The following is a 178280-nucleotide window of genomic DNA, read 5'->3' as shown; positions in this document are numbered from 1 at the left end:
TCGTTTCCGTCGTCTCCACCGTCATCGTCGTCTCCATCGTTTCCGTCGTACCCTTTGTTTCCGTCCCGTCATCTCCATCCCACCCCTTGTTTCCGTCGTAATCTTGGCCCCATGTTTCCGACGTTTCCTTCCCCCTCACCCCGGGTTTCCGTCGTATGGGCCAGCTGAAAAGCGGAGAATTTATCAAAGGCTTCAACCTCAAACAACACCGTTCAGACTTCATTCTCGTAGAATACGAGACGCGACCGGATGTGGCCGTGAAAAACATCCAACAGGTCAGAGCCGTGTGGAACGGCGACCGTTGGGAACTCCATCTCGTCTGTAAGGTCGATATTCCCGTCGAGGACGCTCCCGGTGACAACACCGCTGGAATTGACCTCGGCATCAGCAACTACCTCGCCATCGCTTACGATGATGGTGACGCTGAGTTGTATCCGGGGAACGTACTGAAGCAAGACAAGCACTACCTCACGCGAGACGAGTACAAGACGGAAGGCGAGAACGGGCCGTCGAAGCGTGCGCTACGCTCTCGACAGAAGTTGTCTCGACGGAAAGACCACTTCCTGCACGCGCTCGCCAAACACATCGTTGAGCAGTGCATCGCCCACAAGGTCGGTCGCATCGCCATCGGCGACTTGAGCAAGATTCGAGAGGACGAAAACGGCGAGTCTCGAAATTGGGGTGGGCGTGGCAACAAGAAACTCCACGGATGGGAGTTTGACCGATTCACCACGTTGCTCGAATACAAGGCGGAGGAACACGGTATTCTCGTTAACCGCACGAGCGAGCGCGACACGAGCAAGACGTGTTCGTGCTGTGGTCGGAAGCGTGACGCGAACCGCGTGGAGCGCGGGTTGTACGTCTGCGAGTCGTGCGGTGCGACGATGAACGCGGACGTGAATGGTGCGGTGAACATTCGGAGAAAGATAACTCAGAATCCTCCTACGGGGGATATAAGTAACGGTCGTTTGGCACGACCAGTAGCCTACCTGTTCAACCAAACCTCGGGGCGTTTCGCACCGGGCGAACAGGCGGGTTGCAAACCTTAATATCCCAACGCTCGGGAATCCTCGCCCTTTAGGGCGGGGAGGATGTCAATCGTTCGCCCAATCTTGCATCCGACCGTCTTCGAGAATAGTTTCGCGAACGACCTGCGGGTCTTCGATAAGTCGATTTTGGAGATGTATACCGCCCGCGCTGCCTTTGTTGATCTTCTCGATTTCGATGACACCGAGAAACGCTTGTTCCTTCACGATGTCTCGGAATCGTCGGACTGAGAGTGTATCCATGTCGAGATGTGCACAAATTCGCTCGTATTGGTCGTACACGCGGCTCGTGAGGAACGCATCGTCGTTTGTATTGACGCTGAGTTCGGTTAGCGCGAGTAGTGCGGCCTTTGCCTGCGTGGGCGCGCCGTTCACGAGTTCGCGGAACCGGTCCTTTTCTGCGTGTTGTTGGGCCTGCCGCACGTGTTCTTCTCGGACTTTCTCTGCATCATCCTCGTACGCGACCTCACCAGCGTGACGAAGAATATCGATTGCTCGGCGGGCGTCGCCGTGCTCTTGGGCGGCAAACGCAGCGGAAAGCGGGATGACATCCTCCGAGAGGACGCCATCTTGGAAGGCGTCTTCCCGATTGAACATAATCTCGCGGAGTTGGTTCGCGTCGTACGGTTTAAAGAACAGTTCCTTGTGCTGGAAGCTACTCTTAACTCGTTCGTTCAGGTTGTTGACGTACTGAATCTTGTTGCTGATAGCGATAACGCCGATGCTACAGTCGATTTTCCCGGCTTCCTCGGCTCGCGAGAGTTTCATCAGAACACTGTCGTCGTTCATTAGGTCGATCTCGTCGAGGATGATAATAACCGAGTCAAATTGTGCATCGAGTACCCTCCAGAGGAGTTTGTAATACTTGGACGTGCTGAGCCCGGTGTGTGGGACGGTAGTGTCGGTGACGGACTCGTCGTTCAGTTTTGCGGCAAGCGAAGAGATTGCCTGTGTTTCCGTGTCGTCTTCCGCACAGTCGATGTACGCAGTCCCGATATCGACATCCGCCTCGGTTGCGTTTTGAGCACGCTGGCAGACGTGCCTCGAAACGAGCGACTTTCCGGTCCCAGTCTTGCCGTAGATCATCACGTTCTCGGGAGAGTATCCGTGAACTGCCCCGTTCAGACGTTTCGCCAATTTAGAGATCTCTTCGTCGCGACCGACAATCCGGTCGGCTTCTGGGACGTGACCGGTCTTCAGGAGGTCCTTGTTCGAGAAGATTCGATGCCCGGAGTCAAAGAGCGGGTCGTCGACGGAGCTGGTCGAAGGGTCGGATGTCATTTATTGTAACACGGTGTGATTGGAAGGCATATAAACCTAGTGGACAGAACCACCCCACATTTCCGACGTATTTACGTCGAATTCGAGGGTTAGATGCATGAATACGCGGGTATGAGATGAGAGGCGTGTTAACCGGGTTTCCGACGTGCGACGAGAAGTTAGATGACGGTGGGGCGGTAGAGGAGAAGCAAGGGTGAAGAATATTCGAACCCACACACCCCACGTTTCCGTCGTAATCTACAATCATGGGGGTGCAGATGAATGAGAAGTCGAGGACGAGGGAAAATCACCAGGAGGACCGTTCGCTTACCGATTCGCGCGGTAAACGAAGTTTGAAGAAAAGCATAGTGAGAGCTGCTGTTCCAGCCGTTGAAACGAAATAAAATTCGTTTCAATTCTAAACGAAGTTAGCTTGACGGAATATTCTCAACATAGGTACTTAAATCTATCTATGATGTGGTTAGCTGTGGCGCGCCTAAATAGTTCAATTATTTATCTGAATGGACTAATTGTCTAATTGCTCCAATAATAGAATTACAATTGGATTGACATCGGCCATTCCGAGATACCCCATCCACTCTCTCCCGATACGACGGAAACGTGGGGTGGGTGGGTACGGTCTAGTCCTCCTGGACAGTCAACCGTCACCCGCGTCGCCGTCCGCTCGTGCTGCCAACATTCGAGAGTAGCGGTGTCTAACGTCTCTTTGCGCAGGTCTGCGACCTGCATCCCAATTAATCGTCCTAGACGGTGCGGGAGTTTACTTCTCGTCGATATCGATACTCTCCCGCCCCCGTGCGCCCGCACCCTTCGCTGGCGCAGTAACAACTCCAAATACAGGTACGGATAGTGATTTAGAACAGTCGTCGTTCGACGGCCCGGCGGAGACGTCCCGGCTGGCTCACCCCATAGACGATGAGCGTCCCGTGTTCCGTTCCGGCTGTCACGGGATCTGCTCCTCGGCTAAACAGCCGGTCTACGAGGTCGCGCTGAACGCCGCTTACGACGAGGACATCGGAGTCGCTGGCCGCGAGCTCGATTGTGTCCTCGGTGCTCGATTCGAGGACCTGAGTCTCGACCGGGGATTCACAAAGTGCCACCAACTCTGAGAGGTAATCGTCGGTGGTGTTCCGGCGGCTTTCGGGCACATCCTTACTGACAGGGAAGTAGAATGTAATTGTTGCACCGACTGCGGTCGCAAGTGCGTCGGCCAACGCAACCTTCGTTGGGTCGAATGGCCCCTCGTCGGTAACGACACCGATGCGTTCGACTGCGTCGTGGTCGAAATTCGAGACCTCGATTACGTCACAGGATGCGTGGTCTTCGATCCAGTCCGCATCGCTACTCGAGAGTGGTCCCGACCGAGGCGACCGTTCGATAATGAGGGTGTCGGCGTCAACTTCCGCAGCGTAGTTGACGATGGCGTGTCGCGTGTCGTGGCTGACGACCTCACCGTATCGAATCGGTATCTTCGAATTGGTTGCCCGGTCGGCCATTCTCGCCTCGAACGCTTGGTCGGCCTCTGTGAGGGTCGAGGCTGAGTGCGGGAGCGGTGTCTGGTCGGGTATCTCGTCGAACTGGGCGACTCGAACCCCTCCCTCTCGGGTGCGCGCTACGTCCGTCGCAAGGTCGATTAGAGAACGTTCGACAGCAGATGTCGTCCGCTCGGTAACCGCCACCAAGACCTCGTGGCTGTCGGTTTTGACCTCGGACTCTGTTTGTTCGACCACGTCTCGACCGACACTCCGACGGAGGGCGTCAGTCATCGCTCCCTCGCGAGCGACCCCTCCTCGGCGGTAGACGAACACGTAGTACCACATCATCGAACCAATCGTGATGACGACGGCTCCGACCAGCGGAACGAATCCGATGTATCGGAGCAGGACGACCCCGCCGACAATCCCAACTAACTGGGGAACAGGGTACAGCGGGGACTCGAAACTGGGGTCGTACGCCTCTATAGAACCCTGACGGAAGGCGATCAGTGCGACGTTGATCAGGATGAACACCAGAATCTTGAACGCGCTGGCGAGTTTGGCGATGTCGTCGATAGGAACAAACGCGATGAGAAGGAGCAATACCCCGCCAGTGATAGTGATCGCGTTGACTGGCGTCTCGAATCGGTCGCTGACGTTCTCGAAGATGTCTGGGGCAAGTCCGTCACGACTCATCGCGAAGGGGTATCGCGACGAGGAGAGAATTCCTGCGTTAGCAGTGCTTATCAAGGCGAGTAAGGCCGCCACTACGACGGCCGCGACGCCGACCGTGGGCAGGGCAGTACTGGCTGCGACCTGCATCGGCGTCTCCGTGTTCGTGAGTGCCGCCTCGTCTGCGACTCCGACCATCACGGTGACGATAGCGACGTAGATGCCAGCCGTGATGATAAGTGACCCGAGGATGCCTAGCGGGAGATTCCGGTCTGGATTCTCTACCTCTTCGGCGACACTGGCGATTTTGGTAACGCCAGCGTAAGAGACGAACACGAATCCAGTAGCGCCCAGGATTCCTTCGAATCCGCTGTCAAAAAACCCCTCAAACCGGGCATTTTCGACGCCCGGTGCCCCGACAACGATGAACCAGACCATCACGGCCAGCATGACGGCCACGATGGCAATTTGCATCCGTCCGGTCTGTTTCGCACCGACGATGTTCAAAACGATCAGCAAGGCCGCAACCGTCAGCGCGACTGGTGTCACCGGCAGGTCGAACAACAACACCAGATACGGCGCACCGCCGACCAGCGCGAGCGCCCCTTTAAACGTCAACGAAAACCACGTCCCGACACCGGCGATTGTCCCGAACAATGGACCCATCGCCCGTTCGATGTACAGATAGGTTCCTCCGGCTTCGGGCATCGCTGTCGCCATTTCGGATTTGCTCAGCGCCGCTGGCAACACCAGTACGCCAGCTAGAAAGTACGCAAACACGACTGCCGGTCCGGCCATCTTCATGGCTAACCCCGGCAGAATAAAGATGCCGCTGCCGACCATCGCACCGATACTGATAGCCGTCACTGCTGGAAGTCCTAAGTCACGTTCTAGCTGTTTCCCCATTATTGTGTGGAAAACTCAGCACTAGAGTTGTGTCCGAACGATCCCTCGACAAATAGTGTCGGAGTGAAAATCGGAACGTCGTTCACGTGTGTTCTACAAAAAACGATAAACCCTTATAAAACGCGCGGTCGGAATGTGTGTTTATTCCCCCGTAAATACTTGGAGCGTTTCCTCAGTGACACCCGACCGCGAATGAATCGTGACGAAATCGTTCTCCTTTATCAATGTCTCCCCTGTCGGCGTTATCGTCCCCGCATCACGATTGATTCGGACGACCAGTACGTCGGAGGGGACGAGACCGTCCTCGTTCGCTTCTTGGAGCGTCTTCCCGGCGATGGGTGCTTTCTCTCTGACGATAACTTCAACCACATCGGCGTCGCCAGCGAGACCTGCGACTCCGGTGACTGGTGAGGCCACCTCTTTGTCCCGAGGTCCGAATGGGGCGTAGGGACGGAAATACTCCCGGTGGATCAGGTCCTCGTCGTCGATTTCGATACCGAGCGAGATGATTCCTTGGGCAATTCGTGTGAGGTCGTCGGTGTCCGTCCCGACGACCGTAATTCGGAGGTCACCTTTCCCGGACATTATCTCCCGGACGTTAATGACCCCCGGAACATCGAGGATGCGCTGAGCCATCTCCTCCCGGTCACGGTTTCCCGTACTGCAGACGTAGTGGTTGGTCAGTCGTCCGCCGACGTTCTGATAATTAATATCGGCGTGGTATCCCCGGATCACACCCTCCTCTTCGAGCCGTCGAATCCGATTTCGGACTGTCGGTGCTGAGACATCGACTTTCTCCGCGATATCCGGTGCGGACGTGTGTCGGGCTTCTTTGGTCAGATAGTACAGAATCTGCTCGTCGACCGTATCGATCTGAAGGGGCATATTTATAGGCTGAAATTAGCTCCGTAGGGACTTTTAAGTTGTCGTTACGTATCTGTTTGACTTCCGGCTCGACTGTCTCAACTAACCGAAAGCCAGTCTACTGAAACACCGCTCAATCTGGTGTAGACGCCCTGACAAAGCTACCAAACGATTCGATTGTATTTGGGCTAGCAGTTACTGAATCGTTTGAAAAAACGGTAGCTATTTATCGTTCCGTAGTATGCGCCCTTATATGATGTTCACTCACGTCGCGTCAGCGACCAACGCGGATTCCCTGAACGACCCAGAGAATGCGCCAATTCACTGGCTTGCTGTCCTCAAATCGGCTGTCTCAGAACTGTCTGCGTTACACTTCTCGAATGGAGCGCCCCCCGAATCGGATGGCTCAGATGCGTCCCCGAGACGGAGGTACGACCATGGGTGACACGGATGAAGATCCGACGCCACCGGACGGACTCCCCGAGACGCTGCTTCAGCGAATCGATGCGTTAGAGCTCCCCGAATTGAAATCGCTCCTTTCGTACATCGAGGGGCGCGTCGAATCGCTTCGAACGCCAATCGAAACGGAAATCGAAGCGAACGCTGCCGGCGAAATCCTCGAAATCGAAACCCACGGAGCGTACGCACTCGTGCGAATGCATCCTCCGGACCCGGATGACTCTGGTGTGAATACCGATATCACCTCTCTGTACCACGTTCGTCGTGAACCGCAACTTGATGGGACGGAATCGCTACATTGGGTGTATCTCGGGGACGTCGATAACACGGCGGCGGCTCGGTGCGAAACCTGCGGACGAACGTTCGACCGTGAGGTAGACGTCTGTCCGAATTGCGGTAGTGACGACGTCGATACTGAGACGGAGGAATAAATCATGTCTGAATCACTAACGAGTCATCTCGTCGTCCCGGTCGCGAACGAGGAAGACGCGAGAGAGACAGCACGCATCCTCGACGCGTACGAATACGACCAAGTAACTGTCGTTCACGTCATCGAAAAGGGTGAAGGTGTTCCCGACAAGATGCCTCTCGAACAGGCCGAACAACGCGCCGCGGACGCATTTGCTGCGTTTCGAGGCTTCATCCCGGGGGCGGATGAGGAAATCGCCTATCGGAGAGACGTGGTCGAGGCCATCATCGATGTCGCAGCAGACGTGGGAGCCAGCGCTATCGCGTTTCGGCCCCGAGGCGGGAACCGGCTCGTCCAGTTCTTGTCCGGAGACACAGCCCTCAAACTGGTTACGGACGCAGACAGGCCGGTCATCGCACTTCCAGAAGAGGACGGAAACGAATGACGGTCGATGTACTTCGAATATGCACGCACGGAGTGACGCCCACAACGACAACGGTGGTCTACGATGAGTGAAACGGACCAAGAACTGGCCCGCGACCTCGGCTTCCTCGAAGCCTACACGATAGGCCTGGGAACGATGATTGGGGCGGGGATTTTCGTCCTCCCCAGCATCGCTTCCCAGCAAGCCGGTCCTGCCAGCATGATTTCGTTCTTCGCCGGGGGTATCGTGTCGTTGCTAGCCGCGCTTTCCCTCTCGGAACTGGCGACTGGGATGCCGAAAGCTGGCGGCAGCTACTACTACGTCAATCGGGCGCTTGGCCCGTTCTTCGGGAGTATCGTCGGCTGGGGGATGTGGGCTGGCCTGACGTTCGCCTCGGCCTTCTACATGATTGGCTTCGGCCAGTATCTCCTCCCGGGTCTCGGGCAGTACATCGGCTTCCTCGCTGGCTGGGGTCAAATCGGGATTACCGTCGCTGCGCTCGTGATGGCGGCCCTGTTGACCGGTGTCAACTACTACGGTGTCAAAGAGACGGGGTCGCTGCAGAACGTCATCGTCCTGACGCTCGTGGGCCTCATCGTTGCGTTCCTCGGACTCGGAATCCTCAGTGGCCCGACCATCGGAGAGTTCAATCCGAACGGCTGGCCTGCCGTCGCAGCGACAATCGGGACGGTCTACGTGACGTTCATCGGGTTCGAGGTGATTGCGACCAGCGCCGAGGAAATCAAGAACCCGAGCAGAAATCTCCCGCTCGCGATGATTGCGTCGGTGGTGACGCCGACGCTGATGTACGTCGGCGTGATGTTCGTCTCCACCGGGACGCTGTCGATTGATTTGCTGGCCGCCTCCGAGGTTCCGGTGGCCGACGTGGCGACCGAGTTTATGGGCTCGCTTGGGGCGCTTGCGATGATTGTCGGGGCGGTTCTCGCGACGGTCTCCAGTGCGAACGCGAGCATCCTGTCGGCCGCCCGCGTCAACTTCGCGATGGGACGGGACCGAATTCTCGTCAACTGGCTCAACGAGGTTCACGAGCGGTTCCGAACGCCCTACCGGGCAATCACGGCGACCGGCGTCATCACCCTCGTTCTGATTGCCATCGGCGTCGGAATCGGCACGCTCGCCGAGGTGGCGAGTTTCATGTACCTCGTGACGTACGCCCTCGTTCACGTTACTGTCGTCGTCCTGCGCCGAGCGAATCCGGAGGCCTACGAACCGGCCTTCCAGATTCCGTCAGCCCTGTATCCGGTCGTTCCAATCGTCGGGATGCTGGCCTGTCTGGCCGTCCTCGTGCAGATGTCGGTCGATTTCGTCCCGACGGTCCTCTCGGCCGGGCCAATCGACCTCGCTCTTCCGGTTACTCCGACGCCGGTCGGGACAATCGGGACGGTTCTCGTCGTCTTCGGTATCGTTTGGTACTACGTGTACGCGCGCGACCGCGCGCTGAGCGAGAGTCTCGTCGGCGAAGCGATTGCCCCCGAGCCGACCGCGATGGCGAACGGCGAAGGCCGCTATAGCGTGGTGGTCCCGGTTGCGAACCCGGAGACCGAACAGGACCTCCTTCGAATGGCTGCCGCCAGCGCCCACGCCCACGAAGACGAACAGGCCGAAGTCATTGCCGTGAACGTCATCGAGGTCCCCCACCAGACCTCGCTCTCCCAGGACCTCACGTTCGAGGAGGAGCGAGTCGAACGACAGCAGGAGTTGCTACACTCTGCTCGCGACATCGCCGCCGACCTCGACATCGGCCTCCAGACGCGAGCAATCGTGGGTCGGAATGCCGGGTCCGTCATTCTGGACGTCATCGAGGAAGAGAACGCGAATCACGTCCTCCTCGGCTGGCAGGGCACTCGCAGTCGGCGCGAACACGTCCTCGGTTCGACCATCGACCCTGTCGTCGGACGGGCCCCGTGTGACGCGACGCTAGTGAAACTCGGCCCAGAGGGCGGACGCGGCGAGGGAGATATCATGGTCCTCGCCGGAAAAGGTCCACACGCGCCGGTTGCGGCACGTCGGGCGGCCGAATTCGTTTCCGCGGCCGACGACGCGTCGCTGACGTTGCTCAACGTCCAGCCCCCGGAGACCGAGTCCGACGAGGATACCACTCCCACCGAGCGTGGTGAAGCTGTAATCGAGGAGTTAGCCGAACGCGCTGGAATTCAATACATGTCGTACGATACCGAGATTAGAGTTGCTGAGAATACCGAACAGGCCATCATCGACGCTGCTGGAGAGTACGATACAATCTGTGTCGGGGCGACCCGGTCCGGGGCGATTTCCCAGGCGGTGTTCGGGTCGCTCCCGGAGACCGTCGGTGCAGGAGTGAATCGAACCGTCGTGATGGCGCGCGGTCCGGAGGAATCGCCGATGTCAGTTCGTCAAGCCCTGCTGCGGAGACTGGAGGTGTAATTCGCATGTACATCATTATCATCGGCGCCGGCGATATTGGGACGCCGCTCATCGATATCGCGACCGAGTCCGGGAACGAGGTCGTCGTCATCGAACGCGATGAACTCAGAGCGAACCGAGCCGCCGATGCGTTCGACTGTTTGGTCCTGCACGCCGACGCGACCACGAAGGATACGCTGAGCGACGCCGGCGCTGAACGGGCCGATGCGCTCATCTCGACGACCGACCAGGACGCGACGAACGTGATGACCTGCCTCCTCGCAAAGGAGTTCGAGGTGCCAGCAATCCTTTCGGTCGTCCATAATCCCGAGCATATGGGGCTGTTCGAGCAGATTGGCGTGAATACGATGCAGAATCCTCAGCAACTCATCGCCGAGTATCTGTACCGTGCCGTGGCGCGGCCAGCGATTGTCGACTACATGCGCATCGGCGACGAGGCCGAAGTGTTCGAGATTACGGTCACTGAGGAGGCTCCAATCGCGGGGAAGACGCTTCAGGAAGCCGCACAGTCGGGGGTTCTCCCCGACGATATGCTGGTCGTCGCAATCGAACGCGATAGAAACTCGCACCCGATCACGCCACAGGGTGATACGACGATCACGGAAGGCGACCTGTTGACTGTGTATTCCGGCGTCGGTGCTGATCCGGAGATTACCGACATCTTCGGCCACTACGAAGACCGTGGGGAGTGAGCTGACCATGTCGAGTGCTGAGATAACTGCAACCAATCTGATCGCCACTACAGGCAACATATGAACGGCTCTGTCGAAACTGTCGGACGGGACCTCGGTCGCATCCTGGAGGCACTTGGTGGGCTGATGCTCGTCTCGCTCGTCGTTCCGGTCGTCTGGGGAGAGTTTTTCGCGCTCCCGGCGTTGCTCGTCTCGGCCCTCATCCCGCTGGGAATCGGATGGATGCTCAATCGGCGATTCCGGGAGGCGGAAGCCCCGGGTCGGTTCCACGGAATGATAGTCGCCGCATCGGGATGGTTTTCCGTGGGAATCTTCGGTTCGCTGCCGTTCCTCTTAATCGCTTGGAGCGTTCAGCTCGGGGTGCCAGGAATCTCAACGCCCGCCCAGACGGCGACACTGGCAGCGTTCACCGAACCGCTCAACGCCATCTTCGAGAGCATGAGTGGCTTCACCGGAACGGGGCTCACGATGACCGACAACGAGGAGGTGCTCCCGCGTACGCTCCAGTGGTGGCGGACGTTCACCGAGTGGGTCGGCGGGGTCGGTGTGATCGTCTTGACGACGGCGATTCTCTCACGGCCCGGCAGTGGTTCGCTAACCCTCTACGAGAGTGAGGCACGCTCGGAGAAGATTCATCCGAGCATCGTTTCGACGGTTCGGACGATCTGGTGGATATTCATCCTGTTCACGTTCGTCTCGATCCTCGCGCTGTGGCTCGCGGGTATGCCGATCTGGGGAGCGATCAACCACGGCATGACGGGGCTCGCGACCGGCGGGTTCTCTATCACGGACAACTCGATTGCGACCTACGACAGCGTCGCAATCGATTTCGTGTTGATTCCGATTATGCTGTTGGGCAGTATCGCCTTCCCGGTGCACTACCTCATTCTGCGGGGCGACCTCCGGAACTTCTACTCTGACCTCCAGACGCGGTGGGTGTTCGGCTATATGGGCATCGGGTCGGCGTTGCTGTGGAGTTTCCTGTACTACGCCGGTCCCTACGGGACGCCTTTTGCCGCCCTCCGATACGGTCTGTTCCAGTTCGTTTCGGCGGCGACCTGTACCGGGTTCCAGACGGCCGTCGACGCGACGAACGTCGCGCTCGGCCGGTGGCCGTCGTACGCCCAGCTCACGGTGACGTTCGGGATGCTCGTCGGTGGAGCAGCTGGGTCGACCGCGGGCGGTATCAAACTCATCCGGGGCCTGACGCTCGCGAAAGGGATTCGCCATCAAATCGCGGACGTGTTCTACCCCGAGACCGCGGTCCGGCGACTGGAAATCAACGGCCGCCGACTGAACGAGGAAGAGGCGAGTCGCGAATTTATGGAGGCGGCGATTATCGTCGTCCTCTGGATAACGTTCCTGGTCGTCGGCACCTTCATGTTGCTGCTCACGCTTCCGTCCGGGGAGTACTCACTCGCCAACGTCGTGTTCGAAGTCGCGAGTGCCCAAGGGAACGTGGGGCTCTCGTCGGGGATTACGGGGCCTGAGTCACTGCCCGTGGTGGGGAAGGTCGCGTTCCTCTTCCACATGTGGATCGGGCGGCTCGAAATCATCCCGGTCCTCGTGATGCTCCGAACAATCTTCAAGCGCGGAGGCCTCTACCAATGAAATTGCGTGACCTCCCGGTTGTTTCCTACGTGTTCGAGGCCGGTGCGGATGACCGGGTCTTCGACTCGCTTCTGCTCGTCGGGCCGCTCGTCATCGGGCTAATCGTCGTGCTCGACCGGTCGGTCGTCACTGAGGCCCTCGCGGTTGCGTACCTCGCTGTGTTCGTCTTATACACGCTGTACCGAGGGATTCGAGAGTAACTATTCGATAACAGACGTCCACTCCGGTTCCCCACGGTCGAACCGAGGTCGCGTAAGTGGATTCCTCGAGCGCTGGTCTGCGGTCTCGGCAGGCCGATGTATGATATGACCTCACTCTTCGTCCTCATTGGGGGTGGGGTCGCGCTGCACGACAAAAACAGGGCCGAGAAATCGGTCGGCGACCTGATCGGCTGGCATACCGAAGACGAACGTCGCTAAAGACGGGTCAGTTTCGCCCATGACGACGGTGTCGAACGTGTCGGCCGTCTCGGTGATCGCATCGAGTGCCTCCCGGTCGCGGTCGATGCGCGTTTCGATCCTCGAGGCGTCCACGCCCTGGTCCTTCAGTCGATTCACCATCCCCTCCAGGAGTGTCCCGACGTCCTCGTCCGTTTCCTCGTCCTCTGCGATGTGGTACAGCGTCACCGACGCGTCCGTCTCCCCGAACAGGCCTGCGACGACGCGGGCGAGGCGGTCGATTCCCACGGCACCACGAACAGCGACGAGCACGTCCTCGACCGCCCCGGTGGCGTTCGGAACGAGCACGGCCATACAGTCGTGCTCGGCCGTCATCCGGTCGATGGTCTTCTGGCCGTCGTGGGTAAACACGAGTCGCCGCTCGACGGTAGCGCCCGCCGCTTCGAACATCGTCTCGTACTCGTCGAGTCGTTCCGTGGCTCGGTCCTCGAACTGCATCTGCGCCTGTCCGGGCGCCGTTTGCTCCGGGATGACGTGATATCCCAGCATGACGACGTGAGCGTGCGCGAGGAGTTCGGGGACCCCTTCAGGAACTGATTCGCCTTCCAGCACGCGAATCGGGACGAGTATCGATGGTCGGTCCGTCATAGTCAGATGTCTCCTTTGAGTGTGACGTCTCCAGCGTAATAACGATACCAGAGATACGAGGCGAGCATCACCACGATGCCGATACCGATGGATGCGGGCTGCATGAAGGCGATCAGTCCGAAGCTCGCGAGCGCACCTATGGCCGGAACCACCGGATAGCCCGGTACCTGGTAACTGGGCGAGTACCACTCCGGATTCCGCCGTCGCAACACGATCAGGGCGACGCACATCAGCCCGTACATAATCAGGTGGAGGAACGAGGCGACCTCCGCGAGCAGTTCGACTTGCCCGGTCGCGACGAGAACCAATATCGGGCCACCGGCAGCGACCAACGCGACGTGTGGCGTGCCGTACCTGAGGTTGACCTCACTCGCTTTACGTGGGAGCAGGGCGTCGCGGCTCAGCGCGTACACCGCCCGCGAGGCGCTGAGAATCGACGCGTTCGCGCTCGAAAACGTCGCCAACAGCCCGGCACCCAGGATCGCGACCGCGCCGGGCAACCCCAGGAAGTCGCGGGCGACTTCGACCATCGCCGTCTCGCCGAACTGGCCGAGCCGGTCCGCGCCGAACGCGCTGGTCGCGACGAATATCGTCACCACGTAGAAGACGGTGACGATGAGGACCGACCCGACCATCGCTAGCGGGAGGTTCCGTCCCGGTTGTTTGATTTCGCCCGCGACGGTCGCGACCTGGGCGAACCCCAGATACGACGTGAACACCAGCGCCGCGGTCGTCAACACCGGGAAGTATCCTCTCGAAAAGAACTGCTCTGGAACGGTTCCGCCACCGAACACGCCCACAGCGTCGAGGACACCGTACGAGAGAAAGCCCGTGAGCACCACGAGGAGGACCCCAACCACCACGTTCTGAATCTTCGCGGTGTTCTCCGTGCCGCCGATACTCAATGCCGTCAGCGCGGCCCCGAACAGCAGTCCGATCCCGATGACGGGACTGAACGGGAGCGCGACACCGAGTTCGGCGAAGACGGCGCTCGCGTAGTGGCCGAGTCCGACGAGATAGAACGCCGAGGCGAACATCAGGCCCAACCACAGCCCCAGACCGACAATCGCCCCGTAGGCCGTCCCCATTCCCCGTGAGATAAAGTAGTAGCCGCCACCGCTCCGCGGCATCGCCGTGGCGAGTTCAGACGTCGGTAGCGCCACGAGCAACGCGATGAGTCCGCCGATTGCGAACGAGAGTGTGGCAGCCAGCCCCGCGTTGGCCGCCGCCAGTCCCGGGAAGACGAAGATACCCGCCCCGATCATGGTCCCGATTCCAATCGCCAGCCCGCCGACTAGTCCGATGGTCCGTTCGAGTTCGACGTCGTCGTCGTGGACGGTCGTGTCGTCGGTGACGGCTTCCGGCTCCTCGACGGGTGCCTCGCCAGCAACGTTCTGGCCCCCTGGCTCGACGTCGACAGGCTGTTCGGCCATAGAGGGCGATTGTTTCGATAGTCAAATAAACTCGGCGGTGAGCGGACTTCGATTAGACGAACTCGGCCTGGAACCGGGTGATGTTTTCGTCGGTCTCGGCGACCACGTCGACGGTCGGGCGTTCCGCGAGGCCGGTGGTCGTGTGCTCGAACCCGGCCCAAAACGGGCGCGGACCCGGGTCGGGATGTCAGGACACGAGTGACACTGGCCGCACTTCTCGTTTTCACCAGCCATGTCCACCTATTCTCCCGTCTCTGGCGTGAGATTGAGTTCGGAAACGAGACGAGCACTCATGACTTGGTCGACGATTGCGAACAACTGCGTGTCGTCAGTCGTATAGTCCGTGAAGATACCGAGCGGCACTTCGCCACCGGCCATCTCGCGGTGGCCTCCGGCGTTGCCGACATCGGAAAACGCCCCGTCAAGCACGTCACCGATGTGGATTCGAGAATCGGTTGACCGGGCAGAGAGCTGAATCCCATCCTCGACGATGCCGAACACGATTGCGGTCTCGACGCCCTCTAATGTCGCGAGGTAGTCGGCCGCCTGGGGCAACGCGTCACGCTCGCTCGTCCGGCCGATTCCCGAGATGAGGACCGAGCCACGCACCGTCCGATTCGTGATCGCCTCCGCGATTGCATCGACGGTCGCCCCGGTAACCGACGGCGTCGAGAGGGTCCGAAGTAACGCATTGTCCGCGTGTTCGTGGAGCCATCCCGCAGCCTCGTACTCCTCGCGTGTCGCTCCCCGGAGGAACCCGAGCGTCTCGCGACGGATCGCGAACAGGAGGGCCGTCCCGAGGGCGGCGTCCATCTCGGTACCCAATTCTCGTACGTACTCCGTCAGAATCGTCGCCGTCGCGCCGACCCGCTCGCGGTGATCGATGAACTGTGCCTCGATTTCCTCGCTCGGATGATGGTCGATCACGATATCGATTGGGGTCCCCTCTGGAACCCGATTGTTCGCCCCCGGAACCGCATGGTCGACGAACGCAAGCAGTGACTCCTTGGGGCGATCTCGAACGGCTGCGGGCTCGAAGGGTTTCAGGTCGATGTCGAGGAGATTGACGAATGCCCGATTCTGCTGGTGAGAGATATCGCCGCTGTACAGGATGTGGTGTTCGTCGATGCCAGCAGCGACTGCGATTCGGCCCAACGCGAATGCGCTTGCGAGACAGTCCGGATCCGGATTGTTATGACAGACAATCGTGAGCGTCTCGGCATCGACGAGGAGTTCTTCAAGATTCTGTGCAGGATGCATACCTCACTATTGTGACGGAGACCACAAGCGTCTACTGCACCGAATCAGTCCTCAACCGCCGGCGGTCGGGGCTAAAGTCGACGCGGGCCTCCAAGCGTGGCAGTGTCGAAGCAGGCGAGGACGGCCTCCTCGTGGCCGCGTGTCTCTCGGGACTCTCGGAGTCCGACCTGCGTATTATAATCCTCGTAGAAATCCCCCCGAACAGTGAAGCACTGTGTCGGTCGAGTACTTTGAGTTGGCCATCGTCTCCAAGCGCGGTCTGGTGCTGAGTCTCGATTTCTGGTCGATTGCTCACGTTCTTGGAGACTCCGCCCGTTCGAGGCTCGAAAAACCTACTGAGGTTGCCAGTCGTTGTTCCACTAGCGATTGAGTGCTTCGACGACATCTTCAACAGTAAACAGACGGAGGTCATCGCGCTCCTCGGCAGCTCCTTGAACGGACGGCTTGAAACCACTCCGGGAGAACAGCGCATATTCCTCAGTTCGCTTTCCGCTCCCGTTCGGCGTCCATCGTAACTCGTCGACGTGGTTTTGGAGTTTCGAGAACGCATCGTAGCCAAGCGGTGAACGCTGGAATTTACACTCTCCTGCGAGAAGGGTGTCGCCGGTCGTGAGACCGACGACGTCGACTTCGTGTTCGCCGTACCACCACTGGCCCGTATCCGTAATCGTGTACTCTGGATAGAGCGTCCGCAACGCTGAACAGCACAGTTCCTCGAACGAGTGGCTCACGAAGTCCGGTAGCTCGGGTTTGATGAGTATCTCGTACGCTTCGTCACCGAGTTCGTCGTATCGGTCGCGCTAACCCGTGGGGAGAGAGCGTCCGTTGGGAACCCGGACGCGATGACTCGCCACAGGACGGGAGCGGTTGTGACACCGCCACAGTCCACCGAGAGACGATTCCGAAACCCGGACAGATGACGCTCTCGGCGTACTCGGACTGAAACCTGTCAAACCGGATTCCCCTCGTAGGGGAAGCCCCGCCGTTTACCGCGGGGAGGATGTCACTTCCGAGAAGCGCTGCTTCTTCCATCATACTGATTGACGACCCGATGAGGACGATGGTTGGGGCTGAGTCGTCGAGTTCGTGGTCGAACATTGCTTGGAGGACGGATGGCAGGCTTTGGTCCTGCTCGACGAGATACGGGAATTCGTCGAGAACGACGATCGCATCTTGGTCGGCGAGATAGCCGAGAATCGCGTCCCAGTCTTCCCGAATGTGTCCAACCCCGGGTAGGTTTCTGCTGCGACGTCGATGAACTGCTGGAGCTGTAGTTCGGCTGTTTTCTGTTTCGCTTGATACACGACTGCTTCATCGGAGTCGCGAAGCGAGTGTTTGACGAGTTCGGTCTTACCGAGTCGTCGTCGCCCGAAGATTACTGCAAGCTCTGAGTTGTCTGATTCATAGAGGCTATGAAGTCGGAATAGTTCTTCCGTCCGATTGACGAAGTCGGGCATGTGGGTCCCTACTTTTGCATCAAATATAGTACTTTGAGTAATCGTACTCTAAAGTATGATACTTTAGAGTATCTTTATTTGTCTTAGCGTGTGTGGCGGTTTTTCACTAGCGCGAATGGTGAGATGGCGAGCAGATTCGAGTCTCCGTTCGCGGCCTGTATTGGAAACATGCATTCGAGCGTGTATCTTGCACAGAATCTCCAACAGAGTCAGTCAGATCGAATCGACAGACACGGGCTGTTTCTTAAGTGCACGGAATGTGACTGTACCCAGTCGAACAAGGCTGTGGTATGCTACGTAGGTGGGTCTGCGTCGTCACCGAAGCCACTCCCGTACGCTTCGACAACTTCTGTGACAGTGACTTCGTACGCATCGTACCACTCCGTCCACCGTTGTTTCGCCCGTTCGTGGGTCGAATCTGCTCTAAACGACGCAAGCCCGTCCAACGACTCCCAATAATACACGACGAGAACCTCCTCGCTCTCCGAGGCGTGCCACGTCCGCTTGCCCAGATATCCCTCTGTGTCCTCGGCAACACTCTGTATCGCATCGTTTAATTCGTGGAACTCCGCGTCGTACTCCCCGGGTTCGAGGCGAAACGTAACCAGATACATCAATACCGGCATTCACGCTTTCGCGGTTAAAAAGACTCTCTTAGGTGAACACGAGATGCATCGCGGACACTTCCACCTGACCGATATGCGCGTTCACCGAACGGCTGATAGACGAGAACAGCCTGACGGCTGGTAACGCGTGCGGCACTGACGGCGGTCACCGGTTACCTCAGTGCTGTTCACTGACTTCAGTTTTTATGACTGTCGCTGGCCGGGTCGTCAATCGAAGGACTCGGTCGGTGACACTCCCGAGAAGCGTACGGTATTCTTCCGGGCGGCGTTTGGTTCCGAGCACGAGCAAGTCTGCGTCGTGGTCGTCGGCATACTCAACGATGGTCTCGGCGGGGCGACCGTGGTGCATCGCCGTTTCGACGTCGACGCTGGCCTGCGATGCTCGGCGACGGAGTTCTGAAAGCGTCTCCTCCCCGTGTTCTTCGAGGCCGTGTTCGGGGCCTTCGGCTTCGTTGACGTACTCGTCGCCGCTGTACGCAGTCACGACATCCTCGTCGACGACGTAGAGCACGTGGAGAACAGCATCGTGCGCGGCTGCAAGGTCGAGGGCGTGTGCCTCAGCCCGTTCAGACGCAACCGTGCCGTCCGTCGAAAGTAGGATTCGGTCGTACATTCACTCGGAAATCGGAGACAATACAATAAAACCGTTCTGATTCCGGGTATTAAGGAGGCGCGCGACCCCGTCCGAGACGCTGCAGTCCTCAGATTAGCCCAAATGGGAACCAATGGCGATTCACTGTACAGGTGCGAATCTTCGAGGAAACAGCCGTTAGTGGTCGTGACCCTCCATCACCATCGGATGCCCGGTGGCGTATTCGTCTGGATTCTTCTCGAAGGTCTCCTTGCAGGTCTGTGAGCAGAAGTAGTACGTCTCGTCGCCGTGTGTCACCGACGGTTCGCTGTCGTCGGTCCGCATCCCACAGACGGGGTCGCGGTACTGGCCTGGTGCACCGAGGCCGCGTCGATAGACGTACAGCAGGACCCCGGAGAGCGCGAAGGCGACGAGATTGAGGTAGAACGTGTAGTTGAGTTCGAAGTACGTCTGGTCGGTCGCCGTCTCGCCACCGGCTAGATCCGGAACGATACCGAAGGCGTCGAATAGCAACTCCATGAGGAAGCCGGTGAACGCCATCGTGACGAAGAAGACGCCGAGGATATACAGCATGATATTCCAGCCGTAGTACTTCCGGTAGACGTTCAACACGGGAATGGTGATGAGGTCGGCGTAGACGAACGCGATGACGCCAGCGAAGCTAATTCCGCCGCCCCAGAGGGCAACGGCGAACGGGACGTTGCCCATACTGCCGACGAAACTGAGGACGGCGATGGTGACACCCATAATCGCGTTCTCTGCCGTCACGAGCAGGCCATCGCCTTGGATGAACAGCGTGTTCCACACCCACTGGGGGACGAAGACGATGACGAACCCGGAAATAAGAAAGCCCGCGATGACGTCCTTCCAGATCATCGACCACTCCTTGCGGTACTGATTCCCAAGCTTGTACCAGCCACCCCACGACAGTAGTTCGTCGCGCCACCCGCCACGGCTCGATGTCTCCTGGCGGTAGGTCTCCATACAGCCCTCCGAGCAGAATTTGAGCGTCTCACCGCCGTCGGTCGTGAGCGTGTACTCGTCTTTCCCCTCCATCCCGCAGGTAGGGTCCTCCGTAACACCCGATTCGCGGTCGCGCTCGTTGAGCGTCTTCCGAACTTCGTCGAAGAGGTTCTCAGGGAGCGTGATGTGGACGATGACGGCCATGACGGCGATGAGAATGAGACCACCGAGTAGTTCCGCGAGAAGAAACTCCCAGCCCAGCAGAATCAGAATCATCAACCCGAGCTCGACGATGAGATTCGTCGACGCGAACATGAATGCCAGAAAGTTCACCGCGTGTGCTCCCTTTTTGAACAATCCCTTTCCGATGGCGACGGCCCCGAAACTGCAGCCACTGCTCGCCGCCCCGAATGCGGTCGCCTTGGTGAGGCCGCTCAGGTCACCATCGCCTAGAACCTGCGCCATTCGCTCCTTGGAGACGTAGACTTGGACGAGACTCGTGACCGTGAGGCCCATAATAATCGCCCACGCCGCCGTCCAGAGGAATCCGACACCGATACGGAGAGCTTCGAAGACTCCCTCGATCATCGTCGCCTGCATACATTGTACTATCGTGGGGACCATCTATTGCAGTTGTTCTTAATATAATTCTCTCCAGGGGCTATCTCGCTGTGGATTCAAAATTTTACCGGGGAACTCTCAGAGGATTTTAAGGCACAATCGCATTGAACCGTGACCACGTACGTGATACTAGAGACGGATTTACGGAGGGAACATATGTCTGAAAATACGGACAACACACGACTGGTCGCGACTCTCCTCATTATCATCGGTGCGTTCGTCATCTTCCCGATGTTCTTCATGGGCTTCGGGATGATGGGATTCGGGTCGATGATGGGAGGTACGTGGGGCGGTGGAATGTGGGGCGACGGAACAACGCCGAGTTGGATGTTCATCGTCGGAGCCGTGATGCAGCTCCTGTTCCTGGCTGCTCTCATCGGCGGTGGCTACCTCCTCTACAGGGTGGTAACGGGCAGTGAGGGTGACTCGGGCCAGGCGCTCGAAGAACTCCGGGTCGCGTACGCTCGCGGTGAGTTGAGCGACGAGGAATACGAGCAGCGACGAGCGGCACTCGAACGCGACACGGAGTTACGTTGAAACCAATCTGAGGAATGACGAGGGCATCCGATCATCGTCCCACGACAGCGCAACTGTCGTTCCCTGATTGGCTCGACCGATATACGACGGTGGGCTGTACGGACTACTCGTCGGAATGAGACTCTGTCTGGTCGCAGTAGCCACGAATCCGGTGCCTGACCCCTCGTTCCGTGGGCGACGCTTCCGGAGTTGCTCCGACTTTCCTTCGAGTAGTCACGGATCGAGCACCCACCAACTTGGAATGCCCCTTCTACACGGCCAGTCTCAACTTCTGTGGCCAGTTCTCATCGCCACCACATGCATCAACTAGAGTCGCCGCACGAACGTTGATTGCCCCAGCCGTCCACATAGGACCATGGCTGAGTTTCCAGACGAACGACAGCTCGTACTACGGGCGCGTTCCCAGTTGGACCAGTGGACGAAGAGTGCCCGGAGAGAAGCGTACGCTGAACTGTTCGAAGGCGACGATTCCATCCTCTCGCCCGAAGAGGTGCAACTTCTCGATTCGCTCGATTCCGAATTGGAGCGACAGGGCGGCGATGGTGTATGGGGGACCGATCAGTACGGAATCCACACGGCGGGAACCTCGAGCTCGGATACCGCACTCGGAGTGGTCTGCGTGTACCACCCACAGATCACCAAAGATTCCGTTTTCCGTGGGAGGGACGAACTCGACGACGAGACCGAAGAGCGACTCAACGCAGCACTCTGGACATACAGCGAGCGTGTCGCGACACTTATCGAGGACGAACTCGACGAGTTCGTCCGGCAAACCCAGCGGTAAGTCCCGATCAGATCTACTTTCGGGTGATTCCACGCATCTATCTTGATTCAGCGAGAAAATCCCGCCGCCGACAGCGCTCAGAACAGCGTATACCCGTGTAATAATGCAACTCGATGGAGATACATTCCGGAATCTTTCGAACGCGCGATCATCTCGGTAACCACCACGATACGGGGGAGGGATGACCTTGTAGGTGGGCTCGTATAACGTTTGTACAAAAGTCGCATTACCAAGGAGGGTGTTACACGAAGCAATGACTGAGAAAGACACGCAGCCACCGTGGTTTCTGGATCGTATTGGGTTATCGATGATGGCAATTGGCAGCGGAATTCTCGCTTGTCTCATCGTTCTCACACAGCTTCAATTCGTTCTCCTCGCTATCGTACTGGCGTACGTTCTTGCACCCGTACAACAGCGTCTGGAGCGATATGTGAGTCCGACGATGGCTGCCATCACGCTCATCGCGGTTTCGATTTTCGCGATTTTCGTCCCAGTCGCCTACATCCTCACAATCGCAATTCAGCAAGGACTGGGGCTCATAGCGGTCATCCAAGAGGAAGAGCTCAGTCTAAACATCATTGAGAACAGGCTCGAAACCATCGGGTACGTGATCGATCTTGACCTATTATATGCTACGTATCAAGAGCCAATTGCAGCGGGATTGCAACGGCTCGCTACCGGCGCGCTAACCGTCATTAGTGGTCTCCCTGGACTGCTGATTGGACTCACCGTGACGATGTTTGTACTCTTTACCCTGTTACGTGACGGCGAACAGTTCCTTACCTGGCTGCGCGCAGTCGTTCCCGTCTCGGATCCCGTGCAGGAGGAACTGCTCAGAGAACTTGACGGCCTCATGTGGGCGTCCGTTATCGGGAACGTCGCCGTCGCGGGAATCCAGGCGATACTCCTCGGAATCGGCTTGGCGCTCCTTGGAGTGCCCGGAGTCGTATTCTTGACCGTAGCGACATTCGTCCTCACCTTACTCCCCCTCATCGGAGCGTTCGGTGTCTGGATACCAGTCTCACTCTACCTGTTCGCTATCGGTCGTCCCACCGCAGCGGTACTCCTGTTCGTATTCGGATTCGTGGTCAGTGTCTCGGATTTCTACCTTCGTCCGGTTATCATCAACCGGAGCGGAGCGCTCAACGTAGCGGTCATCGTCGTCGGAATCTTCGGCGGCATTGTCCTATTTGGGGCGATGGGGCTGTTCGTCGGGCCTGTCGTGCTTGGTGGGTCGAAGGTTGTCCTTGACCTATTCGCCCACCATCCACAACGGCGGCATGATTAAGGAGGAAACGTTCCGACTCAAGCAGCTATCAACGGTTGAACGGGCACGGGTCGGCGAACATCCCTATGCGGGATGGATAGGTACTCGCCACATGAGCGCGCTGGAAACCGCAACCCGCGAGGAAGTGACCACGCCGGTCACGCCCAGCACTCGTCTATTTATAGATATCGACCCGATTACCCACCGAGCCACCACCCGTAAAGTCGTGCCTGCTCGTCGGCGTCCGAGTGCTTCTTCGATTTGCCGTAGGTCTTCCCCTTGAGAAGCTGACGTTCAACTGCGTTCGTTGCGAGACGGAGGGCGTGGGGGGCACCGTATCCCTCTCCATCAGCCGTGAAGTACCCCCGGTCGGTTACCAGTCGAATCCGTGCCAGCACCAGCGGCACACCCCGGCTCTGTTCCTTGTGCTCCTGCAGTTGGATACTGGTCTTGATCACGCTCATCTCACCGTACTTCGAGGTCGTGCGCTCGATGAGCGCGGCGACGTCGTCGTAGTCCATCCCCTCCAGCAGGTCGAGGCCGAACACCTGCACGGCGTTCCGGTCGTCGCGCTCCCATGTGAGCGCCTCGATGACGTCCGTTTTCGTGATGATACCCATCGGCTCGTTGGTGCCGTCGGCCGTGACGACGAGCGAGGAGATCTCACGCTCGAACATCGTCTCGACTACCTCGTCGAGCGGTGCGCTCCGCTCGACTGTCGCGACTGCGTCGGACATCAGGTTTCGTACCGGAAGATCGAGCATCCGGTCGGCATCGCCCTCGCGCGCGCCGAACCCACCTCGGTTCTGCCCGCCACCGCCGCGGCCGCCGAAGTCGCTCGACGAACCGCCCTGGCTCTTACTCCCGCCTCGTGTCGTGAACTCGATGACGTCGTACAGGCTCAACATTCCCACGAGATCGCCCCCGCCGACGACCGGGAGATGGGCGATTCCGGCGTCCCGAAGCATATTGAGCGCTTGCCCCATCGTCGTGTCAGGAGTTGCATTTATTAACTCCGCCGTGTAGGCGTCCTCGACAGTCACCGCGTCGAGAAACGGACGCACAGCGTCGAGGACGGCATCGCCGGTCACCACGCCGACAACACGGTCGTCATCGAGCACGGGGAGCGTTTTGGCATCGCTACCGATCATGAGCCGCGCAACCTCGCGGACATCCTCGGTGCGCTCGACGGTCGGGACGTGCTGTACCTGTGAGCCGACCTTCGCAGACGGCTGGTTGGACGAGGAAGCCACCTGTCGGCGGCTAACGACACCGCGGTACTCGTCGCCGTCTGTCACGACGACGGCATCGAGTTCCTGATTCTCGAACGCCCCGGTGACCTTCGAGAGCGGTGTGCCGATGTCGAACTCCGTGAACTTTGTCGAAAGAATCTCTGAGATATCCATGTGTTACTCTCTACTAGAAGGGCGCTGGACGGTTATGCTTGTTCCACCTTGATCTTGGAAGTGGAGGTATGCTGAGCGCCGACGGAGTTATAAGACGCATCTCTAACCACCTCTGTGCCGAGACTCGGACAGAATTTCGGGCCCGAGCAGATTTATTGAGTGCCGTGGCGAACGCACTTACTGAGGTGTGAAAACACGTGAGCTCCTTGCTAGTAATCTATGGGACTGGCGAAGGTCAGACGGCGAAAATAGCAGAACGGATTGCGGCCACAATCAGCAAGCGCGGTCACGAGGCGAGCACGCTCGACGTACGTGACCGACCGGACTCGTTCACCCTGGAGGTGTACGAGGCCGTCGTCGTGGGCGCGTCGATTCACGTCGGAAAACACCAGGACGAGGTTCGCGGCTTCGTCACCGAGAACCGAGACGCCCTGTCGGAGATGCCGACAGCGTTCTTCCAGGTCTCACTGTCCTCGGCGAACGAGGAGAAACGCGAAGAGGCCGCAGGGTACGTTGAGTCTTTCATCACGGAAACCGGGTGGCATCCGGACCGAATCGGGCAGTTCGGCGGCGCGCTCCGATTCTCCGAGTACGGATTCCTCAAGCGTCTCATGATGAAGCAAATCGCAAAAGACCTTCTCACCGAGGACCGAGAAGCGGACGGTGACATCGAGTTCACCGACTGGGACGCGGTCGACGCGTTCGCAGCGGATGTCGCCGCGTTTGTCGAAGGCCGTCTCGGCGTCAACGCCGACACAACCGAGGACCCGGCGGCATGACGGCCTCGCAAACCCCCCGACGCCTCACTCGTCCGTACGTGGTGGCGTCCACGCTCAGCATCGTGCTTTCGGTTGTGGCGTCCGGTGTCGGACTGTTCGTTCCCGAGTTCTACCGGGATGCCGAGGTCCTTCTCCCACAGTTGTACGGGCAGGACCTGTTGACGCTCGTCGTCGCCGTCCCCGCACTCGCTGGGGGCCTGTACTACGCGTACAAGGGGTCACTCCGCGGCTACGTTGTCTGGCTCGGCGTCACCGGCTACCTCCTCTACACGTACGCCTCGTACGCATTCCTCACCGCTTTTAACGAACTCTATCTCGTCTACGTCGCGCTGTTCGCACTGACGCTGTTTTCGCTTGTCGGCGGCATCGCCCGCATCGACCCAACAGACCTGAAGGAAGCACTCCACGGTCATCCGGTTCGCGGATACGTCGGTTACCAGGCACTCGTCGCCGGATTCGTGGCGCTGATGTGGCTCGCCGATGTCGGCCCAGCGAGCTTCGCCGGAACCAGACCCCCGAGCATCGCCGAGACGACGCTTCCTGTTCCAGTCATCCAATCCCTAGACCTCGCCGTCGTCATCCCGTCGTTCGCCCTCTCGGCGGCATTCCTCTGGAAGCGGCGAGCGTGGGGATACGTCTTTACCGGCGTCCTCCTCGTGAAAGGCACCACTCTCGGGCTCGCAGTCCTCGCCATGATCGTATTCATGCTCCAGGATGGCCAAGCCGTCCCTCTCCCCCAGATTGTGCTGTTCGCTCTCCTGAGTCTCACTGGCCTCGCCCTCGTGATTCGTTTCATCGGAGCCATCTCTCCCAGTACCGCTACAACCAAAACGCACGCCGGAGCTGAGACACAAACAGACTGAGCGAGGGGGACTGAGGCCTCCCACCCCATCGAGACTGACTGCTGAGAGCATTTCCTTGCTATGTGGAGAGAGGCCATAGTACGTTACGGATTCGGGGAGATTTATTTCCCGTGGACGGTTTTCAGCTATTAGAGGATTCTCAGTCTGCAGTCTGAGCGTCAGTGTGTGGTGTCACTCCCCGGAACTCCGGGAGAGACAAATCGACGCGCCGGAGCAGTTGCGCGTTGAACGCGACGATTACCGTACTCAACGACATCAGAAGCGCACCCACAGCGGGCGACAGCAGAATCCCGATTGGGGCAAGAACGCCTGCAGCGAGCGGGATTGCGAAGACGTTGTAGCCTGCCGCCCAGACGATATTTTCCTGCATCTTCCGGTAGCTCGCCTTGCTGAGTTTGACGAGTCGAACCACGTCCATCGGGTTGTTCTGGACGAGGATGACGTCGGCCGACTGAACCGCGACGTCGGTGCCACTCCCGATAGCGACCCCGACGTCAGCTCGCGTCAACGCAGGCGCGTCGTTCACGCCGTCGCCGACCATTCCCACGAGCTTGCCCTGATTTTGGAGTTCTTGGACTTTCTCGTCCTTGTCTCCAGGGAGGACCTCCGCGAACACCGTGTCGATGCCCAGTTGGTCGGCGACGGCGTTTGCGACGTCTTGGGAGTCGCCGGTCAGCATCGCCACCTCGACGCCGAGGTCGTGAAGGGCGTCGACGACGCGGTAACTCTCCTCGCGAACGACGTCGGCCATCGCGAAGGCAGCAACCAACTCACCCTCACGGACGAGATACACGACGGTCTGTGCGTTCTGGCCAGCCTCGTCGGCGAAGCGCTGGAGGCGCTCGGGAATCTCGCTGTCGAGCTGGGTCAGCAGATTCGGCCCGCCGACGTACACCTCGTTCCCGTCGACGCTCGCCCTAACACCCCTGCCCTTGATGGCCTCGAAGTCGGCCGCGCTAGGGACGGTGAGGTCTCGCTCCTCGGCCGCCTCGCGGAGAGCTCGCGCAATCATGTGCTCTGAATCACTCTCGACGGCCGCCGCCAGCGCGAGCGCCTCGTCTTCGCTGACGCTGTCGACGGCAGCTATATCGACGACACCATGTTCGCCTTCGGTGAGCGTCCCCGTCTTGTCGAAGATGATGGCGTCCAGCTTCCGAGCCTCCTCCATCGCAATCCGGTCGCGGACGAGCATCCCATTACGAGCCGCCAGCGACGTGTTGATCGCGACGACCAGCGGGATTGCGAGGCCGAGCGCGTGCGGGCAGGCGATGACGAGAACCGTGACGACGCGCTCGATGACTGTCGCGTCGAACGACACCGCGATTGTCCAGGCGATGGCTGTCACACCCGCCGCCGCGACGGCGACGTAGAACAGCCAGGCGGCCGCGCGGTCGGCCAGCACCTGCGTCTGGGACTTGCTCTGTTGGGCTTCTTCGACCAGTCGCATAATCCCCGCGAGCGTCGTCTTCTCACCCGTCGCACCGACGCGAATACGGAGGCTTCCGTCACCGTTTATCGTCCCACCGATGACCTCGTTCCCGGGTTCTTTCGAGACCGGTTTCGACTCACCGGTGACCATCGACTCGTTGACGTCCGAATCCCCCTCCTCGACGACGCCGTCGGCGGGGACGCTCGCGCCGGGACGGACGAGCACCCGGTCGCCCTCGGAGAGTTCGCTCACCGGGACCTCCTCGGTGTCGCCGTCGTCGGTGAGCCGTTCGGCGGTATCGGGCATCAGCTTCGCCAATTCGTCGACAGCACTTGAAGCGCGCCGCACCGACCGCATTTCGATCCAGTGTCCCAGCAGCATGATGTCGATGAGCGTCACAAGCTCCCAGAAGAACGCCGACTCCGTCGGGAAGAACACGCTCGCGAGGCTGTAGACGAACGCGACGGTGATGGCCATCGAGATGAGCGTCATCATCCCCGGCGACCGGTCTTTCAGTTCCGGGACCGCCATCCGGAGGAACGGAACCCCACCGTACGCAAAGACGATCACCGCGAATACGGGGTTGATCCACTCGCTGCCCGGAAACGTCGGGACGGAAAATCCGAGCCACTCCTGCAGCGTTTCGCTGTACAGAAGAACGGGAACAGAGAGGAGCGTCGAGACGAAAAAGCGCTGGCGGAACATCTGCTCGTGGCCCTCGTGCATTCCGCCGTGGCCGTCATGTCCATCGTGTTGATTGTGTGTGCCGTGTTCCGCTTTGTGGGTCGGCTGGGATTCAGCCTCCGTTTCGAGGAGCGATTGCTCACTCCGACTCTCATCGTGCCCGTTGTCAGAGTCCCCGACGTGATGCGTATGGTCACTATCGTCGTTCGATGTTTGGGGTTGGTCGTCCATTACCGGATTATTTACTCCGGATGTGCTTCAACGTGGAGGCCAACGTGAGCTGCCGCTTCTCATGAACTGGCTGGTACTCTTATGGAACGTTCACGAGGCCGATGCCGTCAACGGCGATTCTGAGTTTCGTTGCGGCGGTCTCTGTACGTCTTGGCCGCTAAAAAGACGTATATTGCCCCGATAATCCGTACACCTGAGGTAAAGCGCTCGTTCCATTCGATAGAGTCCGGGCGCTCATAGAGGAGAATGGTCGCGAATTTGCGATACAGGTCAGGAAACAGGAAGATAACCGCACCGAATGCACCGGTGAGGGTCATCATCCAAGCATACGAACGGCCGCCGAGTAGGGATATCACGGCTACCAAAACCCCTTCTGACCGTATCGCAGGGTTGACCCATGACCTAAGAGTGCCTTCGGCAGGATTGGCGATAGCGAATCTCTCAAAAAGCGCGACGATACCATCCGGAAACAGTGCTGTAACGATTCCAAGGACGCCGATGTGTTTCCGTATCATACGCTACTGTACGACCTATACAGATTTACCTATGGTGGTGGAATTCGGTTTGGAGGCTTGACAGACGAACGAGGGTGCCCTCCGTCAAAAACCCTCTTCGTACGCTTCAGCACGCGGCCCGGTCTCCATCGCAACGAGTTGGTTGTACGCCTGTGCAGTCGCGGCCAGGAAGAAGACGCCGATAAACGCTGAACCGAGCTCTGCGATCAGAAAGCCGAGGAAGTCAGGGAGAAAGATTCCTGGGATTCCGAAGCCGATGCTGACTACTATCGCGATGAACACGACGAGAACCCCGAGTCCGAACAACCGAAGCCGATGACCGCCGGTCAACCCCCAACTGTTCTGGAACCCCTCGATGAAGTTCTCATCCTCGACGGCGACGTAAATCTCCCAGAAGAAGAGGCTCACGAGGAGGAACAGTCCCGGAATGATGAGAAAGACGAATCCGATGGCGACGACGATTCCGAAGATGATGCCTCCGATGACGAGGTTCACCCCCGCCCACAGCAGATTGTGTCTGAAATTCTCTCGGGGGACCTGCTCCGTCTCTTCACTCACGAACGTCCGTAATGCTCCGAGGGTAACGACTATGGAGCCAATCGCGAGGAGGAGCGAGAGGAGAGACGCGACCACCGGCGAGAGACCCAACGATGGTGCGTACGGTTGCATTCCTTCTGCTGGAACAGGCCCCATACCCGGGCCAGCTATCGGGTCTGGAAGCATGGACTGTTGAGCGGGGGCAGGCGAGAACAATCCGTTGAGGAGAGAAATCAGATAGAAAATACCGACGAACAGTAACCCGTTTCGTGCCGTGGTCCGCTCGTACCCCTCACTCACGACACGTCCGGTGTCGATTGACATGCGTATCTCATCGACGCGATGCTAAGTATAAAAGGCTGGTAGTCGATGTTCTGGTAGGTTCTTCGGGGACTGCGGTGACTATTTGTATCCCTGGTAATAGTCCGAATTATGGAACGACGAAAGCTTCTCACGGCCGTAGGAACGGGGGCGGTCGGTCTTTTCGCGGGATGTCTCAACGCTGGCGATACTGGGGCTTCGGAAGACGACAGTACGGACACGGCGACCGAGGAACCCCAGAATCCGTGGGGAAAGGACACAGTAGTCGTCGCGTACGAACAGGAGGTGAACGCTCGTCACGGGTTCTCGGACCTGGTCAGTGAAGGCCTCGAATACTGGGAGCAGAACAGCGAGACATACACCGACCACACGATAGCGTATCAGCTCAAGGCGAACGAGGACGACCCGGATATCCTCATCCGACTCGTCGACGAGATACCAAACTGTGGCGAGGTCGACCACGACGACGAGACGGTCGGCTGCGCACCTCTCATTACGGACCGGGCACCCGACACTTCGGAGGTCGAAATCGTCGACGGCTACGAGGACGAACCAACGGTCGAGACCATCAAACACGAACTCGGACACACGCTCGGTCTTGACCACGACGACGAGCCCCAAGAATTCATGTCGAACGACATCGAGGACCGAGTGCCCGGTTACGACGAAAAGATAGAGATACTCGAACTCTACGGCGATGGAATCAACGACCGGAACGAAGGGGTAGATTACTGGGGTGTGGGCGTCGACGGGTGGAACGACGAGTCGTACGACCGTGCTGCTGCTGAATTTGAGAATGCAGTCCGAAAGTACGAGGAAGGACTGACTCGCTTCGAGAAAGCGGTGAGCATAACGGAGAATATCGGGGCTACCGAGGCCACGAAAATATGTGAGGAGGTTGTGGAGTTCGTCGGACTCGAACGGAATGCTGCATCGCTCATGAAACGAGCGTCTGAGGAGGTAGAGGCGGGCAACTATGATGAAGCAGAGAGATACCACGAGGACTCCCAAGATGCGCTGGATGACCTTGATGAACTAGAGATTCGAGATGGCGAGGCACTCGCCGACGCTCTCGGCCTTCCGGGCGAAAAGTACTGACTTGGCCACTCTTGGCTAGGTTGCAACGCGGCCTCGTCACTCGGATGCAGCGGGTTCCAACGGTGTGCGCTCGAGGCCGATGGCGTCGTAATCCTGCGCGCTCGAAAGTACCTGCTCGTTGCCTCTCGTGTTGACATCCTCCCCGCCCTAAACAGTAGTTGCCGAACCTAATTGAGATTCATTTTGTTTCAGGGTCTTGCCTCGCTATGGTTGAGACAACTGAAGCAAAACAAGCCAGTCGGGCCGCTTCAACACTTCTGTTTCCCGCATTGGAATTCGGCGTCAAACCGTGCGGAAAGTACACGAGAGAGGATTTTCTCGAAATCCTCTCTCGGATCGCCTTCGATCAAGAGTTCGAAAATACAGGTGGAAAGATGCTTCAACTGGATCGTGACGAGCACGTGGACATCACGTCCACTGCTCGGAATCCCCTCGCAAAATCGCTGTTATACCACTTGCGAAACCTCTCGACGGACGCCATCAACGACCAGTTCGATGGCGTCCGGGATCGACTCTTCGAAGTTCTCCGATCACAGCGGCAACTTCCCACGTCCGTCGCTGTCGCCATCGATCTGCATGGGTGGCGATTCTACGGGGCAGCCGACACTGACCACGTGATAACGACGTATCCCGACCTCGGAACGAACAGAGCGTTTTGCTTCGGAACGCTCTGTATCGTTGCTCCACGCACTCGATTTACACTTGCTATGGTGCCGATGGACGCGAACGGCTTCCGCGCCAAGCGCGAAGCCGTTCGCTCTCTCCTCAAAACGGCTCGTGAGCACGTCTCGATTCGACACGTCTACCTCGATCGTGGGTTCTATCAGGTCCACGTCGTTTCCGAGCTGGAACAACTGGGCGTTGATTACATCGTCCGCGCTCGCCCGAGTAGTGGAATGAAAGGCCGTCTCAGCGCCAGCGCTGAGACGGTCGTCGATGCATACACGATGCAGCGAAAGCGTCCGCCGACAGCGTCGGTCGATGTCACGGTGTTCGCGGTTCCGCACCGTTCAAACGATGCCGAACACGTTTGGTTCGTCACGAGCCTGGATGTAGATGCTTCGGCAGCGAAAGCGTACGCGGCGGCGCTCCGCCGCCGCTGGGGAATAGAAACGTCCTATCGGCAGATCGGTGACTTTCTCCCGAGAACGTCGTCGCCGACGTTCTCGGTGCGGTTGTTCTACTTTCTGTTCGCCGTTGCGTTGTACAATTTGTGGGTGCTAGCAAACACCCTTGTTGCTGGGAGGAGTCGCCCGGGGAAACCGCGGATTTCGACGCGGATCTTTCGGCGACTCATCTTGACAGACTACGGCTGAGCTAGCCTTTCATTTTGACCGGGACACCGGCTAGCGAGCGTCTTCTGGAGAGGTATCGCTCGGGAACGCCGCTTGACGGCGTTCCCTCGCTCTCTTCGAGCATCTATCACTGGCAGAAGAACGACGGTCGCTACGATTTCGAATCAAACCCAGTCGCCGCTACTTCGACGAGAATCTGATTCGGCAACTACTGTGAAGGGCGAGGTTTTAGCCTTGCAACTTCCATAATCCTGACGTGGAGCACATCGAACTGCGTCATATCGTACTCATTGAGGAAGATCGCGTCTGCGGGGACCGTATCCCCGTGTGCCTCTATAACGGTGGAAACGAGGTCCGTCTGAAATCTATCGTCTCGGAGGACTAATTGTCGAAGCAAGACGGGTACGAGATGGGCGTCGATTACGGGACTGCCGAGGAGGTCGGAAACGAATCGGTGTTCGTCCCCGAGCGACAGTACGATATCACTGTCTGCGACGGAATCGATATCGGGTTGCGGTCAACTCCCATACGGCACCCGAGGCTGAGTATCAAGATGAGGCAACCAAGGTTACTCCGAATGTCGAGACGTTCGCCGAGCAGGTTCGAGAACCCTGCCTGTTCAAACTCACAGGCCTTTCCGACGCCGAACGCGCGGTTGGCGAGGAAGCTATCGACGGAGCGGATTTTGAGGACGACGACTCCTTCTGGTCGGTTATCGACCGCGTCCCAGAGCACGGGAGGATAGAGGTGGAGGGTTTCTACGGAAGTTCCTCGAATGCGAGAGTGTCGAGTGTATCGTCTACACCGAGTGGTGACCGGAGTCTGAGACTTTGAAAGAGAGACTCCGCGACCGGTCTACAAAGGCCACCTTGCTACATCACTCCCTAAAATCAAAATATTTTTTATAACTATATCGGTATTTCTTGGCAATCGTGACGACTACCAGTCGGCTGAACGTGATACCGATGCACCTGTTGGGTATCGGCATCGCGCTATTTGGATTTTACATCGGTGAGACCGTCTTGAGCACGCTTTTCAGTGCAGCAATCTCGCCTACGGGTTTGGCCGTTTTCAAGTGGGCGGTCGTCGGGTTACTCATCGGGTTCGTTTTGATACCAGAGGATGACTCCCTCTCGTCTATCGGTCTCACGCAACCGAATTGGCTGGACGTACTTGTTGGCATTGGGCTATTCGTTGTCGGTCTGATTTCGGTCGGATTGGCCAGCCAAATCGTGGGAATGTTAGGATTAGAGTCGAGTATCGGTGGCAACGGTACCGAAGGGACAGTCGGAGTCCGGTCACTCACAGTCGGTTTGTTCGTCGGACTAACGGCTGCAATCACTGAGGAAGTGATGTATCGTGGATACGCACTCGAACGAACCGAATCCGTGACGAACTCGACATGGTTCGCGGGCACGGTTACGGCGATTCTCTTTGTCGTACTCCACTATGGGAGTCATGGCATCGGCGGACTACTTCTAATCACACCCCTTGCCGCGCTGTTGACGGCCGCGTACGTATGGCGGCGGAATCTTTTCGTTCCGATTATCGGACACGCCCTTATCAACAGTGGGTGGAGCTTTGTCCAGCTCGTAACTCGCCTCTTAGAATCCGTTTAGATAGTGTCATCGCGGCGGCAAAGCTTGATTGCGTCCATGCCAAGCGGGAGGCCTCTGTGATATCAATCTCTTCGATAGACGGGTTTGGCGCGAAGGAGTCCCCGTTACGTGCGCATACTGTAGGCGCGAGTCTCATAGTCTCTGCACGCCGTTCATCGGAAACACGGGGTCGATTTCGGTCATGGTTGTGTTCTTATTCGTTCATTCGCTGTCTTTCTGCGAGGAGAGAATCCCGCCGTTTACGGCGGGGAGGATGTCACCTACTAACATTGCGAATTGCAGACGTATAGCGCATTTTAACTATTTATGCAGCTAAGTGTAGGCAGAAAATATAATACGTTAGACATATATATTGTTGGCGGGTTGTCCACACTACGCAACCCCGCTACCCGCGAGCGCCCTCCACGCGTAGGCCCTCCGTGAGCGGGAGTTGCAACAGAACCATGAAACTTCGAGCACTAGCCCTCATCATACTGGTCGTCGGTGCGTTACCGGCCGTGACAGCCCACACGCCGTCAACCACCGATTCGACCGCCTTGAATGGACAAGACGTATCGTCGATACAAGATACTACCGAGAACGAGACTGACCCTGATTCGAATTCGTCCGACTACACCAAACTCTACGTCGAAAGCGACTACGACTATCCCGAGCTTAAGCCGGGCGAGTCAACGGAATTCACCGTCACAGTGACAAACCGCGAGGACTCCGACATTGACCTCGATCCGCACGTCTACGTGCCACCGGTCGGAGAAAACCTCCTCGAAGAGTCGTGGGTCACCATCGACGGTGACTCCACCGTTGCCGCAAACGGAGAACAGGAGTTCACCGTCACTGTTTCCGTCCCCGAAGATGCAGAGATGGGCCGCTACAGCGGTCAAGTCGCGTTTACCGACGAGAAAGTGACCTACCCCGGTCGTCCTGAGCGTCCGGTCCACGCTACCAGTGTTAACGTCCGTGTGTGGCAAGAACCGACCGTCGACATCGTCTCCAACACCTATATCCACGGGCAGGCTGAGGCCGGAGATACCACGACCAAAGAGATCGTCGTCGAGAACACCGGCGATGAAGCCGTCCCGCTCAGCCCGCAACTCAGGGACGACCGTCATCGAACCTACGGTGGCAGTTCCTCAAAAATCGATCCTGCGTGGCTGAACATCGAAGCACCCTCGAACGTCGCCCCCGGCGAGACCGCGACTGTTACTGTGACGATGTCGCCACCCGAGAACGCTGAGAGCAACCGCTACCGCGGGAATCTCGACCTCGGTCTGAAAGACCCCAACCGCGACGATAACAACAACCACTGGCAGGAAGTCTCCATGAGGCTCGAGGTTTGGAACCAGCCCGACGAAGCGTTCGAGACTTCCTTCGAAGTGAGCGAGGACGCCGAGAACGTCACGCTCACGCTCTCGCCACGGTCCGGGTATGGTGACAGTTCGGACTCTGCTCCCGCGGACTTCGACATCACCTTCGTCAAGCCCGACGGGACGACCGTCACCGCAGAACGTGTCCAAGTGAGCGACCGCGGCACGGTCGATTTGAGCGAGTCGAACAATCCGAACGCTCAGCAACAGGGCGAGTATTTGGTTCGGAGCGGCGGACAAGAGTTCGTCTACCAGATCGACGACCCAGAAGCCGGTAGCTGGGACCTTCAGGTCATGCCCGAGAACGTTATCGGGTTCAATTACGACATCACCCGAAACGAGAGCGCAAAATAACCACCCGCAGACATTTTTTTTTTGAGAGCAGTCGGAAACTTCGACGGTGAGCGCATAGCCCGCCACGGAAGCATGCACCCTCCGGCATAATCCCAAGTCGGCTGTGAAACCGGTAACCACAAATTTTAACAACTGTCCCATAATGCAGGATATATATCTATCGACGGTCTGCACTCGCCCACGGTTGATGGTTCAATTATATGGAGTCTTCGTCTGATACCTGAACTGCCGCATGTCCCCCAATTCACATCGGCCCTCCAGCGACCGACCTCGGTGTGAGTTCCTTTCGAAGTGTACCGCTGGACTCATGGCTTCGCTTTCGATGACGACTGCTGGGCGCTTGTCCGGTCTCCCTCCACTCGGTGCCCAACAGCGCTATGGCCGTGTTGGTGTCCCTCCTGCAGGCAAACCCGAGTACCGACGGTGGATACCAGCTCTGTCGACCCTCGATACCCCGGTCGAGCAGTACTACTTCACCATTCTAAGACCGAAGGATATCCCCCTTGACGCCCCTGAGCTGGCTGTTGCTCGCCGTGTACACGCCAAAACAGACCTCGATCACTTCGGGATCGGCTTCGAGAACTACGACCGACTCATCAACTCCAGCGTCGGAACGGTCATTGAAGCAAATTTCGACCGCGAGAGCGTCCTTCAGACGATTGCCGACACCGGCTACGAGCGGAGCGCTGAGTACCGCGGCTACGAAGTGTTTGCTCGGTCAGACGTGCCACGCCACGTTGCGTTCGGTAATGATGTCGTCGTGTGGACGAACGAGTACCGACATGATGCTCCGAACCTCGAAGCACTCATTGACGCGGGCAAAGGCGCCGTTCTAGGTACCACGAAGAGAACGCCGCCGTTGAGCGACTCACATCGGTCGCAGGGAGATTCGACGTTGATACTGCCTATCAGGTGGTTCACTATCTCTACGAGAAGAACAGGGTACCCACACGGAAGGCGCTCGAAACAGCGCTAAAAGACCACGATTACAGATTCGTTGACGAAGCCGACACGTTCGACGTTCAAATTGACGAAAGACTCGCCACGGTTGAAACCCGAGTGCCGCTCCGCCCCACCGAATGACTGGACCCTGAGTACCAACTCCCGCAGGTGACGTGGGGAATGACCCACGACGAAGAAGCAAAGAGCGTTACGCTCCGCCACGAGGCGGGCGAGTCCGTGCCCGCTGACAGGCTCTACTACGATGTCGATCAACCGTCTTACCCCGGAAAAATCGGCAAACAACCGCTCTGGACCAGGAATGATACTGTCAAGGCCGGCGCAGAGGTAACGATCGACCTGAACGACCATCCGAACGCGACCGACGTGAACCTCGTGTACTCAACCGGCACTGTGAGCCACCACGTTCTCTTCGGCCTCGACCTACGGGGAGGGGGGAAAATCGATGAGTGAGAGGACGGTTCGGTCGTTGTGGAGTGACCGAACCCGATTTGATGTCGCGGAGTTGATCAAATGTGAAACCCAGAACGTATACACGGATTGGATGGCACGTGAGAATGATATGGCCGACGTCGAGCTTGCGACCGTCGTCTCGTTGCTTGACGACGGGCATATACGGTCGGTTTTGACGGCGACGAGCGAGGCACCGCTGTCGGCCAACGAACTCAGCGACCACTGTGGTCTCTCCACGTCGTCAATCTACCGGCGAATCGACCAACTACGCGAGGTCAACTTCATCGAAGAACAAACGCGGCCGCGGTCTGACGGTCATCACGAGACGGTGTACGTCTCCCGACTCAATCAATTCAAACTCACGGTACAAAACGGGGAACTTACGTGGGACATCGACCGTCGGAGCGATGACGTCGCCGACCAGCTGACGCAGATGTGGGGCAGTTTTGATGTTCGGTATCGAATTCAGTTCGCCAATCGGGTTGCTCGCTGGTGCCGTCGCGACGGGCTCTGCGATAATTGGGCTATACATCGGCTATCAAGCTTACCGCGGACTTCGAAGGAATTCCGATCGGTCGATGCGTTGGCTCTCGCTCGGAATGATTCTGCTCTTCGGACTGACGTACGTACTTGCAGTCTTCGGACAGGGACTCATCGCATTCCGTATTGTCCCGATTCACCTCCAAGATGTGTTCCGCTTGCTCGTCAGAGTGACTCAACTCGTGGGTCTATCCTGTATCGCCTACTCTCTCCAAATTGCGACAGATCGAGGATTATACTAGATATCCTGACATAAATAAATGGCCTTGCTGCATCTCTCTATCAGTGATACTTTTCAGCGGTCGTACTGAATACACTGCACACAGTCCGCAATTATCGATTCCGGCGGGTCACTGATTTATATTCGTCATCTCGAATCGCGTACTCCGTCATCAGCCTCCGCAATTTCTACTTCTTAGTTGTGAGTCTTGGCGAGCCCTTCCACAATCGAAAGCCCGGAGTCCAGACTGTCCTCATCTGTCGAATGTCGCGATTCAAATTTCTCTGTGAAGTTCTAGACGCTTAGGACCGAGAGCAGGCGTCACTCAGGCAGTGTTCACTACAACGAGAAATGCGGGTCTGTTTAAATCCTATGCGTTCGACATTATCGTCGCTGAAACAACCGTTAGGTAGATGTGCGTGTTGAGCGGTTCATTCACTGGCTTCGGTCTCAGCGGGAACCTCGAATTCGAGTTGTCCGTCGAGGACGTGTGTTCGGTCGGGTATCCTCGGCTTGACGAGTTTGACGGTGCTTTCGACGACGACTCGTCGGGCCGACTCCGGCCACCGGGTGACGGGGAGGTCAATGAATACGGTCTCGTTGGCGATCTCGCCGAACCGGTGGACTTCGACGACTGCAGCCGTCCCCTCTCGGAACAGTGATACGGACGGATGGGGTTCGTGGTCGCCCATAAACGGACCTTGGAGCGAGAGCTGTGGCGGGGTGCCGTCACCGCCCAGTGCCACAAACCGCTGTGTAAGCGACTGCAGTTCGGTATCCTCAGGGTGCGAAATCGACGTGTGGAAATGGTTCGGCAAGGGGGCAAACCTGGGATCAACGCCCACGGTAGCGAGGTCAGTGCCGTCTTCGCGAAATTCGAGATATTTCCCATCATCCCGGGGATTGTCGTCGGTTTTTACTGTCGGGTCCGTGTGTTCGGTTCGTGAGTCGACAGCACTACACCCCGCAGCGGTGGTGGAGGCGGCGGTCAGGGCGGACGCGAGGAATGCGCGACGGCGCATAAATGGGGATTTCACCGGCGGCATCAAGAATGTTAAGAAGCGGGTATCAATCCCGAACTTGAGCACTCTCTTTTGAGAAGTCAGCGCGTGATTGTGCGCTAAATACGCGCTCTGTATCTTTCACGGGGGGTTCATGAATTCCCGATCGGCGATAAACCCCGATATCACTACATTTCCTCTATCGAACGTTCTGAGTGCCTTGTCGATGTTGTGAGTGAGACAGCCGATAATGAGTTCCCGGAACTGCTTCCACCAGCGTCGTGAGCGGACGAATGCACCGTACTTGCGTTTAAGCCGAGAGTTCACCGTCTCGTTCTGACTCCGTTGGCCATAGAGGTCGGTGTCCAGTCGAGCGTTCCACGCCCTGTGAAGTGACGAGAACTCTCGATGCTTGATGACCGGGCGAACATCCTCTTCGTGGGCTAATGCGCGAATCTTCTGATCATCGTATCCCTTGTCGCCGAGGAGAATCGCTACATCATTGGTATTCCGCTTGATGAGAGACGGCGCGATTTTCGAGTCGTGTTTTCGGGTCGTCGTCACGTGTAAGTCAATGATGGCGTTCGCTCTCGTGTCTACGAGAAGTGTAACTTTCAACTGCTGAATCGTCAGCTTTGTTCGTTTCGTGTAGTGCTTCGAGACGTGACTGCGGTCGAAACCGGAGGCATCAATCCCAACGACACCGTTGGTCGGGAGGAGTGTGACCGAGGGGTTGAGCAGAACGCGCCAGACCGCCATGTCGAGTCGGTTGAACGCTTTACACAACGTTGAGGGAGAGGGGAGTTCCGTCAGACCGATGGCACTCCGAATTCGGGGCATCTCGATAAGTTCGTCAAGAAGCATCCGGTACGTCGTATTCTTCCGTACCTTGAGACAGAGCAAGACGATGTGCTGGTGAAGTATGTACCGGCGTTTCGAGAACTTCGACGAGTAGCGGGCAACAGCTCGTCGAGCCAAGTGATACGCCTGCTCAACGAACCGAAGCAACTGCGACTTTGGGAGGGCCTGCATCCGGTTAGACTACCGGACGAACCTGTAACTCTCCGAGGATTTCGACAGAGCCGAAAAACCCTGATTGACAACCTCCTCCGGATGAAGCCGGAGGAGGATGTCAAACGCGACTGGTATTCGAGGAAATCCGCACGCTCATCGAGGAGAGCACGCGCGAGAAACTGCGGAACGAATTGGCCGCGCTCACCGAGGAAATTGAGACATGGCAGGCGACCTACGACGTCGAGACGTGGGAGGAGCTCGAACAGTCGCTCGCTGACAGTAATCTCTCAAGTGCCGATATTCGCGAACGCCGCGATGTAATCTCGTGTTGGCAAGAGAACGGGGATGAGCGCCGATTCATCAAACACGCATTGGCACTCTATTCGGACGTCGAAGCCGCTCGTAAACGGATGACTGATGTGGCAGACCGCGTCACGGGCTAATTCTCGACTCACATCCAGGTTTTCTTGCTGACTGCGACTGCTATTCGGTTGCGAGCTCTTCGTAGATTTCCTCGTGTTCGTCGAGATCCTGACGTCCGAGGAACCGGATGAGATACTGCCGTGCCTCCTCGGGGGACATCTCATCGGGAATCTCGGGCTACTCACTTTCAGCGGTCATCCTTACTCCTCACTATGGGCGTCGTCGTCATAATCGTTCGGTTCATTGGGTTCCTGATCGACTGTGTCGTGCTCCGTGGGTAGCTGTTCTGTGCCCTCAATACGTGCCAGCCACAGGTTGATGGTCGCTTCGTACTCGGCAAGCGGCTCTGTGTGCGCTCGTAGATACTCGATCACGTCGTCCTCATCGACACTTCCCTTATCTGTCGCGAGCACCTTCAGGATCTCTTTGATCTCCCGATTGTAGTCAAAGCGGCGGCCATTCAGCGCGTAGAAAACCCGGGTCGACATGAGCGCCGTTCGCTTGTTGCCATCGACGAATGGATGATTCGCCGCAATGAGTCGCAGTAGCTGATATGCCTTCTCGTGGAGCGACTCGGGAACCTGACCGAAATGGCCTTCTTGGATATGTTCGACGGAATATTCGATGTAAACCGCTTCCGTGAATAGCGTGTCGAGAATTGTGCCACAGCACGGCGAGCCAGTATCATAGCCCGTTTAGCGAATTGAAGAAGTCGCGACTTCGGCAGGGCATCCATTTTCCACAGATACTCACCGGTCATGTTTGCCAGCAAGGGTTTCAACAAGGACGGCGAAGCGCAAGTCGAAGTATTTGCCTCCGAACTCGCGAGTAGTCCAGACTATTTCCTGCTTTTTATAACTATGTTGCCATAAGCTAGTGTCAATACGATGGTTTCGCGTCGCTCCGCCCTCCAGTGTATCGCTGCCGGAACTCTTACCGGCGTGGTCGGCCGAGCCGAATCTACAGGCGACGAAGACTTGACGAACGTAAATGGAGAACTCCGGGTTTCCCCGAAGACGGTACAGTACGACGAACCGTTCACACTCCAAGTACGTGACGTAACACCGAATGCAGCCGTGGTGCTCACAGCGCGAACGGTCGACCGCAAGGGCAGTCAGTGGTCTTCGTTCGCGCAATTCACAGCACCCCCAGACGGCGTGGTCGACATCACGAAGCACGCTCCGGACGCAGGGACCTACGACGGCGTCGCTCCGATGGGTCTGGTCTGGTCGATGCGACCGGCTGACGGCGACACATCGATATTCGTTCCGCCGGAGGACAATAGCCGGCTGACGCTCACCGCAAGCGTCGACGGGCAACGAATCGGTCGGCAGACGATAACTCGGCGGATCGGTCCCGAGAACCTCGAAGCACGGGAGTCGCCCGACGGGCTCATCGGACGGCTGTTTCGGCCACGCGGTGACGGGCCATTCCCCAGCGTTATCGCCCTCCACGGTTCGGGCGGCCGGCCGGATTACGGGACCGCACTCATGCTGGCCGCCCACGGGTACGCAGTATTCGCCCCGCAGTATTTCGGTCCGCCGGACCCGCTTCCGGACCAACTAGCCGAGGTCCCACTCGAATACCTCGAACGTGGCTACGAGTGGCTACGCGGTCTCCCGGCCGTCCGGGACGCCCCCGTCGGCCTCCTCGGGAGTTCCAAGGGAGCCGAGATGGCGCTACTCGCCGGGGCGACCTTCGACTGGGTCGGGGCCGTCGTGGCATATGCACCGTCGGCCGTCGTCTGGGCGGGACTGACCTACGGAGGCGAGACAATCTCATCGTGGACGCTCAATGGCGAACCCGTGCCATTCGTCCCGACCGCGTTCCCACCATCGGTCGTCGGCGACTACGTCGCGTCGTGGCCGCTCGGGGAGTCGGTGTCGCTCCGGCCGACCTACGAAGTCGGTCTGGAGCAGGCGAGCGACGAGCGAATCGCCGAGGCGACGATTCCGGTCGAGAACATTGACGGCCCGGTGACGCTGGTATCGGGTGACGATGACAAACTGTGGCCGTCGGCCAGGTTCGGGCAGATGGTGACGAGGCGACTCCGTGACCACGACCATCCGTACCCCGTCCGTCACGTCACGACTGAGGCGGCGGGTCACGCCGTCTCGTTCCCGTATCAGCCGACCACCGGGTTAACCGCGTTCGACAGTCCGCTCCCCGGGACCACGACTGCACTAGGTGGGTCCGCAGACGGCCTCACACGGGCCGCAGAGAAGTCGTGGCCTATCGTTCTCTCGACGCTCGAGGAGGGAGTACAGTGAGTTCCCGTAAAATACTCACTGACCCACGTCGGCTGGCACGTCCGGCGCTCGTCGCGGCGGTCGTCCCGACGCTGTTTGGTATCACTGCATTTGCGAATGGCTATCCAATTCCGGCAGACGCCGGAGAATTCGCGACCGTCACAGTGAGCGGCGTGATGCTCGGACTTCTTGGCCTCGTCGGCTGGTGGTGGTCCGCACGTGGCCGTCCAACGGCGGCTGCAATTGCAATTGCGGGAGTCGGCGGAGCCGCGGGGTGGAGCCTGTTTCGACCGGGTGTGACGGCGGTTCGTATCGGAAGCGAAACCGTCCTCTCCGGCAATCCCGTCCTCGCTCGATTAGTCGGTATCAGCCCGTGGGTACTCCTACTCGTCGGCATTGTCGGCGTCGTCGAACCCGTGCTTCCCGGTCTGAGAAGGTTCGCCGAGGACGACGCTTCCGCGTCTCGACGTCGGACGCGCCGAGATGCGTTCCGAGTCGGAGCGACGAGCGGTGGCGTGTTCGCTCTCCTCGCTGTGGCTCCAGTATACCTCCTCGAAGGCAGCTTCGGCGACATGACCTTGCTCGGGTTCAGTCTCGTCGGTGGATTCGTCGGAACGCTTGTCGTCGTCTATTTGCTCGCGCGTCACGGCCTCGTGACGCCCGTCCTCGCGGTCGGTATCATCACGGCTGCGGCAGCGGTAGCGGTAGTGACTGGTGGGTCGCCGGTCGGCTATCCCACGGCGTGGGCGGTCTGGTTCCTGCCGGGACTGCTCCTCGGCGGTGTTGAGGCCGTCGGCCGCCGACTCATCTCGGCCGTTCGCTGACCCCTCCCTTCTCCACTCTGTTGACAGACATCGCCCCCCACTTACTCTCGAGATAGCAGACGTATGACTGGAGATGAGAGCGACCGACGAGAAGTAAACGAGCGGGTGATCCGCCGTGGCAACGCGATACGAGGCTATCCGTGGGGTCGGGAATTCGAGTGTACCGAAGTCGTGCCGACGGATAGCGGGATCGGCGGACTCGTGCGTGCGGGTGCGATTGCTGCCGGGAGTAGAGCCGCTACCGCGGCGATGAAATTCGGACCGACACGGGAAGGGCTGTCTCGATTCGTGTTTCCGGATCCCGGCGAGGGGCCGATGAGAGAACAGATAGAAAACGGATACTTTACCATCCGAGTCCTCGGCCGTGGGACTGCCACAGAGGGTCCGTTCGTGGTAGAATGCCGGATCGGTGCAGACCTCGACCCAGGCTACGGTGCGACCGCACGAATGGTTAGTGAGGCAGCCATGTGTCTAGTCGACGGACGGATCGATTCGCCGCTTGCGGGTGGGGTACTCACACCGGCATCTGGAATCGGTTCCCCCCTCGCCGACGGGCTTCGAGAGGCCAACTTGACGATCGACGTGGCGGAATGGGATCGACACTCCGTCTGAAGGCAACGAACTCTTTTATCCATCCAACGACGTCCCGGAACTCATCGCCAGGTACGTCTCGATCCACGGTGTATCTCGGTGCGCTTCCGGAGTCAATTCCTCCGTGATTTTCCGATATCGAGAAGAAGCCTTGCCCCTGGGTATACACGCCGCGTTGATCTCCGCGGGAGTTCCCTCGTCTGCCGTCCGGATCAGAACGCTCGTATACGCTTTACAGTTCATCCCGTTGAGACTGGCCCGCGTAGCGGTGTCCGGTCCGCAACCAACCTCTCGAAGCAGAAGTACGAGTGGTCGTGAGGTCGCAACTTAAAACACCCGTAGTCGGTAGCCTTCGAGAGCGGTCTCGTCGGTAATCCGTCCCGCCTCGGATGCGACATCGAGCAGTTCGGCGACGAAATCCTTCGGCACCTCGACGCCGATGAAATCTGTTCCTTCCCGCCCCGTGGTTACCCGTGCCATCGTACGAGCAGTACCGTCGTCGTTGTAGATGCTCCCGACGCGGGTGCCGTCCCGGACGAACCGGAGGGTGACGTCCGTCGGTTCGATCGTGTCAAAGCTCACTTCGAACACCCGGTCGTCACCCTCGACCCGGGCGAGCATCCGTTCGTCGTGTTCGACTATCGTCGTTCTCATACCGGTGCTACGGGCTCGACCCATATAGTCACGAGTACTACAATCGCTCGTCCCGTTCCCGGACGCCGTGATTTCCCGACGAATCCGACACCGGGGCGGTCACCCGCGTCGCCGTCCCGTCAGCGACGGCATGGGGACAGCCCGGGACGTCACGTCACTGCATCAGACGCTGTGGGTCAGTCGCGTCGTAGAACTGTCCGTGGAATCCGACGGGAAGGCGGTGTGGGAGGATCGCCCGTGCCCGCTCAGTCAGCGTCGTGGCATCCAGACAGAACAACACCGAACGGTCGGCACGTGAGTCGAGCGCCAGCGATAACAGGACGCCGTCGTCCTCGGCATCACCATCTGGATCGGGAACGAACAGCGGTTCGCCGGGATGAACGCCGGATCGCGACCACCTGGACGTCTCCGTCGTCTCGGGACGCACCTTCGCTATCGCCGTCGGGAGACTCCCCCTGTCGATGGTCGCGAGATACGCGTACTCGTATTTCCGGCCGTTGACCGCGGCGTAGTTGATCGTCGGGAACTCCGCAGGCCCGGTGTACAGGGTCTCGCGTTCGGCGCGGCCCCCGGTCAGCGGTAGCCGGTATCGGACGAAGTCGCCCCGGGGTACGGTCGGGTCGTCGCTACGAAGGTTCTCGACCGTCAACCCGGTAATGGCACGGAGGTCATCGTATACGACGCAGTCGACGGCAATCGTCTCGCCGGTCTCGAAGGCGTTGGCGAAGTGGTACACGAAGAACGGCTCCGCGGGGATGGCGGCGGTTCGAGCGCCGGTCTCCCGGTCGATCACGTGGAATCGAGGCGTCGCCTCGCGTCGCTCAAACGCATCGAGAAACGTCCGCCCCCACGGAACGCCGCGCAGGAGGGCCCGGAAGTCGACGCCGAAGGACCCCTCCGGGACGACTGCGTACCGCTCGGTCAGCGCGAACGCGTGGACGTACGGTGGGTGCGAGCCGAATCGCAACCGGGTTAGCGCCTCCGGCGGTTGGTTCGGTTCGCGCCGAAACAGCGTGTACGCCGGCCTCCGGCCGAAAGATGGCGCCAGCCCCCACTGGACATCGTCCTCGACGTGCGTATGTCCGAGCGTGGCGTCAGCGTCGAGCCCAGCCGTCAGATCGCGTCGGCCGACCGTCCGCAGCGTGTGTGGACCGATCTCGATTCCGATCGGACTCTCCGTCACCGCGTACACCGAGCCGTCGAGCCGCACGACACCGATCGAAGGATTATCCTGAAATCCGCCCGCGAGGCTCAGGTACAGCCGTCGAAGCGCCGATCCATCGGCGGGCGTTCCCGGCAGCGGCCGGCGAACCCGACCTTCCTGGCTTGCGACGCGGAAATCCTCGCTTCGAACGAGCCGGTTGGTGTATCGGACCGTGTCTCCGCGGATTCGGAAGCCCCTGAGCATCGCCAGCGCGTCGAACCAGTGGTTCAACGGCCGGTTACCGACCTCGAACACGCCGGGGCCGTTCACGATCAACGTTCCGTCGAGCCACGGCGGAAACGACCCCTCCACCTGAAGACGCTCGTTGGACACCTCCTCGAGTTGGCTTTCGAGTCCCTGCCGCCACGTGTTCCTCATCGTGGACTGTTTGGTGTTATGGAACAATGACTGTTGGCACGCCGTGCGGTGACGCTCACGTATCCGGACCGGCGCCGTACTCGCTCACCCTGCGCTTTAGCGCCATCCATCGACGACACAGCAACACGGTCGGCAGTCGATGTGCGGACTGTTTTATTCGTCGGGCTCCTGCCGTCGATCGTGTATGAGTCGCAGGAAACGCTCGCCGGCGTCGCGAACGTCGACGAGACCAGGAAGCAACTGCTCGTGATGGAATCGACCGTCACCGCCCAGGTGGTCGCTTGGTCGAGACGCTGCCGCCACGTCGTCGCCTGGCTCATTTCGCCGCGGTAGGCGTGTGCCATCACCGAGCCCAGACCCGTGCTCTGTTCGACCATTTCTCGTCAGATCTCGCGCTGGTCACGTGCTGTCGGGCCGATATCGTCTGAGTTCGAGTCAGTCACGCGGCTGACTACGGTTCCCGTTCACATAACCAGCGCGTGCCGGCATCCGCAACTCCGAGGTTACGAGGGCGGGGCTGTTGACTCACCGAGCCAGGGATGGCGAGATGATGCTGCCGGTGCGGTGTCGAACTCACGGAAACCGAACGCCCCGTAGTAGCGTATGGGGAGTTCGACCTGCCGAACGGACCAGCCACGGGCTTCATTGTAACTCGGTACCAAGGGACTCGTATACCGTTGCTCAGACGATTATGGCGCATCATTCGCATCGCCGACGATATTCGGAGCGTGCTTCGTGCGTTCGAGCTTCTGGGCAAGCTTCTTCTCGGACTACGTGGGCGACCTGCGTAGTACGCGCTTGAATCTGGTAGGAGGTTAGCTAAGCATGAGCGGTCCCATCGAGAGGGTCTGTTTGGCGAGCGTCGCGACCCGCAGGATGTACGATGTGAACAGGAGAAATGGCAGCGCTGAGATGGCAAACGCGGCGATAACAACCCAGAGAACGCTCTCGATGCCGAGGAACGTGGCGGAGAACGGCGTCGCATCGACGAAGACGACCATCCCCCGGCGACGGTGAGTGCAATCACTGCGGCATACAGGATGGCTCGTGAGAGTTTCACCAGCGCCCACTGGATATAGAGGTCCTTGATATACTCGCGGACTGGCCCGTACATCGTAAGTGCCTCGAGCAAACTTCTGAACGCGCTTCGTTCTTCGTCGGTGAGGGAGTCTTCGTACTCCATCCCGGGCCGGCGAACGTCGTGCATCCAGCGGTTCGAGATGCTCGCGAAACAGATTCTCCAATGGGGCGGCTCATTCTCAACTGAGTCGGTTCTGGAATTCGAGACTCGGGACGGGAACAATTGATTAAAATCCCAGACGAGCACCTAGCGGAGCTGTAACGCCTCAGCGTTGTGATCCGCGGAGGAGCAGCGGCTCGATGGCAAGTGTCCGTTTCGCTATGGTGAGGATGCGAAGGACGTACGAGACGAACAGCATGAATGGAACGAGTGTCACCGCAAACGCACTGCCCACGACGAGGATGATGTGATCGAGACCGAGTGTACTTCCCGGGAACGTCCCCGCTTCGACGATTGCGACCATGATACCCGCAACGGCCAATGCCGGGACTGCAGCATAGAGAATCATTTGAGACATGTTGATGAGTGCCCACTGGAAGTACAGTGTCTTGATGTGCTCGCGCGCCGGACCAAAAAGAACCAGCGCTGTTTTGAGGTCGTCAAGCAAGCCGCGTTCTTCCTCACTGAGGCTCTCTTCGTATTCATTCGAGAGACGTTCAACTTGGAAGATTTTCCAGCTATAATTGAAATTCAGTGCGGCGAATACCACATCGAACGAGCCGAACTGCGCACCCTCAAGTTGGTCACGTACCGTGTCAGCGTTCCCAGTGACGCTCTCAGCGAATTCATCGACCTCTTCTCGGAGGTTCTCATCATCATTCTTGCCAATTGACTCTCGAAGAGCCGTAGTCCGTTGTGCCGTGATTCCGATGATCTGGCGGAGGAATTCGGATGGATCGGCAGGACTCGGAGCCCCGATTAATTCTTCAGTAAAGTCCCGGACATCCATTGAACTGGCCATCCGCTCGCGTTGATCGCCGAGCGGGCCGTTCTCTTGGGTGAGGACGAGTTGGCCGATCGTGACGACGAGTGTCGTCCCAGTCACGATGACCGTGATCATCGTCGAGAACATCGTGTCGATCATGTCGCCGGACGCGATTTGCTGTGAAAACGGTGGATGGAGGACAGAGACGGCGATCACGAATGCGAGGAACATCGCACTGGTCAGGACGGTGGAGACGAGAAGGCGGTTCGCGCGAAGCAGCACCCAGAGTTTTATCCGACTCTCGCCCGCGCGCTCACGCATCGTGTTGGCCGTGCTGATGTCGGTCTCGTCAGTCATACTGGCTCACTCGATTGGGTAGGTCGCTTGAAAACGAGGTACTTGGTGCCGCCTCCCTCGTGGTCGATCGTCTCCACGAACTCCCAGCCCTCTGCACGAGTTGATTCAACTCTGCTTTTGGATCCTCTGCTTCTTTTTTGGTTTCATCGCTCGACGGGCGAAGCGTCTCGTACTCCCAGCGGGTCGCCTCTGATTCTGACATCACTTCTAGTAGGTACTGCAGCCCTCTATATCCCGTTCCACTACCGAAATGGTACATTATACGGAGAACGGATTTATCGGTCTGTCTCTTTCCAGTCGTCCGTGTCTCCTTCACGGAATTCACCCTTGGCATGGCGCTCGTGGGGCCAGAAGGTGACGCCCAGCAGTACGATGTAGAACACACCCACAACGGCAACCACAGCAATCCCGGGGATACGGGCGATTCCAGCGGTTGTCAGCCAGTCTTGGCGCGGCGCGAACGCTGTAATCCTGAAGACCCATGCGACCGAGAGGACACTGAGCAGAGCAAGGTACACACGCTGGAGCCGATTTGCAAGTGCCTCGTATACCGATACTTTCAGTGTCGGCCTGCGATAGTCCCTGCTCAGTTCCGCTCGCCAATCGTGACTTTCAGTTCCTTGGGACGGATCGAGGGCGTTTGCGAATAGGTTCTCTTGGATGACTCGAACACGAGAGCGAAAGACATCGTAGTCCCGGTACCGCCGTGCTTCGATGCCCAGAAAGATGGTGACGACAACGATCCCGATTAGCAAGATATAGTGTGGGTTATCAGCACTCGAAAACGCCCACGTCAAGATTGCTGCCATCAGCGTCACCGCCCACGTCGTCGTCTCGTCGAGGCGCTGCCGCCACGTCCCCACTCGGTCTATCTCTCCGCGATAGGCGTGGGCCATCACCGAACCGAGTCCCGTACTGTCGTCAACCATTTCGCGACCGATCTCCCGTTGGTCTGGGGCTGTAGGGTCGAACTCGTCGCTACTCGAATCGCTCATAGAGGAGAGACATCTCCTCGCTCCATAAGCAGGTATGGTGACGGCGTGCTCTGAGTGTCAGGTACTGGAGAAGGTACGGTTCGCAGGAATCGAAGCACCGCACGAGGAACACTCGCTCCGTGTCGATCTCATTCGATCTGGATACGATTCCGGCCTCTCTCTTCGTTGTCCCTCTGCTCGCCCAACGTTCCCCCGTCCAGAAAGTTCGTCGTCGGGAACGCGAGTCGCTTCACCAAGTGGTCGTAGTTCCTCAAAATCAGATTGTCGTCCATTCATAGAGTCGTCTGGCAGCACCTTCCTTCGTCTCCATATTTAAATATCAGCCACCAACACCGAACTCGAATCGGCCACCGTTCCAACACTCATCACTCACAGCCACGTTACCTGCTTCCACCCGGAGTTTCTCGCAGTTGGTCACTCCGTGTGGTCGTTCTTTTCGACTTCAGTGACGATCACGTCCCAGTCTGGATGTTCGACTCCATTCCGACATTCGAATGCGCCTTCTACATCGAGTCCGTTCTCGTAGGCCCTGCGAAGTAGGGCCTTTAGCTCAGCATTCAATTCCGCTTTCGACGTGAGTGGGATCTCTTCAGACGTCATCTTCCCGCGTTCCTCCCGTAATTCTCCGCTGGTGGTTCGTGGCTGGGTGCGATACTGACCACACCGTAGCTGTACACAGTTATCGCGTGGTCCTCGTGCGCGAATGTAACGTGGATATCTCCGTCCGTCCCGGTGCGAACGCAGATGAGTGCATCCAACGCGTCTGGGTCAACCGTAGAATGGAGCGGGTTCAGTTCAACCGGGTCCGCGTCCATCACTTGCGCCAGCGTTGCGATAACAGCCATGCTTGCCGGTGTCTTCTCCTGATCAAACTGGGTACGAACAGTCGTAGAGTCTTGGTGATACTCGACTGATTCCACTCCGACCCCAGACACAACTGCGTCCATTTCTACCTATACTAGCGGTCTGAATCGGTTGAACAGGGATACTGATAATACAGGGGGTATAAATATGCTGTCCGCCAGAACGGTCACAACGAACCGGCTAGCGTCGCTCCAATGAGGCGTCGATGCCCGCGCCGGAGTCGTGACGAAAGCGATTGCTGGGTGATACCGAGTTCGTCGGCGATCTCTTCGAGCGACGCCTCGCGCGGGCTGTCGAAGTAGCCACGCTGGTACGCCAATACCAGCGCCTCGCGCTGGGTTTCGGTCAACTCGTAGCCCTGCCCCTGGATCGGAAGCATTGCGTGGACAGCGGTGATCTCTATCGGAATGTCGTTTTCCTGGCACTCCTCCCGAAACTCGGCGATTGCTTCCTGACTTTCGCCGCGCACTTCGAATCGCCACTCGTCTTTCGTTCCGATCCCAGTGAGCACGGCGACGTTGGCCCTGGCCAGGGCACTCAGAACGCCAAAGTACTCTTGTTCCCACTCTGCACGCATGAGATACTCGTCCTCGACGCTATCGATCAATCGGATGTCCGTCACGCCAGGGTGTGGGTCGAACGCGGCTTCGATGTCTTCGGTTTCCACGCCACGCACCCAGAAGTACGGGATGATCAGCGTCTCGTGTGGAATCAGTCGCTCCAGTTCGACCGTCACTCCCGGCAGGTTCTCGAAGACGCTCCCCAGCGGAAACTCGTCTGCTGGACTCGTAAACTCCATCACGGTCGCCATGCGGGAGTCTTCGTCTGACAGACGAATAATTGACGTGGCTGGTGTACCATGGCTTCGACCTAGGCCAAAGCACGGTCAATAGATGGAATTAGCGTATTCCGCGAGCCGATAGGGCTGATTGAATACTGGCTGAACATGGTGCACCATGTCATCTATCTTTGTTGGGCCCTGAACAACCTAGTCTCACAAGAGAGTATGAGTGTGATCACGGAGGTTCGAATTCCACCCGAAGACTTCGAACTCGGGCAGATACTCAATCTCGATGAGGCGTCGGCTATCGAACTCGAAACGCTCGTCCCGAGTGGCGACGTTACCGTACCGCTCTTCTGGGTCTACGAACCGGTGGAACACGGTTTTCTCGATACTGTCCAACGCTATCCGACTGTCAACAGCGTAACGGAGGTGGACGTGTTCGAAGACAGGACTCTATTCAGGCTCGATTGGGATGCGAGCCGGGATCATCTCTTTCGGTGCATTCTGGACCACGAGGGGCAAATTTTGGGTGCGACCGGAACATCTGACGGATGGGATTTCGAGATTCGGTTCTCTCACCGCGAGGCATTAAGTCAGTATCAGACGTGTTGTGAGGACGCGCACATATCACTGAAGGTAATCCGTATATATAATCCTGCGAATCCAGGAGTTGGTCCGTGGTACGGGTTGAGCGAGCCACAACGAGAAGCGCTCATGCTTGCCGTTCAAATGGGTTACTACGACATTCCTCGAGGCTGCACGACCGCAGAACTCGCGGACGAACTTGAAATTTCTGATCAAGCAGTGACAGAGCGTCTGCGTCGTGCCATCGGTGCGTTCACACGGCATGCACTCCTCACCCCCGAGACCGAACCCGAGGCGTAAGTGGGTTGGCAGGTTCCTTTGTGCACCATGGAATAGAACCAGGCAGATGGGGCTCCGCTATGTGAGCATGGATGAGAATGTAAATCGAGGGGTGTCTGATCTGCAGGGTGTCGACGATTTTTCCAGGCCTGCAGAACGAGAGCGACCGATTTCCCCCGATAGGATTCTATCGGCAGTAGAGAACGAACACCGACGGGCTATCCTCAACTCACTGAACAGCGCATCCAATAAGACATTGGAATACGATGCGCTCGTTGACCGCGTTGCAGACAGGATTCGAGACGAAGACGCAGAGCGAGAATCTGACGAATATCGACAACGCGTCCGGATCGCACTTCACCATACCCATCTCCCAAAACTGGAAGAAGCTCGGATTATCGACTATGAGGCTGAAACGGGACACGTCCAGTTTGTTGGCGGTGAACTGGAACAGGATCTCCTGACACTGGTCGAGTCACACGATACCAACGAGTGAATGAAATGCCTTATCTAGACCGATTAGATCATGTTTTGAACTTATTCTATCTATCCAGTGGGATGATATTCTTCAACAAATGCAGAAGAGTGGAACCTCGGTGAGCTTTGCTCACAGGAAGGTGGAACACGGCGAGCGGGGCGTACCGTACCGAACCACCCGTTTCAACCAAGCCCGACGCTCAGTAACACAGCCGACATCCTGGTGGACTCAGAAAGGGCGAGGCCGTCTCGGTCACCGGGAGGCTCCGTCTTCTGAGCACACGGCGCAAAGTGCCGTGAACGTCCCCCGACCCCGAAAGCATCGCAGGGGAAGAATCCGTAGTGTGGGTTGCGAGATGCCGAGCAGTTCTTAACCAACACTAGGTAGAATATTGGCTCTCTGTTGGTTAACCTTTGAAGAGACATCGAGTGGCGGCATCCTCACCCGTCAGAGTTTGCTGGTCATCATCGGTATCGGCGAACAGGGTGGATTGGTCGCTCTCGGACAAGCGCGCTATTTTGGGGCGGTCGTCGACGCCGAATTGGTCTACTTCCGGCTTTTCCGATTGAGAATCATGCTCGCGGTGGTCGACTGCTGCGCCGAAATCCTCTAAGGAGGTTTCGACGCTCCCTTCGAGTACCAAGAGTTGGCCATCATCTCCAAACGCGGTCTGGTGTTGAATCGCTATCTTCGGTTGATTACTCATGTTCTTCGAGCCTCCACCCATTTGAGGCTCGAAAAAACTCTCCGCGAGACGGAGCGTTACGCCTTCTCTGAGCGGATTTCTTCTGCACGTCGCTTGAGCCGTCGAAGAATCTGAATGCGATTCTGGTGGGTATTTTCGTAGGCGACACAGGCACGAAGCGTGTCCATGTCCCCTATCGTCGCAATACTCGGGTCGATGAGTCGGATGTTCGGTGGCTCAAGTCGTTGTTCTGGTGAGAGTCCGCTCGATTCATTGTCTGTGGTGTTGCTCACTGGTTGTCGCCTCCGCTCCTCTTGGAGGCGATACAAACAAGCGAAAGCGGCGTACTGGGGAGTGACAATGGTGAAGACGCTATCGCACAGTTCATCACTCGTTTTTGACCGTCGGACTAGTCGGGGAAATCACGTCGGCCAGTTCGATAGCACTCCCAGCACGGGAAATCACCAGAAAGGTTCGCACAGTCACAGTCGTCGTCTTCTGAGTCTGCTGATTCGGTTCCGTTCTCCTCACCGCTGGGAGATTGGTTCGAAGTCGGAGACTGCACACCGCCGTCGGCTACCAGTTGTTAGTGGCGGACGGCATCGAGAATCGGTTGCCGAATTGCAACGGCAACACGGTGTTTGCACGCCCCGCTGTACTTCACGTCCGCTGGACAGGTGCATGCAGTGGGGAGGTCGTCTTCGATTCGGACGATGTACTCGTGATCCTCCGGATTTGCATGGCTTCGATTCCGAACACGCACATCATCGTCTTGAAGTTCGAACTCGAAGGCTTCGTACTGGGCGCGTTTTCGGACTCTACTTGTCGTCTCTAGTCGGGCGAGTGCTGGTCTGTTCATTCGTTGACCGGGACATCGATGAATCGAGTGCCCCGCACCCGTCAGGGGCACACAAAAACAACGGAGCGAATCGGTTTCAAAACCGTGTTGTACAGCCTTGTTGAAACCCTCAGCTGCGGATAGGACTGGATCGGCGCTGAGCAATACAGAACGTGTATCTATCACTGTCACCGACGACTTGACCTACAGTAGTCAGAAATAATGTGCTGAATACAGGGCGCATATCTGCAGACTCTTTTCTTGAATCTCCAGTAATTGAGAACCGGTGAGTTATCGCTACTGTAACAGTTACTTTTGGGGGTGAATATAGACGTATGACCGCTCTGCTTTTCCTTCAGATTTGGTTCGTCATTCAACGATCACGTCAAGTAGTGGATTCTGTGCAGCCGTTCGGATCGAGGATTGCATCACCCCCGACACCTGGATCGACGGGACAGTCGTCATCGGTGGGATCAAGTGATAATCGAAGAACCAGCCCGAGCTGGACCAGTTCCTGCGGGGAGAAAACGGCTTGATGCTCATCAAGTAGTTCGACTGTCTCATGGCTGAACTTGGCATCGTCGACCGAGTGGTTGGTGACGATTTCGAGCATCCGGTTGAGAGTCGCGTTCCCGGGTGTGGCTGAATCGTCTTCCCAGTCGAAGCCGGCCGCGAAGCTGGGAAGGGACACCGCCGAACAGGGGAACACGTTCTCTTCCGACGTCAGCAGCCTGAGGGCACCGTCCTTGTCCCGACTATTTATCCGCGCGAGGAGACCTGTCGAGTTTCGTCTCGACGCTTTCGTCCGATAGGTGGCTAACTCAGGCCATTCAAGCAGAAACTGCCCGAACACCAGCACCTCAATCGCTCTCGCGATCAACACTTCTTGCCCGGTGTTCATCGAATCCCTATGAAGCGTCATGTGGGTTAGCACTGGCGCTAATAAGCGGTGATGCTCGGACTGGTGACGCGACTGATGGCGGTCGTTGAAAACGATCTCAGGTGCTTTCGACCCCGATTCAGGCAGACGGATACATGCAATCCCATCGTGAGGAACGTCACCGAGACGGACTGCATCGAAGTGCCCATCCTTGATAGCGTTGATCGCGGGTTCTCCGACGGTGCCGTAGAGTGACGCGAGTGCGGCTCGAAGCGGAGGATACGGAACGATCTCTCGGATTTCCTCGTCATCGAACACGGCAGTTGCGTCCTCAACACGGTCGTGATTGGGACAGAAGCGTCGTTCGAGCGTCCGTCTGAGTCGTCGCCCGCTTTCGGCTTCGTATACGTCCCAATAGGGAGGGGCCTTCGCTGGCGATGCTTCGTAAACTACGGGGGAGAAAAACTCACCGTTCGTTGGTGGGAATGCTGGGCGCTTCAATAACTCCTCTGTATTGGGGAATTTTTCGTGCTTCTCGTGTTTTACCAACAGGAAATCACCGTCTCCTGTGTAAGCATGGGGGCTTTGCTCCCAAGACCCCCTCTCTGTTTTCCCTCCGACGACGAACTGTCCGTCGGCCGCTTGCATGGCTGCCTCTGCACGAAAACCTTCCAGCATGGTCGTCCATTGTTCTTCGCCTGATGCGTCGATTTTCACCAACCAAAGGGGTTCGCCGATCAACATGAACCCGCCATCAGACGTTTCAACGACAGCTGTTATCTCCCGTAAGTCATCGGAGGTGAATGTCCATTTCTCCTCACCATTCTGGTCTACTCGTACGAGCCAGCCCTGCCCTTCGTCACACTCTTCTGGAGCAGTCCTTCCACCGAGTGCGAACCCGCCATCGCCAGATTGAGTTAGTGAACTGAAATAATCGTGGCCGTCTCCCCCGTATTCCTTTCGTAATTCGACATCCCCGTCAGAATCCCACTTGATCAGTAGTCCCTGTCTTCGATCCCGTGGTCCAGTCCACACCGCAGCGGCGAAACCACCATCGGCGGTGGCTGTGAACCCGCTTCCTCCGGGGAGATCGTAGGCATCGGCCCATTTGAGGGCACCATTTTCGTCAACTTTGACGACCCCCCACCCCTGAAAGGCTTCATATGACCTCCCAAAGAGTCCGAATCCATTGTCACACGTACGGTCGACCGCCGAAGCTTTTGCAAAGTTGTCGACGGTCTTGGACCAGACGTCCCTTCCGTCAGAATCAATTTTTGCAAGCCAGAGAAATTTCCCCCTCCCCCCGGCCACAACGATATCGCCGTCGCCCGCTCGAACGACCGCATTTGGGAAGGATTCTGAGAAGACCCGCCCCCAGAGTTTCTCTCCGGATGAATCCGTCCGTACGAGCCAGCTAGTATAGCCACTGTCGCTGAACGACCGTGTCCTCCCAACAAGAGCGAACCCTCCGTCGTCGGTTTCCGTCATATCATCACACCCGTCCCAATCGTCTCCACCGTAGGTGCGCCTCCAGTCGAGTCGAGGTGGGGTGAATGTTGATGAAGACGAAATAAAGTCATCGGTCCGGCGTGAAGGATCGTCGATCCGCTGCTCTCGTGCGTCTGCGCGACTACTAGCCGATGCCAGATTCGAGATGATTGCCATTGATGACGCAATATCCTTGAGCACGATCCGTCTCGTTGGTTGATCATAAAGCGAGTCGAGCGAGAATGGAGTCAATGTGTAACCGTAGTGTTGCGGGTCACTCTTTGTTATTCGGTAGTTAGGGGGTATACACATCTCCTACTACGCCGGAGTCCTCCCGAAACCGTCTAAACGTTCGAGGGGGCGAAGGATAGACAGAGTTCTGCCTGATGTTCTTGAATCCTCACCCAACAATTACCCGCGCAATGAACGGACTCCGTTGGCTTTGGTAACCGCGCGAGCGAACACAGTGAGCGAGCGCGGTCGCCGAGCGGCCGCGGATTCTCAGTAGTGGTCCACTATTAAAAACCAAATAGCGCCAACTGTTGTCTGAGTCTAAATCTTCAATGAACCGGATGCCATTGATCAACGTGACTGAGTCCTCGTACCCTCACTCTCCAGGACAGTTTTGGCTTCCTCGCCACCGGCGATATCCGTCGTGTGAATGTAGACTTCGGTCGCCACGCCCGTACTGAGGTACTGGGCTACGAATGCAGCAAGGGCGTGTTGGCCCACTCGCCGTGTCGATTACGCGAGTACGGCACCGCTTCGAACCATTCGAAGTTCGTCCTCGCGTCGGAGTCTACTCGCCGATTTTGTGCATGATCGAGGCGACAACAGAGACGCGCCCGTTCGCCCGAGTGTACTCGAACATTGTCGGGACCCCGAACATGCCATTGTGGTGGACTGTTACGGGTCCACGCATTGGCTCAATCGCCGGGGCCAGTGACTCCGTACAGATCTTGCTCTCCGGAGCTATCGAGTTATTCCAGTGGGGAAGGAACGGAGACTCTACTAAATCATCCGGGGTGGCCTCAAACTCTAACTGGGGGCGGTCGTCCGGTGCGTCCACGAATGTGAACGTAACGCATTCCGTATCGAGGTCGCTTTCGATGAGCACGTGCTGATGTGGCCGTATGAGGTTCACCAGCGCTTCCAGTCGCCCCGACGGAATCACAAAGTCGACGTGTTTGTACGTCCAGTACGTTTCGAGAATCGATTCCCGCTGGTCGTCCGAATCGTCGAACGGCGGTCGCTCCCCGTCGATATCGAACCTTTCGCGCCCCGTGTCCAGTTCGAACCCGGCCGTAGGTGAGTAGTGAAGTGCTACACGCTCGCCTGGGTCAGTGGTGTCAAGTGCGCTTGCGAGGGCGTCCGTGTCTAGTCCGAGCTTGACCCCCTCCGTTTGGAAGACCTGGAACGAGTCAACGGGAATATCCACGTACGGCCAGTAGCAGTGCTTGCTCATCCCTCGAGCTTTGAGACCTTCGCTGGCTTCCACGAAGAGGAGGGCGTTGGGTCCGACGTGGCTGAATACGTCGGCTAACGCCGCGAGCACCTCGCGGTCGACAACTGCAAAGAACTCATCGCTGGGGGCAGCAGTCGGTCCGAAATCATCCTCGTGGTCGAGAGCGTGGCTCTCTTGACCGCGGTCTACGGTCGTGTCTTCCATTTAACAGGACTTCATGAACTAACGACAAAAATTTATCTTTTTTCGAGCCCACTAGACCATTGTTTCACTGCCGAACCTTCGCCTTCAGGGAAGGCCGCAGTTACCCTGACCATGTCTGGGTTGACCCGAACCAATTCTTCGATCCACGCCTGCTTTGAAACTGTGGACGTCTCCTCTATCGGGAGTCGCTTGTCGGGATCTTCAACGCCCGAGTAGAGGAGGAACTGGGTGAGGTTTACTGTCTCGGCATCGTCATGAGGTTCGATTACGAGATATGACGGGCCGGTGCGGAACGTAAGCATCGTTTCAGAATCCGTGACGATTGCCTCCGTGGTAGCGAGGAGACGCGCGAGGTCTTCCGATAGCCACACACCGACGTGCGTATCGTCGGTTCCGATCAGATACACTCCATCGACCGTGACTATTAAAGGACCGAACGGATCCGAGTCATTCTCGGCACAAACCGTTGCTGGAAGTTCTCCGTGTACTCAACTTCGTCATCGACACCGCCGTACTTCTCGATGAAGTCCTGTAGATGCTTTTTACTTATTTTCGCCAATCTTGTTGTGGAGTCTCCCTTTTTGAGCTAAATAATCTTTTTATCTGAATCTTTAACCACGAGTCTGGTTTCACCGCACCGTCTAGTCAGCACAGTTTGAGAAACGAGGAGGTTGTAGCGGTTGTGTCCATTCAAGCCGCTAGCCTGCTCAGAGAGACGTTAGACACGGCGACGCTTGAATGTTGGCAGCGGGAGCGGTGTTCGTTACTCGCTCTTTCTGTCGGGGAAGAGATTCGAAAACTCCCCCTGCTTCAGGCTGTGTTCGGAAATAACCCGAGACTCAAAGTCGACGCAGATCACATCAAGAGCATCGACCAATCGGTCAAGTGCTACCGCCAATCGTTCGCGGTTCCGCTCACCGAGTTCGGTGTCTTCGAACCAGATGTCGGTGTACGTCCAAACGGCGATCTGATAATAGTTGCACCTATCGTCCGAACTATCGTTATAGAACACGTCGATTCGAAACACGTCTTCGACAGGCGACTGGTCTATAACCTCCTCACCCGTCCATTGGCGATACCGATCGGATGTCGCGTCTATTAGATGCTCACCGTCTTTGAGGTCGATTCGTGTCCTATTTCCATTGATTGTGAGTCGCCGGAACGTCCCCGTTCCGCCGTCCGTATACTCACGGAGTTCCGTGGTTATCTCGGCGGCGGTTAGTCCGTTAGGCGACTCAATCTTACCTGTTACCGGGACATCCCCGTCCGAGTCGGGTTCGGGAATCCACAGCACGTACTCTGTGTTCGTCGGACAGACGAATCCATCAAAAGAAGCGAGCAGGTCGTTGACGAGAGAGACGGCTTCTTCGATGTTTGCGGACGGTTCGGCGTCCGATACCGTCTTGAAGACCCATGCCGTGTCGATGTCGACCCGGTTGGCGACGAACGATTCGTTTTTCATTTCGGAATGTCTCTTTGACGAGGAATATGGGGTTTACTTGAGTATTTTTACGTCGTCTGTCTTCATTCGTGTTCAAGCAATCACTATAATCGACGTCCCTACTTTTTAGGGCACCCCAGATGGCCCCGCACTCGCTACAGCGTTCGTGATAATACGTTTCGATAGCCATTATCGTTAAATCTCTTGTGTGTCTTATATTTTTTGCTCTACAGTGTTTCTTCCCGTTCTTGGAGGTACTCCCGAAATTCACGGATTTGATGGTGGTCACCTACGTCAGGGTCAAGATTAGTTCTTTGTCGATTGCTTCGTGAGAGAGACGGAGTATTTCATCAGCTAAGGCTTGCCTAATAACAGTAATCTTCCGATCGGACGAACGAGTTATTTTGGTTTATTTTCTGATTCATCAAGGTAACGGTTGGCGTTCGCGATACTAGCTTGAATTCGCTGGAGAAACATATCATCTTCAAGTTCAGGGTTTAGATTCAATATTTTCTCCCGATATTCCTCGGCTTCCCGAACGAGTTCAGTGACCCACGCCCGCTTATCGCAAATAGCAGTCGTGTCTATTGAGAGTCGTTCCTCGGGATTATGGGCCGCTTCGTAACCTCCACAGCCAGTTACAAATATGGTTTCCTCATCTCGTGGCTCAAAAACGAGATAGGTCGGTCCACCGGTGTACTCAATGATCTGTTTTTCACCAGCAAAGATACTATCAACTGCTTCCAGCAACTCCGCGATTGTTCGAGACATAAAACTATCTGCTTTTTTGACTTCTTTGCCGCCTATATAGACACTCATCACGACAATCGGATCGGCAGTTCCACTCTTGATTTGCCGTTCGAACCCTTCTCCGTAATCAATTTCGATTGTGATATCAGTCATCATGGATATCCTCCCAGCCACCTCTTCCCTCTAAGAGATCGGGACGCCACTTCCTAACTGCGTCGCCTTCCAGAGGAATAGCGGTTTCAACTGAGCCATCATTATTAACTAGCACCCGCATTTTCCCAATCCCAGAATACGGGTATCCGTTGTTAGTCGGCTCGAAGTAGTACTTGTCATTATATTTTGATTCCTGATCGGGGTCCTTCACTGCTTTGACGATAATCCTTTTTAATTCAGTCTCGGATATAGTATCCGGTAATTTTCGCCCTTGGACAGTTTGTCCGAGAGGGAAGAAGGAAGTTTTCCCTGTCGTTTGAAGATCCGTACTACCGAGCACGTGACGACTGGTGATGTGGATCCAACCGCCGTCGTGGTCACCCAACTCCATCCACCGAACGTTCCCATCTATATCTTCAACAACAAGTTCTGTTGTACTCAGATCGCCACTTCTCTCCTCGATTTCGAGGAGTTGCTGGGCACTCAAATCAGAGTCACCCAAATACTCCTCGTTACTATCATCCATCAACTTCGACGCCCGCCGAAGGTCGTTCCCACCGATGTCGTCGCGCTTGTACGCCCGAACGAGAGGCGCAACGTCCCTGCCGTCCCGTTCGATTTTATTCAGCCGTCTAGCTGTCTTAGGGTCAACGTCATCAAGCTCATCGAGTAGATCCACATAATTTTGCCCACCGTCGGCGACCCTTTTCGGACTCTCTCCTCGTGCGATTCCCCGACCGAGCTTCCGCTGGGTTCGCTCAGTGAATCCGTCGATCTTGGACAGTGCGACTCCATTCGCGTCTGAGAGCTTTTGATAGACGCGATACTGCTGGCCTGCCGTCTTCACCCCCGACAGTACTTGCCGCCCACTCGCTTTCCCTAAGTGGAGACTCCCTTTCGCCGCACGCGCACCCAGCCTGTATCCGCCTTTCTTGACGGGCTCGGTCGTCCGGCCTTTCGCCGTGTCGAGATACCGATTCGCCTGCGTCACTCGGCCATTGCTGTCGAGTCTCTCGACCACTTTCTGGAACTGAGTCGAACTCTTAATCGACTTCGTGGCCTGGTCGCCCACCACCATCGACGCGAGGAAGTAAACCCCATATCCGAGGTAGTAGCCCGTCTCGAACGTCTGATAGTGGCTCGTCTCCGTGGCGGGGTCGTACGGATTGTTCCGATCCTGCTTTTCTTTCACGTCCTCGACCATCTGTTGGGGCATCGCCGCCAGCAACTTCGAGAGCAGACCGAGGTCGGTCATCACCTCGACCAGCTGCCCGAGTGCGCCTAAGACCCCGAACGGGTCGTCAGCAATCGCCTCAATCGTGCGGGCGGTCCCGCCCATGCCCGCGGTGAATCCCGACAGCAGGCCGAGATTGCCTGCGGTGTCCTCATCGGCCATCGACCCCAACTCGCCTGCGAGTGTGCCGTAGAAGTTCGACCGCTCCATTCCAACGCGCTGGTGCGTGTTGGCATGGCGGTCGCTCGCGCGAACCGTCACGGTCGTGCCGAACACCCCATCGAACGTCGATTCGAGCACGCCCGTCTGGAACTGCGTGCTAGCGCTGTAGGCTTCGGGGGCGTCGTCGAACTGCTCGCTAAACCGTACCTCGTCGCCTTTCACCACCGCCGTCGTATCGAGCCCGCTCGGGTCATCGGCCGAGTATCCGAGCGAATACGTCGTCTCTCCACCATCGGTCCCGAAGTTCGCACGGAAGACATCGATCTCCGGTCCCTTGTAATCGTGAATTGTCGGGTCAGTGCCTTCTGCGAGTTCCTCACTATCCGCGATACCATCGCCATCCGTATCCGTAGCAGCGGGGTTCGTCCCGAACTCGACTTCTTTGCCATCGGGAATTCCGTCGCCGTCGGTGTCGGCATCGTAGGGGTCTGTCTGCACGCTTTGCGTGTCGAGATAGGTGCCCGGATCTGTCTCGCCGTAGAGTGCGTTCAGGAACTGCTTCGAACTTTGGGGCGAATCGGTGTATCGGACAGTCTGGGTACCGTACGTTTCCTCGTAGTCATCCAGTCCATCACTATCTGAATCGACTTTCGTCGGGTCACTTTCGAGTTCGAAGTACCCATTATCCACGTATCCCGAGATGTAGCCAGCGACCTCCTCACCATCTGAGAGCCCGTCGCCGTCGGTATCCGAATCGTACGGGTCAGTGTACACCCGACCCGTACCCGTCTTGATACCGTGTTCCTCCAAGCGATTCGTCAGGCCGTCACCGTCGCTGTCACGCTTGAGTTCGACATCGACGTAACTAACGCTCGCACCCGAAAGATTCTCCGTGCGCACCCAGATGGTTACCTGTTCGCCCGACGGCGGCTCGAATGTCTCGTCGATGTACGCACCCTCATGCACACGCTCGCCGTTCTCTCCATCGAGGTCGACTATCGTCCGCGTCTCGCTTCCGACCGACACTGCGACCTCGGCGCTCGCGTTGCTTTCTTCAGCGAACGCTGACACCAATCCGGTGACATCGACTTCGACGGCGTCGGCCGGAATCGAAATTGAACGGTCAAGTTCGGCCGACCCGAGTTGTGTCGGGGGGTCAGGCGACCCGCCACCACCGTTCTGGGGGTCGTCATCTTCCGGTGTGGTCGTTGTCTCCTCCGGGTCATCATCACCGCCGTCGTCACCGTGGCCCGGACACCTCTCGATGTAGATGCACAGGTCGTCGTCACCGGTTCCGCCACCATCGTCGTCGCTCTCATCATCATCGCCCCCGGTTCCGTCGTCGTCTCCATCGTCTGGCGGCTGGACACAGTCGCCGTCGGGCGTCGGAATACACTCGATACCCGCTCCATCGTCCTGGGCTGAGTCGCCGCTTTTCAGTGCGCTCGCTGTCTCGGGTGCGTCAACACCGACAATCGCACTTCCGTCACTCGTTTCACAGTCGCCCGTACAGTTCCACCCGCTCAGATTCCCGAACGACTCTTCGAGCACGTAGTTCGGGTCGGGCTTCGCGGGCGAGTCCATGTACTTCTCCCACGCCGAGGCGTTCATTGCCACAAACGTCGAAAAGTGCGGTGTCGTCCCTGTCACCGTATTATTCGCTGCATCCACTTCCGAGGGGAGTTTGACGTACGTCTGCTGGGACTCGTTGTACGTGTAGACTGCCACGTCTTTCTCGTTGCTCACCGTCGTCTCGTCGTACTCAATCGAGAGGTTTGCCTCCTCGAACTCCGCGTCAGCCTCGAAGTTCAGGACCTCCGAGGCCGACGCGTTCGACACTGTTTCAGTCTGAATCTGCTCGTTCGATTCGTTTTCAATAGAGACCGTCTCCGCAATATTCCCCTCCCCCGAAATCTCGACGCCTGCTCCGACCGACTCGTTTTCTGTCTCGGTCGAGAACGTCTCGTTACCGTCGAGCACACCATCGCCGTCGGTGTCGTTATCCGTGGGGTCGGTCCCGAGAACGAGTTCCTCGCTGTCGTTCAACCCATCGGCATCGGTGTCGCGAACGAGCGGGTCGGTGCCGTTCGCCAACTCCGCCGAATCATTCAGACCGTCACCATCGGTATCGGCTCGAATCGGATTCGTTCCCGCGGCCTGCTCGCGCTCGTTCGAAAGTGTGTCGTTGTCGGGGTCTTCAGCGGGGTCAGCCACGCTGTCGTTGTCAGTATCAGTTTCGAGCGGGTCAATACCTCGCGTATCGAGTTCGAAACCATCGCGGAGGCCGTCGCCGTCGGTATCATTATCGAGCGGGTCGGTGCCGAACCGATACGCCTCGTAGGCGGTTTCGCCGTCACTGTCGAAGTCCTCGGCTCCGTCGGTCGCGTTATTCCCCGATTCGTTTTGAGAGGTCTGGGTCGCGTTGCTGTCGGGGTCGAGCGGGTCGGTACCCGTAACGTTCAGTTCGTACCAGTCGGGTAGGCCGTCGCCGTCTAATTTGAGGTGGCTGACGCTACTCGTCGCGTTTGCGTCCCCACTGTCCTCGGACGCCCAGCGTCGGTTCGGGTCGGTCGCCACCACGTCGATGTCGGCGACCTGCTCAGTCAGTGTGAGATTTGTTTCGAACGTGCCGACCGTGCCGGGTGTGGTGTTCACGTCGAGCGAGACGGAGCGATTCGCGCCGTTGAGCGACACTCGGAGGGGGTCGAGTTCGTGCCCGCGCACGTCGAAGACCCGACCAGCGACTCGATACGTCGCATTCTCCTCGCGAGGCATATCCTCGCGCGTACTGATGGTCACGTTCGGGCGCGTGGCGAGGTCCATCACGTCGAGTGCGCGCTGAGCGTGCGTCCACGCCACCTTGTAGTGGGTGATGGCGGTATGGTACTGACCGCGGTCGCGGAAGCGCTCGGCGCGGTCGCGGGCGTCCTTTGCGTCGGTGATATTCTCACGGACTGCTTCGGTGTCGAACGAAATGTTTCGAGCGTGCAGAGTCGTATTCACGCGTTCGGCGTCCGCGATGGCACTCCGGGTGAGGCGTTCGTCGGATGCCACGAGCAGTCGCGTTACGTTCGGCGCGAATTTCGGGGGTGTACTCGCCTGTTTGTCGAGGTCGAACAAGCGCGTCGAGTTGGTTCGATTCGCGTCGAGGACGTAGTCGAGTGAATCGTCGAGGGCTTCGAGCGCCTCCGTCCGGTGGCTCGCGGCCGAGTTGCCCGGGCCGTCGAACTCAGCTGTTTGGAGCGCATCGATAGCCGCGAGACGGTAGTCGGCGGCCGAGGCGTTGTCTGCGACGGTGACGTTGATGGTCGCGTTCTCGAACGCGCTGTTGTTGGTGCCGAGGTCTGAGCGGTTTTTGTCGAGGCCGGGCGGTGTCTCGGAACTCTGCACCCAGTCGGGTGGCCCGCGCTCGTCGTCCGAACTCGGCGGCCCGGCCCACGACGGCGGACCCCCACCCGGATTATCTGGTGGACCGCCACCTCGGTCATCCGGTGGTCCGCCGCCCGGATTCTCCGGTGGGCCGTTCCCAGGGTTATCTGGCGGCCCTCCACCGGGGTTGTCTGGTGGGCCACCACTGCGATTCTCGGGAGGGCCGCCACCCGGAGAGTCGGAGGTATTTTCGCTCTCATTTCCGGGCGGCCCTTCACCCGGAGCCCCGGGCGAACCGTTCCCACCGTTTCCATTGTCATTGCCGGGGCCACCGGGAGTTGAGACGGTGGTCGTGGCATCGTTTGCGACGGCCGTCGTCGATGGTGTCTGGGTCGGAGCGTTGCCGTTTCCATTCCCGTTTCCGTTAGACCCATTCTTTTCGGAAGTATCTCCGAAGAAGGGGATGTCGATTTCGGGGAGGACACTTGGAGAGTCATTTTGATGTGTGGGTTCAAAAGCTGCAGTCGCGGGGGTGAGCGTGGCGGTGACGACGAGGATGGAGAGGACGACGGCGAGGATGCGACGTGTCCGACGGTGCATATCGTGGTCAACAAATAGACATACTAAATATCTGTCTTGTAGTATCAAAAACGATAATTTGAGGTAGAAAATATATCGGAACTCGCACTGAATTGGATATGATACGGGCTGATATCACTATCTCGTCGGTGGATTTTGGCGATTCACCGAATTTGATAACCGCGCGAGCGAACGCAGTGAGCGAGCGCGGTTGCCGAGTGAGCGAAGCGAACGAGGTAAGGTCACGAGAAGATGCACATCCAATCAGACGAAGTCTAGCCCACCGACAGAGCGAGGTTTGGTGCTAGCTATTCTTGCTCTCCTACGAGAGTTCGTATTCAACGATATCTGCTGGCCCACAGTACGGACATGCATCCGTACTTGAAGCCACTGTCGTCCCACAGGTACGACATTCGTAGATCGCCACTGGTTCGCGGTGCGTCCTAATGAGTAATCAAACGAGATGAGGGATAGTCATCGCCGAGGATATCTCATTGACCGACCGATTTCTCCCACGTACATTCGTGTCGAATGAACGATGATGTCTTGATCTTTGAGTGTCTCCGCGTCGTCTCTGCCTATCCGAATGAGGACACACCGGGGTACGTCCACTTTTGTCTGGATACAGAGCCAGTACCCACGGGTTGTTTCGATCGCATCGATTCGACTCGGTTGGAATAATGCTTGAGGAGTCACAGGTAGTACCTCACAGACGCAGGTGCGCCTGCACCCCTGCAGGCGTACATAGACCACCAAACGCGAGTAGGTACTACGAGAGTAGTCGAACGAGATATTCTAACTCGTCGCCACTCCACTCGCTGAGTTTCTCGACCATGTACTCTGTTGCTTCTTCTGGGGTGTACACGCCGTCGTCAATTAGATCTCCGACAACGTCTTTCAGCCCCTCAAATTGTCCACGGATGAATCCATCCGAGACTGGCTCGCCCCTGAACCACCGTCTCGTGCAGAGTGCACCATTTCCAACGGTCGACGCGCCCTTTACAGTCTCGCAGTCGTACTGTAAGCCAAACCAGAGGGTTCGATACACCTCGAACTCCCGTGAAACGACGTACAACGCCTCATGATGAAGGAAGTCGAGATACGTCGAGAGGATGTCGTCAATCGTTACTCGAAGTGCAACCGGAGCAGGGTCGACATCGCAGTGTGGGCGGTCTTCGACGATTCCCGTCTCTATTTCCTCGGGGGTACTCTGAGCCCCCAGCAGTTCTCGGTAGTAATGTTGACTCCACTCTGATTCTATTTCGTCACCGAAGGGCGTTCTCTCAGTGATCTTCTGTCTAAGTCTCAAATTGAGCGCGCCCCAGTGCGAGTAATGCAGGTTGTACAGGCGGTCCGGCCGTTCGTATGCGATGAGTGCTCGATGTCCCATTGTATCTCGCAGGCACAACATGGTGCGCCCGCACCCCTGCCGGGCGCAAAAAAAGAGGCGGATTCTCGTTATACCGGCTCTCAGTCTGCTATTTCGAAAGGGGATTCGCATACTGTTGGTGTCTCACGCCAACGGAAGGTTCTTGTATGTTGGCATTCTACACCAACATACGTAGTAGAGATGGGTTCGACAGTCATTTACGAAGATTCAGACACGTTCGACGACGGTACCCGGTACGAAATGATTGCGACTGCGATCCCAGAAAGCGACGAGTACCCTGACGGAGTGAAGTACCGATTCCAGTACATGGCCGAGAATGGACGAACCCTCCTTCGGTTCGATAACTTCCCGGACCATCCCGACGTTGACCGCCACCACTACCACACGCCTGAGGGCGTCTATGACGACATTGAATACAGCAGCTTGAAAGCCCACGTTCAGGCGTTCTATGAGAAAATAGACGACTACCGAACGAGGTAACCACGTATGCCCGATAAACCAAACACCAACGCACCCGACGACACCACCGACGTGAACAGTACCGCCTCTGCGGATGAGGAGATTGTGATGGACGATCTCGAAGCGGAGGCGGGGTTCTTGGAGGATCGCGACCCCGAAGCGTATCCCTCAGTACTGCGAATCACCTCCGATTCCGAGGAGTCACATCGCAACGGGGCACTTGACCGCCTTGAGCGCTGGGAGGCTGGCGAGGACGTTCCACACGTCATTAATTTCCAGAACCCGAGCGACCTCCGGGCACTGCTTACTGACAGGCGTGTTGAACTCCTTCGGAGTATCATGGCCGAACAGCCGGATAGTATCCGCCAACTGGCAGAGCGCCTCGACCGTGATGTCAAGACCGTTCACACTGATTTGGGGGTTCTCGCCGAGTACGATATCGTCCACTTTGAGCAGGCTGGTCGCGCAAAGCGTCCGTTTGTCCCCTACGACACCATCGAAGTCAGCCTTGAGATTACGACGCCGCACTCGGTTGATGATGCGGCACCCGCCTAAGAGTGATCGGCAGTTTAGAATTGTTCGCCGGTAAACCGCCTCGGGGCCAAGCTGGCTCGCTTGAGGAGCGACCTGACCCTATTCTATAACATTATTGATAGCACGGTTGTGGCTGCGCGCGCAGCTCCGAATGGAGCGAGCACGGAGCGGTGGGTGGGGAGGTGGGTGTTGGGTGGCTGGTAACAATAAAAAAGAAGGGAGTGGCGTTTGATTACTCCCAGTACTGACCGCGCTCGGGGAAATAGATCGTACTCCACCCGGTGAGTGCAACCGAGCATCGGCCCTCGTACCAGTTTTTGGCCACACTCCGGAACTCTACTTGCTCGCCTTCCCTGACTATGGGCACGCCGCTTTTGCGCCACGCCGTGAATTTGACTCTCCCCGTCTCGTCTTCGAGTAATCCAACTTGGGAAATTCGGTGATGGCTTGGCTCCCACAGTTGGGTGACTGTGCCGCGAATATCGACCTCTCGTCGCGCTACCTCCCAGACAGCCGCGATTGGAATCACGTGTCCAGGTGCTGCTTGGAGTTCTTCGAACGTCCCAACGACCGCACTCATCACATCTGCGCCATCGACAATTCGCTTGGCCAACCGCCGACTGATCGCTGCCCGCGTCCACCCCGGAAGTTTCTCGTCTAATCGCGCTGCCTGCTTGTTCACTATCGCCAATTCGTCTTGTGACAGTTCCGTCCGAGGATCGTCTCGCTCCGGGTCCACCCACGGGTCCACGCTTGCCGCTCGTTTCTGAAACTCCGTACGTCGCTTCTGGCTTCCTCTTTCGGCTACTTTCCTCGTTCGTGCCTCCCGATCTGAGTCCTGTCCCTTGTCGATTCGGTGGCGCGTCCGCGCGATCTCCCACTCGCGTGCTAGCAGTCGCTCTTCTGCTTCAAGGGTCAATCCACGTCCAACCCCCTCGGGGTGGTTCAAGTCCACCTTCGCCTGTATCTCTAGCTCGACCGTCGGCCGCAGTTCCGCCGTCTCTTCGACGACTTCGACTCGCTCGTCATCTTGTTCTTGGCTCTGTGCAACCGAAAGCTCATTACCGATCTCGTTCGTAGTACTCATTGGTATCACATTCACCGTGCTACCGCCGAAGGCGCGCCCACTACCGCGTCTTCTTCGAGACTCACCACTACATGAGTCACAACTCAACACGTTCCTACAGTTCAGCTGCTACGCTCTCGCTCGCGCCTTCAGTGCGGTCTGGGCGCGAGCGAGAGCAGTACATCGAACGCCCAAACAAGGGCGCGCGCCGTCCCGGCCGGACTGACGCGGCCAGCGGAGTTAGTCTGGCGTGTTCCTGCGCGGTTGCAGGAACCGACTGACTAACCCGCTGGCGTCCGGAGAGCGCGAGCGAGTGTCCGGACATATGGGACGGCGAGCGGGCGGACAACGCGTACACACCGAACAAAACGGGCTCAAGAGCGGTCGAATTGTCCACGGGGTGGGATTGAAAGGGGCCGATTGCTCGCGTTCACATGGTCGCCTCTGCGGGCGACTATCTGTGCTGACTGGTGCTGAGAGGCACAGATATCCCGCTGCGCGACCGCGAGCAATCGGGGGCTTTCGAGGTTATCGATGGGATCAGTCCCACTGCAGCGGCCCGCACCGTGGCGGTGAATCATCCAGTCCGACGTCGACTGCCGACTCATTGACCGCCGTCGAATCTTGCGTATAGATCGATTCTTCTTCCATGAGCAGGTCTCCTTCGGTGGAGTAACGGTCACCGGAATATCCCCTGCTAATCACAGACCTGTGTTCTCAGCCGCCGAAGCCAGTCACGTCAGCGGTCGGCTGATGATGCTCTCGTGATTTGTCGGTGAGTGGCCATGACCGACTTTCAGTTGATTGGTTCATCCCGCTGAACGCCGTTAGTGAGTTCACGATCCGGGTTGCAAACTGGTCCAACAATAAGTTCGCGTCCTGTATTCAGCACGACCACCGAAACCGATCCCGTGTTGAGAGTTTCAATAGATCCGGTAGTTTATCATCGCGGAGAATACCTACCGATTATGGAAACGCAGACACGTTCGTTGCTCGAACTCCTCAGAATCGTTGAGGTCGGCGATACTTGCCCGGAGTCCAGGGCCTTCTCCTTGGTTTTCCGTAAGACGAGTCAAATGTCAGAGACGGGATGACTGTACTACCGGCTTCACTCACCGGGTTTGAATGGGTTCGTCGCGGTGTCTAATCGAGTGAGATCATCAATTGCCTCGAAGTCCGTATCGAAGCTATACAGATACTCAATCTCTTCTCGCATCATGTAGGCCGCAATAGTCGCGTCGCCAAACGAGAGACCCTCGTACTGTTCAAATAACTCAACCGCTTGTGAGAAATCGGCTTTCGCTGAATGCACTAACTCGAAACCTGCCGCTTCTGTAAGTCGTTCGTAGAACGTAACTGCGACATGATGGTGTTGGCGCTCGTGGATGTAATTCAGGGTTTCAGTCAGGACATAATTTGTCACACGCATCGTGGGTAACTTCCCATGATCTGCAGCATCTACGATTGCGCAAGCAGCATCATGGTTAATATCTCGTGCACTCACTCGTGCGACGAGTACATTCGTATCAACCGCTGCGACAGCCATTACTGTCCCTCATCGTATTCTTGCTCTATGCCTGCAATGTTGTGGTCTGCTGTGACGTCCGTTTCTCCCATATCGACTGCTTCGAAATCATCGAACGCACCGAACCGTTGTTTCACAACTTCGATTGTCAACTCACCTCCGTCGGTCACTTCCCACTCGATTTTGTCTCCCGGTTGGATATCGAGTCGGTCACGAATCGCTGCCGGGACAGTGACCGAATAGTGGTCGTTGATAGTTGTTTGCTCGCCATTCGTAGCCATAGGCGGTTGTTCGTACTCAACTCTCTTAAGCCTCATGTGTGCTCTCATGAGAAATCATGGCGAAGTCTTCTGCACTACGATGAACAATTAGTCTGCGCTCGCGGGTGTCCCCTCTGCGTCACCGTCGTCGAGGAGGGGTAGTCGATGTGCATCTCAATCTTGTTGAAGGGCACAACTGGCCGGACTGCGCCACCGGAACCACCCTCCTTGAGTTCAAGAATCCCGAGTACTTCCAAGTGCTTCAAATCTGAATGAACATCGGACACATCACGGTCAACGAGGCGGGCAGCCGCACGCATACTGTCAGGCTGTTTGTTGGCAATCTCTTGAATAAGTTCGACGCGAAGTGGAGTAAGGCTGTCGACAAGATCATCGTAGGTTCCAAATTGTAGGACGGCATGTTCATCGATTTCCTCTGATTCCTCGGCTTCGGTATGCTGAATGAATTTGAGGGTGTCCTCACGGAGGTGTGTGCGGTCGCCGACGGTGATGTAAAGCGTGGTCATGGTGCGGTGTGGCTACGGAAATCTGCGTTGTTCACTGAGTCCTAATCGTCTCTTGTAGTCGTTCGGGGAGACGATCAAGACAGATTTCGAGGAAGCTGAGCGGGGCTTCAACCTCAATCTCTCCCGGTTCATGCACTGATCCGTCCCCAGCCTCAAGCTGAAAGTGTGTTGTCCCGAGCTCTGAATGGTCATCGTCTTTGTGCCAGCCAAGACTTACGACATCGTCCGCCCAGTGGACGCGCTGAACGTCGGTCCCCTCACGCGGCCGCCAGAGCACTTCTATTTTTGCTTCTGTCCGGGGGAATGACTCCCCAATGGATATCTCCACATTGACGTCTGCAACGACGGTTTGTGGGCGAAGCCGCGAGGGGTCGTAGCGAACGCTGTTGAACCCGGGGACGTTCTCCATTCGTTCTTTGATGCAACGAAGGCCTTCACGCCGGGTGAATCCCCGACCACCTGCAAGCAGTAGCACCATTCGTCTCGTTAACCTTCCTGCGGAAGTTTCGTGGATAGCCCATCACCAAGCGACTCAGCGCCCAGTGTTGTGAGCGAACTCTTGAGACGAATTGCCAGTTGGATCGACTCACGCATCTCGACGTTGTACTCCCACTCTTCGATAATTTCGAGGCGCTCACGGCGCTCGTCGCCAGTCAAATCCTCACGGCCAATGCTCTGGCGCAGTTCTGCAAGTGACTCGACTTCGTAGGCGTCCTTCCACGCATCGATCTCCTCACCGATCGCGTTGAGTTCTCGTGTGAGTTCGTCGAGTGAGTGTTCTTCAGCAAGCTCACGAACCTCACGGAGGAACTGAGTGAGGCTATCTGGTTTGTAGCTTCTCCCCTCGTTTGTCTCGACAACTTTCAGATCGCCGCGGTCGGCCATCCGTTCGAGGTACTTCACGGCCGTATCGCGTGAGACGTCTGCTTCCTCAGCGATCCAGCCTGCATTCCGTGGTTCTGTTCTCGTTAGTGCTACGTGGCGGACACGTGCTGCTGCATCCGTGTTTTCGGGCCAGCGTGGGTCTTTCGTACTCATGAGTAGTGTCTTCGTCATGGTTTACTAATAGTTTCGTACTAGTACGAACTATTTGGCACTCGGTGGTGAGTAGTTTACCGCGTTCTCAAGATCTCGGACAGAGTGCGCCTGACTCTTCTGGCACACAAAAAATCACTACTCGTCAGGGTCGCTTCCGAATAACCGCTTTGTTCGACCCCAAACAGACCCTGGTTGTGACTCCTTATCATCCGCACTCGCATTACTGACTTGCTCCTCGTGGGTCTGATCTGTCGCTTGATCATGATCCGTGAATTCGGCTGTGAGCCGCTCAACTTCTGCTTCGAGTTCACGTACCATCACTTTCTTTACGCGTGCCTCTCGACGCTGACGTGATGGATGGACGAGACGACGCGTCCACGCGCCGGGAGTACCTGCGTGGAGTTCTGGCGACCGCGTTGCTCCCGGCTGTCGCGGGCTGTAATGCCCAACAGACCGATTCTTCGCAGTCTACCACGGAAATGACGACCGCCACGACCACCAACAGTTCCGACCGTCCTCCGCGAATCGTTTCGCGTCAGGCTACTCCACGGGACGACGGGCAGGTGCTCACGTTCCACCTAGAGGGCCAGGACGAGCAGGAACTCCAGGCCGTAGTCGTCTCATACGGCGACAAAACCGAGCGCACCGACGTCGAGGGAGAGACGGTCACGCTCGACGGCGAGTTCACCGACCTCCAGCAGGCATCGCTGTCCGACCGACCGGGGCGCGTTCGGTTCCGTCTCGTGAACACGGCAGGCCAGGAGACGACCGCGACTCTCGTCCCGGACGAAACCGCGCCGGAGCTACTTGGCTTCTCGGCCGAGCCGACAAAGAACGTCGGAGAAATTGCTCTCTCCCTAGAGGGACGGGACGACGTCGGTCTCGAACACGTCGCGGCGCTTCTCGGAGAAGAGCCACGGTTCCAAGAAAGCGTTTCGGGCCAGCAAGAATACAGCACGGATCGGGTGATCGACACCCCAGAAGACGCCACGTTCCAGCAGAATACGGTGACAGCATTCCTCGAAGACTGGAACGGCAACGCGACGGAAGGCGAGGCCGACACCTACGTCCGGAAGTACGACTCGATGGACGAAACGCAGATGGATATTGGGACGTACTATCTGCCGTTCACCGGAGAAGTCCTTGCAGAAGTGCTCCCGGACGATATTGCGGATCCGGCTTCGGAGTACGACCAACCGTATCCCCGCGAGACGGTGAGTCGGCACATCGACCAGATGACCGGTCACGGGATCGACCGACTCATATACACCTATTCTGGCCGCGGAACGGCGCGGCGGACGCTCGAGAATGTCCTCGAGTCGGACTTGACCGACCAGATCGATATCCACGCCAAAGTTACACACAACGCGTTCGCGGAGACGATGGACCAGAGTTGGAAGGAGGACGTCGTCCCGGAGGACATGGAATTTCTCCGAAAGAACATCATCGAACGCGATAACGCCGCAACCTACGACGGTCGTCCGGTCTTCAACTTCTGGTGGGTCCACGCGTTCGTATACGTCGAGGAGGAACGCGCGAAACTGATGGACGAGTGGGGGAGTTACGAGGCGTTCGTCGAGGATATCCGGTCACGGCTCACCGTCGATGGGGTCGAACCGTTCCTCGTCGCGAACATGGGCCCAGCAGCGACGGGGTACGAAGACGACGAGTTCCGAACGATGGCGACGCAGTGGGACGGTATTTCCACGTGGACCGGGCCGGACCTCGGCGACCACGATGGCGGTGAAACCTACGACTGGGAGGAAGTGATCACTGATCTCGAAGCGCAGTACAGCGCCACCCGCGAGTTCACGACCAACAACGACATGGAGTTTTTCCCCACCGTCTTTCCGGGCTTCGACGACCGAGCGAATGCGCGATGGGGGGACGACCGACACATCCCGCGCAGCACCGACCGCTTCGAGGAGATCCTCCAGATGGCGGCGGAGTACGCCACGACCGATATGATCAACGTCGCCACGTGGAACGACTGGGCCGAGGGAACCCAGATCGAACCCGGTTCCTTCAGAGGAACGGACTACGGAACGGTGTACTTGGAGATCATCAAGCAATTCCAGCAACCGGACTAAACGATCCTACCAGCTATCCCGTCCCTATCTGTTCAGGGCGATATCTCAAAGTATTCGTAGCACTCTCCGAAGTGTGCGCACACTATCTTTATTAAGATATATACGTCCTGTCTGTAGACAGTGGTCATAACGTGACTTATCGATGAGCGAGGACCGTATTCTGGATCGAAGGAAGTTCCTTAACGGTCTGACTGTCTCCGGAATAGTCGCTCTCGCAGGCTGTCAAGATGGTAGCGATAGCTCCTCGGCGTCAGACACTACCACTGCCGATTCTACAATCGCCAATTCGACGACTGCCAGCAATTTTCCTTCGTAGAGGAGTTCAGAGGCGGTTCGTTTTCGGCCGGTGGTAGTACCGCCACAACCAACCGGGTTTGATTGATTGAATATCCGCAATTAGTTCGTCCCACGGGTGGTCACCCCAGAATGCACGGCTGTAGGTGTCCGAGACGCCCATAGTCTCGCTGACTAGTAGGAGGGAGCCGAAGAGGTCGTAATTCGGGAGGAATGCAACACTTCCCCATCGATACCGGGGCTGAACCCTACCAAGTACCCGCCATGGAAGTGCTGCTTGGAGGGCTGAGAGTTCGTCGGTGGTGACGCCAAGGTCACGGACGGATGCTGGTGTAATCCCGCCGTGGCGAGTACCATGCGCGAGCGTCCCTGCGAGGAGCGCTTTTGCTCGTTGCCTGTTTGCAGCATGAGCCACTGCATTATCTTCGTCGAGGGTGTGAGGAAGTTGTGCGAGTGCTTGAGCCGAAGCTGCACGATCCATTCCTTCCTGGAGGTAGGGGTGGTTCCCGGTTGGGGAGTCAAAGCAGTCTTGGTATGCGTGGAGGAGTTCGGAGGCAAGTAGTGAGTATGCTCTCGGCACGGGAAGTCGGCCAGTACTGACGCCGATGTGGCCTGTACTCCCAGCGTAGCGACCCCCAATCCAGACTAACATGAGTGAGGACGGTGGGTCGCTGGCCATGAGCCTGAGATGCTCTCGCCGAGACACATCATAGACGAGATGATCGCGCCACTGGTTTCGGTAGGGCGTTGAATCCACCTCGAAAAGGTCGTCGTAGATCTGAATGAATTCTTGAAAGCACCGATGGAGATCCGCCTCACTCGCGAAGGGAGTGTCACTGTCGTAGCGGAGGCGTTCGGACAATGGTGGATGGTCCAGGAATTGAGTCCGATACTCCGTAATGGCTTCAGCACACGTCGTGTGGAGTTGGGTCAGAAAATCCTCCGCATTCATCTGGCTGTATCGAACGAAGGGGAAGTACAAACGTCATTCTGTGGCGGAACTCACAGGACAGGGTTCGCTCACAGAGATTGGGTAGGCGATGTTGAAACGAGTAGTAACTGGAAAACAGGTGGTAGTAGATGCGTGGTGCGAATTGACCATGAGACTTCCTACTATCCACATATGATGTCTCAGGATGCGTGCTGAATACAGAGGGTGTATTCAGTAGTGACGAACTCGTCCGATTTGGAACCAAGGCCTGAAGCACCCCCGGCAAGATTCTCGGCCCTGACGAAACCTCGAAATTCAGCCTCCTAGTATCCGTTCGCTGAGCTAGCAAACGCTACACTCCGACAGCATCAAGGGAGACAGACATCCGCTGTCGATGTGGTTCGAACCCAAGTTTCTCGTAGTACGCCACTGCTCGCTCATTGCCAACTTCCACTCCGAGCGAGAGTTCGCCACACCCTTCCTCACGTGCGTATTGCATCGCCCGCAGGATGAGATGATCGGCAAGTCCTGACCCTCTGTAAGTGGATTCGACATACAGATTGCCGATGAATAGCCGTTCCGGCGGGTCAAGGAATCGGTCACCCGGTTCGACCCCGGCATTCAGCCAACCGGCAAAGACTGCGTCAGTCTCGTCAAGGCGGACTGTCTCGTCCTCAACGTCGTCGAGAGCGACCCAACATCGCCTGTCTGGCACGTCGTACCCTTCGAGGTGTTCCTCGACCAGCGCGTCCCGGTCGATGTCCGGAACGAGATGTTGCTCACCGACGGCGTCACCCAGATCTCGCCAGAACGGGAACCAGCACTCCTCAACGAACCGATGCATGGTGTCTTCATCGACCCGAACCCGGCGGAGATGGACAGTCGAGTGAGCACCGGTCATCGGTTCACTGTCACTGACTTCCAGCGTGACGTCCTGCAGAGGCACGTGCATCCGAAAGCCCTGAACCTCGAAGCCGAGGTTCTCGTAGTAGGCAATCGCTCGCTCGTTCTCGATTGCGACGTCGAGTGTCAGCTCTGCACAGCCGTCCTCCCGCGCTTGTTGCATCACGCGTGCAATGAGGTCGTCGGCGAGTCCTGACCCCCGATAGGACTCGTGTACCCAGACATCACTGACGTTGAGTCTGTCTGGCCAGTCGAAGTGCTTAGGAGATTCTCTGAGACGCGTCCGCACGAACCCGGCGAACGTGGCGTCGACCGTCGACAGTGACCTCGTGGGGTCGTCAACGTCGTCAAGTGCAACCCACAAACGGTTCGATGGTGTATCGAGCAGGTCGAGGTGGAACTCGACTACATCCTGTATATCGAGGTCGTCGATCAGGGAATGCGAGGCGACGGTTTCACTCAACTCCTCGTGGTAGGGTATCCAGCACTTCTCAACGTAGTGGTGTAGAGCCGCCTCTTCGTTGCGAACACGCCGAATCTGCATACTGGCACATCATATTGACCACTCTTGAGTATTAGGGCGGTTCGCGTGTGAGTGCCTTACATAGGGGGCTGTCGGACTCACGAAGACGACGACGGGGAAGGTGAATTCTTCCCAGCGTCGATACTCTGTAGGGGGTTAGCGCGATAGTTCAGTAACCGATATGCGCCCTGTATTCAGCACGCTATTTCTGACAACTGTTCGTCAAACCGTCAGTGGCAGTGATAGATACACGTTCCGGATTGAGCGACGGTTACACAGGCAATCCTGAATAATGAAACCGTGCTACTAACTACTGTCACAACTTCCCTACTCTCCCACAGTATGCGCCTCACCTCTTTGGCACACAAAAACCATTACTTGGAGCCTTTCCCGAACAACTGCTTCGTCCGACCCCAGACAGACCCCAGTTGCGCCCCATCATTATCCAGGTTCGCATCATCAACACGCTCCTCGTGGGTCTGATCTGTCGCTTGATCACGCTCCGCAAATTCGACTGTAAGCTGTTCCACTTCCGCTTCAAGTACTTTAATGTGCTCGTTCTTCCACTCAAGAAGTGTCTCTAACTCCTCAACACGCTCCGATAACAGCCGATTTTTCTCGACGAGATACACCTGACCACGGTCAGTATCGACAGACGAGTCCGCAGTCGAAGCGGAGTCCCGAGTCGATTCCTTCCTCGGTTCTGGATCGTAGAATGCCGAGGTATTTCCAACTGCTCGCTCAATCGTCTTCTCCCCGTACGTCGACCCGTCTGCGTAGTGGACCTCGTCCCATTTTTCACGAAGCAATCCCGACTGCCGGAATAAATCGTCCATCCGCGCTTGGTCGCCCCCAGTCCAGAACGCAAGCAGATTACAGAGCGCCATATCGGCCTCTGACTGACTATCGTACCCGCCTGTATTCCCGTTCCAGAGGCGCTCAAACTTTGCACCGTTCGCGGCATTCACTGCCTTCTCAAGCAACTCCTCGTCCGCAAGGTCCACATCGACATCGGCCGATCCGTCCGTCGCGGACGGCTCATCAGCGCTCTCACAGTGGTCAGGTTCGGCATTTGAATTGTCATCGGTGTCTTGGACGTACTCACGATGAATCGCCACGAGCGCGTCCTGTCGCCGGGCGACGCGGGTTGGTGTTCCATCGACATGGTTGCCGGTCACAGTAAAGAACCGCACCGTCTCATACAACTCGAAACTCCCCCGTCGATTCCTTCCTTCGGGGAGGTCGCCCTTGATCAGGACATGATACCCAGTGCCGGACGGAGACACCTCGGTGTACGAGTCGAGACGCTCGATAATGTCTCGTGCCGCCTCGTCGGAATCCTCGGTTTCGGGGTCCCGGCAGTCGTCGAGGTCTACACCCACAATCGGATCATCATCGGTAAAGACGAATCCTACACCGTCAGCATTCCCCGCTTCAACGTACTCAAGTGCGGTTTTCAACTCGGTCCATGTCTCCGAATCCGTCGAGGACGCGAACCCACCACTTCCCGGTGTTACCGGAATCTTCGTTGCCTTCCCATCCCGTTCTTCCTCCTTCCAACACACCCACTGCTCGCGCTCGCACAACTCATCTGGCAGGATACTCGCATCAACACTCACTCGAAGTCACCTCGCATGGCTCTCGCCCCAAGCGAGCCACCAGAAACTCCCCACCATCTCGCTCCCCACTCAATCCGAGAGTTCCAATGGGAACCCCCATTCTATAGTAGTTGGTTTTTGCTGTAACTGAATCCGCCATTCCAACGTACAGTCCGTGAAATGCATTTGAACAGCATTTACAGCATTTCGAGAGGCTGGTTTGCGTGTTACGGCAATCCACCTATTGCCGTAACACGACGCAGTCTTGCGTTTTTCCCGAGATTGCTGGCCGACGGATATCTGGGGCTGCTGCCATACCATAAAATGCTGTTTGAGACGTTCAGCTAGTCCAAAATGGCTGAATCCGCTATTCATCGTCCTCCTCCAGTTGGTGAAGTGCGATGCCAGCGTAGCACCGCACTTGTGACCCACCTTTCCGCTCAGTTGTTCGGTCGAAGGTCACGTGATTACCGAGACGACGACCGAACCAACTCTTTGAATCTGGGTCTACATCATGGGTGTCAGCCCACGTTTCGTAGACCGTGTACACCTCTGCAGAGGTGACTGATTCGTCTTCGTCCTCGCGAATCCATTCGGCCGCGAAGCGTCCGATTGCGGTGTCCGGATCTTCCTTCCAATTCTCATCCTGTAGGGGGAGCTCAGAAACCTCAAGGTCATCAGAAGTGAGTCCATCCGGTGTCTCCGGTTCTGTAGTCTTTTGACCCCGACCGGACTGGGTTCGGTTCTCAAGTGAGTCCGGAGAGCTAACGGTAAACGATGTGTCGAGCAGCGCGTGGAGTGAACTCGTTGTCCCGTTTTTGTAGAACATCGGATCACCGTCTGTCGGGAGAATCACGATTCCGTACGCATCGCTCCCGTAGGTTGGGTGTGGAAGCTCATCCTCAGGGACGAACGGCTTTTTGATGGGAACCCAGGCGTCCTCAAATGCGGATTTCGACTCGTAGGTGTACGTCTCACCATGAGCATGGACAATATACTCGTTTGCAGTCTGATCGTAGCTGTATATTGCTGGCACTCGGTCTTTAGTTACGGACGCAAGCGACGACGTCCGGAGATGCTCCGTTCCAGTCTCGTCCCGGAGGATGATTGCATCATCCTCACGCACCCAAACCGTACGGTTTGTGTTTGTCTCTCCTGCGATAGGACGGCAGTAACTCCGCCGTCTTCGGTCGCACCACCGTTGAACGTAAGGTTAGAGTCGTGCGTGTAGAAGTGTGTCTCACCACTCTTGAGGTGTCGAACTGGCGGGGAGAGAATCCCCTCGACACGTTCGGCCCACGCCGTTTCCGACGAACCGACTGGAGAAGCACCGTATCAAGAAGATATTGGCGTACATGCTCAACAGAGACTTTGAGATACAGAATACGGTTCCACCGATGCTTCAGCGGCGCGGCGGCGGCTTCTATGTGATGGACGACGGGCACCACCGCGGTATAGTGGCGAGAGCAATCGGATTGGACGAATTGTACGTTGACTACGAGGTTGTCCCGCCAGAACTCATTATGAGCGACAATCGCGTTTACCCCAATGATCAATGGATCCAGATTCGTGGCGAGAATTCGGTAGTGTCGCTCCAATAGCAGTCACATTGGCGACTGCGCACGAGAGTTGGTTTCGTCTACTCCACTCGCATAGCGGTTCGTGAGCCACTCTTCCCAAGTGACTCTCCCAACCATGTGATCAGGACAGGTCGCATTACCACTCCGAAACGCCGTCACAGTTTTGCTGGGGATAGGAAACCTGATGATAGGACGTCGGAGACTGCGCGACTCGCGGTACGCTTGTGCGAGTTCGCCGACTGAGTGGATTTCAGGGCCACCAACCGGGCCGACTCGACCGCTCGCTGTCAGCGTCGCGTGGTCCACAATACTATCCGCGACTTCGCCCACATCGATGGGCTGAATCTGCATTTTTGTTGGGAGAGGCCACACCGGGAGTTTCGCTATGGAGTCCAGCATTTCCGCGACGAACGAGTGAAACTGCGTCGCCCGGACGATAGTCGCGGGTACATCGCTCTCCTCGACTGCCGTCTCGGCGGTGACCTTGTGTTTGTAGTAGGAGAATGGGATGTCGTCGATACCGACGATGGAGGGGTAGATGAAATTCTCCACGCTGGCCTTCTCGGCTCCTTCGAGAAGTCGTTTGGTACCCTGTACATCAACCGCCGCTGTATCGCCTTGTGGGGCCGTCGACGTGTGGATGACGATATCGATGTTTTCGAGCGCTGTGTCGATGCCCGTACCCTCGCTCAAGTCGAATTCTACCCACTCAAAGTTCTGTTCAGTCTCTGTGGGAGGTGAACGGCTTGCCGCCCGGACAGCGTGTCCGGTTGCGGTGAGTCGCTGGCAGAGTGCCGTCCCGAGTGTCCCTGTTGCGCCGGTTACCAGCGTTCGGATCATAGGAGATAATTTGTTCTATCACTCCGAGTGGTTAGTGCCGAGTACGCTCGGCGGGTTTAAGTTCTAGATTCCGTATCACCGTTTATGAAACACGTCCGGGTGCGAATTACGGCCCACGGTCGGGCGGGAGATATCCACCCGATGTACGGCGTGATGACCGAGGAACCGTTTATCGAGCGAGCGACGGCACTCCAATGGAATTACACCGGAGACGCGCTCGGTATCCTCCATTATGTGGTAGGTGACGCCGATGCACTGGAGAGAACGATGCAGGAGATTCCGGTGGTTGTCGGCTATGACATAGAACGCATCGATGAGCGGTCGTGTTATGTGTACGTTCGCGACGCGACGACTGACTCGCTCCAAGAAATGTTCGAACCGATCTCCTCCGGCGGACTGGTCATCGTTCCCCCCATCGAATACAATTCTGATGGGACAGTGGTGTTCTCGATATTCGGTCCTGAAGACGAGCTACAGGATGCAATGGACAGTATCTCTGTTCCGGTTGATGTGACTGTTGACGCAGTGGGCGGTCTCGCTGGTACGACGGCTGCTGTCGAGACCCCCCTCACCGACCGCCAGCGAGAAGTTATCGAAACGGCGGTTGAACTGGGTTACTACGACATTCCTCGAACCACTACTCAAAAAGACATTGCCGTTGAACTGGAGTGTGCGCCGAGTACCGTTGCTGAACACCTGCGAAAAGCCGAATCGCGGGTTCTCCGGGCACAGGTAGTCTGAGGACGGTCGTCTTCGAACTACGATGTTCTCACGGAGTGAGTACACCTCCCCTATAGATTTGATATGTAGTTTCTCAATCCTCTCCTTCAAATACTCTGTTGAATAGCAATATCTTCGTGACAGTTCGCAATCCGGTTCTACCTCTTTCTCGCTCAGAAGGCTCGATTCAACAGCGACTAAGGGATACGTCGTGAGCCCCTTCATCTTGTGGTAGACACCGGTTTTCGCACACGTCCACACCCCAGTTTTCCAGTGCTTTCTCACGTGGAGAGTACATTTCGTCTGTTCCGCACGAGAAGAACGGGGTTATGCTGGCGCTTTTGCGAAGGGGAAGGAGTACATTTCGACTGTTCAGCGGTCAGAGTTCGGCCGCCCACGTTCCAGAGAGGGGGGAGTAGATTTCGTCTGTTCGTCCGTTACATCGACGAGGTCCTCTAGGAGGCGACCGCGTTGCCCGGAGAGTCGCCAGCGAAATGAGTCGGCCATTTTTGAACACACCTCAGAATTCGGTGGAATTCTGGTCCAACTGAAATCCATCGGCACTGTCTAGTTCTGCACCTTCTCGGTCGGCGTCTTTCCGTCGAGAGCTTGATTCGGTCTCTGGCGGTTGTAGTAGTGCATGAACTGTTCATCTTCTAAATCCGCGTCGTAGCTCTCGTTGAGCAGGTATGCGTTCGTTCTAGTCCAATTCACTCAACGACCTGCTCGTTCCTTAAACTGGCTCAACTAGACAGTGCCACAGAGCCATTTTCATGCGAAAGCCCACGATTTGAGCCACGGGAGGGAGCCGACCGATGCGACAGTTGTAAATAATCAGATTGATATTGTTTAGGTAATGACTGTCAAGATGAGTAAGTCCAAAATTGATAGACTTCTTGAGGAGGCGAACGCTGGCGTGTTATCGTTGACTGATGGTGCAGAAACGTACGCTGTGCCCGAGTCATTTGGGTATGATGGTGAATATCTCTATTTTCAGTTTGTGTATGACGAGGAGAGCCAGAAGATGGCATTTATTAACACAACGGAGATCGCCACCATTACGATTTTTTCTGAGAATCCCGCACAAAGTGTCGTCGTTCGTGGACGGCTTGAACAAGTCCCAAAGGCCGACCAATCACGTGCAGCGGCAGCAATCGCAGAGAATGCAGAGATTCCTACGCTCAATGTCCTTCCTGAAACAACTCCCGAAGAGCTCTCAATGACGTTCTATCGATTGAAGCCTACCGAATTCTCAGGGAGAATATTTGAAAGTTGCAACTCTGCATCTCTCGATTCCTGAACTGCTTAATTACATAATCTACGTGTTCGTTGGGGTACGCGCTGTGGACGCTCCCGTCAGGCGTACACCGGGTTTCAGACTCGTCGAGAACCGAGATGTCAGCCTGTGTATCATACGTGTCGTCGCTGAGGTGGTCACACAGAAACTCGAACACACCGTCTCGGAGTTCGTAGACGGCACAGTTCGTCGTCTGGCCGACGACAAGGTCAACTCGACCTTCGGCGTCGTAGAGTGCATAGATGTCTCTGACGCGGTTTACAGTCTCATAGACCCCCTCAATTGGGAAGTACCGATCCGAGGCCGCCGCGCCGACGCAGACAGGTCGGGGCGCCAATGCTGCAAGGTAGTCGTCGTAGTCGATGCCGTGGGCGACGCTCCCAGTGATCGCCTGTTCGGCATGCGTCCTATTTCCCGTTTTGAACTGTTCGTATTCGCCTCTGGGGGCGACTATCTGTGCTGACTGGTGCTGAGAGGCACAGATATCCCGCTGAGCGACCGCGAGCAATCGGGAGCTTTCGAGGTTATCGATGGGATCGGTCCCACTGCAGCTGCTGCCACCCTGGCGGTGAATCATCCAGTCCGACGTCGGCTGCCGACTCATTGACTGCGGCCGAATCTTGCGTATAGATCGATTCCTCTTCGATGAGCAGGTCTCCTTCGGTGGAGTAACGGTCATCGGAATATCCCCTGCTAATCACAGACCTGTGTTCTCAGCCGCCGAAGCCAGTCACGTCAGCGGTCGGCTGATAATACTCTCGTGATTTATCGGTGAGTGACTGCGGCCACCTTTCAGCTGATTGGTTCATCCCACTGAACGCCGTTAGTGAGTTCACGATCCGGGTTGCAAGCTGGTCCAATAATAAGTTCGCATCCTGTATTCAGCACGACCACCGAAATCGATCCCGTTCTGAGAGTTTCAATAGATCCGGTAGTTTATCATTGCGCAGAATACCTACCGATTATGGAAGCGCAGACACGGTCGTTACTCGAACACTTCTCATCTGAGCGGCGAGCCGAAATCGAAGAACACGTTGAGACGCTGGTCTCTGAGTTAACTCTCGAACAGAAAGTGGGGCAACTGAATCTGCTGAACGCCGACTTCGCGACGGGGACTGCCGTCGCCGACATGGATATCCAGCAGGGGATTATAGATGGCGACATCGGTTCGGTTCTCAACTTCGAGAACCTCGAAGAAGCCCGCACGTTCCAGGAACTCGCAGTCGAGGAGTCCGACCACGGGGTCCCGCTCATGCTGGCTCTCGATGTCATCCACGGCTACCGGACAATCTTCCCGATTCCGCTTGGCGAGGCGGCGTCGTGGAACCCGAAGATGGCAGAGCTGTCGGCTCGTGTCGCTGCGACCGAAGCGGCCGCCGACGGGGTCCAATGGACGTTCGCACCGTCGGTCGACGTCAGTCGCGACCCACGCTGGGGCCGCGTCATGGAGGCAGCGGGCGAGGACCCATACCTCTCCGGTGAAATCTCGAACGCACGCGTCCGTGGGTTCCAAGGCGACGACCTCTCTGCGGACGACACCATCCTCGCGTGCGCAAAGCACTACATCGGCTATGGTGCCTCCAAGGCTGGTCGCGAGTACAACACTGTCGACATCTCCGAGACGAACCTCCGTGAAATTCATCTCCCACCGTTCGAAGCCTGTCTGGAAGCGGGCGTCGGTAGCGTGATGAACGCCTTCAACCTTTACGAGCGCATCCCGGCCAGCAGCAACGAGGCGCTCGTCAGCGATTTACTGCGCGCCGAACTCGGCTTCGAAGACCTCGTCGTCTCTGACTGGGATTCATTCGGTGAACTCGGTGAGCACGGCGTCGCCGGGAATTTGCGTGAAGCGGCACGAGCGTGCATCGAGGCTGGCTCTGACATCGACATGGTCAGCGGTGCATATGCGACCGAACTGGTCGGACTGGTCGAAGACGATATCATTGACGAGTCGCTGGTCGATGAAGCGGTTCGACGCCTCCTGACCGTCAAAGGTGCCCTGGGCCTGTTCGAAGACCCCTATCGGTACTTCGACGAGGAACGCCAGTCCCAGCGCATCCTCACCGACGAGCACCGCGAGGCCGCCCGCGAGGTTGCCCGTGAGTCTCAAGTCTTGTTGAAAAACGAGGGCGATTTGTTGCCACTGGATGATAGCGAAGAAGTCGCACTCGTCGGCGGACTCGCAGATAGCGCCACTGATATGCTCGGTGCCTGGCGTGCCGAAGGCGACCCAGACGACGTGACAACCCTTAGAACCACACTCACAGACCGCATCGAGAATCTGGCGTACGTCGAAGGCTGTGACCGGGACGGCTCTGTCAGCGACGAGCAATTGGAGACGGCAGTTGAGACCGTCACGTCTGCAGATATCGCCGTCGTTGCCGTCGGCGAACGCTACAGTCGAAGCGGTGAGGCAGCGAGTCGCGCCCACATCGACTTGCCCGGCGAGCAGCGTGCACTGCTCAAAGCGCTCATCGAGACAGAGACACCCGTAGCCGCCGTTCTGTTCAACGGCCGGCCGTTGGCTATCAACTGGGAGGCCGAACACGTCCCTGCGATTCTCGAAGCTTGGTTTCCAGGTCTCGAGGCTGGTCCCGCTATTGCCGATGTACTTCTCGGTGAGTACAACCCATCGGGTCGTCTGCCAATGACCTTCCCCATCACTGAAGGTCAAATCCCGATTTATTACAACCGCCTGAGAACCGGGCGACCGGCTGAGGACGCCGACGTGGATCTGACGGAACCACCGACAGGTCCTGCCGAGAAGTACCTGTCACGATATCTCGACATTCCAAACGAGCCGCTGTACGCCTTTGGTCACGGTGAGAGCTACACTACCTTCGCGTATACCGACGTGTCACTCGATGCAGCGGTGGTCTCGACCGATGAGACCCTTTCTGTCGATGTGACTGTCGAAAACACTGGCGACCGGGCCGGAACCGAGGTCGTTCAGGTGTATATCAATGACCTAGTCGGGAGTCGCGCACGGCCGGTCAAAGAACTGGTCGGCTTCGAGAACGTCGTCCTCGACGCAGGCGAATCGGCGACCGTCTCGTTCGAACTGACGACGGCCGACCTCGAGTTCTGGACGGCCGACGAAGAGTACGCCGCAGAACCCGGCGAGTTTGAGGTGCAGGTCGGCCACGCAGCCGACAACGTCACTGCAATCAAGACGTTCGAATTTGTCGAGTGACGGAGAAGTGGGCGGTACGACTTTTTCATTCGCGCCCTTCAGAGGCATGGTATGGAGTTCAATGCAATCGATGACGTGGATCGGGGCATCCTGCACCAACTCCAACTCAACGCCCGCCACTGTAAACAGTGAACACGCTGTCTCTGTATCGACCGCTAAGATAACGAGTCCGAACCGACGTGTTCGCTCGGACCCCAACAGTCTATTTGATGGCGTCCAATACATCCAGTAATGCCGAGTTCACGGAGGCCCCTGAGCACGAGCGAGCAGGCTGTGCTCGATCACCTCGACACGTATGTCGAGACCACGGCAGATGATGAGGGTATCTCGCAAACAGGCGCTGTCACATACCTCAGTGAGCAAGGAATCACGCGTGCCGACGCCGATGAGCTCGTCGAGCAACTGTTGTTGAAAGGTTATCTGTACGAGGTCGACGACGAACTACGTATTCCGCCTCGCATCTAACCGCTTGCAGTTTGCGCCCACTGTTCACCATACTAACATTTCTCTACGAACACCCACGAGTCAGGGTCGTTTCCGAACAGCCGCTTCGTCCGACCTCAGACAGACTCCGAGTGGGACTCCTCTTCGTCTGAGCTCCCACTACCAATATGCTCCTCGTGAGTCTGACCCGTCGCTTGGTCACGCTCCGCGAGTTCGGCCGTGAGCCGCTCCACTTCTATTTCGAGTTCGATGTCGCCCTCGCCTTCGAACCCAAGGAGGGAGACGTATTGAATCGTCCGCCGCGCTCGCCGGACGAGCGAATCTTCAATCAAATCATGATCGAACGGACGCTCGTCGCCACGCTGGTGATCGGCGTGATCGGGTTCGGGACGTTCGTCCGGTTGCTGGACCAGGAGCTCTCGGAGGCTGCCGTCCGCAACCACCTGCGTCTCCTGGTTGTCCTGTTCCAGATGATTAATATTGGCAATGCCCGATCCGAGACGACTTCGCTGTTCCAGCTTTCACCGTTTCGGAGCCCGATATTGCTCACCGGAACGATTACAGCGTTCTTGGTCCATCTCGGGGGAATGTACTTTCCGCCCGCTCAGGCGGTCCTCGGAACGGCACCTGTCGGGCTAGAACAGTGGCTTGTTCTCGGCGGGATTGCCCTGACCATCGCCGTCGCTATCGAACTCCACAAACTGAGCTGGAAAGCGCGGTACCCCACACTCCGAGACAGAGGAACAGTCATCCTCGCAAACCCACGAGAAGGAGGTCTAAAGATTGGAGTCTGCTAGAAACTCAGTTCTGCTCCTCACCCCGAACGGTTACGACGGGAACAGGCGACCGCCGAACCACTCGTTCTGCGACGCTTCCCATAACGACTCTGTCGAGACCTGTCCGGCCGTGGGTTCCCATGATGACCATGTCGATACCGTGCTCGGTGATGTAGTCCACAATCTCTTCGTGCGAGTTCCCCTCGACGATTTCGATCACGACGGTCAGGCCGGCTTGGGTTCCAGTCACCTCGACATCTCGTACTGCCTTGCGTCCTTTGTCCCGGAGCGTTTCGAGCAACGGTCCGGAGCGCGCCAGGCGAGTATCGACGGCGTACAGGGTATGCAAGGTCGCCTCTCACTGTGACGCGATCTCTATGCCATGTTTGAGAGCGGCTTCCGCTCCTTGACTCCCGTCTGTCGGTACCAAGATATTGTTGTACATATCTCTCACTTAGAGCGGAGACGCCATCAAGGCTACACAGATGATAGGGGGGCAGCAAAAGAAACCTCAGCTCTAACACCGGACTCACCGTAGATTGACAAAATACCGTGGTAGACGCAGAGGATGCTCGAAACTGCTCATATTGAGATAGAAGCAGTCGGATGAACAATCGTGGTGAGAGGCTCTCGGTCGTCTAGAATCTCACCCCCAGAGAATCTAGTGGAGGGGCTGGCCGCTCCCGGGAATACCATTCAGGTCGTCTCTTTTTTCGGGGGCTGATAGCCACGGCGGGAGAGCTGAAAGATGTTGAATGTCCGGAAGGTCCCGTGGATACCCAGACATGGACCGAAAGCTATCGTCCCCAATTTCCCGCCTGATCCCCCGACAAACGGCGTCGTGTACACAACTACCAGCCCGACTCCGATTCCGGTCGTTCCAATCCGCCACTCGCTCGGGATTCGTTTAGGGTCCGTCATCCCAGCGAACGAAGCGGAGTGAACGGCTGCGGCGAGTAGGTCCCCAGAGGCATCGACGAACACTGCCCCATCTTCGGTTCCGTTTCTGGAGATAGAGTGTTCCAACGATTACCGCACCGATAATCAGGGGAACGAACATCCCAACAAAGGCTCTTGTGACAGCGGCTGGTGTTAGCCTCAAGAACGTTGCGGGAGTCGGTTTGGAGTCGATGTGTGGCTCCACTTGAGACCGAGTAACCCCGGGATTTGAGAGCCTGATGTGACGGTCTGTGCAAATTTCAGCGGCGGAGTTCGCGAGATGCACCGTCATACTGTCTGCTGTAGACGGTTACCGCTTGACCGCCGCCCCGCTGGGCGGTCAAGACGATAACTTCCTACAGCAAACCGTATCAGGTCTCGCGCCACTTGTGGCCGCACTCGACGCAGGTGAACAGCCGAACCTCGTAGGAGCCGCCTGGCTTCGGCATCATCTCGTAGTACGCCCGGTCGCCGTCGCAGTCGTCCGCCGGACAGGGTTCCTGCATCGTCTCGGTGGAGCCCTGGGTCGCGTCGGCCACGGCGGGTGCTCCGTCGTCCCGCTGTCCATCCTGGGTCGTCATCGCCGCTTCTGCTTGCGAGTCCCGTGGCTCCTCGTTCTCACAGGAGCGACACACCCACGTGTCGCCCTCCGTGTGCATCATCGAGCCACACTCGTCACAGAATTGCATATAAAGTAGGGGTACACGGTCGTCGGATATATGTGTTAAGTTCCGGTCCGTCGTGGATTTCAGCATTTCCGAGGGTGAGCCTCCGGCCTCAAGAAGCACCGAAGGGGCGAGTAGGCCGGAGAGGAAACCGACGGTGAGGACACAGAGGTTTCGGAAGCTACCGAGCACGAAACAGTCCTCGGTACTGACCTCGGCGTTAACAGTCTCGCCTTTCCCAACCGGGCGTGCGTCTAACACGATTGGGACGGCGTTGCCGACCAACTGAACCGTGGCCCACTGATAGGCATACTCATCGGTCTGCTCTTTTGTCCCGATGATTTTGTCCTTGTGACTATCGCCCGTGAAAGAGTCGGCTTCAGTAATGTCGATGGCGACGATACCGGCGCGGAAGAACTCCTCTGTCTCTGCGACCTCGTCGATGAGGTGCCGGATCGCCTGCCGGTACATCTCGCGAATCTGTTCGATAGAGAAAACCGCAGTACTCGTCGGTATCGAAAACCGCCTTCAGATTCTCGATTCGACCCTCGATCTCGTTCTCGTACTCCTCCTCAGTCTCACATTCGGGGACTTCGAGAAAATTCAGCCCGACCGTCTTATCGTGCTTGGATGACCCCGGCTCAATCCAGATTACATCCTTGAGACGGTGGGTAGGGAATTTCCGCAGAGGGTCACGGGAATCACGACCTTTCGGGTCAACGGACACGAAGCCACGGCCAGCGTACGCTAATTACACCGAGATGGTATTCAGGTCCGTAGATTTCCCGTAGCCGGTTACGCCCTGAATCCAGATATGCCGGAACAGCGAGTCGAATCGGGGCCTTGCGGTCGGGTGTGATCCCGCGTGGACGACGGGTTCGTGCACATGCCCGCGCTATTCTACCTCATCGGCGCCCCGGTCCCCATCGCGGTCGACACCGACCTGGACTCGAGAACTACGTCAGCCTCGTGCTGATCCTCGGCTCTGCGCTCGTGGTCACCGGAGCCGTCGTGTACAGCAGCATCGTCGGCCTCTTACCCAGGTAGTATTGTATAGTATCCACAAAACTATTAAATAGCGCGAGTGCGTACCCCCAGTTGATGGCAAACAACACGACCACGAATGGAACCGAATCGACACCTAACACCCCCGTTAGCGTCAATGACGGAACGGCGCTCGACGAACTCGTCGACGAGCATGACGTAGTCCTCGCGGACTTCTATGCCGACTGGTGTGGGCCGTGTCAGATGTTGGAGCCGACACTGGAACAACTGGCCGCAGACACCGTGGCGACGGTGGCGAAGGTCGATGTGGACGCTAACCCGCAACTCGCAGCTAGTTTCGGCGTGCAGGGCGTTCCGACACTCGTCCTGTTCGCAGACGGCGAACTCGTCGACCGAATGGTCGGACTCCAGAGCAAGGAACAGTTCGAAGCGACGATCGAAGACCACACGGAGTAAGTGACTACTACGAACAAGATGACTGATAACCTACGCGAGCTGGTGATCGCAGGCTCGGGGGTCGCTGGGCTCTCGACCGCGGTCTACGCGGCACGAGCCGACCTCAACCCTGTCGTCCTCGAAGGCGACGAACCGGGTGGCCAACTCACGCTCACCACCGAGGTCGAGAACTATCTCGGCTTTCCCGAGGGAATCGGTGGGATGGACCTCGTCCAGCGCGGTCGTAAGCAGGCAGAGCAGTTCGGTGCCGAGTTCCGTCGAGCGGGCATCGAATCACCCGACCTCGACAGCAGGCCTTTCGAGCTTTCACTATCGAACGACGAGACTATCCGCACTCGGGCGCTCGTCGTCGCGACCGGAGCGAGCGCCCGCTGGGTCGGTGCCGACAAGGAGGACGAACTGATGGGATACGGCCTTTCGACGTGCGCCACATGCGACGGCGCATTCCACCGCGGCGACGACGTACTTGTGGTCGGCGGTGGCGATTCGGCGATGGAGGAGGCTGCGTTTCTCGCTCGCTTCGCTAGTTCGGTCACGGTCGTCCATCGGCGAGACGAACTGGGGGCGTCGGAGATTCTGACCCAGCGAGTATTCGACCACGAAGATGTCGAAATCCGCTGGAACACGGAGTTAGTCAGGCTTCGAGGGTCCCAGCAGGACGGTGTCACCGGCGCGAAACTCGTCTCTCACCCGGATGGCTATCCGGCAGAGAAGTACGAAGATGGTGAGAGCGTGGAGGTCGAAACAGTCGACGTCGGCGGCGTGTTCTACGCCGTCGGTCACGTCCCGAACACGGATTTCCTCCGTGAAACGCCCGTCGAACTCGATACGGACGGTCATATCGTAACTGGCGGTGACACAGGGACGACCGTGGACGGCGTATTCGCAGCAGGAGATGTGATGGATTCCCGCTATCAGCAGGCAATCACGGCTGCCGGAACGGGAAGCATGGCTGCGCTCGACGCTGAAGCGTGGCTTGAAACGCGACAGTTGGCAGCGCCCAATCCGCAGTAATCTGAGCCGGTGGCTATTCGTTCGACCGATTGCTGAACCCGAAAATAGAGTATTTGTGGCCAGAATTGTGCGCATCACACAACACTTTTAGTTCCCCGAGCCGTACACTTAGTACGACAAATGAGCAATTCAATGGCGGAGTACCTTCAACAGGACATGGAGTGCGAAGGACTACTGGAATGTTTCCACGGACTCAAGCAACTCGACAAAGAATGTTTCATGGGACTCGTCGAGAGTGAGGAACCGCTGACCATCGACGAACTCGCCGAGCGCGTCGACCGCGAGCGCTCGACCGCCTACCGGTCGGTCCAGCGACTGCTCCAGGCGGGCTTCATCCAGAAGGAGCAGGTGAACTACGACCAAGGTGGCTATTACCACGTCTACCGACCGACCAACCCCGAGAAGATCGCCGACAACATGCAACGGATGCTCAACGACTGGTACGCTAAAATGGGCCAACTCATCCAAGAATTCGAGGACAAGTACGTCGCGGTCGAGGAGAGTGTGCCGGTTCAAAACTGAGTTGACGACGTTCGCTACTTCCAACTCTTGATGACGCCCGCGGACGAACAGAGAGTGATTCTTCGATATTCGACGATACGCTCGTCTCAGCGGACGGGCTTGATGGCATTGCCACCGAGACGTTCTTTGGCGTCGACACCCGAGACGCATTTCGAGAGGCCGACGAGCGACTCTGGTCGATATCGGCGCTGGTCAGGACATGACATCGACTACAGGACGGACAGCGGTCATCCGCGCGACCACGACGCGGGGAACATCCGCCCGTTTGAGGACCCCCATCGCGAGACCGGTGTCGCCGCGACACGCCCGGGACGGTGACTGTTCGGTCATCGAGTTTCTCGACGACGACGTGAACGCTCGTGATAGGAACGACGGTGTCGACTGTCGTCGGGGTAGTACCCTCAGTATCTGGCCGAGTCGTCGCGAGCAGGAACGACTCCGAACGGCCACTCGTCGACACCGCGACAGACGCTCGTCGGTCGCTCGGTAACCAAAAGCGACGCCACGCGCTCTTCGAACGCCGGAATTCGGACGGTAGAAGTCGCGACGGGGAGCGACAGCCGGGATGCGAGCGCGTACGGCGTGGCCTTCTTTCCGCCAGCACCGACGACGCAGGTGACGCCGCGCTCGGCATCGAGTGCCCTGACGAGAGAACTCCCGGTCTCGTCGTTGCCGACATCTACCGTCATGCGTCTCCCGACACGGTGACCCGGACGGCGGCGTGCTTGTACTCCGGAATCTTCGCGACCGGGTCAAGTTCGTCCGGCGTCAGGGCGTTCACCAGCGGGTCGGCGTAGTGGAATGTCATGAACACGGTACCCCGGCGGATGGCGGGGGTGACCTCGGCTCGAACAGACACGTCGCCGCGGTCGTTCTCGACTCGGACCCGCTGGCCGTCAGTGACGTCACGGTCGCTCGCGTCTTCGGGGTGAATCTGGAGGACGTCTTCGTCGCGCATCCGCATCAGCGTCCCCGAGCGGCGAGTCACGGCGCCACTGTTGAAGTGCTGAAGCACCCGGCCTGTCGTCAGCACGAGTTCATCGTCCGCAACCGAGTCGACGGGGTCGACGTGTTCGACCGACCGTAGCTCCGCGGTCTCGTCTCCGGAGGCGAACTCGTCGGCGTGAAGAACACCGACGCCCGACGACGCGCCTGCGGGGAACGGCCATCGGAGGCTGTCGGTCCCGATGGCGTCGTAGCGCATTCCGGCGTATATCGGTGAGACGCGCGTCAGCTCGTCGAACGCCTCTGCTGGCCCCTCGTAGTCGAACTCAAGGTCGGTGACTCTCGCACCGAGTTCGCGGACGATTTCCAGGTCCTGCCGCGCGTTGCCCGGGAGGTCGGCGTTGGACCGCATTCGCATTACCTGCCGGTCGGTGTTCGTCACGGTCCCGGCCTTCTCGGCCCACGAACTCCCGGGGAGGACGACGTCGGCGTATTCCGCGGTCTCCGTGCGGAAGAGGTCGTGGACGACGAGGAACTCGATATTCTCGAATGCGTCAGCGACCCGGTTTGCGTTCGGCTCGGTGACGACGGGATTTTCACCGAAGACGTACGCCGCGCGGATCTCTTCACCAAAGCGATGGGTCATCTCGACCTCGGTCAGGCCGGGCGTCGGCGGCAGTTCCACGTCCCACACTTCGGCGACGCGCTGGCGTGCCTCATTATCGATAACCGACTGGTACCCTGGGAGGACGTCAGGAAGTGCCCCCACGTCACCAGCACCCTGGACGTTGTTCTGGCCGCGAAGCGGGTTGACGCCGACGCCGCGCTCACCGAGATTCCCCGTCAAGAGTGCGAGATTCAGGAGCGCGTGGACGTTGTCGGTGCCGCAGTGGTGTTGGCTCATCCCCATTCCAGTGAAGATGGCCGCCCGGTCCGCCTCGCCGTACAGTTGCGCGGCCTCCCGGAGATTGTCCGCCTCGACGCCAGCGAGGTCGGCGTTCTCCTCGACATCGACGGACTCGACGAACTTCCGGAACTGGTCGAAGGCCGTCACTCGGTCGTTGAGGAATGACTCGTCGACCAATCCCTCCTCAACCAACACGGCGGCCATGGCGTTGAGCAGTGGAATGTCGTACCCCGGGCGAACCGGTAGGTGGAGCGTCGCGGCCTCGGTAGTGTCGTTCGCTCGCGGGTCGATGTGGATCAGGTCTGTCCCATCCCGGACCGCGGGCAGCAGGTACGACCGGAAGATGATGGGGTGTTGCTCGGCGGGATTGGCCCCTGTCACGAGGAAGACGTCCGCTTCGCCGAGGTCCTCGAGAGTATTGGTCATCGCCCCCGCGCCAAACCGATTCTGCATAGCCGCGACAGTCGAGGAGTGACACAGCCGCGCGCAGTTATCGACGTTGTTCGTCCCGAGGACTCGCGCGACTTTCTGGAGGAGGTAGTTCTCCTCGTTCGTGCAGTTCGACGACGCGAAGAACGCAAGCGCGTCGGCACCATCTTCTGCGACGATTCCGGAGAACGCGTCGGCGATTCGAGTGAATGCTTCGTCCCATGACGCGGTGACGAATCGACCGTTCTCGCGAACTAGCGGTTCGGTGAGTCTGTCTTCGTCATCGACGACGTCGAAAGCGGCGGCACCCTTTGGGCATATTTCTCCTCGCTCGTTCACCGGCGCCTTCCACCCGGTTGCTTTCCCCGACTTCGGTGCGTACTCGATTCCGCATCCGACGCCACAAAAGGGGCAGATGCTCGGCCGGGATTGGAACGAGCGCTCCGGGGTGTCGGTCATGGTGCTACTACCGACCGTGAATACCATGGCTCTAACGGCAGTCGATCGATTCGAATCGCGTTCTCGCTCACGACATGTTGGTCGACTACGCAATTTTAATCGTACGGTACAGGGGGCTAAACCCCCTCCACCAGCGAGCACCGAAGGCCCGAGTCGCCAAGGGAGACAGCGTCCGGAATCGAGTTCATTTCCACTGGACGGCATGGCCGTACTCCCCCAACGGTCAAACGAGGGGAGTAAGACGCTCACCACATCGCGTCCGCCGTTCAAACGCAACAAAAAGCGTGCGTCGAACGCGTGGTCCGAGTGTCGAATCGGTAGGAGTGGGACACTCCGAACTACCCAGCGAGGAACAACGCCCGTGGAGTCTGTCTTCAGATTGAGGAGAGCACCTGAGTTTCTGCTGAATTCCCATCTCTACGTCTCCTTATCATGAGTTTCCGAGGAGGACCGTTCCGCTGTCTCGGAGCGTGGGTATCCAGCGATCGTCGACGAGGCTACTCTTAGCGTTCGCTGGTATACGAATGATGATTTCAAGGCCTATTATCGCGACGTGCATTCAGTGTGCACTTGGGAGTGCCAGTGAAATCGTCATCCGACCCCTGATAATACACGCGACCATTTTCATTCTCCACCGACCGCCCCGACGCCTGGCAAGAACGCCTCGTTGTCGGTCTAACTGATTGATTGCGTGGATGGTTCGACGCCAGTTAGAAGCGCAAGTATCGTAAGGTGGGTGGCGTCTGGATGTGGTGCATCGCCACTCCGAAGCTCCGCAGAATCGATTTCTTCAGACACCCAGGCCCGACCGTCTGCGATGGCCTGGCCGTGGAGCCACGCTGGCGGCCCAGAAAAAACGAGGAGTCCCCGCTGTGCCGTCTGTCGGTCGCATTCGACGGTGAGTTTGCCGTTAACCGCCCGACGAAGCGTTGATTCGACTGCCTTAATTGCAGTTACGTCATCGACCGACTCCTCCTCGGTGTCGAATTGCTGGCGAATTCGGCCCAGCAGTGACTGTGATTCCGTGCCGTTTGTATCTTTGAGCTCTTGGGTCGCATAGCCAATTGTAGTGAGTCCACCGCCGTCCAGTGTTGCGATTATCTCGCTTGCATCCACGACTCGTTGTCCGACAGTGGACTCTGGTGTGACCTCGCCCGCAGCGAAGAGTGCTCCTAGTCGCTCCGTCAGTATCCGGTTTAGCTCTGGAGTCTTCTCCCCGAGTTGGTCACTCGCACTCAGCCATGACTCATTATTGAACACAATCTGGGCATCAGTCACCTCCCCGATGGCTTTGAGTCCACGAACGGTGTTTTCCCGTGGGACGGGTTCGTGATTAGCCGGGAGGACAGAAACGGCATAGACGGGGAGTGCGTGAACCTCTCGAAGGGCGTTGACGAGATGCGGTGTTGCGCCTGAGCCGGTGCCACCCCCAAGTCCTGCCACGACGAGGAGTGCATTCGTTTTTGGCGTGATCGCGGTATCCAGTGCGCGACGTACTTCCTGAGTATCTTCTTTGATAGCTGCGATGCCACTGCGACGGTCTCCATCAGTACCTGTTCCTTTGGTTTCTAGATGACCGAACGAGTGGCGAGCACGTTCGGGAATCGTAGTGAGTGATGAGAGGGCTTCGATGTCCGAATCGAGGGCATGGGCGCCTGTAAGGTACGGTACGGGGCGAGTGTCGCTATCGTGTGCGAGTGCATCGACGATGCGTCCACCTGCACCACCGATGCCAACAGCCGCAATTTTCATACTAAATACGTATCTGATTTTGGTACTTAAATCAATCGCGACAGATAACTGCTATCAGCCGCCTTCGCCGGATTCTGCCCTCAGAAGACCAGCTTGATTTTCCCTATTCGGGGTATCCTCGGCCGTTCAGTGAAGACCCCCGGTACGACAATCCCGCCCTCGACCGCGATGACCTTGACCAGATGCTTGCTGTCGCAGCAGCTGACGAACTTGGAGATGTGGCGACAGCGGCACTCAAAAAATCGTCTCGGTATTCGGTTTCAGTAACAAGGTTTTCATATCGGGGATTAAATGCACTTTTGCTGTAAATGCCGGAATATATTTCGATATCCTCGTGTGCAAAGGGGTATCGGACCGAGGTTTCAATATCGGCGCCGAACTGAGAGTACGTACGGACAATGATGGAGAACCGTTCGGCCACAGACATCTTTCGTCTTCTCGCTGACGACACCCGTGTTGATATTCTCCGCGCTGTCGCTGTTGCGCAATACGAACTTGGACAGGTCGGGTCGGGACCTGCTGAACTCTCATTTTCTGAGATCTATGACCATGTAGAAGTGGAGAATACGTCGAAGTTGTCGTACCACCTTGGCGAACTTACGGGGACTTACCTGCGAAAAAGCGATGATGGGTATTCGCTTTCGCACGCCGGTGAGCGAATCGTTCGGTTCATCCTATCGGGAAATTACGAGCAACCGGAATCATTTGGTCCGCAACCGGTCGATGGAGTATGCGTCTTCTGCGGAGAGGACGCACTCGAAGCCAGTCTCTCGCATCAGTTTTTTCGGATCGACTGTACCGCGTGTGGGCAGCAGGTTACGGGTCAGCCGATAACGCCCGCACAGGTCAAGACACGAGACGCCGACACTCTCGTACAGAGTGCCAAGTTACGGAGTGCCGAGGACGCTAGGCAGATTCGACGAGGAATGTGCCCGGAGTGTGGGGCACATCTTTCTGCTGACGTGGTTGAGATGCCGGGGAGTCCGTTGCCTGATGCGGATTCATTCGTGGTGACGAGTACCTGTGAGGAGTGTCTCCGAGAGTACAACAGCCCATTGACCTACAGCGTCGTCTACCACCCAGCGTCGATTGCATTCCATTGGGATCGTGGGGTCGATATGACTACTCGGGGCATCTGGGAGTTCCACGAATATATCTACGAGGGCCGCTGGACCTCCGAACAGACTGCGTCAGATCCCGACGAATACGAGGTCGTATTGCGTCACGGGGACGATGCAGTTCGACTCCATCTCGATTCGACTGCGACGGTGGTGCGGACGGAGCGCGTGCGACGCGAGAGCGGTGTATTTCGGAGTTCCTGACAGGAGTATTACGAAAGAGGCGTTGAGTGGATATCGGTGCTGACCGGGTGATTTTCTGATTGTCAGTATTAAGAGCGCAATCTCTTCGTTGTCAGCTCAATCCAAGTTTTGAAATAGAGACGACGAATTATCAAATATACAATAGTTTTATTGGCATCGCTGGCCCGACCCATAATCGCGATCAACGGAGGTTCCACCCATGCAATTGAGCAATCCTCACGAACCAACAGACCAGCAGCACCGAACTCAAAGCGAAAATTCCGACCAACAGCAGTCGGCACAGCGACACTCGAAGCCAGCCGACGAGATTGCCGACGCGTACGCCGACGTGGCTGATAAACTCGCACGGTGGCGAAAGGTCGACCAACTGTTCGCCGGTCGGTACCGTCGAAGCCAGTTCGAGGACGCGACTGGTAGAGTGCTCGACGTTGCTTGTGGCACCGGGAGGAACTTCCGCTACCTTCCGTCGTCGGGCGAGGTTGTCGGCATTGACATCAGTGCCGACATGCTCGTTCACGCCCGTGAAGAACTCGAAAGACTCGATCTGGACGGCACAGTCCATCAAATGGACGCCCAAGAACTCGGCTTCCCAGACGATAGTTTCGACACCGTCATCTCGTCGTTTTCGACGTGCACGTTTCCCGACCCGATTGCCGCACTCCACGAAATGGAACGGGTCTGCACAACTGGCGGCGAGATACTGCTACTTGAACACCGTCGTAGCGACGCCGCTCCGCTTGCCTGGGTCCAGGACTGGCGCGCCGAGTCCCACTACGAAAAGAACGGCTGCCGGTTGGATCACGAACCCTTGGAGACTGTCCAGCGAGCAGGACTCCCAGTCGGGAACGCCTCGACCGCGTTCTTCGGTCTCGTTACCGCTATCGACGCCACCCCGAGATGAAAAATCCCTTGCACAATCAAGCTGTGTCGCTTCGTGATCAAGTGCTTCGAGCAACACCTCGGTCTCAGCTCGGCGCGCTGTCGCCGCCGAGATTACCGTCCGCTTGAGTTCCGGCGAAAACGCCGTTTCGTTCGACGGTGCAAGCGCGACGGCGATTGACGGCGAGAACTCGGCTTCGATTGTCTTGAGGAGTGACTCGGATTCGTCCATGTCGGCGACGCTATGCGAGCGGATTGTCTCAGCAAAGGCCGTTCGCACAGGCCGACAGCGGTCTTCAGTCGACGCAGTGTGTCCAGCGAGCGTGCCTGCAGTTGCGGTCATATTCGTTGAGACGGATCGTACCGGCACCGGTGAGAGGGCCTCGAGACGATCGATGAACGCGTCGAAGCCGTCGAGTTTCGCGGCGACGGCAACCCGTTCGGCGTCGACGCGTTCTCTGGCTTGGTCGATGTGAGTCGTGACCGGCATGGTATCCCTCTGAATGGATGAGAGCGCTAACGAGCCCGGACGGCTCGGAGTCGCCTGAAGAGGCGATCGTGACCTGCTAGCCGTCCTCGCGAGCGACGACAACGATCGGGAGAGAAGGACGATCGAGCTGGTGATGGTATCGATTCGCCTGCGTCAACGACGAGCGTGTCCAGTCGATGACGTGCAGTGAAGGTGGCTACCGAGAGGCCAGCGATATCATCGCCGACGATGGCGATATTGTGGTTGCCAGACGAATCCAAGCCGGTTTCGATGTCTTCTGCTGGTGTTGTGTTCATACTATCGTCGTACCTTCATCGGATTTTCAGCGGCGATGAACGCGTCAGTGCCAGGATCCGCGAGCGCCAACCCACCACACTTCGTTCGACAGATTTGCCAAGTGGGCAGTTCGGGAATGCCGTAGTCTTCCGGGGTTCGGAAGTTCCCAGCCTTCGGGGGCCCATGTCGGGCGGCCGTCGACGTTCGTGAAGGGCACGACGGAGAGACACGCGTCGCCGTCGTACGTATCGACCGTGAATGTCGACGGGAGGTGCGCTTTGAGGAGGTCTGAATCGACGGGGCAGTTCACGAACAGAACGTGTCGCCAACCCATGTGGAGTGCAGTCACCATCGATTGGCCACCTCGGTTCGGATACTCGAATCGTGGAGTGCCGTGTGCATAGTCACGTTCCTCCCGGGATCGTGATGGGTTCGAACCGCTGGAGACCGAAGTACGTGTTCAGGACGGCACCGAACCCGACGACAGCGACGGCGAGTGGGGGGACGGCGACGACGAGTGTCAACAGGTCCTGCCCGTACAACTGTGGAAGGAGGACCTCGGCGTCCCGGTAGAACCCTGGGACGAATAGTCCGACACCGGTCGCGATAACCGCGAGCAGAGGGGCGAGCGTCGATGCAATTAATACGGCCGAGTGAGGCGCCGGGTGGGTTGTGAGGCCGTCATGACGCCGGATCCTCGGTGGTATCCAAGACGACACCGAGGCGGTTTTCAACGAACACGGCGATATCTGCTGCGAAGGCGTCAACCGTGCCCCAGTCGGTGAACTCCATGTCACCGTCCGTTTCTCGGTCCTCGGTGAGAAGGTCTTTTGCGATTTGCTTCATCACCGCAATCCGCTCTGCAATCTTCGCCGTCCGGCCTTCGCCCGTCCCGTAGAGTACCAGAACAGGACTCACGTGTTCTCACACCTCAGTAGATGGGTTCGCCCTGCCATAAATAAATTCTATTCGGCCCCGTGATCCCGTCCGAGTCATGGCCTGGGAAATTATTGGTTCAAGGCGTAGCACCTCGGGACTCACGCGGAGTCCAGCGTTGGTGCGTGCTCACTCGACGGCGTCTGGTTTGGTCTCCGGTGGGAGGCCAGCGTCTTGGGGGGTTGGTGGGTCGCGATTCGCGAGGCGGTTCGCGCCGTAGACGACGACCAAGATGATCGCGACCAACACGAGGGGAACGGCGCCGGTAACTTCGGCGAGCAGATTCAGCCAGGGGTCTGGCACACCGTCCGGAATGAGCGCCTCCTGGTCGGCGGGATGAAAGATTCCCATGGTGTTTATGCCGGCGTGGAACACCGCGACGGCGAGGACGCTCCCGCCAGTGCTGTTGTACATCCACGTCCAGAGGATGGATCCAGCAAGGATGGAGACCATCCAGAGGAGTTGCTGGGAGAGCGGCCAGCCACCGTGGGTGGTCGTGGCGTTCAGGAACAGCGGGAGATGCCAGACAGCCCACGTGACGCCCACGATGGCACTCGACACCAGCGCGCTGTAGGAGTTCTGAAGAATGGGCAGCATGAAGCCACGCCACCCGAGATCTTCTTGGCCGCCACCCCACGCGGTCCCCCACGCCATCGCGAACAGATAAATGAACGGTGATTCGAAGTCGGTGAGAGTGATCGGGCCACCAGCAACGACGAACAGCAGGACGCCGAGTGAGAGGATGATGAACGGGAATCCGAGTGCGAGTGCCCACCATTTCGCGCCGATTCGCCACTTGAACATCTGGCCGACCCAGGTGCGGAGGCTACCACCGGACGCCCAGATGACGACTGCCGCGCCGATCGGTGGCCCGAACCCGCCGAAGCCGATCAGGATTGAGTGTGCCCAGGATGCTTCCATGCCTGAATACGCGAGCGCGCCCTGGACCGTCCAGGTGAACGCGTACGCGATTGCGACGAAGCTTAGGAGGCGATGGCGATCGATCCACGCGCGGATCCCGGAGCTCATCAACAATATTAATGATAGAGACCGTACTTAATCATACTCCTCCAGAAATCGGTCAAGATTCGGCGGTGAGTGATTCAGACCAGTCGTATTCCTCGAGAGTAATCCGTTGGAGAGCGCCGTAGATTCCTGTCTGGCCGATCGTAGAGACGTTGCTGAGGACGGCGATCGTGTATTCAGGGTCGTCGTGGTGCATAGCGTTCGCGGAGTACCTGGAGATGGTTCCGGTATGCCCGTAGAGGTCTTCGCGGTCGATGCGAAGATGTCTGATGCCGAGGCCATACTCCACCTGCATCGTGACATCTTCATCGGGTGCGTCAACGAACGTCCGAATCGCGTCAAGAGCTGATTCGTCGAGGATGCGGCCGTTGAAGAGGTCGTTCACAAAACCGGCGACATCCCAAACCGGGCCGACCGTGACATCGTCCGCGACTTCCTCTCGGTCGCGGATCTCCTCGAAGAGCCACAGCTAGCCCAGTTGTACGCGTATCTCGCCCGGGAGGGCGAGGCAACAGTCCAAGACGTGATGGGCGACCTCGAACTCGCCCAGGGCACCGCCTACTCCTACGTCAATCGTCTCGTCGACGCCGACGTCGTCAAGGTAACCCACGACGAGCAACCCCGGCAGTACGCCGCCCGCGAAATCGACCTAACCGTGACGACGACCGCAGGTAACCGAAAGTACACGATCACTCCCGCACTGATCGACGCGGTCGGACGGCGGGAGACGAACTCACACGGTCGGTCGCGGTCGATTACACCAAACAGAACGTTCGGGTCAACAGTGTCTGTCCAGGATTCGTTGAAACACCGATGACCGAACCCGCCTTTGGAGAGGAGGAATTTTACGAATACGTCCACGGCGCGTCGGACGGTCGGAGTCGATATCTGTAGTTGTAATTCATCAACTGGTGCTACTCGTCGGGGTCGGTGGTTCGGACGACTTTCACGTCCGCGCCACGCCACCGTTTCGGGACGAGGACGTGAGCGCCGTTTCCGGTGGCTTTGGCCGTCCCGTCGATGACTTCGTGGCCTTCGATTTCGTGTCTATCCATCACCTGTATTTAAACTATATTTCAACATCAAGGTGGCGGTGGGCCTGTGGACCGAGCGCCGAGCGTGTTTGAGAACCGTGCGGCGCTGTATCCTCTCCCTACTCGCTCGCTCCGCTGGCTCGTTGAGGAAGGGGCCTTAGCGCCTCAATTCAGGTAATTGAGCAAGGTCGACATCTTTTCAGACTTGATTCGTCTCATTCAACGCCACCTCTATCCTGCGGTTGCGAAGGCAATTGGTAGCCATAGATACGTGAGTACAATAATGGCGATGATACCGAGTAGGTTCAACCACAAACCGATGCGCGACATCTGCGGAATCGTTACGTAACCACTCCCGAAGACAACCGCATTAGGGGGTGTCGCCACCGGTAGCATAAACGCCAACGACGCCGCGAGAGCGGCGGTCGCCATCAACATGAGCGGCGACACGCCAAGGGTCAGCCCGAGGCTGATCATAATCGGCATGAAGACCGTCGCTGTCGCCGTGTTCGACGTGACCTCCGTCAGGAACACGACGACCGTAGCGACCACAAGGACGAGAACATATACCGGAACTCCCGCAATCTCGGCCAAGCCTTGTGCGATAGCCGCGTCTAGCCCACTCTCTTGAAACCCGTTCGCCAGTGAAAATCCGGCTCCAAGGAGAATGAGGACATCCCACGGCACACGCGTTGCATCACTCCAGTCGAGCAGAAACTCACGGTTTTCGTAGTCAACGGGAATGACAAACAGGAGCACCCCGCCAGCGATGGCTACGACCGTGTCTGTGATTGCTGGGAACAGTGGCTGGAGGACAAACGGCCGGAGGAGCCATCCAGTTGCGACGAGTGTGAAGACCGCCAACACCCGTCGCTCGCCGCGAGAGATGGCTCCAAGTTCCTCACGTTGTGTCCGAATCACGGCTTCAGCCCCCCGGTTGAGTGGAATCTCCGGTCGAAGAAGTTTCACCAATAATAGCCACGTGACAAACAAAAAGACGATAGAAAGCGGCCCAGCGAACAGCAGCCAGTCGAGAAAGCTGATCTGTATGTCCAAGCGAGACTCTGCCACGCCTGCGAAGACGGCGTTTGGGGGACTCCCGATCAGTGTTGCCACACCACCAATCGATGCGCCGTACGCGATTCCGAGCATCAGTGCGAGTCCAAAGGCTCCCCCAGGACGGTCGTCCGGATCCGGACGGACTCCTGCGGCGAGTTCGTCTGGTTCGTAACCCGCAGTCAGCTCTGGCCCGTGTTCGTCTATGGACCCGACCGAGACGATGACCGCGATAGCAATCGGCACCATCAGCATTGCTGTCGCCGAGTTCGAAATCCACATCGAGAGGAACGCAGTTGCCATCATAAACCCGAGCAGGAGCCGGTCAGCTTGAACTCCCACGAGGCTCACGACCGTGAGAGCAATTCGTCTGTGGAGGCCCCAACGCTCGATACCGAGTGCGAGGAGAAACCCGCCCAATAGCAGAAACACAACTGGATCGGCATACGGTGCCGTCGATGCCCCGGCATCGACGACACCAGTTAGCGGAAAGAGAACGATTGGGAGGAGACTCGTCGCTGGAATCGGGATTGCTTCGGTCACCCACCAGGCTGCAATCCAGAGCGTGGTTGCGAGCGCTGCATTTGCGGACGAAGAGATGTCGAACGGTCGAAACAGGAGAAAGCCGGTGAACAGTGATGGCCCAAGAACCAATCCGATCTGCTGTCGGGTGGCGAAATTAGAGAACCGAGTGTGAGTGACCATTTCTGTAGGCTGAGTCAGTTTACGGGACTGTGAACGGCTACACGGTACGGTTCAGTGAAGCTTCTGGCACGAGTACGTTCTGCCACGAGCACGATTTTGACAGGGAACCATTCCCAAATATCGTGTTTTAGCCCTTGTTTCTTTGCTCCTCAACGCGTAGTGGAGTGCGATGTACAATCGGATCCTCATCGCAACAGATGGGAGTGACAGTGCGCAGCGCGCCACACGCCAAGCCCTCGACTTGGCCCGGCAGTATGGAGCCGAACTCCACGCAGTCTACGTTATCGAAACTCGAACAGGGTACGATAACGCAATCGTCGATCCCGACACCGTACGGCAAAATCTTCGAGAGGAGGGAGTAGAAGCACTAAGAGCCATCGAGACGGAGGGTGAGCCCGATGTCTCCGTTGTCACCTCAATTCGAGAAGGAGTTCCGCACGAAGAACTTCTCTCGTACATTGAGGACCATGGAATCGATCTCGCGGTCATGGGTGCGAAGGGACAATCCGCCTTCAAGACGATTCTGCTTGGAAGCACAACGGAAGCGCTTCTACAGGCAGATAAGGTCTCTATTTTGGTCGCCAATAGTACTGGCGAGTGATACCCCCGATGCTGCTCTCGTGTCTCTAAGCCATCCACGTATCACATGTCACGGTATTCCACTGTGTTGTGAGCACGGAGGACTCTGGACAGTATCTCCCCTCAGGACTATTGGCACATTTTGTCGTATGCCGATTCAGCGAAATTATTTCCGTTAGAGAGCTGTTTGAGTTGAGACGCGGTATTTTGCATATCCGCACGGATTGTTTCGGCTTGCTCTTCGAGCGGAGTCGTATCAATTGAAAACTCGACCAAGGGTTCGAGGGCCTCTTCGATGAGCACCTTCGCGCCAATCGGGTCGGGAACAAACGGATCCAGATCGGTTTTGACGAGTAGGACGGCGGTCGGGATTCCTGCGTGAAAGAAGGCACTGGCCAACGCCCCGGTTGGACCGATAATTAGCCCCTCATCGGTCTCGATAGTGACTTCGGCGTCCTCGAAAGACGACCGAAGTTCTGCAGTAGATCCGACTGCGGAAACGACGGCATCTTCCGTACCAACGACTGACGGGACTTCGACGAGAAAGATTGCCCGTGAAAGACTGTCGGAGAGTTCATCCACCAACGTCTCTCCTAGTTCGGAAAACGCGTCTGGGGGAATTGCGGTATCACTCACCAGCGTGACCACTGGTGTTGAAGAATGCGAGTACACCCTCACTGGGTCTTGGATGTCGCCATTTTCATAGGAAAGGATCGGGAAGTGGTCTGCAGATTCAACGCTGCCGTCGTGTTGCATGTCCAACTGGTCTATGATTTGCTCGACTGCTATCAACGCGACCATCCCGTGACCGGGAAGCCCCTCGATTAGCGTGGCCCCGTCCGTCGGCAGTTCGGCATATTCGTTGAACAGCATCGTCTCTATCGATGGCATCACACGTCAGCTACGACCGCCCCAACACTAATCGGTGAGGGCCATCCGAGCAATTGTCGGACGTCGAAGTTCATCTAAATCGGTACTGTTTGTAATTCTGAATACAAGACATCGCATTCAAACGTCCTAAACAACGCGTTCACTGTGATACGGCTCATACTTCTCCTCGACACCATAGACTGTTGCTTCTTTGATTGTGAGTATCGCTCGCCCATGTTCGTATGTCACACACCTTCCTCAGAACAGGTGAACGATTTGGCGGGGTCAGCGTAGCACTTCCAGCGAACTACTCTGATCTCTCGCTGACAGCCACATTGAATCGCTCAACTTCGTATCTCATTTCGTATTGTCGGTCGGGGAACCCGAAACAGACGTACCAGTCACTTGGCCCCTGCTCGCTGGAGACGAAGCAGGAAGTAGGCTAACAGACCGATAAAAGAGAGGATTACGACGGATAGGAGCGCTCGGTCTAGCGTACTACCGGGAAGAATATGCCAGCCAGGGAAATCGAACCCGAGAAGCAGCTGAGAGGCGATGATTACGACGAGAACCGGGGGAAGGAGGTATTTCGTAGACACAACCGCCAATCGCTCGATGGGCGGTACCCGAACTTCCTCGTGTCTTGCAAAATAGCTGAACGTGATGGAAATCATGAACGCCGTAACAGGTAGCCCAAGCGTCCCGACAGAGTTGTCCAAGAGGTCAAGGAAGGGTATCCCCCACACGCGGAGTTGGAACGGTGTGTAACTCAGCAGTGACGGTATCCCGAGGACGAACACCAGAGCAGAGACGAGTACCGTCGCTTGTCGCCGTGAGAACGGTGTCGCACCTCGAACGGTCGAAACTCCTACTTCCATCATGGAGACGGCTGAGGTAATCGCGGCCGCGAAGAGGAGACCGAAAAATGCCCCAGCAACAATCCGCCCACCGGGAAGGAGCGAGAACGCTGCAGGCAGAGTAGAGAACGCCAGTTCAGTTCCGAGAGACGGTTCGAGGTCGAACGTAAAGACAATCGGGAAGATGACGATGCCAGCTAGAACTGCGACGACAACGTCCGCCACCGCGACGATAGCTGCGGCTTCGGGAACGTCCATCTCTTCGCCCACGTAGCTCCCGTACGTGAGGAGGATCCCCATTCCTGCTGATAGCGAGAAGAAGGCCTGTCCGAACGCGGCGCTCCAGATGAGCGGATCAGTGAGCACAGATAGATCGGGCGTCAAAAAGAACGCCACTCCCTCTGAAAACCCCGACAACGTCACCGAGAACACCGCCATACCGAGGAGAATCAAAAACACGAGTGGCATGAGTATTGTCGTCAGCCGTTCGATCCCCTCTCGCACCCCAAACGAAAGTACAGCTGCGACGATACCGAGAGAGACGGTGAACGAAAGCACCGGAGCGTACGACGCAGTGAAGCTGGCTAACGAAATCTCACTCCCAGTTATCGCGGAACCCAAGAACGCGAGAATCCAGCCGGTGATGACGAGATAGTAGCTGAGTATCAGGACGACGACAGCGACGATGAACCAGCCGAAGATCCGGAATCGTGGTCGAACGTCACGGAACGTAGTAACGATGTCGGCGCGTGTGCGCCGCCCGCTGTTGATTTCGAGGATCATGAGCGGCACCGCGAAGACGAACACGGCGATGAGGAACGGAATCAGATACGCACCGCCGCCGTTTCGACCGACGACTGACGGGAAGCGCCAGATATTCCCGATGCCGACGGCTGCACCGGTGGCAGCGAGAATAAAGCCAGTGCGTGACGACCATAGATCCATTTATACAGTTCTCTTCAGAGTTCGGTTTGTTATATCTCGGTATTGTTCAATACGATAGCAGAAGCTGAATTACCTATTTTATCGCAGTGACGGGAACGGGTGTACGGCGAACGACTGTCTCTGCGACGCTTCCGAGTACCCATCTGGCGACTCCGTCTCGTCCGTGACACCCGATTACCACGTGATCGACGTCGTTCTCGTCGAGCCACCCGAGGATTCCCCGCGACGGGTCCCCCTCCTCAGTTGCGGTTTCAACACCCCGTTCGTGCTGCTCTGCAATTTGCCGTGCCATCTCGAAGACGTCGTGAGTCTCGTTCTCGGTTTCTTCGCCGTCCGCAAGTACGTCGTTGAGGTCGTCTTCTGATTCGATGGGTTCGTACGCTTCGAATAACGGAGACTTCACGAAGAGCGCTGTCACCGTTGCGTCCGGGAACTGCTCGAACGCGTATTCGAGGGCGTTGCGCGAACAGAATGACCGGTCAAAAGGAACGGCTACGTGTTCGGGAGGGTGGTAACCGTCTTTGACCCCTTTGTCTATCGGTCGAACGACAGTCACCGGAGTCGGGGCGCGGCGTACAACTGTCTCTGCGACGCTCCCTAACAAGAGCCGTGCAGTCCCGTCGTGCCCGTGAGAGCCGATAACGATCTCATCGATCCCGTGAGTCTCGACGTATCGCGGAATCGCGTGAACCGGCCGACCGTAGATGAGCTCCGTGGTAACCGTCCCGGTATACTCATTTTCTCGTTCCACCATCTCGTCTAACAGGTGCTGTCCTTTTTCGAAAACCTGTTTCGCTCGCCCTCCTGTGTGTCCCCCTGCTTTCGTGTGGTCGGGAAACGGTTCGATCACGTGCAGAAGGATAATGTGTGCTCCGGGGAACTGCGCGAGAGCATGGTCGAGAGCTAGCCGTGATTCCTCCGAGCCGTCGATTGGCACTAAAATGCGGGAGGACATGCAGTACGGTTCACCGTGGACCTACAAAATAGCTCTCTTGATGAGGGCGTCAATCAGATTGCTTTACCACGAGGACTGGGACGTCGACAGTCCGAAGCACGGTAGACGCGACACTGCCGAGAAATTGACGCTTGAGATTCGACCGGCCGTGCGAACCCATTACCACGAGATCGATGTCGTTTTTCGCAACGTACTCTCGAACTCCGGCAGCTGCCCCCTCGAACGACGTCGTCCGTTCGACGGCAGTTTCCACAGTCAGGTTCGGGGCAGAATCTCCGATTTTGCGCGCAACACTGTCAACGGCGTCTTCTCCTCTCGCTTCGAGCCGTTCGACGAACTCCGTTTCGAGACCCCCCGCGTTGAATGCGCCTCCTGCAGCCTGGAGGTCCACGACGTTCAAAACGTGAACGGTTGAACCATAGCGCCGCGCGATCTCGCTTCCATGGGGAATCGCCACGTCGGCGTTTTCGCTGCCGTCCGTCGTGATGAGGACGCGTGAATAATCGGCCTCTACCTCACCGTCGTGGTTTCTCCCCGACACGACGAGTGTGGGAATGTCACTTCGATGGAGCACCTGCTCGGTAACGCCCCCCAAGAGACGCCGACCGAGCCCAGTCAATCCTTGTCTCCCGACGACGATCAGGCCTGCGTCCTTCTCGTCTGCGTACGCGCAAATTTGGACAGCGGGCTTGCCTTCGAGCAGTTTCGTGGTGATAGCGTGGCCGAACTCTGATGCGAGTTCTTCGATTTCTGTGAGGGCCTCCTCCCCGCGTTCTCGTAACTGGGCTTTCTCCGTAGACGTTTCCGTGAGGCGGAGGGCTTTCTGTTCGACGACGGAGAGGACATCCACGTTCGCATCGAAATCCTGAGCGAGTTCGAGACCACGTCTTGCTGCTCGTTGCGCTTCGTCACTCCCATCCACAGCGATTACAATCCGGTCGTACATTTTGAGTAGGAATTCGGGAGCGACTCTCTTCATCGTTTGCCAAAGCGATTTTGACGTGGGAGATGTTGTGAGAGCGTGCCCCGTAGTTCTACGGAGAGAAACCGTGACGGTGGTACATGACTGGAGTAGTTCACGAACACGGCTAGCGATTCAACTGGAAAGAGTTCGCCTCGCGGGTCAGGGCGACCGAGGGTACAGATCGACCGGAGGCTGCTTATAATACCCAAGTCATCATGGAACTCATGGCCCCATCCGAACTACAACAACACCGCAATCAGCTATAAAAGTAACCTCCCCCCGATGCACTAGCTCGTTATGCGTTCACAAGTGTCAACTCAGACGGGGGAGTTTTCTGTTTTCGAGGTGAGTATAATCGTATGACACGGCAAATCCTCGTACCCGTGGACGGCTCGCCAAAGTCTCTAGAAGGACTGGAATACGCGGTAACGACGTATTCCGAGGACGAGATCACGGTTCTCTCCGTCATGACCCCACACGGCGCTCGGAACGACGGTGACCGGCCCATTTCTCAGGCCCAGTTCGAGAATTGGTACGACGAGGCTCGAGAGGAGACCGACGAAGTACTGGATGAAGCACGCGAACTAGCCTCCGATTACGGTGCGGAGATAACCACGAGAGTTGATGTCGGTGAACCGTGGCGGGCTATCGTCGAATACGCCGAGGAGAACGATATCGGTCACATTATTATGGGGAGCCACGGTCGAGACGACGACTCACCACTTCCATTAGGGAGTGTCGCCGAGACGGTTATGCGACGGTCGCCTGTCCTCGTCTCCATCGTTCGATAGACGACCTTTGAATGCGTAAAGAAAGGCCATGTGGGAGGAGATCGCACTCTTCGTGCTGGGTGCAATTGTTATTTTAGTTACTGGTCCCCGACTCAGTCGCCTCGCAGAGGACCTCGCTGATGCCATCGGCATCGGACAGTCGCTCGGCGGGATGATTCTTTTAGGAGCGAGTACCTCACTGCCAGGTGTCATTATCTCGTTCGATACGGCTCTCGGTGGGCAAGCAACGTTGTCGGTGAGTAATGCGGTCGGCGGAATCGCAGCGCAGACCGTGTTCATCGCCGTTGCGGACGTCGTGATGCGGCGCGGGCCGCTCAGCGAGGAGGTGACGGTGTCCGCGAGTCTCATGCAATTGGCGATTCTGCTGTTCCTGTTGACGCTCGTCTTACTGGCCATGCTGGTCCCAAACGCGTTCACTATCTTCGGCCTTCACCCGGCGTCGTTCGCCCTCGTTATCGCTGTGTTCGTCGGATTTCGGATGATTCAGACATCTGAAATCGAACCGAAGTGGTACGCCCGCCGGTTATCTGGGCAGACCACTCAGCAAGATACTCGTTCCGGGCCCGAACGTGCTCGTCGTGACTCGCTCCTACCACTGACCCTTTTCGGAGAGTATCTCTTGATCGCTGGACTCATCGGCGGGGCTGGGTGGTTGATCTCGTACAGTGGACAGGGACTAGTTGCTGAGACGGGAACCTCTCCGATACTCGTGGGAATGACGGGGATGGCCATCGCCTCATCGATTCCCGAACTGGTCACAGCCGTTTCAGCCGTCAGACGAGGTGCGGTCGCGCTAGCAATCGGGGATATCATCGGGGGAAACGTGTTCGATACGCTCATGATCGCGCTTGGTGACCTCGCCTATTCGGTAGCTCCGATCTATGGAGACGTAAATCCTGAAGTGCTGTTTCTCACTGGGATAGCCATCCTCATGAACAGCGTCCTGATGATCATGTTGATCCGCCGAGAGACCGAAGACCTGGGAACGGACATCGGAACCGAAAGCTATCTAATCCTCGCCATATATATTTCTGGTATTATTTTCATATTAGCTTGAAATTCCTACAGTTATACGTGACAGCTACTGACGAGAGAGTCGATTTTCACGACGGGTGGCCGATTGTGAGTTCAGTAATCTTCAGGCGGTGATACGGTCAGTACTGGGACGTCTGCGACGCGGACGATTTTCTCGGTAACGCTTCCGAGGAGGTACCTCTCTAAGCCAGTTCGGCCGTGAGTCCCCATCACGATGAGATCGATATCACGTTCTTCGGCGTAGTCCAAGATGCCCTGTGCAGGTGACCCACCGACAATCGATGCCTCGACGGACCGTAGTTCCGCTTCGTCGGCCCGGTCAATGACATCATCGACCGCTTGTTGACCCGCCTTCTCTAACGCATCCAGCACCTCAGCACTCCCGAACTCTCCCGAGGCGGCTGTGAGGTCGACGACGTGAACGACGTGCATTGCCGCATCGGTCGCCTCAGCAAGCGTTATCCCGTGATCCGCAGCGACATTCGCCGCGTCGCTCCCATCCGTCGGAACGAGAACCGCCTCGAAGTTGGGGTCGAGAGTGGTGTCTCCGTGGACAGTGAGAAGGGGTACTGGCGAGGTACGTAGCGTCCGCTCGGCGACGCTACCGAGGACGAGACGATTCAACCCCGTTCGTCCCTGCGTCCCCATCACGATGAGATCTACATCGTGGTCTTCCGCGTAGTCGATAATCGCTTGGTGGATTGAGTCAGCGATTTCTATAACGTGAGTCGTCGCTGAAATGCCGACGTCCGTTGCCTGATTCCTGAGCGTCGCCAGAATCTCCTCTCCATGCTGAGTTAATTCCTCAGCGGCTTCTGAACCGACGTTTGCCGGGAACTTATCGAGTTCGACGACATTAATCGCGTGGAGCGAGGCGTCGAAGCGTTGCGCAAGGCCGAGCGCTGTTTTCGTCGCTGTTTCTGCGTCAGTGCTTCCATCCGTCGGAACGAGGATAGTGTCGTACATTGCCCCCGTTCAAAATCAAGAGAGGACAGACTAAGTGTCTATAGGGTAGGTGCGGTCATTCAAGAATCGGTATTCTCACCAGGCCGTACAATAGATTCCCTGTTCTTGTTTCCATCGCTCGGATGAGTTTTCCGATTTCTTATTCGTTCGACTCGGGTTCACGGACCCACATCACCGGAACTGGCGACGTTCGAACGATTTTCGCGCTGACGCCGCCCATCACGTATCGGCTGAAATCCGTCTCCCCGTGCGTCCCCAAGATAGCGAGGTCGATCGCATGTTCTTCCATGTACGACTGCCTCGCTCTGTTGGAGTGGGAATTGTACATCCTTAACCTCCGTTCCCTCTCCGAGAATGACTCTCAGCCTCGCGTACATACGCAAGTGTCTAATTCGTGTTCGACAGACTGCAGCCACTCAAGAAGTCCAGAAGGCATCGGTTTGAATGCTGGTGGTCTATCTATGGTAACCGGGTCTGCAAGCGATTCCATACCGTGCGCTCATCTAATTGCGACTGCACTAACCTTGTCCAGAGGGCAGATTCTCCGGGTGGATTTATGCCACCCAAGGCCGTGGGAATCGTGGGGGATCACAGATGAATTTCGATGAGTTCACAGGCCAAGTACAGCACCGACTTGAGTTTCCGGGGACTGCCGAGACGCTGCGGGCAATTCGGGCGACCCTCATGACTGTCGGACAGCGAATTCCGGAGGGAGCGGCCGAGGACCTTGCCGCATCGCTTCCAATGGAAATCAAGTGGTACATGACGGGCGCCGTGCACGAACATGGCCAGCGATTTGACTGGCAGGAATTCATTTCGCGGGTCAGCGAGACCGAAGGGATAGACCGACCGGAGGCGGCGTACCACGCCCGAGTTATCATGGATCTCGTGAGTACCGCAGTACCGGAGTCCGACTTCTGGCAACTACGCGACCAACTCCCCGAAAGCGAAGACGATGAGAACTGGGGAAAGCTGTTCGAAGTTACTGACGCCGGTGGCTGGGGCGAGGCGCAGGAGAAACAAACCGGAGGCGGTCCACAATCTGACGCTGAAAGCGAAGCCAAATCTGAAGACATATCCGAGTAATTTACCGAACCGGACAACTCGTCCGAACTTTCTTGAGCAACGCTATACGAATCATCGAAATAGTACTTCTAAAGAGCCTGTATCCTCGGGTATTCGCTCGACACGCCTCCCAAAATGCAGATACCCTCGAAGAAATCCGCTGGCGTGAGTGGCTTTATTTTCTCGGTCACCGTGGGTTTCGTACGGCGCTCGACGTGGACCTTCGGACCTCTCGAACCGAGGCATGCCGAGCGAGTTCGAGTGGGTCGAAGCCTACATCTGACTACTCGACAACGGTCACTGGAACTCCGGCACGGCGGACCACCTTTTCTGCGACACTACCCAAGACAACGCGTTCGATTCCTTGCCGCCCGTGACTCCCGATGATGATTTGGTCGATGTCGTGTTCATCAGCATACCGGAGTATCGTCCGAGCGGGTCGTCCGACCTCCGTCACCGTCTCTACCTCACCACTGAATTCGTCCGCGCGTTCCTCTGCCTCCGCATGGATTTCGGTTGCGCGTTCCTGCGCGTCATCGTACCACTCGTCTGCGACGGGCAAACCTCCAACTTCTGCAGCATAGACGGAATCTATCGGGTCGATGACGTGGATGGTCGTAATCGTCGCGTCGGTAAACGTTTCGAGCGCGTATTCGAGCGCCCGGTCAGCAGGTGGTGAACCGTCAACCGGAACGAGTACACGTAGGGTCACAACGAGGCCAACGACGACCATCGAGAAATAGCCTTTGCCACCCCCGGCGAGTACGTGGCCGAAGTTATGGCGCAGACGATAGAATCATTACGACGTATCACGGTCGTTCCGGGCGGAATCGTCGTCGAGTCCGGATCGAACGCGAAATGTTCGGTCAGTTCTATCGTTACCTGCTTCCGTGCGCTCACCTTACCTTTGGAAATCGGTGCTGTCGCGGCTACTCCACCGTGTGGGCTTCTTTCTTCCCCGTCACCTCGGTCGATGTCAGTCGGAAGAATCGGAAGTTCAATTCGATCGGGTGTCTATCGTAGACGTCCACGAGTGGGATTTCCACTCGCTGCATCGCTTCGGCGACATCGGTATCGAGCGTCGACTTCGTAATCTCTTCGAGATGACCGGTCGCTACGACGCTCCGCCAACCACTTTCGGTGTCGTCGTACGTGACGAACGAAACCGGACGATTTTCATCGACGATGTCTCCCTTGCCCGTTTCGGGGCCGAAGGCGAGTCGGAAATAGAACGTCGCCGTCTCCGCATCGTATCCGTACGAGATCGGCAGCGAGTACGGCGGTTCGTCGCCGCTCGTATCGAACGAGATGACGCCCGTTCCACCCCGGCCCAGAAATTCGCCCCGTTCCTCGTCACTCATCTGAATTGAGCGGACATCTTCCATACTGAAAGACAACTTCTGCCAAGGCAATAAGGTGTTTTCTCATCCTCTGATAGTTTTGAGATGGGTCGAACACCCCGGTCCGTATCTTTCCCCCGGGTGTTGTCCTCGCTCTCCACTCAAGAATCGTGTTTCACTTCTTTGCGCCCTGTGAGCTTTTGTGGGTCGAGGCGGAACTGGCGAAACTGCATGTCTTCCGGTGACCGGTCAAAGATATCCACCTCCGGGATGTCGACCGCCCACATCGCTTGGACGACAGTTGCATCGTACGGCATATCAGACACTTCCGTAAGTTGACCGGTTGCAACGACGCTCCGCCACCCGTCGTTCGTCTCCTCGTGGGTGACGAAGGCGACCGGGTTGTCGATTACCGCTTTTTTCCCGCTTTCTGGCGGTAGAGAGAGTCGGAAGTGAACTACCCCACCCTACTCGCTCACCGCTTACGCGGTTCGCTCCTTGAGGGTGGGGCTTCCTGTTTCAACGACGCGCTTTGCAGATACGAGTGTATCCACAGGGAGCGCAGTCTCCACAGGCGTTGATTCGGAGTATCCCGCTCCTAACCGCTTTGTGATACCGCGAGAAAGAATGTTCCATGCTGCGTTCGCATCTCTACCCGCCTCAAACCCGCACGCCGGACAGGAGTGTTCGCGTACCCACAGCGGCTTTTCCGTCGAAACGCCGCAGGACGCACACTCTTTGGTCGTTCCGCGCGGATTCACCGCGACGAAGTGCGTTCCTTCGCGTTTGCACTTGTATTCGAGCATCCGTAGGAACGTCCCCCACGCCGCGCCTGCGCGGTTGCGCGAGTTGCCCGGGAGTTCGACCAAGCCTTTCGCGTCAAGGTCTTCGACCGCTACGAGGTCGTATTCGCGGGCGTAGTAGTTCGAGAGCTTGTGGAGGAAGTCGCGGCGCTTGTTCTTCAACTCGGCGTGACGTTCGGCCACGACGCGGCGCTGTTTCTCCCAATTCGCAGACCCGTGTTCCTTCCGCGAGAGGTTTCGTTGTGCGCGTTCCAACCGCTCGCGTTCGTCTGAAAGGTCGAGCGATTCGACGGCGGTGCCGTCTGTGTCGTGGGCATACGTGAGAATCCCTACGTCGATACCGACGCACTTCTCGGATTTTTCCGGTTTCTCCGGCAGGTCGTCGGGGGTTTCGACGCCGAGGATGGCATACCACTTCCCAGTCGGTTCCTGCTTGACCGTGACGGTTTTGATGTCGGCGTCGTCGGGCAGGTCGCGGTGGAGGGTGAGCGGGATTTCGCCGAGTTTCGAGAGCCACAGTTTCGTCCGACCGCTCGTGTTCTTGAGCTTGAAGCCGGATTGACTGTAGGTGAAACTGCGGTACTCGTCCGGTGCTTTCCACGTGAGCGTCCCGACGCGGTAGCCGTTGTCTTTGCGCCCACGGAGCGTCGAGAGGTTGTCGTACAACCGTTGAACGGCTTTCTGAAGAACCTTCGAGTGAACGTGTTTCAGGTCGTTCCACCACTTCTTGAGACTCGGCAGGCGTTTCTGCTCGGAGTACGCCGAGGTGTCGTCGGTTCGGTTGAGTCGGTGAAGGAAGTGGTTGTAGACCTGTCTACAGGTATCGACAGTCCACGCTAACTGTGCTTCGAGCGTGTCGGACGGTCGAAGTCGATACCTGTAGTTGTAGTTCATCTACGAGCGTTCTTCGATGAGTTCGTCGAGTTTCTCTTGGACGAACGAGGACAGGCTCAGGTGGTTCTCCTGAATCCACTCTTCTTGGTCGTCGCGGATAGAGATGGTCTTGCGCGTTGCCACACAATAAGTTATGCAAACAACGTACTAAACAGTTGCGATTGCGTAGGCCTGTGGGCCGGGCGACGAACGTGTTTGAGAACTGTGCGGCGCTGTATCCCCTCCCTACTCACTCGCTTCGCTCGTTCGTTGAGGAAGGGGCCTTAGCGCCTCAATTCAGGTAAAAAGCCTCCCCGTCTGCGTCGTACCCGTACGACACCGGCACCGAAAACGGTGGATTCTCTGTCTCTGTCGAAAACGACAGCGTTCCGGTCCCGCCGGTGCCGAGGAACTCGTTCATCTCGCTCTCGCTCAGTTGCACCCATCGGATACCCCCCATGGTCGTTGGTACACCTTCTACGGTGGTAAATGCCACTGGCGCAAAACCCTTCGATGGTCGAGTCTGAGTGATGTGACAACCAATTCGTCGCCCAGATGTGTGATGAACGTTATCTGGTTGCTCACCGTAGTCATCGTATGGAGCACGTGGAATACAGATACACGGGAGGAATGAGTCAGGAGGAAGTCGAACAACACCTCCGAAAACAGGACCACGGCGTCCTCGCACTTGCCGATAACGACGACAGTTACGCCGTACCGCTCAACTACTACTATGACGGGTCGCGTATGTTTCTCCGAGTGAGTACAAAACCGGAGAGCGAGAAGGTTGCGTTCGCGGAGGCAACAAAGACCGCGACGTTCGTCGTCTACGAAGTTGAGGAGGGCACAACGTGGAGCATTATAATCCGTGGGACGATTCGCCAACTACCGGAGACTGAACAACAGGAATTCACGGACACGGTTATCAACGAGGAGTTCCCTGCGTTCCGCCTCTTCGACGAGGACATCGAAGAAGTTTCGATGACAATTTACGAACTCAAACCCGACCAGATCACTGGACGTCAGTCGATGGAGCCGAGTTAACGCATTTGGCTTTCTGCTCCGGGTGTCTCTCTGCGACGTAGAATCGAGAACACGCCACGGAACTTTCTTTGTAAACGAGGGCGTTGCTAGGTCGCATGTCACGAGAGATTGGGGTGGAGATGGACGAGTACGAGACGGAAGAATTCTTAAAAGGACGTGGCCTCGGGGTACTGGGTCTGTCGAAAGACGGTGAGGCGTACACGATTCCCATCGCGTTCGCGTACGACGACGAAGGTGGACGATGCATTTTCCGGTTCTTGATGAGCGAGGGGAGTCTGAAACGGCAGTTCGTTGCCGAGACAGATGTGGCAAGCCTCACGGCCTACGAGTGGCGCACGAAAAACGAATGGAAGAGCGTCGTCGCCAAAGGGCCTGTTCGCCCAGTCCCAGACGACGACCTCGCACGGGTCGCTGCGCTGTTCTCCGACGTCGGCGAAGAGTCGGCACTTGAGGTATTCAATAGTCCGATTTCGGAATACGAGACCGTGTGGTACGAAATGGACATCTCAGAGATAACGGCCCGAGGCCGGTTTCCCGGCATCAAAGAACGCTCGGATTGAAACCAGTAGTTCGCTTTGGCGAAATTCACTTTCGGACCGGTCATGCAGGCTGATCACATGGACTGGCACGCCGCTTCCATCGAAGAGACGTGTGACGACCTCAACACGGCTACTGCCGGGCTGACACCCGAGACAGTCGCAAAACGCCGCAAAGAGGTCGGTCCGAACGAAATCACCGGTGATTTCGGACGTGGACCGTTTCGAATCTTCCTCGCACAGTTTTCGAGTGCCCTGATTTGGGTGTTGCTCGTCGCTGCAGTGCTCTCGTTCGCAATCGGACATGTGATAGATGCGGTTCTCATCGGAATCATCGTTCTGGTGAACGGACTGTTCGGATTCGTGCAGGAGTATCGCGCCGAGCGAAGCCTCGAATCCCTCCGCGAGATGGCGACGCCGATGGTTACTGTCCGCCGAGACAGGACAGAACGAGAGGTCGCTGCCGCGGACCTCGTGCCCGGCGATATAATCCTTCTAGATCAAGGTGACGTCGTTCCCGCCGACGGCCGACTCGTCGAAGAGCAGAACTTAGAGGTTGACGAGGCCGCGCTGACCGGTGAGAGCGTTCCCATCGAAAAAACTACGAGACAGGTCGAGGCGGAGACGCCCCTCGCTGAACGCGAAAACATGGTCTACAAGGGAACGAACGTTACCCGCGGCAGGGCCGTCGCGGTCATCGTTACCACGGGTATGGCCACCGAGGTCGGCACAATCGCCACAGAACTGATCGAGGCCGAGGATCCGCGGACGCCACTCCAGCACGACCTCGACCGCCTCGGACGCCGACTCGGCGTCGGAGTCGTGGCACTCTCAGTGCTTATCGGTATCCTACTCGTCTCCGGAGGGCGAGCACTCGTTCAGGCCGGATTGACGAGCGTTTCCCTCGCCGTAGCGGCCGTCCCAGAAGGATTACCTGCGGTCGTGACACTGACGCTGGCGCTCGGGGTTCGACGGATGGCCGACGAAAATGCTCTCGTTCGAACCTTGCCAGCCGTCGAAGCGCTCGGTGCTGTTGACGTCGTCTGTACGGACAAAACCGGCACGCTCACCGAGGGCGAGATGCGCGTCCGCGCGGCGTGGGTCTTCGACGAGGTCGTTGGTGGCGATAAGCGTGAACCCGACGACCGGCTCGACCGACTGTTCGAAATCGGTGCCGTCTGCAACGACGCGACGGCCGACGAAGGCGACCCCACCGAGCGTGCCCTCGTCAGGGCTGCCGCCGACCGAGAGTTCGACGTCGAAGCGCTTCGTGAGAACCGTCCCCGACGCGACGAGGTTCCATTCTCCTCCGAACGCAAGCGCATGGCGACCATGCATGACGATGTCGTCTACGTCAAGGGGGCACCGGAGCAGGTGCTACAGCAATCAGCGCGGATTCTCTCTGCCGAGGGTCCGACCGAATTGGACGGTCGAACCCGGGAGCGAATACGACAACAGGTCGATGCATTCGCCGAAGATGCACTCCGAGTGCTCGCCTTCGCGTACAAGAACCGGACCGATGACGGTGATCCAGAGGAGAACCTCATCTTCGTCGGCCTCCAGGGACTACTCGACCCGCCTCGCGAGGAGGTCCGTGACGCAATCGCCGACACGAAGCGAGCCGGTATCGACGTCAAGGTGATCACTGGCGATAATTCGACGACCGCCCGGGCCGTCGCGGCACAGGTCGGTGTCGAGTCGGACGTACTCAGCGGGACGGATTTGGATGGAATCGACGACGACGCTCTACGAGAGCGTGTCGAGAAAGTTGACGTATTCGCGCGGGCCGAACCGACACACAAGGTTCGGATTCTGAAGGCGTTACAAGCGAACGCTCACACGGTGGCAATGACCGGCGACGGCGTGAACGATGCTCCCGCGTTGAAGAACGCCGACGTCGGTATTGCGATGGGAATCCGTGGGACGGACGTCGCCAAGCAGGCCAGCGACATCGTCCTCTTGGACGACAATTACGCGACGATTCGGAATGCTATCAAGCGTGGGCGAGCGATTTTCGATAACATCTGGAAGTTCGTCGCGTACCTGCTCAGTGCCAACGTCGCCGAAGTCCTCGTCGTGTTGATCGCCTCACTGTTTGGCTATCTCATCTTGCCGGCGGTCCAATTACTTTGGATCAATCTCCTCACTGATGGACTGCCGGCGCTGGCACTCGGAACAGACCCCGCAGGCGACGTGATGGACCGACAGCCACGGGATCAGGTTGCCGGAATCATCGACGATTCGATGCTCTGGCTCATCGGGGGTACTGGACTAACAGCGACCGGACTCATGCTCGGGTTGATGTTTTACACACTCGACGGTGCCCCGGCGGTCACGCCGCACGCGATGACGATGGTGTTCACGGGGTTCGTCCTGTTCGAGTTCGTTAAACTGTACGTCGTCCGTTGGGTGAAAGACACGCCCAAGCTAACGAACCCCTGGCTCACCGCCGCGGTCGGCACGTCACTCCTCCTCCAACTCGCTGTCCTGTACACCCCGCTGGGTCAGTACTTCGGCACCGTCCCACTCGACATCACCGACTGGGGACTGTTGGGCGTCGTGCTTCTCGCGGGCGGACCACTCTTGGTCCTCGTCGGTTGGCTGATCAAGCGGCGTTCAACCGAGGGTTCACCGGGAACCCGTCCGACCGAATCTAGTGACACTCCCGAAACGCACGTCGATTGAAGTTCTAATTTGAGACGTCGTTGGCCATGTTGAACTCCCCAATCAATCATAAGTGTTCGCGACTGTGCTGAATTCAGAGCGCCTACCCGTCGATTAACGATACTGAGGAGGGTGCTCGCTCCACTCTGGCCGTGATACCTCCCACCCACGTACCACCCGAGAAGACGAAAATTAGCATCGCCACCACCCGACGACCGCACGATAAGCGACGGTCGGGTAGCCACGGACGTGTCGTGGCAAGGCCTCCCATCGGACTGTCGAGTATGCCGAAGAGCACGATGCGGATGCGATTGTCATGGGAACACATGGACGGGACGGAGCGGCACGAATCCTTCTGGGGAGCGTCGCGGAGACCGTCGTGCGGCGCGCGCCAGTACCAGTGATGGTCGTACGCTGATCCCGTCCGGTCGCGTCGCTGGCTTTGAGACAGCAGGACGACGCGTTGCCGAACTGTGGATCGCTTCCGCGAATAGCGAGTCGAGAACCGTGCTACTGCACGGCGAGCCGGCACGGTAAACGAATCGGGAAAGGCGTGACTTCGGGAGGGCGTTCGTCCTGTCTCACGCGACTCACCAGCCGTGTTTGTCAGCGAGGGTTTCGACGAGGCCACGTCGTTCAGTCTCTACTCGTTCCAGCTATCCCGGAAGAACGAGATTGATTGCCGCGACGACGAGGCCCGCGAGTCCCATCCGAACGGCCGACACGTACCATCGTTGGCCCGAAATCGAGGCCATATATGCGCCGAAAACGGCCAAGATACCGATACCGAGAGCGACTCCGACGACACCGGCCTCCGCCATCGAGAGAACCGACCCCTCGAACAAAAACGGTACGAGCGGGACGATAACGCCGATGAGCGGGCCGAGTCCGCTCATCGTCGCGTGAATAAATCGTGCACCCTGTTGCTCGCGTTGCACCCGCGTATCTTGGAGGTCAGTCAACATCGCCCGCTCGATACGTCGTATTTCGGTTTGAGTCTCTGCACGTTCGATTTCCCAGACGCTCCAGACGGCCGACGTCCCGAGTCCGACGGCGGCACCGAGGCCGATCTGGATGACTGTAGAACCGTCGGGAATCCCAGAGAGCACGGCCCCGACGATGACGCCGATACTCGTCAGCGTACCGTCGAATCCGTTCGAGATGAAGTATCTCCGGGAGATGGAGCGAACGTCCTCCTTCCGAAGAAGCCGGCTTAGCAATCGACGAATGGAGGTCACGGATGGTTTAGCTGTCTTGCAACGTTCGTCGGTCCTCAACGATGTACTCACCACAAGCGACCTGATCGACCGAATGAACGGTGCCACCGAGCTCCTCGACCGTCTCTTGGATTACCTCGAAATCCATGTCCTCGCCCTCGAATGTGATTTTGACGTTCTGAACTTCCTGATCAAGTTCGATGAGCGACGAGGAAACGCCGTTCACGCTGTCGGTTTCGGTTACACGCTCAGTGAACTCCAAGAGGGTTGGATCGTGCGGTTTCAATACGTCGATGACGAGACGGCGGACAGAAGCCATACTGTGACGGGCGGTACGGACATACTAAAAACATCCTCCGCTCGCTATCGGCGTTCGACGTTGCGTGGTGGGAGTCCAGAGAGGACCCTAGCCAGTGTACGTGTATTCTCCATCGACAATTATCGATTCGCCGTTAACGTACGAGGAGAGAGTACTCGACTAACAGCCATCCTACTACACCGTAGTCAGACGACTTGGATGGTAAGCGTGTACGGGAAGAGTTGGCTCCGCCAGTCGTACTCTTTTGCGCCCTCGTACGTCGGCCACTTCGCCCAAATCGTACCGAGTACCTCGTAGGTACCTGCTTGGAGGGAGTCGTCGGTACCGAGGTTGTCGTGTCCGAGGCGGTAGGTCGCAGACTGAGTCTGTCCCGGTTGGAGGTCCATCTCGGCACGCGATTCCGGAACGACGCTACCGTTCTCGATGACAGCGTTCTCGGTCCGCTCGTACGCGTCGTTCCAAAGGACGCGTTCGCCGCCAGGGCCGTACGCCCAGAGTACGCCAAATGGAGTACAGCCCTCCATCTGAAGTCGGAGGATGTCGTCGCCCGAATTCTGGACGGAGAGTTCTACGTCGATAGGGCCGGTCGTTCCATCATTTTCGCCAAGGACGGTCGCGTCGAACGTGACCGGAAGGTCGTCCCAGTGAACGTGGCGGGTGGCGAACCCGAAGACCTCGTCCCCGACGCGAACGTAGTTGCTCCCGTAGTCGATGTCTCTAGCGAACTGCCGGGGGACGTCGTCGGGATAGCGAACGCGGATACGGTCTCGGTAGTCGCCCGGCGTCTTCCGGTCGCTCGCGAGGAGGCGGTCGATGAACTCTCTCGTCGGCGGGCCGTAATCGGCGGTCTCTCGGATGCTGCGACCGTAGAGTTCCTCATCCGTGGCTTCCTGGGCACGGACGGTGTGCGGTGGGGAGCGGTTCGTCCGGGAGACGACAATCTCGCCAGGTCCGTTCGGCGTTTCGATATAATCGAATCGTTCGAGGAAGTCCTGGACTTCTGGGTCAAGGCGGGTGGTCTCGTAGGGACGTGGTGCGGTTTCGACACCAAGTGGTGCGATGGTTGACACCACGTCGCCGATAGCATCGTTCGACCGAACGACGTCTTCATCTCGCGTGACGGTGCGCTCTTCGATGGGTTCATCCTCGGAGATATCGGTGTCGAGACGGACGGTCACCGTCGGGAAGGTGTGTTCGACGTCCCAGACCGTGTCTCCGTACGTGACTAAGTCCACATCGTCGATACCGTCCAGGAGGCCCTGTGATGCGTCTTGGGTCGTGTAGGGCGGGGAGTCGATAGCCGTTCGAACGGCGTCACGAACTGACTCGTCGAGATTCGAGAGGGGAACGGAGTCGCCTTTCGGGAAGCGGAATCTGTCCTGTGAAAGCGTCCATGCTTTCGCCAGATACGATTCTCGGGTGAGGTCGACGAGTGCACGAGGCTCTGTCGTGGTTTTCGAGGTGGTGGTTTTGCTGGTCGTTGTATCGGACGTAGCGGGTTGGTTACAGCCAGTGATAGCAGTGCTGATGGCGAATCCCGTCGTCATTCGGAGCACCTGGCGCCGGGTGGAGGAGGGCGACATACGCTGCAAAGCAGATTGGGAGCAGAAATGTCTTGTGTTAATTCCGGACCAGACCACCTGAATCTCGTGTCGGTTACCTCGACCTCTGGGCCGTAACAACATACAGGTGAATAAATGATGGGCGAACACGACCACTCTTCAGACACACCCCCGACCAACGACCACGAGGACCGTCAATACGAGACTCAATCCCAAGTCGAGCAGTCGATACTCGAAGAGGAAGCCGCAGATGCAAATGAAGCCGAACAGGTGGGCCACGAGCAGATGTTCCGCCGCCGCTTTTTTGTCTCGACGCCAGTGCGATCATAAGTGGCCTGTTAGGGAGACCTACCGACGATGCCACACGCGAAACTCACAATCGACATACCGGACCTCACCTGGATGGGGGACATCTCGACCGGCCATTCGGGGTAGTGTTCCAGGTCGTCACGAGTATCCCCGGCGACGGAACTGGGACCGGACTCGTCCGACCCGTTACGACCGACCCACTGCCGCGCACCACGGGAATCGACGTTAGGTGATATGGCCGAGGCGCTGGACATCGCGAACGCGACGTGCTCCATCGGGCCGAGGGTCACATCACCCACTGGTTCGTTGAGGAACATCTGCAAGCGTAACACCCCCTACAGCTAAAGTCGTGAACGTTCGTCTCGCCCCACGGTAACGACATTGGAGTCGTTTCTAGATTGTTTTCACGGTGAACAGCGAGTCGTCGTCGAGGGCGACCTGAAGGCGGCGGTGCCAGGCGTCAGCAAGGGCCTCCCGGAACTCGGCGACGGGATATTCGTCCTCGATGCCCTCGTTTTTCTCCCGTTGGGTTGGACACGCCCCGAACGGATCTTGGGTGAAGAGGGTGAGTTCGGTCACGTACTATATTGTGATACTGGAATTTAGCCGGGTTACTATTCAGAATCGCAAGCTGAGAGAACTCCATCTCTTCGATTCGAAGGTGCGCTCACAGAGTGGTGACCGGAGTAGCATAACGAGCGAATTCGATCACACAGGCTTGGGGAACACGCACCTCGGTGTGGACTCGTTGGTTTACTCCGACCGTTCGAGTCTGTCGCGGCGGGCTTCGAACTCTTCGTCAGTGAGATCACCACGGGCGTACGCCATACGGAGTTCCTCCATCGCGGGATTTCGAGACGTCTGCGTTTCGCTCATGCGCCGGAAGACGAGGTAACCACCGCCGAGGACGATGAGGAGGAAGATGAGTGGGACGAGCATCCCGACGAACGGCCACCATCCACCAGTACCGCCATACTGACCCATCATCCCGCCGTACCCCATCATCCCGCCGAATCCCATTCCCATTGTGAGTAACGGGAGTAAGATGATCGCTCCGAGGATCAGAAGCAGTATCGTCGTAGCGTCTAGTTGATCCGATGAAGACATTGCAACTCAGGCCCCCGGTGCGGATTCGAATTCCGCTGTAACGGCTGCCAGTACACGATCGAATCGCTCGGTAACCTCGGTTGCGATGGAGTCAAGCGCGTCGTTGTCTGCGATCCCGACCAACTGTTCCGGGTCAACCGCACTCACCACGACGTCGCCATCATCGGTTTCGTAGACGATGACGTTACACGGGAGGAGTGCGCCGAGTTCGATTTCCTCAGTCAATCCTTCGTACGCCAGCGGGGGGTTACACGCGCCGAGGATCCGATACTGACGGAATTCTTCGCCGAGTTTCTCTTTGAGTGTCGCCTGGATGTCGATGTCACAGAGGACACCGAACCCCTCGTCCTTGAGTGCAGCGTTCGTTGCGTCGAGGACGTCATCGAATTCGCCGGTTACGGATGTCTGTATTGTATAGTCCATGAAATACATACCTCGTCCACGGGGTTAACGGTTGGGTGTCTCAACGGCGGGCGAGGGGATGTGACGTACCGGTTGGAACGGCAACTTTTCCGGTCATCCAGAACGTTCGAGCTGTTTTCGCCGTCGGTCGAATTCGTCGTCCGAGAGCTCACCGCGGGCGTAGCGCTCGCGGAGAACCGACAGCGACTGCGCATCGTTCCCGCCCGACCCTCGGTTGAGGAGCGCATAGACGAGGTAGAGCGGGACGGCGATGAGGACCCCCATCCAGAGGAGTCCCCAGAGACCCATCGCTCCGCCGAAGAGTCCCCAACCGTTCCCGCCCATCATACCGCTGCCGTAGCTCCCGCCACCGTGGGCAGCGGCCGTTCCAGTCGTCGCAACCAGCAGCGGGACCGCGAGTATCGCGAGTCGACGAGCAGTGCGTCCGATGTGAGTGGTGAGTTGCGTCATTATCTTGAGTTGGTGAATCGTGGTGTTCAGTTGGAGCGATCGAAACGGTCAGAGCCGTCAGCAGTGGCCCTGCCCGTTCATCCCACCGGGGTACTCGTCGTTAGCCCCGTCGTGGTATTCCTCGTCAGCCATGTCCTGGGCCATCTCGTCGACGGTCACACCCATGTGCGACTCCATCCACTCGACAGCACCCGGACCCATGTGTTCGGTCATCTGCGCTTCCATCCAAGTGGCCCATTCATCTGCGGTGGCATTGTCCGTGGGCGCGTCGTCTGCGGTCGTTTCGTTACCGTGTGCGCTGACCACGGGGGCGGCGAACGCGAGTCCGACGATCGCGAGCGCCACGAGCAGCCAGCGGCCGAGTGCGAAGTTGGTCATTGTCTTTCTCCTCGGTTACTCGTAGGACTGCTTGGGAGTTATCGACGTGGGTGTGAATTCGCACAGGAGAACGTTTAAGAACGTGTATAGGGCGCTCTAAACGTTTTTCAGGACTAGACTCGTTCATCCAGCTCGAATTCGCCGGGTTGGCACTCAACCCATCTCCCAGACAGGACCACGACCACACGAACGGTAGTGTGTACGAGCTGAAACCGGGTCTTCAACCGGGTCACTCGACGTATCTCACGACACGCGCCATCCCCGCATCGAGATGATAGAGGTTGTGACAGTGGAACAACCACTGGCCGGGGTTGTCGGCGTGGAAGTCGATCGTCACCTGCCCTCGATGTCCGGGGACGATGACTGTGTTATTGATTGCGTCGCCGACTTGGAAGAAGTGGCCATGAAGGTGCATCGGGTGAACGACCGGGCTCTGATTGGTCATCCGTATGCGGACGTGTTCATCGGGCCGGCGGTAGCTGACCGGCACAGCCCGCGAGCGCGCCGAGAGTGGACGCTCCCGTCAGATGGAGGAGCCTGCGGCGGGAGAGCGAGTGCTGTTCACGCGGCACAGTTGTTCGGCCCCAGTTCGAGTTCGGTCGCCTCGTTCTCGTCGCCGACGGTCTCTTTGCCGGTGTTGATGGCGATGACTGCCTCGTAGTTCGGGGGTTTCTCCGGGGCGTCCTCGGTCAGGCGAGCGACGAACGCGTCGCGGTCCAGCCCGAGGAAGTCGAGTTCGTCGCGGAGGTCCCCGAGCCGGACCTCGAGGGGTTCGCCCGGAGGGCCGTTCTCATAGCGGCCGTCGCTCGTAACGGTGAGATGACCCGGCAGGATCGTTGTGTCACCTGGGAGCTCGAGGATCGTCTCGTGGAGCGAGTCGTACAGTAGTTCTGCTCCACGGGAGGCGTCGTCCTCGCCGAACTGGAGTTCCGTCCGTCCGACGGAGTCGACGAACAGCGTATCGCCCGTCAACAGGAGTTCGCCGTCGACGAGGTAGTTCATCATCTCCGAGGTGTGCCCGGGCGTGTGGAACGCCTCGACCTCGATGTTGCCGACTTCGATGACGTCTCCATCTGCTAGCGGTTCGTATTCGTACTCGACACCGCGCTCGCTGGCTCCATCGCCGAGGTGGTAGGGCACGCCGACCTCGTCGGCGAGTGCCGGACTGCCTGAGATGTGGTCGGCATGGACGTGCGTATCGAGCACACGCGAAATGGAGAGCCCGGCGTCCTGGGCGGCGACTTTGAACTGATTGGTCTGTCTGGTCGCATCGACCACGACGGCCTCCTCTGCCTCTTTCGAGCCGACGACGTAGCCGAGACAGCCCTTCGCTCGGCGCTGAACCTGCCGAACGACGAGGTCGTCGCTGGACGTCTCGATGGGGACGACCTCGTAGAGTTTGCTCCACTCCTCCATCCCACCGGTGACGACCGAGACGTCGTCGTAGCCGTGCTCCTCGAGGTCGAACGCGAACGGCGTCGACGTTAGGCCTTTGCCACAGATAGCGACGACCGGCTGGCCGTCGACCAGCGCGTTCACCCCGTTCAGTTGATCCTCGTTCAAGCCCTCGTCAGGGTCATACGGAACGTTCCCTGCGTCGCGCACGTGCCAGGCCTCGTAACTGTCTTCGGGGCGCACGTCGACGAGCGTGAACTGTTCGTCCGAGTCGATCTTGTTCGCGAGTTGTTCCGCAGTGATGTTCTTGACCATCGTGTCTCACCTGTGTCGTGTCGTGTGGTGTCCTTCGAGATCGTCGCTCTACGCAGCTGTTCGCGTGCGTCGCCGTCTAGCGCGTTCGATTACGCCCCTCTTCGGGGAAAACGTTCTCGCGCGGAACCATGGCTGTCTCACAGTACGCCTCGCCGTCAGCGTAGTCGACGCCGGGCTGGACGAACGGGTACGTCCCGTCTGCGGGCGTGTTCTGGGCTCGACCGCCGTCGTCTGCGGTCTCGACCAGCCCCATCACCTCGTAGTCGACGGGCGAGTGGTCCGAGAGGTACTCGACGATGACGTCGACCGGTATCGTCCCGTCGTCGACCTCGACGTCCTGGAACGGGAACCCGCAGTTGCCGAGGTCGCGCTCGGGGTCGCCGGGCCGGCGGAACGTCGCCACCGAGTACGTGTCTTCCGGGTCGACCGGCTCGCCGTCGACCTGCATCTCGACGAGGCGGCGGCCGCGCTGGGCCGTCGGGTCGAGGGTCACCTCGACGTTCGAGGAGAAGTTCCGGACGCGACCGTCCTCCTGGTCGTAGGGGTACGGCGAGAAGTTGTCCTGAAGGAACGCCTCCATGTGGTTCGTAAGTTGCTGGCCGAAGGCGACACCGCGAGCGACGGGCGTCGTCATCGGGAAGAACGTGTACAGCTCGCCGAGCGTGATGTCACCCGGCGGGATGGCAGTCCCGTACCGGAACCCGTGCGAGACGGCGAGGTCGGTGTCGAAGTGAGCGCGGAGCGCGTCGTTGAACAGCGTATTCCACGCGCTCTCGAGGAAGGACTGCCGGTAGAGCGGGTGCTCCGTCTGGCCGACGACCGTATCCAGCGGACGGTTGAGCGTGCCCGCCCCTCGCTCGAACCCCGGGTCGTCCTCGAAAAAGGGCGCACGCACCGATTCGACTGTCTCCGCCGCGTCGGCGTCCGGCTCGGGCGTGTGTTCGCCGTCCTCGGTCAGACAGTAGAGGTGGTGTCGGAACTGCAGCTCGTCGTCCCGAACGCGCAGGTCCACGCGGCCGAGCGCCTCGCCCATGCCGGATTCGACGACGACCGTCTCGGTCTCCTCGACGACGATCGGGTCGTAGGTGTACTCGTGGGTGTGCGCGCTGAACACCACGTCCACGCTCGCAGAGTCCTTGGCCGCCTGGACCATCCACGGGAGGCCGATCTCGGTGACCGCGACCACGACGTCCACGCCGTCCTCGCGAGCGGCGCGTGCGGACTCCTCGAGGAGTGCGGGGTGCTTGCCGAAGCGGTACTTTCCTTCGGAGAACGCGGGCGCCATCCGGTCGACGTAGACGTTCGTCATGCCGACGACGCCCACGGAGAGGCCACCGACCTTGAGGACCCGGTAGGCGTCGTACAACCGCTCGTCGGTCTCCCAGTCATAGAGGTTGTTCGCGAGGACGGGCGCGTCGAGCGCGTCCATTAGTTCCACGAAGTTGCCGTCCTCGGCGGCTTCGTTCGAGTAGTCCCAGTTACCGGGGACGTAGACATCGGGCGCGAGGTATTCGTTGATGGGGTCGAGCATCGCTCGCCCGTCGGTGTAGGTGGTCACGGCGGAGCCGTGGAACGTGTCGCCGCTCATGAGCGTACAGACGTCGTGGTCCTCACGGAGTTCGTCGAGTTTGGCCGCGAGCAGGGGTATCCCGCCGCCGCACTCGACGACGCGGTCGTCGTCTTCGAAGTCGAAGTCCGGCTTCGACGTCGGATTGTCGTAGTAGACCTGGGAGCGCGGCGTCAGCTGTCCGTGGAGGTCACTGACGTGGGCGAAGACCGCGTCGGGGGGACCCGTACCGTCACTGACAGGGTCGCCACCGAGGGACGTCCACTCGCCGAGTGCCTTGGTATCGTTCATCGTGGCGGGAGTGTAGATACGCGCTCCTCCTGTTCATGGATTGTGGCTAGTGTCGGAAATACCGCAAAAGACCGTTTACGTGCCCCGTCTCGAAGAAAACCGGGCGCCACGGCCGAGACACACGCTCTCAGTGGCACACAGACACGCGCTTAGCCCGAGCGAGACCGTGGTATCTGGCCGAGGACGCTCTCTGTCGGCTCTCGGCTGCAAGTACGCTTAGGTGGGAAGACATGGTAGTCGCTATCGAGATGCGCCCACTGACCCGCTCGTGGAGGCGGTATCGATGACGAGCGACTGGGTGACGACAGGGTTGTCTGCGGTCGTCATCCTCGTCGCAGCCGCTGTTCACGGTATTGCTGGGTTCGGCTTCGCGCAGGTGTCGATGGGCATAATGCCGCTGTTTCGGTCGCCCTCGAGCGCGTCGATCATCTTCACGGCGACGGCGGTGGTGGCCAACGCCCGCGTCTGGTGGAGCGTCCGGGACGCGTTCGACTGGGAGAAGTGGATCGTTCCTGTTGGCGGGCTCGTCGTCGGGATGCCGCTCGGCATCGTCGTGTTCAGTGGGTTCGACGCGGCACAGATGCGCGTCGCCATCGGGGCGGTTCTCGTGTTAGCGGTCATCGTCGTCGGCGCGACCCAGCAACTCGATGTCGTCACGGACTGGATCGAGGAGAAGGACTACCGACCGGGGAAGATAATTGGCGCGACGGCCGGGCTGCTTGCGGGGATTCTCGGCGGCGCCGTCGCCGTCCCCGGCCCGCCGATGATCGTCTACGGGGCCTTCATGTCGGCAAGTGGGTTCTGGACCGACGAGGAGATGAAGGCCACGTTCACCGCCTTCTTCGGGACGCTCATGCTGTACCGCCTCGGGAGTCTCACCTACACGGGGGACGTGACGACGCCGCTGATGATCGAGGCTGCCGTCGCTATTCCGATGGTGTTCGTCGGTGCCTGGGTCGGCGTGTACATCTTCGACCACATCCCCGAGCGCATCTTCCAGTGGGTCGTGCTCGCGCTACTGACCGTGAACGCGTTCGTCCTGCTGTTCACGTCGGTTCCGGAACTCTAACCGCGTTCGGCTGTCCTCTGTGCGAGGATTCCGGGTCCCCTCGATACAGCGGTTGTAGCCAAAAAACAGCGTCGCAACGGTGCTAATTCGTGCGCTATTCGGGCGTCGGTCAGGCACTCATCATGTTCCGACAGCTCTCGGTGCATTCCGTGAGGACCTCGGCATAGACCTGGCAGTGCTGGGCATCGTGACGCTCACATTCTTCGGCACACTCCTCACAGACCTCAGTGGCTTCATTGCAAATCTCGATGCACTCGCGCTCTTCCTCGCTCAGATGGTCGATCTTGGACACTGTTTCTGCAAGTGACATTGGACGTCACCGTACGAGGCCCTTCTAGTTCATCGGCCTGCTTGCCCTTGCGGGGTCATCCCATGTCTGGCCGCCAGAAGGCGTCGAGGAGTGCGGGCACACCGCGCGGGAACGCGGGGTTCTGATGGCCTGAGCTCGGACAGCCTGAGAGGCCAACGGGCGCGATAGAACTCGGTCCAATTATACGGCGACGGGAGAGCGTTGTGGGAGTCATAGCCCTACTTTTCTGGGAGTCGAGGATTGGCCTCCTGGTGAGGATGGTGATACACGAATGTCGCTCGTCTCCAGTGCAAGCACCCACGACCACGGTTCCGAACAGTTCTGGATCTGCAGTAGCGATTGCTAGTTCGCCTGTTTCTGTTGTAAGTCGTCGCTCGGATAGATGCGATACGTCCGCCCTTGGCGCTCGCGGTACAGTAGGCCGCGCTTCTCGAGGGCGCTGACCGTCTGGCTTACTTTGCTCTTCGAGAAGTCCGAGCGATCTCGTAATTCGATCTGTGTAATGCCGGGCGAGGAGATGACTGGTTCGAGGATACGGCGTTCATCATCTGGCAGGAGGTCTAACACGCGAGCCTGTGGCTGAGACTCGGGATTGATGGCTCCGTTCGATTGGATAGCTCCCTCTGGTGATTCGACGCTCTCACGGTCGGTCGAATCCGCCGTCTCATTCTGTGAGCGGTCGTTTATGCCTGTGCTGGTGACCTCATCCCGAACCACGAGATACCCCCCACCGATGACAGCCGAGACGAGGAGAGTTCCGAGGACGTACCAGAGTGGATTCGTTCCGTGGACTGCTCCCATGGACGTGCCCATCATCGATTCCATCTCCTCGAAGGCTTGCTGTTGCTGGTACGCTTGCCAGCTGAGCACACCGCCGACGATGAGGACGGCAGCGACCAAGCCGCCGACTACCGTATCGGCTCGCCGTCGATTCATCTCCCCCACCTCGATCCGCTGGTGTACTTGCTCATGCGTGAGAGTTTGCGAGACATCGCTGTACCCGTTTTGATTTTCCGAAGCAATACTTGTGGCTGCCCGGCCGTGATACTTGATATCCACGATTGATGCGAGGGGACGAAGCACAGGCGACCGTCCCTGGTTCTTGCCGTTCATCTTCAGAGACACTGGTACAGCCAGTAAATGAGGGAACAGAAACTACCCCCACCCGTCGGAGATACTGGCGTCGGTTCATCGGTCGGACACCGAGCTACAGACACTTGATACTGTTCCCCGGCTTACAACGAATCAGTAGCGAAACTCCTCCCAAGACCAGTTAAGAAACAGTAAGGTACGAAGCCTTTGACTTCCCAGTAATCGACTACGAAGTCTGCATTCGCGATGGGAGTTAGGCCGACCCCGAGAATCAGGAATACACGGACAGAGTCGAACACGGAATTCCGACGTATCCCATCGGGCCACCGAATCCCTCCCAGCGTGAGCAACGGGAGCAAGAGTAGCGTTCCGAGGATGAGGAGCACGGTGGTCGTGGTATGGAGCTGGTTCGGTGACGACGTCGAGAGTTAGGCCTCCGAGACGGGCCCGAGTCCGCTCTCTTCGGTCAGTCACACCCAAGAGCGCATCTTCCACCGGGTCGTTCTCGCATTGCTTTCCGAGGGCGGCATCGTTTTTTCGTTCACAGCGACCCCGGAACGCTGAGGGAGTCGGCGGACGATATCAATTACCGGACACGTACCAAACCAAAACACCGCCGCCGAACAGGAGTGTCGAGTACGTGATTGGCATGTAGAATCCGCCGTGGTGTGACGCGAAGAGGTGAAAGACTCCGATGCCGAGCGGGACGCCCCCAGTGAGAAGCACGCGAGCGCGGGGGCGGTCCGAGAAGAAGGGAATGGCGACAGCGTAGAGGAAAAAGCCTCCGGCGAACAACCAGACGGGGATTCCAAGCTCCGCTGGCTCACCACGCATCAGGTCCTGACCGCCGTGAAGGAACGCCGCGGCGACAGCGAGGGCTTCCAGATAGCGAACGCTCCCCGGTTCCGTGTTTGACGTGAGTGTCGTGTCGGCCATCTCTGATACCTTGCTGTACGTACCGGGTCGTGTTAAGTTTGGCATGAATTGTGCCAGACGGCGCAGGCTTGGAGCCACGATTCAGCGGTTTCTAGCTCGACGTTGCGGAACGCATTCGAAAACGAGGAGGTTCGCCGTTTTACCTCGCGGAAAACACGTTCGACGCTATTCCGATTTCCATGGCGAATATACTGAAATCGGAGTCCGAGCCGGGTCAGCGCGGTCTGGAGGTGATGGGCTTCATCAACCAGAAACGTGGCTTGCTCGACCTGCTGTTTCTCGCGGAGGTCTCTGAAGAACAGCAGAGTGAGCTGAGTCGTGAGCGCCTGAAACAGCTGAGAATGAAGGAATTCGTTCGTCGCCGGGTTGACCGCGGCGTACAGCCAGCACCGCTCACCAGTGACCCGAATCACCGTCTCGTCAACCGCGATCTGATTCGGAATCGTATCGCTGGTCGGCTGTAAATCGGTCTTCTGCACCCAATTATGAATCGCAGTGCGACTCCGTTCGACACCCAACTTCTCAATTTCTCGTTTGGTATTCGAAAGTGAAAGTCCCGCCAAGTGGAGGCGAATACCCACCTCAATTGCAGGCCGGGGTGTCCGCTCTCGCTCCACAAACTCCAGGTCAATCTACGGACTAGGACATCTGAGGCGGCCGTTTTGGGTCATAGAACAACCGAAGCACGACCGCCTCACTCTTAGTTGAACACGGCCTGTGAATCAGTACCATTTTTCAAGTACCCCCACGACGATACCTGGGCATGCATCTCGGAATCATCCTCGAGACGAACGACCCCGAGCGCGTCTGGAACGGATTTCGACTGGCGAACACTGCGCTGGACGCGGAACACGCCGTCGAAGTTTTCCTCCTCGGTGACGGTGTCGAAGCGCCCGACCTCAAGCACGAAAAGTTCAACCCTCATGGAGTAATGCGCAAGTACACGCAAAACGGCGGCGACCTCTTCGCCTGCGGAACCTGTCTCGACTCTCGTGATATCGAACCCGACGACCTCAGGCCCCACTCGACGATGAGTGACTGCCTTCGCATCGTCGAAGAAGCTGACGAAGTACTAACCATCGGCTGACCCTTCGACGGATTCCGACGGAGCGCGTTCAGTCAGCGCTCTGTTCGGACAGCTCTGGCTGATCGACGTGCAGTGGGTCTCCCGAGGAAGTTGCCGTCACCAACCGTAAGAACTCGCCCGCGTTCGTGAGGAGTTTGTTCTCCGCTTTCCGAAGGTGTTCCTCGTACGTCGACCGAGCTATGGACGTTCGCTCGGCCAACTCGCGTAGCGACGTCTTTCGGGGCTGTTCGTAGTAGCCGCTTTCGAGAGCCAACCGAAGTGCCGCCAGTTGTCGGTCGGTAAGGTCTTCGAAGAGTCGATCAACGGGAGCTAACATACTGTGCGGAATCTGTTGTTCCGCGATAGCGGTCTTCGAAAGTACGTCGATATCCCGTTCGGATTCCAGGTCCCGGATAAGCGCTCGAACGTCAGACTCGTCGAACGCGATTACCGTGTAGTGCTCCCAGCCCTGTCGGTGAATCGTCGGCGGTTGGTAGAGACAGTTGTACTCTTCGAACCGGTCGATTATCGACCCTTCGAGCGAGCAGAGACAGGACTGCGTAACGACGTGTAACCCGGAATCGTCAACCGACCGGTGAAGAATCGTTCCCAGACTATCGATCTCGTCGAGCAAGTCGTCCGTCGGGGTTCCCGTGGAAGTGATTTCGAGCACCTGACAGTCGCTCAAGTACCACTCGCGTATCGTGAGGTCCGGATACCGTTCGGATACTTCCCGATAGGGACACTCGTGTTTCACCCGGAACGAGGCTTCGTACAGGCTCATACACTACGATTCGGCATCGAGCTGAATAGTAGTACCGGTCATGACCGGCACCACATATATTCAGAAACACCCCCTACAACTGAACACCGATGACAGAAGTGAACCCAGACGAACTCAGTGCACGATTGCACGCAGACGGGAACGACGTTCTCGTCCTCGACATTCGGCATCAAGAGGACTACGACGACTGGCATATCCCGGACAGCGTCAACGTCGACGTCTACGACGAACTGCAGGACGATCCGGAGACGGCAAAGGATGCCCTCGAAGACCTGCCGACCGAGAACGAAATCGTCACCGTCTGCGCCGCGGGAGTCGTCTCGCAGACGGCGACGGACGTCCTTGGAGAGTTGGGCTACGACGCCACGACACTCACCGACGGAATGAACGGATGGAGTCGCGTCCACCGAAGCGCGCCCGTCCGGACCGACCTCGACGGTACGCTCGTTCAGGTCGCCCGTCCGGGGAAGGGCTGTCTCTCGCACGTCCTGATTTCGGACGGTGAAGCCGCCGTATTCGACCCCTCTCACTACCTCGGTGAGTACGAGGAAATTCTCGACGAGTACGACGCCGACCTCGTCGCCGTCTTCGACACGCACGCGCACGCCGACCACGTCTCCGGTGGTGCAGACCTCGCCGAGAGGCATAACGTTCCGTACTACCTTCACCCGAAGGACGCGCTCGCCATCGATGCGACTCCGATCAATGACGGAGAGACTATCGAAATTGGGACCGTCGATGTCGAAGTGATTCACACGCCGGGACACAGCGAGGGCAGCGTCTCGTTCGATGTCGGCGGCGAGGCGCTCGTCACAGGAGACACGCTCTTTCACGAGAGCGTCGGCCGCGTCGAACTCGGCGTCGAAGCCGGTATCGAAGATTCCGACGTTGAGGCTAACGCCGCGGAACTCTACGAGAGCCTCCAGCGCTTGCGAGAACGGGCAGACGGCGCCGTCGTCCTCCCAGCACACGACCCAGGATCACCCGAGCCACCGGTGACCGCGGCACTCGGTGAAATCAAAGAGCAAAACGAAGACCTCAGCCGTGACCGCGAGGAGTTCATCGAGACGCTCGCCTCGGACGTCCCGGACCATCCGCCGAACTTCGAGCGCGTCAAGCGAACGAACGTCGGGCAGGAAGACGTCCCCGACGAAGAACTGTCCGAGGTCGAGCTCGGCCCCAACCGCTGTGCGGCCGAGTAATCAATGACTGGGAAAACTGACCTGAAACAGGGAATCCGTGAACACCTTGGGCAGTTCTCGCTGCACGTCCTGCTCGTGTTCGCGACGGGGTTGACGATCGGCTCGGAGCGGACCGTCGTTCCCGTTCTCGGCGAGGAGGTACTCGGCGTCGAGTCGTTCTTCGTCATCGGCTCGTTCGTCGTCTCCTTCGGCTTCGTCAAGGCGCTGCTCAACCTCTACGCCGGCAAATGGGGCGAGGAGTACGGACGCAAGCCGGTGCTCGTTCTCGGCTGGATCACCGCGCTGCCGATCCCGGTGATTCTCATCTTCGCGCCGAGTTGGGCGTGGATCACCGTCGGGAACGTCCTGCTAGGTGTCAATCAGGCGCTGACTTGGAGCATGGCGATCAACGCTAAGATTGATCTCGCGAGCCCAGACCAACGCGGGCTCGCTGTTGGCATCGACGAGGCGTTCGGGTACACCGGCGTCGCCGCGGGAGCGTGGATCACGGGCGTCATCGCCGGCCAGACGAATCTCCGGCCGGAGCCGTTCTACTTCCTCGCGGCTGTGGTAGTGCTGGCGTTCCTCATCTCGGTCTTTCTCATCAAAGAGACGGTCCAACTCGCACGACTGGAGGGCGATGACGACCACCACGACGCGAACCTCCCGTTCAACGAAGTCCTGAAGCGAGCGACCTACGGCGACAAGACGTTGTTCGCGGCGGCGCAAGCTGGCCACATCGAGAACTTCGTGGATACGTTGTTCTGGATCGCCGTCCCGCTCTATCTCACGAGTCAGGGACTCGCTATCGAAGCCGTGGGCCTCGTCGTCGGCGTCCACAGCGCGATGTACTTCCTCCAGATCGGGACCGGCGGCCTCGCCGACCGCATCGGACGACGTCCGCCGGTCGTCGCGGGGATGTTCCTCGCGGGGGCTGGCGTCCTCGGGATGGTGTTCGTCAACAGCTACCTTCAGTGGGTAACCCTGGCCGGAGTTTCAGGACTCGGGATGGCACTGCTCTACCCGAACCTGATGACCGTCCCCAGTGACGCGGCCCACCCGACGTGGCGGTCGGCAGGAATGGGCGTCTACCGGATGTGGCGCGACGCTGGCTACGGCGTCGGCGCAATCGTGATTGGCCTCTCGATGGAGTTCGTGAACGCCGAGGCCGCCTTCTACGTGACTGCGATTCTGATGTTCCTCTCCGGGGCTGTCGTGTACGTCTGGATGGAAGAGACCCATCCAGACTTCGGGACTCACGAACCACCGGCACCTGCCACAGAAACACCGAAGCAAGTCGCGCCGGATGATTAAGCGCCAGTCCGCTCGTTTTTCGGAGTCGTGGTATCGGGATACCAGTACAGGGGATGCGTGCTCGTACCCGTCGTGCCCTTCCTCCGGTTCGGCGAGTTCGACGCTCTCGGTGCATTCCTGCCGAGTAGCGTCGACGTCTGCGTCACGGACGATGTCGCCGTGAGTGCTGTCGACTCGACACGTTGGTCGAACCAAAGGAGTACCGAATCGAGTGACGTCGTGACCCCTCTCGACTGCTTCAGCCTTCGAAAAACGACCGAACCTCCTCGAGTGACTTCGTGTTGAGAACGTCGTCGCCGGTACACCACCCGCGTCGATGCCTCGCTCGGTGGCGTACGCCAGCATCGCTTCCGAGGGGTCGACGCCGACCTCGACACCCAGCGGCGCGGCGAACCGGCCGCTCCCGACACCGATTTCGACCCCGTACCCCGACGATGGGAGGAGACGGCGGAGCGCCGCCAGCTCCGACTCGTCGGCCTACTCGTTCTGTTCGAACCACTCCTCGTATCGGTCGGTGTGCTCCTCGAACGGTTCGACTTTCGACACGATTCAGCGTTCGCTCGCTTCGGTCTTCGCCTTGTCGGCGGTCACGAAGAGCGCAACAGGTTCGGCACGATGCCTTATATTAAAGCTCGGCGTAGCGCCTGCATCCCAGTCGAACGCGGAGGCCTCGCCGTCATGGGACGCACGGTCGGGCCGGTTTCGACTGGTATCTCCTCGGAAGCGTTACCGAGCGCGTCGTCCGACTGGCTGACGTTCCAGTCCTCACGGCGTCGATGGCGCGCGACGACGCCGCGGACGGTGAGTGACCGACCGGGTCACAGCCCCCACGGGTAGAGTTCGGGGACGGCTTGGCGGTCCACGTGGACGTCGAGGGGATGCAGAGCCTGCGTTTCGTCGATGTGGAGAAACGCGTCGTATCGCTGGGGAAGCACCGTCGGCACGTAGTTTCCGGACTCACGCTGCGGATGGTAGACCACGCCGATAGCGCGGTGCCCTCGCGGTTCGGCGAGTGCCGTTTCAGCGTCGAGGTCGTCCATCTGGAGGAGCCAGTCTCGGTCGCCCGCGCGGTGGAACGCGTGTTCGTAGCTTCCCGCCTGGGCCGGCGGGACGGGGAGTTCCGCCATCGGGGCGTTCCACGAATCGGCCGCAATGACGCTTCCCCGATGGGACCCGAACCCGACCAACGACACGTCTCCGGAGTGGTGCTCGCGGACGAGTTGGCCGACGTTGAGTCGGCCGCGTTCTTCCATGTCCGTCGCTCGCGCGTCCCCGACGTGGGTGTTGTGCGCCCAGACGATACCCTTGGCGTTCGGCCCGTGATGGTCAGTGAGACGCTCTAATGTCTCGAACATGTGCCTGTCTCGGACGTTCCACGAGTCGGTGTCGCCACTGACCATCTCCCGATAGTAGCGCTCGGCGTTTCTGGCGACCAGCGCGTTCTGCTCGGCGTTGAAGTAGTCTTCTTCGTCGTCGGTGTCGTACTTCGGCGTGCTCGCTCGCAGTCGAGACAGGATGTCCACGACTTCGTCCTCACACGTCTCGGGTACCATCCGAAGCGCTCGCGCGTACTCTTGGGCGTCCTCACCGTACGGTTCGAAACAGCGATAGGCGTTCTCGGCTTCCTCGGCGGCTTCGAAGTCTACGTCTTCGAGATAATCGACGACAGCGTCCATCGACTCGAACAGGCTGTACACGTCCATGCCGTAGAAACCGACGCGTTCGTCTCGGGGTCGCTGTTCGTTGTGAAGGTCGAGCCATTCGAGAAACTCCACCATCTCCCAGTTAGCCCACATCCACGCCGGCCAGCGGTCGAACGCCTCCAGCACCCCGCGGATGGTCTCGCCCGAGTCTGGAAGCCCCCGTACGTAGCGATTGACTGCGTAGCAGTCGGTCCAGTCGCCCTCGACGGCGACGAAATCGAACCCCCGTTCCTCGACGAGTCGAGCGGTCAGTCGGGCACGCCACCGATAGAACTCGGAGGTCCCGTGAGACGCTTCCCCCAGAAGGACGTACCGGTCGTCGCCGAGGTCGGCAACGAGGTCGTCTAAGTCCGCCGGACTCGTCAGTTCGGTCGCGGTCGACCGGATTCCGGCGGCGGCCACCTCGACGTCGTTCGGTTCTTCCCACGACGTTCGGTCTCGAAGTTCGCTCATCGGACGTCTCTGCGTTCGTGGCTCTCTGGCTATTCGGAGTATCCTTCGGTGAGGAACTCGCCTTCGGTCTCGTACACCGATACCAGTTCCGCGATGAATTCCTCGTACGATTCGTCCTCCTCCAGATGCTGTTCGATTCGCTCTGTGAGTTCGTCGTCGAGTTCTACTGTGGTGGTCATAGGTGGGACGAGTTCGGTCTCAGTACGGCGGTGATTCGGCCTCGACGACCCCCGTGAGGTGCTCCATCTCGGTCGAGAGCAAGACGAGCAGGTCGTCCATCGTCACGATGCCCGCGAGGCTCCCGTCCTCGTCCACGACCGGGAGTCGTCGCACGTTGTTCTCGAACATCGTCGCGGTCGCTTCGAAGACGCCGTCGTCGCCCTGGACCGTGACCAACGTCTCGGTCATGACGTCCTCGGCGGTCACTCCAGTCGGGTCCTCGCGCGGTTCGAGCACTTGCAATACGAGGTCGCGGTCGGTGACGATACCCACGGGTTCGTCGTCGGCTTCGATTATCACGCTTCCCACGCCCTCTTCTCTCATCACGGTCGCCAGATTCCCGGCGGTCTGGTCGCTCGGAGCGGTCATTACCCCAGTTCGAGCTACGTCTAGTACTGTCACTGTTTCCCCCCGATTCTGGTACCACAAAGAAGCCCATAAGTGTACGCCTACGACAGATGGTCGGCGAACCAGTCGGCGGCGAGGTCGGCCACCTTTTCGAGTTCGCCCGGCCCTTCGAACAAGTGGCCTGCGCCTTCCACCACCGACAACTCCTTCTCACAGTCGAGTGTCTCGAATGCCTCACGATTGAGTTCGAGGACGTCGGTGTCCTCACCACCGACGATGAATACCGTTGGGGCCCGAACGTTTCCGAGGAGTTCAGATGCCATGTCGACTCGGCCGCCACGAGAGACGATGGCTCCGACGTCTGAACCGCGTTTCCCAGCGGCCCGGAGCGCGGCGGCCGCCCCTGTACTGGACCCGAAGTAGCCGAGTGTGAGGTCGCTCGTCGAGTCCTGTTCGTGGAGCCAGTTCGTGACCGCTAGCAATCGCTCGGTCAGGAGAGGGATATCGAATCGGTTCTCGCGGAACTGGTCCTCCTCTTCGGTGAGCAGGTCGAAGAGGAAGGTTCCGAGACCGCGTGACCGGAGTACTTCCGCGACGTAGTTGTTTCGCGTGCTGTGCCGACTGCTCCCACTGCCGTGTGCGAACACTACCAACCCAGACGCGTCCGCCGGGACGCGAAGGTCGCCCTCCAGTTCCACCCCGTCGACCGGAACGTAGACGATGTTCACCTCCTGTGACGACATCGCCCGAGATGCGATATGTGTTAGCATAATACCACCGGCACTTCTCGGAATGCCAAGAGGAGGCGGTGTTATTTTCTACCGAACGGTCGTAGCGGAGCGTATGTCCGGGGGAGAAAGGGGGGCCGACCGATTCCGCGACCGCACCGACGCCGGCAGACGTTTGGCGGGGGCGGTCGACGAACGCGACGTGAACGCCGACATCGTGCTCGCAATACCGCGGGGTGGGCTCCCCTTAGGTCGGGAAGTCGCGGACGCCTTGAGCCTACCGCTCGACATCATCGTCGCGTCGAAGATCGGCGCGCCGGGCAATCCGGAGTACGCAATCGGCGCAGTGGCCAGCGACGGGAGTGCGTGGCTCGACGACGGGGCCATCGAACAGGTCGGCGCGTCCGACGACTATCTCGAACGAGAGCGCGAACGAGAGGCGGAAAACGCACGCGAGAAAGCCGAGACGTACCGAGGCGACCGAGACGAACCGGACCTCGCGGGAAAGACGGTTCTGGTCGTCGACGACGGAGTGGCGACCGGTTCGACCGCAATCGCCGCGGTCCGGTTGGCTCGCGAGAAGGGGGCCGAGCACGTCGTCGTCGCCGTTCCCGTCGGACCACCGAGTACGGTGACCGACCTCGAAGCGGAGGCCGACGAGGTGATCTGTCCAAAGGTCACGTCAGCGTTCCGTGGGGTGGGACAGTTCTACGAGAACTTCGAGCAGGTGACCGACGAGGAAGCGATGGCGTATCTCCGCGACGACGGGTCGTCGTAGTGCAATTCGGAGGCGTCGTCACGCGTATTTCGGAAACGTCAGCACGTGCGAGAGCGGGGCGTACGAGGAGAAGTGCTCCATCCCGAGTTCCCCCGCAGACGGCCGCCGGCTTTGATTCGGGGCCTGCTCCCGGAGCGTCTTCGCCACGGCGTAACAGAAGGCGTAGTTGAGTGCGAAGTAGTCCTGCACCAGCGCCGCACCGAGTTCTTCACGAAGTACTTCGTACACGCGCTTGCCTGCGGCGCGTGCGGTCGCGCAGTCCGGTTCCGGGAAGAACTCGCGGGCGAAAAACGAGTAGGCGTCTTCCGATTCGAAGAACTCCGGAAGCACGTCGTCTATCGAGGGATTCTGCTCCTGCCGGAACACGTCTCCGCGAAACCGTGCGGCCAGCGGTTCGACCGAGCGCCACTCCGGTCCCGGTCGGTCCTGCGTGCGGTCGTGAAACGCCTCGATACAGCACTGGGGGTACCCGTGAAGTTCTCCCTGATACCGCTCGAACTCGGGCCTGGTTCCGTTCACGACGGCGTCGATGTTCTTTTCGAGGATTTCGTCGGACGTCGGCGCATCGCCCTCGCTGAAGAAGTAGGCGCGCACTCCCCAGTCGGCCACACGTCCCGTCCGTAGCCACTCGGGGACGACGACGCACTCACCGGGGTACTCCGAGCGAAGGAACTCGACCTCCGGCAGTCGCTCGGCAGTCTCGTACAGGTGGTCCGAAGCCGTTCGAAGTTCGTCGCGTTCGAACGAGTCGAGTTGGACCGAGGCAGTACTCAGCAGCAGTCGAGACTGCTGGACCTGACTAGTGCGCGATTCCGGGTCGATACCGCACTCTTCGTCCGACAGCGCCTGGACCGCGCGCGAAATTCCGCCGAAGTACGTTCCGTCGAGCGGGACGCTCGCTCCCCTCCGCTCGCCTTGCAGAACGGAGAGAACTTCGAGCGCGACGAACGTCGGGAGTCGTTCGACCGCTGTTTGCGACACCATACCGCAAGTCTCGCTCGCGTCCCCGATAATCTCTCCGCCGATTCAGCTATTGGACTTCCGAACGGACGACGACGGCGCGTATCCCGGTTTAACGGCCGTGGTAGTACACCCCTCAATATAATTAGTTCCGCGTGTTCGCTATCGCCTGCCGTCCGCGTGCGATTTCCAAGCCCAACGACCCGAGTCGGGCGGCGATACTCTCTGGTGCTGAGCATTCACCCCTCGTTTTTTGGTACAGGCGTGGTAACACACCTGATGAACAGCAACGACAGGAACGTATCACGACGGAGTGTATTGCGCGTCGGAGGCGCGGCACTGGTGGGAATCGCAGGAAGTAGGGGAGTGCGTGCGGGTAACCCGGGGTCCGTCGCCGAGTCACGAAAGGACGGACAGGACATGACGCTGGTGGCCAAAGAAGGACAGGCCGAGGTAGCACCGGGCGAGGCCGGCAGCACGTGGCTGTACGACGACCGGTATCCCGGACCGGAACTCCGCGTGAGCGAGGGTGACACGCTTCGGGTCACCGTCGAGAATCGGTTGCCGGAGGAAACGACCGTTCACTGGCACGGCGTTCCCGTCCCGAATCCGATGGACGGCGTTCCGAACGTCACGCAGGACCCGGTCCCGCCCGGCGAGACGTTCACGTACGAGTACGAAGCGTCGCCAGCGGGCACGTACGTCTATCACAGCCACGTCGGACTCCAACTCGACAGAGCACTCAATGGGCCACTGATCGTCGAGGAGGAGTCGCCCCACGTCGAATACGACCGGGAGTACACGTTAGTCGTCGACGACTACCTCGCTGGCGACCCGGTACTCGACTCTATCGAAGCGCCACCCGGGAGAGGTGGTGGTGGCGATGGTGGCGGACCCGGTCCCGGCGGGGGAGGCCGGGACGGTGGTGGCGATGGTGGCGGACCCGGCCCCGGCGGGGGAGGCCGGAACGGCGGAATGGGAGGTGGCGGTCCGATGCAGGGCCGCCGTCCCCCGTACGAAGGGATGGTCGTCAACGGGCGCCTCCCCTCGAACCCGCCCGTGTTCGAAGTCGAAGAAGGCGAGCGCGTCCGACTGCGGTTTATCAATCCGAGCGGCGCCACGACGTACCGCGTCGGCGTCGGCGGGCACTCCATGACGGTTACGCACGCCGACGGGCGGCCGGTCGAACCGGTAGAGGTCGACTCCTTCCACATCAGCATGGGCGAACGCTACGACGCGATCGTCGAAGCCGACTCCCCCGGGGACTGGACCATCGTTGCGGTGCCGGTCGTCGGAAACGAGCGGCCTGCGGAAACGATACTGCGGTACGATGACGCAGGCGGGACCGGTTCTGCCGGACGACCGCAGTTCGACGGTCGAACGCTCCAGTACGGCGACCTCAGGGCGCTCGAACCGCTCGACGTTGACGGCACACCCGACCGGACGTTCGACCTCACCCTCTCGGGAGGGATGATGCGGGAACCCGGCGCGTGGACCATCGACGGCCAAGTGTACCCGAACGCCGACCCTCTAGAGATCAGCGAGGGCGAGCATATCCGGGTTCGGATGGTGAACCTTAGTCCGGCGATCCACCCGATGCACCTTCACGGCCACTTCTTCCAGGTCGGCGACGCGGTCAAGGACACCGTCCTCGTCCCGCCCCACCGAGGTCGGGTTTCGTTCGACTTCATAGCGGACAACCCCGGCGACTGGCTCTTCCACTGTCACAACAACTATCACTTGGAACGAGGGATGGCTCGCGTCTTCGAGTACGTCTAAGGAGCGCTCCGGGTTCGCAGACGTACTCAGTAGAGCCAGTGGCATGGAGCGGTCTCACCGGATGTCAACCGAGCATCGGACGACGGTTATCGATACCCCGTCCCCAAGATACTGGAGTAATCGACGCCAGGACATCAATCGTCGGGGACGAACCCGGCGAGCAACAGGAAGATACTCGGGTCGGTGAAACCGGCGACGGCCTTCCCGGCGGCGGTTACGGCGCGACGGTCGGCCATCTACGCGAGTCCGCCGAGGGCGTTCCCCGTGGCGAACGCAACTCCCGCGGCGAGCATGCCGACCGCCAGCATCTCGCCGCCCGCGGCGTACCATCGCCGGTTCGTTACGAGGGTCCGGCCGGCACCGACGACGAAGAACGCGACGCCCGTCACTACGACGGAGAGCCGGAACGTCGAAGCGAGTCCGAGCGCGTACGGGAACAGTGGTGCCCAGCCCGCGACGACGAACGCGAGAAACGTCACTGCCGCCGTGTATCTCGGCGGTTTCCCTCGCTCGGTAGCGTTGCCCTGGGCTACCTGGTAATCCCGTTCGGACCGCTGGCTGAGGTAGTTGCTCATGCCCATCGAGAACCCGTCCGCGAGCAGGTTCGCCACGCCGAGGATGAGCACGATTGCCGGGTCGAGTGCGGCACCCGCGACGCCAGCGACGACCGCGAACGTCGTGACGATGCCGTCGTTCGCCCCGTAGATGACCTCCGCGATATACCCGCCAGGCTCGTTCAGTTCGTCACCGAACAAGAGTTCGATCATCGTACGCGAAGTCGGCCGCTACGTCCATAATGGTACGGTACAGTACTCGGCTAGAATGTTCCCGGACCCCAACCACGATATCGATCCGGCCGTGATGTCGCAGTCATCGGACGGAGACTCCGTGCGAGACGTGGCTCGCGTCCGGTCCCGAAACGCGACCGGTCCGAGGAGAACTGAGACGGCGCGCCGTTTCGCGGACACCCCCTACAAATTTCCGAACTTCTCACATAGAGGGCGTATGGCCACCGCCACTAGACTTCTCGTGGGACTCTTCTTCGTTCTCCACGGGTTCGTCCACCTGTGGTACGTCGTGCTGAGTCAGGGCTGGGTCGAAGTCGAAGAGCAGATGGGCTGGACCGGCCACTCGTGGCTCCTCTCGTCGGCTCTCCCCAGAGAGACCGTCCTGCTGCTGTCCAGTGCGTCGTACGTGGTGGTCACGCTAGGGTTCGTCGCTGGCGGCCTCGGGTACGTTTTACGTCAGGATTGGTGGCCGACGGTGCTGGTCGGTGCGGCCGTCCTCTCGACGGTCACAATAGTAGCGCTGTGGGATGGCGAATTCGACCGACTAGTCGAGAAGGGAGTACTGGGCGTCCTCATCAACGTCGGGATACTACTCTACCTGTATGTCCGGCAGCCCCTACTCGTTCGTCTGATAGCTCTTCTCGCCGGCTTCGATAGCGACATCCAGCCAGTTCTCCATCGGGGGAAGCGGGCACTCGTAGCGGTCGGAGTACGCGCACGTCGGATTGTACGCCTCGTTGAAGTCGAGGAGCCAGTCGCCGTCCGCGGTACGGTGCGTCTCGCGTTCGAGGTCGAGATATCGACCAGCGCCGTAGGTCTCGTCGCCGCTCGTCGCATCGCGGAACGGCACCCAGAGGCGGTCATCTTCGGAATCGGACTTGTACGCTTGGAGGGTTACCTCCTCGACGCCGACGGCGAAACGGAACTCTCCCCATCGGACGTACTCCTGCTCGCCGTCCGTACTCGTGGCGACGGTGAGTCGCTCCTTGTCGTCGTGTTCGTGGAGCGGAAGCTCGAATCGGTACTGCTCGTCCAGCGGATAGTAGTTCAGGCCGTCGAAGGACGCCTGCTCGCCGTCCGGAATCGGCGATCTGGGGTTCTCCCCGAAGTATCGGTCCTTCTGCTCGCGTCGTTGCTCGACTTCCGCTCGCCAGTCGGTGCTCATGTGAGGGGGTACGCGCCAGAGCAGTTCAAGTGTTTGGTATTGTGAGTTCTGCGAAATATTTTTTGACGTCCGAGGGCTTTGAGTACGTATGGGAGAGACGTTCGTCATCGTCGGCGGAGACGCGGCCGGTATGAGCGCTGCAAGCAAGGCAAAACGCGAAAGTCCGGAACTGGACGTCGTCGTCTTCGAGAAGGGCGAGTGGGTGTCCTACGCAGCCTGTGGGATGCCTTACTACGTCAAGGGCGACGTCGCGGAACTCGACGACCTCGTGTCCGTGACGCCCGAGGAGTTCGTCCAAGGGCGCGACGTCGACCTCCGGACGCGCCACGAAGTCGTCGCGGTCGATACCGACGCGAAGACCGTCACGGTCTCGGCCGACGACGAGCGCTTCGAACAGCCCTACGATCACCTCCTGATCGCGACCGGGGCGAGCGCCATCCGGCCGCCGTTCGACGGGATGGACCTCGACGGCGTGTTCACCATCCACGACATGGACGAGGCGGACGCTATCGACCAATTCCTCGACCGGCACGACCCCGAGACCGCCGCCGTCGTGGGTGGTGGCTACGTCGGCGTCGAGATGGCGGAGGCGTTGTCGGGACGCGGGCTGTCCGTCACCCTCTTCGAGATGTTACCCCACGTCCTCCAGCCGTTCGGTAGCGTGGTCGGAGAAGCGGTCGAGGAGCACCTCCGCGAGCAGGACGTAGACGTCCGGTTGGAGACCGCGGTCGAAGGATTCGCGGGGAGCGGCCGGATCGAGGCCGTCGACCTCGACGACGAGGGCGTGTCCGCAGACCTCGCCATCGTCGGGGTCGGCGTCGAGCCGAACGCTGAACTGGCGGCCGACACGGGCATCGAACTCGGACCGACCGGGGCTGTCGCCACCGACGAGCACGGCCGGACGACCGCGCCCGACGTCTACGCGGCCGGCGACTGCGCGGAAGCTACCAACGTCGTCACCGGTGAACCGGACCACGTTCCACTCGCGCTCACGGCCAACCGTTCAGGTCGCGCCATCGGCCAGACCGTCGCGGGCGAGCCGACCGAGGTCGGCGGAACCGCCGGAACCGCCATCGTCAAGGCGTTCGACCTCGGCGCGGCCCGAACCGGGGTCCTCGACGAGTCGGCCGCCCGCGAGGCCGGTTTCGACCCGGTCTCGGTCACAATCACGGACGAATCGCGGGCCAACTACTACCCTGGCTCCGAGGAACTGACCGTCCACCTCGTGGCGGACCGTGACACGGGGCGAGTGCTGGGTGCGAGCGTCGTGGGTCGAGAGGGAGCCAAGCGCATCGACACCGTCGCCACCGCGCTCCACGCCGGACTCACCGTCGAGGACCTCCAGAATCTCGACCTCGCGTACGCGCCGCCGTTCAGCCCCGTCTGGGACCCCATTTTAACCGCAGCGAAGGTACTCGGCGGACGGCTGGACGACGGGAAATAATCTCCCGCGGTTCGAGTGGATCGAGGCCACGGTCGACCGACTGCTCACACGTCTCTGGACGCCGATGAGTCCGCTTCCTGCGTCGCTTCCATGATTTACAGAAGTAATTTCGTATATCCTTAGAACAGCAAAATATTGCTTTAGAGATCAGCAGTTAGTTCGCGGCGCAGTTGTTAGGCCGAGTTCGAGGTCCGTGACGTCGCCCGTCAGCGGTTCCTTTCCCCAGTTGATGGCCTTGATCTGGTTGTAGTTGGCCGGTTCGTCCGAGAGGCTCTCGACGATGGTGTCGACGAACGCCTCGCAGTCTGCCATCCCGAACAGCTCGTTGGTCTCCTCGACCCGCCCGAGCGACGTCGAGAGCGGCCGCAGGTCCTCGGCGGAGAAGTGGCCGGGGTGGACGACCGTCTCTCGGGGAAGTCACCGAGTTCGGCGAGGCTGTCGAACAATTCCTCGGCCGCCTCGCGCACGTCCATCTCGTCGTTCCCTTCGAGGTCGGGCCGCCCGACGCTGTCGATGAACAGCGTGTCGCCCGAGAGCAGGGCGTCGCCCCACTCCAGCGAGACGCTTCCGGGAGTTTGACCCGGCGTGTGGCGCACTTCCAGGTCGCGGGCGCCGACCGCGACGCTGTCGCCGTCTTCGAGCGGGTCGTACTTGTCGAGTTCGCTGCCGTCAGCCGGATTGGGGTAGTACGGCGCGTCGAGGTCGTCCGCGAAGGAGCGACCGCCGCTGACGTGGTCGGGATTGGCGTGCGTGTCGACCGCCCCGACGAGTTCGACGTCGCGCTCGGCGGCGAGTGGGCGGTACTCGTCGAGATACAGGCTTGGGTCGACGACGGTCCCCCTTGCCGCCGTCGTGGACGAGGTACGAGACGCACCCCGTTCCGGGCCGGACGATCTGGACCACGCCATCGGCGTCCTCGACCTCGTACGCGACGTGGACGCGGCCCCAGCCGTCCATACCGTCTTCCATCGACTTGGCGTCGTAGCCTCGCTCGCGGAGGAACTCGGTAGCGTCGACCGACGTGACGCCGGCGACGCACACCACGACGGTCTCCTCGTCCTCGGGAATCTCGTCCAGCGAGTCCTTCAAACCGGTGAAGTCATCGTCGAGCAACTGGTCGTAGATCGGGACGTTGTAGCTGCCCACTACGCGCCACTCCTCGAAGTCGTCCTCGTTGCGAACGTCGAGGACGAACAGGTCGCCGTCGCGCCGTGCTACGACTTCGTCGGGGATCATCGTCGGCTGGCCCTAGACTATATTGCTTATTCTGAGCAAGACTCTGGTGCCCTTTGGTAAAATCGTTGTGACCGGTGCGCCGACCACGTTCCGACGACTACCTCGTCGACGGTGACGGACCGCACGGCCGAATTTCGTGAGCTGCGCGACCGAAAAACCCTTCGGTCGGTATCGTATACAATTGGACATTCATGGACGAAGAGGACACGATTACGCGCCGGCGGGCGCTTCTCGCGGGCGGCGCGACCCTCGCGTTCGGCGGCAGCGTCGCGTACGTCGCGTCGCGGTCGGGGTCGAGCGAACGCGAGTACGTGCCGTCCACCTTTCACCGGAGCGACGAGACGACCGGCTTCGGCGTCGAACTCGCCGGTCGTCCCATCGCCGGCGAGCGCGACGCCCCCGTGGACGTCTACTACTGGACGGATTACCTCTGCCCGTTCTGCAAGGAGTTCGAGACGGGAGCGCTCCCGGAGGTCGGACGAAACTACCTGGACACCGGCGAGGCCAGACTCGTGACGCTGCTGTACCCTAACATCGGAGAGTACTCCACGCCGGCAGCCGTTTGGGACCGATGCGTCTGGCGTCAGGTCGCGGATGCCGACCCGGCGGCGTACTGGAACTGGCACGGCGAGGTCTTCGACGCGCAAGCCGAGCAGGGCCACGTCTGGGCAGACGAGGCGACGTTCAGAGCGGTCACCGAATCGGTGGAGGGCGTCACTGCAGCCGACGTCAACGAGTGTCGAGACGCTCGGGGCGACAGGGTCCGCGAGGCCGTCGAGGTGGACGCCACCGCCGCGACCTCGGCCGGCATCCGGGGGACGCCGGGGTTCGTGCTGTACAACCGAGAGACCGACACGGCCGGCCGGCTCGTCGGCGCACACCCCTACGACACCTTCTCAGACACGCTCGACCAGGTGCTACAGTCGTGACCGGGAATCGAACGACCGTGGCCCGCGACTGGACGCGAGACCTCCGGGACGCCCTCGCCTACCCGCTCACGTCGAACCGGCGTCTGGCCGTCGCCGGTCTCGTGACTGGAGCGACCTACGTCTTCACCGTGCTGAGCGCGTTCCCGCAGTTCTCGATGCAGGTACTCGCGAGGTCACCGACCGACATCGGCTACGCCGTCACCGCCCTCACGCGGGAGACGTACCTGAGCACGGGCTGGCTCGGCGTCGGCCTCGTGACGGCGTACGCGCTCCTGACCGGAATCGCGGTGACCAACGCCGCCGCGCTGGTCCGGCGAGCGCGACGCACGAGTGCGTCGACGCTCGCGGGCGTCGTGCCGGGGGTGCTCGCCGCGGGCTGTGCCAGTTGCGGTGCGGGCGTCCTCGGGGCGCTCGGCTTCGTCGGCGCGATGGCTGCGCTCCCGTTCGACGGGAACCTCCTGCGGCTGGGCGGCATCCTCCTCCTGGCGTTCTTCCTCGGGCGAGCCGGGGATCCGCGAACGTGCGGAATCGACAACCGGCCATGACGGCCGTGTGTCGTCACTCGAAAGTGCATGCAGAGAGTCCACAAGATTCAACACTACTAAGGGCCGTCGGACTACGGTAAGCGGATGATGTCCCCGACTCGCACGCGACGCCTCCGAAGTGTGGGCGTCGCCGTCGGCGTCTTCCTGCTGTTCGGAACAGTGACCGGGCTCCTGTCGAACCCGGTCTACGTCCGGATGGTTCCCCGTACGCCGGCCGACTACCTGTTTCTCGTCGCGACGTCGGCGTTCGCCGGGGCGTTCGTCTACCAGCGTTCCCTCGCAGAGAAGCCAGTGGGGGATCGGTTCGCGGCCGGGAGCGTCGTCGGCGGGTTTCTGGCGTTCGGCTGTCCGATCTGTAACGCCGTATTGCTCGCACTCTTCAGTTCGTCCGCTCTCATGACGTACTTCGACCCGCTCCGACCCCTGCTCGGCGCGGTGAGCGTCGTCCTCTTCGCCGGACTGTTGTATTACCAGCGTCGGAACTGCAAGAGCTGTTGAAAAATCTCGGTTCTCGGCGCAACCTTCGAAACGGCTCCAGAAACGTTCGAGTCGTCCGTTAGACGAGGAGTTGGATGTCAGCGTCGGCCATATCCTGCAGGGCGGTAGCCGCGCCGACGCCCGTAGTGACGCCGTCGTAGAAGTCGTTCTCGTCGTAGTCCATCAACTCGATCGTCATCTGGCAGGCCTGAAACTCCACGCCCATATCGAGGCTCATCTCGATGAGTTCCTCGATGGTCGCCGTGTCGTTGTCGGCGATCTTCTTCTCCATCATCTTCGTCGTCACGCGGTCCATCCCAGGGAGCGCGGCGACAGCGTTTGGCACCGGCATGTTGGGATTCCCAACGGAACTCAGCTTGAGGTTCTTCGAACGCTCCTCGTGGAGGATGTCCAACCCCCAGAACGTGTGGAAGACATTTACTTCGTAGCCGAACGCGGCGGCGGTGCTGGCGAGGATCAGCGGCGGGTACGCCATGTCAAGCGTCCCCTTCGTCGCGATGATGCTCATCTTCTTCGTGTCGTCCTCGCCGGTCGCCTCGGCGAGGGACTCCTCGAGTTCCTCGATTCGTGCGGCGAGTTCCGCGCGCGAGGGAGCGTCGTCAGCCGTCACATCGGGCGTGTCCGTGCTCATCGTTATCGTTACTCCGTCTTGCGGACGTAGTGTTTGTACACGTCGCCGTCCTCGACCTGGTCGAGGAGTTCGACGCCCTCGGTCCCGGACGCCCAGCCGTCGATATCACTCATACTGCCCGAGTCCGTCGAAAGCACCTCGAGAACCTCACCGGATTCGAGGTCGTCGGTGGCATTCTTCGTCTTGACGACGGGCATTGGGCACGATGCACCTTTCACGTCTAGCGTCTCCGTAATGTCGAATTCTGCACTCATTGGTTATCTGCTCCGTTGATCTGTATTGGAGCTATTGCACAATACCGTTTAGTCCGTTATAAGGATATCGGTTCTTGCACCAACCACCAATTACTGCGTCCTCGCTCCCGTCCGAAACACCAGTGAAAACGCCCTATATGCAGGTGACGCAACATCAGCCCATAACAGTATTGCATTGTTCTGAATATACTATGCAAATCTTTATGGTGGGCCAGCCAGTAGGTCCAGACGCACACAATGAACGCAGACGACTTCCCGACTCCGGACGTGCCGATCGAGACGATCGCTCCGGACGAACTGAAAGGACGAATCGACGCCGGCGAGAACATCACGCTACTCGACGCACGCATGCAATCCGAGTACGAAGAGTGGCACATCGACGGCGAGAACGTCACGTCGATCAACGCCCCGTACTTCGAATTCCTCGACGACGACATCGACCAGGACGTCCTCGCACAGATTCCCGACAACCGCGAGGTCACCGTCCTGTGCGCGAAGGGTGGTGCCAGCGAATACGTCGCGGGCGAACTCGCCGAACGCGGCTACGACGTCAACCACCTCGAAGACGGCATGAACGGCTGGGCGAGCATCTACGAAGCGGTCGAGGTCACCGACTACGACGGTGCGGGCACGCTCCTCCAGTACCAGCGCCCGTCCAGCGGATGCCTGGGGTACCTCGTCTACGACGACGGCGAAGCCGCCATCGTCGACCCGCTCCGAGCGTTCACCGACCGGTATCTCGAAGACGCCGACGACCTGGGCGTCGACCTGAAGTACGCAATCGACACGCACGTCCACGCCGATCACATCTCGGGTGTCCGCGCGCTCGACGAGCGCGGCGTCGAGGGCGTCATCCCCGAGGCCGCCGTCGACCGCGGCGTCACCTACGCCGACGAAGTCACCCAAGCCGCCGACGGCGACACCTTCGCGGTCGGCGACGCCACCATCGAGACGGTGTTCACGCCCGGACACACCACAGGCATGACCTCGTATCTCATCGACGACAGCCTGCTCGCGACCGGCGACGGCCTCTTCATCGAGAGCGTCGCTCGCCCCGACCTCGAAGAAGGTGACGATGGTGCGCCTGACGCGGCGCGCATGCTTTACGAGTCGCTCCAGGAACGCGTGCTGACGCTTCCCGACGACACCCTCGTCGGCGGGGCGCACTTCAGCGACGCCGCCGTCCCCGCAGACGACGGCACCTACACGGCACCGGTCGGCGACCTCGTCGAGCAGATGGACGCGTTGACGATGGACGAAGACGACTTCGTCGACCTGATCCTCTCGGACATGCCGCCGCGGCCCGCCAACTACGAGGACATCATCGCGACGAACCTCGGTCAGAACGCCGTCGACGACGACGAGGCGTTCACGCTCGAACTCGGGCCGAACAACTGCGCCGCGAGTCAGGAGTCGCTCGCGGGTGACTAACGACGCCAATGGTGATTGACGTACTCCCGCTGCAGGTCGCCGCCGAGTTGTTCCCGAACGGGATTAGTCGCTACGCCGTCGGCGGCCTGCTCGTCGGACTCGGCGCGGTCGTCATCTACCTCGGAACCGGCATCGCCGCCGGCGCGAGCACGTTCCTCGAATCGACGCTGTCGTACGTCTCCGACCAGTCGCGGTTCCAGCAGTACGTGTCCTCGCGCGACTGGCGCGTCGTGTTCACGCTGGGAATCGTGCTCGGCGCGGCCGTCTACGCCGCCTTCTGGCAGGGCGGCGCGTGGACGACCGACGTTCAGCCGTGGCGACTCCTAGTAGGCGGCGTCTTAGTGGGCATCGGGACGCGCGTCGGGAAGGGCTGTACGTCGGGCCACGGCGTCTGCGGCGTCGGGTCGGCCTCGAAGACGTCCATCGTCGGCGTGATTACGTTCCTTGCGGTCGCCATCGTGACCGCGCAATTGGTCGCCGCACTCGGGGTGAGTCCATGAGCGACCGGCATCCCGCGTTCATGCCGCTGATCTTCGTCGGCGGCTTGATATTCGGGTTCGGACTCGCGTTCAGCCACATGGCTCGTCCGGAGGTCGTGCTGGACTTTCTCCAGTTCGAGGACTTCGGACTGCTGTTCGTCATGTTCGGCGCGGCTATCGTCAGCGGTATCGCCTTCGCGGTCATGCCGCGGTTGCGCGACAGCGCGCCGCTGACCGGCGACGCGTACGGACGACGACTCAAGTCGTTCGACCGCAACGTCCTGTTCGGCGGAGCCATCTTCGGCGTCGGCTGGGGGCTCTCCGGAATCTGTCCCGGAGCCGCCTACGCCAGCCTCGGTATCGGCAACGTCACCATCCTGTGGGCGCTCGCCGGGATGTTCCTCGGCGCGTACCTCCAGGGCTACTGGCGCAGTCGCAGCCAGGCCCGCGACACTACCGCAGCGGGCGCTGACTAACTCCCTCCCTTTCAGATGGACCCCACTCTCATCGCCCTCTTCGTCGGTGCAGCGTTCGCCAGCCTATTCATGGCGTGGGTTATCGGTGCCGGGTCGAGCGGTGCGACCCCCTTCGCCCCCGCTGTTGGGGCGAACGCCATTGGAACGATGCGGGCCGCCCTCTTGGTCGGCATCTTCGGGTTCATCGGTGCCGTCACGCAAGGCGGGAACGTATCAGAAGCTATCGGGAGCGGTCTCATCGGTGGCATGAGCCTGCCTGTCGCCGGCGTCATTCTGGTGTTAATCCTGGGCGCCGGGCTGATGGTGGTCGGCATCACGACAGGGTACCCCATTGCGACCGCGTTCACCGTGACGGGCGCCGTCATCGGCGTCGGACTCGCGCTCGGGGGAACGCCGGTCTGGTCGAAGTACCAGCAGATCACCGCTGTCTGGGTGTTGACGCCGTTCGTCGGCGGTGGTATCGCGTTCATCATCGCGAGCGTCCTCCCGCGGCCTAACGTGCCCGAACGGTACAGCATTCCCGCGCTCACCGGTCTCGTCGCTGCCGTCCTCGCGAACGTCGAGTTTAGCTTCCTCGGTGAGGGAAACTCCACGGGGACCGTCCGAGAACTCGGACAGCACGCGTTGGCAGTCGATGGACGTGCGTCGGCGGTCGTGGTTACTGGTGTTGCAGCGTTAGCTGTCGCCGCCGTCGTCTATTGGGATATTGGCCGTGACCAACGCGGGGGGCTGCGGCGCGTACTGCTTGTGCTCGGCTCGCTCGTCGCGTTCTCCGCGGGCGGGAGTCAGGTCGGACTCGCCGTCGGGCCGTTGCTTCCGCTACTCGACGAGGTGGGGATGGTCTCGATGTTCGCGGTACTCGTTGGTGGCGGTCTCGGGATGCTCGCCGGGTCGTGGACGGGTGCGCCCCGGATGATCAAGTCGCTCGCGCAGGACTACTCATCGCTCGGGCCGCGGCGCTCTATTTCGGCACTCGTGCCGTCGTTTCTGATTGCGCAACTGGCCGTCGTGCTGGGCGTGCCCGTTTCGTTCAACGAGATCGTCGTCAGCGCGATCATCGGAAGTGGAGCCGCAGTCGGCGGCCGGGAAGCGGTGGACGCGCGAAAGATTCTCTTGACGCTGGGGGCGTGGGCCGGATCGTTCGCCCTTTCGTTCGGACTCGCGTACGTTACCGCCGCTCTCCTGTTGTAGGCAGCGACGAGCCAGACACAGTACCAGTTGGCCGCCACCCCTCGGAATGGAGATAGTCTGGTTCAGACTGCACGGGGCGGCGGGACGAGGAAGACGTTTCCCGTCGCCCGCGCGACGATTTCCTCCGAGACGCTGCCCAACAGGAGCCGCCGGATACGGCTTCGCCCCCTCGAACCGACGAGGACCGTCGACGGGGTTACCTCCTCTTCGACGGCGAGGATTTCGTCGGCGGGGTCCCCCTGCCGGACCTCGATTCGCGTCTCGATGTCCCAGTTTTCGAGCGTGCGAGCACGCTCGGCCAACCACTCGCTTGGGTCGCCCTCGGCGTCGGCGGCCTCGTCTTTCGGCGACCGGACGTGAACGAGTGTCGCCTCCTCGGTCGCGTGGCGGAGGTACGAGAAGGCATCGAACGCTCGGTCGGCGTTCTCGGAAAAATCCGTCGCGAAGAGGATACGCTGAAAGAGGTGTTCGCGGAGGACGTCGGGTTCATCGGTCGCCCGCTCGATGCGGTTGACCAGTAACGGAACGACGGTCGTCCGTGCGAGGTTTCGTGCGGTCGAGCCGAGGACACGGTTCTCCAGCGGGCTCTGGCCTCGTGAGCCGACGACAGATATGTCGGCCTGGACGGCTTCGGCAATGCCGTTGATACGGCGATAGGGTGTCCCACGGACGACGTGAGTCTCGACATCGAACCCTGCGGCTTCCATCACACTTCGATAACGGTCCAGTCCCTGTCGGCGTCGCTCATCGAAGTTCACGCCAGGCATTCCGGAGTGGACGTTCGCCGGAACGACAGTCACGAGATGGATTGTATCGATGCCGATACGGCCTAAACACTCGAGACAGGTTTCGTTCTCTATTGCAGCCGCACTGGCGGCCGATAGGTCGGTCGCACACAGGGCCCTCATATAGGCCATTTCGTCGACCGATGACAATACGATTTTGTTTAATAGTCTATCATTGCGCGCGCGGTCGACAGTCTGGGGTTGCACCGATCGGTTTCTGAAGTTGGCGGGGCGCTATACGTTCTCCATAAGTTATCGATAGTCAAACGGAGGTTACTCAGATATAGTATTGTGCGATGTATCCAAAACCGTTAAAGGCACTCACCGGGTAGGAGATATTGAACAGAAATGTGGCAACAGCGAATTACCGATTTCGAATGCTGGAGGGAGAATCAATGGCAGGACTAGAGATTCCCACGTGGGACCCGGAAACAGCCTTGCTCATCGGCACGATCCTACTGGAAGCGGTCGTGCTATACGTGGGCTACGGTGGCCTTGAACGGCTTTTCGGGCCCTACCTCATGAAACTCTTAGTCGGAGGTGAAGAGAATGCTCAATAGCCTACTCGACGGACTCGGTATCTTGGGAACGAGCCCCGAGATGCTGGCGATGTTCGTCGGATTCGGCCTCGTCGTCGGAGTCTTGTTCGGGTTTTTCGGCATGGGTGGGTCGTTCCTCGTTACCCCCGCCCTGCTGATGCTAGATTACCCGGCGCCTATTGCGGTCGGTAGCGGGATGGCGTTTGTCTTCGGGACGGCTATCATCGCGACCCTGAAACACCACGACCTCGGCCAGGTCGACTACAAGCTCGGCGTGATCATGATCACCGGGACGACCATCGGTATCGAGGTCGGACGCGCCAGCGTCTACTATCTCGAGTCGTTGGGATTTGCCGGTGGTATCATCAGTATCGCCTACGTCGTCCTGCTCGGCGGCGTCGGGGCGATGGTCACCCGTGACGCCCTGAAAGGCGACGGCGGCGGTGGCATCGACCACGAGGCAGCTGACAAGGATCTCAGCGAGTACGAGATTCCCGAAGTCGCGAAGACGATCCAGCAGAAGGTTCGGATTCCGCCGATGGTGACACTCCGTGGAGATGTCCGCGTTTCCGCGTGGGTCATCACGGCCGTCGCCTTCGCAACCGGCCTCCTGTCGGGCTTCCTCGGCGTCGGTGGGGGTTTCATCCGAATGCCCGCGATGATCTACGCCATCGGCGTCCCGGTACCCGTCGCTGTCGGGACGGACCTCTTCGAGATCGTCTTCTCCGGCGGTCTTGGGAGTTACCTCTATGGACAGGGCGGCGGCGTTGACCTCGGTATCGTCGCTCCGCTGCTACTCGGGAGCGCACTCGGTGCTCGTATCGGCTCTGCAGCGACAGCTGTCGTTGACGCCGACGGCATCAAGATCTACTTCGGTGGCATGCTACTGGTCGGCGCCACCGCGGTCGGCGTCGGAGAGATCGGCTCCTACATCGGCAACTCGACCCTCGAGTTGCTCGGACTGGTACTCGTCATCGGCGCGGCGGTCGTCGTCGCTCTTGCGATCCTCTATACGGCGATTTCCTCGCTACGTGTGACGCATCGCCAGCAAACTTCCACTGCGGACTAATCCGTTTTCGCGCCAATCCGCTACTCGCTCGTGATTGAATGTGGGCCTCTTCTACTTGGAATCCACGAGTGGACGGCTAGCCGCTCGCGAGTTGTCACCGTCCCGACTCAGTTTGGCTCATCGCAAAATTGTGCGATCCATGCAAAAGTCTTTTAATGGCTCAGTGCCTACGTATCATCGATAATAATGCCGGATTCGATGTCCGAACAACTGCGTCGAGACATGAAGTGCGAAGGGCTACTGGAGTGCTTCCACGGTCTCAAAGAACTCGACAAGGAGTGCTTCCAGGCACTCGTCGAGAGTGAGGAACCGCTAACCGTTGACGAACTCGCCGATGCAGTTAATCGCGAGCGTTCGACCGCCTATCGGGCCGTCCAGCGACTCCTCCAGACGGGCTTCATCGAAAAGAATCAGATCAACTACGACCAGGGCGGCTACTACCACGTCTACTCGCCGACGGATCCGTCGCAGATCGCAGACGAGATGCAGCGGATGCTCAACGACTGGTACGCGAAGATGGGCCAACTCATCCAAGAGTTCGAAGACAAATACGAACTGCCCCAGGCCTCGGCTCCCACTGTCGAAGGCTAACCCCGCCTCTTTCTCTCTGCGTAGTCTCTCACTTCTCCCGACGGTGAGCGTATTTTCGCGCGGGAAGGAGGGATACTACGATACTCCGGGCCGCCTATTAGACGCGTATAGTATTGTATACATCTCACAAGATTATTAATTGGCGCTGGTGCGATAGTTCGGCGCGGAGTTCCAGCACGGCTGCAGCACCGGCGGCCGTCTCGGCGGCTTCGGCCTCGGTCTCGCCTTTTGCACCGTTCGGTATCGTCGTTGACGTCGAAATGGGGTACTGCGTGGGCGCACTCGTGGGTCAGCGTCTGGGCGAGGGTTGCGTCGTTCTTCCGGTCGCAAATCTCGCCGCGTTCGAAGATTCGGCACAGTTGGCGGTCGAAACCATCGAGGAGCAAGCTACCGAAGCATCCGTGTCTGCGGCCGAAACCGCGATAGAACGCGAAAAACCCTATCGAGAGATTCCTACATCGAAGAGCACGACTTTGGAATATCGATATCGGAACGAGATCGTAGTTAGGCGATTGAAGACCCTTCGCCGATTTTCCCACGGATGGCCAACAGGGCGACGATGACTGCGACCACGATGCTCACGCCGATATGAACGGGAAACGTGAACACGCCATCGGCATACGGCACGTTGACGTAGCTCATCCCCGCGATTGTGACGAACGCGACGCCAAACGTCGCGTAGGCGACGAGGACCGAAGTAGCGATTCCGGAGAGGCGGTCAGCGTACACGCTGGCAATCCCGCCTGCCAGCAGTCCGACGACAACACCGACGAAGACACCGATGATACCGATTGCAGGAGCCTCTCCAGGTCCAAGCAGTTCGATTGTCGCGGCACCGGCCAACAGGAAAGTAGTGATGGCGGTACCCGCTCCGAGAGCGATCGTACGAGCGGTCATAAGTGAAATATCGCGGTAGAGAGAATAAATTCACAGGGAAGGCGAGTACGAGGGGTTCGTCGTGCTGCATTCGTCTTCTGTATACGGGACACAGTTATCATCAACTATTGAGGGTTTCAACAATGCCGTCTCACGAGAACCGTCTTCCTCGGCTGGAACACATGATACGCGTACACGGAACAGGCTCCTTTTCGATACGAGAGTCTGCCGGTAAACGGATTCCAGCTACGGTGTCAGTGTGAGTACCACCGTCTAATAGGACCGAAGTGTCATTGCCACGGTCAGAAACGAGGGCTCGAAGCGCGAGGATGAACCGGGGAACCCACAGTAGTTTGGCGGTTTACTGCCCCGGAAACAGCAGGAGGCGTCCGACCACGAATACGAAATACAATCCCAGTAGGTAGCCACCCTCGGTCCGTGTGAGTTCTCCGTTTTTTACGTACAACGTCCACCCGAGTAACCCAGCACCAGTCACGAGCTTGAACGGGAGGTCCCAGAGGACGACGGCCGGTGGGATGTAGTAGGTGGAGATGGCACCCCCGAGACCGATGCCGACGAGGGGGTTGACGATGTTGCTCCCGATGAGAGTTCCGAGAGCGACGTTGGGCGATCGCCGGCGGATAGCGTCCATCACGGCCGTTAACTCCGGTAGTGCGGCAGCCACGCCGATTGTAACGATGCCGACCATGGACCCACCGAGAGAAAGCATGTCAACGACCACCTCGATGCTCGAAAGCATGAGCGACGCAGAGAGCAGGACCAGAGTGAGCAGACCCACCGCGACGATGGCATCCCGGCGAGGGTCGGTACTTGGCGGCTCTCGAAGCGCCTGAGTCCGTTCCCGACGGGTGACACTGACCCCGACGTACACGAGGTAGAGGGCCAACAGCAGCAGCCCGTCCAGCCGACTGATATTTCCATCCCAAGCGAGGACCATCGTCACGACAAACACGCCCAGCATAGGCAGGTAGCTCTCGCGGACGAACGTCTCGGTGAGGTCGAGGCTGCCGTACCCGATGAGGAGGACGCCGACGAGGAGAAGTTGTTGGACGGTCGAAGAGCCGGTGTTGCCGCCGATGACGACGGCGGAAGTGGCCTGATAGTCCAAGACGCCAGAGAGGATTCCCAGTGACGCGATGAGGTGGGAGCTGAGTTCCGGCAAGCTCGTTCCCAGGGCGAGAATGGTCATCCCAACGAGTACCTCGTCGACATCGTAGTACTCGGCGAGCGCCAGCAACCGGTCGATAGCACGACTCGCCGCAGTCACGAGGGTGTACAGTGCCACCGCCCCAATAGAGACCAGGGTCAAAAACTCGCCCGAAACCGGCATGTCAGCGCTCGGCCAGCCAGGTATCGGCCCAGAGTCGTTCGTGGTCGGGGTCGAACTGCTCTGCGGTCCAGACCGGACAGTTCTCGCACTCCCAAATCCTGCAGACTGATCCGGCCCGGGTCACGACGCCGACGGAGGCCCAGGCGTGGCGCTCGCAGGTTTCATCCTCGGACATACGTGGGCTAACGGTCGGTCCACACCAAGAAAAACGTATCTGCCTTCCTTCACGATTCGCTGGGCCTTCCTGCTCGTATCGGACGTATTTCGCCGCTCTCGCGGACCAGTACAAACCCGGAGAGTCCCTTTCGAATAGATCGAGGCGTTCGCCGGACAGGTCCGGGAGCAGCGCCTGTTCGAATTCACGGACCTTTCCGACGCCGAACGCGAAGTCGTCGAGGGAGCGATTGACGGGGCGTACTTCGAGGATAACGACGCCTCCGGGTCGGTGATCGACCGTTTCCGAGGCTACGAAGGGGTCGAGGTTGAGAATTCGTATGCATTTGGCTCCTCAAATACGAGGGTGTCGAGTACCTCGTCTACGCCGAATGGTGACTGTAACGTGCGTGATTCTCGGTGAGAGCCAGATTGTATGAAATCACACACATATCTGAATCGCCACCCCCCTCCCGAGACTTCATTTTGGGTCGCGCGGTAACAGTCCGCTATTAGTATGGCCGACACGACCGCCGGCATCGGATACGACTTCGGCGCGGTTTCCGTGTGGGTACACGGGTACGGGGCCGTGGACAGCCCGACAAAGCTCTCTCGCGGCGTGTACGGTGCCGAAGTCGCGGGTTCCTCGACTCCTCAATCTCCACGACGAGCTCGGCGTTCCCGCGACGTTTTTTAGGCCCGGCCACACCGTCGATAGCTTCACGGAGGTCACGGCGGCGATATGGGACCGCGGCCACGACGTCCAGCACCACGGCTGGAGTCACACGAACCCGCGCGAGTTCGAGAGCAAGGCGGCGGAGAAGACCGACATCGAGCGCGCCATCGGCTCGATACGCGACGTGACCGGCCGACGACGTCGCGCGCGAGTTCGCACGATAGCCCGTTCTCGACGAATTCGGTTTCGTCGCTCACACACGAGACGAGGTTCCGGCGTCGCTCACCGTCTCGCAATGTCCGCCATCGCCCCGGCCAAGATTCGCGTCGCGTTGGCGCAGTCCTCCCAGTCGGTCCACTCCAACGGATTGTGCGAGATGCCGTCCTTCGAGGGCGCGAACAGGAGCGCCGTGTCCGTGACTCCCGCCAGGTTCGCGGTGTCGTGCAGCGCCGCCGAGTGCATCCGCATCGCGTCGAAGTCGGCCCGCTCGGCGGCGTCCGCCGCGGCATCGACACAGCGGTCTGCCATCTCGCTCGGTTCGGTGAGCCGGTACTGCTCGAAGTCGGTCTCGACCGGCCGCTCGCGCCGGAGGCGGGCGGCGCTGGCTCGCGCCCGCTCGACGATGGCGTCCATCGCGTCGCGGTCGACGTCTCGAATGTCCATCGTCATGGCAACCTCACCGGGCACGACGTTTGATGCGTTCGGGGTAACCGCGACCTTCCCCACGGTGCCGACGGCGCTCTCGCTCGTCGTGGTAACGACCTCCTTAGCGGCCCGCTCGGTGTCGACGACGAAGTGGCTCGCCGCCACCAGCGCGTCTCGGCGCTCGTACATCGGTGTCGCACCCGCGTGGTTCGCCTCGCCCGTCACCGTCACCCGGCAGTTAGTGATGCCGGAGATGGCGTCAACGACTCCGATGGGGGCGCCGGCCGACTCGAGTTTCGTCCCTTGTTCGATGTGCAACTCAAACCACGCCTCCCAGCTCGAAGGGTCGATGTCGTCGTCGCCCCGAAAGCCGACTTCGCGGAGTGCCTCGCCGAGGCTGACGCCGTCATCGTCCTTGAGCGCGTAGGCTTCGTCAAGCGGTCGGTGGCCGGCGGCGACCGACGACCCGAGCAGTCCTGTGTCGAACCGCGCACCCTCCTCTTCGGTCCAAGAGACGACGACCAGCGGGCGTGTCGGCTCGACGTCGCTCTCCCGAATCACTCTCACCGCCTCCAGCGCGGCGTACGCGCCCAGCGGACCGTCGAAGATTCCACCGCGAGGGACCGAGTCGAGGTGGCTTCCGGCCGCGACCGGGTCGGCGTCCGGGTCGGCACTGGACGGCACCCACCGACCCGCGACGTTCCCGACAGCGTCGACTGACACTTCCATGCCCGCGTCCTCCAATCGCGTCACAAAGTATTCGCGCGCCTCCCGGTCGGCCTCCGAACCGGTGAGAACCGTCCGTCCTCGACCTTCCTCCGCGTCGATGGCTCCGAACCCCGCGTTAGTTTCGATGTCGTCCTGCAGGCGGTCTGCATTCACGTCCATGGCGTTCTCGGTGATGGGCGATGCGGTGTTAAACTCTCCCACCGAGTAAGCTCTGAGTGTGTGGATTTCTTGTCTCGGGGCCGTCACTGCGGATACGGTATCGGACACCCGTCGACGGACTCGTCCAGTATTACAGAGATAGGTACTTCATGGACAAGTGTTGTCTCCCGATTCGCACGTACCGGCTCTCAATTCACCGGTCTACAGCGTCGAACGCATCACTCGCTTCATCTGCCGTCTCCTCTGCCGAGATGTGCGAGTAGGCGTCCATCGTTGTCTTCGGGTCCGCATGAAGCAGGTGCTTCTGTGCCTGTTCCCACCCTTTCTCGCGTACGAGTGTATCGCCAGCACCCCGTCGCCCACCGTGTAGTTCCAGGTACTCGCCGTTTTCTGTATCGAGGTCCGGCACGTCCGCGGCCGCCGAGAGGCGCTTCATGAGACTCCGCGCCCCGGCGGTCGTCAACGCGGGCGGGGCGATGTCGTACTCGTAGCACACCTCCAGCGCCGTCTTCCCGTCGCGTATCGCCTCGATGTCGCTCTCCTCGTAGCCCTCGGCGGAGAGGCCGTCCACGACGACCGCCGCGAGCGAGGGTGCGTGGAACGTTGGGAACACCGGCCACTCCTCACTCGGCGGGTCGAACACCGCGTGCCAGCGGTCGAGCGCCCGCAAAGCTTGCGCGGGGACGCCCGTGTCGCGGTACGCCTGTGAGCCTTTTTCGAGAATGTTCATCGTCCCAGTATCGAGATCTGCGTCCTTCCAGCGAACGCCGTTACGGCGGTCGTCGTTGCGATCGCGGAGGACCTCACCGCCGCGAACCCCGGAGTACGCAATCGTGGCGACGAACGCGCGGTCGCGGACCTCCGCGAGCGCGTCCGACCCCCGTTCGTCTACGGCGTCGTGCGCTCGTTTGTTCACAAATTCGATGATTGCTTTGCGCTGTTTGGGTGTCCAGAGTTGTTGGTGATGTTCGTCGCGCTGGTCGTCGTCGGGGAGCGCGCCGGTCGCGCGACTCTTCGCCGCCGGGTTGTCCGTGAGGTATTCGCGCTTCTGGCAGAACGTGAGGTACGCGCGCACGTAGTCGAAGTACTTCCGGGCGGTCGAGGCGGCGATTCCGTCGGGACCGTTCGTGCGGCGTTTGAGGTGGCGTGCGTAGGCTTCGAGGTCGTCCACGTCGAGTGTAGCGAAGGTGTACGTCGAGCGTTCGTCGTGGGTCCAGGAAAGCCACTCGCCGACGACTCGCTCGGCGTTCCGTCTGTAGTTCCCCGAGTCGTTTCCTTTCGACTTGTCGGTGAGGTAGTCGTCGAGCGCACCGTCGAGGGGTTGGGTGTTCTTACTGGGCATCGTGTTCTCCGAGCGCCGAATCCGGGGGTTTGGCCGCCGAGAAGCGGGTTCTCGCTGGATTGGCGGTTTCGTGCTTGTCCGAGGGCTTGGAGGTACTAATATTTACTTGTGATTCCTCGCCTAATCACGAGTGACGCTGTTTCAGGCTATATCATCACGGAGAGAGTCTGAAACGCTTGATACCCCTGAATTATGATGGCTCGCAGTTCAATAAATTGTATAACGATATATGGAATCCCCGAGCGTTGTGTCCCAAAACCTCAGTGAAGGCCATCGAGTTCGCTATCGGGCGAGTCGGCGCTCGAGGGGTGCCGAAAACCGCGGTCGCGTCTACCAAAACGGGAACGCGACCGCACTGAACGGGTAGACGAGCACGACTGCTCCGGTACCGACGGTTTCTACAAGCACTTCCTTTCGGAGCGAGTGAGAGTCGGCGAATGGGCGCGAACACGGCTCCGTCAGTACTCCACGTCGACCACAGCGCCCGACTCGGCCGACTCGTAGGCCGCCTCCACGACCGCGGCTTCGCGAGCCCCGTCCTCCATCGTCGAGAGCGGGTGTTCGTCGTCTCGAATCGCATCGACGAAGTTCCGTAGCGACCCTCGGTTGAAATCGCCGCCGAACGCGACCGACCGGATTCCGGGGTCGTCGCCGGTGTCGCGGGTGTGTTTTATCGCCTGTTCGGTCGAGTCCATCGAGACGACGCCCTCGGTTCCGAGCAGTTCGAGCGTGGCGTCGCCCCACGTGTCCCACTCGTCGGGACGGCTCCACGACCCGTCAAGCGTGAACGGCGTGCCGTCTGAGAGGGTCATCGAGAGTACGTTCACGTCGTCGACCGGAATGTCGTGGAATCGGGTTCCCGACTCCGCGTAGACCGTCTCGACCTCCTCGTCGGTTATCCACCGGACGAGATTGAGGATGTGGACGGTGTGGTCCATTATCGCGCCGCCTCCGGCGAGGTCGGGGTCAACAAACCAGCCGCCGGGCATCTTCCCGCGATTGGTGCCGGTGACGAATCGCAGGTCGCCGACAGCGCCCTCGTCGAACCGCGTCTTGGCCTCGCGGGCGAGCGGACTGAACCGGAGCGGCATCACGAGGCCCGCGTTGATACCGGCGTCCTCGCACGTGTCAGCTATCGAGCGCGCTTGGTCGTAGGTCGGTGCGAGCGGCTTCTCACAGAGTACGTCCACGCCAGCGTCTGCCGCCTCGGCGACCCACCGCTCGTGGGTGGCGTTCGGCGAGCAGACAACGACGCCGTGGGCGTCGTTGAGGAGTTCGTCGGTCGGTCGGCATTCGGTTCCGTACGCGGCGGCCAACTCGGTCGCAGCGTCTGCATCGTCGTCAGCGATACCGACGAACTCCACGTCGTCGAACGCCGACAGGAGTTCGGCGTACGCTTCGGTGTGGACGTGCGCGGTCGAGAGGATTCCAACGCGAACGGGGTCGGTCATGCCTTCACCTCCGAGACCGCGACCGGTTTGCCGCGCTCGGCGGATTCGAGCGCCGCGAGCGAGACCCGCGCGGCGTCTATCGCGTCTCCGACCGAGACGAGCGGTTCGTCGTCGCCCTCACAACACGCGAGGAAGTGTTCGAGTTCCGCCTGCATCGGCGTCTCATCCATCGGATTTGCGACTTCGGCGTCGTCGCCCGCGTACAGTTCGAACGGGCGCATCGCTCCGCCGTCGAATTCGAGGAGTCCCTCGTCGCCCGCGACCTCGATGGAGAACTGGAACGTCCGCGACTCGGGTTGGGCCCACGACCCCTCGACGTGCGCGACCGTCCCGTCCTCGAACCGGAGGATTGCGACCGCGTGGTCCATAAGGTCGCCGTCGTCGGTCCACGTCTCGGTCGTGGCGTGGACTCGCTCCACGTCGCCGACTGTCCATCGCAGGAAGTCAAAGTCGTGGATGACGAGGTCGAGCAACACGCCACCGCTCTTGTCCATGTCACCGAACCAGTTTTGCCACCCCCAATCCGGGAACGGCCCCACACGGGAGGCGCGGACGACACCGGGGGTACCGACCTCGCCGTCGTCGACGAGGTCCTTGATTCGGCGGTAGGGCGCGGAGAACCGGACCGCGTGGCCCACCATGAACGTTACGTCGTTCTCCTCGGCGACCGCCTGAATCGCCTGCGCGTCCGCCAGCGTGGACGCGATGGGCTTCTCGCACAGCACGTCGTAGCCACGGTCCGCGGCCAGTTCGACCAGTTCACGATGGGTGTGAGTCGGGGTCGCGACGTCCACCACGTCGGGGTCCACGGCGTCGAGCAACGACTCGGCGTCATCGAACGTCTCGGCGTCGGGGGCGTGTTCGGCCGCGAACTCATCTTTGTCATCGTCGAGCGACGCGATGGCGACGAGTTCGGCGTCGTCTATCGCCGCGTAACTCGCCGCGTGGCTCCCGGCGATGAAACCGCTCCCGAAGAGTGCTACCTGTTGCATAAGCGTATGCCACGAATCAGCATAGGTTAAAAATTGTGAAACTCGCGGCATGAAAACGCCGAATCCGGGGTGTTAGAACGGAAATAGACGCTCTACGCGCTCGTCGGTCAACGGCGGCTCAGTCATCATGGACGCCGCCGCCGAGTTGCCCTCGGTTGTGAACCTGCAGGCGTTTACCGACGCCGGGGCGAACCTCCTCGCGTTCAGCGGCGGGAAAGCGATTCGAGGTCCCCAGATCACCGGCATCCTCGCCGGTCGGGCCGACCTCGTGGAGTCGGTCGCCCCCGAAGTCATCGTCACAATCGACCCCGAGCCCGATGTATCTCACCGACGAAGAGGCCGAGTACGTCCGTGTGAGGATTCGGAGTTACGGTTAGATAAATACCGTGAGCGACTGCAGCGAGAGCGGACTACATTCAGAGATATTCACATCCCCATTCATCTAAAAGACTAGCCACCTCGTCCGGGTGGTTCATCGCAACGAGATACGCGGCCTCGCGCACGTCCGTCAGATACGTACCGTAGCCGGTTTCCGTTTCGACCTCGTGTTGAAACTCGGTTTCGCGGTCCTGAACGAAACCGCGAAGGTAGAACTGTACCATTTCTCGGTCACTTTTCACGCTACTCCGCCGGACCGCCCACGGCAATTCCACACTCTCGTCATCAACCCCGCTCTCGGTTTCAACCCGGTTCTCCGTCCCAACCCCGTCGTCCGCTACCGCCGGTTCTCCCGGCGCACTCTGTTCCCCGTCGCTCAGTGATTCAGTTCTATCTCGTCCCCCCTGCGCCGTCGCATCTGTGTCGGCGTCGTCGGAAGACTCCTCAGTAACCGAATCGTCGTCCGCAAACGGGTCGCCTCCAGTACCTTCCTTCATAGGTCACCACGCTCCTCAAGGTACGTCGCGAGGTCGTCGAGTTTGTCAAGGGTCTCCCGCTCGTGCTCGCGCTCTCGGTCGCGGTGCTTCTCGACGTATTCGAACGCGCTGCACTGCTGGGCCCAACAGCCTTCGAAGAGACTCGACCGCTTTCGGAGCGTCACGGGGTTCGAATACGGCATGGCGGACACTTCGTCGAGTACGGCTTGCTGGTCGTTCGTCCCTTCGAAACGATTTACCACAGTGGCAAGCACTCCCACGTCGATGTCGAGGTTCGATTCGATACCGGAAACGACGGATTCGAGACCGGTGATTGACTCGCCACCTTTGCCGCTCGGCTCGACCGGGATAACGAGGCTACGCGTTGCGTCGATAGCATTGTATAGATGCGGACCGCTCGTCGCAGGTGGGTCGACGATGAGGACGTCGTACTTCTCGGGAACGTCGTTCGCGGCGAGGACGTGTCGTAGCCGTCCGTACTTCGAGAAGGATTCACCGGTTTGTTCGGCGATAGAAGCGGCTTTCTCCAGGAGGTCGCCGAGTCGTTCGAGCATGTTGTGACTCGGGACGATATCGATTCCCTCCCTCGTGTGAATCAGATCGCCGAAGTCGTCCCCACGGTCAATCAGGTGATGCACGAGTGTATCGATACTCTCGTCGCTTCGATGGTCGTCGACTCCGAGGAGATACGAAAAACAGCCGTCCTGTGGGTCGAGGTCGATGACTAGAACGCGGTGACCGTGGTCGCTGTGAGCGCGCGCGAGGTTCGCCGAGAGCGTGGTCTTCCCAACCCCGCCCGCCTCGCTGTACGTCGTGTACGTTAACATACGAGGCTAATCAGAGAGGGTACATATAAAACCTCGTCAGACAAACCAATTATGTAGAGAAACTATAGAGCATAGTTAGAGTGCATAGATAGCCACACCAACTAGATGGTCTAGTTAGGCCACATAGTTATACTAGAAAGTTAGGCCGCATAAGCACACTAGAAAGACAGCCATCATAAGTATACTAAAAAGGTAGCTCGTATAAGAAGAGAGACTGGAAAGTCCTCCTACTCAAGCTGCATCGACAATCGAGCTAACACGACAGTTCAGGGGAGACATCTAGTTACGTAGTCGGATACTTCCCAGCAATCTCTCTCCGTCTCGGGAAATTTCAGTGACTAAACGACAGCAGTGTCCGTAGAAATATCACCAGAGTCGAACAACAATTCAGGAGGTCACACAACTATATCAATAATATATTAGTTCCTTGTAGACGGGGAACGGCCCTAAATCTCACAAAGCGTATATACGTTGGAATGTTCTGGTTTTCAGTATGCGAGTTGGTATCGCGGGAGCGGGCTTCATGTCTCGGACGCACGCCGAGGAGTACGCGGATATGGATGTCGATGTCGTCGCCGTCTCCACACCGAGTGGACCCGAACCGTTCATCGACGAACTCGGCTTGGCCGCGGAGGCCTACACGGATGTAGAGGAGATGTGCGAACAATCAGACATCGACTATCTCGATATTTGTACGCCGACGCACACGCACGCTGATATCGTTCGGACCGCGGCCGAAGCGGACGTGGACATCTTCTTAGAGAAACCGATAGCCGGAACTCTAGCGGAAGCCCGCGAAATCTCCGAAACTGTCCGCGAAGCTGAATTGACGTGCATGGTCGGCCACGTCGTCAGATACATGCCGAACTATCGGAAAGCGAAGAATCTCGAAATCGGATCGCCGGGCGTCGCTCGGGCCCGGCGACTCTCGCAATTTCCGGACTGGGGGTCTAACAACTGGTTCGCCCAGCGCGAAAAGAGCGGCGGCATCTTCGTCGATTTAGCGATTCACGACCTCGATTACCTTCGGTGGTGCTGGGGCGACGTAGAGCGAGTATTCGCTCGTCATCACTGTGAGGAGGGTAGCGAACACGCTTCGGCCACCCTCCGATTCGAGAATGGGGCCGTGGGCATGGTCGAATCGTCGTGGAGCATGCCGGAATCGAGGCCGTTTACCAACGAGCTCGAACTCGCTGGCGACGACGGTCTGGTGGAGTTCGCGAGCGAGGACCAATCGCCCTATGGTGAGTGGACCGACGGGGAAAGCGCCGTGAAGAATCCGGTCGGAAAGAACGGCTATCGACGCGAACTCGAGCATTTCGTTTCCTGTCTCGAATCAGGTATCGAGGCGGACGTGACCGTCGAAGACGCCACCGAATCGCTTCGCCTCGCGCTCGCGGCAGAACAGTCGGCCCAGTCCGGGAAGCCGGTGAGTCCGGAGGAGGTAGTCCCGTGACTGCCTCGACAGGTACGAGTCGAAGCGGGTGACAGACGGCCCAGTAGGACGGGACAGATTACGTCGAGACGCCCCATAATTTTCGAACCGATGGGAATCGAATCCCCCGGAATCCTCCAAAGAGCGAGTTTGCGAGATATCTATCAGGCGGCAAAACGGGGGGTGTGTCAGCGGTATTTATATTATAGACGGTAGCTGAATACCGAGCACATGCCAGCAAACGATTCGTTAGGAATCGGGTTCGTCGGTGCCGGATTCATCACCGACACGTTTCACTCCGAGACGCTGCGCGGGATTCGCCACGCTCACGCGGCCGGTGTGATGAATCCCACCCGGAGCAAGGCCGAGGCCGTTGCCGAGAAGCTCAAAGGGTACGAGTGCGGTGACGCGACGATTCACGAGTCGGTCGAAAGTCTCACCAGAGACCCGGCCGTGGACGCGCTCTGGATTACCAGCCCGAACTTCACACGCCTCGAAACGGTCGAAGAAATCGTCAGTGCGGTCGAGAACGGTGCAGACCTCGACGGAATCGCCATCGAGAAACCCCTCGCGCGCAATCTCGCGGAGGCCGAGCGAGTCGTCGAGTTGATCGAGTCGATTGACGTCGCCCACGCGTATCTCGAAAATCAGGTGTACATGCCGGGCGTCGAGAAGGTCAAATCGCTGCTGTGGGACAGTGCCGAGGCGACGGGTCGCCCGTATCTCGCACGCTCGGCCGAGGAGCATGCGGGGCCGCACTCGGCGTGGTTCTGGCAGGGAGAAAAGCAGGGCGGGGGCGTCCTGAGTGACATGATGTGTCACTCTCACAAAGTCAACAAACACTTGCTCGAATCGACGACGGGCGAGGACCTGACGCCGCTCGCGGTCACCTGCGACCTCTCGACGCTGAAGTGGACGCGCGAGGAGTACGCCGACCGGCTCGCAGCGGATTTCGGCGTCGATTTCCAGTCGGAACCGACCGAGGATTACGCCCGCGCGACGGTGTTCTACGAAACCGACGACGGCGACGTTGTCATCGCAGAATCCACGAACTCGTGGTGTTTCGTCGGGTCCGGCCTTCGGATAACCATCGAACTTCTCGGCCCGGAGTACTCGGGGACCATCAACACGCTCGAATCCGGCGTCGGCGTCTTCTTGTCGTCCGATGTCGAAGACGACGCGGGCTACGTCGTCGAGAAACAACAGGCGGGCCAGGGAGAGATGGCCGTCATCCCCGACGAGGTGACGACGTACGGATATTTGGACCAGAACCGTCACGTCGTTTCGTCGTTCCGCGCGGGTGAGAACGCGCGCGAGGACCTCCACGACGGACTGGAGGTGGTCGAACTCTGTATGGCCTCGTACCTCGCCGCCGAGCGCGGCGAACGCGTCGAGTTCGGAGACGTGGATTTATCGGGGTATATCCCCGCACCTGCTCGAGGTGAGTTCGACCCGGCTCCGACTGGACTGACAAACAACTAATTCGAACAGCTCCGCCGAGGTAGTTCGACACCCGTCGGGAGAGTGTTTTCACGAGTATGGTGAATGGGAGCAAGTATTACTCGCCGACGGTATCGGAGAACAGATATCAAACAAGCGGTAATACTGTTGAATGGGCATAGAACTATATACTCGAATTACAGTTAATGATGGTATAATGTCCCATAGGACAGACACGAACGGCGATTGCGGGGATGCGAGGAGCGACACATCATCGATCGGTCGCCGGACGTTCCTTCGGTCGGGAGCGGCGGCAGCTGGCGGATTGTCGCTCGCCGGTTGTATGAGCGGCGGTGGTGGCGACGACGACGGATACGAGATGACGATTATTTCGAGCCCGGCGGGCTTCGACGACCAGGCGTTCAACGACAACGCACTCGAAGGGCTCGAAGATGCGGCCGACGAGTGGGACATCGAAATCAATCAGGTTGAGGAGACGAATCAAGGGAATTACGCCGAACGGCAAGCCGACGCCGCCGAAGCGGGACCCGACCTGATAGTGCTGGTCGCCGACCAGCACACGGACCCGCTCGAAGAGAACGCGCCCGAGTACTCCGACGTTAACTGGATGCTCATCAACAACGTCGTCGATGAACCCAACGTCTCAGGATGGATCGAGATGAACCACGAGATGTCGTTCCTCGCCGGTGTGGGTGCCGGGACGCTGACGCAAGAAGAAATCGAACACGAGGGAAGTTCGACGAACCCCGACGAGAACATCGTCGGTTTCGTCGGCGGTGAGGAGATTCCCCTCATCGAGGCGTTCGAGGTGTCGTACATACAGGGCGTCGAGTGGGTGGACGACAGCATCGAAGTGCTCACCGGCTACGGCGGCAGTTTCAGCGACCCGTCGGGCGTGAACGACCAAGCGGTTTCGCAGATCGACAGTGGGGCCGACATCGTCTGGCACGCGGCAGCGGCCGCGGGCGAAGGGGCGTTCCAAGCCGCGGACGACAACGACCGATTCGCAATCGGTGTCGACAGCGACCAGTCGGTCGCGTTCGACAGTTATCAGGACGTTATCCTCGGTTCCGCTATCAAAGCTCTCAACGAGGCGACGTACGAGGTTGCGGGGGCCGTCGTCAACGACGAGTGGGACAGCGTGCAGGGAGAACAGAACCTCTCGACGGAGCAAGGGGGAATCGACTGGGTGACCGGCCAGGCGTTCGACGGCGACATGCCCGACTCGCTCGACCAGAACATCCAAGACGCCAAGGACGCCATCAGCAACGGCGAAATCGACTTCGAGTGCGGTCCGACCGGCTGCTAGCGAAAACGCAGCTTTTCGGTCGATATTTATGCTCGTATTCAAAGGAGCGTATTATGATTAAAAAGAGCGCACCATGACTGCAAACAACACACCACCGGCCGTGAGGCTAGAGGGAATCACGAAGCAGTTCGGCGACGTCGTCGCGAACGATAGCGTCGACTTCACGCTGGACGCGGGTTCGATTCACGCGCTTATCGGCGAAAACGGGTCCGGAAAAACCACGCTGATGAGCATCCTCTACGGTCTTTACGACCAAAGCGAGGGAACGATACACGTTAATGGCGAAGAGCGGTCGTTCGACACACCCCGTGACGCGATGAACGCGGGCGTCGGCATGATTCACCAGCACTTCCAGCTCGTGATGCCGATGACCGTCCTGCAAAACATCATCCTCGGGCACGAACCGGTGGAGAACGGTCTCGTCGACGAAGCGCGTGCGAGAGAAGACATCGAAGCCATCAGCACCCGCTACGGGTTCGACGTTGGCGAACATCTCGATACCCCGGTCAGTGAACTCGACCTCGGAACGCGCCAGCGCGTCGAAATCGTCAAAAGTCTCTACCGCGGGGCCGAAATTCTGATTCTCGACGAACCGACTGCGGTCCTCACGCCACAGGAGGTCGAGGGCTTAATCGAGCTTATGGAAGACCTCAGGGCTGACGGCCGCTCGCTCATCTTCATCTCGCACAAACTCGACGAAGCGTTGGCGGTCGCCGACGACATCACCGTTCTCCGCGACGGGAACGCGGTCGGAACGGTATCGGCTTCCGAGACGTCCGAGGAGGAGCTCGCGCGAATGATGGTCGGTCGCAACGTCCTGTTCGATAGCGACGCCCGCGAGACGACGATTGGCGAACCGGTCCTCGAAGCCGAGGGCCTCCGAGTCATCGGAGACCGCGGCTTGGAAAAGGTTTCGGAGGTCAGTCTCTCGGTCAGGGAGGGCGAAATTCTCGGCATCGCGGGGGTTCAGGGGAACGGCCAGACCGAACTCGTTGAGGCGCTCACGGGTCTCCGAACCCTCGGCTCGGGTGTCGTCCGGTTCGACGGTGACGACATCTCAGCGATGTCGAGGCGCGACCGAATCGAGGCGGGTATCGCCTACGTTCCCGAAGACCGTCACGTCGAGGGATTGGTGATGGAGTACGACCTAGTCGGAAACGGACTGCTCGGAAACCAGACGATAGAACCGTTCGCGAACGGCGGCTTCCTCGATTGGGAGGCGGTTCGCGAACACACCGAGGAGATTATCGAGGAGTTCGACGTGCAACCGCCGAACCCCGACACCGAAGCCGAGTCCCTGTCGGGAGGGAACCAACAGAAGTTCATCGTCGGCCGGGAAATCGGCCACGACCCGGACGTGTTGGTGGCCTCCCACCCGACTCGCGGCGTGGATATCGGGTCGATAGAGTTCATTCACGACCGACTGACCGAACTCCGCGACGAGGGACTCGCGCTCGTCGTCGTCTCCTCGAAGTTGGAGGAAATCCAGAAGCTCTCGGACCGAATCGCGGTCATGTACGAAGGCGAGTTCATCGACACGGTGGACCCGAGCGACGTGACCGAGGAAGAACTCGGCCTCCTGATGGCCGGACAGCGCCTCTCCGGCGAGGATGAGGTGTCCGGGGACGGGATGACTGAGGGCGAGATGTCCGAGGGTGGGGTGTCTGAAGGCAGGATGTCAGGAGACGAGTCAAGTAGCGGAGTCGAGACATGAGTGCGACCGACGAATCCGGCGCTCGGTCGCTTCTGGACCGCGTGAGCGATCGACTGCTCGACGCCACGGTATTGGAGCGGTTCGGAATCGCGCTCGCGTCGATACTCACGGCGATTCTCCTCGGGCTGCTCATGGTCGCCGCCGCGGGCTACAATCCGATAATCTTCCTGAACAACCTAATCGTGGGAGCGGTCGGGAGCGAGCGAGTGCTGGCGCGGACGCTGCGAATATCGACATTCTTCATCGTGACCGGCGTCGCGGTCGCGGTCGCGTTCAGAGCGGGCGTGTTCAACATCGGCGTCCAGGGCCAGTTCGTCGTCGGCGGACTGGCCTGCGCCATGTCCATCCTCTGGGCGGCCCCGTACCTGCCGAGCGGGAGTCTCGGCGGGGTCGGACTGATGCTCATCGGGACCGTCGCCGCCGCGGTCAGCGGCGGATTGTACGGCGCGTTCCCCGGCGTGTTGAAGGCGTACGCCGACGCGAACGAGATAATCACGACGATAATGCTGAATTTCATCGCAATCGGCGTCGTCAGTTGGCTGATTACGAACCCGTTTCGGGAGGCGGGTTCGACAAACGTCCAGACCGAACCGCTCCCGGCCAACGTCGGACTGCCGCCGATTGTCTTCGGCGAGTCGGGTTTCTCGGTCGTCGGACTCGTCCTCACGCTCGCGCTCGTCGCAGTCGTCGCCGTCGTCATGACGCGAACCCGCTTCGGCTACGACATGATGACGAGCGGCTATCAAGCGTCGGCCGCGGTGTACTCCGGCGTGGACGCGAAGCGAAACGTCGTCGCGACGATGTCGTTCTCCGGTGCAGTCGCCGGACTCGCGAGCGCGCTGTTCGTTATTATGTATCAAGGACGGTTCCTCGAACCGGCCAGCATCCACACGTACGGATACGACGCAATCGCGGTGAGTCTGCTGGCGGCGAACAATCCACTCGCCGTCGTTCCGGCGGGCCTGTTGTTCGGCGGACTCAACTCCTCGACGTCGTACATTCAGATCTACAGCGACGTACCGGTACAACTCATCGACGGCATCGTCGGTATCGTCATCCTATTCGTAGCCGTCCCGGAACTGTTCCGTATGGCCGCGAATCGGGCCACCACCGGAGGTGAAGACGAATGAGTGTCGTCGAGTACGCCAGTCACAGGCGGGTCAGACTGGTCAGTCTCGCTGCGGTCACGGCGCTGGCCGTCGGCGTGGTGGCGACCGTCGCGTTCGACATCCCGCTCGACCGCATCTTCACGGCCGGATACGTGGCCCGGTCGATGGAGATGGCGGCCCCCATCTCACTCGCGGCCATCGGGGGCCTGTATGCCGAGAAGAGCGGTGTATTCAACATTGGTCTCGAAGGCTTCATGATATTCGGAGCGTTCTTCGCGGCGGTCGGGACGTACTTCGCGGGCGGTGGCGGGGCCGTCCACGCGTGGGCCGGAATCGTGTTCGCGACGGCTCTCACGACGGTGCTGGCGGTGTTGTTCGCCGTTCTGTTGATTCGGTACAAGGCCGACCAAATCGTCGCGGGTCTCGGCGTTTGGTTCATCGGTCTCGGACTCGCACCGTTTACCGCGTCCATCATCTGGGGGTCGAGAAACAGCCCCCGGATGCCCGGCGTCGGGCGACTGACCGTACCGGGCCTCAGCGAGATACCGTACCTCGGGCGAATCGTTTTCGACCAGTCGCCGCTCGTGTGGCTCACCGCTCTCGTCGCGGTCGGGTCGTGGGTGTTCCTCTACCGGACGAACTACGGCTACTGGATTCAGGCCGCGGGCGAGAATCCGGAGGCGCTCGATACGGCCGGTATCGACGTCAACCGCGTCCGCTACGCGACGGTAATATTCTCCGGTGCGATGGCGGGTCTCGGCGGTGCCGTGTTGCTCGCACACAGTTCGTCGTTCATCGGTACCGGCCAAACCATGGTTGACGGTCGCGGATGGCTCGGCATCGTCGCCTATCTGTTCGGGAACTACAATCCACTCGGTGCGGCAGCAGCGGCGCTTCTCTTCGGAGGGGTGGACATGTTGCAGGGACAGCTTCAAACCCTGAATATCGACCTCTCTGCGAAGTTGCTGGGACTGCTCCCGTACATCGTGGTCATCGTCGTTCTCACCGGTTGGGGGAAGACGCGGGTACCCGCTTCTGTCGGTGAGCCATACGAGACCGAAGAGTAATTTCGGTCTCTTTCAACCGCTTTCGCGACAGTTCCGCACGCGGGACGCGGCCGAAATCGACGATGACCTCCATCTCTGCTACCGTCGCGTATTGGATGGATTTAGAGCGTATTTCGGAGGTTCAGGAGAAAAACGAGACGTTCTTTCCGATCTCTGGAGGTGAAGGTCGTTAGGATTCGATAAGCAGGTCTGATTTTGAAACCTATTGTGCGCCGAGGTCGGACAAACGATTCGGTGTGAAAGGGACTAGCGAACAGACAACGCTTTCAGATGTGGTCTATCACTTCAGAGTATGCGCTGGTGGAAACGAGGCGTGGTCATCGCGGTCGTGATTCTCATCATCGCCGTCGGTAGCGTCGCTGTCTACTTCTCTGTACCCCATCACGGAACCCCGGCGTCGATTCAATCGGTCGAAGACGACCCACGAATATCGGTCACGTCCGACGACGGCGTGCGAATGCTTTCGCCAGCAGGCGAAAACTCGACCACGGGATTCGTGTTCTATCCGGGGGCGCGGGTCGCCCCGGACGCGTATGACAGCACGCTCGCACCGCTGGTAACACGGACTAACGTCACGGTGTTTATTCCGAAAATGCCACTCAATATTGCACTCCTCGATACTGACGCCGCCGAGAACACCCGCTCCCGTCATCCCGGCATCCGAACGTGGTTCGTCGGTGGCCATTCACTCGGCGGTGTTGCCGCCTGCCAGTACGCGGACTCGCACGATGTTCGGGGTCTCGTTCTGTTCGCGTCCTACTGTAACGTGGACGCGAGCGACGAGTCGCTGGCCGTCCTCAGCGTCTCCGGAAGCGCGGATACGGTCCTCGACCGCGATGCCTACGAGGAGGGGCGAAGTCGTCTACCGCCAAACGCGACCGTCCACGAGATTCAGGGCATGAACCACACGCAGTTCGGGTCGTATCGAGGCCAACGTGGTGATTCGGCAGCACCGCTCTCCTACGACGAAGCACACCAACGCCTGGATGGCGTTCTCGTGGGGTGGTTCGCGAACCACACCACGAGCGAGAAGCCTCCAACGACCGGTTCACTTCAAGTAGTCTGAGACCGGACATAAACCGGGTCGCTGGAGAACGGACGCCCCTCGTCGGGAGTTTAACCAACAATACGGAGAGTCGAGTCGGGGCGTTGGTTAATAACCTCTCGTAGCACACGTTTTGTTGCCGATGTCTCTCCACCCCACCTCGGTTTTTGTCGTCTCTCCCTCACCCCTCGTTTCCGTCGTATCTTTTGGCCCCCATGTTTCCGACGTTTCCTCCTACCCACCCTAGACTTCCGTCGTTTCCGTCGTCTCCACCGTCATCGTCGTCTCCATCGTTTCCGTCGTCTCCACCGTCATCGTCGTCTCCATCGTTTCCGTCGTACCCTTTGTTTCCGTCCCGTCATCTCCATCCCACCCCTTGTTTCCGTCGTAATCTTGGCCCCATGTTTCCGACGTTTC

The 178280-nt window shown here is 58.9% G+C and carries 171 protein-coding genes and 29 pseudogenes; 81 read left to right on the top strand and 119 right to left on the bottom strand.

Translation table 11 applies throughout. The annotated features are described in order from the left end of the window. Nucleotides 1-185: 185 nt before the first annotated feature. Nucleotides 186-1049, top strand: a pseudogene (locus tag EKH81_RS18440) (RNA-guided endonuclease InsQ/TnpB family protein); the annotation flags it as partial. A gap of 45 nt (nucleotides 1050-1094) precedes the next feature. Here EKH81_RS18440 and EKH81_RS18435 read toward each other — a convergent pair. The 4 genes and pseudogenes from EKH81_RS18435 to EKH81_RS18420 form a co-directional block, all read right to left on the bottom strand. Beyond that, entirely contained in the window at nucleotides 1095-2327 is a 1233-nt protein-coding gene (locus tag EKH81_RS18435) for an orc1/cdc6 family replication initiation protein (protein WP_132060889.1), read from the bottom strand. A 645-nt stretch (nucleotides 2328-2972) separates the two neighbouring features. Beyond that, nucleotides 2973-3056, bottom strand: a pseudogene (locus tag EKH81_RS20005) (IS6 family transposase); the annotation flags it as partial. A gap of 125 nt (nucleotides 3057-3181) precedes the next feature. Further along, a complete protein-coding gene (locus EKH81_RS18425; RefSeq protein ID WP_132060891.1) occupies nucleotides 3182-5380 on the bottom strand; it encodes an amino acid permease in 2199 nt (732 codons plus the stop codon). Nucleotides 5381-5521: 141 nt separating this feature from the next. Then, the gene (locus EKH81_RS18420) at nucleotides 5522-6265 is read right to left on the bottom strand and encodes an Lrp/AsnC family transcriptional regulator (RefSeq protein WP_132060893.1); all 744 of its coding nucleotides are present in this window, start codon (nucleotides 6263-6265) and stop codon (nucleotides 5522-5524) included. A gap of 416 nt (nucleotides 6266-6681) precedes the next feature. Here EKH81_RS18420 and EKH81_RS18415 point away from each other — a divergent pair, with 416 nt between their 5' ends. The 6 genes from EKH81_RS18415 to EKH81_RS18390 all read left to right on the top strand — a co-directional run bounded on the left by EKH81_RS18415 (nucleotide 6682) and on the right by EKH81_RS18390 (nucleotide 12463). Beyond that, a complete protein-coding gene (locus EKH81_RS18415; protein ID WP_202935213.1) occupies nucleotides 6682-7134 on the top strand; it encodes a hypothetical protein in 453 nt (150 codons plus the stop codon). 3 nt (nucleotides 7135-7137) lie between these two features. After that, on the top strand, nucleotides 7138-7557 hold the full coding sequence (locus EKH81_RS18410; RefSeq protein WP_132060895.1) for a universal stress protein: 420 nt from the start codon (nucleotides 7138-7140) through the stop codon (nucleotides 7555-7557). Nucleotides 7558-7620: 63 nt separating this feature from the next. Beyond that, nucleotides 7621-9960: an amino acid permease gene (locus EKH81_RS18405; protein WP_132060898.1), complete on the top strand. Its 2340-nt coding sequence runs from the start codon at nucleotides 7621-7623 to the stop codon at nucleotides 9958-9960. Between the two features lie 5 nt (nucleotides 9961-9965). Beyond that, nucleotides 9966-10652, top strand: coding sequence for a potassium channel family protein (locus EKH81_RS18400; RefSeq protein ID WP_132060901.1), 687 nt, complete (start codon nucleotides 9966-9968; stop codon nucleotides 10650-10652). Between the two features lie 60 nt (nucleotides 10653-10712). Next, nucleotides 10713-12263 carry a TrkH family potassium uptake protein gene (locus EKH81_RS18395; RefSeq protein ID WP_132060904.1) on the top strand — a complete coding sequence of 517 codons (1551 nt, stop codon included), beginning with the start codon at nucleotides 10713-10715 and terminating at the stop codon, nucleotides 12261-12263. Next, nucleotides 12260-12463: a hypothetical protein gene (locus tag EKH81_RS18390; protein WP_132060908.1), complete on the top strand. Its 204-nt coding sequence runs from the start codon at nucleotides 12260-12262 to the stop codon at nucleotides 12461-12463. The genes EKH81_RS18395 and EKH81_RS18390 overlap by 4 nt, the downstream gene beginning before the upstream one ends. Nucleotides 12464-12574: 111 nt before the next feature. Here EKH81_RS18390 and EKH81_RS18385 read toward each other — a convergent pair whose 3' ends face one another. From EKH81_RS18385 to EKH81_RS18355, 8 genes and pseudogenes are all read right to left on the bottom strand, one after another. After that, the gene (locus EKH81_RS18385; protein ID WP_132060911.1) at nucleotides 12575-13309 is read right to left on the bottom strand and encodes an adenine nucleotide alpha hydrolase family protein; all 735 of its coding nucleotides are present in this window, start codon (nucleotides 13307-13309) and stop codon (nucleotides 12575-12577) included. 2 nt (nucleotides 13310-13311) lie between these two features. Further along, nucleotides 13312-14742 (bottom strand): APC family permease, encoded by a 1431-nt coding sequence (locus EKH81_RS18380; protein ID WP_132060914.1) that lies wholly within the window; start codon nucleotides 14740-14742, stop codon nucleotides 13312-13314. Nucleotides 14743-14982: 240 nt separating this feature from the next. Beyond that, complete coding sequence (locus EKH81_RS18375) at nucleotides 14983-16002, bottom strand: DHH family phosphoesterase (protein WP_132060917.1); 1020 nt, start codon at nucleotides 16000-16002, stop codon at nucleotides 14983-14985. A 95-nt stretch (nucleotides 16003-16097) separates the two neighbouring features. Further along, nucleotides 16098-16184 (bottom strand): annotated as a pseudogene (locus EKH81_RS20000) (DUF7567 family protein); the annotation flags it as partial. 177 nt (nucleotides 16185-16361) lie between these two features. Then, nucleotides 16362-17459, bottom strand: a pseudogene (locus tag EKH81_RS19975) (ATP-binding protein). A 293-nt stretch (nucleotides 17460-17752) separates the two neighbouring features. Continuing rightward, nucleotides 17753-18073 carry an antibiotic biosynthesis monooxygenase family protein gene (locus tag EKH81_RS18365; RefSeq protein WP_132060923.1) on the bottom strand — a complete coding sequence of 107 codons (321 nt, stop codon included), beginning with the start codon at nucleotides 18071-18073 and terminating at the stop codon, nucleotides 17753-17755. A gap of 169 nt (nucleotides 18074-18242) precedes the next feature. Beyond that, the gene (locus tag EKH81_RS18360) at nucleotides 18243-18698 is read right to left on the bottom strand and encodes a universal stress protein (RefSeq protein WP_132060926.1); all 456 of its coding nucleotides are present in this window, start codon (nucleotides 18696-18698) and stop codon (nucleotides 18243-18245) included. 156 nt (nucleotides 18699-18854) lie between these two features. Further along, nucleotides 18855-20240 carry a permease gene (locus tag EKH81_RS18355; RefSeq protein ID WP_132060928.1) on the bottom strand — a complete coding sequence of 462 codons (1386 nt, stop codon included), beginning with the start codon at nucleotides 20238-20240 and terminating at the stop codon, nucleotides 18855-18857. A gap of 177 nt (nucleotides 20241-20417) precedes the next feature. Between EKH81_RS18355 and EKH81_RS18350 the strand changes: the two genes are divergently transcribed. The 3 genes from EKH81_RS18350 to EKH81_RS18340 all read left to right on the top strand — a co-directional run bounded on the left by EKH81_RS18350 (nucleotide 20418) and on the right by EKH81_RS18340 (nucleotide 22870). Continuing rightward, on the top strand, nucleotides 20418-20798 hold the full coding sequence (locus tag EKH81_RS18350) for an SHOCT domain-containing protein (RefSeq protein ID WP_132060931.1): 381 nt from the start codon (nucleotides 20418-20420) through the stop codon (nucleotides 20796-20798). Nucleotides 20799-21153: 355 nt separating this feature from the next. Then, on the top strand, nucleotides 21154-21582 hold the full coding sequence (locus tag EKH81_RS18345; protein ID WP_132060933.1) for a DUF7539 family protein: 429 nt from the start codon (nucleotides 21154-21156) through the stop codon (nucleotides 21580-21582). 253 nt (nucleotides 21583-21835) lie between these two features. Further along, nucleotides 21836-22870, top strand: coding sequence for an AI-2E family transporter (locus EKH81_RS18340; protein ID WP_202935212.1), 1035 nt, complete (start codon nucleotides 21836-21838; stop codon nucleotides 22868-22870). 176 nt (nucleotides 22871-23046) lie between these two features. Here the strand turns inward: EKH81_RS18340 and EKH81_RS18335 are convergent, their stop codons facing one another. Further along, nucleotides 23047-24255 carry a CBS domain-containing protein gene (locus EKH81_RS18335; protein ID WP_132060936.1) on the bottom strand — a complete coding sequence of 403 codons (1209 nt, stop codon included), beginning with the start codon at nucleotides 24253-24255 and terminating at the stop codon, nucleotides 23047-23049. A gap of 197 nt (nucleotides 24256-24452) precedes the next feature. Here EKH81_RS18335 and EKH81_RS18330 point away from each other — a divergent pair, with 197 nt between their 5' ends. Next, complete coding sequence (locus tag EKH81_RS18330) at nucleotides 24453-25034, top strand: flavodoxin domain-containing protein (protein ID WP_132060939.1); 582 nt, start codon at nucleotides 24453-24455, stop codon at nucleotides 25032-25034. Beyond that, entirely contained in the window at nucleotides 25031-25897 is an 867-nt protein-coding gene (locus EKH81_RS18325) for a hypothetical protein (RefSeq protein WP_132060942.1), read from the top strand. Before EKH81_RS18330 ends, EKH81_RS18325 begins: the two co-directional genes overlap by 4 nt. 139 nt (nucleotides 25898-26036) lie before the next feature. On the opposite strand, the gene EKH81_RS18320 is transcribed toward EKH81_RS18325, so the two are convergent. The 3 genes from EKH81_RS18320 to EKH81_RS18310 form a co-directional block, all read right to left on the bottom strand. Further along, nucleotides 26037-28052, bottom strand: coding sequence for a heavy metal translocating P-type ATPase (locus EKH81_RS18320; protein ID WP_132060945.1), 2016 nt, complete (start codon nucleotides 28050-28052; stop codon nucleotides 26037-26039). A 296-nt stretch (nucleotides 28053-28348) separates the two neighbouring features. Then, nucleotides 28349-28756, bottom strand: coding sequence for a hypothetical protein (locus tag EKH81_RS18315; RefSeq protein WP_132060948.1), 408 nt, complete (start codon nucleotides 28754-28756; stop codon nucleotides 28349-28351). 84 nt (nucleotides 28757-28840) lie between these two features. Further along, nucleotides 28841-29617: a DUF7847 domain-containing protein gene (locus EKH81_RS18310; RefSeq protein ID WP_132060951.1), complete on the bottom strand. Its 777-nt coding sequence runs from the start codon at nucleotides 29615-29617 to the stop codon at nucleotides 28841-28843. 108 nt (nucleotides 29618-29725) lie between these two features. On the opposite strand from EKH81_RS18310, the gene EKH81_RS18305 reads away from it, so the two are divergent. Together EKH81_RS18305 and EKH81_RS18300 are read left to right on the top strand one after the other, a co-directional pair. Next, nucleotides 29726-30712, top strand: a complete 987-nt coding sequence (locus tag EKH81_RS18305) for a zinc metalloprotease (RefSeq protein WP_132060954.1) — start codon at nucleotides 29726-29728, stop codon at nucleotides 30710-30712. Nucleotides 30713-30918: 206 nt separating this feature from the next. Further along, nucleotides 30919-32028 (top strand): transposase, encoded by a 1110-nt coding sequence (locus EKH81_RS18300; protein ID WP_132060957.1) that lies wholly within the window; start codon nucleotides 30919-30921, stop codon nucleotides 32026-32028. A gap of 399 nt (nucleotides 32029-32427) precedes the next feature. On the opposite strand, the gene EKH81_RS18295 is transcribed toward EKH81_RS18300, so the two are convergent. Then, entirely contained in the window at nucleotides 32428-32742 is a 315-nt protein-coding gene (locus EKH81_RS18295; protein WP_132060960.1) for a hypothetical protein, read from the bottom strand. A 197-nt stretch (nucleotides 32743-32939) separates the two neighbouring features. On the opposite strand from EKH81_RS18295, the gene EKH81_RS18290 reads away from it, so the two are divergent. From EKH81_RS18290 to EKH81_RS19930, 6 genes and pseudogenes are all read left to right on the top strand, one after another. Beyond that, nucleotides 32940-33626 (top strand): CPBP family intramembrane glutamic endopeptidase, encoded by a 687-nt coding sequence (locus EKH81_RS18290; RefSeq protein ID WP_132060963.1) that lies wholly within the window; start codon nucleotides 32940-32942, stop codon nucleotides 33624-33626. Between the two features lie 443 nt (nucleotides 33627-34069). After that, nucleotides 34070-35344, top strand: a complete 1275-nt coding sequence (locus EKH81_RS18285; RefSeq protein WP_132060966.1) for a hypothetical protein — start codon at nucleotides 34070-34072, stop codon at nucleotides 35342-35344. A gap of 322 nt (nucleotides 35345-35666) precedes the next feature. Next, on the top strand, nucleotides 35667-36320 hold the full coding sequence (locus tag EKH81_RS19490) for a hypothetical protein (protein WP_202935210.1): 654 nt from the start codon (nucleotides 35667-35669) through the stop codon (nucleotides 36318-36320). Between the two features lie 146 nt (nucleotides 36321-36466). After that, nucleotides 36467-36757 carry a hypothetical protein gene (locus tag EKH81_RS19485; protein ID WP_202935209.1) on the top strand — a complete coding sequence of 97 codons (291 nt, stop codon included), beginning with the start codon at nucleotides 36467-36469 and terminating at the stop codon, nucleotides 36755-36757. After that, nucleotides 36750-37037: pseudogene (locus EKH81_RS19935) on the top strand (hypothetical protein); the annotation flags it as partial. The gene EKH81_RS19485 and the pseudogene EKH81_RS19935, both read left to right, overlap by 8 nt. A gap of 169 nt (nucleotides 37038-37206) precedes the next feature. Further along, nucleotides 37207-37539, top strand: coding sequence for a DUF7521 family protein (locus EKH81_RS19930; protein WP_132060969.1), 333 nt, complete (start codon nucleotides 37207-37209; stop codon nucleotides 37537-37539). A gap of 409 nt (nucleotides 37540-37948) precedes the next feature. Here EKH81_RS19930 and EKH81_RS18270 read toward each other — a convergent pair whose 3' ends face one another. Both EKH81_RS18270 and EKH81_RS18265 read right to left on the bottom strand, forming a co-directional pair. Beyond that, nucleotides 37949-38539 carry a DUF8121 family protein gene (locus tag EKH81_RS18270; RefSeq protein WP_132060972.1) on the bottom strand — a complete coding sequence of 197 codons (591 nt, stop codon included), beginning with the start codon at nucleotides 38537-38539 and terminating at the stop codon, nucleotides 37949-37951. A gap of 192 nt (nucleotides 38540-38731) precedes the next feature. Continuing rightward, nucleotides 38732-39550, bottom strand: a pseudogene (locus EKH81_RS18265) (IS5 family transposase); the annotation flags it as partial. Nucleotides 39551-39654: 104 nt separating this feature from the next. Between EKH81_RS18265 and EKH81_RS19925 the strand changes: the two are divergent. Then, nucleotides 39655-39975, top strand: a pseudogene (locus EKH81_RS19925) (DUF7342 family protein); the annotation flags it as partial. Nucleotides 39976-40155: 180 nt separating this feature from the next. Here EKH81_RS19925 and EKH81_RS18255 read toward each other — a convergent pair. Together EKH81_RS18255 and EKH81_RS19685 are read right to left on the bottom strand one after the other, a co-directional pair. Further along, nucleotides 40156-40614 (bottom strand): type II toxin-antitoxin system death-on-curing family toxin, encoded by a 459-nt coding sequence (locus EKH81_RS18255; protein WP_132060975.1) that lies wholly within the window; start codon nucleotides 40612-40614, stop codon nucleotides 40156-40158. Beyond that, nucleotides 40581-40691 (bottom strand): annotated as a pseudogene (locus EKH81_RS19685) (IS5/IS1182 family transposase); the annotation flags it as partial. The pseudogene EKH81_RS19685 and the gene EKH81_RS18255, both read right to left, overlap by 34 nt. Before the next feature lie 151 nt (nucleotides 40692-40842). On the opposite strand from EKH81_RS19685, the gene EKH81_RS18250 reads away from it, so the two are divergent. From EKH81_RS18250 to EKH81_RS18240, 3 genes and pseudogenes are all read left to right on the top strand, one after another. Next, a complete protein-coding gene (locus EKH81_RS18250; RefSeq protein WP_132060978.1) occupies nucleotides 40843-42225 on the top strand; it encodes an acyl-CoA thioester hydrolase/BAAT C-terminal domain-containing protein in 1383 nt (460 codons plus the stop codon). Further along, nucleotides 42222-43028: a hypothetical protein gene (locus EKH81_RS18245; RefSeq protein WP_132061275.1), complete on the top strand. Its 807-nt coding sequence runs from the start codon at nucleotides 42222-42224 to the stop codon at nucleotides 43026-43028. Before EKH81_RS18250 ends, EKH81_RS18245 begins: the two co-directional genes overlap by 4 nt. A 93-nt stretch (nucleotides 43029-43121) precedes the next feature. Then, nucleotides 43122-43640: pseudogene (locus EKH81_RS18240) on the top strand (oxidoreductase); the annotation flags it as partial. A 306-nt stretch (nucleotides 43641-43946) separates the two neighbouring features. Here the strand turns inward: EKH81_RS18240 and EKH81_RS18235 are convergent. Both EKH81_RS18235 and EKH81_RS18230 read right to left on the bottom strand, forming a co-directional pair. Continuing rightward, nucleotides 43947-44273 (bottom strand): hypothetical protein, encoded by a 327-nt coding sequence (locus EKH81_RS18235; protein ID WP_132060981.1) that lies wholly within the window; start codon nucleotides 44271-44273, stop codon nucleotides 43947-43949. 154 nt (nucleotides 44274-44427) lie between these two features. Beyond that, nucleotides 44428-45855, bottom strand: coding sequence for a carotenoid oxygenase family protein (locus EKH81_RS18230; RefSeq protein WP_132060984.1), 1428 nt, complete (start codon nucleotides 45853-45855; stop codon nucleotides 44428-44430). 180 nt (nucleotides 45856-46035) lie between these two features. On the opposite strand from EKH81_RS18230, the gene EKH81_RS19680 reads away from it, so the two are divergent. Next, nucleotides 46036-46188 (top strand): hypothetical protein, encoded by a 153-nt coding sequence (locus EKH81_RS19680; protein WP_238392251.1) that lies wholly within the window; start codon nucleotides 46036-46038, stop codon nucleotides 46186-46188. Here the strand turns inward: EKH81_RS19680 and EKH81_RS19920 are convergent. The 9 genes and pseudogenes from EKH81_RS19920 to EKH81_RS18185 form a co-directional block, all read right to left on the bottom strand. Next, a pseudogene (locus EKH81_RS19920) lies at nucleotides 46113-46298 on the bottom strand (DUF2270 domain-containing protein); the annotation flags it as partial. The gene EKH81_RS19680 and the pseudogene EKH81_RS19920 overlap by 76 nt on opposite strands. Before the next feature lie 372 nt (nucleotides 46299-46670). Then, complete coding sequence (locus EKH81_RS19480) at nucleotides 46671-46856, bottom strand: DUF7972 family membrane protein (RefSeq protein ID WP_202935205.1); 186 nt, start codon at nucleotides 46854-46856, stop codon at nucleotides 46671-46673. 345 nt (nucleotides 46857-47201) lie between these two features. Then, the gene (locus EKH81_RS18215; protein ID WP_132060987.1) at nucleotides 47202-48218 is read right to left on the bottom strand and encodes a DUF7972 family membrane protein; all 1017 of its coding nucleotides are present in this window, start codon (nucleotides 48216-48218) and stop codon (nucleotides 47202-47204) included. After that, nucleotides 48215-48420, bottom strand: a pseudogene (locus tag EKH81_RS19675) (hypothetical protein). The gene EKH81_RS18215 and the pseudogene EKH81_RS19675 overlap by 4 nt, the downstream one beginning before the upstream one ends. Nucleotides 48421-48493: 73 nt before the next feature. Continuing rightward, nucleotides 48494-49213, bottom strand: coding sequence for a DUF2270 domain-containing protein (locus EKH81_RS18205; RefSeq protein WP_132061278.1), 720 nt, complete (start codon nucleotides 49211-49213; stop codon nucleotides 48494-48496). 128 nt (nucleotides 49214-49341) lie between these two features. Continuing rightward, nucleotides 49342-49485, bottom strand: a complete 144-nt coding sequence (locus tag EKH81_RS18200; RefSeq protein ID WP_162224669.1) for a hypothetical protein — start codon at nucleotides 49483-49485, stop codon at nucleotides 49342-49344. Nucleotides 49486-49627: 142 nt separating this feature from the next. Next, entirely contained in the window at nucleotides 49628-49813 is a 186-nt protein-coding gene (locus EKH81_RS18195; RefSeq protein ID WP_132060990.1) for a hypothetical protein, read from the bottom strand. Then, a complete protein-coding gene (locus EKH81_RS19915; RefSeq protein ID WP_368407736.1) occupies nucleotides 49810-50028 on the bottom strand; it encodes a HalOD1 output domain-containing protein in 219 nt (72 codons plus the stop codon). The genes EKH81_RS18195 and EKH81_RS19915 overlap by 4 nt, the downstream gene beginning before the upstream one ends. A gap of 215 nt (nucleotides 50029-50243) precedes the next feature. Then, entirely contained in the window at nucleotides 50244-50888 is a 645-nt protein-coding gene (locus EKH81_RS18185; protein ID WP_132060996.1) for a helix-turn-helix domain-containing protein, read from the bottom strand. Between the two features lie 195 nt (nucleotides 50889-51083). Here EKH81_RS18185 and EKH81_RS18180 point away from each other — a divergent pair, with 195 nt between their 5' ends. Together EKH81_RS18180 and EKH81_RS19475 are read left to right on the top strand one after the other, a co-directional pair. Further along, a complete protein-coding gene (locus EKH81_RS18180) occupies nucleotides 51084-51746 on the top strand; it encodes a helix-turn-helix domain-containing protein (RefSeq protein WP_132060999.1) in 663 nt (220 codons plus the stop codon). Nucleotides 51747-51792: 46 nt separating this feature from the next. Further along, nucleotides 51793-52221: a DUF7344 domain-containing protein gene (locus EKH81_RS19475; RefSeq protein ID WP_202935203.1), complete on the top strand. Its 429-nt coding sequence runs from the start codon at nucleotides 51793-51795 to the stop codon at nucleotides 52219-52221. A gap of 388 nt (nucleotides 52222-52609) precedes the next feature. Here EKH81_RS19475 and EKH81_RS18170 read toward each other — a convergent pair whose 3' ends face one another. From EKH81_RS18170 to EKH81_RS18130, 10 genes and pseudogenes are all read right to left on the bottom strand, one after another. Then, complete coding sequence (locus tag EKH81_RS18170) at nucleotides 52610-52909, bottom strand: hypothetical protein (RefSeq protein ID WP_132061002.1); 300 nt, start codon at nucleotides 52907-52909, stop codon at nucleotides 52610-52612. 56 nt (nucleotides 52910-52965) lie between these two features. Further along, entirely contained in the window at nucleotides 52966-53181 is a 216-nt protein-coding gene (locus EKH81_RS19670; protein ID WP_132061006.1) for a DUF8129 domain-containing protein, read from the bottom strand. A gap of 293 nt (nucleotides 53182-53474) precedes the next feature. Further along, nucleotides 53475-53747, bottom strand: coding sequence for an SWIM zinc finger family protein (locus tag EKH81_RS19665; RefSeq protein WP_132061009.1), 273 nt, complete (start codon nucleotides 53745-53747; stop codon nucleotides 53475-53477). Nucleotides 53748-54111: 364 nt separating this feature from the next. Beyond that, entirely contained in the window at nucleotides 54112-56094 is a 1983-nt protein-coding gene (locus tag EKH81_RS18155; protein WP_132061012.1) for a hypothetical protein, read from the bottom strand. 538 nt (nucleotides 56095-56632) lie between these two features. Next, nucleotides 56633-56814: pseudogene (locus EKH81_RS19910) on the bottom strand (hypothetical protein); the annotation flags it as partial. Between the two features lie 79 nt (nucleotides 56815-56893). Then, nucleotides 56894-57763, bottom strand: coding sequence for a hypothetical protein (locus EKH81_RS18150; RefSeq protein WP_132061015.1), 870 nt, complete (start codon nucleotides 57761-57763; stop codon nucleotides 56894-56896). A gap of 32 nt (nucleotides 57764-57795) precedes the next feature. Further along, nucleotides 57796-58170: a hypothetical protein gene (locus EKH81_RS18145; RefSeq protein ID WP_132061018.1), complete on the bottom strand. Its 375-nt coding sequence runs from the start codon at nucleotides 58168-58170 to the stop codon at nucleotides 57796-57798. A gap of 356 nt (nucleotides 58171-58526) precedes the next feature. Next, nucleotides 58527-59225, bottom strand: a complete 699-nt coding sequence (locus EKH81_RS18140; RefSeq protein WP_132061021.1) for a hypothetical protein — start codon at nucleotides 59223-59225, stop codon at nucleotides 58527-58529. 378 nt (nucleotides 59226-59603) lie between these two features. Next, nucleotides 59604-60107 carry a hypothetical protein gene (locus EKH81_RS18135; protein WP_132061024.1) on the bottom strand — a complete coding sequence of 168 codons (504 nt, stop codon included), beginning with the start codon at nucleotides 60105-60107 and terminating at the stop codon, nucleotides 59604-59606. Then, the gene (locus EKH81_RS18130; protein WP_132061027.1) at nucleotides 60100-64158 is read right to left on the bottom strand and encodes a hypothetical protein; all 4059 of its coding nucleotides are present in this window, start codon (nucleotides 64156-64158) and stop codon (nucleotides 60100-60102) included. Before EKH81_RS18130 ends, EKH81_RS18135 begins: the two co-directional genes overlap by 8 nt. 225 nt (nucleotides 64159-64383) lie before the next feature. On the opposite strand from EKH81_RS18130, the gene EKH81_RS18125 reads away from it, so the two are divergent. Then, nucleotides 64384-64668: a hypothetical protein gene (locus EKH81_RS18125; protein ID WP_132061030.1), complete on the top strand. Its 285-nt coding sequence runs from the start codon at nucleotides 64384-64386 to the stop codon at nucleotides 64666-64668. Nucleotides 64669-66220: 1552 nt separating this feature from the next. Here the strand turns inward: EKH81_RS18125 and EKH81_RS18120 are convergent. Further along, complete coding sequence (locus EKH81_RS18120; protein WP_132061036.1) at nucleotides 66221-66841, bottom strand: DUF6735 family protein; 621 nt, start codon at nucleotides 66839-66841, stop codon at nucleotides 66221-66223. Between the two features lie 180 nt (nucleotides 66842-67021). Between EKH81_RS18120 and EKH81_RS18115 the strand changes: the two genes are divergently transcribed. After that, nucleotides 67022-67321: a toxin-antitoxin system TumE family protein gene (locus tag EKH81_RS18115; protein WP_132061039.1), complete on the top strand. Its 300-nt coding sequence runs from the start codon at nucleotides 67022-67024 to the stop codon at nucleotides 67319-67321. Between the two features lie 6 nt (nucleotides 67322-67327). Then, nucleotides 67328-67855 carry an HVO_A0114 family putative DNA-binding protein gene (locus tag EKH81_RS18110; RefSeq protein ID WP_132061043.1) on the top strand — a complete coding sequence of 176 codons (528 nt, stop codon included), beginning with the start codon at nucleotides 67328-67330 and terminating at the stop codon, nucleotides 67853-67855. Nucleotides 67856-68066: 211 nt separating this feature from the next. Here the strand turns inward: EKH81_RS18110 and EKH81_RS18105 are convergent, their stop codons facing one another. The 6 genes and pseudogenes from EKH81_RS18105 to EKH81_RS18080 form a co-directional block, all read right to left on the bottom strand. Next, nucleotides 68067-68921, bottom strand: a complete 855-nt coding sequence (locus EKH81_RS18105) for a DNA-binding protein (protein ID WP_132061046.1) — start codon at nucleotides 68919-68921, stop codon at nucleotides 68067-68069. Nucleotides 68922-70008: 1087 nt separating this feature from the next. After that, the gene (locus EKH81_RS18100) at nucleotides 70009-70446 is read right to left on the bottom strand and encodes a type II toxin-antitoxin system VapC family toxin (RefSeq protein ID WP_132061049.1); all 438 of its coding nucleotides are present in this window, start codon (nucleotides 70444-70446) and stop codon (nucleotides 70009-70011) included. Further along, on the bottom strand, nucleotides 70446-70706 hold the full coding sequence (locus EKH81_RS18095; protein ID WP_132061053.1) for an AbrB/MazE/SpoVT family DNA-binding domain-containing protein: 261 nt from the start codon (nucleotides 70704-70706) through the stop codon (nucleotides 70446-70448). Before EKH81_RS18095 ends, EKH81_RS18100 begins: the two co-directional genes overlap by 1 nt. An 87-nt stretch (nucleotides 70707-70793) precedes the next feature. Then, nucleotides 70794-71212, bottom strand: a pseudogene (locus EKH81_RS18090) (HVO_A0114 family putative DNA-binding protein). A gap of 31 nt (nucleotides 71213-71243) precedes the next feature. Then, entirely contained in the window at nucleotides 71244-71621 is a 378-nt protein-coding gene (locus tag EKH81_RS18085) for a hypothetical protein (protein WP_202935201.1), read from the bottom strand. A gap of 77 nt (nucleotides 71622-71698) precedes the next feature. After that, complete coding sequence (locus EKH81_RS18080) at nucleotides 71699-72250, bottom strand: DUF7342 family protein (protein ID WP_132061056.1); 552 nt, start codon at nucleotides 72248-72250, stop codon at nucleotides 71699-71701. A gap of 563 nt (nucleotides 72251-72813) precedes the next feature. Here EKH81_RS18080 and EKH81_RS18075 point away from each other — a divergent pair. Continuing rightward, nucleotides 72814-74340, top strand: a complete 1527-nt coding sequence (locus EKH81_RS18075; RefSeq protein WP_162224674.1) for a glycoside hydrolase family 99-like domain-containing protein — start codon at nucleotides 72814-72816, stop codon at nucleotides 74338-74340. Between the two features lie 322 nt (nucleotides 74341-74662). Here EKH81_RS18075 and EKH81_RS18070 read toward each other — a convergent pair whose 3' ends face one another. The 4 genes from EKH81_RS18070 to EKH81_RS18055 all read right to left on the bottom strand — a co-directional run bounded on the left by EKH81_RS18070 (nucleotide 74663) and on the right by EKH81_RS18055 (nucleotide 79715). Further along, complete coding sequence (locus EKH81_RS18070; RefSeq protein ID WP_132061063.1) at nucleotides 74663-75586, bottom strand: hypothetical protein; 924 nt, start codon at nucleotides 75584-75586, stop codon at nucleotides 74663-74665. Between the two features lie 331 nt (nucleotides 75587-75917). Further along, nucleotides 75918-77012, bottom strand: coding sequence for a GNAT family N-acetyltransferase (locus EKH81_RS18065; RefSeq protein WP_132061066.1), 1095 nt, complete (start codon nucleotides 77010-77012; stop codon nucleotides 75918-75920). A 353-nt stretch (nucleotides 77013-77365) separates the two neighbouring features. Further along, the gene (locus EKH81_RS18060) at nucleotides 77366-78610 is read right to left on the bottom strand and encodes a phage NrS-1 polymerase family protein (RefSeq protein WP_132061069.1); all 1245 of its coding nucleotides are present in this window, start codon (nucleotides 78608-78610) and stop codon (nucleotides 77366-77368) included. A gap of 346 nt (nucleotides 78611-78956) precedes the next feature. Next, entirely contained in the window at nucleotides 78957-79715 is a 759-nt protein-coding gene (locus EKH81_RS18055) for a primase-like DNA-binding domain-containing protein (protein WP_132061072.1), read from the bottom strand. A gap of 229 nt (nucleotides 79716-79944) precedes the next feature. Between EKH81_RS18055 and EKH81_RS19660 the strand changes: the two genes are divergently transcribed. Next, on the top strand, nucleotides 79945-80190 hold the full coding sequence (locus tag EKH81_RS19660; protein ID WP_238392250.1) for a hypothetical protein: 246 nt from the start codon (nucleotides 79945-79947) through the stop codon (nucleotides 80188-80190). Nucleotides 80191-80193: 3 nt separating this feature from the next. On the opposite strand, the gene EKH81_RS18050 is transcribed toward EKH81_RS19660, so the two are convergent. Next, complete coding sequence (locus tag EKH81_RS18050) at nucleotides 80194-81009, bottom strand: SDR family oxidoreductase (RefSeq protein WP_132061075.1); 816 nt, start codon at nucleotides 81007-81009, stop codon at nucleotides 80194-80196. An 84-nt stretch (nucleotides 81010-81093) separates the two neighbouring features. Between EKH81_RS18050 and EKH81_RS18045 the strand changes: the two genes are divergently transcribed. Next, complete coding sequence (locus EKH81_RS18045) at nucleotides 81094-81750, top strand: helix-turn-helix domain-containing protein (protein WP_132061078.1); 657 nt, start codon at nucleotides 81094-81096, stop codon at nucleotides 81748-81750. A 546-nt stretch (nucleotides 81751-82296) separates the two neighbouring features. Here the strand turns inward: EKH81_RS18045 and EKH81_RS18040 are convergent. Then, nucleotides 82297-82380: pseudogene (locus tag EKH81_RS18040) on the bottom strand (IS6 family transposase); the annotation flags it as partial. A 205-nt stretch (nucleotides 82381-82585) separates the two neighbouring features. Between EKH81_RS18040 and EKH81_RS18035 the strand changes: the two are divergent. Beyond that, a complete protein-coding gene (locus EKH81_RS18035; RefSeq protein ID WP_132061081.1) occupies nucleotides 82586-83029 on the top strand; it encodes a pyridoxamine 5'-phosphate oxidase family protein in 444 nt (147 codons plus the stop codon). Here the strand turns inward: EKH81_RS18035 and EKH81_RS18030 are convergent. Next, nucleotides 82971-83603 carry a hypothetical protein gene (locus EKH81_RS18030; protein WP_132061084.1) on the bottom strand — a complete coding sequence of 211 codons (633 nt, stop codon included), beginning with the start codon at nucleotides 83601-83603 and terminating at the stop codon, nucleotides 82971-82973. The two genes, EKH81_RS18035 and EKH81_RS18030, sit on opposite strands and share 59 nt — an antisense overlap. Nucleotides 83604-83990: 387 nt before the next feature. On the opposite strand from EKH81_RS18030, the gene bglX reads away from it, so the two are divergent. The 3 genes from bglX (at nucleotide 83991) to EKH81_RS18015 (ending at nucleotide 87460) form a co-directional block, all read left to right on the top strand. Further along, the gene (gene bglX, locus EKH81_RS18025) at nucleotides 83991-86219 is read left to right on the top strand and encodes a beta-glucosidase BglX (RefSeq protein WP_132061087.1); all 2229 of its coding nucleotides are present in this window, start codon (nucleotides 83991-83993) and stop codon (nucleotides 86217-86219) included. 231 nt (nucleotides 86220-86450) lie between these two features. Next, nucleotides 86451-86684, top strand: coding sequence for a hypothetical protein (locus EKH81_RS18020; RefSeq protein WP_132061090.1), 234 nt, complete (start codon nucleotides 86451-86453; stop codon nucleotides 86682-86684). Nucleotides 86685-86857: 173 nt separating this feature from the next. Beyond that, complete coding sequence (locus EKH81_RS18015) at nucleotides 86858-87460, top strand: cation transporting ATPase C-terminal domain-containing protein (RefSeq protein ID WP_162224673.1); 603 nt, start codon at nucleotides 86858-86860, stop codon at nucleotides 87458-87460. Between the two features lie 4 nt (nucleotides 87461-87464). Here the strand turns inward: EKH81_RS18015 and EKH81_RS18010 are convergent. The 4 genes and pseudogenes from EKH81_RS18010 to EKH81_RS19905 all read right to left on the bottom strand — a co-directional run. After that, a pseudogene (locus tag EKH81_RS18010) lies at nucleotides 87465-87884 on the bottom strand (universal stress protein). An 865-nt stretch (nucleotides 87885-88749) separates the two neighbouring features. Further along, a complete protein-coding gene (locus tag EKH81_RS18000; RefSeq protein WP_132061288.1) occupies nucleotides 88750-89067 on the bottom strand; it encodes an RPA12/RPB9/RPC11 RNA polymerase family protein in 318 nt (105 codons plus the stop codon). 201 nt (nucleotides 89068-89268) lie between these two features. After that, nucleotides 89269-89535 (bottom strand): annotated as a pseudogene (locus tag EKH81_RS17995) (transposase); the annotation flags it as partial. A 4-nt stretch (nucleotides 89536-89539) separates the two neighbouring features. Next, nucleotides 89540-89770: pseudogene (locus EKH81_RS19905) on the bottom strand (hypothetical protein); the annotation flags it as partial. Between the two features lie 138 nt (nucleotides 89771-89908). Here EKH81_RS19905 and EKH81_RS19970 point away from each other — a divergent pair. From EKH81_RS19970 to EKH81_RS17975, 4 genes and pseudogenes are all read left to right on the top strand, one after another. After that, nucleotides 89909-90090, top strand: a pseudogene (locus tag EKH81_RS19970) (sulfite exporter TauE/SafE family protein); the annotation flags it as partial. Between the two features lie 54 nt (nucleotides 90091-90144). Further along, nucleotides 90145-90504, top strand: coding sequence for a thioredoxin (gene trxA, locus EKH81_RS17985; protein ID WP_132061102.1), 360 nt, complete (start codon nucleotides 90145-90147; stop codon nucleotides 90502-90504). An 18-nt stretch (nucleotides 90505-90522) separates the two neighbouring features. Beyond that, complete coding sequence (locus EKH81_RS17980; protein WP_132061105.1) at nucleotides 90523-91518, top strand: NAD(P)/FAD-dependent oxidoreductase; 996 nt, start codon at nucleotides 90523-90525, stop codon at nucleotides 91516-91518. Between the two features lie 120 nt (nucleotides 91519-91638). Further along, on the top strand, nucleotides 91639-92040 hold the full coding sequence (locus EKH81_RS17975) for a helix-turn-helix domain-containing protein (protein WP_132061109.1): 402 nt from the start codon (nucleotides 91639-91641) through the stop codon (nucleotides 92038-92040). A gap of 401 nt (nucleotides 92041-92441) precedes the next feature. Here EKH81_RS17975 and EKH81_RS17970 read toward each other — a convergent pair whose 3' ends face one another. From EKH81_RS17970 to EKH81_RS17960, 3 genes are all read right to left on the bottom strand, one after another. Continuing rightward, nucleotides 92442-92729 carry a hypothetical protein gene (locus EKH81_RS17970; RefSeq protein ID WP_132061112.1) on the bottom strand — a complete coding sequence of 96 codons (288 nt, stop codon included), beginning with the start codon at nucleotides 92727-92729 and terminating at the stop codon, nucleotides 92442-92444. Continuing rightward, complete coding sequence (gene fdhF / locus EKH81_RS17965; protein ID WP_132061115.1) at nucleotides 92726-94780, bottom strand: formate dehydrogenase subunit alpha; 2055 nt, start codon at nucleotides 94778-94780, stop codon at nucleotides 92726-92728. Before fdhF ends, EKH81_RS17970 begins: the two co-directional genes overlap by 4 nt. A 675-nt stretch (nucleotides 94781-95455) precedes the next feature. Continuing rightward, the gene (locus EKH81_RS17960; protein ID WP_132061134.1) at nucleotides 95456-96532 is read right to left on the bottom strand and encodes a tubulin/FtsZ family protein; all 1077 of its coding nucleotides are present in this window, start codon (nucleotides 96530-96532) and stop codon (nucleotides 95456-95458) included. Between the two features lie 398 nt (nucleotides 96533-96930). Between EKH81_RS17960 and EKH81_RS19995 the strand changes: the two genes are divergently transcribed. Further along, complete coding sequence (locus tag EKH81_RS19995) at nucleotides 96931-97854, top strand: winged helix-turn-helix domain-containing protein (protein ID WP_132061137.1); 924 nt, start codon at nucleotides 96931-96933, stop codon at nucleotides 97852-97854. 199 nt (nucleotides 97855-98053) lie between these two features. Next, nucleotides 98054-98605 (top strand): annotated as a pseudogene (locus EKH81_RS17955) (class I SAM-dependent methyltransferase); the annotation flags it as partial. Here the strand turns inward: EKH81_RS17955 and EKH81_RS19990 are convergent. From EKH81_RS19990 to EKH81_RS17930, 6 genes and pseudogenes are all read right to left on the bottom strand, one after another. Beyond that, a complete protein-coding gene (locus tag EKH81_RS19990; protein WP_449405111.1) occupies nucleotides 98558-99223 on the bottom strand; it encodes a DUF7260 family protein in 666 nt (221 codons plus the stop codon). The pseudogene EKH81_RS17955 and the gene EKH81_RS19990 overlap by 48 nt on opposite strands. Nucleotides 99224-99563: 340 nt before the next feature. Further along, entirely contained in the window at nucleotides 99564-99833 is a 270-nt protein-coding gene (locus EKH81_RS19900) for a DUF2071 domain-containing protein (protein WP_132061291.1), read from the bottom strand. A gap of 148 nt (nucleotides 99834-99981) precedes the next feature. Further along, a pseudogene (locus tag EKH81_RS19965) lies at nucleotides 99982-100184 on the bottom strand (hypothetical protein); the annotation flags it as partial. Beyond that, nucleotides 100181-100417 carry a hypothetical protein gene (locus EKH81_RS17940; protein ID WP_202935199.1) on the bottom strand — a complete coding sequence of 79 codons (237 nt, stop codon included), beginning with the start codon at nucleotides 100415-100417 and terminating at the stop codon, nucleotides 100181-100183. The pseudogene EKH81_RS19965 and the gene EKH81_RS17940, both read right to left, overlap by 4 nt. 147 nt (nucleotides 100418-100564) lie before the next feature. Further along, nucleotides 100565-101464, bottom strand: coding sequence for a CPBP family intramembrane glutamic endopeptidase (locus EKH81_RS17935; RefSeq protein WP_132061143.1), 900 nt, complete (start codon nucleotides 101462-101464; stop codon nucleotides 100565-100567). A 52-nt stretch (nucleotides 101465-101516) separates the two neighbouring features. Next, nucleotides 101517-101846 (bottom strand): serine hydrolase domain-containing protein, encoded by a 330-nt coding sequence (locus tag EKH81_RS17930; protein WP_132061146.1) that lies wholly within the window; start codon nucleotides 101844-101846, stop codon nucleotides 101517-101519. Nucleotides 101847-101858: 12 nt separating this feature from the next. On the opposite strand from EKH81_RS17930, the pseudogene EKH81_RS17925 reads away from it, so the two are divergent. Next, nucleotides 101859-102197, top strand: a pseudogene (locus EKH81_RS17925) (helix-turn-helix domain-containing protein); the annotation flags it as partial. Between the two features lie 35 nt (nucleotides 102198-102232). Then, nucleotides 102233-102355 (top strand): annotated as a pseudogene (locus EKH81_RS19895) (2-hydroxypropyl-CoM dehydrogenase); the annotation flags it as partial. Nucleotides 102356-102375: 20 nt separating this feature from the next. Here EKH81_RS19895 and EKH81_RS17920 read toward each other — a convergent pair. Continuing rightward, nucleotides 102376-102516: a DUF2080 family transposase-associated protein gene (locus tag EKH81_RS17920; RefSeq protein ID WP_132061153.1), complete on the bottom strand. Its 141-nt coding sequence runs from the start codon at nucleotides 102514-102516 to the stop codon at nucleotides 102376-102378. A gap of 210 nt (nucleotides 102517-102726) precedes the next feature. After that, nucleotides 102727-104256, bottom strand: a complete 1530-nt coding sequence (locus EKH81_RS17915; RefSeq protein ID WP_132061156.1) for an SLC13 family permease — start codon at nucleotides 104254-104256, stop codon at nucleotides 102727-102729. Between the two features lie 169 nt (nucleotides 104257-104425). On the opposite strand from EKH81_RS17915, the gene EKH81_RS17910 reads away from it, so the two are divergent. Beyond that, the gene (locus EKH81_RS17910) at nucleotides 104426-104857 is read left to right on the top strand and encodes a universal stress protein (RefSeq protein WP_132061159.1); all 432 of its coding nucleotides are present in this window, start codon (nucleotides 104426-104428) and stop codon (nucleotides 104855-104857) included. A gap of 107 nt (nucleotides 104858-104964) precedes the next feature. Here EKH81_RS17910 and EKH81_RS17905 read toward each other — a convergent pair whose 3' ends face one another. From EKH81_RS17905 to EKH81_RS17890, 4 genes are all read right to left on the bottom strand, one after another. After that, the gene (locus EKH81_RS17905; protein ID WP_132061162.1) at nucleotides 104965-105726 is read right to left on the bottom strand and encodes a proteasome assembly chaperone family protein; all 762 of its coding nucleotides are present in this window, start codon (nucleotides 105724-105726) and stop codon (nucleotides 104965-104967) included. Nucleotides 105727-106106: 380 nt separating this feature from the next. Continuing rightward, nucleotides 106107-107507 carry a sodium-dependent transporter gene (locus EKH81_RS17900; protein ID WP_132061165.1) on the bottom strand — a complete coding sequence of 467 codons (1401 nt, stop codon included), beginning with the start codon at nucleotides 107505-107507 and terminating at the stop codon, nucleotides 106107-106109. Nucleotides 107508-107580: 73 nt separating this feature from the next. Further along, nucleotides 107581-108462 carry a universal stress protein gene (locus tag EKH81_RS17895; RefSeq protein WP_132061168.1) on the bottom strand — a complete coding sequence of 294 codons (882 nt, stop codon included), beginning with the start codon at nucleotides 108460-108462 and terminating at the stop codon, nucleotides 107581-107583. A gap of 49 nt (nucleotides 108463-108511) precedes the next feature. Beyond that, nucleotides 108512-109408, bottom strand: coding sequence for a universal stress protein (locus EKH81_RS17890; protein WP_132061171.1), 897 nt, complete (start codon nucleotides 109406-109408; stop codon nucleotides 108512-108514). A 377-nt stretch (nucleotides 109409-109785) separates the two neighbouring features. On the opposite strand from EKH81_RS17890, the gene EKH81_RS17885 reads away from it, so the two are divergent. Both EKH81_RS17885 and EKH81_RS17880 read left to right on the top strand, forming a co-directional pair. Then, a complete protein-coding gene (locus EKH81_RS17885) occupies nucleotides 109786-110217 on the top strand; it encodes a universal stress protein (protein ID WP_132061174.1) in 432 nt (143 codons plus the stop codon). 28 nt (nucleotides 110218-110245) lie between these two features. Continuing rightward, nucleotides 110246-111274 carry a sodium:calcium antiporter gene (locus EKH81_RS17880; protein ID WP_132061177.1) on the top strand — a complete coding sequence of 343 codons (1029 nt, stop codon included), beginning with the start codon at nucleotides 110246-110248 and terminating at the stop codon, nucleotides 111272-111274. A gap of 71 nt (nucleotides 111275-111345) precedes the next feature. Here the strand turns inward: EKH81_RS17880 and EKH81_RS17875 are convergent, their stop codons facing one another. Both EKH81_RS17875 and EKH81_RS17870 read right to left on the bottom strand, forming a co-directional pair. Next, on the bottom strand, nucleotides 111346-112218 hold the full coding sequence (locus EKH81_RS17875; protein WP_132061180.1) for a universal stress protein: 873 nt from the start codon (nucleotides 112216-112218) through the stop codon (nucleotides 111346-111348). Between the two features lie 139 nt (nucleotides 112219-112357). Beyond that, nucleotides 112358-112546, bottom strand: a complete 189-nt coding sequence (locus EKH81_RS17870; RefSeq protein ID WP_368407734.1) for a universal stress protein — start codon at nucleotides 112544-112546, stop codon at nucleotides 112358-112360. A gap of 266 nt (nucleotides 112547-112812) precedes the next feature. Here EKH81_RS17870 and EKH81_RS17865 point away from each other — a divergent pair, with 266 nt between their 5' ends. Next, a complete protein-coding gene (locus tag EKH81_RS17865) occupies nucleotides 112813-113304 on the top strand; it encodes a DUF2267 domain-containing protein (protein ID WP_132061183.1) in 492 nt (163 codons plus the stop codon). Between the two features lie 262 nt (nucleotides 113305-113566). Here EKH81_RS17865 and EKH81_RS17860 read toward each other — a convergent pair whose 3' ends face one another. The 6 genes and pseudogenes from EKH81_RS17860 to EKH81_RS17840 all read right to left on the bottom strand — a co-directional run. After that, a complete protein-coding gene (locus EKH81_RS17860) occupies nucleotides 113567-114016 on the bottom strand; it encodes a universal stress protein (protein WP_238392246.1) in 450 nt (149 codons plus the stop codon). A gap of 196 nt (nucleotides 114017-114212) precedes the next feature. Then, nucleotides 114213-114668, bottom strand: coding sequence for a pyridoxamine 5'-phosphate oxidase family protein (locus EKH81_RS17855; RefSeq protein ID WP_132061186.1), 456 nt, complete (start codon nucleotides 114666-114668; stop codon nucleotides 114213-114215). Between the two features lie 116 nt (nucleotides 114669-114784). Next, on the bottom strand, nucleotides 114785-115033 hold the full coding sequence (locus EKH81_RS17850; RefSeq protein ID WP_132061300.1) for a pyridoxamine 5'-phosphate oxidase family protein: 249 nt from the start codon (nucleotides 115031-115033) through the stop codon (nucleotides 114785-114787). Nucleotides 115034-115105: 72 nt separating this feature from the next. Then, entirely contained in the window at nucleotides 115106-116320 is a 1215-nt protein-coding gene (locus EKH81_RS17845) for an RNA-guided endonuclease InsQ/TnpB family protein (protein WP_132061189.1), read from the bottom strand. After that, on the bottom strand, nucleotides 116321-116443 hold the full coding sequence (locus EKH81_RS19795; protein WP_255594979.1) for a hypothetical protein: 123 nt from the start codon (nucleotides 116441-116443) through the stop codon (nucleotides 116321-116323). 157 nt (nucleotides 116444-116600) lie between these two features. Further along, nucleotides 116601-116759, bottom strand: a pseudogene (locus tag EKH81_RS17840) (pyridoxamine 5'-phosphate oxidase family protein); the annotation flags it as partial. A gap of 137 nt (nucleotides 116760-116896) precedes the next feature. On the opposite strand from EKH81_RS17840, the gene EKH81_RS17835 reads away from it, so the two are divergent. From EKH81_RS17835 to EKH81_RS17820, 4 genes and pseudogenes are all read left to right on the top strand, one after another. After that, complete coding sequence (locus EKH81_RS17835; RefSeq protein WP_132061192.1) at nucleotides 116897-117343, top strand: pyridoxamine 5'-phosphate oxidase family protein; 447 nt, start codon at nucleotides 116897-116899, stop codon at nucleotides 117341-117343. A gap of 95 nt (nucleotides 117344-117438) precedes the next feature. Continuing rightward, nucleotides 117439-117903 (top strand): pyridoxamine 5'-phosphate oxidase family protein, encoded by a 465-nt coding sequence (locus EKH81_RS17830; RefSeq protein WP_132061195.1) that lies wholly within the window; start codon nucleotides 117439-117441, stop codon nucleotides 117901-117903. A gap of 57 nt (nucleotides 117904-117960) precedes the next feature. After that, entirely contained in the window at nucleotides 117961-120564 is a 2604-nt protein-coding gene (locus tag EKH81_RS17825) for a cation-translocating P-type ATPase (protein ID WP_132061198.1), read from the top strand. Between the two features lie 235 nt (nucleotides 120565-120799). Then, nucleotides 120800-120961, top strand: a pseudogene (locus EKH81_RS17820) (universal stress protein); the annotation flags it as partial. A gap of 238 nt (nucleotides 120962-121199) precedes the next feature. Here EKH81_RS17820 and EKH81_RS17815 read toward each other — a convergent pair. The 3 genes from EKH81_RS17815 to EKH81_RS17805 form a co-directional block, all read right to left on the bottom strand. Continuing rightward, nucleotides 121200-121781, bottom strand: coding sequence for a VIT1/CCC1 transporter family protein (locus EKH81_RS17815; RefSeq protein WP_132061200.1), 582 nt, complete (start codon nucleotides 121779-121781; stop codon nucleotides 121200-121202). A 7-nt stretch (nucleotides 121782-121788) separates the two neighbouring features. Continuing rightward, a complete protein-coding gene (locus EKH81_RS17810) occupies nucleotides 121789-122079 on the bottom strand; it encodes a DUF211 domain-containing protein (protein ID WP_132061203.1) in 291 nt (96 codons plus the stop codon). Nucleotides 122080-122264: 185 nt separating this feature from the next. After that, nucleotides 122265-123662, bottom strand: a complete 1398-nt coding sequence (locus EKH81_RS17805) for a DUF8130 domain-containing protein (RefSeq protein ID WP_132061206.1) — start codon at nucleotides 123660-123662, stop codon at nucleotides 122265-122267. A 117-nt stretch (nucleotides 123663-123779) separates the two neighbouring features. On the opposite strand from EKH81_RS17805, the gene EKH81_RS19465 reads away from it, so the two are divergent. Continuing rightward, the gene (locus EKH81_RS19465; protein ID WP_132061209.1) at nucleotides 123780-123971 is read left to right on the top strand and encodes a hypothetical protein; all 192 of its coding nucleotides are present in this window, start codon (nucleotides 123780-123782) and stop codon (nucleotides 123969-123971) included. Nucleotides 123972-124343: 372 nt separating this feature from the next. On the opposite strand, the gene EKH81_RS19645 is transcribed toward EKH81_RS19465, so the two are convergent. From EKH81_RS19645 to EKH81_RS17765, 8 genes and pseudogenes are all read right to left on the bottom strand, one after another. Further along, nucleotides 124344-124529 (bottom strand): hypothetical protein, encoded by a 186-nt coding sequence (locus EKH81_RS19645; protein WP_238392244.1) that lies wholly within the window; start codon nucleotides 124527-124529, stop codon nucleotides 124344-124346. Between the two features lie 174 nt (nucleotides 124530-124703). Continuing rightward, on the bottom strand, nucleotides 124704-125057 hold the full coding sequence (locus tag EKH81_RS17795) for an SHOCT domain-containing protein (RefSeq protein WP_132061212.1): 354 nt from the start codon (nucleotides 125055-125057) through the stop codon (nucleotides 124704-124706). 6 nt (nucleotides 125058-125063) lie between these two features. Next, nucleotides 125064-125480, bottom strand: coding sequence for a DUF302 domain-containing protein (locus tag EKH81_RS17790; protein ID WP_132061215.1), 417 nt, complete (start codon nucleotides 125478-125480; stop codon nucleotides 125064-125066). Between the two features lie 93 nt (nucleotides 125481-125573). Next, nucleotides 125574-125930 carry an SHOCT domain-containing protein gene (locus EKH81_RS17785; RefSeq protein WP_132061218.1) on the bottom strand — a complete coding sequence of 119 codons (357 nt, stop codon included), beginning with the start codon at nucleotides 125928-125930 and terminating at the stop codon, nucleotides 125574-125576. Nucleotides 125931-125987: 57 nt separating this feature from the next. Then, entirely contained in the window at nucleotides 125988-126308 is a 321-nt protein-coding gene (locus EKH81_RS17780) for a hypothetical protein (protein WP_132061221.1), read from the bottom strand. Nucleotides 126309-126537: 229 nt separating this feature from the next. Then, nucleotides 126538-126780: pseudogene (locus EKH81_RS17775) on the bottom strand (multicopper oxidase domain-containing protein); the annotation flags it as partial. An 89-nt stretch (nucleotides 126781-126869) separates the two neighbouring features. Beyond that, nucleotides 126870-128018, bottom strand: coding sequence for an MBL fold metallo-hydrolase (locus EKH81_RS17770; protein WP_132061223.1), 1149 nt, complete (start codon nucleotides 128016-128018; stop codon nucleotides 126870-126872). Nucleotides 128019-128094: 76 nt separating this feature from the next. Beyond that, entirely contained in the window at nucleotides 128095-129876 is a 1782-nt protein-coding gene (locus tag EKH81_RS17765; RefSeq protein ID WP_132061225.1) for a 5'-nucleotidase C-terminal domain-containing protein, read from the bottom strand. Nucleotides 129877-130159: 283 nt separating this feature from the next. Between EKH81_RS17765 and EKH81_RS17760 the strand changes: the two genes are divergently transcribed. After that, entirely contained in the window at nucleotides 130160-130945 is a 786-nt protein-coding gene (locus tag EKH81_RS17760; RefSeq protein ID WP_132061227.1) for a sulfite exporter TauE/SafE family protein, read from the top strand. A gap of 109 nt (nucleotides 130946-131054) precedes the next feature. On the opposite strand, the gene EKH81_RS17755 is transcribed toward EKH81_RS17760, so the two are convergent. The 4 genes from EKH81_RS17755 to EKH81_RS17740 form a co-directional block, all read right to left on the bottom strand. Further along, nucleotides 131055-131255, bottom strand: a complete 201-nt coding sequence (locus EKH81_RS17755) for a four-helix bundle copper-binding protein (protein WP_132061229.1) — start codon at nucleotides 131253-131255, stop codon at nucleotides 131055-131057. Nucleotides 131256-131597: 342 nt separating this feature from the next. Beyond that, nucleotides 131598-132191 carry a helix-turn-helix transcriptional regulator gene (locus EKH81_RS17750; RefSeq protein WP_132061303.1) on the bottom strand — a complete coding sequence of 198 codons (594 nt, stop codon included), beginning with the start codon at nucleotides 132189-132191 and terminating at the stop codon, nucleotides 131598-131600. Between the two features lie 738 nt (nucleotides 132192-132929). Beyond that, nucleotides 132930-133283, bottom strand: coding sequence for a hypothetical protein (locus EKH81_RS17745; protein ID WP_132061231.1), 354 nt, complete (start codon nucleotides 133281-133283; stop codon nucleotides 132930-132932). A 32-nt stretch (nucleotides 133284-133315) separates the two neighbouring features. Beyond that, nucleotides 133316-133915 carry an IS6 family transposase gene (locus EKH81_RS17740; protein ID WP_132061233.1) on the bottom strand — a complete coding sequence of 200 codons (600 nt, stop codon included), beginning with the start codon at nucleotides 133913-133915 and terminating at the stop codon, nucleotides 133316-133318. 131 nt (nucleotides 133916-134046) lie between these two features. On the opposite strand from EKH81_RS17740, the gene EKH81_RS17735 reads away from it, so the two are divergent. Beyond that, nucleotides 134047-134370, top strand: coding sequence for a DsrE family protein (locus tag EKH81_RS17735; RefSeq protein WP_132061235.1), 324 nt, complete (start codon nucleotides 134047-134049; stop codon nucleotides 134368-134370). 28 nt (nucleotides 134371-134398) lie between these two features. Here EKH81_RS17735 and EKH81_RS17730 read toward each other — a convergent pair whose 3' ends face one another. Continuing rightward, nucleotides 134399-135133 (bottom strand): helix-turn-helix domain-containing protein, encoded by a 735-nt coding sequence (locus EKH81_RS17730; RefSeq protein ID WP_132061239.1) that lies wholly within the window; start codon nucleotides 135131-135133, stop codon nucleotides 134399-134401. A gap of 89 nt (nucleotides 135134-135222) precedes the next feature. Between EKH81_RS17730 and EKH81_RS17725 the strand changes: the two genes are divergently transcribed. The 3 genes and pseudogenes from EKH81_RS17725 to EKH81_RS17715 form a co-directional block, all read left to right on the top strand. Beyond that, the gene (locus tag EKH81_RS17725; RefSeq protein WP_132061242.1) at nucleotides 135223-136335 is read left to right on the top strand and encodes an MBL fold metallo-hydrolase; all 1113 of its coding nucleotides are present in this window, start codon (nucleotides 135223-135225) and stop codon (nucleotides 136333-136335) included. A 3-nt stretch (nucleotides 136336-136338) separates the two neighbouring features. Next, nucleotides 136339-137628: an MFS transporter gene (locus tag EKH81_RS17720; RefSeq protein ID WP_132061245.1), complete on the top strand. Its 1290-nt coding sequence runs from the start codon at nucleotides 136339-136341 to the stop codon at nucleotides 137626-137628. 680 nt (nucleotides 137629-138308) lie between these two features. Continuing rightward, nucleotides 138309-138437 (top strand): annotated as a pseudogene (locus EKH81_RS17715) (universal stress protein); the annotation flags it as partial. Nucleotides 138438-138446: 9 nt separating this feature from the next. On the opposite strand, the gene EKH81_RS17710 reads toward EKH81_RS17715, so the two are convergent. Genes EKH81_RS17710 through EKH81_RS17700 form a run of 4 tightly spaced genes read right to left on the bottom strand, consistent with a single transcriptional unit; the run spans nucleotide 138447 to nucleotide 141094 of the window. Continuing rightward, the gene (locus tag EKH81_RS17710) at nucleotides 138447-139784 is read right to left on the bottom strand and encodes an erythromycin esterase family protein (RefSeq protein WP_132061248.1); all 1338 of its coding nucleotides are present in this window, start codon (nucleotides 139782-139784) and stop codon (nucleotides 138447-138449) included. 29 nt (nucleotides 139785-139813) lie between these two features. Continuing rightward, a complete protein-coding gene (locus EKH81_RS19455) occupies nucleotides 139814-139963 on the bottom strand; it encodes a DUF7557 family protein (RefSeq protein WP_202935197.1) in 150 nt (49 codons plus the stop codon). A 19-nt stretch (nucleotides 139964-139982) separates the two neighbouring features. Next, the gene (locus EKH81_RS17705; protein WP_132061251.1) at nucleotides 139983-140405 is read right to left on the bottom strand and encodes a CBS domain-containing protein; all 423 of its coding nucleotides are present in this window, start codon (nucleotides 140403-140405) and stop codon (nucleotides 139983-139985) included. A gap of 47 nt (nucleotides 140406-140452) precedes the next feature. Then, nucleotides 140453-141094, bottom strand: coding sequence for a dienelactone hydrolase family protein (locus EKH81_RS17700; protein ID WP_132061254.1), 642 nt, complete (start codon nucleotides 141092-141094; stop codon nucleotides 140453-140455). A 100-nt stretch (nucleotides 141095-141194) separates the two neighbouring features. Here EKH81_RS17700 and EKH81_RS17695 point away from each other — a divergent pair, with 100 nt between their 5' ends. Further along, nucleotides 141195-141857, top strand: coding sequence for a phosphoribosyltransferase (locus EKH81_RS17695; RefSeq protein WP_132061306.1), 663 nt, complete (start codon nucleotides 141195-141197; stop codon nucleotides 141855-141857). Nucleotides 141858-141875: 18 nt separating this feature from the next. Here EKH81_RS17695 and EKH81_RS17690 read toward each other — a convergent pair whose 3' ends face one another. After that, entirely contained in the window at nucleotides 141876-142841 is a 966-nt protein-coding gene (locus EKH81_RS17690) for a hypothetical protein (protein ID WP_132061257.1), read from the bottom strand. A 255-nt stretch (nucleotides 142842-143096) separates the two neighbouring features. Here EKH81_RS17690 and EKH81_RS17685 point away from each other — a divergent pair, with 255 nt between their 5' ends. Further along, entirely contained in the window at nucleotides 143097-144596 is a 1500-nt protein-coding gene (locus EKH81_RS17685) for a multicopper oxidase family protein (RefSeq protein WP_162224671.1), read from the top strand. Between the two features lie 236 nt (nucleotides 144597-144832). On the opposite strand, the gene EKH81_RS17680 is transcribed toward EKH81_RS17685, so the two are convergent. Together EKH81_RS17680 and EKH81_RS17675 are read right to left on the bottom strand one after the other, a co-directional pair. Beyond that, nucleotides 144833-145363 carry a VIT1/CCC1 transporter family protein gene (locus EKH81_RS17680; protein ID WP_132060839.1) on the bottom strand — a complete coding sequence of 177 codons (531 nt, stop codon included), beginning with the start codon at nucleotides 145361-145363 and terminating at the stop codon, nucleotides 144833-144835. 637 nt (nucleotides 145364-146000) lie between these two features. Beyond that, nucleotides 146001-146549, bottom strand: a complete 549-nt coding sequence (locus tag EKH81_RS17675) for a DUF1684 domain-containing protein (RefSeq protein WP_132060840.1) — start codon at nucleotides 146547-146549, stop codon at nucleotides 146001-146003. Nucleotides 146550-146637: 88 nt separating this feature from the next. Here EKH81_RS17675 and EKH81_RS17670 point away from each other — a divergent pair, with 88 nt between their 5' ends. Next, nucleotides 146638-147993 (top strand): FAD-dependent oxidoreductase, encoded by a 1356-nt coding sequence (locus EKH81_RS17670; protein WP_132060842.1) that lies wholly within the window; start codon nucleotides 146638-146640, stop codon nucleotides 147991-147993. A 154-nt stretch (nucleotides 147994-148147) separates the two neighbouring features. Here EKH81_RS17670 and EKH81_RS19890 read toward each other — a convergent pair. After that, nucleotides 148148-149229, bottom strand: a pseudogene (locus EKH81_RS19890) (MBL fold metallo-hydrolase). Nucleotides 149230-149420: 191 nt separating this feature from the next. On the opposite strand from EKH81_RS19890, the gene EKH81_RS17660 reads away from it, so the two are divergent. From EKH81_RS17660 to EKH81_RS17650, 3 genes are all read left to right on the top strand, one after another. Further along, the gene (locus EKH81_RS17660) at nucleotides 149421-150158 is read left to right on the top strand and encodes a DsbA family protein (protein WP_132060844.1); all 738 of its coding nucleotides are present in this window, start codon (nucleotides 149421-149423) and stop codon (nucleotides 150156-150158) included. Then, nucleotides 150155-150703, top strand: coding sequence for a hypothetical protein (locus EKH81_RS17655; RefSeq protein ID WP_238392237.1), 549 nt, complete (start codon nucleotides 150155-150157; stop codon nucleotides 150701-150703). The genes EKH81_RS17660 and EKH81_RS17655 overlap by 4 nt, the downstream gene beginning before the upstream one ends. An 87-nt stretch (nucleotides 150704-150790) precedes the next feature. Further along, nucleotides 150791-151201: a hypothetical protein gene (locus EKH81_RS17650; protein WP_132060846.1), complete on the top strand. Its 411-nt coding sequence runs from the start codon at nucleotides 150791-150793 to the stop codon at nucleotides 151199-151201. A gap of 58 nt (nucleotides 151202-151259) precedes the next feature. On the opposite strand, the gene EKH81_RS17645 is transcribed toward EKH81_RS17650, so the two are convergent. Then, nucleotides 151260-151832: a DsrE/DsrF/DrsH-like family protein gene (locus EKH81_RS17645; RefSeq protein WP_132060848.1), complete on the bottom strand. Its 573-nt coding sequence runs from the start codon at nucleotides 151830-151832 to the stop codon at nucleotides 151260-151262. 8 nt (nucleotides 151833-151840) lie between these two features. Then, nucleotides 151841-152086, bottom strand: coding sequence for a sulfurtransferase TusA family protein (locus EKH81_RS17640; protein ID WP_132060850.1), 246 nt, complete (start codon nucleotides 152084-152086; stop codon nucleotides 151841-151843). A gap of 237 nt (nucleotides 152087-152323) precedes the next feature. Between EKH81_RS17640 and EKH81_RS17635 the strand changes: the two genes are divergently transcribed. From EKH81_RS17635 to EKH81_RS17620, 4 genes are read left to right on the top strand one after another with little or no spacing between them, the layout of a single operon-like run. Next, nucleotides 152324-153517, top strand: coding sequence for an MBL fold metallo-hydrolase (locus EKH81_RS17635; RefSeq protein WP_132060852.1), 1194 nt, complete (start codon nucleotides 152324-152326; stop codon nucleotides 153515-153517). Between the two features lie 8 nt (nucleotides 153518-153525). Next, the gene (locus tag EKH81_RS17630; RefSeq protein ID WP_132060854.1) at nucleotides 153526-154017 is read left to right on the top strand and encodes a YeeE/YedE family protein; all 492 of its coding nucleotides are present in this window, start codon (nucleotides 153526-153528) and stop codon (nucleotides 154015-154017) included. Then, on the top strand, nucleotides 154014-154472 hold the full coding sequence (locus tag EKH81_RS17625; protein ID WP_132060856.1) for a YeeE/YedE family protein: 459 nt from the start codon (nucleotides 154014-154016) through the stop codon (nucleotides 154470-154472). Before EKH81_RS17630 ends, EKH81_RS17625 begins: the two co-directional genes overlap by 4 nt. Nucleotides 154473-154487: 15 nt before the next feature. Then, on the top strand, nucleotides 154488-155663 hold the full coding sequence (locus tag EKH81_RS17620) for an inorganic phosphate transporter (RefSeq protein ID WP_132060858.1): 1176 nt from the start codon (nucleotides 154488-154490) through the stop codon (nucleotides 155661-155663). Between the two features lie 62 nt (nucleotides 155664-155725). Here the strand turns inward: EKH81_RS17620 and EKH81_RS17615 are convergent, their stop codons facing one another. Then, on the bottom strand, nucleotides 155726-156571 hold the full coding sequence (locus EKH81_RS17615) for a universal stress protein (protein ID WP_132061263.1): 846 nt from the start codon (nucleotides 156569-156571) through the stop codon (nucleotides 155726-155728). A gap of 272 nt (nucleotides 156572-156843) precedes the next feature. Between EKH81_RS17615 and EKH81_RS19450 the strand changes: the two genes are divergently transcribed. From EKH81_RS19450 to EKH81_RS17605, 3 genes are all read left to right on the top strand, one after another. Next, nucleotides 156844-157008, top strand: a complete 165-nt coding sequence (locus EKH81_RS19450) for a DUF7512 family protein (protein ID WP_202935196.1) — start codon at nucleotides 156844-156846, stop codon at nucleotides 157006-157008. Continuing rightward, nucleotides 156998-158056: a sulfite exporter TauE/SafE family protein gene (locus tag EKH81_RS17610; protein ID WP_132060860.1), complete on the top strand. Its 1059-nt coding sequence runs from the start codon at nucleotides 156998-157000 to the stop codon at nucleotides 158054-158056. Before EKH81_RS19450 ends, EKH81_RS17610 begins: the two co-directional genes overlap by 11 nt. 186 nt (nucleotides 158057-158242) lie before the next feature. Then, nucleotides 158243-158647, top strand: coding sequence for a helix-turn-helix domain-containing protein (locus tag EKH81_RS17605; RefSeq protein ID WP_132060862.1), 405 nt, complete (start codon nucleotides 158243-158245; stop codon nucleotides 158645-158647). Between the two features lie 504 nt (nucleotides 158648-159151). Here EKH81_RS17605 and EKH81_RS17600 read toward each other — a convergent pair. From EKH81_RS17600 to EKH81_RS17590, 3 genes are all read right to left on the bottom strand, one after another. Beyond that, nucleotides 159152-159544, bottom strand: a complete 393-nt coding sequence (locus tag EKH81_RS17600; protein WP_132060864.1) for a DUF8147 domain-containing protein — start codon at nucleotides 159542-159544, stop codon at nucleotides 159152-159154. A gap of 340 nt (nucleotides 159545-159884) precedes the next feature. Then, nucleotides 159885-160874 (bottom strand): sodium:calcium antiporter, encoded by a 990-nt coding sequence (locus tag EKH81_RS17595; protein WP_132060866.1) that lies wholly within the window; start codon nucleotides 160872-160874, stop codon nucleotides 159885-159887. A gap of 1 nt (nucleotide 160875) precedes the next feature. Further along, nucleotides 160876-161049: a hypothetical protein gene (locus tag EKH81_RS17590; protein WP_162224670.1), complete on the bottom strand. Its 174-nt coding sequence runs from the start codon at nucleotides 161047-161049 to the stop codon at nucleotides 160876-160878. Nucleotides 161050-161653: 604 nt separating this feature from the next. Between EKH81_RS17590 and EKH81_RS19880 the strand changes: the two are divergent. Continuing rightward, nucleotides 161654-161848 (top strand): annotated as a pseudogene (locus tag EKH81_RS19880) (polysaccharide deacetylase family protein); the annotation flags it as partial. A 137-nt stretch (nucleotides 161849-161985) separates the two neighbouring features. Here the strand turns inward: EKH81_RS19880 and EKH81_RS17580 are convergent. From EKH81_RS17580 to EKH81_RS17565, 4 genes are all read right to left on the bottom strand, one after another. After that, a complete protein-coding gene (locus EKH81_RS17580) occupies nucleotides 161986-163236 on the bottom strand; it encodes a Zn-dependent hydrolase (RefSeq protein ID WP_132060868.1) in 1251 nt (416 codons plus the stop codon). A 193-nt stretch (nucleotides 163237-163429) separates the two neighbouring features. Beyond that, on the bottom strand, nucleotides 163430-164578 hold the full coding sequence (locus EKH81_RS17575) for a tyrosine-type recombinase/integrase (protein WP_132060870.1): 1149 nt from the start codon (nucleotides 164576-164578) through the stop codon (nucleotides 163430-163432). Between the two features lie 458 nt (nucleotides 164579-165036). Then, entirely contained in the window at nucleotides 165037-166029 is a 993-nt protein-coding gene (locus EKH81_RS17570) for a Gfo/Idh/MocA family protein (protein WP_132060872.1), read from the bottom strand. After that, nucleotides 166026-167021 carry a Gfo/Idh/MocA family protein gene (locus tag EKH81_RS17565; protein ID WP_132060874.1) on the bottom strand — a complete coding sequence of 332 codons (996 nt, stop codon included), beginning with the start codon at nucleotides 167019-167021 and terminating at the stop codon, nucleotides 166026-166028. The genes EKH81_RS17570 and EKH81_RS17565 overlap by 4 nt, the downstream gene beginning before the upstream one ends. Nucleotides 167022-167133: 112 nt before the next feature. Between EKH81_RS17565 and EKH81_RS19875 the strand changes: the two are divergent. Next, nucleotides 167134-167304, top strand: a pseudogene (locus tag EKH81_RS19875) (aminotransferase class V-fold PLP-dependent enzyme); the annotation flags it as partial. Nucleotides 167305-167437: 133 nt separating this feature from the next. Here EKH81_RS19875 and EKH81_RS17555 read toward each other — a convergent pair. Together EKH81_RS17555 and EKH81_RS17550 are read right to left on the bottom strand one after the other, a co-directional pair. Next, nucleotides 167438-167896: a DUF7970 domain-containing protein gene (locus EKH81_RS17555; protein ID WP_132060876.1), complete on the bottom strand. Its 459-nt coding sequence runs from the start codon at nucleotides 167894-167896 to the stop codon at nucleotides 167438-167440. Continuing rightward, nucleotides 167893-168723, bottom strand: coding sequence for a ParA family protein (locus tag EKH81_RS17550; protein ID WP_132060878.1), 831 nt, complete (start codon nucleotides 168721-168723; stop codon nucleotides 167893-167895). Before EKH81_RS17550 ends, EKH81_RS17555 begins: the two co-directional genes overlap by 4 nt. Nucleotides 168724-169216: 493 nt before the next feature. On the opposite strand from EKH81_RS17550, the gene EKH81_RS17545 reads away from it, so the two are divergent. From EKH81_RS17545 to EKH81_RS17515, 7 genes are all read left to right on the top strand, one after another. Continuing rightward, the gene (locus EKH81_RS17545) at nucleotides 169217-170179 is read left to right on the top strand and encodes a Gfo/Idh/MocA family protein (protein WP_132060880.1); all 963 of its coding nucleotides are present in this window, start codon (nucleotides 169217-169219) and stop codon (nucleotides 170177-170179) included. A 210-nt stretch (nucleotides 170180-170389) separates the two neighbouring features. Beyond that, nucleotides 170390-171640, top strand: coding sequence for a Gfo/Idh/MocA family protein (locus EKH81_RS17540; RefSeq protein WP_132060882.1), 1251 nt, complete (start codon nucleotides 170390-170392; stop codon nucleotides 171638-171640). 175 nt (nucleotides 171641-171815) lie between these two features. Continuing rightward, a complete protein-coding gene (locus EKH81_RS17535; protein WP_132060884.1) occupies nucleotides 171816-172928 on the top strand; it encodes a BMP family lipoprotein in 1113 nt (370 codons plus the stop codon). A 73-nt stretch (nucleotides 172929-173001) separates the two neighbouring features. Then, nucleotides 173002-174642, top strand: coding sequence for an ABC transporter ATP-binding protein (locus EKH81_RS17530; RefSeq protein WP_132060885.1), 1641 nt, complete (start codon nucleotides 173002-173004; stop codon nucleotides 174640-174642). Then, nucleotides 174639-175772: an ABC transporter permease gene (locus EKH81_RS17525; protein WP_202935194.1), complete on the top strand. Its 1134-nt coding sequence runs from the start codon at nucleotides 174639-174641 to the stop codon at nucleotides 175770-175772. The genes EKH81_RS17530 and EKH81_RS17525 overlap by 4 nt, the downstream gene beginning before the upstream one ends. After that, nucleotides 175769-176818, top strand: a complete 1050-nt coding sequence (locus EKH81_RS17520; protein WP_132060886.1) for an ABC transporter permease — start codon at nucleotides 175769-175771, stop codon at nucleotides 176816-176818. The genes EKH81_RS17525 and EKH81_RS17520 overlap by 4 nt, the downstream gene beginning before the upstream one ends. Before the next feature lie 292 nt (nucleotides 176819-177110). Further along, complete coding sequence (locus tag EKH81_RS17515) at nucleotides 177111-177884, top strand: alpha/beta hydrolase (protein WP_132060887.1); 774 nt, start codon at nucleotides 177111-177113, stop codon at nucleotides 177882-177884. The last annotated feature ends 396 nt before the right edge of the window (nucleotides 177885-178280 follow it).

Origin of the sequence: Halorussus amylolyticus (assembly GCF_004143485.2) — an archaeon.
GTDB lineage: Archaea > Halobacteriota > Halobacteria > Halobacteriales > Haladaptataceae > Halorussus > Halorussus amylolyticus.
Note: the sequence above shows the minus strand (reverse complement) of the source record. Positions and strands in the feature narration are given on the sequence as shown.

Excerpts from the sequence above, each read along its gene's own strand:
- EKH81_RS17905 (WP_132061162.1), bottom strand. The coding sequence starts at position 105,726 with ATGCCATCGATAGAGACGATGCTGTTCAACGAATATGCCGAACTGCCG.
- EKH81_RS17580 (WP_132060868.1), bottom strand. The coding sequence starts at position 163,236 with ATGGACGTGAATGCAGACCGCCTGCAGGACGACATCGAAACTAACGCG.
- EKH81_RS18000 (WP_132061288.1), bottom strand. The coding sequence starts at position 89,067 with ATGCAATTCTGTGACGAGTGTGGCTCGATGATGCACACGGAGGGCGAC.
- EKH81_RS17565 (WP_132060874.1), bottom strand. The coding sequence starts at position 167,021 with ATGCAACAGGTAGCACTCTTCGGGAGCGGTTTCATCGCCGGGAGCCAC.
- EKH81_RS17730 (WP_132061239.1), bottom strand. The coding sequence starts at position 135,133 with ATGAGCCTGTACGAAGCCTCGTTCCGGGTGAAACACGAGTGTCCCTAT.
- EKH81_RS17670 (WP_132060842.1), top strand. The coding sequence starts at position 146,638 with ATGGGAGAGACGTTCGTCATCGTCGGCGGAGACGCGGCCGGTATGAGC.
- EKH81_RS17640 (WP_132060850.1), bottom strand. The coding sequence starts at position 152,086 with ATGAGTGCAGAATTCGACATTACGGAGACGCTAGACGTGAAAGGTGCA.
- EKH81_RS19930 (WP_132060969.1), top strand. The coding sequence starts at position 37,207 with ATGTTCGGTATCGAATTCAGTTCGCCAATCGGGTTGCTCGCTGGTGCC.
- EKH81_RS17870 (WP_368407734.1), bottom strand. The coding sequence starts at position 112,546 with ATGTACAATTCCCACTCCAACAGAGCGAGGCAGTCGTACATGGAAGAA.
- EKH81_RS17790 (WP_132061215.1), bottom strand. The coding sequence starts at position 125,480 with ATGGACTATACAATACAGACATCCGTAACCGGCGAATTCGATGACGTC.
- EKH81_RS18360 (WP_132060926.1), bottom strand. The coding sequence starts at position 18,698 with ATGTACGACCGAATCCTACTTTCGACGGACGGCACGGTTGCGTCTGAA.
- EKH81_RS18435 (WP_132060889.1), bottom strand. The coding sequence starts at position 2,327 with ATGACATCCGACCCTTCGACCAGCTCCGTCGACGACCCGCTCTTTGAC.
- EKH81_RS18385 (WP_132060911.1), bottom strand. The coding sequence starts at position 13,309 with ATGACGGACCGACCATCGATACTCGTCCCGATTCGCGTGCTGGAAGGC.
- EKH81_RS18415 (WP_202935213.1), top strand. The coding sequence starts at position 6,682 with ATGGGTGACACGGATGAAGATCCGACGCCACCGGACGGACTCCCCGAG.
- EKH81_RS17795 (WP_132061212.1), bottom strand. The coding sequence starts at position 125,057 with ATGTCTTCATCGGATCAACTAGACGCTACGACGATACTGCTTCTGATC.
- EKH81_RS17620 (WP_132060858.1), top strand. The coding sequence starts at position 154,488 with ATGGACCCCACTCTCATCGCCCTCTTCGTCGGTGCAGCGTTCGCCAGC.
- EKH81_RS17970 (WP_132061112.1), bottom strand. The coding sequence starts at position 92,729 with ATGACGGTAGATGTCGGCAACGACGAGACCGGGAGTTCTCTCGTCAGG.
- EKH81_RS18305 (WP_132060954.1), top strand. The coding sequence starts at position 29,726 with ATGGAACGACGAAAGCTTCTCACGGCCGTAGGAACGGGGGCGGTCGGT.
- EKH81_RS17825 (WP_132061198.1), top strand. The coding sequence starts at position 117,961 with ATGGACTGGCACGCCGCTTCCATCGAAGAGACGTGTGACGACCTCAAC.
- EKH81_RS17685 (WP_162224671.1), top strand. The coding sequence starts at position 143,097 with ATGAACAGCAACGACAGGAACGTATCACGACGGAGTGTATTGCGCGTC.
- EKH81_RS19900 (WP_132061291.1), bottom strand. The coding sequence starts at position 99,833 with ATGGGTTGGCGACACGTTCTGTTCGTGAACTGCCCCGTCGATTCAGAC.
- EKH81_RS19485 (WP_202935209.1), top strand. The coding sequence starts at position 36,467 with ATGACCCACGACGAAGAAGCAAAGAGCGTTACGCTCCGCCACGAGGCG.
- EKH81_RS17770 (WP_132061223.1), bottom strand. The coding sequence starts at position 128,018 with ATGGTCAAGAACATCACTGCGGAACAACTCGCGAACAAGATCGACTCG.
- EKH81_RS17785 (WP_132061218.1), bottom strand. The coding sequence starts at position 125,930 with ATGACGCAACTCACCACTCACATCGGACGCACTGCTCGTCGACTCGCG.
- EKH81_RS18400 (WP_132060901.1), top strand. The coding sequence starts at position 9,966 with ATGTACATCATTATCATCGGCGCCGGCGATATTGGGACGCCGCTCATC.
- EKH81_RS17900 (WP_132061165.1), bottom strand. The coding sequence starts at position 107,507 with ATGGATCTATGGTCGTCACGCACTGGCTTTATTCTCGCTGCCACCGGT.
- EKH81_RS17845 (WP_132061189.1), bottom strand. The coding sequence starts at position 116,320 with ATGAACTACAACTACAGGTATCGACTTCGACCGTCCGACACGCTCGAA.
- EKH81_RS17550 (WP_132060878.1), bottom strand. The coding sequence starts at position 168,723 with ATGTTAACGTACACGACGTACAGCGAGGCGGGCGGGGTTGGGAAGACC.
- EKH81_RS19660 (WP_238392250.1), top strand. The coding sequence starts at position 79,945 with ATGCTCAACAGAGACTTTGAGATACAGAATACGGTTCCACCGATGCTT.
- EKH81_RS18425 (WP_132060891.1), bottom strand. The coding sequence starts at position 5,380 with ATGGGGAAACAGCTAGAACGTGACTTAGGACTTCCAGCAGTGACGGCT.
- EKH81_RS17835 (WP_132061192.1), top strand. The coding sequence starts at position 116,897 with ATGGAGCACGTGGAATACAGATACACGGGAGGAATGAGTCAGGAGGAA.
- EKH81_RS17910 (WP_132061159.1), top strand. The coding sequence starts at position 104,426 with ATGTACAATCGGATCCTCATCGCAACAGATGGGAGTGACAGTGCGCAG.
- EKH81_RS17865 (WP_132061183.1), top strand. The coding sequence starts at position 112,813 with ATGAATTTCGATGAGTTCACAGGCCAAGTACAGCACCGACTTGAGTTT.
- EKH81_RS17690 (WP_132061257.1), bottom strand. The coding sequence starts at position 142,841 with ATGGTGTCGCAAACAGCGGTCGAACGACTCCCGACGTTCGTCGCGCTC.
- EKH81_RS18070 (WP_132061063.1), bottom strand. The coding sequence starts at position 75,586 with ATGAATGCGGAGGATTTTCTGACCCAACTCCACACGACGTGTGCTGAA.
- EKH81_RS17615 (WP_132061263.1), bottom strand. The coding sequence starts at position 156,571 with ATGAGGGCCCTGTGTGCGACCGACCTATCGGCCGCCAGTGCGGCTGCA.
- EKH81_RS19450 (WP_202935196.1), top strand. The coding sequence starts at position 156,844 with ATGGCAGGACTAGAGATTCCCACGTGGGACCCGGAAACAGCCTTGCTC.
- EKH81_RS17885 (WP_132061174.1), top strand. The coding sequence starts at position 109,786 with ATGACACGGCAAATCCTCGTACCCGTGGACGGCTCGCCAAAGTCTCTA.
- EKH81_RS18350 (WP_132060931.1), top strand. The coding sequence starts at position 20,418 with ATGTCTGAAAATACGGACAACACACGACTGGTCGCGACTCTCCTCATT.
- EKH81_RS18195 (WP_132060990.1), bottom strand. The coding sequence starts at position 49,813 with ATGACGTCTGAAGAGATCCCACTCACGTCGAAAGCGGAATTGAATGCT.
- EKH81_RS17695 (WP_132061306.1), top strand. The coding sequence starts at position 141,195 with ATGTCCGGGGGAGAAAGGGGGGCCGACCGATTCCGCGACCGCACCGAC.
- EKH81_RS18250 (WP_132060978.1), top strand. The coding sequence starts at position 40,843 with ATGGTTTCGCGTCGCTCCGCCCTCCAGTGTATCGCTGCCGGAACTCTT.
- EKH81_RS17680 (WP_132060839.1), bottom strand. The coding sequence starts at position 145,363 with ATGATCGAACTCTTGTTCGGTGACGAACTGAACGAGCCTGGCGGGTAT.
- EKH81_RS18320 (WP_132060945.1), bottom strand. The coding sequence starts at position 28,052 with ATGCACGAGGGCCACGAGCAGATGTTCCGCCAGCGCTTTTTCGTCTCG.
- EKH81_RS17650 (WP_132060846.1), top strand. The coding sequence starts at position 150,791 with ATGTCCCCGACTCGCACGCGACGCCTCCGAAGTGTGGGCGTCGCCGTC.
- EKH81_RS17855 (WP_132061186.1), bottom strand. The coding sequence starts at position 114,668 with ATGGAAGATGTCCGCTCAATTCAGATGAGTGACGAGGAACGGGGCGAA.
- EKH81_RS18365 (WP_132060923.1), bottom strand. The coding sequence starts at position 18,073 with ATGTATCTGGTTACGTTTCGCCTCGAACCCGGGGAGTACGACGCGGAG.
- EKH81_RS17720 (WP_132061245.1), top strand. The coding sequence starts at position 136,339 with ATGACTGGGAAAACTGACCTGAAACAGGGAATCCGTGAACACCTTGGG.
- EKH81_RS17535 (WP_132060884.1), top strand. The coding sequence starts at position 171,816 with ATGTCCCATAGGACAGACACGAACGGCGATTGCGGGGATGCGAGGAGC.
- EKH81_RS19995 (WP_132061137.1), top strand. The coding sequence starts at position 96,931 with ATGATGGAGAACCGTTCGGCCACAGACATCTTTCGTCTTCTCGCTGAC.
- EKH81_RS17635 (WP_132060852.1), top strand. The coding sequence starts at position 152,324 with ATGAACGCAGACGACTTCCCGACTCCGGACGTGCCGATCGAGACGATC.
- EKH81_RS17890 (WP_132061171.1), bottom strand. The coding sequence starts at position 109,408 with ATGTACGACCGGATTGTAATCGCTGTGGATGGGAGTGACGAAGCGCAA.
- EKH81_RS18135 (WP_132061024.1), bottom strand. The coding sequence starts at position 60,107 with ATGACTGATATCACAATCGAAATTGATTACGGAGAAGGGTTCGAACGG.
- EKH81_RS17525 (WP_202935194.1), top strand. The coding sequence starts at position 174,639 with ATGAGTGCGACCGACGAATCCGGCGCTCGGTCGCTTCTGGACCGCGTG.
- EKH81_RS18095 (WP_132061053.1), bottom strand. The coding sequence starts at position 70,706 with ATGGCTACGAATGGCGAGCAAACAACTATCAACGACCACTATTCGGTC.
- EKH81_RS18380 (WP_132060914.1), bottom strand. The coding sequence starts at position 14,742 with ATGGCCGAACAGCCTGTCGACGTCGAGCCAGGGGGCCAGAACGTTGCT.
- EKH81_RS17555 (WP_132060876.1), bottom strand. The coding sequence starts at position 167,896 with ATGAAGGAAGGTACTGGAGGCGACCCGTTTGCGGACGACGATTCGGTT.
- EKH81_RS17630 (WP_132060854.1), top strand. The coding sequence starts at position 153,526 with ATGGTGATTGACGTACTCCCGCTGCAGGTCGCCGCCGAGTTGTTCCCG.
- EKH81_RS17595 (WP_132060866.1), bottom strand. The coding sequence starts at position 160,874 with ATGCCGGTTTCGGGCGAGTTTTTGACCCTGGTCTCTATTGGGGCGGTG.
- EKH81_RS18080 (WP_132061056.1), bottom strand. The coding sequence starts at position 72,250 with ATGAGTACGAAAGACCCACGCTGGCCCGAAAACACGGATGCAGCAGCA.
- EKH81_RS17975 (WP_132061109.1), top strand. The coding sequence starts at position 91,639 with ATGAGCAATTCAATGGCGGAGTACCTTCAACAGGACATGGAGTGCGAA.
- EKH81_RS17750 (WP_132061303.1), bottom strand. The coding sequence starts at position 132,191 with ATGAATCGACGGCGAGCCGATACGGTAGTCGGCGGCTTGGTCGCTGCC.
- EKH81_RS17805 (WP_132061206.1), bottom strand. The coding sequence starts at position 123,662 with ATGTCGCCCTCCTCCACCCGGCGCCAGGTGCTCCGAATGACGACGGGA.
- EKH81_RS18340 (WP_202935212.1), top strand. The coding sequence starts at position 21,836 with ATGACTGAGAAAGACACGCAGCCACCGTGGTTTCTGGATCGTATTGGG.
- EKH81_RS19465 (WP_132061209.1), top strand. The coding sequence starts at position 123,780 with ATGGGCGAACACGACCACTCTTCAGACACACCCCCGACCAACGACCAC.
- EKH81_RS18315 (WP_132060948.1), bottom strand. The coding sequence starts at position 28,756 with ATGATACGGAAACACATCGGCGTCCTTGGAATCGTTACAGCACTGTTT.
- EKH81_RS18100 (WP_132061049.1), bottom strand. The coding sequence starts at position 70,446 with ATGGCTGTCGCAGCGGTTGATACGAATGTACTCGTCGCACGAGTGAGT.
- EKH81_RS17895 (WP_132061168.1), bottom strand. The coding sequence starts at position 108,462 with ATGTCCTCCCGCATTTTAGTGCCAATCGACGGCTCGGAGGAATCACGG.
- EKH81_RS17915 (WP_132061156.1), bottom strand. The coding sequence starts at position 104,256 with ATGGTCACTCACACTCGGTTCTCTAATTTCGCCACCCGACAGCAGATC.
- EKH81_RS18215 (WP_132060987.1), bottom strand. The coding sequence starts at position 48,218 with ATGACTGACGAGACCGACATCAGCACGGCCAACACGATGCGTGAGCGC.
- EKH81_RS18035 (WP_132061081.1), top strand. The coding sequence starts at position 82,586 with ATGACTGTCAAGATGAGTAAGTCCAAAATTGATAGACTTCTTGAGGAG.
- EKH81_RS17605 (WP_132060862.1), top strand. The coding sequence starts at position 158,243 with ATGCCGGATTCGATGTCCGAACAACTGCGTCGAGACATGAAGTGCGAA.
- EKH81_RS18420 (WP_132060893.1), bottom strand. The coding sequence starts at position 6,265 with ATGCCCCTTCAGATCGATACGGTCGACGAGCAGATTCTGTACTATCTG.
- EKH81_RS17860 (WP_238392246.1), bottom strand. The coding sequence starts at position 114,016 with ATGGTCGTCGTTGGCCTCGTTGTGACCCTACGTGTACTCGTTCCGGTT.
- EKH81_RS18335 (WP_132060936.1), bottom strand. The coding sequence starts at position 24,255 with ATGGATATCTCAGAGATTCTTTCGACAAAGTTCACGGAGTTCGACATC.
- EKH81_RS18235 (WP_132060981.1), bottom strand. The coding sequence starts at position 44,273 with ATGAGAACGACGATAGTCGAACACGACGAACGGATGCTCGCCCGGGTC.
- EKH81_RS17980 (WP_132061105.1), top strand. The coding sequence starts at position 90,523 with ATGACTGATAACCTACGCGAGCTGGTGATCGCAGGCTCGGGGGTCGCT.
- EKH81_RS18345 (WP_132060933.1), top strand. The coding sequence starts at position 21,154 with ATGGCTGAGTTTCCAGACGAACGACAGCTCGTACTACGGGCGCGTTCC.
- EKH81_RS18030 (WP_132061084.1), bottom strand. The coding sequence starts at position 83,603 with ATGATTCACCGCCAGGGTGGCAGCAGCTGCAGTGGGACCGATCCCATC.
- EKH81_RS17725 (WP_132061242.1), top strand. The coding sequence starts at position 135,223 with ATGACAGAAGTGAACCCAGACGAACTCAGTGCACGATTGCACGCAGAC.
- EKH81_RS19665 (WP_132061009.1), bottom strand. The coding sequence starts at position 53,747 with ATGAACAGACCAGCACTCGCCCGACTAGAGACGACAAGTAGAGTCCGA.
- EKH81_RS17675 (WP_132060840.1), bottom strand. The coding sequence starts at position 146,549 with ATGAGCACCGACTGGCGAGCGGAAGTCGAGCAACGACGCGAGCAGAAG.
- EKH81_RS18230 (WP_132060984.1), bottom strand. The coding sequence starts at position 45,855 with ATGAGGAACACGTGGCGGCAGGGACTCGAAAGCCAACTCGAGGAGGTG.
- trxA (WP_132061102.1), top strand. The coding sequence starts at position 90,145 with ATGGCAAACAACACGACCACGAATGGAACCGAATCGACACCTAACACC.
- EKH81_RS17810 (WP_132061203.1), bottom strand. The coding sequence starts at position 122,079 with ATGGCTTCTGTCCGCCGTCTCGTCATCGACGTATTGAAACCGCACGAT.
- EKH81_RS18180 (WP_132060999.1), top strand. The coding sequence starts at position 51,084 with ATGAGTGTGATCACGGAGGTTCGAATTCCACCCGAAGACTTCGAACTC.
- EKH81_RS18085 (WP_202935201.1), bottom strand. The coding sequence starts at position 71,621 with ATGGAGAACGTCCCCGGGTTCAACAGCGTTCGCTACGACCCCTCGCGG.
- EKH81_RS17625 (WP_132060856.1), top strand. The coding sequence starts at position 154,014 with ATGAGCGACCGGCATCCCGCGTTCATGCCGCTGATCTTCGTCGGCGGC.
- EKH81_RS17700 (WP_132061254.1), bottom strand. The coding sequence starts at position 141,094 with ATGTCGTCACAGGAGGTGAACATCGTCTACGTTCCGGTCGACGGGGTG.
- EKH81_RS17540 (WP_132060882.1), top strand. The coding sequence starts at position 170,390 with ATGCCAGCAAACGATTCGTTAGGAATCGGGTTCGTCGGTGCCGGATTC.
- EKH81_RS18020 (WP_132061090.1), top strand. The coding sequence starts at position 86,451 with ATGCCGAGTTCACGGAGGCCCCTGAGCACGAGCGAGCAGGCTGTGCTC.
- EKH81_RS18310 (WP_132060951.1), bottom strand. The coding sequence starts at position 29,617 with ATGTCAATCGACACCGGACGTGTCGTGAGTGAGGGGTACGAGCGGACC.
- EKH81_RS17745 (WP_132061231.1), bottom strand. The coding sequence starts at position 133,283 with ATGGCCGACACGACACTCACGTCAAACACGGAACCGGGGAGCGTTCGC.
- EKH81_RS18390 (WP_132060908.1), top strand. The coding sequence starts at position 12,260 with ATGAAATTGCGTGACCTCCCGGTTGTTTCCTACGTGTTCGAGGCCGGT.
- EKH81_RS18105 (WP_132061046.1), bottom strand. The coding sequence starts at position 68,921 with ATGAGTACTACGAACGAGATCGGTAATGAGCTTTCGGTTGCACAGAGC.
- EKH81_RS18270 (WP_132060972.1), bottom strand. The coding sequence starts at position 38,539 with ATGCGCCGTCGCGCATTCCTCGCGTCCGCCCTGACCGCCGCCTCCACC.
- EKH81_RS18150 (WP_132061015.1), bottom strand. The coding sequence starts at position 57,763 with ATGGAAGACACGACCGTAGACCGCGGTCAAGAGAGCCACGCTCTCGAC.
- EKH81_RS17880 (WP_132061177.1), top strand. The coding sequence starts at position 110,246 with ATGTGGGAGGAGATCGCACTCTTCGTGCTGGGTGCAATTGTTATTTTA.
- EKH81_RS18355 (WP_132060928.1), bottom strand. The coding sequence starts at position 20,240 with ATGCAGGCGACGATGATCGAGGGAGTCTTCGAAGCTCTCCGTATCGGT.
- EKH81_RS17660 (WP_132060844.1), top strand. The coding sequence starts at position 149,421 with ATGGACGAAGAGGACACGATTACGCGCCGGCGGGCGCTTCTCGCGGGC.
- EKH81_RS18200 (WP_162224669.1), bottom strand. The coding sequence starts at position 49,485 with ATGGACGACAATCTGATTTTGAGGAACTACGACCACTTGGTGAAGCGA.
- EKH81_RS18325 (WP_132060942.1), top strand. The coding sequence starts at position 25,031 with ATGACGGCCTCGCAAACCCCCCGACGCCTCACTCGTCCGTACGTGGTG.
- EKH81_RS17830 (WP_132061195.1), top strand. The coding sequence starts at position 117,439 with ATGTCACGAGAGATTGGGGTGGAGATGGACGAGTACGAGACGGAAGAA.
- EKH81_RS17515 (WP_132060887.1), top strand. The coding sequence starts at position 177,111 with ATGCGCTGGTGGAAACGAGGCGTGGTCATCGCGGTCGTGATTCTCATC.
- EKH81_RS18405 (WP_132060898.1), top strand. The coding sequence starts at position 7,621 with ATGAGTGAAACGGACCAAGAACTGGCCCGCGACCTCGGCTTCCTCGAA.
- EKH81_RS18125 (WP_132061030.1), top strand. The coding sequence starts at position 64,384 with ATGGTACTGACCGCGGTCGCGGAAGCGCTCGGCGCGGTCGCGGGCGTC.
- EKH81_RS18285 (WP_132060966.1), top strand. The coding sequence starts at position 34,070 with ATGAAACTTCGAGCACTAGCCCTCATCATACTGGTCGTCGGTGCGTTA.
- EKH81_RS18205 (WP_132061278.1), bottom strand. The coding sequence starts at position 49,213 with ATGAGCGATTCGAGTAGCGACGAGTTCGACCCTACAGCCCCAGACCAA.
- EKH81_RS17600 (WP_132060864.1), bottom strand. The coding sequence starts at position 159,544 with ATGACCGCTCGTACGATCGCTCTCGGAGCGGGTACCGCCATCACTACT.
- EKH81_RS19490 (WP_202935210.1), top strand. The coding sequence starts at position 35,667 with ATGACGACTGCTGGGCGCTTGTCCGGTCTCCCTCCACTCGGTGCCCAA.
- EKH81_RS19480 (WP_202935205.1), bottom strand. The coding sequence starts at position 46,856 with ATGGTCGTCTTCGTCGATGCGACGCCGTTCTCCGCCACGTTCCTCGGC.
- EKH81_RS17735 (WP_132061235.1), top strand. The coding sequence starts at position 134,047 with ATGCATCTCGGAATCATCCTCGAGACGAACGACCCCGAGCGCGTCTGG.
- EKH81_RS19475 (WP_202935203.1), top strand. The coding sequence starts at position 51,793 with ATGGGGCTCCGCTATGTGAGCATGGATGAGAATGTAAATCGAGGGGTG.
- fdhF (WP_132061115.1), bottom strand. The coding sequence starts at position 94,780 with ATGACCGACACCCCGGAGCGCTCGTTCCAATCCCGGCCGAGCATCTGC.
- EKH81_RS17520 (WP_132060886.1), top strand. The coding sequence starts at position 175,769 with ATGAGTGTCGTCGAGTACGCCAGTCACAGGCGGGTCAGACTGGTCAGT.
- EKH81_RS18170 (WP_132061002.1), bottom strand. The coding sequence starts at position 52,909 with ATGAGTAATCAACCGAAGATAGCGATTCAACACCAGACCGCGTTTGGA.
- EKH81_RS18375 (WP_132060917.1), bottom strand. The coding sequence starts at position 16,002 with ATGCATCCTGCACAGAATCTTGAAGAACTCCTCGTCGATGCCGAGACG.
- EKH81_RS18410 (WP_132060895.1), top strand. The coding sequence starts at position 7,138 with ATGTCTGAATCACTAACGAGTCATCTCGTCGTCCCGGTCGCGAACGAG.
- EKH81_RS17545 (WP_132060880.1), top strand. The coding sequence starts at position 169,217 with ATGCGAGTTGGTATCGCGGGAGCGGGCTTCATGTCTCGGACGCACGCC.
- EKH81_RS17645 (WP_132060848.1), bottom strand. The coding sequence starts at position 151,832 with ATGAGCACGGACACGCCCGATGTGACGGCTGACGACGCTCCCTCGCGC.
- EKH81_RS17530 (WP_132060885.1), top strand. The coding sequence starts at position 173,002 with ATGACTGCAAACAACACACCACCGGCCGTGAGGCTAGAGGGAATCACG.
- EKH81_RS17610 (WP_132060860.1), top strand. The coding sequence starts at position 156,998 with ATGCTCAATAGCCTACTCGACGGACTCGGTATCTTGGGAACGAGCCCC.
- EKH81_RS18300 (WP_132060957.1), top strand. The coding sequence starts at position 30,919 with ATGGTTGAGACAACTGAAGCAAAACAAGCCAGTCGGGCCGCTTCAACA.
- EKH81_RS18155 (WP_132061012.1), bottom strand. The coding sequence starts at position 56,094 with ATGACGGAAACCGACGACGGAGGGTTCGCTCTTGTTGGGAGGACACGG.
- EKH81_RS17920 (WP_132061153.1), bottom strand. The coding sequence starts at position 102,516 with ATGGATAGACACGAAATCGAAGGCCACGAAGTCATCGACGGGACGGCC.
- EKH81_RS19915 (WP_368407736.1), bottom strand. The coding sequence starts at position 50,028 with ATGGACGCGGACCCGGTTGAACTGAACCCGCTCCATTCTACGGTTGAC.
- EKH81_RS17570 (WP_132060872.1), bottom strand. The coding sequence starts at position 166,029 with ATGACCGACCCCGTTCGCGTTGGAATCCTCTCGACCGCGCACGTCCAC.
- EKH81_RS17755 (WP_132061229.1), bottom strand. The coding sequence starts at position 131,255 with ATGTCACTTGCAGAAACAGTGTCCAAGATCGACCATCTGAGCGAGGAA.
- EKH81_RS18395 (WP_132060904.1), top strand. The coding sequence starts at position 10,713 with ATGAACGGCTCTGTCGAAACTGTCGGACGGGACCTCGGTCGCATCCTG.
- EKH81_RS18185 (WP_132060996.1), bottom strand. The coding sequence starts at position 50,888 with ATGGCGACCGTGATGGAGTTTACGAGTCCAGCAGACGAGTTTCCGCTG.
- EKH81_RS17765 (WP_132061225.1), bottom strand. The coding sequence starts at position 129,876 with ATGAACGATACCAAGGCACTCGGCGAGTGGACGTCCCTCGGTGGCGAC.
- EKH81_RS17935 (WP_132061143.1), bottom strand. The coding sequence starts at position 101,464 with ATGAGCTCCGGGATCCGCGCGTGGATCGATCGCCATCGCCTCCTAAGC.
- EKH81_RS19990 (WP_449405111.1), bottom strand. The coding sequence starts at position 99,223 with ATGCCGGTCACGACTCACATCGACCAAGCCAGAGAACGCGTCGACGCC.
- EKH81_RS18045 (WP_132061078.1), top strand. The coding sequence starts at position 81,094 with ATGAAACACGTCCGGGTGCGAATTACGGCCCACGGTCGGGCGGGAGAT.
- EKH81_RS17760 (WP_132061227.1), top strand. The coding sequence starts at position 130,160 with ATGACGAGCGACTGGGTGACGACAGGGTTGTCTGCGGTCGTCATCCTC.
- EKH81_RS19455 (WP_202935197.1), bottom strand. The coding sequence starts at position 139,963 with ATGACCACCACAGTAGAACTCGACGACGAACTCACAGAGCGAATCGAA.
- EKH81_RS18120 (WP_132061036.1), bottom strand. The coding sequence starts at position 66,841 with ATGGGACATCGAGCACTCATCGCATACGAACGGCCGGACCGCCTGTAC.
- EKH81_RS18065 (WP_132061066.1), bottom strand. The coding sequence starts at position 77,012 with ATGCAGATTCGGCGTGTTCGCAACGAAGAGGCGGCTCTACACCACTAC.
- EKH81_RS17710 (WP_132061248.1), bottom strand. The coding sequence starts at position 139,784 with ATGAGCGAACTTCGAGACCGAACGTCGTGGGAAGAACCGAACGACGTC.
- EKH81_RS17960 (WP_132061134.1), bottom strand. The coding sequence starts at position 96,532 with ATGAAAATTGCGGCTGTTGGCATCGGTGGTGCAGGTGGACGCATCGTC.
- bglX (WP_132061087.1), top strand. The coding sequence starts at position 83,991 with ATGGAAGCGCAGACACGGTCGTTACTCGAACACTTCTCATCTGAGCGG.
- EKH81_RS17875 (WP_132061180.1), bottom strand. The coding sequence starts at position 112,218 with ATGTACGACACTATCCTCGTTCCGACGGATGGAAGCACTGACGCAGAA.
- EKH81_RS18110 (WP_132061043.1), top strand. The coding sequence starts at position 67,328 with ATGCCCGATAAACCAAACACCAACGCACCCGACGACACCACCGACGTG.
- EKH81_RS17575 (WP_132060870.1), bottom strand. The coding sequence starts at position 164,578 with ATGCCCAGTAAGAACACCCAACCCCTCGACGGTGCGCTCGACGACTAC.
- EKH81_RS17590 (WP_162224670.1), bottom strand. The coding sequence starts at position 161,049 with ATGTCCGAGGATGAAACCTGCGAGCGCCACGCCTGGGCCTCCGTCGGC.
- EKH81_RS17780 (WP_132061221.1), bottom strand. The coding sequence starts at position 126,308 with ATGACCAACTTCGCACTCGGCCGCTGGCTGCTCGTGGCGCTCGCGATC.
- EKH81_RS18115 (WP_132061039.1), top strand. The coding sequence starts at position 67,022 with ATGGGTTCGACAGTCATTTACGAAGATTCAGACACGTTCGACGACGGT.
- EKH81_RS18140 (WP_132061021.1), bottom strand. The coding sequence starts at position 59,225 with ATGAAAAACGAATCGTTCGTCGCCAACCGGGTCGACATCGACACGGCA.
- EKH81_RS18050 (WP_132061075.1), bottom strand. The coding sequence starts at position 81,009 with ATGATCCGAACGCTGGTAACCGGCGCAACAGGGACACTCGGGACGGCA.